Genomic DNA, 230686 nt, shown 5'->3' on the forward strand with positions numbered 1-230686 from the left:
GTCCGCGACCGGGTCGCCGTCCGCCCGGTCGGAGCCCGGCCGTCCGTTCCCGCCGGGGTACGGAACGGGTCCGCCCACGGCGCCGTCGGATCCCACCGCTCGGCCGGGCTGTCGGTCCGCGGCGCGGTGGACGCCGTGCTGGCCGGCGACGCGGACGCGGTGGTCTCCGCCGGTTCGACCGCGGCGACCGTCACCGCAGCCGCCCTCGGGTTCGGCCGCTGGCCGCAGGTCCGCCGCCCCGCCCTGGTCGCCACGATGCCGGCGGTGGCAGGCCCGGTGGTCCTGCTCGACGTCGGCGGCTCGGTGGAGGCCCAGCCGGCGACGCTCGCCCGGCACGCCGCCCTCGGCGCCGCCTACGCGGCGGCCGCCCACGGGCTGGCCCGGCCCCGGGTGGGCCTGCTCTCGATCGGCACCGAACCGGGCAAGGGGGATCGCGCCCGGCGGGCCGCCGACCCGGTGCTGGCCGACGCGACCCTGCCGTGCGGTGGTCGCTACGTCGGCCTCGTCGAGGGGTACGACGTCTCGCTCGGCGACCGGGCCGACGTCGTGGTCACCGACGGCTTCACCGGAAACGTCCTGCTCAAGGGCATCGAAGGCGCGTACGCGATGGCCGGTGGCCCGACCGCCGGCAGTGGCGGTCCACCACGCGCGGCGGCCCTGCTCGGCGTCGCCGGCACCGTGGTGGTCTGCCACGGCGCCGCCGCCGACTACGATCTCGCCTCCGGCATCGCCCTCGCCGCCCACCTGCACCGGCGGGACGCGATCTCGACGATCTCCGCCCTGCTCGCCGCACCCAGCCGGAACGACCAACCGACGGACACCGAGGTACGCGCATGACCAACGACAAGCGGCGCCGAGCGCCGGTCGGCCATCTGGAGGCGGCGTTCGGCGTCTCGCTGGAACCGGAGCTGCTGGAGCGGGCCCTGACCCACCGCTCCTACGCGTACGAGAACGGTGGCCTGCCCACCAACGAGCGGCTGGAGTTCCTCGGCGACTCGGTCCTCGGTGTGGTCATCACGACGGCCCTGTTCCACAACCACCCGGATCTGCCCGAGGGGCAGCTCGCCAAGCTGCGGGCCAGCGTGGTCAACATGCGGGCGCTGGCCGACGTGGCCCGCCGGCTCGGCCCCGAGGGGCTCGGCCCCTATTTGCTGCTGGGCAAGGGGGAGGAGGCCACCGGCGGGCGGGACAAGGCGAGCATCCTGGCCGACACCCTGGAGGCCCTGCTCGGGGCGATCTACCTGCAGCACGGGCTGGAGACCACCGGCAAGGTCATCCACCTGCTGTTCGACCCGCTGATGGCCGAGTCCGCCGGCCGGGGGGCCGCCCTGGACTGGAAGACCAGCCTTCAGGAGCTGACCGCCGCGCTCGGCCTCGGCGTCCCGGAGTACCGGATCGACGACGCCGGTCCCGACCACGCGAAGACCTTCACCGCCTGGGTGGTGGTGGCCGGCACCCGGTACGGCGGCGCGGACGGGCGGAGCAAGAAGGAAGCCGAGCAGCGGGCCGCCGAGGCGGCCTGGCGGGAGTTGTCCGAACAGGTCGCCGAGCCGGCGGGCACCCCGGCCGTCGAGCCGACCGTACCGGCCGAGTCGCCCACGGACCTGGCCGCACCGGCCGACCCGACCGACCCTGCGGTGCCGGTCGATATGGGTGACCCGGCCGACGGCGAGGTGGTGCCGCCGGCCGCCGGACCGGTGCCGCGTGCCTGAGCTGCCCGAGGTCGAGACGGTCCGGAAGGGCCTGGAGACCTGGGTCACCGGCCGGCGGATCGCGCTGGTCGAGGTCCGCCATCCGCGGGCGATCCGCCGGCACCTGCCGGGCGCCGCGCACTTCGCGGCGCTGCTCGCCGGTCGTACGATCACCGCCGCCCGGCGGCGGGGCAAATACCTCTGGCTGCCGCTGGACAGCGGCGACGCGGTGATCGGCCACCTGGGGATGTCCGGCCAACTGCTGGTGCAGCCGGCGGACGCGCCCGAGGAGACGCACCTGCGGGTCCGGTTCACCTTCGACGACGACGGGCCCGAGCTGCGCTTCGTCGACCAGCGCACGTTCGGCGGGCTGGCGGTGTCGGCGGGCGGCGCCGAGCTGCCGTCGGAGATCGCGCACATCGCCCGCGACCCGATGGATCCGCTCTTCTCCGACACCGGGTTCACCGCAGCCCTGCGCCGTCGGCGTACCGAGGTGAAGCGGGCGCTGCTGGACCAGACGCTCATCTCGGGCGTCGGCAACATCTACGCCGACGAGGCGCTCTGGCGCAGCCGGCTGCACGGCGCCCGACCGACCGACGCGCTGACCCGACCGGCCGCGGATCGGCTGCTCGGACACGTCCGGGACGTCCTCACCGAGGCGCTCGGCCAGGGCGGCACCAGCTTCGACGCGCTCTACGTCAACGTCAACGGGGAGAGCGGCTACTTCGACCGGTCACTCGACGTCTACGGCCGGGAGGGGTTGCCCTGCCACCGGTGCGGCGCGCCGATCCGCCGCGAGGCGTTCATGAACCGCTCGTCGTTCAGCTGCCCGCGCTGCCAGCCCCGCCCCCGTACCGCCGTCCGGGTCTGACCCCGCGGGCCCGGGCCCGGTTCAGCGCAGGCACGGCTGGCGCCAGACGCCGAGCGTCCGGTCCTTGCGCATCGACGCGAAGCCGTAGCCCAGGCTGGTGGTGCAGAACTCCGCCGTACGGCCGGTGTACTCGACGTGCAGCACCGGCTTCCCGGCGCCGGCGAAGGGCTGCAGTCGGTCACACTGCCGGTAACGCACGCATTCCTGGTTGACCGCGAAGTCGAAATCGGGCTGCAGGGCCGCCACCTGCGGCAGGTCGTCGACCAGCCCGGCGGAGAGGCTCAACGAGTGGGCCAGGGCGGCCAGCCGCCGGTTGAACGCCAGCCCGTCGTCGAAGGTCAGCGGAAACCCGGTCCGGTAGGCCCACCCGTCCACCCGCCCGAAGGCCACCCCGTCGAACCCCTTGCCGCGGCACAACCGCAGCCGGTCGGTCAGCACCGGTTCCAGCACGTCCCACCGGCGGACGTCCAACCACCGGGCGTCCCCGCCGGTCGCGCGATCCGGGTCCGCCGGTCGGGACGAGAGGGGCGTACCCGTGGGGGTGAACGCCGGGGTTGCCGGGCCGACGCCACCGGTGCCGCCGGGTGGTGCGACGGTCACCCCGGCGGCGGGTGGCGTCGGGGGCCCGACCGGTCCACCGACCGCCGCCGCCGGGAACCGGGTCGCGTCCGGATCGGTACGGCGTACCGCGCCGGCCTCGACGTAGCAGATCAGCCGCCGTTGCCGGGAGTGCAGCAGTTGGGCGTCGTCGGCCGTCGTGGTCACCGGGTCGAGCAGGAAGACGTCCGCGTCGACCGAGGTGTCCAGCGCGCCGGTGAGCTGCCACTGCCAGGTGGGCGCCGGTACGGTCCACGGACGCGGTGGCGCGGGCCGGTCCCGAAACGCCGCACACCCGGCGGCGCAGAGCAGCAGCGCGACCGTGCCCAGCGCCGGCACCATCCGGCGGGCTTCCGACCGCGAGGTCCCCATGGCCACCCCCGAGGGCCCAACGAGTCGCCGGGCGCCCGGGGCGCGGCACCCCGGAAACGGCGCGGGGCCGGCCAGGTGGACCGGCCGGCCCCGCGCTCGGGGAGGAAACGGGCGGGACTACCGGGGCGTCCCGAAGTCCTGCGTCCAGTAGAGCCGGCCGTTGCCGGCCGGCACCACGCCGACGCCGATCTGGGTGAAGCCGCAGTTGAGAATGTTGGCCCGGTGCCCGGGGCTGTTCATCCAGGCGTCCATCACCTCGGCCGGCGTGCGCTGGCCGAACGCCACGTTCTCGCCGATCGACCGCCACTGGTAGCCGACCCGGTCGATCCGCTGCTGCATGCTGCTGCCGTCGCTGCCGGTGTGCGACATGTTGTTGTGGCTGGCCTGGTCCTGGGTGTGCAGCCGGGCGGCCTTCATCAGCAGGTTGTCGACGGTCACCGCGGCACAGCCGGCGCCGGCCCGTTCCTTGTTGACCAGGTCGACGACCTGCTGTTCCTGGCTGCTGAGACCGGCGGTGACGTTGGTGCGGTCGGACCCGGCGCCGGCGTCCGGCTTGGTGCTGGCCGGCGGCTTGGCCCGGGGGGTGGCCTTGCGGACGGTCGGCGCGGCGGTGCTCGGCTTCACCGCCGGGCTGGGCGCGCCCGGCGTCGGCGTCGCTCCGTCGGAGGGGTTGAGCAGCGGGGCGTCGGCGCCGGGCAGCGTCGCGGTGGGCGCGACCGCACCGTCGGCGGACGTCGGGCGGCCGGTGTCGTCGGAACCGGAGGGCAGCAGGAACGCGCCGACGCCCACCATCACCGCCAGGGTCGCGGCCGCCGCCGCCCCGGCGAACACGGCCGGCCGGGGCAACCGCCGCCGTTCGGTCGGCTCGTCCGTGTCGGCCGGCGGCCGGCCCACCGGTACGGTGAAGAAGTTCGCGCCGCTGCGGAACTCCCCGCCGTCCGGCTGGGGACAGGCCGCGGACCGGCCGGGGACGGCGTCATAACCGGCGTAGCCGGCGTAACCGTCGTAGCCGTCCCGGTCGGACACCTGGTACGGGTCCCGCTGCACCGGCTCGTCGTCGTAGCGCCCGTCGTCGTAGCGGTGGTGTCCGTATGACCGGTAGGGGTCCCGGTCGTCGGGCCCGGCCGGCTCGCCCTGGTGCCACGGCTCGTCCGTCCGCCGGTAGCCGGGCTGATCGCCGGGGTCCGGGCGCCGGTAGTGCCGGTCGGGGTCGAGCGGGTCGTTCCACCCGTGCACGAGAAATCCTCCACTGGATCGCCGATGAGCTGCCGTGGGGGAAGCTACGGGCGCCCGGATGCCGGGGGCAACGCGGCTAAGGAAGAAATAAGGCGGAGCCAAAGATCCACATGAACGACGTCCCGGTTCGCTGACGGTAGACTTCACATGTCCGAACAGTGATGTCGTTCGTGCCTTGTGGCGGCCTGCGAAGCCGGGGGCTGGCTGACGCGTGAGTGACCCGCGTCTCAGTGAAACTTGACTAAGCGGGTAGGTCGGCACACTATAGAAGGGTCGCCAGTCGCGCCCGGTCATGCCCGTGTGAAGTCGCGGGATGCAGTCGCGAACAGCTGGGCGCGCGTTGGACCGGCCTTTCCGGCAGCGCATAACAAGGAGACGAAATGGCGAAGGCCCTCTACGGCCACGTTGGTGCGGCGCCCGAACGGCGGTTGCTCGACGAGGTCACCCGACTGCGTGCCAGGGTTCAGGCGCTGGAGTTCGAGACGACCCGGCTGCGTGCCGAGAATGATCGACTCGCGGCGGCGGCCGCCGAGGCGCATGACCTCATGCGGCTCACCGAGCCCGCCCTGACCTGAGCAACAGGGCGCCCGAGCGGGCGCCCGACGGTCGGACAACTGAAAATCGCACCAGAAAACGCGCGCCGACACCCATTGTGCCGGCGCGCAGTGCTGTCCGACGGGGCGCGTGACCAGGCAGCGGGTAGGCTGACGGCGCGCCCCGTGCCGTACCGGGCGTAGCTGGGCGTTAGGCTCCGGGACGACCAGGCCCCGCAGCGCGGGCGGGCCGGCAGTGCCAGCAGGCGGCGCTGCCCGGCGGGCCCGCCGGACGAGGATCGCCGAACGTGTATCTCAAGACCCTGACGGTGAAGGGCTTCAAATCCTTCGCCTCCGCGACGACGCTCAAGCTGGAGCCGGGCATCACCTGCGTGGTGGGCCCCAACGGCTCCGGCAAGTCCAACGTCGTCGACGCCATCGCCTGGGTGCTCGGCGAACACAGCGCCAAGGCGCTGCGGGGCGGCAAGATGGAGGACGTGATCTTCGCCGGCACCGCCGGCCGGGCGCCGCTGGGTCGGGCCGAGGTCACCCTCACCATCGACAACACCGACGGTGCGCTGCCGATCGACTACACCGAGGTGTCGATCACCCGCCGGATGTTCCGCTCCGGCGAGAGCGAGTACGAGATCAACGGCAACTCCTGCCGGCTGCTGGACATCCAGGAACTGCTCTCCGACTCCGGCATCGGCCGGGAGATGCACGTCATCGTCGGTCAGGGGCAACTCGACGCCGTGCTGCACGCCAAGCCGGAGGACCGCCGGGCGTTCATCGAGGAGGCGGCCGGCGTACTCAAGCACCGCAAGCGCAAGGAAAAGGCGCTGCGCAAGCTCGACGCGATGCAGACCAACCTCAACCGGCTGACCGACCTGACCGCCGAGCTGCGTCGCCAGCTCAAGCCGCTGGGCCGGCAGGCCGAGGTGGCCCGGCGCGCCGCCGGCATCCAGGCCACCCTGCGCGACGCCCGGCTGCGGTTGCTCGCCGACGACCTGTACACGCTGCGGGCCACCTTGGACAAGGAGATCGCCGACGAGACGGCGGTGCGGGAACGCCGGGAACAGGTCGAGGCCGAGCACACCGAGATCCAGTACCGGCTGGCCGAACTGGAGGCCGCGCTGGCCGAGGACGCGCCGCTGCTCGCCGCCGCGCAGGACGCCTGGTACAAGCTCTCCGCGCTGCAGGAACGGTTCCGGTCCACCGAGCAGTTGGCCCGGGAGCGGCTGCGGCACCTGAGCGCCACGCCGGACGACGAGCGGCCCGGCCGGGACCCGGACCAGCTGGACGCCGAGGCGGCGAAGGTCCGCGACCAGGAGGAGGAACTGCGGGCGGCGCTCACCGACGACCAGGTCCGGCTGGCCGAGGCGGTCGAGCACCGGCAGGAGCTGGAACGGCAGTTGGCCGCGGCCGAGCGGGCGCTGGTCACCGCGGCCAAGGCGCTCGCCGACCGACGGGAGGGGCTGGCCAAGCTGACCGGCCAGGTCAACTCGGCCCGGGCCCGGACCACCAGCGCCGCCGAGGAGATCGCCCGGCTCGCGGCGGCGCACGCCGACGCCCAGGCCCGCGCCGAGCAGGCGCAGACCGAACTGGACGCGGTCGCCGAGCAATCCAGCGAGGCCGACCGGGACAACGCCGACCTGGACGCCCGGCACGCCGAGGCGCAGGCCGCCCACGACCGGGCCGCGGCCACGGTACGCGCGCTGTCCGACGCGGAACGGGCGGCCGAGAAGGACGCCGCGACCTGGAAGGCCCGCGAGGAGGCGCTGGCCATGGGGCTGCGCCGCAAGGACGGCGCCGGCACGCTGCTGGCCCGGGCGGACGAGGTGCCCGGCCTGCTCGGTGGCCTGGCCGGGATGCTGACCGTCGCACCGGGGCACGAGGCGGCGTTGGCCGCCGCCCTGGGCGCGCTCGCCGACGCGGTCGCGGTGGCCGGGGTGGACGAGGCGGCCGAGGCGATGCGGTTGCTCAAGATCTCCGACGCGGGCCGGGCCAGTCTGCTGGTCGGCTCGCCGGCCGGGCCGGGCGATCTCGGCTCGCCCGACGCGCTGCGCCCCGCGCTGCCCGAGGGCGCCCGCTGGGCGCCGGACGTGATCACCTGCTCGGAACAGATCCGTCCTGCGGTGTACCGGGCGCTGCGCGACGTGGTGCTGGTGCCGGATTTGGCCGCCGCCACCGAGCTGGTGGCCGACCACGCCGAACTGCGCGCGGTCACCCCGGACGGCGACGTGGTCGGCGCGTACGCGGCGGCCGGCGGGTCGGCCAAGGCGCCCAGCTTCATCGAGGTGCAGGCCGCCGTCGAGGAGGCCCGCGCCAACCGGCTGACCGCCGAGCAGACCAGCGCCGAACTGCGCGAGCAACTGGCCGAGGCGCGCGCCGAGGTGGCCGAGCGCAAGGAGGCCGTGGCCGCCGCCGCGGCGGTCAGGCGGGAGGCCGAGGGACAGCGCAACGCCGCCGCCCGGCGGCTGGCCGAACTCGGTGCCGCCGCCCGGTCGGCCACCGCCGAGACCGACCGGCTGGCTGAGTCCCGGTCCCGCGCCGAGCAGGCCCGGGAACGGGACCTGGCCGCGCTGGCCGACCTGGAGGAACGGCTGCGCGCCGCCGAGGACCTGCCGCTGGACGAGGAACCCTCCGCCGAGGAACGGGACGAACTGGCCCGCTACCTGCCGGCCGCCCGGCAGAACGAGATGGAGGTCCGGCTCGCGGTGCGGACCGCCGAGGAGCGGGTGGCCTCCATCGCCGGCCGGGCCGACTCGCTGGCCCGGCAGGCCCGCGCCGAACGGGCCGCCCGGGAACGCGCCGCGGCCCGCCGCGCCGCCCGTACCCGGGGAGCCGGCATCGCCCGGGCCGTCGAGTTCGGTGCCCGGGAGGCCCTGGCCCGGCTCGCGGTGTCGCTGGCCGAGGCCGAGCGGCGCCGGGACGAGGTGGCCCGGTCCCGGTCCGCCCGGGAGGCCGAGCTGCAGGAGGTACGCGCGGCGGCCAAGCGGCTCGGCGGCGAGCTGGACCGGCTCACCAACGAGGTGCACCGGGACGAGGTGGCCCGGGCCGAGCAGCGGCTGCGGATCGAGCAGCTGGAGGCCAAGGCGGCCGAGGACTTCGCGCTGGACGTGGAGACCCTGGTCGCCGAGTACGGCCCGCGGCAGCCCGTCCCGCCCACCGACGCGGACGTGGCCGCCGCCGAACGGGACGGCAGGCCGGTCCCGGAGCCGGTGCCGTTCGAGCGTCCGGTGCAGGAGAAGCGGGCCGCCAAGGCGGAACGCGAGCTGGCCCTGCTCGGCAAGGTGAACCCGCTGGCGCTGGAGGAGTTCGCCGCGCTGGAGGAACGCTTCAAGTTCCTCTCCGAGCAGCTGGAGGACCTCAAGGCCACCCGCAAGGACCTGCTCACCGTGGTCAAGGACGTCGACGACCGGATCCTGGAGGTCTTCGCCAGCGCGTACGCCGACACCGCCCGCGAGTTCGAGCAGGTCTTCACCGTGCTCTTCCCCGGTGGTGAGGGGCGGCTGGTGCTGACCGACCCGGAGGACCTGCTCACCACCGGGGTCGAGGTGGAGGCCCGGCCGCCGGGTAAGAAGATCAAGCGGCTGTCGCTGCTGTCCGGTGGCGAGCGGTCGCTCACCGCGGTGGCGATGCTGGTGGCCATCTTCCGGGCCCGGCCCAGCCCGTTCTACATCATGGACGAGGTGGAGGCGGCCCTCGACGACGTCAACCTGGGCCGGCTGATCACCCTGATGGCGCAGCTGCGGGAGAAGAGCCAGCTGATCATCATCACCCACCAGAAGCGCACCATGGAGGTCGCCGACGCGCTGTACGGCGTCACCATGCGCGGCGGCGTGACCCAGGTGATCAGCCAGCGACTCAACAACGAAGAGGAATGACCCAGAATGCCCCGGGAACGCGCGAGTGCCCTGCTGGTGGACATGGACGGCGTACTGCGGCGGTGGGACCCGGAGGTGGTCGCCGCCGTCGAGCGCCGGTACGACCTGCCGGCCGGCGCCCTCTACGACACCGCGATGCGCTGGGCGTTGCTGCAACCGGCCATCACCGGTCAGATCACCCACGCCGACTGGATGGCGACCGTGGTGGACGCGCTGCGGGTGTCCGGGGTGGACGCCGACCGGGCCCGGGCCGCGGTCGACGAGTGGCAGCGCTACCGGGGCGAGGTGGACAAGGACGTGCTGACCCTGATCCGCCAGGTGCGGGCGGCCGGGATCCGGGTCGGCCTGGCCACCAACGCCACCGACGCGCTCGACGCCGACCTGGCCGACCTCGGGCTGGCCGGTGAGCTCGACGTGGTGGTCAACTCGTCGGTGCTCGGCGCGCACAAGCCGACAAAGGAGTACTTCGTCGAGGCCTGCCGGCTGGTCGGTGCGCCGCCGAAGCGGACGCTGTTCGTCGACGACACCGACCGGGCGGTCAGCGGGGCCCGCGCGGCGGGGCTGCCGGCGTACCGGTGGGACGGGCCGGCCGGGTTGCCCTACCTGCGGGCCGCCCTGGCGGTGTGACGCCGTCGGCTCCGCCCGCCGACGGCCGGGGTGGGTTCGGTCAGTCGCCGGTGACGCCGTCGATGCGTTCGCGGATCAGGTCGGCGTGGCCGTTGTGCCGGGCGTACTCCTCGATCATGTGGATGTAGGCCCAGCGCACGTTCCGGGTATGGCTGCCGCCGTCGGGGCGCCGTCGCACGAAGGTGTCGTCCAGCGACCTGCCGGCGACCGCCTCGCGGGCCGCCGCCACCTCCCGGTCGAAGGTGGCGAAGTCGGCCTCGGCGTCGGCGTCGGCGATGTCGTCCAGGTCACCGTCCGGACTGGCGTCCGTGTTGTAGAGGTCGTCGAGCTGCTCACCGGCGATCCGGATGCGGAACCACCAGCGTTCCACCTCGGTCATGTGCCGGACCAGGCCGAGCAGGGTCAGCTTGGACGGCTCGACGCTGGCGGTCTTGAGTTGCTCGGCGGTCAGGCCGGCGCACTTGAGCAGCAGGGTCTGCCGGTGGTAGTCGAGCCAGCCCTCGAGCATGGTGCGCTCGTCGCCGACGTACGGTTCGGTCTTCCGGTCCACGGCCGGTGCGGTCCACGTCATCCGGGCATTGTGCGGGTCGGCTGCGACAGGTGCGACGGCATTTCGGCGGGCCGGGCCGGTCTGTGCGTCGTCCCGTGACCGAAGTCACCGGTCAGGGGACGACGATCACCGGCCAGCGGCCGCAGCGGACCAGCCGGTTGGCGATCGAGCCGATCAGACGGTGCCCGGTGCCCTCGGACGAGCCGACCACCACCAGGTCGGCCCGCAGTTCGTCGGCGGCGGCGCGCAGCTCGCCGTACGGGTCGCCGCGCCGGGTCAGGAAGGTGATCGGCAGGGCCAGTTCCTCGGCGCCCCGGCGGCACTCCCGGCGCAGCTCGTCGGCGAGTTCGTCCTGGCAGCCCCGGACCGCGCCGGCGATCAGCCCGTCGCCCAGGATGTTCAGCGCCGACGGGGCGGCCACGTAGACCACCACCAGCCGGGACCGTTGCCGGCGGGCCAGTCCGGCCGCGTACGCGGCGGCCCGCAGCGAGGTGCGGGTGCCGTCCACCCCCACCAGCACCACCCGTGGGCCGTCCGTGCCGCGTTCGAACTCCGACCGGCGCTCGACCGGACCGTACTGTCCGCTGTTCGTCTCCGTGCTCACCGCGCACCCGCCTCGGTTCGGCTCGGCCAGGTCAGCTCACCGGGTGTGCCGTCCGCCGGCCGGCGCCTCGTGCCGCCCGCCGTCGTCCCCGTGGTGTGCGGCGCGGCCGGGGGCCTCGTGCCGGGCACCGCCGTCGCCGACCTCCAGCACCACCGGCGCGGTGGCGGCGGCGGCCACCTCGGCGCCCCGCTCCACCTGGGCGGACAGCTCGTTGCCGCTCTGCTGGCGCAGCGGAACCTCCTTGATCAGCAGCACCATCAGGATGGCGATCAGGCCGAACGGGGCGGCAGCCAGGAACACGTCGCCGGCGGCGTGCCCGTACGCGGTCTCCACCACCGCCCGGATCGGGGCGGGCAGCGTGTGCACGTCGGGAATCCTGGTGCCGCCGCCGGAGGTGGCCGGGATGCCCAGCCTGGCCAATCCCTCGGCCAAGTAGTCCTTCACCTTGTGGCCGAGCAGGGCGCCCAGCGCGGAGACGCCGACCGCGCCGCCGAGGCTGCGGAAGAAGGCGACCACCGAGCTGGCGGCACCCAGCTCGTGCGGTCCGACGGTGTTCTGCACGGCGAGCACCAGGTTCTGCATGGTCATGCCCAGGCCCAGGCCGATCAGTGCCATGTAGCAGCTGAGCAGCCGGAAGTCGGTGTCGGCGCGCATCGTGCCCATCAGGCCGAAGCCGATGGTGAGCAGGATCGAACCGGCGACCAGGTAGCGCTTCCACCGGCCGGTACGGCTGATCAGCCGGCCGGTCACGGTCGACGAGACCAGCAGGCCGAGGATCATCGGCAGGGTCATCAGGCCGGACATCGTCGGGCTCTGCCCGCGGCTGATCTGGAAGTACTGGCCGAGGAACACCGACGCGCCGAACATGGCCAGGCCGACCGCGATGCTGGCGAGCACGGACAGGGTGATGGTCCGGTTCCGGAACAGTCGCAGCGGGATGATCGGTTCGGCCGCCCGGGACTCGGCGCGGATGGCCAGCGCGCCGAGCAGCACCGCGCCGCCGACCAGCGCGGCGGTCTGCCAGGACAGCCAGGCGAAGTTGTTGCCGGCCAGCGAGACCCAGATCAGCAGCGCCGAGACCGCGCCCGTGATCAGGGTGGCGCCCAGGTAGTCGATCTTGACTTTCCGGGTGACGACCGGCAGGTGCAGGGTCTTCTGCAGCACCGCGATGGCCGCGATGGCGAACGGGATGCCGACGTAGAAGCACCACCGCCAGCCGAGCCAGGAGGTGTCCACGATCACGCCGCCGATCAGCGGGCCGCCGATCGTGCCGACGGCCATCACGGCGCCGAGGTAGCCGCTGTACCGGCCGCGCTCGCGGGGCGAGATCATCGCGGCCATGATCACCTGGGCCAGCGCGGTGAGGCCGCCGGCCCCGACGCCCTGCACCACCCGGCAGGCGATCAGCTGGCCGGTGGACTGGGACAGGCCGGCCAGCACCGAACCCAGCATGAAGATCACCAAGGCCAGCTGCACCAGGATCTTCTTGCTGGTCAGGTCGGCGAGCTTGCCCCAGATCGGGGTGGTCGCGGTGGTGGCCAGCAGGGTCGCGGTGACCACCCAGGTGTACGCCGACTGGGTGCCCTTCAGGTCGGCCAGGATCCGGGGCAGGGCGTTGGCGACCACCGTCGAGGACAGGATCGCCACGAACATGCCCAGCAGCAGGCCGGAGAGGGACTCCAGCACCTGTCGGTGGGTCATCGCGGCGCCGGCCGGCGCCGCGGCCGGCCTGGTTACGCTCTGCGTCATCTTTGATCCCCTGGCGGGTAGCCGTACCCCCGGTCGGACCCGCCACCCGCCGACCGGCTCGTTGCCTCGGGCAACCGTAATGCCATTTAGTTAGCCTGGGCAATTAACGTGACCGGGCCGACCGTCGGGGGTGGCGGGTGCGGGTCAGGATTCGTTGAAGCGGTGCAGCAGGCGCGCGAAATCGGCCAGCTCACCCGACGGCCAGCTCTCCAGGGTCCGCCGCAGCTGACCCAGCCGGGCCGTCCGGGCCTCGTCGAACCGGCGCTGGCCCTCCGCGGTCAGCGCCAGCAGCGCGGCCCGCCCGTCGGCCGGATCGGGATCCCGCTGCACCAGGCCCAGCGTCTCCAGGCCGCGCAACTGCCGGCTCAGCGTGCCCTTACTGATGCCCAGCAGGGTGGACAGGTCGGTCAACCGGATCGGACCGGACCGACGCAGCCAGAGCAACAGCCCGTACGCGCTGGCCTCCAGGTTGGGGTGCACCTCGCGGGCCATCTCCCAGGACACCGTCCGGAACCGGCGCAACAGCACGGTGAGCTCGTCCTCCACCGTCCGCAGGATGTCGGACCCGCCCCGCGCGGCCTCGTCGTCGGTCACCGGTACGAGAGTACGGTGACCCGACCACCCGGGTGGCTACCGGTCCTCGACCGTCCGTAACGGCAACGCGGCCACCGTCCGCAGCTCCCCGTCCCTGGTGGTGCCCTCGATCAGGACGTCGGCCCGCCCCCCGGCGTGCACCAGGGTGCTCACCGCGTTGCCGAAGTACGGACCGGCCACCTTGCGCCAGCGCACCGGCGGTCGGGGCAGCCCCGCCGAGCGGGCCAGCCCGGCCAACGCCCCGGCCGGGCCGCGCGCCCAGCCCAGCCGCATCAGCGGACGCATCGGCGCCGGCACCTGGTTGTGGATCGGCGAACAGGTGAGCTGGTGCACCGGCGTGGTCACCCCGTCGAGCCGGAACCGGGCCCGGGCCACGTACGAGTGGTGCACGTCCCCGGAGAGCACGCTGATCGTGGCGGGCGCCGGGTACGCCGGTCCGGCGCCGATCCGCTCGTCGGGTCCGGCGGGCCGGCCCGACCCGAGCCGGGCGAACAGCTCGGCGAGCGCCTCGAACGACCGCCGGAACGCGGCCCAGTGCTCCAGGTCCCAGGACCGGCGCAGCTTCTCCGACAGCGCCGCGACCCGCGGCCGGGACGACGCGGCCAGCCGTTCGTTCCACGACTCCAGGTGGTGGATGCCGGGCGGCAGCAGCCAGGGTAGCGAGGCGCCCACCACCAGGTGTTCGTACCGGCCGTGCGCCCGGTCCAGGAACCAGCCCCACTCGCCGGGTGGCAGCATCGCCCGGTGGGCCGGGTCGAGCACCCGGCTGCACCGGTTGTCCAGCATCACCAGCCGGGTCCGGCCCAGGTCCAGGGCGTACGACCACTGGTACTGCGCCGCCCGCCACTTCTCGGTGTCGTGCGCCACGTCCGACTCGGTGTCCACCCGGGTGGCGAACTCGGTCAGCAGCGCGGTGGCGTCCTCGGCGGCGACCACCTTGGCGTACAGCGGGTCGGTGGCGATCTCGTCCGGGTGCAGGTTGCCCAGGTGCTGGTAGACCCAGTACGAGGCCAGGCCGCTGACGATCCGCTCGGCCCACCACGGCTCCCGCCGGGCGTCCGCGCGCCAGGAGTCGGAGGTGTTCCAGTCGTCGATGATCTCGTGGTCGTCGAAGATCATTACGCTCGGCACGGTCGAGAACAGCCAGCGCATCTCCGGGTCGCGCCAGGACTCCAGGTAGAGCTTGGTGTACTCGTCGTAGGTCACCACCTGGTCGGCCGGAGCGCTCTTCGGCCGCCGGCGGCGGCGCTTGAGCAGCCGGCGGACTCGCGGCGAGGTGACGTCCGCGTAGACCTGGTCGCCGAGCAGCACCAGCAGGTCCGGCCAGTCCGGTCCCGGCCCGTCGCCGGCCATCATCCGCCGGGCGTACGCGTCCAGCGCGTCCGGCGGCAGCTTCCGGGTGGAGGAGTGCTGGGTGGCCTCCCGGCAGGAGCCGAACACCAGCCGGACCGGCTGGTCCCGGTCGTCCGCCGCCCGGGTACGGATCACGCTGGGCGGCTGTCGTCCGTCCGGCAGTGGCCACACCGGGTCGTCGTCCAGGTGGACCCGGTACTCCGTGGTCGAGTCCGGCGTCAGCCCGCGCACCACCACCAGCGCGTAGTGGTGCCCGTACGCGGTGAAGGTGCGCGACTGGCCGGCGGCCCCGCCGGACGTGCTCACCCGGACCGTGGCCGGCGCGCTGGTCTCCACCCAGATCGTCGCCCGGGTGTCCACCACCCGGCGCAGCAGGGGGCCGATCAGCAGTTCCGTCGTCACCGCGGCGACCAGCCGGGCGGGGACGGAACTCGGTCGTGCGTCATGATCGGGACCTCCGGTGCCGGGTGCGAGTCGATTCCGCACACCCGGAGGCCAGCCAGGCTACCGTGGCAGCCGACACGGTGCCGGACGCGGGCCGGGAGCGCGCCCGGGTGCCCACCTGGTGCGCCGGCTGGGAGCCCGCCGGGGGCATCTGTCAGGATTTCCCGCATGACGGATTACCTCGTCCTCAGTCTGGTCCTGCTGGGTGTGCTGCTGCTCGGCGGCCTCGGCCTCGTCGTGCCCAAGCTGCGCCGCCGGTCGCTGCCGCCGGAGCCCGAGGTGGACGTGCGCACCGAGGAGGAGGTCGCCGGGCCGCCGGTGCGGGCGCCGGAGGCCGAACGGGCACCCACCGGCACGCTGCCGCCACCGGTGGTGGAGGAACCGTGGGTCGAGGCGCCCCCGGTGGAGCGGCCCGAGCCCACCGCGGGCCGGTTGGTCCGGCTGCGTAACCGGCTGTCCCGGTCGCAGAGCGTCTTCGGCAAGGGCCTGCTCGGCCTGCTCTCCCGGGACCGGTTGGACGAGGACACCTGGGAGGAGATCGAGGACAGCCTGATCAGCGCCGACGTCGGGGTGGACGCCACCCGGGAGATCGTCGACCGGCTGCGCGAGCGGACCCGAGTGCTCGGCACCCGCGAGGTGACCGAGCTGCGCGACCTGCTCGCCGACGAGCTGGTCACCGCCCTGGACCCGACGCTGGACCGGTCGCTGAAGGCCGCCCGGCACGACGGCGTACCCGGGGTCGTCCTGGTCGTCGGGGTCAACGGGGCCGGCAAGACCACCACCTGCGGCAAGATCGCCCGGGTGCTGGTGGCCGACGGCCGCAGCGTGCTGCTCGGCGCCGCGGACACGTTCCGGGCCGCCGCGGCCGACCAGCTGGAGACCTGGGGAGCGCGGGTGGGCGCCGAGACGGTCCGCGGGCCGGAGGCGGCCGACCCGGCCAGCGTGGCCTTCGACGCGGTCCGCCGGGGCATCGAGACCGAGGTGGACACGGTGCTGATCGACACCGCCGGCCGGCTGCAGAACAAGGTCGGCCTGATGGACGAGCTGGGCAAGGTGAAGCGGGTGGTGGAGAAGCACGGCCCGATCGACGAGACGCTGCTCATCCTGGACGCCACCACCGGACAGAACGGCCTGGAGCAGGCCCGGGTCTTCACCGAGGCGGTCAACGTCACCGGCGTCGCGTTGACCAAGCTCGACGGCACGGCGAAGGGTGGCATCGTGATCGCGGTGCAGCGCAAGCTCGGCATCCCGGTGAAGCTGGTCGGGCTGGGCGAGGGCAAGGACGACCTGGCGCCGTTCGAGCCGAGGCAGTTCGTCGACGCGCTGCTCGGCGCCGACCAGTTCGGCGCGGACGCGTAACCTCGCTGTGACCGACATGCGGTTGGCACTCGGGGCGGGCCGTGATCGGTTCGCCGGGACCCGGGAGAGGCGCTCGTGACTTCGCAGGAGATCCCGCTGCACGGCGGCAACGTCAGCACGGTGGTCCGGGTCGGCGACACGGTCCGGCGCAACGTCGGCCCGTGGACCCCCTCGGTGCACGCGCTGCTGCGCCACCTGGAGTACGTCGGCTTCACCGGTTCGCCCCGGGTGCTCGGCATGGACGAGCGCAACCGCGAGGTGCTCTCCTACCTGGAGGGGGAGTGCGGGGAGTACCCGCTCGCCCCGCACTGGGTCACCGACGATGCGTTGACCACGGTCGCCACCATGCTGCGGATGTTCCACGACGCCCAGTACGGCTTCACCCCGCCACCGACCGCGGTGTGGCGCTCGTTCGGGCCGCCGCCGCCGGACACCGAGGTGATCTGCCACCACGACGCCGCGCCGCACAACGTCATCTGGCGGCCGGACGGCACCCTCGCCCTGATCGACTTCGACCTGGCCTCGCCGGGCGCCCGGATCTACGACGTGGCCTACGCCGCCTGGACCTGGGTGCCGCTCTTCTCCGACCGGGACTCCTACACCCTGGGCTGGAAACGACCCGACCGGCCGCGCCGGCTGCGGCTGTTCGCCGACGCGTACGGGCTGATCCCGCGCGACCGGCACCGGCTGGTCCGGACCATCCGCAAGCGGATCGTCGACCACGTCGAGGGCATCCGCCGGATGGCCGCCGCTGGTGACCCGGCCTTCGTCCGGATCGTGCACAAGGGGCACCTCCGCCGGCCGATGCGGGACCTGCGGCTGCTCGACTACGAACGGCACGTGCTCGAGTACGCCCTGCGCTGAGCGGCCCCGCCCGGCCCGGCGCCGGCGGCGGTCCGCGCGCCGGTCGGGGCCACCCGGGTCGGGGTCACAACGGGCCGGTCTCGTCCGCCGGACCGGCTTCACATGTCCGAAACAATCCGTCACCCACCCGAAACGGGTTGGGAACCGTGCGCGAAACAGCCGGCCGGGAAGCTTTCCGACCAACCGGGTGCCGGGGCGGTGCTGCCCCTGGCGAACCGGATGGGAGGCAACTTCATATCGAGGAGGCCAGCGTGCCGGAAGCGACGATCGACCACGGCCACACCGCGTGGCTGCTGGTGTCGACAGCGCTCGTCCTGCTGATGACGCCCGGTCTGGCGCTGTTCTACGGCGGTCTGAACCGGTCCAAGGGCGTCCTGAACATGATGTTGATGAGCTTCTCCACCATCGGACTGATCTCCGTGCTGTGGCTCATCTACGGTTTCTCGCTCGCCTTCGGCACCAACGACGGCGAGGGCGCCAACAACGTGATCGGCAGCTTCACGCAATATCTGGGCAACAAGACCTTTCCCACCGAGTTGTGGGGCGCCACGGCGGACAACCCCAGCGGGATCGGCATCCCGACGTACGTCTTCCTGGCCTTCCAGCTGACCTTCGCGGTGATCACCGTCGCGCTGATCAGCGGTGCCATCTCCGACCGGACCAAGTTCGCCGGGTGGCTGCTGTTCGCGTTCGGCTGGTTCACCGTCGTCTACGTGCCGGTGGCGCACTGGATCTGGGGTGGCGGCTGGATCGCCACCAAGCTGCACGCCCTCGACTTCGCCGGCGGTACGGCGGTGCACATCAACGCCGGTGCGGCGGCGCTGGCGCTCGCCATCGTGCTGGGCAAACGGATCGGTTGGCCCAAGGACAGCTTCAAACCGCACAACGTCCCGTTCGTGGCGCTCGGTGCCGGTCTGCTGTGGTTCGGCTGGTTCGGCTTCAACGCCGGTTCCGAACTCACCGTGGACAGCGTGACCGGGTTGGCCTTCATCAACACCCAGGTGGCCACCGCCGCCGCGGTGCTGGGCTGGCTGGTCGTCGAGTGGCTGCGCAACGGCAAACCGACCCTGGTGGGGGCCTCGTCCGGCGCGGTCGCCGGCCTGGTGGCGATCACCCCGGCCTGTGGCTTCATCGCGCCGTACTCGGCGGTGCTGCTCGGCCTGGTGGCCGGTGCGGTCTGCGCGCTGGCGGTCAGCCTGAAGTACCGGTTCGGCTTCGACGACTCGCTCGACGTGGTGGGCGTGCACTTCGTCGGCGGTTGGATCGGCTCGCTGTGGCTGGGGCTGTTCGCGGCCACCTCCGTCAACAGCGCGATCGGTGAGGTCGTCGGCGCCTCCGACGGCCTGTTCTACGGCGGCGGGCTGACCCAGCTGGGCCGGCAGGCCGCGGCCAGCGCCGCGGTGACGGTGTGGTCGTTCGGCATCGCCCTGCTGCTCGGTCTGCTGATCAAGAAGACGATCGGGTTCCGCGCCTCGGCCGAGGCCGAGGTCGAGGGCATCGACATCGCCGAGCACGCCGAGAGCGGGTACGACCTGACCCCGGCGGGCGGCGGCAGCGGCGGTGGTGGTGGCGCGTTCGCCATGGCCGGCCTCGGCCGTCCGGCGGGCACCCCGGCCGAGGAGCCGGCGTCGGACACCGACCCGGCCGAGACGGTCACCGAGAAGGTCCCCGGTTAACGTTCCGCAGATGGAGGGTTTGGACATGAAACTGGTGACCGCGGTCATCAAGCCGTACCAGCTGGACGCCGTGAAGGAGGCGCTGCACGCCCTCGGCGTGGCCGGTCTGACCGTCAGCGAGGTCCAGGGCTACGGCCGGCAGAAGGGGCACACCGAGGTGTACCGGGGCGCCGAGTACACGGTCGAGTTCCTGCCCAAGATCAGGGTCGAGGTGCTCACCGACGAGATCGACGTGGACAAGGTGGTCGACGCCATCGTCGGGGCCGCCCGGACGGGCAAGATCGGTGACGGCAAGGTGTGGGTGACCGGAGTCGAGGACGTGGTCCGGGTCCGTACCGGCGAGCGCGGCCTCGACGCGCTGTAGCCCGTGACGGCCTCTTCTGCCGGGAAGGGTACGCCGGGCGGGATCGCGACCGATCCCGTCGGCCCGCGGGTCGACGGGATCGGCGCGGACGCCCGCCGGCGCCGGGCGGCCACGCTCGACGCCTGGCTCGCCGACCGCTACGCGACCGGGCTGCGGGCCGCCGGCTTCCCGCCGGGCGGCCCCACCTCGGCCGGTTCGCCGCCGGTGGCGCTGGCCGCCACCGGCGGTCTGGGTCGTCGGCAGTGCGCCCCGCACGGCGACCTCGACCTGCTGTTGCTGCACGGCGGTGTGGCCGGACTGGACCGGCTCGCCACCGCGCTGTGGTACCCGGTCTGGGACGCCGGGCTGCCGCTGGACCACTCGGTCCGTACCGTCGCCGAGGCGCTCTCGGTGGCCCACGACGACGTCAAGGTGGCGCTCGCCCTGCTCGACCTGCGGCACGTGGCCGGGGACCGGGCGCTGACCGACCAGCTGGCCGCCGCCGCGGCCGACCAGTGGCGGCGTACCGCCGTGCGCCGGTTGCCCGGGCTGCGCGAGCTGACCGACGCCCGCTGGGCCGCGCACGGCGAACTCGCCTTCCTGCTCGAGGGGGACCTGAAGGAGGCGGCCGGCGGGCTGCGCGACGTCGGCGTGCTGCGCGCCGTCGCGCAGTCCGGGCTCACCGACGCGCTCCGCCCCGCGGTCCGGGCCGCGCACCTGCGGCTGCTGGACACCCGGGACGCGCTGCACACCGCCACCGGCCGCCGGGTCGACCGGCTGGTCGCCCAGGAACGGGCGGCCGTCGCCGACCTGCTCGGGGTGGACGGCCCGGACATCCTGTCCCGCCGGGTGTCCGGCGACGCCCGGACGGTCAGTCACGCGCTGGACGACGCCTGGCGGGCCGTGGACCGGCTGCGGTCGGCCCGCCGCCGGGGTGCCCCCGGGCACCCGGTCCGCCGGCCGGTGGCCCGGGACGTGGTGGCCCACGACGGCGAGCTGGTGCTGGCCCGGACCGCCATCGGCGCCCGGCCCGACCCGAGCCTGGCGCTGCGGGTGGCCGCCGCCTCGGCGAGCACCGGGCTGCCGATCGCGCGGGCCACCTGCGAGTGGCTCGCCGCCTACTGTCCGCCGCTGCCGACGCCGTGGCCGGCCGCCGCCCGGGCCGCGCTGATCACGCTGCTCGGCGCCGGTCCCGGCCTGGTGCCCACCTGGGAGACCTGCGACCGGTACGGATTGGTCGACGGCTGGCTGCCGGAGTGGCCCCGGCTGCGCAGCCTGCCGCAGCACAACCCGGTGCACCGGTTCACCCTGGACCGGCACCTGGTGCAGACCGCGGCCGAGGCGACCCGGCACACCCGCGAGGTGGACCGGCCGGACCTGCTGCTGCTCGGCGCGTTCCTGCACGACATCGGCAAGGGGCTCGGCGCGGACCACAGCCTGGACGGCGTACCGGTGGCCGCCCGGGTGGCCACCCGGATCGGCCTGCCGCCGGCCGAGGTGGCCACGGTGGAGAAGCTGGTCCGGCTGCACCTGATGCTGCCCGAGGTGGCCACCCGCCGGGACCTGGCCGACCCGGTCACCATCGCGAGCGTGGCCGAGGCGGTCGGCGACCCGGGCACCCTCGACCTGCTGCACGCGTTGGCCCGGGCCGACGCCCGGGCCACCGGACCGGCCGCCTGGTCGGACTGGAAGGGACGGCTGATCGCCGAACTGGTCGGTCGGGTACGTATCGCGCTGGACACCGGCGCGCTGCCGGCGCCACCGGAGCCCGATCCCGGGCTGGTGGCCGGGCCGCTGCCGGTCGTACAGCTGACCGGGGACCGGGTGGCGGTGGCCGCGGCCGACCGGCGTGGCCTGCTCGCCGCGGTGGCCGGGTGCCTGGCCCTGCACCGGCTGGAGGTGCTGGCCGCGGACGCCGCCACGGTGGCCGACCGGGCACTTGTGGAGTTCCGTGTGCAGCCGCGGTACGGCACCCCGCCCGACCCGGTCGCGCTCGCCGCCGACCTGCGCCGCGCGGTCACCGGCGACGTGTCGGTCAACCAGCGGCTGCGCGGTCGGGCGCTGGCGGCCCGGGGCGCCGGCGCGGCGCCGCGGATCGTCTGGCACCGGGAGGCGGCCACCGACGCGGTGGTGCTGGAGCTGCGCGCGGCCGACGCCGCCGGCCTGCTCTACCGGGTCGCCAGCGCGCTGGACGCCGCGGGCGGCCAGGTCCGGGCGGCCCGGATCAGCACCCTGGGCGCCGACGTGGTGGACGCGTTCTACCTCACCGGCGACTGGTCCGACGAGGCCGACCGGGACCGGGTCACCGCGGCGGTCCTGGCCGCCGTCTGACCGTCCGGCCGTCCGGCGGGTACGTCCCGGCGCGTAGCCGCGGAGCCGTCCGCGGCCGGACGCGCCGGGCGGCGGACTCGGCGACCGTGTGGGGCATGGACGACACGGATCCGGTCGAGTTCCCGGTGCGTACCACCGGGCTGACCAAACGGTACGGCGAGATCACCGCCGTGGACGCGCTGGACCTGGCCGTGCCGGCCGGCCAGGTCTACGGCTTCCTCGGCCCCAACGGCGCCGGCAAGACCACCACCCTGCGGATGCTGCTCGGCCTGGTCCGGCCGACCGCCGGCACGGTACGGGTGCTCGGGCGTCCGCCCGGCCGGCTCGCCGGGGTGGGTGCCCTGATCGAGGGCCCGGCCTTCTACCCGTACCTGTCGGGACGGGACAACCTGCGGGTGCTGGCCCGGTACACCGGCACCGGGCGGGCCCGGATCGAGACCGTGCTGGAAATGGTCGACCTGGCCGACCGGGGGGCCGACCGGTACGCCGGCTACTCGCTGGGCATGAAACAGCGGCTCGGGGTGGCCGCCGCGCTGCTGAAGAACCCCCGGCTGCTGATCCTCGACGAACCGACCAACGGGCTCGACCCGGCCGGGATGGCCGACATGCGCGCCCTGGTCCGCCGGCTCGGCGCGGGCGGCTGCACCGTGCTGCTCTCCAGCCACCTGCTCGGCGAGGTGCAGCAGGTCTGCGACCGGGTGGCGGTGGTGGCGGACGGCCGGCTGGTCGCCGAGTCCACGGTCGCCGACCTGCGCGGCGGGACCAGCCTGCGGGTGTCGGCGAGCCCGCTCGGTCGGGCGGTCGGGCTGGCCCGCACGCTGCTCGGCGCGGACCGGGTCCGGGTCGTCGACGGCGCGCTGGACCTGACCGTCGAGCCGGACCGCGCGGCCTGGATCAACGGCGAACTCGTCGCCGCCGGCGTGGCGGTCAGCGGGCTGCGGCCGTACGAGCGGGACCTGGAGCAGGTGTTCCTGGAACTCACGAAGGGAGAGCCCGCGCATGTGGGGTAGTCACCGGGCGGCCGTCTGGGGGTGCTGCCGGGCGGAACTGACCAAGCTGCTGCGTCGGCCGGCGAACTGGCTCCTGTTCGCCGTGGCCCTGGTGCTCAGCCTGACCTTCACCTACGCCGTCCCGTACGCCGGCTACGCGGCCGGCACCGGTGGCGTACGCAGCAGCCGGGGCCTGCCCGCGCTGCTGCCGGAACACCTGGTCGGCAACTCGATCGGCGGGCTGCCGGTCTTCTCCGGCGCGATCGTGCTGATCCTCGCCGTGCTGGCCGTCGGTGGCGAGTACGGCTGGGGCACCTGGAAGACGGTGCTCACCCAGGGCCCGGGGCGGACCGTGCTGTACGCCGGCAAGCTGCTCGCCCTGGCGGCCGCCGCGCTGGTGCTGGTGCTGGCGATGTTCGGCACCGGCGCGCTGGCCAGCGCCGGTATCGCCGCGGCCGAGGGCCGGCCGGTGACCTGGCCGCCGCTGGGTGACCTGATCACCGGCATCGGGGCCGGCTGGCTCGTCGCCGCCATGTGGGCCGCCCTGGGTGGGCTGCTCGCGGTGTTGCTGCGCGGGGTGGCGGTGGCCGTCGGGCTCGGCCTGGTCTGGCTGCTGGCGGTGCAGAACCTGCTGGCCAGCATCGCCGCGCCGCTGCTGCCCTGGGTGGCCGACCTGCAGAAGGCGTTGCCCGGCCCGAACGCCGGGTCGCTGGTCGCCTCGCTGGGCGCCGGCGCGGACACCCCGGGTGTGGCGCAACTCGTCGGCGTCGGCCGGGCGACCCTGGTGGTGGCCGGTTACCTGGTCGGTTTCGCGCTGCTCACCGTCGCGTTGCTGCGCCGCCGCGACGTGGTGTGAGAGCGTGCCGTGCATGCGTCCGCGCAACTGGCTGTTCGACGCGCTGCTCGCCCTGGTGCTGGCGCACGCCGCGGTGATCGGCACGCCGTACGCGGGGTTGCGGCAGCCCGGCAGCGCCCGGGTCGACGGCGTCGCGGTGGCCCTGATCGTGCTGGCCGGCGCGGCGCTGGTGGTCCGCCGCCGGTGGCCGCTGGTCACCTTCGCGGTGACGGCCGGGGCGACCTCGGTCTACCTGCTGCGCGGGCTGCCGTACGGGCCGATCCTGTTCATCTGCGGCGTCGCCGTCTACACGGTGGCGATGCTGCTGCCGACCCGACGGGCGGTGCCGACCGGCGTGGTCGCGCTGGTGCTCGTGGTGCTGCACAATGTCACCGGACCGGCCGACCTGGCGGCGCTGCTGCCCGAGACGGCCGTGGTGGTGGTGCCGTTCGCGCTCGGCACCACGGTCCGGTTGAGCCGGGACGCGGCCCGTCGCGCCCGCGAGGAGCGGGCCCGCGAGGTGGCGTCCGACGAGCGGCTGCGGGTCGCGCAGGAGGTACACGACGTGGTCGGGCACGGGCTCGCGGCGATCAACATGCAGGCCGAGATCGCCCTGCACCTGCTGCCCAGCCGGCCCGAGCAGGCCGAGGTGGCGTTGACGGCGATCAGCCGGACCAGCAAGGAGGCGCTGGACGAGTTGCGCGCCACGCTGTCGGTGCTGCGCCGCAGCGGCGAGGAGCGGGCCCCCACGCCGGGGCTGGCCCAGTTGCCCGCCCTGGTCGACCGGCTGACCGGCACCGGCCTGGCGGTGACCCTGGACGTGCCCGGCGAACCGCCGGACCTGCCGCTGGCGGTGGACCTGGCCGCCTACCGGGTGGTGCAGGAGGCGTTGACCAACGTGCTGCGGCACGCCGGTTCCGCCACCGCCACGGTCCGGGTGGCATACCTGCCGGACGCGCTGACCGTGGAGGTCACCGACACCGGTACGGGCGGTCGCGCCGCGCCGGTCGGCGGGGGCGGGGGTCGCGCCGCGCCGGCCGGCGGGCCGGCACCGGCCGGTGGGTCGGGCGGCCCGTCGTCGGCCCGGACCGACGAGGGCCGGGGGAGCGGACCGGTCGCCGGGCACGGCATCCCGGGCATGCGCGAGCGGGTCACCGCCCTCGGTGGCACCTTCACCGCCGGGCCGCTGCCCGGCACCGGTTTCCGGGTGTACGCCCGGCTGCCCGTCGAGGACCGCCGATGACTGTTCAGGAGTGTCGATGACCGTCCGGGTGCTGATCGCCGACGACCAGGATCTGATCCGGCTGGGCCTGCGCGCGCTGGTGGAGAGCGAGGCGGACCTGGCCGTGGTCGGCGAGGCCGCCGACGGGCTGGCCGCGGTGGCGGTGGCCGGCCGGGAACGCCCCGACGTGGTGCTGATGGACGTCCGGATGCCCGGCATCGACGGGATCGAGGCGACCCGGCGGATCGTCGCCGACCCAGGGCTCGCCGGCACCCGGGTGATCGTGCTGACCACGTTCGAGCTGGACGAGTACGTCTTCGACGCGCTCCGGTACGGCGCCAGCGGCTTTCTGATCAAGGACACCAAGCCGACGGAACTGCTCCGGGCGATCCGGCTGGTGGCCGAGGGTGAGGCGTTGCTGTCGCCGTCGGTGACCCGGCGGGTGGTCCGCGAGTTCGCGACCCGGCCGTCCCGGGTGCCCCGGCCGCACCCCCGGCTGGACTCGTTGACCGAGCGGGAACGGGAGGTGGTGGGGCTGGTCGGCGAGGGGCTGAGCAACGAGGAGATCGCCGCCCGGCTGGTGCTCAGCCCGGCCACCGCCCGTACCCATGTCAGTCGGGCGATGGTCAAGCTCGCCGCCCGGGACCGCGCCCAGCTCGTCGTCTTCGCGTACCAGTCCGGCCTGGTCGACCGCTGAGCCGCCGGTCGTCGGGTGACCGGCGGGTCGGCGCGGTCCGGGCGGCCACCGGCTCGGCCGGGTGGGCCGCCCGGCGATCCGATCCGATCCGATCTGGCCGAGGCGGGGGCGGGGTGCCCGAGCGGGCTGCGGCGCGGGGAGTGGCCCGGGCGGCTACCCTTGCGGTGGCCGGGGCGGGTACGCGCCAAACTGGACTCTGCCTGCTGACTTACGACAAAACGGGATGTTGCGCCGTGTTTGACACCTTGAGTGACCGCCTTTCCGGGATCTTCACCAAGCTCCGCGGAAAGGGCCGACTCACCGACGCCGACATCGACGCCACCGCGCGCGAGATCCGTCTCGCGCTGCTGGAGGCGGACGTCGCCCTGCCCGTGGTCAAGGGCTTCATCGCCCGGGTCAAGGAGCGGGCCCGGGGCGCCGAGGTGTCCCAGGCGCTCAACCCGGCCCAGCAGATCGTCAAGATCGTTCACGAGGAACTGATCAACATCCTCGGCGGCGAGGACCGGCGGCTCCAGTTCGCCAAGCAGCCGCCCACCGTGATCATGCTGGCCGGTCTGCAGGGTTCCGGTAAGACCACGCTCGCCGGCAAGCTGGCCCGCTGGCTCAAGGGCCAGGGTCACCAGCCGCTGCTGGTCGCCGCCGACCTCCAGCGCCCCAACGCCGTCGGGCAGCTCCAGGTGCTCGGTGGTCGGGCCGGCGTCGAGGTGTACGCCCCGGAGCCCGGCAACGGTGTCGGCGACCCGGTGCAGGTGGCCCGCGCCTCGATCGAGCACGCCCGCCGGGCCGCCCGGGACATCGTCATCGTCGACACCGCCGGTCGGCTCGGTATCGACGCGGAGATGATGCGGCAGGCCGCCGACATCCGGGACGCGGTCGAGCCGGACGAGGTCATCTTCGTCATCGACGCGATGGTCGGCCAGGACGCCGTCCGTACCGCGGAGGCGTTCCGCGACGGGGTCGGCATCACCGGTGTGGTGTTGTCCAAGCTGGACGGTGACGCCCGGGGTGGCGCCGCGCTGTCGGTCCGCGAGGTGACCGGCCAGCCGATCATGTTCGCCTCCACCGGTGAGAAGCTGGAGGACTTCGACGTCTTCCACCCGGACCGGATGGCCAGCCGGATCCTCGGCATGGGCGACGTCCTCACCCTGATCGAGCAGGCCGAACAGGCCTTCGACGCCGATCAGAAGGAGAAGATGACCGCCAAGCTGATGGGCGGTGAGACCTTCACCCTGGAGGACTTCCTCGACCAGCTCATCGCGGTCCGGCGGATGGGCCCGATCGCCAACGTGCTGTCGATGATGCCCGGCATGGGGCAGATGAAGGACCAGCTCGCCGAGCTGGACGACAAGCACTTCGACCGGGTGACCGCCATCATCCGGTCGATGACCCCCGGCGAGCGGACCAACCCGAAGATCATCAATGGTTCCCGGCGGGCCCGGATCGCGAACGGCTCCGGGGTCACCGTGATGGACGTCAACCAGCTGCTCAACCGCTTCACCGAGGCGCAGAAGATGATGAAGCAGATGGGCGGCATGATGGGCCTGCCCGGGGCGGGCCGGCGCAAGGCCACGAAGTCCCCGAAGAACAAGCGCAAGGGCACCAAGGGCGGCGGCCGGCCGCGCAGCGGCGGCCCGGCCGGCGGGATGCCCGCCGGGTTCCCGGGCGGGATGCCGCAGCTGCCGCCGGGCCTGGACCCGAACGACCTGGCCGGCGGTCAGGGCCTACCGCCGGGGTTCAAGCTGCCGAACCTCGACTTCAACAAGCTGACCAAGCGCGACAAGGGCAAGGACCGATAACCTGGACGAGCGGCGTGTCGTGAACGGTGAGCGACACTCTCATTGCTTAGGGTGATGGGGATCCTTTGGAAGGAGATGTCATGACCGCGGCCCCGATCCTGCCCGAGCGGCAGGAGTGGACGGTTGACGACCTCGGCGGACTGCCGCCGGACCTTCCGTACGAACTGGTCAACGGAAGGTTGATCTTGCCGTCCCCTACCGCCCTTCACCAGGACCTGTGCGTCGATCTTGTGTTGGCGCTACGGATGAATTGTCCGCCCGATTACATCATCAGCATCGATCAGTCGATGTCGGTCGACCGGCGCAACGAACCACGACCGGACGTCGTGGTGATCCGTCGGGAGCACGCCGACCGCAGCCCCGTTCCGGTCGGATCGGTCCAACTCGCGGTCGAGGTCCTCTCGCCGACGTCGATCTTCCGCGACATGTACGACAAGGCCAAGGTCTACGCGCACGCCGGAGTGCGGGCGTACTGGGTGGTCGATCCGTTGCACGGGCCGATCACGCTGACCGAGTACCTGCTCAGCCCGAACGGCGAGTACGAGGCACTCACCCACACGGCCGACCTCTTCGTCACCGAGCGACCGTGGAAGGTCTCGGTCGACCTGCCCGCGCTGACCGCCCGGCGGGCCGGTGTGCTGGCCCGGGCCGGGCAGGAGCACGCGGAAGGCTGACCGTACGCCGAAGGGTGCAACGACACGCCGAATGGTGCCGGCCCGGCGGGCGGTGACCCGGCGTCCGGCCGGAAGATCCGGTAGGAATGGGCACATGGCTCTTCATGTGCGCGGGGTGCTGCTGCCCGACGACGAGACCGTCGACCTGTGGCTGGTCGGTGACCGGGTCAGCCGTACGCCGGTGCCGGGGGCGGAGACGGTGGTCGACGGCGGGTTCGTCCTGCCCGGCCTGGTCGACGCGCACTGCCACCTCGGTATCGCCCGGGGCGGCACGCCGATCACCTCGCTGGACCAGGCCCGGGAGTTGGCCGTCGTCGACCGGGACGCCGGGGTGCTGGCCATCCGGGACGCCGGTTCGCCGTACCCGTACCCGGAGTTGGACGACGACCCGGAACTGCCGCGACTGGCCCGGGCCGGTCGGCACGTCGCGCCGCCCCGGCGCTACCTGCGGGACATCGGCGTCGAGGTGGGGGCGCCGGACGTGGCGGCCGCGGTGGCCGAGCAGGCCCGGGCCGGCAACGGCTGGGTCAAGCTGGTCGGCGACTGGATCGACCGGAAGGTCGGGGACCTCGCTCCGGCCTGGGACGCCGCCACCATGACGGCCGCGGTCGAGGCGGCGCACGCGGCCGGTGTCCGGGCCGCGGTGCACACGTTCTCCGAGGAGGCCGTGGAGATCATGGTTCGGGCCGGCGTCGACTCGGTCGAGCACGGCACCGGCCTGAGCGTGGACCTGGTCGACGAGATGGCCCGCCGGGGGACGGCCCTGGTCCCTACGATGATCAACATTGACACGTTCGGCGGGATCGCCGACCGGGCCCGGGACAGGTTCCCCGGGTACGCCGACCACATGCTGGCACTGCGGGACCGGTTCCCCGAGGTGGTCCGCGCCGCGTACGAGGCGGGAGTGCCGATCTACGTGGGCACCGACGCCGGCGGCGGGATCGACCACGGACTGGCCGCCCGGGAGATGCTGCTGTTGCACGAGCGCGCCGGCATGTCCCCGGCCGACGTGCTGGCGGCCGCGTCCTGGGGCGCCCGCGCCTGGCTCGGCTTTCCCGGCCTCACCGACGGCGGCCTGGCCGACCTCACGGTCTACGACACCGACCCCCGCATCGACCTCCGCGCCCTCCAGGCCCCCACCCGGATCATCCTGCGCGGCCAGGTCGTCCGCTGAGCGTGCCCGGGTCCCGTCCCGTTGATCATGAAGTTGTTGTCGTCCCACCCGGCGTGTCGCGGCAACAACTTCATGATCAACCTGCGCTGGGAGGGGTGGGGGTGGGGGTGGGGGTGAACAGGGTCAGGGCTAGGGCGGCTAGGTGGTGGGCGGTGTGGTCGGGGGGTTTTACGGGGAGCACGATGTGGCTGACCACCAAGCGGACGACGGCGTCGGCGGCGAAGGTGGCCCGGTCCGGGTCGAGTGCGGGAAGCTGCCGCCGGGCCCAGTCCAGCACCGCGCCGGTGGCCTCGGTCAGCACCAGTTCCGAACGGGTGGTCAGATACGGCAGCAGCGCGTCCGAGCCGCCCCGGGCGCTGGTCAGGATCGCCTTGATCAGCGGATTGTCGGCAGCCGCGGTCAACGTGTGCGCGATGGCCGCGTACGCGCCGGCGTAGACGTCGGCGCCGTGCGCGCCCAGGGCGGCCCGCACCTCGTCGACGAACCGGTCGACCTCCCGGCGGGCCAGCGCCTCGGCCAGGCCGGCCTTGTCGGTGAACTCGTTGTAGACGGTCTGCCGGCTGACCCCGGCCGCGCTGGCGACCGCACCCATCCGGACGCCGTCCCAGCCGTTCGCGATGGTCTGGGCCCGGGCCGCGTCGACGATCGCGTCGCGCAGCTGTCGACGTACGGCGGTCTGGAACTCACCCATGGTGGCCGAAGTGTATCGACCGGCCCGGCGGCGGCTTGGCGGGCCGCGGCGCGGCCGGCGGCGGGGCGGACGGCGCACCGGTGACCGTGACGCGCGTGCGGGCGCATAGGATGTGCGGTCATGGCACGCGTGCTCACTCCCCGTGCGGAGGACTTTCCCCGCTGGTACCAGGACCTGATCGCCAAGGCGCAGCTCGCCGACAACGGGCCGGTGCGCGGGACGATGGTCATCCGCCCGGCCGGCTACGCCATCTGGGAACGGATGCAGGCCGAGATGGACGCCCGGATCAAGGCGGCCGGCGCGGAGAACGCCTACTTCCCGCTGTTCATCCCGGAGAACTACCTCAAGCGGGAGGCCGAGCACGTCGAGGGCTTCTCGCCCGAGCTGGCGGTGGTCACCCACGGTGGCGGTAAGCAGCTCGCCGAGCCGGTGGTGGTCCGGCCCACCAGCGAGACGGTGATCGGCGAGTTCATGGCCAAATGGGTGGACTCCTACCGGGACCTGCCGCTGCTGCTCAACCAGTGGGCCAACGTGGTGCGCTGGGAGCTGCGGCCGCGGATCTTCCTGCGGACCAGCGAGTTCCTCTGGCAGGAGGGCCACACCGCGCACGTCGACCAGGCCGACGCCCGGGCCTACGCCCGCCGGATCCTGCACGACGTCTACGCCGACTTCATGATCGGCACTCTGGGCATCCCGGTGGTGGTCGGCCTGAAGACCGCCCGCGAGCGGTTCGCCGGCGCGACCGCCACCTACACCTGCGAAGGCATGATGGGTGACGGCAAGGCGCTCCAGCTGGGCACCAGCCACGAACTCGGGCAGAACTTCGCCAAGGCGTTCGACATCACCTACACCTCGGCGACCGGCGGGGTCGAGCACGCCTGGACCACCTCCTGGGGCACCTCGACCCGGATGCTCGGCGGCCTGATCATGGCGCACGGTGACGACAACGGCCTGCGCGTGCCGCCGCGGATCGCGCCGATCCAGGCGTACGTGATGGTGGTCAAGGCCGGCGACGGGGTGGGCGAGGCGGCGGCCAAGCTGCGCGACGCGTTGCGCGACGCCGGGGTCCGGGTGGGCTTCGACGACCGCACCGACACCCCGTTCGGCCGCCGGGCCGTCGACGCCGAGCTCAAGGGCTATCCGGTACGCGTCGAGGTCGGCCCCCGGGACCTGACCGCCGGCAACGCCACCGTGGTACGGCGTACCGACGGGTCGAAGACGCCGGTGCCGGTCGCCGACGTGGTGGCCACGGTGCTCGCCGCGCTGGACGCCGACCAGCGGGCCCTGCACGACGAGGCGCTGGCGCGGCGCGAGTCGCGGACCGTGACGGTCGAGACGCTGGCCGACGCGATCGAGGCGGCCGCCACCGGCTGGGCCCGGGTGCCCTGGTCGGCCGTGGGCGCCCAGGGCGAGGCGGACGCCAACGGCAAGGGCGTCACCGTCCGCTGCCTGCTGCGCGCCGACGGTTCGCTGCCCGACTCGGAGGACGAGCCGGACCTGATCGCCGTCCTCGGCCGCGCCTACTGACCCGCCCGCCGCCGGCCTGCCGGCTGCCGGAACGTCCGGCCGCCGGCGGGTCCGGACGGTCCGCCGTCCGGCCCGCGAGCGGACGGTGATCTCGGCCGGGTCGGCCCGGCCGTCGGGACGGGGTGATCGATAGGGTTGGTGGGTGCGTTTCGAGCGGGATCGGTTGATCGTGCACCGCAGCGTCCGCCGGGGTCGGATCGGCTGGGTGCGGGCGGCCCGGGTGGTCAGCGACGACGAACGCGGCCTGCTGGTCTGGATCGCCCGCGGCGCGCCGGTGGCCAACGAGGTCACCGCCGACGGCCGGGGAATGCGGACCATGCCGTTCACCGAGTGGATCACCAACCCCTACCGGCTGCGACCCGGCACCTGGGACGGGCCGCCGCTGCTGAAGTTCCACCCGGTCGGGGCCGCCCACTCGGTCTGGTGGTTCCGGGACCCGCGGACCGACCGGTTCACCCACTGGTACGTCAACCTGGAGGAACCGGCCATCCGCTGGGACGACGGCCCGGTGGCCGGCATCGACGTCGTCGACCAGGACCTGGACGTGGTGATCCAGCCCGACGGCACCTGGTGCTGGAAGGACGAGGACGAGTTCACCGAGCGGCTGGCGTACCCGGAGCACTACTGGGTCGCCGACCCGGACGCCGTACGGACCGAGGGGGAGCGGGTGATCAAGATGGCCGAGGCCGGGCAGTTCCCGTTCGACGGAACCTGGTGCGACTTCACCCCCGACCCCGGCTGGACCGCCCCGGCCCGGCTGCCCGCCGGCTGGGACCGGCCGCCGGTCCGCCGCTGACCGCCGCCGGTCGCCCGGTTCCGCGCCGTGATTTTCATGATCGACACATCGCGGGGCGGGCCTGGCCGGTGGCGGTGTGAAGGAAAGCCGGCGAGTCTGGCACAATGGGTCGCTGGTACCCGGCGCGCGACCGGCGCCCTCTAACCCGGTCGTCGCCAGCCCACCGAGTTGTCCCCGGCCCAAACCCCACTGTGCCGGTCGGCGCTCACCCGCCCACCGCCCGCTCGGGTTGGTGAGAATCGCAACAGGAGCGAACTGACTGTGGCCGTAAAGATCCGGCTCCTGCGGATGGGTAAGATCCGCAACCCGCAGTACCGCATCGTCGTCGCCGACTCGCGCACCAAGCGTGACGGTCGGGCGATCGAGTTCGTCGGCATCTACCAGCCGAAGCACGACCCGTCGGTGATCGAGGTCGTCTCCGACCGGATCCAGTACTGGCTGTCCGTCGGCGCCCAGCCGAGCGAGGCCGTCCAGCGGATCCTGGAGAAGACCGGCGACTGGCAGAAGTTCAAGGGTGAGCCGGCCCCGCCGCCGCTGCTGGTGGCGCCGGAGCGGGCGGACCGCAAGGCCGCCTACGAGGCCGAGGCCCAGGCCGCCGCCGGGGTGGCCGAGACGCCGACCAAGGCACCCAAGAAGAAGGCGGAGAAGCCGGCCGCCGAGAAGAAGGCCGACGCCGAGAAGCCGGCGGAAACCGCGGAGCCGGCCGCCGCGAACTCCGGTGAGCAGGCCTGACATGGCGCTCCGGCCCGCGCTTGAGCACCTGGTCAAGGGCATCGTCGACCACCCGGACGACGTGCGCGTCCGGCTGGTCGACTCCCGCCGGGGCAAGCGCCTCGAGGTTCGGGTGCACCCGGAGGACCTCGGGACGGTCATCGGGCGGTCCGGACGCACCGCCAAGGCGCTGCGCCAGGTGATCGGCTCGATCGGCGGGCGCGGCGTACGCGTCGACATCGTCGACTCGTACTGATGCTCCTGATCATCGGCCGGATCGGTAAGCCGCACGGCATCCGCGGTGAGGTCACCGTGGAGGTGCGGACCGACGAACCGGACCTTCGATTCGCCGTCGGGTCGGTGCTGCGCACCGACCCGACGGCCGCGTCCGCACCGGCCGACCCGGCCCTGGGCGATCCGGTGCGCGCACCGGAGCAGCTCACCGTCGAGAGCGTCCGCTGGCACTCCGGTCGCCTGCTGGTCGCCTTCGAGGGGGTGTACGACCGGGATCACGCCGAGGCGTTGCGCGGCACGCTGCTGCAGGTGGACAGCGCCGACGTGGCCGAGCCGACCGACCCGGACGAGTTCAACGACCACCAACTCGTCGGCCTGCGGGTGGTGACCCCGGCCGGTGAGCCGCTGGGCGAGGTGGCCCGGATCGACCACGCGCCCGCCTCGGACCTGCTGGTCCTGCGCCGGCCGGAGGGGCGTACCGCGCTGATCCCGTTCGTCAAGGCGATCGTTCCCGAGGTCGACCTGGCCGCCGGCCGGGTCGTCGTCGACCCGCCCGCGGGCCTGCTCGACCTGTGAGCCCGGCCCCGATGCGCGTCGACGTCGTCTCGATCTTCCCCGAGTACCTCGCCCCGCTCGACCTCTCGCTGATCGGCCGGGCGCGGGCCACCGGCGTGCTGGATCTCGCCGTACACGACCTGCGGGCCTGGACGCACGACGTGCACCGCACGGTCGACGACACCCCGTACGGCGGCGGGCCGGGGATGGTGATGCGGCCGGAGCCGTGGGGTGAGGCGCTGGACGCGCTGGCCCCGGCGGGCGCGTCGCCGCCGCCCCGGCTGCTGGTCCCCGGGCCGGCCGGGGTGCGGTTCGACCAGGCGCTGGCCGCCGAACTCGCCGCCGAGCCGCACCTGATCTTCGCCTGCGGCCGGTACGAGGGGATCGACCAGCGGGTGCTGGACCACGCGGCGACCCGGATGCCGGTGACCGAGGTCTCGCTCGGCGACTACGTGCTCTTCGGCGGCGAGGTCGCGGTGCTTGTCGTCCTGGAGGCGGTGACCCGGTTGCTGCCCGGGGTGCTCGGCAACGCCGGGTCGCTGGACGAGGAGTCGCACGCGCACGGGTTGCTCGAGGCACCGGTCTACACCAAGCCACCGAGCTGGCGCGGACACGCCGTGCCGGACGTCCTGCGGTCCGGCGACCACGGCCGGATCGCCCGGTGGCGGCGGGCGGCGGGACTGCTACGGACGGCGACCCGGCGGCCCGACATGCTGGCCGCGCTGCCGCCTGAAACTTTGGACAAATACGACGTGGCAACCCTGACCGAGGCCGGATTTCGGGTGCCGACCCGGGATGTGGCAAAGTAGAGGGGTTGCCGCAGCCGGCCGCACCGCGGGCGGCTGCGAGGATCCCGAGATCCGGTCGGGATCAGAATCACCCATCCGCGTGCCGAACGGTACGCCGTGAACTCTCAAGGATGCAGCGATGAACACCCTGGACGCCCTTGACGCCCAGTCGCAGCGGACCGACCTGCCCGACTTCCGCGCCGGTGACACCGTCAAGGTGCACGCGCGGGTCGTCGAAGGCAACCGGTCCCGGGTTCAGATCTTCCAGGGCGTCGTCATCCGGCGGCAGGGGGCCGGCCTGCGCGAGACGTTCACCGTCCGCAAGGTCAGCTTCGCCGTCGGGGTCGAGCGCACCTACCCGCTGAACAGCCCGGCGATCGACCGGATCGAGGTCGTCACCCGTGGTGACGTCCGCCGCGCGAAGCTCTACTACCTGCGCGAGCTCCGGGGCAAGAAGGCCAAGATCAAGGAGAAGCGCGAAAAGGTCAGCTGACCCGGTACCACCGGCCGCGTCGATCGCAGCCGGTGTCGAACCGGACAGCGTTGACTACGCTGGTCCGTACGGGCAGTCGCGAGACGCCTCGGCCATGGCGCTCGTCGTGGTCGTGGGAGATGTGCGCACTACCGTCCGTGGCGCCCTCACCGGGGCAGCCGGGCGGTAGTGCCGTATCCCGGCACCGGGGAGTTGCCTGATGCGCAGGCTGGAGTTCGAGGACGACACCGACGACCCGTGGCAACGCCCGGCGCGGCGCTTCGTGCGTGGTGGCCGTCGACAGATGCCGCTCTGGCAGGAGCTCCCGCTGCTGCTCGTCGTGGCCTTCTGCCTCGCCGTACTGATCCGTACCTTCCTGCTGCAGGCGTTCTTCATCCCCTCCGGGTCGATGGAGAACACCCTGCTGATCGGTGACCGGGTGCTGGTCAACAAGGTCGTCTACGACGTCCGCGATCCGGTCCGCGGCGAGGTGGTGGTCTTCCGGGGCACCAGCGCCTGGGTACCGGAGATCACCGAGGAGAAGGATCCGGGCTTCCTGCCCCGGCTGGGCCGGACCGTCGGTGACCTGGTCGGCGTCAGTCGACCGGGCGAGAAGGACTTCATCAAGCGGGTCATCGGGCTGCCCGGGGACCGGGTGAGTTGCTGCGACACCAAGGGCCGGGTCACCGTCAACGGCAGGCCGCTGGACGAGACGTACATCTTCCAGGACTCGCCGCTGGATCTCCCGCCCAGTGGACGGGAGTGCCGGTCCCGGCGGTTCGACGAGGTGGTCGTCCCGCAGGGGCAGCTGTTCGTCATGGGCGACCACCGGTCGATCTCTCAGGACGCCCGCTGCCAGGGGCCGATCCCGATCGACAACGTGATCGGACGGGCGGTCGTCATCGTCTGGCCGTACCCCCGGTGGGCCTCGATGTCGGTGCCGCCGACGTTCGCCGACGTACCGCGGGCGGTGGCCGCCCCGGCCGCCGGCGACCGGCCGCCCGGTGGGCCGTCGGGCGCGGACGGCCAGGCCGTCGCCGGCCCGGTCCTGGCGCCGCTGTTGATATCCGTCGTTTTCTCCGCGCGTGCCCGGCAGCGCCGTTCGACCCGACGTCGTAGGCTCTTGCCGTGATCGACGAGCAGACTGAGGACAAGCCCAAGGGGCGCAGTTCCTTCTGGAAAGAGCTTCCCATCCTGGTGATCGTGGCCGTCCTGGTCGCGGTGGTGGTCCGGGCCTTCGTCCTGCAGACCTTCTACATTCCGTCGCCATCGATGGAACACACCCTCGACATCAACGACCGCGTGCTCGTCAACAAGCTCGTCTATGACTTCCGCTCGCCGCACCGGGGCGAGATCATCGTCTTCGAGGCGCCGGCCGAGTGGCGCAGCAACCCCGACGGCGAGGACTTCATCAAGCGGGTCATCGGGGTCGCCGGTGACCACATCGTCTGCTGTGACGCGCAGCAGCGGATCACGGTCAACGGCCACCCGCTGGACGAGCCCTACATCTACACCGTGAACGGGGTCCGCGACCCCGCCGCGGACCAGGAGTTCGACGTCACCGTCCCGGCCGGCCGGCTGTGGGTGATGGGCGACCACCGATCGGCGTCCGGCGACTCGCTGGAGCACTGGAAGCAGTCCCAGGACATCAAGGTCTCCACCATCTCCGAGGACGCCGTGGTGGGGCGGGCCTTCACCGTCTTCTGGCCGTTCGGCAGGGCGAAGTGGCTCACGGTGCCGGACACGTTCGAGGGGGTGCCCGGTCCGAACGGTTGACCGCGCACCGACGCTGTCCGACCCGTCCCATAGGCTGACCCGGTGACCACCTTCACCCCCCGGCGCGCCGCTCGGGTGCTCCTCGTCGACGGTGGCGACCGGATCCTGCTGCTGCGGGGTTTCGACCCGGCGCGACCGGAGCACCGGTTCTGGATGACGCCCGGCGGCGGCCTCGACGCGGACGAGTCCCCGGCCGCCGCCGCGGTCCGCGAGCTCGCCGAGGAGACGGGACTGCGGCTGGCGCCCGAGGAACTCGGGACCGTGGTCTGGCGGGAGACCACCGAGTTCACCTTCGACAGCCGGTGGTACCGGCAGGAGCAGGAGTACTTCCTGGCCCGGGTGCCCGCCTGGGAGGTGGACACGTCGGGCTTCCAGGAGGACGAGCGGAACAGCATCGACGGTCACCGGTGGTGGAGCCTGCCGGAGTTGGCGACCACCACCGAACGGATCTATCCGGCGGTACTGCCCACGCTGCTGTGGGAGGCACTGAGCGGCGGCGTGCCGTGCTGACCCCGCCGCGCACCGTCGTACGCCGGGAGGCCGGCCTCTACGCCTTGGAGCGGGCATTGCAGCGCCGCGGCTTCCGGCAGGTGGCCGGTGCCGACGAGGCCGGCCGGGGCGCCTGCGCCGGCCCGCTGGTGGCGGCGGCCGCGATCCTGCCCGAGGGGCGGCGCGGGGAGATCGACGGGCTGGCCGACTCGAAGCTGCTCACCCCCGCCGCCCGGGAGCGGGCCTACGACCTGGTCGTCGCCCGGGCCCTGGCGTACGCGGTGGTGGTCGTCCCGGCGACCGAGGTCGACGCCCGCGGGCTGCACGTGTGCAACCTGGCCGCCATGCGGAGGGCGTTGGCCGCGCTGACGCCGGGGCCGGACTACGTCCTGACCGACGGCTTCGGCGTCGACGGGCTCGGTGTGCCGGGGCTCGCCGTCTGGAAGGGGGACCGGGTGGCGGCCTGCGTCGCCGCCGCCAGCGTGCTGGCCAAGGTCACCCGGGACCGGATCATGGTCGAGCTGGACGGCCGGTATCCCGGCTACGGTTTCGCGGAACACAAGGGATACATCACCAGCGAGCACAGCGAGGCGCTCAATCGGCACGGACCGTGCGAGGAGCACCGTTTCTCGTACGTCAACGTCGCCGAGGTCTCGGGCCGGGCGGGCCGTCCGCCCCGGGCCCGACGCCCGGTCGGGGTCGGCGGCCGGGCGTCGGAGTGAGGCGATGGGGCGATCCGCCCCGGTAGGGAGTACCGTCGGCGTGGCGTTGGGCGAGCGACCTCGACCGCCGGTGTCGGTGGGGGAAGATGTGGCCATGGAAGGCGGAGTGCGATGAGCGCGGAAGATCTCGAAAAGTACGAGACCGAGATGGAGCTGCAGCTCTACCGTGAGTACCGGGACATCGTCCGCCAGTTCTCCTACGTGGTCGAGACCGAGCGCCGGTTCTACCTGGCCAACCAAGTCGATCTCCACGTGCGCAACTCCGACGGCGAGGTCTACTTCGAGGTGGAGATGCACGACGCCTGGGTGTGGGACATGTACCGCCCTGCGCGCTTTGTGAAGAATGTCCGGGTGATGACCTTCAAGGACGTCAACGTCGAGGAGCTGGAGAAGCCGGAGATTTCGCTCCCGGCGGACTCCGGTTTCGGTAGCTGACCCGCTCTCCGCTACTTCGAGAGTGGCCCGTTCGGCCGGGCGAGGCTGTGCGGCGCCGCCGCTTCCGGCGGGGATCGTCCACCATGCATGGTCGGCACCGCGGCGACCGGGCCGGCGACGTGGGCCTCGGGAGGCTCGGGGGCGGGCGCATAGCAGATCAACGGCTCGCCTGGTCGTTTTCCACAGCGCCCCGCGTTGTCCACAGGCTCACTGATCGGCGTTGCCGGCCGGCGGGGGACCGACCAGGCTTCCGGCATGAACGAGGATCGTGAGCCGGCCGTCCGGCGGAGCGCGGGCGAGCAGTGGACCGCGGGCGGCGGCCGGACCCGGCCAGGCGGGTGGAGCGCGGTGGCCGGGCTGGTCGCCCTGCTTCTACTGTTCTCGGCCGGAGCAGCCGGCCCTCCCCACCCGGCCGGCTCGGCGCCGGTGACCGCCATGACGGGACCGCCGCCACCGGTCACCGCCCACCCGGCCGGGGCGGTGGTCCCGGCACGCGCCTGGGCCGGGACCGGCGTGGATGCGGCCGGGCCCGTCGGCGACTTCCGCTGGCCGCTCGACGGCACACCCCGGCTGACGCGCCGGTTCGACCCGCCGCCGCACCCGTGGTCGCCCGGCCACCGCGGGGTCGACCTCGCCGCCCCGGCCGGGGAACCGGCCCGAGCCGCGGGGGACGGCGTGATCCTGTACGCGGGTCAGGTGGCCGGCCGGCCGGTGGTCAGCGTGCTGCACGCGGGCGGGCTGCGCACCACGTACGAACCGGTGGTGCCAGGCGTTCGGGTCGGGCAGCCGGTCCGGGCCGGTGATCGGCTCGGTGCGCTGGTGCCCGGACATCCGGGCTGCCCCGTCGGCACCTGTCTGCACTGGGGGCTGCGCCGGGGCGACAGCTATCTCGATCCCCTCGCCCTGCTCGGGCTCGGCCGGGTCCGCCTACTGCCCGACTGAGGACCGGCCGGGTCAGGCCAACTCGGCCAGCAGGGCCGGGAGTCGTTCGGCGAGCCGGTCGTATTCGTCGGGCCGGTTGTAGACCTGTCCGCTCAGCCGCAAAAAGCCCCGACCACCCCAGGCGCTGACCGCCACCTCGGTGCGAAGCTGGTCGGAGATCCGGTTCCGCAGGGCCACCGCCTCGTCGACCGAGGTGGCGACGCCGGGGGGCAGTGGGACCAGCCTCATCGAGACCGTCGGGCCACCGGGATCGGGCAGCGCCTCCGGGCCGAGCCCGAGCGCCGCGCCGACCACCCGTTGCCCGTACGCCGCCAGCGCGGCGTTGTGTGCGCGCACCGTGTCCACCCCGAGCGTGCGCAGCGTGAACACGCCGACCGGCGCGGCCAGCCAGGGCGTGTAGTCCAGGGTGGCCTGGTACTCCACGTTGGACGGGAAACCGGACTGCTGCTCCCAGGAGACGACCAGCGGTTCGATCCGTCCGCGCCAGCGAGGTGCCACCGACAGCACCGCGGTGCCGCGCGGGGCGTACCCCCACTTGTGCAGGTTCCCCATCCAAAAGTCGGCGCCGATGGCCGCGACCGGATCGGGCAGCATCCCCGGCGCGTGCGCGGCGTCGACCAGCACCGGCACGCCCGCCTCCCGGGCCACCGGCACGATCGCGGCGGCCGGGAACAGCCGGGCGGTGGGCGAGGTGATCTGGTCGACGATCAGCAGCTTGGTCCGCCCGGGCCGCAGCCCGGCCCGGACGATCTCGACGATCTCCGGGTCGGTCGCGGTCTGCGGCACCGACAACGTTCTGACCACCGCCCCGGTGCGCCGGCATTCCCGTTCGGCCGCGAACAGCACCGCGCCGTACCCGTGATCGGTGACGATGACCTCGTCCCCGGAGTTCAGACGCACCGACTGGAGCACGATCGCGGCGCCTGCGGTCGCGTTGCCGATCAGGGCCGTACCGGCCGGGTCGGCGCCGAGGAAGGTGGCCAGGTGCCGGCGGCTGTGGCTGATCCGGTCGGTCAACCCGCGGACGAAGAACCGCATCGGGTTGCTCTCGGTCTCGTCCCGCAGCCGCTGCTGGGCCCGCTGCACACCGATCGGCACCGCCCCGTACGAGCCGTGGTTGAGGTGGGCCACCGCCGGGTCGAGCGAGAACAGCAGCCGGGCACCCGGAATCGGGTCGGGCGGCTGCTGGCCGGGGGTGCTCACCCGATGATCGTAACCGTCCCGCCCGGCCGTGGAACGATGTCCGCACCGGCTGCCCGGCATCACTCCGCACTGGCCGGCACTGGCCGGCACTGGCCGGCACTGGCCGGCACTGGCCGGCACTGGCCGGGTCCGGCCGGAACTGCCCGAACTGGGCCTGGTGTGTCGCGGTGGCCGGCGCACCGCAGGCGGAAACCGGTGGGGCGGGTGACGGTTCAGGCCCGGGGATGGGCCTGCCGGTAGGCGGCCCGCAGCCGTTCCACCGAGACGTGGGTGTAGATCTGGGTGGTGGACAACGAGGCGTGACCGAGGATCTCCTGCACGGCCCGCAGGTCGGCACCGCCCTCCAGCAGATGGGTCGCCGCCGAGTGGCGCAGCCCGTGCGGACTGGTCCGGGGCAGACCGGCCGCCCGGGCGTACCGGTCGACGATCCGCCGGGCGATGGTGGCCTGCAACCGGCCGCCGCGGGCACCCAGCAGCAGCGCCTCCCCGCTCGTGGCGCCGCGTAGTGCCGGCCGACCCGACCGGAGCCAGTCGTCGAGCGACCGCTGGGCCGGGGCCCCGTACGGCACCGCCCGTTCCTTGGCGCCCTTGCCGAGTACCCGGACCACCCGCCGCCCCTGGTCGACGTCGCCGAGATCCAGCCCGCACAGCTCACTGACCCGGATTCCGGTGCCGTAGAGCAGTTCGAGCACGACCCGGTCGCGCAGCAACACCGGGCCGTACTCGTCGCCGGGTGCCTGGACCAACTCCCGCGCCTGGTCGGCGCGGAGCACCCCGGGCAGATCCCGGCGCGCCTTCGGACTGGCCAACGGCGCCCCCACGTCGGTGGCGAGCAATCCGGCCCGGTGCGCCCAGGCGCTGAACACCCGCGCCGACGCCGCCTTGCGGGCCAGCGACGTCCGGGCCGCGCCGCCGGTACGCAGCCGGGCCAACCAACTGCGCAGGACGGCCAGCTCCAGCGCGGCGGGTTCGGTGCGTCCCATCCGTACGGCGTGGTCGAGCAGCGACACCACATCCGCGACGTACGCCCGGACGGTGTGCGCGGACCGGTTGTCCACCCGGGACAGGTGCTCGGCGAAGTCGTCCGCCGCGTCCCGCATGGCCTGCGGCAGGGTCTCGTGGGTCGCGCGGGTGCTGGTCCGGCTCATCACTCGAACGGTCCGGCCGTTGCCCGCCTCCGTCAAGCCGGCACACCGGTCGGTCGGTGCCGGGTTCGCCGTCCGCCCGGCCGGTCGGTCCCGAAATTGGTTGTCCGGGCGATCGGCCGGCCGGTCCGGCGGCTGGTTATCCGGGTGGTTGTCCGGTCGGTCCTGCGGGTCGTTGGTCGGTTGGTTGTCCGGTCGGTCGCGTGGGTGGTTGGTCGGTCGGTCGTGCGGGTGGTTGGCCGGGCGGTTGTGCGGGTGGTCTGGGCGGCAAAGCGTAGCCGTCGTTCCGGCGTACCAGCAGGCCGAGCCCTTCCAACATGGACAACCTGCGCAGCGTGGTGCGGATGTCCAGGCCCGCCCGCGCGGCGAGGACGTCCACCCCGACGGTGCCACGCGCCGGGAGCGAATCGAGCACCAGCGCCGTGTCGTCGTCGAGCAGGTCACGCGGTCGTTGCGGCGCACGCGCCAGCGGTGCCAGGTCGGCACCGATCCGGCCCACCTCCTCCAGAATGTGCGGCACCCCGGTGACCAGTCGTGCGTCGGGTCGCTCCCGCAGGATCTGATGGGCGCCGACGCTCATCGCGGAGGTCACCGGACCGGGCACCACCATCCCCGACCGGCCCACGGCCAGCGCCCGTTGCAGGGTCTGGGTGGCACCGCTGCGAGCCGCCGCCTCGACCAGCACCGTGCCCCTGGTGACCGCCGCGATGACCCGGTTGCGGATCAGGAACCGGTGCCGCAGTGGGTCCGATCCCGGCGCCCACTCGCTGACCAGCAGGCCGGTCTCGGCGATCCGGTCGAACAACGCCGTGTTGCCGACCGGGTACGGACGGTCCACCCCGCAGGCCAGTACCGCCACCGTCAGACCGCCGGCGTTGAGCGCGCCCCGATGGGCGGCCGCGTCGATGCCGTACGCGCCACCGGAGACCACGGACCAGCCGCGGTCGGCCAGGTCGTATCCGATCCCGACGCCGATGTGTGTCCCGTACGGCGTGGCGGCCCGGGAGCCGACCACCGCGACCGAACGGTCCAACGCCTCACCGAGCGGCCAGCCACCCCGTACCCACAGACACAGCGGCGGCGCGGTCTCCTGGTCCACCCGACGCGCGGCGCCTCGGCGCAGCCGTTCGAGATGGTGCACCTGCGCGGGCCACTCGTCATCGTCGGGGGTCACCAGCCGTGCGCCGAGCCGTTCGGCCCGGGTCGCGGCCGTCTCGGCCACCTCGCGCGGGTCGCCCCCGCTGAGCCGGGCGGCGACCGCCCTGCGGAGTTTCTCGTCGGTGACCTCGCCCGCGCGCAACCGGTCCAGCGCTGCCGCCGGCCCGTGCCGCTTGACCAGGTCGTAGACCGACCAGGTGCCGGGTTCGGTGAGCCAACCCAGCGCGATCCGGGCCAGCCGTGCCGCGTCCCAACCACCGGGCCGGCGCTCGCCGGTCACGACGTCTCCCCGGTACGCAGGGCGACCGCCTCGTCGACGTCTCCGGCGTCGGGCCGGTCCCGACCGTCCAGATCGGCGATCGTCCAGGCCAGCCGGAGCGCCCGGTCGAAGCCCCTGGCGGAGAGCGAACCGCTGTCCAACCGGACCTGCAAGGCGCGCGTGACGTCGGTCGGCAGTCGCCACGGTGGCCGACGTAACGACGGGCCGGGCACCTCGGCGTTGAGCCGCCAACCGGCCGACGCCCAACGGCCGACGGCGGCGGCGCGGGCCTTGGCCACCCGCTCGGCGACCACGGCCGACGGCTCGGCGTGACCAGCGGTCTCCAGCAGCTCGGCGGCCCGCATCGCCATCAACGGAACCCGCACGTCGATCCGGTCCAGCAGCGGGCCGGACAGCCGACCGAGATAGCGGCGCCGGGCCAGCGGGGTGCATTCGCAGAACGCGTCACCGGCCGGTTTCGCGCACGGACACGGATTGGCGGCCATGACCAGCTGTACCCGGGCCGGGTACTCCGTGCCGCCCATCGAGCGGGCGAGGACGATCCGCCCGTTCTCCAGCGGCTGCCGCAGTGCCTCCAGCGCGCCCTTGCCGAACTCCGGAGCCTCGTCCAGGAAGAGCACCCCGCGGTGGGCCAGCGAGAGCGCACCCGGTCGGGCGAGACCGGAACCGCCACCGACCAGCGACGCGACCGTGGCCGTGTGGTGCGGCGCCCGGAAGGGCGGGCGCCGGATCAGGTCGCCGCCCGGGGGCAGCACCCCGGCGATCGAGTGCAACGCGGTCACCTCCAGGGCGGCGTCGTCGTCGAGCGGGGGCAGGATCGACGGCAGCCGCTCGGCGAGCATGGTCTTGCCGGCACCTGGCGGCCCCAGCAGCGCGAGGTGGTGCCCGCCCGCCGCCGCGACCTCCAGGGCCCGCCGGCCCAGCGCCTGTCCGGCGACGTCGGCGAGGTCGGGCGTCGGTTCCGGCGGCGGCAGCGGTCGCGCCGGCGGGGGAAGCAACCGTTCACCGTCGCGGATGAAGGCGACCAACCGGTGCAGATGGTCCACCGCCCGGATCTGCACGCCCGGCACCACGGCCGCCTCGGTGGCGTTGTGCAGCGGTACGACGATCCGGCTCACGCCGGCCCGCGCCGCGGCCGCGACCATCGGCAGTACGCCGCGGACCGGTCGGACGGTGCCGTCCAGTCCCAACTCGCCGATCACGACCATCCCGTCCAGTGGTGCCAGCGGTAGTTCGCCCGACCCGCCCAGCAGCGCGGCGGCGATCGCCAGGTCGAAGGCGGAGCCGTGTTTCGGCAACGTCGCGGGCAGCAGGTTCACCGTGATCCGCCGATTGGGCCACTTCTGGCCGGAATTGACGATGGCCGCCCGGACCCGGTCCCGCGCCTCGTTCAGGGCGGTGTCCGGCAATCCGGACAGCACCACGGCGGGCAACCCGAGCGCCAGGTCCACCTCGACCTCGACGACGTGGCCGGTCACCCCGACCAGCGCCACGCACAGCACCTTCGCGTAGCTCATGCCGCCCCTCCGCTGAGCTGGCCGATTCGCTCACTCCGTTCGCTCATGTCAGAACGCGGCCTTGATGTGCTCGACCCGTGCGGGGCCGGCGGCGCGGACGTACACCTCGACGACGTCGAAGCGGATCTCCCGTGGATGTGCCTCGTGGCTGGCCAGCCACGCGGCGGCCAGCCGGCGCAGTCGTCGGGCCTTCGCGGCACCCACGGCCTCGGCGGGGCTGCCGAAGGTGGCGCCGCGCCTGGTCTTCACCTCGCAGAACGCGAGGGTCTCGCCGTCCCAGGCGATGATGTCGATCTCGCCCTGGTCGGTACGCCAGTTCCGGTCCACCACCCGTTGGCCGGCATCGACCAGATGCCGTACGGCGCAGCGCTCCCCGTACGAGCCGACGGCCAGTCGTGTCCTCGTCATGCGTCGAGGGTCGGCCGGTCGGGGGACCGGCGCGGACCTGAGAAGCGGCGCTGTGGAAAACCAGGTCCCCTGTGGACGATCGGACGATCATGCCTCCGGTGTGCTATACGGCGACGGTCCGATCCGCTGGTCACGGACCGGACCGCCGCCGTACCGTCCGGTCAGCCGCCGAGGCTCGCCGCGGCCGAGGCGATCGCCGACGAGAAGTAGCTCACCTGGGTGTAGACGCCGGGGTAGTTGGGTCGGGCGCAGCCGTTGCCCCAGCTGACTATGCCCACCTGGATCCAGGCGTTGGCGGCGTCCCGGCGGAACATCGGCCCGCCCGAGTCGCCCTGGCAGGTGTCGGTGCCGCCGCCGGCGTACCCGGCGCAGATCTCCTCGTTCGGGATGAGGTCACCGCCGTACGAGGCGTTGCAGCTGGAGTCGCTGACGAACGGCACGGTCGCCTTCAGCAGGTACCGCTGCTGGGCGCCACCCTCCCGGGCCGCGCCCCAGCCGGCGACGGTGAACGTGCCGCTGTCGTACGCCGTGCTGGTGGCGATCGGCAGGGTGCTCAACCCGGTCACCGGGCTGGCCAGCCGGATCAGCGCCCAGTCCTTGCCGTTGCCGTTGTACCCGGGAGCCCGGTAGACGTAGTTCGACTTCACCGTGATCCGGCTGGACGACTGCAGGTCGACCACGCCGAGGGTCGCGGTGATGCTGGTGTTGGTGCCGGTGGAGCCGACGCAGTGGGCGGCCGTGAGCACCAGCCGGGAGCTGTACAGCGCCCCGCCGCAGCCCATCGAGAGTCGTACCATGAACGGGAACTCGCCCTCGGCGGCGCGTGAGCCGCCGACGACGTTCGGGGTCACCCCGCCACCGGGTTCGGCGGACGCGGGCGCGGCGAGAATGGCACTGCCGACGGTCGCCGCGGTCAACGCGGCGGCCAGCAGGCCGGTGAGGGTACGCCAACGGATCATGTGTCCTCCCCAACGGAGACCGGCGCGCCGGGGGTGGAGCGCGCGGATCGGTGCCCACAGCGTAATTATTACGGTCTATATAGACCACCATCCCGAACGCGTCATACCGGCGGGGGTGGGTCGACCGGGCGGCAACACGTCGATTCGGGTAACAAACGTCGCAGCCCAGGCGGCCCGAAGGCGGTCCGACTGGCGGTGTTCCCGCAGGTCGCATACGGTGCGGGACCGTGGACGGACAACGCAACCTCCCCGAGGATCCCGAACCCCGCTGGTACGCCGGGGAGCGCGGCTACGCGGAGCCGGACTGGCACGCCGCGCCGCCGGCCTCCGGCCCCGACCCCGCCGGATCGTGGGCGGGTGACGATCACTACCCGGCCGAGCCCGGCCGGGATCCGGTTCCGCCGGTGGAGCCGACCACCGGCCGGTACGCCGCGTCGGCCGACCCGGGCGCCCGGTACGGTGCCGCCGACCGGTCTGGCACGGCCGCCGGGCGGGAGACCGACCGGTTCACCGAGGACCACTACGTCCGGCCGCGCCGGGCGGAGCAGGCCCGGTCCACACCCGCCGACCAGGACTATCCGAGGTACGTCGGTCAGGACTTCGACGACGCCGGTCGGTCGGGCCGCCCCGGTCAGGACCTCGACGGTGCCGGTCGGCGGGCCGTCCCGGGCCACCCGCCCGGCGGGTACGCCGGCGGCACCGGCCGGGTGGCCGAATTTCCGGTGGTGGAACCGGGTCGCGGGGCGGAGCGGGAGGCCGCGCCGGCGCACCCGGCCGGTCCGCCGGCACCGGCCGCCGGGCCGGCGGTCGACAGCACCGCCCGCTTCCACACCGAACCCATCGACCGGCAGACGCTGCGCCGGCCGGTGGCCGACCCGGCCGTGGGCACCGCGGACGGGCCCGCCGCAGCACCCGCGGCCCCGCCCGCCGGCGGCCCGTCGGTCGGCGGCCCGTCGGTCGGCGGGCAGTCGGTCGGCGGGCAGTCGGTCGGCGGGCAGTCGGCCGTCGACGCGGCGACCGGGCAGTACGCCATCACGCCGCCGTCCGGTCCGCCGGCCGGTAACGGGGTCTACCGCACCCGTCGGCCGACGATCGCGTTGTTGCTCGCGCTGGTCGCGGTGCTGTTCGAGGTTCCCGCGCTGCGGGTGCTGTTCAGCGCGGCGACGGGCGGCCCGGTCTCCGTACCCGGCGTGGTCTCCGGGACGTTCCTGGTGCTCGGTCTGCCGATCTTCGCGATCGGCCTGTACGGCCTGAGCACCGGAGCCGCCGCGCTGGCGGACTCGGCCCGGGGCTGGCTGCGTCCGCCGACCGGCTACCTCACCGTCGGTCTGGTGCTGTTCGTCGCGGCCGCCGTCGCCGCCGGCTGACCCGGCTGCCGCCGGCTGACCCGGCCGCCGGTTGATCCGACCGTCGGCTGACCCGGCCGTCGCGGTCGCTGGGGCGGCCGGTTGACCGGGGCGGGCGACCGAACGGACGGGGCGTCCCGTTCGTCCGGAATCGGAAATGCCGGTGGACCGTCCCGCCGGTGGCCCGGTGCCGTGTCCGACCGCCACCGGCCGCGGTCGCCGAGGGCGTGGCGGGGGTTTGCGGCTGGTGGGAAGCGCGGGGGCGTACACTCGACTCTGGCGACCGCCTCGCGCGGTCGACCTCGCGTGCCCTCCTCACGGTGCTTCCGTGCGGCGACGGCCCCCTGGTCCCGATCATGATCGGGCCCGTTCCGGCCGGCGATCGGGTGCCAGGACGCCGGACCGCCGGTCCGGCGTGACAACCAGGGACAATTGAAGGAGCACCACCATGGCCGTCGTGACCATGCGCCAGTTGCTGGAGAGCGGGGTCCACTTCGGGCACCAGACCCGTCGGTGGAACCCGAAGATGAAGCGCTTCATCTTCACCGAGCGCAACGGCATCTACATCATCGACCTCCGGCAGACCCTCGACTACATCGAGAAGGCCTACGAGTTCGTGCGCAACACCGTCGCCGAGGGCGGCAGCATCCTCTTCGTCGGCACCAAGAAGCAGGCGCAGGAGGCCATCGCCGAGCAGGCCACCCGGGTCGGTCAGCCGTACGTCAACCACCGCTGGCTGGGTGGCATGCTGACCAACTTCCAGACCGTCTACAAGCGGCTGCAGCGGATGAAGGAGCTGGAGGCGCTGGGCGACCTGTCCGGCACCGCGCAGGGCTACACCAAGAAGGAGACCCTGCAGCTGTCCCGGGAGAAGATCAAGCTCACCCGCACCCTCGGCGGTCTGCGGGACATGCAGAAGGTGCCGTCGGCGGTCTGGATCGTCGACACCAAGAAGGAGCACATCGCCGTCGACGAGGCCCGCAAGCTGGGCATTCCGGTGATCGCCGTGCTCGACACCAACTGCGACCCGGACGAGGTCGACTTCCCGATCCCGGGCAACGACGACGCGATCCGCTCCGCCGAGCTGCTGACCAAGGTCATCGCGGCCGCCGTGGGTGACGGTCTGATCGCCCGGTCCGGCAAGCACCGCGGCACCGACGAGAAGCCCGAGCCGGGCGTCGTCGCCGCCGACGAGCCGCTGGCCGAGTGGGAGCGCGAGCTGATCGAGGACAACGAGAAGAAGGCCGAGCAGCCCGCGGCCGCCGCCGCGCCCGCGGCCGCCACCGCGGAGTGAACCCCGGGGCCGCCGGCCGGATCCCGGCCGGCGGCCTCCTCCCGGGTACGCGGGCCTGACGGCCCCGGATCGCGGGCGGTACGCGGGTCACCCGCACCAGACCACACCAATCTGCAGCCCTAGATCACCGAAGAGAGAATCATGTCCAACTTCACCGCCGCGGACGTCAAGAAGCTCCGCGACCTCACCGGCGCCGGCATGATGGACTGCAAGAAGGCGCTCACCGAGGCCGAGGGCGACTTCGACAAGGCCGTCGAACTGCTGCGTGTCAAGGGTGCCAAGGATGTCGGCAAGCGGGCCGGCCGGACCGCCGCCAACGGCCTGGTCGCGCACTCCGGCAAGGCCCTGCTGGAGCTCAACTGCGAGACCGACTTCGTCGCCAAGAACGCCGACTTCATCGCGCTGGCCCAGCAGCTGGTCGAGCACGGCGAGCGCAGCGGCCTGGCCGACGCCGAGGCGCTGCTCGCCTCGACGCTGGCCGACGGTCGGACCGTCGCCGACACCATCCAGGAGCAGTCCGCCAAGATCGGCGAGAAGCTGGTGCTGAACCGCTTCGCCAAGCTGGACGGCACCGTCGCGGTCTACCTGCACCGCAAGTCGCAGGACCTGCCCCCGGCCGTCGGTGTGCTGGTCGAGTACGTCGGCAAGAGCGACGAGGCGGCCGACGCGGACGCCCGTGGCGTGGCGATGCAGATCGCCGCGATGCGGCCGAAGTTCCTCAGCCGCGACGAGGTGCCGGCCGAGACGGTCGAGTCGGAGCGGCGCATCGCCGAGCAGACCGCCCGCGAGGAGGGCAAGCCCGAGGCGGCCCTGCCGAAGATCATCGAGGGTAAGGTCAACGCCTTCTTCAAGGACTTCGTCCTGCTGGAGCAGGCGTCGGTCAGCGACAACAAGAAGACCGTCAACCAGGTGCTCGCCGAGGCGGGCGTCGAGGTGACGCGCTTCGTCCGCTTCGAGGTCGGCCAGGCCTGAGCAGACACCCCGGGCCCGGGCGCACGAACGGCGTACCGGCGGGGCGGACAGGGGAGGAGGCCGTGGGTGTACGTGACAGGCACCGCGGCCTCCTCGTCACATAGGGTCAGCAGCGGCACGTTGGCACTCGGCACGGCGGGTTGCGCCCGCGGAGGGAGATGCGGTCGATGACGCAGGTTGTGAGTGACCGGAGCCTGGCGGCGGACGATCCGACGGCGCCGCCGCCCGGGCGGTCCCGCCGGGTGGTGCTGAAGCTGTCCGGTGAGGTCTTCGGCGGCGGCGCGGTCGGCGTCGACCCGGACGTGGTGCAGGCGATCGCCCGCCAGATCGCGACGGTGGCCCGGCGGGGCGTGCAGGTCTCCGTGGTGGTGGGCGGCGGCAACTTCTTCCGCGGCGTCGAGTTACAGAAGCGCGGGATGGACCGGGCCCGGGCCGACTACATGGGCATGCTCGGCACGGTGATGAACTGCCTCGCCCTGCAGGACTTCCTGGAGAAGGAGAGCGTCGAGACCCGGGTGCAGAGCGCGATCACGATGGCCCAGGTCGCCGAGCCGTACATCCCGCTGCGGGCCATCCGGCACCTGGAGAAGGGCCGGGTCGTGATCTTCGGTGCCGGCGCCGGTATGCCGTACTTCTCCACCGACACCGTCGCGGCCCAGCGCGCGCTGGAGATCCGCGCCGACGTCGTCCTGATGAGCAAGAACGGGGTGGACGGCGTCTACACCGCCGACCCCCGCACCGATCCGACCGCGAGCAAGATCGACTCGATCACCTTCGCCGAGGTGCTGCAGCGCGGTCTGCGGGTGGCGGACCACGCCGCCTTCAGCCTGTGCATGGACAACGACCTGCCGATGCTGGTGTTCGGCGCGCAGGGCGAGGACACCATCGTGCGCGCCGTCGGCGGCGACCGAATCGGGACATTGATCACGACGTGAGTCACGGGCCCCGACCAGGGCTCCCATATCGACAAGATGTTCCAAAGGAGGCGACGGACCAGGTGATCGACGACACACTCCTCGAGGCCGAGGAGAAGATGGAGCGCGCTGTCGAGCACGCCAAGGAGGAGTTCGGGGCTATCCGCACCGGGCGGGCCAACCCGGCGATGTTCTCCAAGGTCATGATCGACTACTACGGCACCCCCACCCCGATGACCCAGATGGCCTCGATCGCGATCCCGGAGCCCCGGATGGCGATCATCAAGCCGTACGACGCCTCGCAGATCCAGGCGATGGAGCGGGCCATCCGCGACTCGGACCTGGGGGTCAACCCGAACAACGAGGGCACCCAGCTTCGCATCCTGCTGCCGCAGATGACGGAGGAGCGGCGTCGCGACATGATCAAGGTGGCCCGGGGCAAGGGCGAGGACGCCAAGGTCGCCATCCGGAACGTCCGGCGGCGGGCCAAGGAGGAACTCGACCGGATCGTCAAGGACGGCGAGGCGGGTGAGGACGACGGGCGGCGGGCCGAGAAGGAACTGGACGACCTGACGCACCGGTACGTGACCCACGTCGACGAGCTGATCAAGCACAAGGAAACAGAACTGCTCGAGGTGTGATGTCCTACCTCGACCCCCACGGCAGCGCCGAGCCTCGCGGCTGGGAGCGCGGTGACCCAGGCGGTCCGCGCTGGCCGGACGAGGAGGACGAGTCTCGGGCGCGGCACGCCGGTGCCGCGCCCGAGACCTATGCCGACTACTCCGGCTACCCGTCCGCGCCCCCGTTCGGGGAGGACGACACCGCCTGGGCCGGCGGGGCGCCGGCGTACCTGCGGGCCGAGGACGACACATCCGTCGTCCCGCGCCTCGACGACGACACCTCCGCCATCCCGCGGATCGACGACGGCGCCGCGGCGTACCCGGATCGCGTGCCCGCGCCCGGAACCGGTCCGCGGCCGTCGGCGGCTGCGACGTCGGTGGACGACGAACCCCCGCCCGGGCGGCGCCCGCCAGGCCGGCGCCGCGCCGGTCGGGACGGCAAGCCGGTACGCGCCAGCCGGGCCGGCCGCAATCTGCCCGCCGCCATCGGTGTCGGGCTGGCCCTCGGCGCGGTCATCGTGCTGTCGCTGTTCCTCTACCGGCCGGCGTTCCTGCTCGTGGTGGCGGTGGCCGCCGGGGTGGGCATCTGGGAAATGGTCCGGGCGGTCCGCACCGGCTCCGACGCGCGGCCACCCCTGGTGCCGTTGCTGGTCGGTGGGATCCTGACGATCGGGCTGGCCTGGTGGGCCGGACCCGACGCGCTCACCCTCGGCCTGCTGGTCACGCTGCTGGCCACGGCGGTCTGGCGGCTCGGCGACGGCCCGCGCGGGCTCGCCCGGGACATGACGGCGTCCGCGCTGATCGCGGTCTACGTACCGTTCCTCGGCGGTTTCGCCGCGATGCTGGCCGAACCGGCCGACGGCGACCTGCGGGTGCTGGTCACCCTCGCCGCGGTGGTGCTCTCGGACACCGGCGGGTACGCCGCCGGGGTCTGGTTGGGCCGGCATCCGATGGCCCCCTCGATCAGCCCGAAGAAGTCCTGGGAGGGGTTCGGCGGGTCGGTGCTGGCAGCGGCGCTCGGCGGGGCGATCCTGCTCTGGACGCTGCTCGACGTCGCGCCGTGGTGGGGCGCCGTGTTCGGGCTCACCATCTCGGTCGCGGCGGTGCTCGGCGACCTCGGTGAATCCATGATCAAGAGGGATCTCGGCATCAAGGACATGAGCAATCTGTTGCCGGGGCACGGCGGGCTGATGGACCGGCTCGACTCGATCCTGTTCGCGGTGCCGGCGGCCTATCTGCTCCTGGCCGTGTTCGCCCCGACGAGTTGAGGCAGCGGTGACGGTTTTGTCTGATGCGGACCGCCGTCGCGGTCCGGCTGCGCACCCTCGGTCCGGCACGCGGTCACCGGGGCGTGGGAGACTGGACAGGCCATGACGACCCTGCCCATGATCCCCATCAGTCCGGACGGGACCATCGGTGGCGCCGGCTCCCGCCGCGCCGCGATGCCGCCCCGTCACCTCGCCGACCTCGACCTGGCCGGCCGACAGGCGCTCGTCGCCGAGCTCGGCGAGCCCGGGTTCCGGGCCAAGCAGATCTCGACCCATTACTTCGGTCGGCTGGTCCGTGACCCGGCACAGATGACGGATCTGCCCGCCGCGACCCGCGAGCGGCTGGCCGACGCGTTGCTGCCCCGCCTGCTCACGCCGGTTCGGGAGATGTCCTGTGACGACGGCGCCACCCGTAAGGCGCTGTGGCGGCTGCACGACGGCTCGCTGGTCGAGAGCGTGCTGATGGGCTACCAGGACCGGGTGACCGTCTGCATCTCCAGCCAGGCCGGCTGCGGGATGGCCTGTCCGTTCTGTGCCACCGGTCAGGCCGGGCTGACCCGCAACCTGTCCACCGCCGAGATCCTCGACCAGGCGGTCTACCTCGCCGGTGTGGCCGCCTCCGGGGCCGTCGCGGGCTCACCCGCCCGGTTGTCGCACGTGGTCTTCATGGGCATGGGGGAGCCGCTGGCCAACTACGCCAGGGTGGTCGCCGCGGTGCGCCGGCTCTGCGCTCCGGCCCCGGAGGGGCTGGGGCTGTCCCAGCGGCACATCACCGTCTCCACGGTCGGTCTGGTGCCGGCGATGCGCAGGTTGGCGGAGGAAGACCTGTCGGTAACCCTTGCGTTGTCGCTGCATGCGCCCGACGATGAGCTTCGCGACGAACTCGTGCCGGTGAACCAGCGCTGGAAGGTGGCCGAGGTGCTGGATGCGGCCTGGGCCTACGCGAGCCGGACGGGGCGGCGGGTGTCTATCGAATACGCGATGATCAGGGATGTGAACGACCAGCCGTGGCGGGCGGATCTGCTGGGTCGGCTCCTCGCCGGCCGGCTCGCGCACGTGAACCTCATCCCGCTCAACCCCACCCCGGGCAGCCGGTGGGACGCCAGCCCGAAGCCGGTCGAACGCGAGTTCGTACGGAGGCTGCGGGCGGCGGGCGTCTCGACTACAGTCCGTGACACCCGTGGTCAGGAGATCGACGGTGCGTGCGGCCAACTGGCCGCCACGGAGGTGGAGCGGTGAACGGGACCGCCGGTCAGCTGGCCGGGAGCGCGAACGGCGGTTCGGTGGACGTACGGAACGGGTGGAGAACGCCGGCCCGGAAGACGGGTTCGGCGTGCGGGCGCGTGGAGCGATCGGTACGGGGCGACGGCGTCGGTCAGCCGGGTGACGAGCGAACGAACCAGGAGAAATAGTGGCGAGTCAGGGGCAGCGTTTCCGGCGCAAGGCGCTTCGCCGGGGCTACAAGGTCGAAGAGGTGGACGAATTCCTCGACCGGGTCGAGGCCACGCTCGCCGGTGAGCGGGTCGGCGCGCCGGTCGCCTCGCAGGAGGTCCACGAGGTCGTCTTCCGGGTCCGCTTCAACGGCTACGACGAGTGGCAGGTCGACCTGCATCTCGATCGGGTCGAGCGGCAACTCGCCGAGATGGAGGAGCGGGGCGGCTCGGGCCGTCCGCCGGAGGCACGAGGGGCGGACCGCCTCGCCCCGGCCGACCGCTTCGGCCCTCCGGACCGGATGGGCCCCCCCGACGCGATGGGCCTCCCCCCTGGCCGGATGGGTCCCCCCGACCGCATGGGCCCCCCTGACCGCATGGGTCCGCCGGATCGGATGGGTCCGCCGGATCGGATGGGTCCGCCGGATCGGATGGGTCCGCCGGATCGGATGGGTCCGCCGGATCGGATGGGTCCGCCGGATCGGATGGGTCCGCCGGATCGGATGGGTCCCCCGGATCGGATGGGTCCCCCGGATCGGATGGGTCCCCCGGACCGGTTCGGTCCGCCGGACCGGATGGGGGCACCCGACCCGACGGGCATGCCGCCCGGCCGGACGGGACCGCCGGACCGGTTCGGTCCGCCGGATCGCTTCGGTCCGCCGGACCGGTTCGGACCGCCGGACCGGGACACCCGGGGTGGCCCCGCGCTGCCGCCGCGCCCCGCGCCGGCGCAGCCCGGCCCGGCCGCGGACCGGTACAACGAGTACGACGAGCCGACCGGTGGCTTCGGCGGCGGCTACGACGCGCCCCGTGGTGGTGGCTTCGACGGTCCGCGCGGCCCCGGGGGACGGGGTCCGGGCGCACCGGCGGGACCGCGCGGGGCGGGCGGCTTCGAGCCGGACGACCGGTTCGACGGGTTCGACACGGGCCGGCGCGGAAAGATGGACATGACCGCCGAGATCCGGCTGCCCGACCGTGATCCGCGCCCGACCGGGCGTGGCCCGGCCGGCCCGCCGCCGGTGGGACCGCCCCCGATGGGCCCACCGCCGATGGGCGGTCCGCCGAGGCAGGGTCCGGCGATGGGCGGAGCGGGCGGGGACATGCAGCGGGTGGACGAGATCCGCCGGTCGTTCCAGGTCCGCCGGTTCGGCAGCGGGTACGACCCCGACCTGGTCGACCGCATGTTCGACGACATCCTGTCGAGCATGTCCGGCCGTGGTCCGCTGCCGGTCGGCCCGGCCGAGTTGGACGCGCCGCAGTTCCCGCTGGTGCCCGGTGGCTACTTCGAGGCCGAGGTGGACGCCGCCCTCAAGGAGGTCAAGGACATCCTGTTCCGGCGCTGAACCGGACCGGAACGTTCGACGAGGGCCCCCCGGAGTCGTACCGGGTGGGCCCTCGTCGGTTGTCGGGCGTGCGTCGCGGTCGTCAGGACCGGAGGCCGTTGCGGCGCAGGATCACATCTCCGATGACGATGACCAGCAACGCCACCGCGATGCCGATCAGCCAGATGTTCTCGACGTTGCCCCGGTGGTTGCCGCACAGCATCAGCAGCAGCATCCCCGCGGAGACGACGGCGCCGATCCGGCCCGCCTTGCGGTGTCCCGGCTTGTGTTGGTCCGGGGACGTTACCGGCTCGCTTCCTGCCACTTTCGGTCCTTCCCTCCTGAAGCGGATCTCCGGTTAGTCTGGCACGCCCGGTTGTCCCGGCGGTGCGCGGTCTCCGACTCGGCCGCCGCCCGGGCCTGGTTCGACGGCCGCAACCCGGCGTCGAGGCGCGGCCCGCCGGGGGCTCCGGTAGCGTTTTGCGATGGGACGACGATTTCGGCGATCGAGGGGGACTGTGTGGTGCGCTTGACCGGTACGGGGCACGCGAGCATGCGGATCGACACCGCGGCGGGCAGCATTCTGTGTGACCCGTGGGTCAATCCGGCCTATTTTGCCTCATGGTTCCCATTCCCGGACAATTCCCAACTGGATTGGGAGACGCTCGGTCAGACCGACTACCTGTACGTCTCCCACCTGCACCGGGACCACTTCGACGCCGCGCACCTCAAGCGGTTCGTCTCGAAAAAGGCCACCGTCCTGCTCCCCGAGTACCCCACCTCGGAGCTGGAGGACGAGCTGCGGGAGTTGGGCTTCACCAGCTTCCTGCGGACGACGACCAACGAGGTGGTCGAGCTGGACGGCGGCCTCAAGGTGATGATCCAGGCGTTGACCAGCCCCACCGACGGCCCGATCGGCGACTCGTCGCTCTGGGTCGAGTACGACGGCGTCCGGGTGCTCAACCAGAACGACGCCCGCCCCACCGATCTGAGCGTCTTCGCGGAGTTGGGCCACGTGCACGCCCACCTGCTGCAGTTCTCCGGCGCCATCTGGTACCCGATGGTCTACGAGCTGCCGAAGGCGGCCAAGACCGCGTTCGGCAAGCAGAAGCGGGACCGCCAGTTCGACCGGACCTGGCGCTACATCGACGACCTGAAGGCGTCGTACGTCTTCCCGATCGCCGGACCGCCGTGCTTCCTGGACGACGAGCTGTGGCAGTTCAACGACATCCACGGCGACGAGGGCAACATCTTCCCCGACCAGTCGGTCTTCCTGGCCGAGTACGCCAAGGTGGGCGGGACGAACGGGGTGGTGCTGCTGCCCGGCAGCGTCGCCGAACTCACCCCGGACGGCTGCGAGACCACGCATCCCACCCCGGTCGACGAGTTCTTCGCGAACAAGGTCGCGCACCTGGAGGAGATGCGGGAGCGCAAGCGGCCGATCATCGAGGCGGAGAAGGCCTCCTGGCGGCACCCCGAGATCGACGTGCTGAAGGAGATGAAGCGCCGGATCGAACCGCTGCTGGACGAGTCCATCTACCTCGCCAAGGGCGTCGGCGGTCCGGTCCGGTTCGACCTGGTGGGCTACGACAACGAGAGCGTCGAGTCCATCGTGGTGGACTTCCCGGGCAAGCAGGTCCGGCCGTACGCGGACGAGAAGGTCCGGTACCGGTTCCGGACCGAGCGGGCGCTGATCGAGCACCTGCTGTTCATCGACGAGGTTGACTGGGTCAACTCGCTCTTCCTGTCCTGCCGGTTCTCGGCGGCCCGGATCGGCCAGTACAACGAGTTCGTCTACGCCTTCTTCAAGTGCCTCTCCGAGGAACGCCTCCAGTACGCCGAGGGCTGGTACGACGAGCACGAGCGGACCACCGACGCCGAGGACATCACGCTCGGCGACTGGACCGTCCAGCGCCGCTGCCCGCACCTGAAGGCGGACCTGAGCCGGTTCGGCATCGTCGACGGCGACCAGTTGACCTGCCAGCTGCACGGCTGGCGGTTCGACCTGACCAGCGGCCGGTGCCTGACCAGCGTGGGCCACAAGATCCGCGCACACAAGGCGGACGCGTCGGCGCCGGAGCAGGCCGCCGTGCCGCAGGAGACGGTCACCGAGCGCTGACCGGCCGCTCGTCCGGCCGGGGGGCGGGCGCCGTGGCCGCGACCGGTGGTCGGTCCGGTGGCGCGGGCGCCGGGACTACGGCCGGCCGAGGTCGGCCAGGATGCGGCGGGCGGCGTTGTGGCCGGCGGCGCCGATGACGCTGCCGGCCGGGTGACAGCCGGCGCTGCCCGCGTACACGCCGGGCACCCCGGTGGCGTACGGCATCCGGTCGGCGAACGACACCGTGTTGTCGACGTGGTGGATGTGCCCGCCGGTGATCCCGAAGTGCGCCTCGATCCCGGGCGGCGGCAGCGGGACCGTGTCGGCCACCAGGTCCGCCGTGCCGGGGGCGTACCGCTCGCAGATGCCCAGCAGGGTGTCCACGTACCCGGGCAGGGCCTGCGCCCAGGTGGTGCCGGCCAGGTCGTACGGCACGGACTGGACGAACAGCGCCGACGAGTGGTGCCCGGCTTCGTCCTGCAACGACGGGTCGACGGTGGTGTGCAGGTACCACTCGATGGTCGGCTCCGCCGGCAGCCGGCCGGCCCGCACGTCGGCCCACATGGCCCGCAGCGCCGCCATCGGCGACTCGCCCCCGGCCGCGCCGTCGACCAGCGACGCCGAGCCGGGCAGCAGGTGGATGGTGGAGCCGAACGGGCTCGGCGCGTCCGCCGGCAGGCAGGAGAACCGGGGCAGCCCGGTCAGCGCCAGGTTGAGCTTGAGCGTGCTGCCGGTGCGCCGGACCGCCGCCATCCGGTCCACCAGCGGGGCCGGCGCCGCGCCGTCGGGCAGCAGGTCCAACAGCCGGTACGGATCACAGGCGCCGAGTACCACGCCGGCCGTGATCTCCCGCCCGTCGGCCAGCACCACGCCGCTCGCGGCGCCACCGTCCAGGGTGACCGCGGCCACCGGCGTACCGCTGGCGATCGTCGCCCCGGCGGACCGGGCGGCGTCGGCGAACGTCGCCGAGACGGTGCCCATGCCGCCCGCGGCGATCATCCAGGTGCCGTCCGAACCGGGCAATCTACACATGTTATGGACGAGAAAGTTGTGCCCGGTGCCCGGGTCGTCCGGTCCGGCGTTCAGGCCGGACAGGCCGTCGGTGACGGCGTACATGGAGACCAGCAACTCGGAGGCGAAGTCGAAGCGGGCCAGGTAGTCGGCGACCGAGCCGGTGACCAGGTCGACGAAGACCTCCCGCAGCGCGGGCCGGACGTACCGCTCGGCGGTGTCCGCCACCGGCAGCGGTTCGGCCAGCCAGGCCGGCGCGAGGTCCTCGCGCAGCGCGGCCAACTCGGCCTGCATCGCGTCGTCGGCCGCGACGTCGGCCGGGGAGAAGAAGGCCGCCATCTGCGCCCGGGTCGCCGCCCGGTCCGACCCGAACAGCAGGTACGGCGAGCCGGGGCCGCCCGGGGTGGGCAGGAAGTAGTGCGGGTCCCGGCGCAGCACCGGGATGTCCACGTCGAGTGTCTTGATCAACTCCGGCGGCATCAGACCGAGCAGGTAAGACCCGGTGGAGTGACGCAGGCCGGGCACGTGTGCGAACGGCCGCTCGGTACGGGTGGCCCCGCCGATCACCTCGGCGGCCTCCAGGACCACGACGTCGAGCCCGGCCCGGGCCAGCAGCACGGCCGAGACCAGTCCGTCGTGCCCGGCGCCGATGATCACGACATCCGCCCGGGTCGGCAGGTCAGTCATGCTCCGGGAGCCTAGTGCGCGACCGGCCCGGCCGGCAGGGTTCCGCGGTCGTGGTCGCCGGTCGGGTCGGGGTCGTGGTCGCCGGTCGGGTCGGGGCGGTCGGCGCCGCCGGTCGGGTCGGGGAAGAACTGGTGCAGGAAGGCGACCAGCTCCGTCTCGAACAGCGCCGCCGGGTCGGTGACCGCCCACTGGACCTGTCCGAAGACCGCCATCGAGACCAGGCCGTGCAGCCGGGTCCAGCCGGTCAGGAAGACGTACGCGACCTCGACCGGCAGGTCGCCGTGGCTGCGCCGGAGCGGTTCGAGGTACGGGTCGAGCCGGTCGGTGAGCAACTCCCGGGGCGGGGTCCGCACCGGCCGGTTGCGCGCCAGTTCGGCCATGGGGCGCAGGAAGACCGCGCCGAACCGGGCGCCGGGGTGATCCGCCGTGCCGCACCCGTCGGCGAACTCGGCGATCCCGGGTACCGGGGGACCGAAGATCAGCGCGTACTCGGCGGGGTGCGCGACCGACCAGCGGCGGAAGGCCCGGGCCATCTCGGCGACCTGGGCGAGCGGATCGTCGCCGGCCGCGTCCCGGGCCGTCTCGACCCGTTCGCGCATCTCGTCGAACAGGTCACCGGCAAGCGCTCCGACCAGCGCCTCCAGGCTGGGGAAGTACCGGTAGATGGCGGGTGCGGTCATGCCCATGTCCCGGGCGATGGCGCGCAGCGAGACGGCCTGCGGGCCGCCGCCGGCCAGCAGCCGGCGGGCGCCGTCCTTGATCTCGGACACCGTCGCCGAACGCAGCCGTTCCCGGCGGTTCGGTGCGGCCATCGACACACCCCCTTGACGCGAGCTAACGCCGTTGCAATAGTAAACGCCGTTAACTCAACTGAACGTAGTCGCAGTTTACGCCGGTACGACGTACGAGGGGCCGGGACCGATGTTCGCGTGGTGGGGTGGCGCGGTGCCGCGCCTGCGGTGGGTGGTGCTGGCGGTGGCGGCGGCCGTCGTCGCGCTGGGGGCGACCTGGGGCACCGGGGTCTTCGGCTCGCTGTCCGGCGGTGGCTTCGCCGACCCCGCGAGCGAGTCCAGCCGGGCCCACGACCGGATCACCGCGGAACTCGGCCAACAGGGGTACGACCTGCTGGTCCTCTACCGGTCCGAGGACGCCACAGTGGACCAGCCGGCGTTCCGTGACCCGGTCACCGCCACCCTCGACCGGCTGCGCGGGCGACCCGCCGTGGCCCAGGTGACCAGCTGGTACGACAGTCCCGTACCGGCCCTGGTCGCCACCGACCGGCACGCCACGTACGCCCTGGTCCGGTTGCGGGGCGCCGACCAGGACGACAAGACGGCCGCCCTCGCCGACCTGCGTCCCGAACTCGACGCGCCCGGCCTGCACACCCGGGTCGGCGGCACCGTCGCCTTCCAGCGCAGTGCCAACGAGCAGACCACCCGGGACATCACCCGGGCCGAGATGTTCTCCCTGCCGGTGCTGCTGGTGCTGCTCGTGCTGATCTTCCGGGGTCTGGTGGCCGCGCTGCTGCCGCTGATCATCGGGGGCTTCGCCATTCTGGGCGCCTTCGTGGCCGTCCGGCTGCTCAGCACGGCGACCGAGGTGTCGATCTTCGCCATCAACGTGATCACCCTGCTCGGGCTGGGCATGGCCGTCGACTACTCGCTCTTCGTGGTGAGCCGGTTCCGTGAGGAGTTGGCCGCCGGCCGGGACGTCCGGTCGGCGCTGGCGCGGACCGTGGCCACGGCCGGTCGCACCGTGCTGGTCTCCGGGCTCACCGTCGCGCTGGCCCTGGCCAGCCTGCTGATCTTCCCGCAGTCCTTCCTCAGCTCACTGGGCTGGGGCGGGATGGCTGCCGTGCTGGTGGCCATGCTCGGCGCGTTGACCGTGCTGCCGGCCGTGCTCGCCGTACTCGGCCGGCGGGTGGACGCGCTGCGGGTGCCCGTACCGTGGCGGCGCCGGACCGGTCGCGGCCCGGCCCGCGGGTCGACCGCGCCCACCGACGACCCGGTGCCCGGCCCGGTGGCGACGGACGGCGCCGGGCGGGCCTGGGCCCGGATCGCGCACAGCGTGATGCGTCGCCCGGTGCGGTACGTGGTCGGCGTGGTCGCCGTGCTGGCGCTGCTGGCCACGCCGTTCCTGCGGGTCACCTTCGGCGGCTTCGACGAGCGGATCCTGCCCGCCGGCACCGAGGCCCGGGTGGTCTCGGACCAGATCCGGGCCGACTTCCCCGGCGGCTCGGTCGGACCCGTCGACGTGCTGGTCTCCGGCGCGCCCGTGGCCCGGGCCGAGGAACTCGCCGGCCGGATCCGCGCCCTGCCCGACGTGGTCGGAGCGCGGGTGACCGCGCACCGCGACGACGCCTCGCTGATCGAGGTCGACTACCCCGGCGAGCCCACCGGGCCGGCCGCCCAGCGGATCGTCCGGGCGATCCGTGACCTGCCGGCCGAACCCGGCGTGCGGGTGCTCGTCGGCGGCCGGACCGCCGCCGACCTCGACCTGCTGGCCAGCCTCGGCGACCGGCTGCCCTGGATGGCGCTGGTGATGGCCGCGGCGACCCTGGTGCTGCTCTTCCTGGCCTTCGGCTCGGTGCTGCTGCCGGTCAAGGCGGTGCTGATGAACCTGATCTCCATCGGCGCGTCGTTCGGGGTGATGGTCTGGGTGTTCCAGGACGGCCACTTCGCCGACCAACTCGGCTTCACCCCGACCGGCTTCATCGAACCGAGCAATCCCATCCTGATGCTCGCCGTGCTGTTCGGGCTGGCCACCGACTACGAGGTGTTCCTGCTCTCCCGGGTGCGCGAGGAGTGGGACCGGACCGGGGACAACACCGCCGCCGTCGCGGCCGGGCTGCAGCACACCGGCCGGATCATCACGGCCGCGGCCACCCTGCTGATCGTGGTGGTGGCCGGCTTCGCCACCGGCGGGATCGCCTTCGTCAAGCTGATCGGCGTCGGCATGATCGTGGCCATCCTGGTGGACGCCACCCTGGTCCGGGCGTTGCTGGTGCCGGCGACCATGCGGCTGCTCGGCCGGTGGAACTGGTGGGCGCCCGGACCGCTGGCCCGGATCCACCGCCGCTTCGGCATCCGGGAGACCGCAGCCGAGGAGCCCGGCCGGCCCGAGCCGGCGACGGCTCAGGCTGGCGCCGGTGCCCCCTCCGGGCTCTCGTAGCGGGTGCCCCGGGCGCCGCGCCAGCCGCCATCCGCTCACCATCCCTCCTCCCTTCCCGCTGCGGCGCCCGGCCACTCCACGGGACGACGCGTTATGGCGTTGCCGACAGGTGGCGACGGTGCCTAGGGTCGCGCGACGTGACCCCCTTCGAAACCGAACGCCTGATCGTCCGGGACTGGACCGAGGAGCCGGCCGACCTGGCCCGGGTCTTCGACATCTACTCGCGGCCGGAGGTGCACCGCTGGCTCGGCGGCGGGACGCGGGTGATGGACGATCCGGCCCTGGCCGTCGAGCGGGTCCGGATCTGGCACGCGCGGAACGCCGGGCACGGCGGCCGGTACGGCACCTGGGCCATCCAGGTCCGGGACACCGGCCGGATCGCCGGCACCCTGCTGCTCAAGCCGTTGCCCGGCCGGGACAAGGGGGTGTTCTCCGATGACATCGAGATCGGCTGGCACCTGCACCCGGACTCCTGGGGCAACGGGTACGCCACCGAGGCGGCCCGGGGCGCCCTGGAGCGGGCCTTCGCCGCCGGGCTGCCCGAGGTCTACGCGGTGGTCTTCCCCGGCAACGAGGCGTCCGTCGCGGTGACCCGCCGGCTCGGCATGACCCCGCTCGGCCCGCGCACCGACTGGTACGGCGGCGAGGAACTGGAAACCTTCGTCCTGCGCCGGCCGTCCTGAGCGGCCCCGGGCCGACCCGGGCGCCGCTGCTGACGGACAGCCGGTGCGATCGTGTCGGTCGCGGGGCTGCGCCGTTAGGCTGAGCACAGCACGATGTCCCGCTGAGGGGGTGAGTCGGATGGCTCAGGCCGCCTACGTGCCCGAGCCGGCGCGGCGTACGGAGCCGTCGTTCGACGTGCTCGGGGAGTTCGACGAGCCGTGGACCGCCCAGCTCGCCCTCGACCTGTTGCCCGAGGCCAACGGCCCCAAGGTCGAGGTGCTGAGCGGGAGCGTGATCGTGACACCACATGCCGGAATCGACCACCAGACGATCGAACTCGACTTCGCCTACCTGCTCAAGCAGGCGGCGAAGCGGGCGAAACTCTGGGTCTACCACGAGGTCAACGTGGTGTCGGGGGACGATCTGTTCATCCCGGACATCGCGGTGTTCCGGCGCTCGGGCGGCGGCCGGGTCTCTCTCGACATCGCCGACGCGGTGCTGCTCGGTGAGATCGTCTCGCCCGGTAACCGGCGCAAGGACGTGATCGACCGGCCCCGCCAGTACGCCGCCGCCGGGGTGCCGTACTTCCTCCGGGTCGACGCCCGCAACCGGGTGCCGGCGGTCGCGCTGTTCGAACTGGTCGACGGGGAGTACCGGCCGGTCGCGGCGGCCGCCGCCGGTGGCACGTTCACCATGACCGAGCCGTTCGCGTTCTCGATCGACCCGGCCGACCTGCTCGACGAGGAGTCACCGACGGCCGATGTCGAGGTCGTACCGGACGGGGACGCCGACCCCGGCGAGCGTTGAGCCGGACCGGGACCGTGGTCGGGCCGGTTCCCGGCCGTGCCGGGAGGCTGCCGGCCGGCTTTTGGACCCGGTGGGGGAGAATGCCCGGGTGAGTTCCCCCCGCGACATCGTCCTGCTCGGTTCGACCGGCTCGATCGGCACCCAGGCGGTCGACATCGCCCGGCGTAACCCGGACCGGTTCCGGGTGGTGGCTCTCGGCGCGGGTGGCGGCAACGTCGAACAGCTTGCCGCCCAGGCGTTGGAACTCGGCGTCGAGGCGGTGGGCGTGGCCCGGGCCTCCGCCGTGCAGGACCTGCAGCTCGCCTTCTACGCCGAGGCGCAGAAGCGGGGCTACGCCACCGGCGACTTCCGGATCCCCAAGATCCTCGCCGGCCCGTCGGCGATGGCGGAGCTGGCCGAGTGGCCGTGCGACGTGGTGCTCAACGGCGTGGTCGGCTCGCTCGGCCTGGCGCCCACGCTGGCCGCGCTGCGCGCCGGTCGTACCCTCGCCTTGGCCAACAAGGAGTCGCTGGTGGCCGGCGGCCCGGTGGTGAAGGCGGCGGTCACGCGGCCGGGGCAGATCGTCCCGGTGGACTCGGAGCACTCGGCGCTGGCCCAGTGCCTGCGCTCCGGCACCCGACCGGAGGTCCGCCGGTTGATCGTCACCGCCAGTGGCGGCCCGTTCCGGGGCCGGCGGCGGGACGAGTTGACCGAGGTCACCCCGGAGCAGGCCCTGGCCCACCCCACCTGGAACATGGGCCCGGTTGTCACGATCAACTCGGCGACCCTGGTCAACAAGGCCCTGGAGGTGATCGAGGCGCACGAGCTGTACGACGTGCCGTACGCCGACATCACCGTGATGGTCCACCCGACCTCCGTGATCCACTCGATGGTCGAGTTCGTGGACGGCTCGACCATCGCCCAGGCCAGCCCGCCGGACATGCGGCTGCCCATCGCCGTCGCGCTGGGCTGGCCGGACCGGGTGCCCGGCGCCGCGCCGGGGGTGGACTGGACGACGAGCCACACCTGGGAGTTCGCCCCGCTGGACGACGCGGCGTTCCCGGCGGTGGCGCTGGCCAAGGCCGCCGGCGAGGCCGGTCGCTGTCGGCCGGCGATCTACAACGCGGCCAACGAGGAGTGCGTGGCCGCGTTCGTGGCCGGTCGGCTGCCGTTCCTCGGCATCGTGGACACGCTGGAGCGGGTGCTCGACGCGGCCCCCGAGTTCACCGAACCAGGTACCGTCGAGGACGTGCTCGCCGCGGAATCCTGGGCGCGCGCCCGCGCTCGGGAGATCATCGGGATGTCGGTGGAAGGAGCTTGATGGCATACCTGCTCGGGGTGGTCCTGTTCGCCCTGGCGATCCTCGTCTCGGTGAGCCTGCACGAGGCCGGTCACATGCTGACCGCCAAGTACTTCGGCATGAAGGTCACCCGCTACTTCGTCGGTTTCGGCCCGACCATCTGGTCGTTCCGGCGCGGCGAGACCGAGTACGGTCTCAAGGCGATCCCGCTCGGCGGGTTCTGCAAGATCGTCGGGATGACCCCGCAGGACGACGACGTGGATCCGGCGGACGAGCCGCGGGTGATGTGGCGTTACCCGGTGTGGAAGCGGACCATCGTGATGGGCGCCGGTGCGGTGACGCACTTCGTCCTGGCGATCGTGGCGCTCTGGTTCGCCGCGATCTTCATGGGCCTGCCGAACCCGAACTTCCCCACCACCGAGGCGCAGTTCCGGGCCGAACCGGCGGTCGTCTCGCTGGCTCCCTGCGTCGTGGTGGAGAACGCCGCCCGGCAGTGCCAGCCGGGTGACCCGGCCAGCCCGGCCGAGCGGGCCGGACTGCGCAACGGCGACCGGATCACCGCCGTCAACGGCGCCCCGGTCGCCAGCTGGGGCGACATGCTCAACGTGGTCCGGGCGACGCCGCCCGGCCCGGCCACCGTCTCGTACGTCCGGGACGGCGCGCCGGGCACCGCCAAGGTCGACCTGGCCGCCGTGCAGCGCCCGCCGCTGGGCAACGCCACGGGCGCGGTCGGTCCGGTGTCGGCGATGGGCGTCGGCCTCGCCGTGCAGAAGCCCACAATGATCAAGTACGGCCCGATCGACGCGTTCGGCGCCACCGGCCGGTTCACCGGCGACATGGCGGTCGGCACGGTGCACGCCATGCAGCGGATCCCCGAGAAGGTGCCGGCGCTCTGGTCGGCCATCACCGGCGAGAAGCGGGACCTCGACACGCCGATCAGCGTGGTCGGCGCGACCCGGCTGGGCGGCGAGGCCGTGCAGAACGACGCCTGGCAGATCTTCGTCATGCTGTTCATCTCGCTGAACTTCTTCATCGGCGTGTTCCAGCTGCTGCCGCTGCTGCCGCTGGACGGCGGGCACATGGCGATAGCCTGGTTCGAGCGGGTCCGCTCCTGGCTCTACGCCCGGATCGGGCGTCCCGACCCGGGCCGCGTCGACTACATGAAACTGATGCCCCTGACCTACGCGGTGATCCTGATCGGTGGCGCCTTCACGCTGCTGACCGTGACCGCCGACGTGGTGAATCCGATCACGCTCTTCTCAAGGTGAGTGCCAACGTGACCGCAGTAAGTCTCGGCATGCCCGCAGTACCGCCGCCGCCGCTCGCGCCCCGGCGCGCCAGCCGCCAGATCATGGTCGGTTCGGTGCCGGTGGGCGGCGGTGCGCCGGTCTCCGTCCAGTCGATGACCACGACCCTGACCGCCGACGTGAACGCCACGCTCCAGCAGATCGCCGAGCTGACCGCGTCCGGCTGCCAGATCGTCCGGGTCGCGGTGCCGTCCCAGGACGACGTGGAGGCGCTCCCGGCGATCGCCAAGAAGTCCCAGATCCCGGTCATCGCCGACATCCACTTCCAGCCGAGGTACGTCTTCGCCGCGATCGACGCGGGCTGTGCGGCGGTCCGGGTCAACCCGGGCAACATCCGCCAGTTCGACGACAAGGTGAAGGAGATCGCCAAGGCGGCCGGCGACGCGGGCGTACCGATCCGGATCGGCGTCAACGCCGGCTCGCTGGACAAGCGACTGCTGGCCAAGTACGGCAAGGCCACCGCCGAGGCACTGGTCGAGTCGGCGCTCTGGGAGTGCTCGCTGTTCGAGGAGCACGGTTTCCGGGACATCAAGATCTCGGTCAAGCACAACGACCCGGTGGTCATGATCCGCGCCTACCGGCAGCTCGCCGAGCGGTGCGACTACCCGCTGCACCTGGGTGTCACCGAGGCCGGCCCGGCGTTCCAGGGCACCGTCAAGTCCGCGGTGGCGTTCGGCGCGCTGCTGGCCGAGGGGATCGGCGACACCATCCGGGTGTCCCTCTCCGCCCCGCCGGTCGAGGAGATCAAGGTCGGCACCGCGATCCTTGAGTCGCTGGGCCTGCGGGAACGCGGTCTGGAGATCGTTTCCTGCCCGTCCTGCGGCCGGGCCCAGGTCGACGTCTACAAGCTGGCCGAGGAGGTCACCGCCGGCCTGGAAGGGCTGCCGGTGCCGCTGCGGGTCGCGGTGATGGGTTGCGTCGTCAACGGGCCGGGCGAGGCCCGGGAGGCCGACCTCGGTGTCGCGTCGGGCAACGGCAAGGGGCAGATCTTCGTCAAGGGTCAGGTCGTCAAGACCGTGCCGGAGGCGCAGATCGTGGAGACCCTGATCGAGGAGGCGCTGCGGATCGCCGACGAGATGGGCGCGGAGCTGCCCGAGGAGCTGCGTGGCCTGGTCCCCGGGGCTTCGGTCAGCGTCCACTGAGTTTGTCATGAGGGGCGGTGGCCCACCGTGCCCGGCTCCGAGCGGTCAGGCTTGATCTCTCCGCCGGGCACGGTGGGCCACCGCTGCCGTGTCTCGCGGCCGTCCCGCACCGGGGACGGCCGCTTCGTCTCTTGACGGGTGCTGCCCGATGAGTCGTGCTGCCTTACGGGCTTGACGGGTGGCGGTTCAGGTGTCGTCGGACTCGGCGAGGATGGCGTAGAGCTTGCGGCGGGTCTCGTCGAGGACCTGGGCGGCCCGCTCCCGCTGGTCGTCGGTGCCGGTCATCATCACCTGGCGCAGGGCGTTCATCGCCTGGAAGCCGGAGTCCCGGATGCCCTGCCAGCTGTTGACCGTCTCCTCGGCGAACGCGTTCCAGGGCGGCGTCTCGGCCGCCCGGCTCGCCTCCTCGCGGCCGGCGTCGGTGAGCGTGAAGCGCTTCCGACCGCCGCCCGACTCCTCGGTGACGCCGACGATGACGCCCTCGTCCTCGAGTAGTTGCAGGGTCGGGTAGACCGACCCGGGGCTCGGCCGCCACGCGCCGCCGGTGCGGGTGTCCAGCTCCTGGATCATCTCGTAGCCGTGCATCGGGCGCTCGACGAGCAGCGCCAGCAGGGCGGCCCGGACGTTGGGGCGGGTGCCGCGCCCGCGTCCCCGGCCCGCGCCCCGGCCGAACCCGCCGGCACCCCAGCCGTGCGGACCGCCGGGGCCGCCGAATGGGAAGCCGGGGAAGCCGAAGCCGCGCATCCGCGCCTCGTGCAGTGCCTGAAAACCTCGGTGGTGACCCATCACGGATCTCCTTTCGGCGTATCGCTGATGCATTGACGATATATCGGCAATGCATCAGCGGCAAGAGGCGGTGTGGCGCCGGTCACGGGTATCTAGCAAACCGTACGTACGTATTGTTTGATCGTGGTCATGCGTCTGCTCCCGGAACCCGGCGCCGCCCGCGTGCTCGTCCTCTCCACCCTGGTCAACACCGTCGGGCGGGGGGTCTGGCTGACCGTCAGCGCGCTGTTCCTGACCCGGTCGGCCGGCCTCTCGGTGACCGAGGTCGGTCTCGGCCTGACCGCGACCGCGCTGGTCAACCTGGTCGCCAGCGCCCCGATGGGCTACCTGGCCGACCGGTACGGCCCGCGCGGGGTCCAGTTGGTCGGGCTGGTCGCCTCCGGCTTCTGTTCCGCGGCCCTGCTCACGGTCCGGTCGCTACCGGCGTTCCTGATCGTCGGGGCCGCCACCGCGCTGGCCGACGCCGCGGCCAAGGGTGCCCGTGGCGCGATCATCGCCGGTGCCGTGCCGCCCGGGGAACGCGTACGGACCCGGGCCTACCTGCGGGCCGTCACCAACGTCGGCATCTCGTTCGGGGCGGTCGCCGCCGGCTTCGGCATCGCGGTCGACACCCGGCCGGCCTACGTCAGCCTGGTCCTCGTCGACGCGGCCACCTTCCTGCTCGCCGCGGCGATCCTCGTCCGGCTGGCGCCGATCCCGCCGGTGCCGGCGCCGACCCACGGGCCGCGGCTGGTCGCGTTGCGGGACCGGCCGTTCCTGGCCTTCACGGTGCTCGACGGGCTGATGTCGATGCACTTCGGCCTGCTCAACATCGCCCTGCCGTTGTGGATCTCCGGGCATACCCACGCGCCGCGTTGGCTGATCTCGGCGTTGATGTTGGGGAACACGGTCGTGGTCGTCCTCTTCCAGGTCCGGGCCGCGCGCGGGACCGAGGAACTTTCCGGTGCGGCCCGGGCGTCCCGCCGGGCGGGTGTGGCCGTCGCGCTGGCCTGTGTGCTGTTCGCCGCCGGTGGGCTGGTGTCCACCGGGTTCGCCGTCGTCCTGCTGGTCGCCGGGTCGCTCGCGCACGTGACCGGCGAGTTGTGGCAGTCCGCCGCCGGCTGGGGGATCTCCTTCGGGTTGGCCCCGGCCGACGCGCACGGTCAGTACCAGGGCACGTACGGGATGGGCATGCAGCTCGGCAGCATGCTGGCGCCGGTCGTGGTCACCACCCTGGCCATCCGGTGGGGAGTACCCGGCTGGCTGCTGCTCGGCGCGTTCTTCGCGCTGGTGGGCCTGCTGCTGCCGCCGGTGGTCCGGTGGGCGGCCCGGACCCGACCGGTGGCGCCCGGAAAGCCGGTCACCGTCGGCTGAGCGGTCCGTCGCCGGTACGGGCACCGGCTCGGGGAATGATCACTCCACCCGTCGGGGACGTTCTCCGGTGCCCGGTCTGGCAGGCTGTAGGCGTGTTGGTGGCGCCGGTACGACAGCTGGGTGAGTCCGAGCGGAGCGCGGTGGAGCGGCTGCTCGACCTCGACCCGTTCGCGGCGGCCCAGGTGGCCGAGCGGGTCACCGCCCGAGGGCTGTCCTGGTGGCGGGCCGACGGCCGGATCCTCGGCTACGGTTCCCGTCGCCGGCTGGAGGCGTTGTGCTGGCTCGGTGGTCACCTGACCCCGGTGCTCGCCTCGAAACCGGCCGTGCAGGCCTTCGCCGAGCAACTCGGCGCCGAGGAGCGGATCTGTTCGTCCATCGTCGGGCGGGCCGACGCCGTGCTCGGGCTCTGGGAGCGGCTGTCCGACCGGTGGGGACCGGCCCGGGAGGTGCGGACCAACCAGCCGCTGCTGGCCATCGACGCCGTACCGGCGGTGCCGGCCGACCCGTACGTCCGGTTGGTCCGGTCGGGTGAGGTGGACCGGCTGTTTCCGGCGGCGGTGGCGATGTACACCGAGGAGGTCGGCGTCTCGCCGCTGGGCGAGGACGCCGGGCGGGGCTACCGGCGACGGATCAACGAGCTGGTCCGCTCGCGCCGGGCGTACGCCCGGTTCGTGGACGGCGAGGTGGTCTTCAAGGCCGAGCTGGCGGTGGTCACCCGGCGGACGGCCCAGGTGCAGGGCGTCTGGGTGGCGCCCGGGTGGCGCGGGCGCGGCCTGGCCGCCGCCGCCATGGCGGCCGTGGTCCGCGACGCGCTGACCCGCGTGGCCCCGACCGTGAGCCTGTACGTGAACGACTACAACCTGCCTGCCCGGCGGGTCTACCAGCGCTGCGGCTTCCGCCCGGTCGGCACCTTCGCCACCGTGCTGTTCTGACCGCCGGGCTTCCGGTGCCGGCCGCGTTTCCGCGGGCCCGCTGACCGGGGGCGGTTCAGTCCCGACCCCTGCCACCCGGCGTCGGCCGGTCGCTGCCGGCCCGTGCGGCAGCGCCGACGGCGGTGCTGTTCCCGAGGTCACCCCCCGTGTGGATGCGACGCGTCGACTCATGTTTTTATACTGACTGGTCAGATCAATTTTCTGGGAGGGGTCGGATCGTGCGGGTGCTGAGGGCCGAGGGGCTGGGCGCGCGGAGCCGACGGGGCTGGCTGTTCCGGCACGTCGACCTCGACGTCGACCGGGGCTCCGTACTGGCCGTGACCGGTCGCCCGGGCAGCGGGCGCACCTCGCTGCTGCTCGCGCTGGCCGGCCGGTTCGCCACCAGCGAGGGCACCGTCTGGCGGGACGGCGTCGCGGCGCTCGGGCAGGTGCCCGGGGTGCACGAGCCGGAGCCGGCGCTGACGGTGGCCGAACACCTCGAGGAGCGGCTGTTGCTGCTCGGCGCGGACCGGCCGGCCCTGTCCCGGCTGACGCCGTTCACCCGCCGCCGGGAGCGGCGCGACCTGCGCACCCGCCGGGTGGCGGATGCCCTGGCCCGGTACGCCGACGAACTCGATCCGGGTCTGCGCGGCCGGGACCTCACCGGCTACCAGCGACAACTGCTCGGCCTCGCCCTGGCCGACCTGGAACGGCCGGCGCTGGTGCTGGTCGACGACGTGGACACCGGACTCGACGCCGCCGAGCGGACCCGTATCTGGACCGCCCTGCACGACCTGGCCGCCCGCGGTCCGGCCGTGATCGCCGCCGGCCGGGAAACCGACCCGACCGGCCGCGCGGACGCATACGAGATGGGACAGTCTTGATGAAGACGTTGCGGCTCGCCCGCTTCGAACTACGCCGATTCACCCGGGGCCGGCTGCCCGCCGCGGCCCTGGCCGTCCTCACCGTGATCCCGCTGCTGTACGGGGCGCTCTACCTGGCCGCCTTCTGGGATCCGTACAGCCACCTCAACCGGATCCCGGTGGCGCTGGTCGACGACGACCGGACCGCCACGGCCCCGGACGGCTCGCCGGTGCACGCCGGCCGGGACCTCACCGACGAGCTGCTGGACCGGCAGATCTTCGACTGGCAGGTCACCGACGCCGGGCAGGCCGAGCGGGGACTGCGGGACGGCCGCTACCACCTGGTGTTCCACATCCCGGCGGACTTCTCGGCGGCGCTGGCCACCGGCACCGACCCGAACACGGTGGCCCGGCGCGGCGAGCTGAGCGTGGTCAGCGACGACGCCACGAACTACCTGTCCGGGCTGCTGGCCCGATCGGCGTTCAGCGAGATCCGGGCCGCCGCCGCGGAGAGTGCCGCGGGGAAGTACTTCGACGGGATGCTGATCGGCTTCGGCGATCTCAAGTCGAAGACCGGCGAGGCCGCCGACGGGGCCGGGAAGCTGCGCGACGGCGCGGGTGCGGCCGCCGACGGCGCCGGAGCGCTGGCCGGCGGCGCCGGGAGCGCCAGGAACGGTGCCGACCGGCTCACCACCGGGCTCGACAGCGCGACCACCGGCGCCGAGCAACTCGCCACCGGCCTGGCCGCGCTGGACGCCGGCAGCGCGCAGCTCGCCGCCGGCGCCGACCGGGCCGCGAAGCAGACCAGCGCCGCGGCAGACCAGGTCAACGGCGCCATCGACACCTGGGAGCCGGTGCTGCGCCGCAACGCCACCAGGATCGCCGACGCCGCCACGGTGATCGCGGACGGGGCCCAGGCCCTGGCCGACAACCTCGACGCGCTGCCGGCCCGGGCGGACGCGGTGGCGAAGCAGGCCATTGCCGCCCGGGACCGGCTGGACGCACTGGTCAAGGCCCACCCCGAGCTGGCCGACGACCCGAACCTGACGGCGGCCCGGAACACCATGGACACCCTGGTCGCGTCCGCCGAGAAGATCAGGACCAGCCTGGACGAGGCCAACGTCGGACAGTTCCGGACCCGGCTGCTGTCGGTCGCGGCCACCGCCCGCCAGGTCGCGGCCGAGGCGCCGCACCTGGCCGACGACGTACGCGCCAAGCAGGCGGAACTGAACAAGCTGGTGGACGGGCTGAACGCGCTGGCCGACGGCGCGGACAAGATCAGCCAGGGCAGCCACCGGTCGGCCGTCGGCGTGGCCGACCTGCGGGACGGGCTGTACCGGCTCTCCACCGGCGCCCGCGAGTTGGACGGCGGACTCGGTCAGCTCGCGGCCGGCGGTCAGAAGCTGGTCGGCGGCATCTCGGCGCTGCAGTCGGGCGCCGGCAAGCTGGCCGACGGGCTCACCGACGGGGCGCGGCAGATCCCCGGCTTCGACGACGCGTCGAGCCGGGCGGACGTGCTCGGTGACCCGGTCTCGCTGGACCGCACCGCCCGCAACGCGGCCGCCACGTACGGAGTGGGCTTCGCGCCGTACTTCCTGGGGTTGGCCCTCTGGGTCGGCGCGATGATCACGTACATGTTGTTGCGGCCGCTGAACCGGCGGCACGTGATGTCCGGGGCGCCGGCCTGGCGGGTCGCGCTGGCCGGCTGGCTGCCCGGCCTGGCGGTCGGGCTGGCCCAGGCCACGGTGCTGTTCGCGGTGGTGACCCTGGCGTTGGACCTGGGGCCGGTGTCGCCGGTGCGGACGCTGGGGTTGCTGATGCTCACGGCGGCCACCTTCAGCGCGATCGTCCAGTTCCTCGGTGCCCGGCTCGGACCGGCCGGCCGGCTGGTGGCGCTGGCCCTGCTGATGCTGCAACTGACCTCGTCCGGCGGCACCTACCCGGTGCAGACCTCGCCGGGCTTCTTCCAGGCCATCCACCCGTACCTGCCGATGACCTACGTGGTGGACGGGCTGCGGCACACCGTCAACGGCGGCCCGGACGGGCCGGTGCTGATCGGGGCGCTGGTGCTCGCCGGGTTCGCGGCGGGCGCGGTCGCCCTGACCGTCGACTCGGCGCGACGCGCCCGGCGGATGACGCCGAGCACGCTGCATCCCGAGCTGACGATGTAGCAGACTGTCCCGGCCCGGGGGCGGACCCGGGCCGGGTCGCGGCCGGCGGTCGCGGTACGACGGAGGGGGCGAGGGTGACCGACGGACGGGCGCGGCGGCGGGTGGACACCCGGCAGCGGCTCTTCGAGGCCGCGGTGGAGTTGATCGCCGAGCAGGGCTTCTCCGCCACCACTGTCGACGACATCGCCGCCCGGGCGGGCGTGGCCAAGGGCACCGTCTACTACAACTTCGCGTCCAAGACGTCGCTGTTCGAGGAGCTGCTCCGGCACGGCATCGGGCTGCTCACCGAGCAGTTCCGGGCCGCGGTGGCCGGCCTGCCGCCGCGCCCGGCGCTGGCCGCGCTGGTCCGCGCCCAGTTGGAGTACATCCGCCGGTACCGGGCCTTCGCCCAACTGCTGCTGTCGGAGATGTGGCGGACCAACCGGGAGTGGCAGCAGACCTTGCGGCTGTTGCGCGCCGAGGCGATCGGCGTGATCGCCGAGACGGTACGGGCCGGCGTGGACGCCGGTGACCTGCCGGCCGACCTGGACGTGCAACTGGCCTCGTCGGCGCTGTTCGGGGTGGGCCTGGTGGTGGCCGTCGACTGGCTGGTCTTCCAGCCGGACCGGCCGGTCGAGGACGTCCAGGAGGCGCTGCTGGCCATCGTCCGCCGGGTCGCGCACACCTGACCGGCTCCGGGTCGGGCCGCCGGGTCGGTCGCGGGGGAGCGGACCGCGGCGGGCCGGAAGCGCGCGGCCGTACCGCGGGGTTCGCTCGCGGTACGGCCGCGCGGCCGGCTGGCCGTACCGCGGGGGTCGCCCGTCGTACGGCCGCGCTCGGCGCCTAGAAGGCGCGGAGGTACTGGTCCGGCCAGGCCGGCTCGGCGCCCAGCGCGGCGGCGGCCCGACGCGGCCAGTACGGGTCGCGCAGCAGTTCCCGGCCCAGCAGCACCAGGTCGGCCTGACCGTCCGCGACGATCCGCTCGGCCTGCTCCGGCTCGCTGATCAGACCCACCGCGCCGGTGGGCACCCCGGCCTCCCGCCGTACCCGGGCGGCCAGCGGCACCTGGTAGCCGGGACCGACCGGGATGTCCGCCCCGGGGACCGCGCCGCCGGACGAGCAGTCGACCAGGTCGACCCCGGCGGCGACCAGTTCCTTGGCCAGCACGACGCTGTCGGAGACCGTCCACCCGCCGTCGACCCAGTCGGTGGCAGAGATCCTGGCCAGCACCGGCACCTCGTCGCCGACCGCGGTCCGGACCGCGGCGGCCACCTCCAGCGGCAGCCGCATCCGGCCGGCCCGGTCACCGCCGTACCCGTCGGTGCGCCGGTTGGTCAGCGGGGACAGGAACTCGTGCAGCAGGTAGCCGTGCGCCGCGTGAATCTCCACGGCCGCGAATCCGGCGTCCACCGCCCGGGTCGCCGCCCGGGCGAACGCCGCGACGATCCCGGCCAGCCCGCTCCCGGCCAGCGCCACCGGGGTGCGGTAGTCCGGGGCGAACGGCTCGTCGCCGACCCCGACCGGGGTCCAGCCGCCATCGGCGTCCGCTACGCCGCCCCGCCGCGGGTCCCACGGCCGGTACGTCGACCCCTTGAACCCGGCGTGCGCGAGCTGCACCGCCGGCACGGCACCCTGGGCGGCGACGAACGTGGTGATCGGACGCCACGCGTCGACGTGGGCGGACGACCAGAGACCGGTGTCCTGCGGGCTGATCCGGCCCTCCGGCGCGACCGCGGTCGCCTCGGTGATCACCAGCCCGGCACCGCCCACGGCCCGGCTGCCCAGGTGCACCCGGTGCCAGTCGGTGGGCAGCCCGTCGGCGCCGGCGGAGTACTGGCACATCGGCGACACGGCGACCCGGTTGGGCAGCCGGACACCGCGCAGGTCGAGCGGGGTGAAAAGGACGCTCACGTGGTGTTCCTCCATTGCTGGGTCCCCGCCGGTGCCGTCCAGCCGTGCCGGGCGGCACCCTGGCCGCGCGGGACGGCGGGACGGTGAACGCGGTCGAACGGAATCAGGCGGGCACCGGCGTACGGTCGCCCGGCACCGGCCCGGGGCCCGGGCGCCCGGCCGGCTCGTCGACCGGGTCCGGCTCGGTCAGGTCGCGCCGACCGGCCGAGTCGTACGCGGCCCGGTCCAGGACCCCCTCGCGGGCGGCGACCACGGTGGGCACCAGCGCCTGCCCGGCCACGTTGGTGGCGGTGCGCATCATGTCCAGGATCGGGTCGATGGCCAGCAGCAGGCCGGCGCCGGCCAGCGGCAGGCCCAGCGTGCTCAGCGTCAGGGTGAGCATCACCAGCGCGCCGGTCAGGCCGGCGGTGGCCGCGGAACCGACCACCGACACGAAGGCGATCAGCACGTAGTCCAGGGGACGCAGGGGCACCCCGAACACCTGGGCCACGAAGATCGCGGCCAGCGCCGGGTAGACCGCCGCGCAGCCGTCCATCTTGGTGGTCGCGCCGAACGGGACCGCGAACGAGGCGTACTCGCGGGGCACGCCGAGCCGCTCCACCGACTGCTGGGTCACCGGCATGGTGCCGACCGAGGAGCGGGACACGAAGGCCAGCTCGATGGCCGGCCAGGCACCGGCGTAGAAGCGCAGCGGGTTGAGCCGGCCGGCCAGGCCCAGCACCAGCGGGTAGACGACCACCAGCACGATCGCGCAGCCGACGTAGACGGCCGTGGTGAACTTCGCCAGCGGGGCGAGCAGGTCCCATCCGTACGCCTCGACGGCGTGGCCGATCAGGCCGAGGGTGCCGATCGGGGCAAGTCGGATGACCCACCAGAGGGCCTTCTGCACGATGGCCAGCACGGCGCGGTTCAGCTCCACGAACGGCTCGGCGGCCTTGCCGACCAGCAGCGCGGCGGCGCCGACCACGACGGCGAGGAAGACGATCTGCAGGACGTTGCCCTCGACGAAGGCGGCGACCGGGTTGGTCGGGACGATGCCGCTGAGGAAGTCGGTCCAGCCGCCTTGCTTCTTGGGCGGTGTGGCGCCGGCCACGTCGAGGGTGACCCCGCGGCCGGGGTTCACCAGCAGGCCGAGCCCGATGCCGACGCCGACGGAGATCAGCGCGGTGATGGCGAACCACATCAAGGTCTTCAGCGCCAGCCGGGCCGCGTTGGCCACGCCGCGCAGGCTGACCACGCTGACCACCAGGGCGGTGAACACCAGCGGCGGTACGGCGAGCTTCAACAGCTGGACGAAGAGGCCGCCGACGGTGCCGAGGGTGCTGCCCAGCCAGCCGACGTCGCCGATCCGGGCGACGTAGCCGAGCAGCAGACCGAGCACGAGGCCGAGCAGGATCTGTACGGAGAAGGGGATCTTGCGCAGGGCGGAGGGCATGACTTTCCAATGAGGGTCTGGTCGCGGGACCGGTGGGGTCCGCGCGGGTCAACGGCCGGGGTCAGCGGGGCGACGGGACCGGACAGACGCCACTGGCCAGCCGTCGGAGGTCGACGTACAGGCGGCGGGTGAAGAACCAGACGTGAAGCATCGCGGCCCGACAGTACCCCTGGTGGTCGACCCGTGGAAGTGGTGGACGCCGTGACGCTCCTTACCAGTCCGGCGGGAATGCGGGCCCGTCGGATGGCCCCGACCCGCGGTGGGCGGTGGCCGGGACGCCGCCGGCCGGCGCCGGCGGCCGGTGCCCGGCGGAAATGATCATCGCGAGGATGGTGGCCCAGGCCAGCACGTCGGCGAGGAGCAGCCGCTCCAGCAGGCCGGTGACCGTGCCGCGACCGACGGCGAGCATGGCCAGGCCGACCGCTCCGGACAGCGGCAGCGCCACCGCCAGCGCGGTACCGGACCAGCGGCGGATCGCGCCGGGCGGCGCCGACCAGGTCACCACCAGCATGGCGAACACGCAACCGGCCACCGCGGCCACGCTCGCGCCGCCGTGCACCAGGTCCGCCACCCCGGCCCGTTCGAACGGCGGCAGCGGGCAGCCGTCGGAGCAGGTGACGACGCCGGACAGCACGGTGCCCGCGGCGCTCGCGCCGAGCAGGCCGACCGCGTACCGCAGCGCCGCGGGCAGCGCCACGGCCAGCAGCGCCAGCCCCGCGGCCAGGCCGAAAACCCCGAGCCGGTACGTCGTGGCGTACCGGCTCGCCGTGACGCCGGCCTCGCTCACGTACCCGGACAGGCCCGGGCTGGGCCCGGCGACCACGGCCAGCACGACCGCGGCGGCGCCGGCCGTGGCGCAGACCGCCGCCCCGGCCGCCGCGGCCCGGCGTGGTTCAGCCACGCCCGTGCGGGGTGGTCCAGCCGGACGGGTCGGGACCGAGCGGGACGATGCCGGTCGGGTTGATCGCCGGGTGGGTGCCGTAGTAGTGCCGCTTGATGTGGTCGAAGTCCACCGTGTCTCCGAAACCGGGCGTCTGGTAGAGATCCCGGGCGTACGCCCACAGCACCGGCATCTCGCTGAGCTTGTTCCGGTTGCACTTGAAGTGGTTGTGGTAGACGGCGTCGAACCGGACCAGGGTGGTGAACAGCCGGATGTCCGCCTCGGTGAGCACGTCGCCCATCAGGTAGCGGCGGTCGGTCAGCCGCTCCGACAGCGCGTCCAGCCGGTCGAACAACGCCCGGTACGCCTCCTCGTACGCCTGCTGGCCGACCGCGAAGCCGCACCGGTAGACGCCGTTGTTGACGTCCCGGTGGATGTCGGCCATCAACCGGTCCAGCTCGGCCCGCAGCTCCCGCGGGTAGAGGTCCGGCGCGCCGGCCCGGTGCAGCGCCCGCCACTGGGTGGAGAAGTCCAGGGTGAGCTGCGGGTAGTCGTTGCTGACCACCCGCCCGGTCACCGTGTCGACCAGCGCCGGGACGGTCACCCGACCGACGAAGTCCGGGTCGCTGGCCCGGTACGTCTGCGCCAGGTACTCGACGCCGAGCACCGGGTCCCGCCCGTCGGGGTCCAGCGTGAACCGCCAGCCCCGCTCGTCCCGGATCGGGTCCACGGTGCCGATCCCGATCGCCTCGTCGAGGCCGAGCAGCCCGAGCACGATCCGGGCCCGGTGCGCCCACGGGCAGGCCCGCGACCAGATCAGCCGGTACCGGCCGGCCTGCACCGGCCAGCGGCCCGCCTCGTCCGGCCCGTCGCCGGGGGCGGCGTCCGAGTCGGCGGTGACCCGGTCGGTGAACCGGTTGGGCTGCCGAACGAACTCCCCGGTCGCGGCGGTCTCCCTGGTGAACTGTGCCTGGGCCATGGGGCAAACCTATCCTCCGGCCGGCCCCGGTGGCGTCGCCCGCCGGTCCGGCCGCCGCCGGGCGGACCGCCGTGGCCCGGCTATCCTGGCCGGCAGTCGTCGGCCCGAGACCCGGTGCCGGCGACCGCCCGGTGCCCACCCCCGCCACCCCCGAAGGGTTGACCGCATGACCGCCGCGTTCCTGGTGTCCGGTGTCCGCACCCCGATCGGCCGCTACGGCGGCGCGCTGGCCGGCGTCCGCCCCGACGACCTGGCCGCGCACGTCATCCGCGAGTTGGTGGGCCGGCACCCCTCGGTGGACTGGGCGGCGGTCGACGACGTGCTGCTGGGCTGCGCCAACCAGGCCGGTGAGGACAACCGCAACGTGGCCCGGATGGCGGCCCTGCTCGGCGGGCTGCCGGAGGGCGTACCCGGGAGCACGGTCAACCGGCTGTGCGGGTCCGGGCTGGACGCGCTGGCCTCGGCGGCCCGGTCGATCGTGGCCGGCGAGGCCGACCTGGTGGTCGCGGGCGGGGTGGAGAGCATGAGCCGGGCCCCGTTCGTCATGCCGAAGGCCGCCACCGCCTGGTCGCGCAGCGCGGAGGTGTTCGACACCACGCTGGGCTGGCGGTTCGTCAACCCGGTGATGCGTTCCGGCTGGGGCATCGACTCGATGCCGGAGACCGCGGAGAACGTGGCCGCCGAGTTCGGTGTCGACCGGTCCGCGCAGGACGAGTTCGCGCTGCGTTCGCAGCAGCGCGCCGCCAAGGCGCAGGCCGACGGCCGGCTGGCCGAGGAGATCGCCCCGGTCACCGTGCCGGCCGGCCGGCACGGCAGCACGCTTGTCGACCGCGACGAGCACCCCCGGGAGACCACCCTGGAGAAGCTGTCCGCGCTGCCCACCCCGTTCCGCGACGGCGGCACGGTGACCGCCGGGAACTCCTCCGGCGTCAACGACGGCGCGGTCGCCCTGCTGGTGGCGAGCGAGGCCGCCGTGCACCGGTACGGGCTGACCCCGCTGGCCCGGATCGCGGGCACCGCAGCGGCCGGCGTGTCGCCCCGGATCATGGGGATGGGACCGGTGCCGGCGACCCGGCGGCTGCTCGACCGGCGCGGGCTCACCCTGGCCGACGTGGACCTCGTCGAACTCAACGAGGCGTTCGCCGCGCAGGCCGTCGCGGTGCTGCGCGAGCTTGGCCTGCCGGCGGACGCCGAGCACGTCAACCCGAACGGCGGGGCGATCGCGCTGGGACACCCGCTGGGCGCCAGCGGTGCCCGGCTGGCGCTGACCGCGGCGTTGGAGTTGAACCGCCGGGGTGCGCGCCGGGCGTTGTGCACGATGTGCATCGGCGTCGGGCAGGGCATCGCGATGCTGCTGGAGCCGGCCGGCTGAGCCGCTCGGCCGGGCGGTCGGCGCGATGCAATTTCGGATCTGCACATCCACGGAGATCCGCCGTATGCTCAGGACCGCTGACCCGGCGGCCGTACCGCCGGACGGACGAGTCGAGGCGACATGCAGCAGCCGGACGAACTGCCCGCGGAGATCGACCTGAAACGGCCGAGCGCGGCCCGGGTCTACGACTACTTCCTCGGTGGTGCGCACAACTTCGAGATCGACCGCCAGTTGGCGGAGCAGATCGCGGCCATGACGCCGAACCTGGCGGACACCATGCGGGCCGGCCGGGCATTCCTGCGCCGGGCGGTACGGGTGATCGCCGAGGCGGGGGTCGACCAGTTCCTGGACATCGGCTCGGGCATCCCCACCGTCGGCAACGTGCACGAGGTGGCCCAGGCGATCAACCCGGCGGCCCGGATCGTCTACGTCGACATCGACCCGGTCGCGGTGGCGCACAGCCGGGAGATCCTGGCCGGCAACGACCGGGCCGCCGTGCTCCACGCCGACCTGCGCGAACCGGACCGGATCCTGGCCGGGGCGGCCGACTCCGGTCTGATCGACTTCAGCCGGCCGGTCGCCGTCCTGCTGGCCGGCGTCGTGCACTTCGTGCCGGACGCCGACGACCCGGCGAAGATCCTGGACACTCTGCGCCGGGCCACCGCGCCGGGCAGCTACCTGGTCGTCTCGCACTCGACGTACGAGGACCAGCCGCGGGAGATGCTCGACGCGCAACGGCTGTCGGGGCGTACCGCGACCGAGATCACGCTGCGGTCCCGGGCCGAGATCACCGGCTTCTTCGGCGACTTCACCCTGCTCGAACCGGGCGTGGTGCACATGCCGCTGTGGCGCCCGGACGCGCCGTCCGACGTGGCCGACCAGCCGGAGCGGTACGGCGCGTTCGGTGGGGTCGGCCGCAACGACCGGACGGCCGGATAACCATGTCCGCCCCGCCACCGGCGCCGACGCCCGGCGAGCGGTTCGACCAGCCGGGCGCCGCCCGGTACGCCGCCCGGTGGGCGCACGCGGTGGCCCGGCTCGGGTTCGTGCCGATGAGTTCCGCCGAGGTCGAACGGTTACTGCACGCGCACACCCTGACCCTGGCCCGGGCACTGGTGGCCGAGCCGTTCGACGCCGGTCCGGCGTACCGCGTGGGCCAGGCACTGGTCGCGCTGCCGCTCACCGAGCCGGACATGCTCGACTGGTCGGTCCGGGCGCTGGGGGAGGAGTTCCTGCCCGCCGTACTGCCGGACCGGACGCCGGGCGGGGCGGGCCGGGACCGGGTCGCGGGCCTGCAGGGGCGGCTGTCCGCCGGCTTCGCGCGGGCGCTGCGCGACCGCACCTTCACCCAGCAGGAACGCATCGCCCGGTCGGCCTGGCAGGCCCGGGACGCGGTGGAACAGGCGTTGCGGGACAGCGAGGCCCGGTTCCGGGCGGTGTTCACCGGTGCCGCCATCGGCATCGGGATCGCCGACCTGGACGGCCGGATCCTGGAGGTCAACCAGCCGTTCGCCGACATGCTCGGCTACTCGGAGACCGAGCTGCGCCGGCGCAACGTGGCGGCGCTGTTCCACGCGGACGACGCCGCCGGCATGTGGGAGCTGTACCGCGAGCTGATCGAGGGCAAGCGCGACGCGGTACGGGTGGAGAAGCGCTACTACCGCCGGGACGGCCGGCCGGTCTGGACCGACCTGGCGGTGTCCCTGATCCGGCACGACGACGGCCGGCCCCGGTTCACCGTGGCCATGGTCGAGGACATCACCGAGCGGTACGAACTCCAGCAGCGGCTGCGGTTCCAGGCCCTGCACGACCCGCTCACCGGTCTGCCCAACCGCACCCTGTTCTTCGAACGGCTGGCGGGGGTGTTCGCCGACCCGTCACCCGAGCGCCGGGTCGGGGTGTGCTTCCTGGACCTGGACGGGTTCAAGGCGGTCAACGACACCCTGGGACACGACCTCGGGGACCGGTTGCTGGTCGTGGTGGCCGGCCGGTTGGCCGACTGCGTCGCCGGTCAGGGCCACCTGGTGGCCCGGATGGGCGGTGACGAGTTCGTCATCCTGGTCGACCCGAGCACGGCGGAGCGGGACGTCGTGGCGGTGGCCGACGCGGCCCTCGCGGTGGTCGCCGAACCGGTACGCCTCGGCGACCACGAACTGGCCGTCACGGCCAGCATCGGCATCGTCGAGTGCCCGGTCGCCGGCACCGACTCGTCGGAGCTGATGCGGGCCGCCGACACCACCCTCTACTGGGCCAAGGGGGACGGCCGCGGCCGGTGGGCGGTGTACGACCCGGAGCGCAGCGCCCGGGACAGCGCCGCGGCGGCCCTGGCCGCCGGGTTGCCGCTGGCCCTGGAGCGGGACGAGTTCACCGTCCACTACCAACCCATCGTGGCGCTCTCGGACGGCACGGTCTGCGCCGTCGAGGCGTTGGTGCGCTGGCAGCACCCGCGGCTGGGGCTGCTCGGTCCGGACCGGTTCATCGGGCTGGCCGAGGAGACCGGCATGATCGTCCCGCTCGGCCGGTGGGTGCTGGAGCAGGCCTGCCGGGACGGCAGCCGCTGGGCGCGGGAGTATCCGGACACCCCGCTGGTGGTCAGCGTCAACCTCGCCGTCCGGCAGGTCAGCGACCCGGGCATCGTGACGGCCGTCGGCGCGGTGCTGCGGGACACCGGCCTGCCGCCGAAGCTGTTGCAACTGGAGCTGACCGAGAGCGCGGTGATGGCCACCAGCGGGGAGCCGGTCCGCTCGCTGCGCCGGATGGCCGCCCTGGGGGTACGCCTGGCCATCGACGACTTCGGCACCGGCTACTCCAACCTGGCGTACCTGCGCCGGTTGCCGATCCACTCGCTGAAGCTGGCCGGCCAGTTCGTCGAGTCCCTCCGGTCCGGCGACCCGCAGGCCCTGGTGGACGAGCGGATCGTCGACGCGCTGGTCCGGCTGGCGCACGCGTTGGACCTCTCGGTCACCGCCGAGGCGGTGGAGACCGGCGGCCAGGCCGACCGGCTCCGGGTGCTCGGCTGCGACACCGGCCAGGGGCGGCTCTTCGGCGCGCCGGTGCCGGCCGAGGAGATCACCGCCCGACTCGGCGGACGTGACAGGTCGACCACCTCTGCGGCAGGCTGACCGGGTGGACCTGACCGAGACGCACACGCTGGTCAACTTCCTCGCCGGGCTGTGCATCGTCGTCGGCCTGGCCGGCATCGTCCTGCCCGGCCTGCCCGCCCTGCCGCTGTGCTGGCTCGGCGTCCTGGTCTGGGCGGTGTTCGGCGCCGGCGGGTGGGGCCGGTGGCTGGTGCTCGGCGTCGCCACCGTGCTGGCCGTGGGCGGGACGGTGGTCAAGTTCGCCTGGCCGGGGCGGGCCCTCAAACGCACCGGGGTGCCCACCCTGTCGATGGTGGCCGGCGGGGTGCTCGGCATCGTGGGCTTCTTCGTGGTACCGGTGATCGGGTTGCCGCTCGGGTTCGTGCTGGGCGTCTGGCTGGCCGAGTGGGCCCGGCTCGGTGACTCGCGGCTGGCCTGGCCGTCCACCAAGCACGCGGTCAAGGCCGCCGGGCTGGCCATCCTGATCGAGTTGGGCGCCGGGCTCGGCATCGCGGTCGCCTGGATGTTCGGGCTCGCCCTGGCCTGACGGCCGCACTCGTCCGCGTGGTCCTCCCCGGTCGGCACGCCGGACGGCCGGCCGGGGACTCGTCCGCCCGGCGGCCGGCCGTTACCATCGGCCGGATGCGGATCACCGTGCTCGGCGGCGTGGGCGCGTTCCCCACGGTTCACCAGGGATGCGGTGGCTACCTGGTGGAGTTCCAGGACACCCGGCTGCTGGTCGACCCCGGTTACGCCACGCTGCCTCGGCTGCTCGAACGCTGGCCGGTGTGGGCGGTGGACGCGGTGTACGTCAGCCACGCGCACCCGGACCACTGCGCCGACCTGCAGCCGCTGTTGCGTACCCGGAATCTGACCGACCGGGACGGCCCGGCGCTCCCGGTGTACGCGCCGACCGGCAGCCTCGACCGGCTGCTCGCCGTCGACGAACCGGGCCTGCTGGACGGCAGTTACGAGCTGCGCGAGTTCACCCCCGGGGACGCGTTCCCGATCGGGCCGTTCCAGGCGCGTACCTGGCTGCTGCCGCACTGGGAGACCAACGCGGGCCTGCGGCTGCTGGGCGGTGGCCGGGTGTTCGCGTACACCGGGGACACCGGGCCGAGTCCGGACCTGGTGGCGCTGGCCGACCACGCCGACCTGCTGCTGGCCGACGCCACCTACCCGGACCGGGTGCCCGACCGGCATGCCGGCAACCTGTCCAGCGCGGCCGAGGTGGGCCGGTACGCGGCCGCGGCCGGGGTCGCCCGGGTGCTGCTCGCCCACCTGTGGCCGGGCACCGACCCGGGGGCGGCGGTGACCGCGGCCCGGCGTGCCTACCCGGGACCGGTGTCGGTCGCCGAGCCGGGCCTCGTGGTGGACCTGGACTGAGCCGTCGTGGTCCGCTGGTTGCCGGGGCGGGCGGACCGGGAGCGGTCGATACCCGTCCGGCGGTTCGTACTACGATGCCGACCGTGGCTGAGCAGACCGTCATGCCCCCACGGACCGGCCCGCTGCGGCTCTCCCTGGTGATTCCCTGTTACAACGAGGAAGCCTCGATCGAGAGGCTCTACGACGCGGTGAGCCGCACCATCGCCGCGGTGGGCGACGACGTCGAGCCCGAGATCGTCTTCGTCGACGACGGCAGCGACGACGGCACGCTGCGGGTGCTGCGGCACCTCGCCGCCGGGCACCCCGAGGTCCGCTACACCTCGCTGAGCCGCAACTTCGGCAAGGAGGCGGCGATGCTGGCCGGCCTGGAACGGGCCACCGGCGACGCCGTCGTGATCATGGACGCCGACCTCCAGCACCCGCCCGAGCTGCTGCGGACGATGATCGAGTTGCACCGGCAGGGCTTCGACCAGGTGATCGCCCGGCGGGACCGGCGCGGCGACAAGCTGGTCCGGACGCTGGCCTCCCGCGCCTTCTACCGGCTGGTCAACGCCTGGGTCGACGTCGAACTCGTGGACGGCGCGGGCGACTTCCGGCTGTTGTCCCGGCGGGCCGTCGAGGCGCTGCTGAGCCTGCCGGAGTACAACCGGTTCTCCAAGGGCCTGTACGCCTGGATCGGGTTCAACACGGCCACCTTCACGTACGCCAACGAGGCCCGGCAGGCCGGCAAGAGCCGCTGGACCATCGGCAAGCTGTTCAACTACGCCCTCGACGGCATGCTCTCGTTCAACAACCGGCCGCTGCGCGGGGCGGTCTACATGGGGCTGCTGCTCACCACGGTGGCCGTCGGTTACATGATCTGGGTGATCGGGATGGCCGTGGTGCACGGGATCGACGCCCCGGGCTACGTGACCATCATCGCCAGCGTCATCGGTCTCGGCGGGATCCAGATGACCACCCTCGGCGTCATCGGCGAGTACGTCGGCCGGATCTACTACGAGACCAAGCGCCGCCCGCACTACCTGATCCGGGAGACCGAGGTTCCGTTGACCCGGGACGTCGGCGTGGCCGGCCAGCGGGCCAGGGAGTCCGGGGAGGACGTGGCCGGACTGTCGACGCGGCGGCTGCGGTGACCGCCGGCCCGGCGGTGCGGACCGACGGGCGGACGACCCACGGCGCGGAACCCGCCACCCCGACCGACGCGGCGCCGGCGGTCGCGGCGCCGGCGGAACCGGTACGCGGGTGGCGGCGGTGGGCACCGTACCCGCTCGCCGCACTCGTGGTGGCGGTCGCGTTCTGCGTCTCGGGGAACTACCGGCGGACCGTGCCGTTCGGGCCGCTCACCCGGAGCACCAACGATCTCGGCGACCAGTCCGTGCCGATCCACGGCTACCTGCGGGACCTGCTGCTCGGGCACGCCGAGGGCGGCCTGCTGGTCAACTGGCGCAGCGGCTGGGGCGTCTCCTTCCTGCCCGATCTCTACACCTACGCCACCAGCCCGTTCTCGCTGCTCGTGCTGCTGTTCCCGCGCGACCGGATGGACGACGCGCTGTTCGTCGTCATCCTGCTCAAGATGATGGTGGCCGCGATCGCAATGGTCGCCTTCCTGCGCTCCACCGGGCGCGGCCGGTGGTGGCTGCTCGGCCTGTTCGGCGCCGGGTACGGGCTCTGCGGCTGGGCGGTCGACGACGCGGCGTACGTCCCGCAGTGGCTGGACGGCCTGATCCTGTTCCCGCTGCTCTGCCTGGTCGGCCGGTGGCGCCGGGACAACCGCCGGTTCCTGCTGGGCGTGCTGGTGGCCGGCTACGGGTGGCTGGCCAACTTCTACACCGCCTACATGGCCACCATCGCCGCCGGGTTGGTGCTGCTCTGCGGCCTGCTGATCGAGCGGACGACCTGGCGGGACCGGGCGCTGGCGCTGAGCCGGTTCGCCGGGACGGTGCTGTGCGGGATCGTGGCGGTGCTGCCGCTGCTGCTGCCGACGTACCTCGCGGCGAAGCAGGCGGCCGGGTCCACCGTCGTCAACCAGCCGTTCACGCCGATTCCCTGGGTCGACTTCCTGTCCCGGCTGCTGCCGGCGACCGAAGGGGTCGGCTTCAGCGCCAGCATCTACGTGGGCACGCTGGGGCTCGTACTGGTGGCGACCCTGCCGTGGCACCGGGGCGTCCCGGCCCGGGCACGGATCGGGTGGCTGGTGCTGGTCGTCGCGTTGGTCGCGTCGTTCCGCTGGACCCCGACGGTCACCGCCTGGCACCTGTTCGACGAACCGCAGGGCAGCTCGTACCGGGAAGCGTTCGTGCTGTGCGGTGTCCTGCTCATCGCCGGCTGGCAGGCCGTCGCCGCCGGGTTGCCCCGATGGCCGGCCCTGGCCGGCGGCGCGGGCGTCGTCGCGGCGCTCGCCGCCGGCACGTACGGCGGGAAATTCGTCCACCCCCGGGCCTGGCTCGTCCTCGCGGCCAGCCTGCTGGTCGTCGTCGCCGTCCTGCTCGGCACGCGCGCGCTGGCCGGCGGCGCCGGTCGCTGGCGGACGGCGGTCGGTGCCGCCCTGGCGCTCCTCGTGGTGTTCACCAGCACGGCGGAACAGACCGTCACGGCCATCGTCACGGACCAGCGCCGGGACGTGATCTGGTACAAGATCCCGACCTGGGGACCGGCTCACGACCAGCGCCGGGCGGCCGTGGCGCAGGCGGCGGACTTCCCGCGCCACCGCACCGACCCCGGCGCGCCGATGCTCAGCCGCAACGACCCGATGCTGCTCGGTGGCGAGGGCACGGGCTACTACAGCAGCCTGATCCCCGGGTCCACCTACCAGACCCTGAAGGCGTTCGGGTTCGGGGTGCAGAACCGGGTGGTGCTGCCCAACGCCAGTCCGGTGCTGGACGCGCTGTTCGCCGTCGGCGCCCGGGTGCTCCCCGCCAAGGGTCGGGCGACGGTCCGCCGCCAACCGGCGCCGCCGCTGGTCACCGTCCACGCAGACGTCTGGGCCGAACCCGGCACCGGCGGATCACCACTGGTACGGCAGCAGGCCGCCCTCGGCCACGACGTCTACACCTTCCCCGCCGGCACGCTCACCCTCGGCGGCCGGACCGAACGGCTGCCCGCCGACCAACCGCGCGACCTGCCCGCCGACACCGACGTCACGCTCACCGTCGCCTGCCGCCCCGGCCAACCGGTGTACGCCGCCACCCCCGAGCTGTGGGGCGTCTTCAGCACCGGTCCGGCGGCCGTCCGGGCCGAGGGCGGGACGGCCCTGCTCGGTACGGCGGGCCGGGACGGGCGACTGACCAGCACGCTGCGGTTGCGGCGGGCCGGCACCCTGCCCGCGCGCTGGGCCGGTTGCCTGGACGAGGGCCGGCTGGCCGCCGCCGTCGACGACCTCACCAGGACCGGAGCGCGGTCGGTCCGGGTGGACGGTAACCGGCTGGACGCCGACCTGCCCCCGGGCACCGCCGGGATGGCGGTGCTGTCCACCACGCTGTCCGACGGCTGGCGGTGCAGCACCGACGGGCGGCACTGGTCCACGCCGCAGAGTTGGGCGGGGCTGATCGCGGTGCCGGTCACCCCGGGGACCGACCGGATCAGCTGCGCCTTCGAGCCGCCCGGCCTGCGGGCCGGCCTGGCCGCGACCGGGGCGGTGCTGCTGCTGGTGGTGGTGGCCCTGACCGGCCGCTACCTGTTCCGTCGCCGCCGGAACCAGCCCGCCGGGCCCGACTGACCGGTGCCGGCCCGTCCGGTGTGGGCTTGCCCGGTGTGGGCTTGCCCGGCTTCGGCGGTCGGATCCGGTTCGATGCGGAAGACCGGGTACCGCGCGGCGATCCGCTCGAACTCGGCCAGGGCCGACCGCCGGTCGACCGGGACGTGTGGCCGGGCGCCCGGCGCGAGTTCGAGGTAGCGGCGCAGGATCGGCGCGCGCTCGGCCGGTGGGACCTCGACGAGCCGGACCGGCCGGCGCACCCGGTACCGCAGGGTCACCCGCCCCTCGGCGGCCCGGACGTTCGCCACCCAGCCAGCGCCGGTGCCGAGCATCGACACCAGGTAACGCTCGCCCTGGTGGTCGGCCACGACCACCGGCAGCGAGATCATCCGACCGGTACGGCGTCCCGGCACCTCCAGGGCGACCATGCGCTCCGGCCCGACGCCGTACGCGCCGAGGAGACTCCCGAAGCGGTTCATCCCGGCCGCCAACCGGTTCGGCCGGCCGGTCCGGTACATCCAGCGCAGGGCCGCGGTGTTCGGGTGCCGCCACCACGGCTTGCCGCTACCCGGGCGGATGGTGGTCGTTCTCTCGGACATCCCGATCTCCCCTCGTCCCGGACGGACGGATCCGTCGCCCGCGACGGACGGCCCGGTGGACCGCGCCGTTGCGCCTCCTTCGACGATCCGCCACCCCGCGCCGCGGCCACCAGGGACCAACGGCCCGTCCCGTCCCGAATCCGCGCGTCGGCGCTGGTCATCGGCCGAAAGATCGCCGGCCGGTCGGCTCGGGCTATTGACCTGCTTGATCGTGGAGGTCGACACTGTGCCGCACGAACCTGACTCGCAGGAGGTGTGCGATGACCACCACGTCCGCGAGCACGGCCGAGCAGCCGATGGACGACGACAGCCGGCGGCTGGCCGAACTCGGTTACAAGCAGGAGTTGCGCCGCAAGTGGAGCGGTTTCTCCAACTTCGCCATCTCGTTCTCGATCATCTCGATCCTGGCCGGTTGCTTCACGACGTTCGGCCAGGCGTGGAACAACGGCGGTCCGGTGGCCGTCGCCTGGGGCTGGCCGCTGATCTCGCTGTTCATCCTGATCATCGGCTTCTCGCTGGCCGAACTGGTCTCCGCCTATCCCACGGCCGGCGGCATCTACTGGTGGGCGGCGAAGATGGGCCGCCCGGCGCACGGCTGGTTCACCGGGTGGTTCAACCTGATCGGCCTGGTGGCCGTCACCGCGTCGGTCGACTACGGTTGCGCGACGTTCCTGAACCTGACGCTGTCGGCGCTGTTCGACGGGTGGGCGGGAACGCTGCGGCAGGCGTTCCTGCTGTTCGTGATCATCCTGGCCCTGCACTGCGTGATCAACATTTTCGGGCACCGGATCATCGACGTCCTGCAGAACGTCTCGGTCTGGTGGCACGTGGCCGGCGCGGCCGCCGTGGTGGCGATCCTGGTCTTCGTCCCGGACCGGCACCAGAGCTTCCAGTTCGTCTTCACCGAGCGGTTCAACAACTCCGGCTTCGGCGACGGCGGCACCGGCGGCTGGACGTTCTGGTTCTACGTGCTGCCGCTCGGGTTCCTGCTCACCCAGTACACGATCACCGGCTTCGACGCCTGCGCGCACGTCTCCGAGGAGACCCGCGGCGCGTCCCAGGCGGCGGCGCGGGGCCTCTGGCAGTCGATCTTCTACTCGGCCGTGGGTGGCTGGATCCTGCTGCTGGCGTTCCTGTTCGCCGCCACCGACGTTGACGCGATCAACGACGCCGGCGGTTTCTCCGGGGCGATCTTCCAGACCGCGTTGACGCCGTTCTTCTACAAGGCGGTCATCATCATCTCCACCATCGGCCAGTTCTTCTGCGGGATGAGCTGCGTGACCAGCATGAGCCGGATGACGTACGCGTTCAGCCGGGACCGGGCGGTGCCCGGCTGGCGGCTGTGGTCCTCGGTCGACCGCAACGGCACCCCGGTCAAGGCCATCATCGCCGCCTCGGTGGCCGGCCTGGTGCTCACCCTGCCGGCGCTCTACGAGAGCAAGGCCGGTGTCCCGGTCGCCTTCTACGCCGTGGTCTCGGTCGCCGTGATCGGCCTCTACCTGGCATTCCTGATCCCGATCGCGCTGCGGCTGCGGATGGGCGACCGGTTCGAGCCGGGGCCGTGGACCCTCGGGTCCAAGTCGAAACTGTTCGGTTGGATCGCGGTGGTCGAGATCGCGATCATCTCGATCTACTTCATCCTGCCGATCGTGCCGGCGGGCGTGCCCGGCAACGCCGACTTCAGCTGGTCCGCGGTCAACTACGCGCCGATCGCCGTGGGCGGGATGCTGCTGCTGGTCGGCGTCTGGTGGTTCGCCTCGGCCCGCAAGTGGTTCACCGGCCCGCGCCGCACCATCGACCCGACGCCGGACGCCGACCCCCTCGCGGTGGGCCCACCCGACCCGCCGCCGCGGTCGGGCTGACCCCTCGGCGCCCGGTGCGGCGCGGTGCGGTGCGGTGCCGCGGAGCGCCGGGCGTTGCCGGGCCGTGCCGCGCGGTGCCGCGGCCGGGTGAGTGGCGACGCGCGTGCCAACGCGGGCGGCGTCGGCGCCGGGCAGCGGTACTGATTTTGGCGCTACATCAAATTCGTAGTAGCTACTACATTTTTGATGTGGCGCCGAAATCGGAACCGCTACCGCCGCGACGCATCGACAGCGGCTTCGTCAGACGCGGACGACGCCCCGGCTCCTGGTTGCCGCCAGGATGCCGGGGCCTCGTCCGTTCGGGAGGAAAGCCTAAAGGTCCGGCGTCGGGATGACCGGCCGCTTGAACGGCGGCCAGACCAGGAACCGGTCGAACATCACCCGGGGTCCCGGCGCGTCGTCGGGGTTGAGCCGGTAGAGGTCCTTCATCGCCTCGGCCATTTCGGATGCCATCCGGATCGACAGGCCGACCGGGTCGCTGTCGTACCGCGCCTTGAGGTGCAGGCGGGCGCTGGCGCACGGCCACGGCTGCGGGCAGGCCCGGCACGACCACATCGGCCTGCGCGGCCGATGGGCCTCCAGCGGTACGGGGTACGTGAGATCGGGCCCGCCGGCCGGTTGAATGGCCTGCTCAGTCACTGCCGTACCCCCTGCGCTGCGCGGTCGTCAGTGCCGGCGGCGGTCCGCCGGGTCGACGCCGGGGGAGGCGCCGCCTCCGTCGCCGGTCGAGGAGCCGCCGGAGCCTGCTTGACCACATGTCTCACCATCCTTCGCGTCGACTGGACGGGGGTCGATCCGTGAGGAGCCCGGACCGACCCCCGCGGTCCCGCCCGTTCGCAGTTCGGCCTGCCACGTTGCATTCCCTGAGGCCCGAGCGGTCCCGCTGAGGAAACCCTCCTATTGGGTGATGGGATATTTACAGGTCGTGACGATAAGGTCCTGAGGAATCCGAGGAGTCCCCAAAGGAGCACACATGAGCGAGGCACTGCGTGCGGCGATGGCAGAGGCCGGAGAGACCACTGATTCCCTGGCTGCCCAGGTTGGAGTGGATCCGAAGACGGCGGCGCGGTGGCTGTCCCGAGGCCGGATCCCGCACCCCCGCACGCGGTTGAAAGTTGCGACTGTCCTGCGGAAGGACATCGGGGACCTTTGGCCAGACGTTCTACGACGCCGCAAGCCAACGTGGTTGCGCGAGTGGATCGAATGGGAGCGCGAGGCGATTGCCCTGCACTGGTTCGAGCTGGCGTACGTCCCGGGGCTGTTGCAGACCGAGCCCTACGCTCGGGCGACGCTGCCCAGTGGCCGGTGGACCGTGGAGGAAATTGACCAACTTGTCGCCGCGCGCATAAAGCGGCACGCCATCCTGACACGCGCCGCACCGCCCCAGCTTGTCGCCGTGATGGACGAGGGTGCACTGCGTCGACAGGTGCCCGGAAAGCCTGAGATCATGCGGGAACAGCTAGGGCACCTCGCGCACTGCGCAGAGGCCGAGATCGCGCAGATCCATGTCGTCCCGAGCGACGTGGGGCTGTACGTCGGGCTCGCTGGTCAGTTCATCGTCGCCGAACTGCCGGACGGCCGGCGAGCGGCGCACGCTGACAACCAGCTCAACGCGCAATTCGTCGATGACCCGGCAGAGGTTGCTAGGCTTGCTCAATCGTGGGAGCAGGTCCGGAGTCTGGCCCTCCCTGCGAACCAATCTCTAGACCTGATCAAGAAAGCGGCGAAGTGATGGACATCAACGGCGCTCAGTGGCGCAAGTCCAGCAAGTCGGGCGCAAACGGCGGCTCGTGTGTCGAGGTCGCCGACAATTTCTCCGGCGTCGTGCTGGTCCGAGACACGAAGGACAGAGAGGGCGGCACCCTCAACTTCGCCCCTAGGGCATGGCAGTCCTTCGTCGACCTGGCGAAGCGGTACTGACTGTTCCGTGCGGCAGTGCCCCTCGTGAGTGGCAACTCTTGAAGGAAGTGGCACGTTCATGGACATGACCGGAGCGCGGTGGCGCAAGAGCACCTACAGCGGTGGCAACGGTGGTGACTGCGTCGAGGTTGCCGACAATCTTCCAGGGGTGGTCCACGTCCGCGACACCAACGACCGGGAGGGTGGCACCCTCCACTTCAGCCGCCGGAGCTGGCAGGCGTTCGTCGATCTGACCAGGCGGCACTGATCTCTCCTGGCCGGGGCGGTCGGCGTGCCTCAGCGGGCATCGTCGATTGGCGCGACCGGAAACCGTACAGGGAGAAGGGGTAAGCGCCGTTCACTTCGTCGCGATCCGGTCGAGCAGGAACCGCGCCGTGGCGTCGATGACGTCGTCGAAGTGCTGGCTGCTGCCGGGGTAGTGGAATCCGTGTCCGGCTTGTTCGTATTCGAGGAGCGCACACTCGTTGCCGGAGCGCACCATCGCGTCCCGGAACTGCCGTACGGAGCCGATCGGCTCGACCTCGTCGAGGGTGCCGTGGTGGATCTGCGTCGGCGGGTTCCCCGGCCGGACGAACTCGATCAGCGAGTACTCAATCAGTCTGCCCGCGGCGACACCGATCTGCTGTTCGAGCCGGCGCCGGGCGGCCGGCTCGACGGAGCGCAGATCCGTCCCCGCGGGATTGAGCGCCACCACGGCCGCGACGCCAGGCTCCGATGCGGTGGCGGACGCCTGCGGGGTCATCGCCGCGATCATCGCGAGATGGGCACCGGCCGAGCTGCCACCCGAGGCCAGGTGCGACGTTTCGAGTCCGCGCGAGGCCGCCAGCCGGGCGAACTGCTCGACGGCGAGCCGGACATCGGCGACGCAGTCGTCGATGTTGGCAGCGCCGCGACCGAGCAGCCGGTACCCGGCCGAGACCGCGAGGATTCCGCGCGACGCGAGTTTCCGGCCGTGCGGGGCGAGCCCGTCGGTCGATCCCGCCCGCAGGGCACCGCCATGGAACAGCACGATGCCGGCGCGTGGTTGCCTGCCGTCGCCGGGCTCGAAGACCAGCATGGGCAACTCCGTGCCGTCGGCAGCGGGAGAGCGCGTCGAAGACTCCGAGACTGGCGACGTGGTTTCCCGATCCGAGCCGGGTGATCCGGGGACGGCCACGCAACGTCCAATCGGTATGTGCTTCACGGCCAGGGACGAGTCAGGTTCTCCGTACCGTCGTTCCCTCGCGGAGGGCCCGGGGGATCTCGGCGACCTCGTCGACCCGGTCCAGCAGTACGGCGAGTTCCTCAGCGGACGCGGGCGAGTTCAGCTCGACCTGGTAGGTGATGCCGCTCGATGTCCATGTCTGCGGGTCGAAGGCACCCTGGGCCGACACCCGTACCCCGTGAATGCAGATCCCCAGGTCGCCCGCCTCCCGGTAGATGTCGTTGAGGACGCACCCGGCCGCGGCGAGGTGCAACAGGTGTGCCCCCGTGAAGTCCGCCTCGATCGTGACGCCCTCAGCGGTCCACCGGTGCGGGAACCGGATCGCGCCGGCGTCGTCCGATCTGAACGAGCCCGCGCCGACCACGACTGCAAACTGCTTCACCGCTTGCCCCCTGCCCGAGCTGACTCGCCGACACTACTGGTCCTCCGTGAGCAGGCCCGGCTCACCGCCCTCGTCCGGCCTGATTCGGATCCGACTGGTCTTCTGGTGGCCTTCGCCCTTGGCGTAGCAGAACTGGGGAAGATCCTGGTCGGTCGGCACCAGCGCGATCTCCGGGAACTCGTCGCACCGCAGGTCGGACCAGCTCGCCGTGGATGGATCGGAGTTGCCGTACTTTCGCTGGACATACGCCAGCAGGCCGTCCCTGGTGATCACGGTCCGCGGTGCCTTTGCCTTCCACTCGAAAACGCTGGAGCCGGCCGGTGTGGTTTCGACCGTGAAAACCACGGCCTGTCCGGCGTACGTCACCGTGCAGTCGAACGTCATGGCACGGTCGGCGGTGAGCCCCTGGCTGGCGCAGCGGCTCGTCGTCGGCTTCTGCACCCCGGCCGACGAGAGCACCTGCTGCTCCAGGTCGTACCGGATCTGCTCGTCGGCGCCGCTGCCGAAGATGTTGGGCCGCAGCCAGGTCGGCTTCGGCGAGGCCGGCAACGACGACGCCGGCACCGGTTGGCCAAGCCCTTCCCAGTCGTCCTGGTTGACCACGTTGGTGATGAGCTGGCCGACACCGCAGAGGCCGCCGCAGACGAGCAGCACCACGAGCAGTCCACTGAGGACCCACCGCCGGCCGCCCGGCCGCGTGGGTTGCGGATCGGCCGGTTGAGGTGGCTGAACCGGGCTCTGCGCATGCTGCTGACCGTCGTCCACGTTTCCCCCGTCTCCGATCGCGACGGGCGAGAGTGTAATCGAGGAGGTTACCGACCGTGGTCCGCTCCGAAGGCCGGCCGCGCGGAGGCAATGGCGAGCAGACGCTCAAGGGTGCCGGCGGTCGACGATACGGTCCGATCATGTCTGTGGGCGTCGCGCGACCGCTGATCTTTGTGGACATCGACGGGGTGCTCATCCCATTCCGGGCCCGCCCGGCCGGCGCCGGTCGCCGCTCCGGTAGCGGCACGCGGAACGAGCCCGACCACTCCGGGAACCCGCTGCTGGATCGCCTCGACCCCGACGACGGTCGTCGTCTGCTCGCCCTACGAGGAGACCTGGTCTGGGCGAGCACCTGGACGGCCGAGGCGAACGAGGTCGTCGCTCCGCGACTCGATCTGCCCGTCCTGCCCTTCGTCAACTGGCCCGACACCGACGAGGAACCACCGCCCGGCGTGCACTGGAAGACCGCACCCTTGACACGGTGGGCGGCAGGACGCCCGTTCGTCTGGCTCGATGACGAAAGCACCGACGCCGACCGACGATGGGTGGCCGCACACCACGCAGAGCCAGCATTGCTGCACCGCGTCGACTCATCTCTGGGACTGGCCGACGCCGATCTCGCCGCGGTGCGCGAATGGCTCGAACAACTGGACAAGCGCGCATGATCGGCCGTACGGTCTGCCGCCGACCGTGCGCCCCTCAACTCGTCATTCATCTCCGAGTAGGCGCGTGATCAGGCCGGCGGTCGTTGGAGCACCAGCTCTCTTCAGCGCCGTGACGGTCGACTCGTCGGTGGCGCCCTTGAGTGAATCGACGGCCGTCCGGTGGACGGCAAGCATCTGTTGCTCGTACTCGATCACGAGCCGGCTGAGCAACTGGTCCGGAGTGAGCACTTCGCAGCCGAGAGCTTCAACAAGATGTGCCGGGAAGTCCCTGGTGTTCGAGGTACACAACACCGTTGCCTCAGCGGCGTGGCAGGCAACCAGGACGTGGCGGTCGTCTTCGTCCGGGAGCGGCACCTCGGCCAGCGTGTGCCAATGCTTCTCGTCAGGCTCCACCTCCGCGTAGGGGAAGGCGCGGTTCATCGCCTCCACCAGTCGCTGGGCGGCTGCCTGGTCGAAGCCGGTTACGTTCTTCATCAGGTGCTCCGTGACCTCGGTGAGGATCTGCGCACTCCATGCGATGGCGATGATTTCCTGGTCAGCCGCGTAGAGCAGATAATCACGCAGGACGCGTGAGTAGAGCACGTTCGCGTCGGCGAGGACGACCCGGATCAGATCGGCCTCGCCAATGGCGCCGCTCATCCAGTCAGTCCGAGTTCGTTCTGCACAGCAGCCAACTCAGCCATCGCTTCGCGCCGGCGCCCACGCTCCGCCTCAAGGAACACCCTGATCGAGGAGACGCGGATACGGTGGTGGGTGCCGACCTTGCGCGACTCCAGCAGTCCGCGGTCCATCAGCTTTCGAACCTGGGGCCGGGACATCGCCAGCATGACCGCCGCCTCCGTCGGGCTGACTTCGGCGTTTGCCGGCGAAACAATGATCTCTTCGCCGTGTGCCCGGGCATCAACCAACCGCGACACCAACTCGGCCGTCTCCCGCGACAGCTCCACGTGCACCTCGTTGCCGGGCTCGGCCAAGGCACGATGAAGAGCCTCGGCGTCACGCATCAGCAGGTCTGTCACGGCCACCCCTATCTGCTCCAACTGCTCCAACTGCAGCAAGTGTAACGGACGGGGTGCTGATTGCCACCAATTTCGTTCGAGCTAGCCGTTACTGGCCGGAGGCAGGACCCGGGCGATGACGTCGTCGACCAGGGTCGGCGGGACGGGCCGGTGCGCGATGAAGCGGCGGTAGAAGAACGGGCTGGTGAGTAGGTCGGTGAGCAGTTCCGGATCGGCGTCCGGGGGGAGTTCACCACGGTCGCGGGCCCGGGCCAGTACGACGAGCAGCGGTTCGCGGCGGCGTCGGGTCAGGTCCGCGTGCAGGGCCGCGAGGGTGGGATCGCGCTCGGCGGCGTCGATGAACGCGGCGAGCAGGCGCGGGAACGGGGCGTTCTCCAGCAGTGTGACGAAGGCGCCGAGGATCTGCGCCACGTCGGTCGCCAGCCGGCCGGTGTCCGGCGTGGGGAACGGGCGGAAGGTGGCGTCCATGGCGTCGATCAGGAGCGGGCCCGTGCCGGACCAGTGCCGGTAGATGGTGGCCTTGCTGGCGCCGGCGCGCCGGGCGACCGCCTCCATCGTGAAGCCGGCCAGGCCGTCGGCGTCGAGCACCTCCAGCGCGGCCCGCAGCACCCGCTGCCGCGCCCCGGCGCCCCGGGAAATCGGCGGACCAGCCATTGTCGTCCCTCCATCGAAACGCTACCGTACACATATTAGAGGTACGGAGCCGTATCGATAGAGGGTGGTTCCGATGACGCGAGAGACGATGACGCGACGAACGATGACGCGGCGGATGATGGGACGGACGCCGTCCGCCGAGTCCGACGACGAGAACTCAGGACGGAGCCGGCGGCGGATCCTCACGTACTGGATAGTGACGGCCGTGGTGGTCGGCGAGTGCGCGGTGGGCGGCGCCATGGATTTGTTTCGGATGGCGCCGTTCTACCCGACGATGATCGACCTGGAGTATCCGGGCTACCTGGCCACCATCCTGGGCGGCGCCAAGCTGCTCGCCGCAGTGGTGCTGCTGGCGCCCCGGCTGCCCCGGCTGAAGGAGTGGGCGTACGCCGGGGTGATGATCAATATGCTCGGCGCGTGCGCCTCGCACCTGGCCATGCATCGGCCGGTCGGCAACCTCGTCCCGCCCGCAGCGTTCGCCGCGCTGGCCCTGCTCTCCTGGGCGTCGCGCCCACCGTCGCGGCGCCTGCCGTCGGCCCGGCGGTGAGCCACGGGCCTCGGGGTGCCGGTGCCGGTGGCCCCAGGATCGCCTGACCGCGCGCGGTCGTCCGGGAGGCTGACTCGGGCGCCGCGCGATCCAGGGCGACAAAGGTTCAATGTGGACGCCACCTGACCGACCATCGCGCCTAAGATCCGAACATGGCCGGCCACTCCGTCTCTCCGCCCGCAGCGGTTCCAGCCGCCGACCCGCGACACCGCCGTCGGCGACCAGCCGGCCGCGGCCTGCGTACCGTCGGGGCCGCGCTCGTGGTTCTGGTCCTGCTCGCGGGGTGCGGCGCCGCCGGCGGCGGTCGGCCGCTGCCCGCGTCGGAGACGGCCGCGTCGGAGTTGCCGTCGGGACCGGACCGGACCGATCCCGCGGCCGGTAGCGCGGGCATGCCGCGCTCGATCCAGTGCGTTACCGAGGAGCCGCACATGGACGTCACCGTCACGCCGTCACCCAACGACGTGACGGTGGGCCCGTTGACCTGGCCCGGACTGCGCGGTTGGGCGAACGCCTGGCCGGCGGACTACGGCTACGGCGACGACGACGGCAACTACAAGCTCGGCGCCGAGGTCCGGGCCGGGGCGGAGGTCACCGTCACCGTCGGTCCGGAAGCCCGGACGTACGCCGGCCTGAGCTACGGTCAACGCTGGTCCTACTCGCCGGCGGAGTCGGTGACCTTCCACGGCTGCCCCTACCGGGACACCGCGTACATCGGCGGTTTCCAGGTGAAGGGGAAGCGGTGCGTGCCGTTCGACATCCAGGTCGGTGACGCGTCCCCGGTGCGGGTGTGGATCGGCTTCTTCGCACCGTGCCCCCGCTGAGCCGGCGACACGGCGGTGTACCGGCCGGCACCGACGGTCCGGTGGCGCCGTCGGGCTAGGCGGACGGCGCCGGGTCCACGAAGGTGTCGCGGAACGCCGGTTCCAGCGGCCGCCCGGTGGTCGGCTCGATGAACAGCTCGGCGAGCAGTACGTCGGCGAGATGGGTGGGATTGATACCCGACTCCTTCCCACCGAGGCCCTGCGCCAGGCCGCCGGACCGTAACGCGGCCCGGACGACGCCGGCGGGCAGCCGGCCCACCCGCCGGGGCCGGCCGACCGTCGTGGCGATGCGCCCGAACATGTCGTTCCAGGTGAGGTTCTCGTCGGCGACCGGAATGTCCTCCCCACGGGCCTGTTCCAGGGCGTCGACCGCGACGACGGCCACGCTGCGTGCCGAGGTCGCGGCGGTCCCGCCGGTGGGGGCCACCAGGGGCGACCGGGACCGGGCCCAGCGCTCCAACGGACCGGCCCAGTTCGGCAGCCGGTCACCGGCCCGGCCGAAGACGAAGGGCAGTTCGAGCACCGACACCGGCAGGTCCGGCCCGGCGGCCGCGCGGCCCTCCCGGGCCTGCTCCAACCGGCACCGGATGTACGCGTGGCGGTCCGCCAGCCGCCACTGCGGCCGCAGCCGGTCGTAGTAGGTGTAGTACGAGCCCATGACGACCGACCGGGTCAGACCCTCCTGGCGGGCGGCGGTGAGCAGGCGTACCACGGGCTCGACGATGTCCCGGCGGAACTCCGGATAGATCGGCTTGCGGAGCACCCGGTGCTCGTCCGAGCGCGCCGCGTACACCACCCCGTCGTGGCCGGCGAGCAGTGGCCGCAGCTCGTCCACCGAGGCCGACTCGACGTCGAGGACGTGCTCGATCCCGGGTCGGGCGGTACGCGCCACGGTGGTGACATCGTGCCCCCGCTCGCGCAGCACGGTCACGACATGGGCTCCGATGAGGCCGCTTCCACCCACCACAAGAATTCGCACGCCGCATCGTCCCACGCCGGATCCGGCCGATGGTCGAGCCACGAGGTTCAATTTCTTCGGGCGGAGTCGGACGGGTGAGACGCGCCCGGGCCACGCTCACCGTCAGTCCAGCAGCCAGGTCTGCAACTGGTCGCCGTACGGCGTGGAGGGGACCGCGGCGAGGACGACACAGATCACCGTGCCGATCAGCAGCAGGCGCCAGGTGCGCCGGTCGGCGCGGACGGCCCGGTCGGCGAGGCACGGCAGGCCGAGGAGCACAGCCGCGAACGCCAGCGGGGTGATCAGCATCGCCCCGACGCGGGACAGCCCGAAGATCCAGAGGATCGGGTTCCAGACGGTGTCCGGGCCGATGGCGATGACGTCCTTCGGGTCGCCGAAGCGTTCCAGGCCCGGGTCGAGCAGGCCGGCCCAGTCGCCGGTGCGGATCGCGGCGATCAGCAGCGTTCCCACACCACCGATCAGGTAGACCACGCCGAGCAGGTACTGGAACCCGATGGCCAACCGGACACGGCCCAGCCGACCGATCCGCCCCACCTCGCCCGCCGTACCGGCCTGCTCGGTCATCGCGACCCACCCGGGTCCGGATCCGTCATGCGCTCAAGGGTAGGACACGCGCGGGTCGGGACGGATCCTGGCGGCGGCGCTATTGACGTAGATCGCCGACGGCAAGTAGACCTGCTCTATGCCGCCTGCGCGCACCACCCCGAGCCCGCCGCTCTCCGTCGAGGAACTGCGGGTGGCGGTGGACGCCGGTGAGATCGACACCGTGGTTCTCGCCCTCACCGACATGCAGGGCCGGTTGCAGGGCAAGCGGTTCCACGCGCCGTTCTTTCTCGACCAGGTGGTGTCGGGCGGCAGCGAGGGGTGCAACTACCTGCTCGCCGTGGACGTGGACATGAACACCGTCGACGGGTACCCGATGTCCAGCTGGGACCGCGGGTACGGCGACTTCGCGATGGTGCCCGACCTGAACACCCTGCGCCGGATGCCGTGGCAGCCGGGCAGCGCCCTGCTGCTGGCCGACCTGGCCTGGCTGGACGGCTCCGGGGACGTGGTCGCCTCGCCCCGGCAGATCCTGCGCGCCCAGCTCGACCGGCTGGCCCGGCACGGGCTGACCGCGTACGCCGGCACCGAGTTGGAGTTCGTCCTCTACCGCGACTCGTACGAGGACGCCTGGCGGTCCGGCTACCGCGACCTGACCCCGGCCAACCAGTACAACGTCGACTACTCGCTGCTCGGCACCGCCCGGGTCGAGCCGCTGCTGCGCCGGATCCGGACCGAGATGGCCGGTGCCGGGCTCACCCCGGAGAGCGCCAAGGGCGAGTGCAACCTCGGCCAGCACGAGATCGCCTTCCGGTACGACGAGGCGGTCGCCTGCGCCGACCATCACGTGATCTACAAGAACGGCGCGAAGGAGATCGCCGCCCAGGAGGGCATGGCGATCACCTTCATGGCCAAGCCGAACGCCCGGGAGGGCAACTCCTGCCACGTCCACTTCTCGCTGCGCGACGCCGACGGGCGGTCGGCGATGCTCGGCGACGGGCCGGCCCACCTGTCGCAGACCGGGCAGCGGGTGCTCGCCGGGCTGCTCGCCACCATGCGCGAGTTCTGCCTGTTCTTCGCGCCCAACATCAACTCGTACAAGCGCTACCAGCCCGGCTCGTTCGCGCCGACCGCGCTGCGCTGGGGGGTGGACAACCGCACCTGTGCACTGCGGGTGGTCGGCCACGGGCAGGGCATGCGGGTGGAGAACCGGGTGCCCGGCGCCGACGTGAACCCGTACCTGGCGATCGCCGCGCTGGTGGCCGGCGCCGTGCACGGCATCGAGAACGAGTTGGAGCTGGAGCCGCAGTGCACCGGCGACGCGTACTCCGACGGCGACGCCGACCGGGTGCCCGGCACGCTGCGCGACGCGCTCGCCCTCTGGGAGTCGTCGGAGCTGGTCCGGTCCTCGTTCGGCGACGAGGTGACCACCCACTACGCCAACAACGCCCGGGTCGAGCTGGCCGCCTTCGACGCCGCGGTCACCGACTGGGAGCTGACCCGTGGTTTCGAACGTCTCTGAGCTGATCAACCCGGCCACCGGGGTAGCCGTCGGCACCGTGCCGGCGACCACCGCCGAGCAGGCCGACGCCGCGATCGAGCGGGCCGCGACCGCGTACGACGGGTGGCGGCGGGTCGCCCCCGCCGACCGGGCCCGACTGTTGCGCCGGTTCGCCGGGCTGGTCGACGCCCATTTGGAGGAGCTGGCCGAGCTGGAGGTACGCAACAGCGGGCACACCATCGGCAACGCCCGCTGGGAGGCCGGCAACGTCCGGGACGTGCTCGACTACTACGCCGGCGCGCCGGAACGGCTGACCGGGCGGCAGATCCCGGTGCCCGGAGGGTTGGACGTCACCTTCCACGAGCCGCTCGGTGTGGTCGGCGTGATCGTGCCGTGGAACTTCCCGATGCCGATCGCCGGCTGGGGTTTCGCCCCGGCCCTGGCGGCCGGCAACACGGTGGTGCTCAAGCCGGCCGAGCTGACCCCGCTGACCGCGCTCCGGCTGGCCGAACTGGGCCGTGCGGCCGGCCTGCCGGACGGGGTGTTCACCGTGCTGCCCGGCCGGGGCGACGTGGTGGGACAGCGGTTCGTCGACCACCCGGCCGTCCGCAAGGTCTGCTTCACCGGCTCGACCGAGGTGGGCACCCGGATCATGGCCGGCTGCGCCGCCCAGGTGAAGCGGGTGACCCTGGAACTGGGCGGCAAGAGCGCCAACATCGTCTTCGCCGACGCGGACCTGGCGAAGGCGGCGGCCGGCGCGCCGTACGCGGTGTTCGACAACGCCGGGCAGGACTGCTGCGCCCGGTCCCGGATCCTGGTCCAGCGGTCGGTGCACGACCGCTTCCTGGAGCTGCTCGAACCCGCGGTCAAGGCGCTGCGGGTCGAGGACCCGGCGCTGGAGACGGCCGAAATGGGCCCGTTGATCTCCGCCGGGCACCGGGAGCGGGTGGCCGGCTACGTCGACGGCGCTTCCGTCGCGTTCACCGGTGGTTGCCCCGACGGCCCCGGTTTCTGGTACGCGCCGACCGTGCTGCGTGCCGACTCGCCCGCCGACCGGCACTGGCGGGAGGAGATCTTCGGCCCGGTCGTGTCGGTGCTGCCGTTCGAGGACGAGGCCGACGCGGTCCGGCTGGCCAATGACACCGAGTACGGCCTGTCCGGCTCGATCTGGACCCGGGACGTCGGCCGGGCGCTCCGGGTGGCCCGCGGCGTCGAGGCCGGCAACCTCAGCGTCAACTCGCACTCGTCGGTGCGCTACTGGACCCCGTTCGGCGGGATGAAGCGGTCCGGCCTGGGCCGGGAACTCGGCCCGGACGCCCTGCACGCCTTCACCGACGTGAAGAACGTCTTCATCGCCACCGACGACTGAACGGCCGATGGCCGGCCGGGCACAAGAAACAGGGGGATCGATCGTGCAGGGACGGTTGGACGGCCGGGTGGCCGTGGTCACCGGGGCGGGCAGCGGCATCGGGTTGGCCACCGTACGCCGGTTCCGGGCCGAGGGTGCCCGGGTGGTCTGCGTGGACATCGCGGCGGACGCCGGGCGGGCCGCGGCGCAGGAGGTGGGCGGCGAGTTCGTCGCCTGCGACGTGGCCGACGAGGACCAGGTGCGGGAGCTGTTCGACGGGGTGGCGCAGCGGTACGGGCGGGTCGACGTCGCCTTCAACAACGCCGGCATCTCCCCGCCGGACGACGACTCGATCCTGACCACCGGGCTGGACGCCTGGGAACGGGTGCTCCGGGTCAACACCACAAGCGTCTACCTGTGCTGCAAGTACGCCATTCCGCACATGCGCCGGCAGGGCAAGGGGTCGATCATCAACACCGCCTCGTTCGTGGCGCTGATGGGTGCGGCGACCTCGCAGATCGCGTACACGGCCAGCAAGGGCGGGGTGCTGGCGCTGACCCGGGAGCTGGGGGTGCAGTTCGCCCGGGAGGGGATCCGGGTCAACGCGCTGTGCCCCGGGCCGATCGCCACGCCGCTGCTGCTGGACCTGTTCGCCAAGGACCCCGAGCGGGCCGCCCGTCGGCTGGTGCACGTGCCGATGGGTCGGTTCGGCGAGCCCACGGAGATCGCCGCCGCGGTCGCCTTCCTGGCCAGCGACGACGCCTCGTTCATGACGGCCGCCCAGTTCGTCGTCGACGGTGGGATCACCGGCGCGTACGTCACCCCGCTCTGAGCGCCGCGCCGAAGGGGGGTCCGGTGAGCGCGAGGAGTGCAGCGAAGCGGAGCCCCGCAGTCGCGAACGAAAGGCAGGCTCCGCGTGCAGCGACGACCGGTGGTGGGGATCACCACGTACGTCGAGCCCGCGTCGTACGGGGTGTGGGCCGACGTCGACGCGGCGCTGGTGCCGTACGCGTACGTCCGGATGGTGTCCGAGGCCGGCGGCCGGGCGGTGCTGCTGCCCCCGGACGACCTGGACGCCGACGTGCTGGACCGGCTCGACGCGCTGGTGCTGGCCGGCGGCGCGGACGTCGGTCCGGGCCGGTACGGGGCGGAACCCGGCCCGCTGACCGACAGCCGCCCGGACCGGGACGCCGGTGAGATGACCCTGCTGGCCGCCGCCCTGCGGGTGGACCTGCCGGTGCTCGGGGTCTGCCGCGGCATGCAACTGCTCGCCGTCGGGTACGGCGGCCGGCTGCACCAGCACCTGCCGGACACCGTCGGCCACGAGCGGCACCGGCCGGCCCCCGGGGTGTACGGCGCGCACCCGGTCCGGTTCGCCCCGGGCAGCCTGGCGGCGGCGGTGATGGCCGGCACCGACCGGGTCAACACCTACCACCACCAGGGGCTGGCCGACGCGGGCCGGTTGGCGGTGACCGGCTGGGCCGACGACGGGGTGATCGAGGCGGTGGAGGACCCGGAGCGGCGGTTCGTGCTCGGCGTGCAGTGGCACCCGGAGGCGTCCGGTGACCACCGCCCGTTCGCCGCCCTGGTCGCCGCGGCCCGGCGCGACGTCGCGCGGCCGGCCGACGTCGCGCGCCCACCCGATTCCGGGCAGCCACCCGGGTCCGGCGACCGGGCGGATGGGAAGATCACTGACGGGTGACACCCCTCGGCGGTGTCACGGGTCGGGCCGGCGTGTCATGGGTCCGGACCGGGGCGTTACGCGACCGGCCGGCCAGGGTACAAGGCGGTGCGCGGCGGGCGGGAGCCGTCGGCGTCGGCATCCGACCGTGACAGGAGGTGTAATGAGTTCGGCCCCCACGGTTGGCGACGGCGACCCGTCCTCCGGTTCGGCGGCCGTCCCGTTACCGTCCGGGTTGGCCGCCGCCTTCGCCGCCGGCGGTGAGATGGGGCAGCACTTCGCCCGGCTGGACTGGTCGGCGACCCGGGTCGGCCCGCCCGACCGGTGGCCGTCGACGTTGCTCAACGCGGTGAGCATGATGCTCGCCTCCCGGTCGCAGATCGTCATGTTCTGGGGCGAGGAGCATCTCGCCTTCTACAACGACGCCTATCTGCCGACCATCGGCGTCAAGCATCCCCGGGCGATGGTTCAGCCGGCCCGGGAGCACTGGGCCGAGCTGTGGCACGTCCTGGAACCGCTGTTCGACGGGGTACGTCGCAGCGGGGAGGCGTTCCGGGGCATCGACCATCCGTTCCTGCTGGAGCGGCACGGCTTCCTGGAGGAGACGTACTTCGACGTCTCCTACGACCCGCTGCGGACCGAGGACGGCACGATCGGCGGGATCTACTGCATCGTCAACGAGACCACCGGGCGGGTGCTCGGCGAGCGCCGGTTGCGGGCGCTGGCCGAACTCGGCCGGCGGTTGTCCGGGCCGGCGAGCTGGGCCGATCTGGGCGCCGAGGCGGCCCGGGTGCTCGACGCGCACCGCGCCGACGTACCGTTCGCGCTGGTCTACCTGGGCGACGGCCGGCCGGCGAGCGAGGTCCTGGTCGGCTGCGCCGGGGTGGATCCGGTCACCGCCCGGTGTTCCGGCGCGGGCGACCCGCGCGGCGTGCCACCGCTGCTGACCGGCGTGCTGGCCGGCGGGCCGGCCGTACTCGGCAAGGCCACCGACTTCGTCACCGCGCCGCCGGAGACCGCCGCCGACGGGGTGCTGGTGCTGCCGGTCAGCGCCGGCACCGAGGCGGCCGGCGCGCTGGTGGTCGGGATCAGCCGCCGGCTGCGGCTGTCCGAGGAGTACCGGGCCTGGTTCGACCTGGTGGCCGCGCAGGTCTCCAGCGCGGTGGCCGACCAGCGGGCGTACGAGATGGAGCGGGCCCGGGCCGCCGAACTGGCCGCGCTCGACCGGGCCAAGACCAACTTCTTCGCGAACGTCAGCCACGAGTTCCGCATCCCGCTCACGTTGGTACTCGGACCGTTGGAGGAGGCGCTCGCCGACCCGGACCTGCCGGCCGGCCACCGCGAGTCGTTGACCATGGTGCACCGCAACGCGCAGCGGCTGCTCAAGCTGGTCAACACCGTGCTGGACTTCTCCCGCCTGGAATCCGGTCGGTTGCGGGCCTCCTACGAGTCCACCGACCTGTCCGACTACACCGCCCGGTTGGCCAGCACGTTCCGGTCCGCCGTGGAGCGGGCCGGGCTGCGCTTCGAGGTGGACGCGCCGCCGCTGCCCGAGCGGGTCTTCGTCGACCGGGACCTGTGGGAGAAGATCGTCCTCAACCTGCTCTCCAACGCGCTGAAGTTCACCGTCTCCGGCGGCATCACCGTCCGGGTCCGGTCCGGAAACGGGTCGGCCCGGGTCGAGGTCGCGGACACCGGGGTGGGCATCGCGCCGGAGGACCTGTCCCGGGTGTTCGAGCGGTTCCACCGGGCGCCGGCCTCCGGTGCCCGGACCCACGAGGGCACCGGCATCGGCCTGGCCCTGGTCCGCGAACTGACCGAACTGCACGGCGGGGAGGTCACCGTCGTCAGCCGGCCCGGCGAGGGCAGTGTGTTCACGGTCGCGGTGCCGTTCGGCACCGGGCACCTGCCGCCGGAACGGGTGGCCGAGCTGCCGTCGCCGCTCACCGAGTCGGGCGAGAACCGGTTGTACGTGAACGAGGCCGCCGTCTGGGGTGGTGCGGAACCGCCCCGCAACGACCCGCGACCGGCCACCGGCGCCGACGGGTCCCGCCGCCGGGCGGGCCGGGTCCTGGTGGTGGACGACAACGCCGACCTGCGCGACCACCTCACCCGGCTGCTGTCCCCGTACTGGGCGGTGGTCACCGCGCCGGACGGCGAGGCCGGCTTCGCCGAGGCGGTCCGGGCGCCGTTCGACCTGGTCCTGACCGACCTGATGATGCCCCGGCTGGACGGTATCGGCCTGGTCACCGGACTGCGCGCCGACCCGCGGACCCGACACGTGCCGATCGTGATCCTCTCCGCCCGGGCCGGTGCCGGCGAGGCCGTCGAGGGGCTCGCCGCCGGGGCCGACGACTACCTGGTCAAGCCGTTCTCCGGGCAGGAACTGGTGGCCCGGGTCCGGTCGAACGTGGAACTCGGCCAGCTCCGCGGCCAGATCATCGAACAGTTGCGGGCGCTGGCCGACGCGGCCGTGGCGGTGAACACCGCCCGGAGCACCGGTGACGTGCTGCGGATCGCGGCCCGGCACGCGCAGACCCTGGTCCACGCGGGTCGGGTGGTCGCCAGCGTGCCCGGTGCCCGGTACGAGGCCGACGGCGGGCTGGCCGACGACCACGGCCCGCCGGTGCTGGTGCCGCTGGTGGACAGCGCCGGTGAACAGCTCGGTGAGTTGCGGGTCTGGTCACCCGCCGGGGGCAACACCGACGCCGAGGACGCCGCCCTGGCCCAGCTCGCCCGGCTGGTCGGCGTCCGGTTGGAGAACGCCCGGCTCTACGAGGCCGAGCACCGGATCGCCACCACCCTGCAGCACAGCCTGCTGCCCGAGTCGCTGCCGCAGCTGCCCGGCGCGATCGTCGCCAGCCGTTACCTGCCCGGCACCACCGGCGTCGAGGTGGGCGGCGACTGGTACGACGTGATCGGCGTGGGCGACGACGCGCTGGCGCTGGTGATCGGCGACGTGGTCGGCAAGGGTGTGCCCGCGGCGGCGTCGATGGGGCAGTTGCGCAACGCGCTGCGGGCGTACCTGCTGGAGGGGTACGACCCGGGGGCGGCGCTGACCCGGCTCAACCGGCTGGTCGACTCGACCGGGCGGCGGTCCTTCGCCACCGTGGTGTGCCTGTGGTTCGAACCGGCCGGCGGCCGGCTGCGGTACGCCAGCGCCGGGCATCCCGCCCCCCTGGTGATCGGCCCGGACGGCACGGTCGACCTGCTGTACGACCGGGCGCTCGGACCGCCGATCGGCGCCCTGCCGGCGGCGGAGTACCCGACCGGACAGACCCGGCTGGACCGGGGCCGGCGGCTGCTGCTCTACACCGACGGCCTGATCGAGGACCGGCGGGTCGGGGTCGACGTCGGTCTGGACCGGCTCCGGGCCACCGTCGCCGGGGCGGGTGGCGAGCACGTCGAGGACCTGGTGGCGACGCTGGTCGAGGAGGTGTCCCGGCAGCCGCGCCGGGACGACGTGGCGATCCTCGCCATGGAAACGGCCGAGCCCAACCGGTTCGCCGTACGGCTGCCGGCGGAGCCGACCAGGCTCAGCGTGCTGCGCCGCCGGCTGGACGACTTCCTGGTGGCCAACCGGGTCGGCGAGGCGGACCGGTTCGACCTGACCGTCGCCGTCAGCGAGGCCGCCGCCAACGCCATCGAGCATCCGGTGGCGCCGACCGGGCCCACCATCGTCGTCGAGGCGAGCATCGACGACGGGGTGGTCACCGCCACCATCCGGGACAGCGGTCAGTGGCGGGAGGCCACCGAGGCGGGGTTCCGGGGGCGCGGGCTGGCGTTGATCCGGGCGGTCGCCGAGGTGAGCGTGGACCGGACCGCCGAGGGTACCGCGGTCACCCTGCGTCGCCGGCTGCGCTGAGACCGGTCAGCCGGTGGCCAGCCAGGGCTGGTCGCCGAGGCCGGAGATGTCCAGCACCCGGCGTACCTGGTGGGAGGGGAGCACGGTGAGGTTGCCGGGCAGCCGCTCGGCCAGTCGTACCACGGCGTGGATGGCGGCCGAGTCGACGAAGGTGACCGCCCGCAGGTCGAGGGTGACCCGGCGGATGTCGTCCCGAACCGTGGCGCGGCTCATCGAGTCCGCGGTGGCCATGTCGACCTCACCGGCCACGACGACACGCAAATGATCACCGTCGGCCTCGGCGGTGACGGTGAAGAAGGATTCCGGATCCCCTTGATCCACGTAGACACGATGGCACACCGTGATTACGGCAGCAACAATCGCCACGAGGGCGCCACCGCGGCGCCGCCGCGTCACCGGCGCGGCCACGGTGAGTGGCTGCCGTCACGCGCCGGTGAACGCTCACCGACGGCGACGATAGGCTGGAGCCATGACCGTCCGTGCGCCACTCACGCCAGGAAAGCTGTCCCCGTGGCGGCCCGTGCCGCCGCACATCGTCCGGCCGGAGTACGTCGGGAAGAAGCATCCCAGCCCGTGGCGCGGCTCGCACGTCCAGTCGGCGGAGACGATCGAGAAGATGCGGGTGGCCGGTCGGCTGGCGGCCCGGGCCACCCAGTTGGCGGGGGAGCACTGCAAACCCGGGGTCACCACCGACGAGATCGACCGGGTGGTGCACGAGTTCCTGGTCGACCACGGCGCCTACCCCTCCACGCTGGGCTACCGGGGGTTCCCCAAGTCGTGCTGCACCAGCCTCAACGAGGTGATCTGCCACGGCATCCCCGACTCCACCGTGCTGCGCGACGGCGACATCATCAACGTGGACGTCACCGCGTACCTGGACGGCGTGCACGGCGACACCGACGCCACCTTCTGCGTGGGCGAGGTCTCCGAGGAGGTCCGGCTGCTGGTCGAGCGGACCCACGAGGCGATGATGCGGGGCATCCGGGCGGTCGCCCCCGGCCGCCAGATCAACGTCGTGGGGCGGGTCATCGAGTCGTACGCCAAGCGGTTCGGCTACGGGGTGGTCCGGGACTTCACCGGTCACGGCATCGGTGAGGCGTTCCACAGCGGCCTCTACGTGCCGCACTACGACAGCCCTCGGCCGACGGACGTGATGGAACCGGGCATGACCTTCACCATCGAGCCGATGATCACACTCGGCACCCACGAGTACGACATGTGGGACGACGGCTGGACCGTGGTCACCAAGGACCGCCGCTGGACGGCGCAGTTCGAGCACACCCTCGTCGTCACCGACGACGGTCACGAGATATTGACGCTGCCGTGACCGGGGGCCAGCATCTGGACGGCGCCGGCGGGGCGCCCGCGGTGTTCCGGGAGGCCCACCACGCCGACGTCTCCGGCGGGTGGCTGCGGCCGGCGGTGTTCGGCGCGATGGACGGACTGGTCACCAACATCGCCCTGATCGCCGGGGTCGGCGGTGGCGGGGTGTCGCCACGCAACGTCCTGCTGACCGGGTTCGCCGGTCTGGTGGCCGGGGCGATCTCGATGGGACTGGGCGAGTACACCAGCGTCAAGTCGTCCAACGAACAGATCGCCGCCGAGGTGGCCAAGGAACGGCGCGAGTTGGAACGGCACCCGGAGGCCGAGGCGCGGGAACTCGCGGCCGCCTGGGCCGCCCGTGGCCTACCGCCCGACCTGGCCCGGCAGCTCGCCGAGGCGCTCAACCGCAACCCGGAGGAGGCGTTGCGGATGCACGTCCGGGAGGAGTTGGGTGTCGACCCGGACGAGCAGCCGAGCCCGTGGACGGCGGCGTTCTCGTCGCTGCTGTGCTTCTCGGTGGGCGCGCTGGTGCCGTTGATCACCTACCTGCTCGGCTTCGAGAGCCTCTGGCTGGCGCTCGGGGTGGGCGGTCTGGGCCTGTTCGTGGCCGGCGCGGTCGTCGCCCGGTTCACCAACCGGTCCTGGTGGATCAGCGGCGGCCGGCAGTTGCTGCTCGGTGCCGCCGCGACCGCGGTGACCTACCTGGTCGGTCGACTGATCGGGGTCGGTGCGGCGGGCTGAGCGGTGCGCTCAGGCGGTCGGTTCGAGGCGGAAGATCCGCAGGTCCCGGCCGCCGGCCCGGGTCAGGTACGTCTGGTAGGCCGGCCATTCCGACACCAGCATGTGCCAGAGCCGGTCCCGCTCCTCGCCGCTGACCGCCCGACCGCGTACCGGGATCTCCCGGCCCTTGACGGTGACCCGGGCGGTCGAATCGGCCAGCAGGTTGAGGGCCCAGGACGGCTGGTGCGGTTGCCCCCAGTTGGACCCGATCACCACGTACGCGTCGCCGTCCGGGACGTAGAGCAGCGGGTTGGTGCGGGGCTTGCCCGACCGGCGGCCGGTGGTGGTGATCAGCAGCGAGGGGATGACCCCCAACGCCACCACCCGGCCCCGGGTCAGCCGGCCGACCAGCCGGTCGAGCGGCACCACGACGCGGAAGACGGTGGCGAACCATTGCTGGTGACCGAGCCGGCGGGCGAGGTCGGACAGGCCGGGCATCTGCCAATTGTGCCCGCTGCGCGGTCGGTATGCCCAGGGGCGCCCGCTGCGCGGTCGGTATGCCCAGTGTCGCCCGCTGCGCGGTCGGTATGCCCAGTGTCGCCCGCTGCGCGGTCCGTACGACAGGGCCGGCCGGCACCGGTCAGTCCCGGCGGCGCTCGATGGGCAGGCGCGAGCGGGTGAGCAGGCCGGCGCCGAGCATGGCGACCAGCGGCACCACGACCAGTATCCCCAGGGTGTGCCACGGGATCCGCAGCGGATAGGGCTTCTCGACCGGCCAGCTCTCGGCGAATCCCTGGTTGAGCGCGGCGATGACGGCGAACGCCGCGACCAGCCCGGCCGCGATGCCGAGCAGCGAGCCGAGCCCGGCGATCACGCCGGCCTGACTCAGCGACAGCAGTCGGCGGACCCGAGGGCTCGCGCCGATCGCGGCCAGCGTCGACAGGTCGGCCCGGCCCTCCGCGGCGGCGAGCCCGGTGGCGATGCCGGCGGCGCCGATGGTGATCACGCCGGCGGCCACGGCCAGGATGACCAGGGTCACCCAGTCGTTGCCGTGCGGTGGCCCGTTCTCCATCGCCACGTTGAGGTCCGGGCGCAGTTTCCGCAGCGCGGCGGCGAACCGGTCCCGCTCGGCGGTGCCGGGCGCGCCGCTGGTGGCCAGGACGAATCCGGTCTGCCGGTCGGTCAGCCCGGCCCGGGCCAGCAGACCGGGGGAGTAGATCTCGCGGGGAGCCGCCAGCCCGCTGGTGAGCGCGTAGGCCGGCGCGGTCAGCGTACGGGTCTGCGGCTCCTGGTTCGGCCTGTCGGACGGGTACCGGGACAACCGCACGGTGACGGTGCCGTCCTGGACGTACTGCGGGTCGGTGACCACCACCCCACCGGCGCGCAGGGTCGCGGTGGCCGCGGCCACGTCGTCGGGGCGGGCGCCGGTCAGGACGGGCAGCGCCCGTCCGTCGTCGACCAGGTTGAGGAAGGTCGGACCGTAGAAGGTCTGGGACCGTTGGTTGCACCGCGGGTCGGCCCGGGCCGCCCGCCGATCCTGGGCGGAGAGCCGCGGGCCGGGCTGGACCGGGCACTCCCGGGCGGCCGGGAGGACCAGGTTCAGGTAGCAGGTGTCCCCGGCGGCGGTACCCGGCCGGCAGGCCGGCTCGCGGATCTCGACCACGTCGGTCACCGGAAGGCCCGTCGCGGCGGCGGCCACCGCGTCCCGGTCCACCGGCGCCCGGGTGCCGCCGGCATCGGGCGCGAAGACGCTCAGGTACCCGGCGGGCAGCCCGGCCAGGTAGTCCGCGTCGGTGCGGGCCTGGTCGCTGACCAGGAAGACGCCGAGCGCCACGCTGCCGGCCACGGCCGCCATCACCGCGGAGATGGCCGGTGCCGCCGCCGCCCGGTTGCGGGCGGTGTCCCGCAGCGCGATCCGGGGCGCCAACGGCAGCAGCCGGCCGATCCGGGCCAGCAGGCCGACCAGGCTCGGCGTGCACAGCACCAGACCGACCTCGCCGACGACCAGGCCGGCCAGGACGACCTCGGTGATCACCCGGGCCGCGCCGACGAGGGCCAGCGCGACGCCCGCCCCGGCCAGCAGCAGGCCCAGCAGCAGCCAGCGCTTGCGGGAGCGGACCACGCCGCGCCGGCCGGTGAGGCCCGCCACCACGTCCTGCCGGGCGGCGACGAACGCCGGGACCATGGCGGCGAGCATCCCGGTGAGCACGGCCAGCCCGGCGATGCCCAGCAGCGCCGCGGGGAAGAACCGGTACCCGCCGGCCAGCGAGTGCGCCAGGTACCGCTCGACCAGCGGCCGCCCGGCGACCGCGCCGGCCATCCCGACCGCGAGGCCGACCAGCGCCCCGGCCAGGCCGAGCACCACGCCGTCGGCGAGCACCAGCCGGCGCAGCTGGGCCGGTGTCCCGCCGGCCGCCGCGACCAGCGCGAGGTCGCGCTGCCGGCGGCGGGCGCCGACCGCGAAGGCGGGCCCCGCCAGGAGGACGACCTCCAGCGTGCCCAGCCCGCCGACCAGGACGCCCAGGGTGAGCGCCCCGCGGCTGTCCGAACCGATCGGGAACGGCGACTCACCGGCCGGTGGCGGGTGTCGGGCGACGATCCGGGAGTACGCCACCACGCCGTGCCCGTTCAGCCGCTTGACCATCCCCCAGTCCACCCCGCCGGGCACCTCGACCAGCCAGGAGTCCGCCGGGTCGGGCAACCCGTCCGGCGGTACGGCGAGCACCTGACCGAGATCGTCCGGGAACTCCGCGACGCCCACCACGGTCCAGTCGCGGGACCCGTCCGCCCGGGTGAACGTGTCGCCGACCCGGATGTCGAGCCGGCGCAGCGCGGCCTCGCTGGCCACGGCCTCGCCGGGGTTCGCCGGCAGCCGGCCGGTCCGCAGGGTGGCCACGCCACGGATGATCGGGTCACCGAACGGCAGGCCCCGGATCTCCATGCCACCCACGCCGTCGGGGGTGCGCAGCTCCAGCCATTGCCCCGAGGTGGTCGCCGGGACGACCCGGCTGCCCGGTGGCAGCAGCGCGGCCACCTCGGCGACGGTCGCCGGCCGTTGCCCGCCGCCGACGGAGACACTGCTGCCGTCGGTCCAGTTGTCCCCGAGCGGGCTCTGGCGTACCGGCCCGGTGGCCACCCACCGCAGCAGGGCGTCGGCCGAGCCGATCTGCCGGCCCGTCGTCTCGTCCGGGGTGAGGGTGAACATGTCGTAGCTGACCGCGGCGAAGGTGAGCGCCAGCACCGGCAACGCGATCATCGCGACGACGAGGGCGGTCCGTCCCTTGGCCCGGCGCGCCTCCCGGCGGGCGATCCGCAACGCGGTACGCCACGAGACGAACCCGGTGACCGCGCCGTCCCGACGTGGCCGGGCAGGTTCCGGACCCGGCCCGTCCCGGTCGGGCGCGGACCGGCGCCGCGTCGCGCGGGCGGCCCGGCCACCCGGTTCGCCCGCCGGTCCGACCGGCCGGTCGCCGACGGAGCCGGCCGAGCGGCCACCGCCGACGGTCACGGCGCGGCTTCCAACAGCTGCTCCGCCGAGCCCAGCGGGCCGGCGGTGTCGACCATGCGGCCGTCCCGCAGGAAGACCACCCGGTCCGCCCAGGCCGCGTGCCGCGCCTCGTGGGTGACCAGGACACCGGCCGCCCCGGCGTCCACCCGGGCGCGCAGCAGCCGCAACACCGCCTCGCCGGTCTGCGAGTCCAGCGCGCCGGTGGGCTCGTCGGCGAGCACCAGCCGGCGTTCACCGACCAGCGCCCGGGCGATGGCGACCCGCTGCTGCTGACCGCCGGACAACTCGTCGGGGAAGCGGGGGGCCAGTTCCGCCAGCCCCATCTCGTCCAGGGCGGCCAGGGCCAGCGCGCGGGCCCGGCGTACCCGGTGGCCGTCCAGCTCCAGTGGCAGCGCGACGTTCTCCCCGGCGGTCAGGCTGCCCAGCAGGTTGAGATCCTGGAAGACGTAGCCGACGCTGCGCCGGCGCAGCTGGGCCAGCGCCCGGCGGCTCAGCGTCCCCAGCTCACGGCCCTCCACCAGGACCCGCCCCGCCGACGGGCTGTCCAGCCCGCCGGCCAGGTTCAGCAGGGTCGACTTGCCCGAGCCGGAGGGACCCATCACGGCGACCAGTTCGCCCGGCCGGACGGCGAGACTCACCCCGGCCAGCGCATGCACGGTCGCGGCGCCGGTGCCGTGGGTCCGGTACACGTCCCGCAGGTCGAGCACCTCGGCCGCCGCGGTCATCGGCGTACCTCCTGATCGGCGCGCTCCACCGCCTCCGCGGACTCCGGCGGGAGCGGCCGGCGGACCGGCGCGGCGCCCGGTCGTGGCCCGTACCGGGCCACGCTCGCCTCGCAGTGGTCCAGCCAGCGGATCTCGGCCTCGGCCTGGAAGATCATCGAGTCCAGGACCAGTCGCCAGGCGAGGTCGGCCGGATCGGTGTCCCGGGTCTTCAACCGGGTGAACTCCTGCAGCGACCGCATGGTGGCGGTGCGCTGGGTCTGAAGGACGGCGCGGACGTCCACCTCCGGCGTGGTCAACGCGAGGGCCAGCTTGATCGCCAGCTCGTCGCGGGGCCGGTCGGTACGCCGTACCGGCGTGACGAACCAGCTCGCCAACTCGGCCCGGCCGGCCTTGGTGATCTCGTACGGCCGCTGCCCCCCGTCGTTCTCCGGCAGCGGTCGTACCAGGTCGTCCCGCTCCAGCCGGGACAGCGTCGTGTAGACCTGTCCGATGTTCAGCGGCCAGGTCGAACCGGTGGACTCCTCGAACGCGGCGCGCAGCTGGTAGCCGTACATCGGTCCGCGTTCGAGCAGGGCGAGAAGACCGTGGCGGATGGACATGACCTCCGAGTATGCATACCGGGTATATCACCGGTCAAACCCGCTCGGCGCCCGGCCGGCGGGTGGCGGACGGGCGGTCAGCCCGGGGTGCCCGGGAACGGCACGGTGACCGGCGTGGCCCCGGCCGCCCGGCGCCAGCGGGTGGCCCGTACCGCGCAGTCGATCAGTCCGTTCAGGGCGGCGGTCCGCTGGTCGCCGGTGGTGCCGGGCAGCGCGGCCCGCCAGACCGCGGCGGTGCGCTGTTCGATCTCGACCGCCAGGCGCAGCGCGCCGGCCGGATCGGTGACCGGGAACGGCAGGGCGTACGCGGGCGCGGCCGGCGGTGGGGTGGCACCACCCGCGGTGAGCGGATCGACCAGGGCGTCCCGCCGGGCCCGGTGGGACGCCTCGGCGTCCCGCGCGTCCCGCGCGGCGGTGCCGGTCAGCCGTACCCCGATCAACCCGTACGCGTAGCTGGCCGCGTTCTCGGCGGCGAACGCCGCGGCCAGCCGCTCGTGCGCGGTGTCACCCCGCCGCGCCGTCACGCCAGCGCCGCCAGGTGCGTGGCCCGGGCCGCCGCGATCGAGCCGAGCAGCGCGGCCGACTCCGCCGGCGCGGCCAGGCAGGCCCGGGTCGCCGAGTCCTGGCCGCGCTGCTCGGCCGACCGGAGGGCGGCCAGCGTGGCCCCGCTGTCGCCGGTCGGGGCGCCCGGGCTGCCGCCCGGGACGTCGCTGGGCACCGGCACGCCGGCGAGCCGGCCCAGCTCCGCCGCGTGGCTCCGGTGCGCCCGGGCGATCGGGTCGAGCAGGGCGGCGAGGTCCGGGTGGGCGGTCGCCGCGGCCGCGTACCGGCCGGCCAGATCCACCGCCTCGGTGAGCAACGGACGGAGCGGGTCCGGCCCGGCCGGCGATGATCCGCCGAAAAGATCACAGCCCGTCACCAGCGGGGTGCCGGTGGTCAGTGCGGCCAGGCCGGCGGCCCGCAGCACGGCCCGCCGGGACCGGCCGGCGCCGTCGGCCCGGGCGGGGTTTCCGGTACGCACCGGACAAGTCAACACCATTGCCCCCGCCTGGCGGGGGTCGGTTCGCCGTCCACGACCGGCCGAGTCGGTGCGCCGCCCGGGACGTCTGTCGGCCAGCGCGTTACGCTCTGCGCAGCCGCCGGGCACGTCCGCCCGGTGGCAACCTGGCCATGCCGCCGGGAAACGCGCCGACGATCAGGAGAGGGGTGCGGGGATGACGCAGCGTGGCCGCGCCGCCGGCAGGTCGACGGCTGCCCCGCGCAGGGGCGAACGTACCGGCGGTGATCTCACGGCCCGCCGGCTGAGGCTGCGGGCCGTGATCGAACCCGTGGTGACCGCGGCGGGCTGCGACCTGGAGGACCTGACGGTCTCCCGAGCCGGTCGCCGGCACGTGGTCCGGGTGGTGATCGACGCCGACGGCGGCGTCAGCCTGGACGCGGTGGCCGACGTGTCGCGGGCCGTCTCCCAGGCGCTCGACCGGGCCGAGGAGGCCGACGGCGACCTGGTCGCCGGCGAGTACCAGCTGGAGGTCGGGTCGCGCGGCGTGGACCGCCCGCTGACGTTGCCCCGGCACTGGCGCCGCAACGTGGGCCGGCTGGTCAAGGTGACCGTCAAGGGTCCGGGCACCGTTCCCGGACAACGCGCTCCGGCGGCGACGCCCGGCGACCGGCAGGTCACCGGGCGGGTGGTGGCCGCCGACGACGAGCGGGTCGTGCTGGACCTGGACGGCGGGCCGGCCGAGTGGACCCACCCGCAGCTGGGGCCGGGCCGGGTCCAGGTCGAGTTCAACCGACTCGACGAGCTGGCGGACGAGGATCTGACCGAGATCGACGACGTCGACGACGACGACGAAGCAGATGTGGAGGACGAGGAGAGGTGAACATCGACCTCGCGGCGCTGCGCGCACTGGAGCGCGAGCGGGAGATCCCGTTCGACACGATTCTCGCGGCGATCGAGACGGCGTTGCTGACGGCGTACCGGCACACCGAGGGCGCGCAGACGCACGCCCGGGTGGAGATCGACCGGAAGACCGGGGCCGCCCTGGTGTACGCCCAGGAGCTGGACTCCGAGGGCACGGTGACCCGCGAGGTGGACGACACCCCGCACGACTTCGGCCGGATCGCCGCGATGACCGCCAAGCAGGTCATCCTGCAGCGGCTGCGGGAGGCCACCGACGAGGTGCACTTCGGCGAGTACGTGGGCCGGGACGGTGACCTGGTCACCGGCGTGGTCCAGGCGCACGAGGCGCGCAAGGAGAAGGGCATCGTCAGCGTCGACCTCGGCAAGCTGGAGGCGGTGCTGCCGCAGGCCGAGCAGGTGCCCGGCGAGGACTACCCGCACGGGCAGCGGCTGCGCTGTGTGGTGGTGCACGTGGCCAAGGGCTTCCGCGGACCGCAGATCACCCTGTCCCGCTCGCACCCCAACCTGGTGAAGAAGCTCTTCGCCCTGGAGGTCCCGGAGATCGCCGACGGCACCGTCGAGATCGCCGCCATCGCCCGCGAGGCCGGCCACCGCACGAAGATCGCCGTACGCTCGACGGCCTCCGGGGTCAACGCCAAGGGCGCCTGCATCGGGCCGATGGGACAGCGGGTCCGGGCGGTGATGAGCGAGCTGCACGGGGAGAAGATCGACATCATCGACTGGTCGGACGATCCGGCCACCTTCGTCGGCAACGCCCTCTCCCCGGCGAAGGCGCTGCGGGTCGAGGTGGTGGACGCGGCCAGTCGGACCGCCCGGGTCACCGTGCCCGATTTCCAGCTGTCGCTGGCGATCGGGCGGGAAGGGCAGAATGCCCGACTGGCTGCCCGGTTGACCGGTTGGCGGATCGACATCCGGCCGGACAACGAGCCGGCCGGCGGTGCGGCGCCGACCGGTGGCCGGGGCGTCGCTGATCACGTTCCCGAACCGGGCGGGGCGATCTCGGGCGGCTAGGGGTAGACTTTTCCCGTGGTACGACGTGCGTCGCCGGTACGTACCTGTGTGGGCTGCCGGCAGCGTGCGCCGATCCAGGGGTTGCTGCGGATCGTCGTGCTCGGTGATGAGGCTGGTCACAGTCTCCGACCCGATCCGGCCCGTAGTATGCCGGGTCGGGGGGCGCATCTGCATCCGGATCCGGCCTGTCTCACGCTGGCGCTGCGGCGCCGGGCCTTCGGCCGGGCACTGCGCGTCGGTGGTGTTTTCGACACCGACGAGCTGGCCGAGTACATCGAGGCGTCAACCAGCTCGTCCGGTCACCCGACCGGACGAGGGTCGCAACGCAACGCAAGCAAGGTAGGACGACCAACATGAGCACACGATGAAGTCCCAGAAATGACCAGGCTTCAAGTGCACGAGTGAGGTCGCTGCGGGTGCTGCCCGCACGACCTCGGAGTGAGGAGTGCAGTGGCAGGCAAGGCCCGCGTTCACGAGCTGGCAAAAGAGCTCGGGGTCGAGAGCAAGACCGTTCTCGCCAAGCTGAAAGAGATGGGCGAGTTCGTCAAGTCCGCGTCCAGCACCGTCGAGGCCCCGGTGGCCCGACGGCTGCGTAGCGCCTTCGTCGCGTCGGCCGGCCAGTCGGCCCCGACCGGTCAGGCGCCGACGCCGGCTCCGGCGGCGCCCACCGCGCCGGCCGCCCCGGCGGCGCAGCAGTCGACATCGGCGGAGTCCCGGGTTTCGGCCCGGCCCACCCCGCCGCGCAGGCCGGCGGTCCCGTCGGCTCCCAATCGGCCCAAGGGGCCCGTTCCCGGAACCCCGGCGCCGACGCCGGTGGCGAAGCCGGCGAGTGCCCACGACATCGAGGTGGCCGCCGCCGAGGCGCGTGCCGCCGCGCTGAAGGCCGAGCAGGAGGCCGCCCGCCAGGCGGCCCGGCAGCAGCAGCAACAGCAGCAACAGCAGCGGGAGACCACCCGGCGGGAGCCCCCCGCCGACGGTGGACAGGCCCGGCCGAAGCCCGGTCCGGGCGCGGTTCCGCCCCGTCCGGGCAGCCCGGCGGCCGGCCGTACGGCCACGCCGAACCCGGCCCCCGGTCGGCCCGGTGGACGTCCGCCGGCGCGCAGCGGCGGTAACAACCCGTTCGGCATCACCTCCGGCGGTCAGCGTCCCGCGGCACCCGGTGGCAACCGGCCCGGCCCGGGCAACATGCCGCCGCGGCCGAGCCCGGCGTCCATGCCGCCGCGGCCCAGCCCGGCGTCCATGCCGAGTCAGCGTCCGGGTCGCCCCGGCGGTCCCGGCGGTGCCGGCCGGCCCGGTGGCGGCGCGGGTCGTCCCGGTGGTGGCGGCGGTGGCGGTGGCTTCCGCGGCGGTCCCGGTGGTGGCGGCGGTGGCGGTGGCGGTGGCTACCGTGGCGGTCCCGGCGGCGGCGGCGGTGGCGGTGGCTACCGTGGCGGTCCCGGTGGTGGCGGCGGGGGCGGTGCCCCCGGTGGCTTCCGGCCCGGCGCGCCGGGTGGTGGCGGCGGTCGCCCCGGTGGTGGCGGTCGTGGTCGTGGTGGCGGTGCCGCGGGTGCCTTCGGGCGTCCGGGCGGCCGGCCGACCCGGGGTCGCAAGTCGAAGAAGCAGCGCAGACAGGAATTCGACAACCTGTCCGCGCCGACCATGTCCTCGGGCGCGCCCCGGGGACAGGGCCAGGTCGTCCGGTTGTCCCAGGGCGCTTCGCTCTCCGACTTCGCCGACAAGATCAACGCCAACCCGGGCTCGCTGGTCCAGGAGATGTTCAACCTGGGCGAGATGGTGACCGCGACCCAGTCCTGCTCCGACGACACGTTGAAGCTGCTGGGCGAGCACCTCGGCTTCGACGTGCAGATCGTCAGCCCGGAGGACGAGGACCGCGAGCTGCTCGCGCAGTTCAACATCGACCTCAACGCCGAGGTGGCCTCGGACCGGCTGGTCAGCCGTGCGCCGGTGGTGACCGTCATGGGTCACGTCGACCACGGTAAGACCAAGCTGCTCGACGCGATCCGTAAGGCGAACGTGGTCGAGGGCGAGGCCGGTGGCATCACCCAGCACATCGGCGCCTACCAGGTCCGCGTCCCGCACGAGGGCGAGGACCGGGCGGTGACCTTCATCGACACGCCGGGTCACGAGGCGTTCACCGCCATGCGTGCCCGTGGTGCGCAGGTCACCGACATCGTGGTGCTGGTGGTCGCGGCCGACGACGGCGTCATGCCGCAGACGATCGAGGCGCTGAACCACGCCAAGGCGGCGGACGTACCGATCGTGGTCGCGGTGAACAAGGTCGACAAGCCGGACGCCAACCCGGACAAGGTCCGCCAGCAGCTGACCGAGTACGGCCTGGTCGCCGAGGAGTACGGCGGCGACACGATGTTCGTCAACGTGGCGGCCAAGCCCGGCATCGGCATCGACGAGCTGCTGGAGGCGGTCCTGCTGACCGCCGACGCGGCGCTGGAGCTGACCGCTCCGATCGACGGGCCGGCGCAGGGTGTGGCCATCGAGGCGCACCTGGACAAGGGTCGCGGCGCGGTGGCGACGGTGCTGGTCCAGAAGGGCACCCTGCGGGCCGGTGACTCGATCGTCGCCGGTGGGGCGCACGGCCGGGTCCGGGCGATGCTCGACGAGAACGGCAAGCAGGTCAGCGAGGCCGGTCCGGCGCGTCCGGTCCTGGTGCTCGGTCTGACCGCCGTGCCGGGCGCGGGCGACACCTTCCTGGCGGCCGAGGACGACCGCACGGTGCGGCAGATCGCCGAGCAGCGGCAGGCGCGGCGGCGGGCGGCGAGCTTCGCCAACTCCCGTGGCCGGGCCACCCTGGAGACGCTCATGGAGCAGCTCAAGGAGGGCGAGAAGACCTCGCTCAACCTGGTGCTCAAGGGCGACGGCTCCGGTTCGGTGGAGGCCCTGGAGGACGCGCTGTTCAAGCTCGACATTCCGGAGGAGGTCCAGCTTCGGATCATCCACCGGGGCGTGGGCGCGATCACCGAGAGCGACGTGATGCTGGCCAGCGCGTCGTCCGAGGCGGTCACGATCATCGGCTTCAATGTGCGGGCCGCCAACAAGGTCCGCGAGATCGCCGACCGCGAGGGCGTGGAGATCCGGTACTACACGGTCATCTACCAGGCCATCGAGGAGATCGATGCGGCGCTCAAGGGCCTGCTCAAGCCGGAGTACGAAGAGGTCGAGCTGGGCACCGCGGAGATCCGCGACGTGTTCCGGTCGTCCAAGATCGGCAACATCTCCGGCTGTATCGTCCGGTCCGGGATCATCCGGCGCAACGCCAAGGCCCGGCTCATCCGGGACGGCGCGGTGGTGGCGGACAACCTCACCATCAGCTCGCTGAAGCGGTTCAAGGACGATGCCACCGAGGTCCGCGAGGGCTTCGAGTGTGGTCTGACCCTGGGCGGTTACAACAACGTCCAGGTCGGCGACACCATCGAAACCTTCGAGATGCGCGAGAAGCCGCGCGCCTGACCGGCACGCGGTGAGCACCGACGGCCGGGACCCACGGGTCCCGGCCGTCGGCCTGTCCGCGGCCCAGCACCGCCCCGGTGCGAGAATCTGCCGCGTGATCAGGTACGCCATGCTCCTCGCCCCGTCCACCAACCGGGTCTACGCCGACGCGGCCGGCCGGCTCGGCCGGGCCGAGCTACGGATCTTCGCCGATTCCGGGGTGCTCGGGACCGGTCCGGTCGAGGTGACCGGACCGGAGCGGATCGGTGGGGTGGAGTACCTCTGCCTCGCCGTGCCGGAACCCGGGCTGACCGGGCGCGACCTGGCGTACCTGGCCAACCTGTCACCGGCGTACGCGTTGTTCGAGCGGGTCGGTGACGACCTGCTCCGGCCGGTGCCGCTGACGCCGCTGGCCCGGTTCGACTCCGACCTGATCACCATTCCGAAGTACGCCGGCAAGACCAACGAGCAGTTCACCCGGCTGCTGCTCAACGTGACCCTGCTGGCGTCCGCGTCGGCGCCGGACATGCTGGACCGGCGACTGGTCGTGCTCGACCCGCTCTGCGGTCGGGGCACCACGCTCAACCAGGCCCTGATGTACGGCTACGACGGGATCGGCGTGGAGGTCGACGGCAAGGACGTGGACGCGTACGCGGCGTTCCTGCGTACCTGGTTGCGCCGTAAGCGGCTCAAGCACACCGCGGAGCTGGTGCCGGTACGCCGGGACCGGCGGCTGGTGGCCCGCCGGTTCGAGGCGGTGCTGGCGGCCACCCGGGAGGAGCACCGGGCCGGGACGAGCCAACGGATCACCGTGCTGCACGCCGACACCACCCGGGCCCGGGAGATGCTCCGTCCCGGCTGCGCCGACGTGATCGTCACCGACGCCCCGTACGGGGTGTCGCACGGCAGCCGGACCTCGGGGCAGGGGCTCTCCCGCAGCCCGCTGGACCTGCTCACCGGGGCGGTGCCGGTGTGGCGGGAGCTGCTGCGACCCGGCGGGGCGCTCGGGCTGTCCTGGAACACCCACGTGACGCCCCGGGCCGACGCCGAGGCGGTCCTCGCCGACAACGGGCTGCGGGTGCTGACCGGTTCGGGCTATCCGGAGCTGGCCCACCGGGTCGACCAGTCGATCAACCGGGACGTGCTGGTGGCGGTGGCGCCCGATCCGGCGGGGCCGGAAATCCGATGATCGACGGGGCGGGCATGGCGTACCGTTTCCCGCCGTGTACACCGGAACCGCGCTCTTCGACCTGTTGTTGCCCGGGGATTCACGATCGTTGAAGGCCAAACGGTCGTACGTCCGGCCGATCGTGGCCGCGCTGCGCCGGCTCGAGGTTTCGGTCGCCGAGACCGGAGCGCTCGACCTGCACGGCCGGGCCGAGATCGGGGTGGCGGTGGTGGCCGCCGAGGCCCGGCACGTCACCGAGGTGCTCGACTCGTGTGAGCGGCTGGTGGCCGCGCGCCCGGAGACCGAGTTGCTCTCCGTCCGCCGCCGCCTCTACGGCGCCGACGACTGACGGGTACCGCGCCGCCCGTACCGCGGCGGGGAGGCCGGGGTGGTGGGACGCGCGGGACCCGACCCGCCACGGGTAGTGTTTTCAAACGTCGGCCGGTCGGCGGGGTGGCGCGACGCGCCAGCGACCGACCGGGAGCAGGACCGTGGAGGTGCGGAGAGATGACGGACCCGGCCAAGGTGCGCCGGCACGCGGAGCGTGTCCGGGAGCTGGTGGCCTCGGTGGTGCGTACCCAGATCAAGGACCCCCGGTTGGGCATGATCACCATCACCGACGCCCGGATCACGGCTGACCTGCGGGACGCGACGGTCTTCTACACGGTGCTCGGTGACAGCGCCGAGCAGGCGTCCACCGCCGCCGCCCTGGAGAGCGCCAAGGGAATGCTGCGCAGCACCGTGGGCAAGGCCCTCGGCCTGCGGCACTCGCCGACCCTGACGTTCGTCCTGGACAACGTGCAGGACCAGGTCAAGCACATCGACGACCTGTTGGCCGCGGCCCGGTCCGCGGACGCGGAGGTGCAACGGCGGGCGGCCGGTGCGCAGTACGCGGGCGACGCGCAGCCGTACCGGGTCGAAGCCGACGACGAGGACGACGACGTCGACCAGGACGACGTCGACGAGGATGACGCCGTGGGCGGGGAACGGCGGTGACCGGGGGCGCCGGCGGGGCGGGTGGCGCCGCCGTGGCCGACTCCACCGCCACGCCGTCCACCGCCACGCCGGTGCTCGCGGAGCCGACCGAGGCCGAGTGGGCCGCGGCGGTCGCGGCCGTACGGGCCGTCCCGGCCGACGGACGGATCCTGCTGATCTGCCACGTCAATCCCGACGGCGACGCGCTGGGCAGCATGCTCGGCTTCGCCCACGGGCTGCTCCGGCTGGGTCTGGATCGGCTGCAGGCCACCTTCCCGGGGCCGCCGGAGGTGCCGGAGCCGTTCCGCGGCCTGCCCGGCCTGGAGCTGCTCGTCCCGGCGGACCGGGTCGACCCGGCGCCGGACCTGGTGGTCTGCTTCGACGCGGCGAGCGAGTCCCGACTCGGCACCCTCGTCGACCGGCTGGACACCGCCGGCACGTCGATCGTGCTCGACCACCACGCCTCCAACACCCGGTTCGGCGGCATCAACCTCGTCGACCCGCACGCCGCGGCCACCTCGGTCGTCGTCGAGCAGCTGCTCGACCGGCTCGGTGTCCCGCTCGACGTTCGGATCGCCGAGTGCCTCTATGTGGCGCTGGCCACCGACACCGGTTCGTTCCGGTTCGACGTGACCACCCCGGCGGTGCACCAGATGGCGGCCCGGTTGCTGGCCACCGGGTTGCGTCCGGGCGACATCTCGCGGCGGATCTTCGACACCCGGCCGTTCGGCGCGGTCCGCCTCTACGGCGACGTGCTCACCCGGGCCCGGTACGAGCCGGAGGCCGCCCGCGGTCTCGGCCTGGCCTGGACGTACGCCACCCGGGACGACCTGACCCGGTACGACCAGCGCCCGTACGTGCTGGAGCCGCTGATCGACTCGATCCGGTGCACGGCGGAGGCCGACGTGAGCTGCGTGGTGAAGCAGGTCGGCGACGACGAGTGGGCGGTCTCGATGCGCAGCAAGGGCGGGGTGGACGTCAGCCGGGTCGCGGTGGCCCTCGGCGGCGGCGGACACCGGTTGGCGGCCGGATTCACCGGTCGGGGCGGCGCCGACGACGTGGTCGCCGCCATCCGGGCCGAGTTGGACGGCGCGGTCATCAATCCCTGAACCGGCGGCCCGATGTGCGAATTCGGGGACAACTCAGGGGACCCTCGCCCTTACCGACCGCGACGGTCGGCGTGGACAATTGCGCTATGGAGCAGCCTTCGGAGATCGTCACCGACGCACCTCGGGCCTGGGACCGGCCCGCCGTCTCGGTGCCCGTGCTCGCCGGCCTGTCCCTGGTGGGCGGCCAGTTCCCCTCGTTCTCGACGCAGGCCAACCTCTACACCCTGGGCACCGGTGGGGTGCTGATCTGGTTCGGGCTGTCGCAGCGGCCGGCCCGTCGGTCGGAACGCCGGATCGGGTCCGGGGTCATCTGGTGGGTGTTGCCGGTGGCCGTCTTCGGGCTGGTCGAAGGCGCCACCTTCGTGGCCGGGGCCGGTGACCGGTTCCCGACCTTCTCCCGGCTGGCCGACCCGTGGCTGGAGCACCCGCTGATCCGGTCCGCGGGCTACTTCGCCTGGCTGTCGGCCTTCTGGGGACTGGTGCGCAGATGACCGGCGGGCCGGGAGAGGCGGGTTAGGCATGTTACGGATCCTCGCGATCAGCGGGTTCGCGGTCGCGCTGCTGCTGTTCGCCGTCCTGGAGTGGGCGGCCCGCCGGGAGGGTTCCCGCATCCCGACGCTCGGCGCCGCCTGCGGCTACGTCATGCAGTACGAGGTGGGCTCGGTCCCGGTCGGCCGGATCGGCCTGTTCGGCTTCTGGTGGTGGCTCGGCTGGCACTTCTTCGCCCGCTGAGGCGTGCGGTCTGCGCCGCGCCGGGGCCACCCGTTACCGCCCTCCGGCAGATGGTCACCGCGACCGGACCGAAGTCGAGGTGAGGTGGTGCCGGGGGTCCGACCAGGTCTCGTAATTTGGGAATGGTGCGCAGGATGTGGACCTGAACGATAACTTGGGTGGTGTCGCCGACGCCGTCGCGGCGCTGGTGACGACGCTGGTGGAAGCCCCACCGGTGGATGCCTCCAGGGTCAGACCGACCCGGGCTCACGCCGCCCGGCCGCGGCGCTCCGGCGATCCCGGAGCCGTCGGCGCGGGCGCCCGCAGACCGCCCAGCGGCGGGCCGCCCGGCGCGGCCCGGCGCACCCTGGAAGGAGTGCCCGATGGCGACCAGGACCAAACAGGACAAGACCACCGACGAGGCCCGCGAGCAGGCCCGCCGCGCGCTGCAGACGTCGATGGACACCCGGCAGTGAGCGACGCCACCGGGCGGTGACGGGCGGGCGCACCCCGCGTCCGCCGTCACCGCCGACATCTGTCGCGACATGGGCTACCCCGCCGCCGGACGGCCGGCGGTGACCCGGTCCAGATCGTCGCCCGATGCGGGCGGGCCGGCCCTCCGTCGTACCGGCCGTCACTCGAGGATGTAAGCACCACTGATCCTTGCAGGCATTACATAGACCGTGTCATGATCTGCGGCGATGAGTCAGCTCGCCGCCTCCGCGTCGCCCGCCCCGGTCGCCTCCGCGCGCCGGATCGCCGGGCTGGCGCTACCGGCTCTCGTCGTGCTCGCCGCCGAGCCGCTCTACGTCCTGGTGGACACCGCGGTGGTCGGCCACCTCGGTTCCGTACCGCTCGCCGCGCTCGCCGTCGGCGGCACGGTGATGACCCTCGCCGCCTGGCTCGGCACCGTCATGGCGTACGGCACGACCGGTCGGTCCGCCCGCCGGTTCGGCTCCGGCGACCGCGCGGCGGCGGTGGCCGAGGGCGTGCAGACCTCCTGGCTCGCCCTCGCGACCGGGCTGCTGCTCGCGGCCGGCATGCAGGTCGGCGCGGGGCCGCTGGCCCGCGCCCTCGCCGGCGGCGGCAGCGAGGTGGCCGCGGTCGCCGCGCCCTGGCTCCGGATCGCCGCCCTCGGCATTCCCGGACTGCTGCTCGCCGCCGCCGGCAACGGCTGGTTGCGCGGCGTCCAGGACACCCGCCGGCCGCTGCTGTTCGTGCTCGTGCCGAACCTGCTCTCCGCGGTGCTCTGCCCGGTGCTGGTCTACCCGGTCGGCCTCGGGTTGACCGGCAGCGCCGTGGCCAACGCGGCCGCGCAGACCCTCTCCGGCCTGCTCTTCGCCGGGGCGCTGGTGGCCGAGCGGACCTCGCTGCGGCCCCGGCCGGAGATCATCGGGCGGCAACTCGTGCTCAGCCGCGACCTGCTGGTACGCGGACTGGCCTTCCAGGCCAGTTTCCTGTCCGCCACCGCGGTCGCGGCCCGGTTCGGTGCCGCCGCGGTCGGCGCCCACCAGATCGCCCTGCAACTGTGGTTCTTCACCGCGCTGCTGCTGGACGCCCTGGCCATCGCGGCCCAGTCCCTGGTCGGTGCCGCGCTCGGCGCGGGCGACGCCGCCGGGGCGAGGGACCTGGCCCGCCGGGTGGCGTTGATCGGCGGCCTGTGCGGGATCGGCTGCGCCGTGCTGATCGGGGCCGGGGCCGGCGTCGTACCGTCCTGGTTCAGCGACGACCCACAGGTACGCGCGCAGGCCGCGGTCGCCTGGCCCTGGTTCGTGGCGATGCAGCCGCTGGCCGGTGTGGTGTTCGCCCTGGACGGCGTGCTGATCGGCGCCGGCGACGTGCGGTACATGCGCAATCTGACCATCGTCGCCGCGCTCGGGGCGTTCCTGCCGGCGATCTGGACCGCCTACGCCCTGGACCTCGGCATCGGCGGGATCTGGGCGGGCCTGACCCTGTTCGTGGTGGCCCGGCTGGTAGCCCTGCTGCTGCGGCTGCGCTCGGGTCGCTGGGCGGTCGTCGGCGCCGAGCGGTGACCGGCGGCCGGCCACGACGGCGGCGGGGCCGTGGCGCGGGCACCGGGGCGGGCGGCCGGTGCGGCGTCTGGCAGGCTGGGCGGGTGAACGCGGACGGTCTGGTGGTGGTCGACAAACCGGGCGGCATGACCTCGCACGACGTGGTGTCCCGGATCCGGCGGTTGGCCCGGACCCGCCGGGTCGGTCACGGCGGGACGCTCGACCCGATGGCGACCGGCGTGCTGGTGATCGGGGTGGGCCGGGCGACCCGGCTGCTGACCTACGTCATCGGCGCCGGCAAGGGCTACACCGGCACGATCCGGTTGGGCCAGTCCACCGTCACGGACGACGCCGAGGGCGAGGTGGTCGCGACCGTCCCGGCCGGCGGGCTCGGCACCGACGAGATCCACGCCGCCCTCGACCCGCTGCGCGGCGAGGTGGACCAGGTGCCGAGCGCGGTCAGCGCCATCAAGGTCGACGGCCGGCGGGCCTACAAGCGGGTACGGGACGGCGAGGCGGTCGAACTGGCGGCCCGCCGGGTGACGATCTCCCGCCTGGACGTCCTGGCGGTGCGCCGCGACCGGCCGGACGTGGTGGACGTGGACGTCGCGGTGACCTGCTCGTCCGGCACGTACGTGCGGGCCGTCGCCCGCGACCTGGGCGCGGCGCTCGGGGTGGGCGGTCATCTCACCGCGCTGCGGCGCACCGCCGTGGGCGGCTTCACCCTGGCCGAGGCCGCCACCCTGGACGAGTTGGCGGAGCGGGCGCCCGAGGTGGTCAACCTGTCGCTCGCCGACGCGGCGCGACGGTTCTTCCCGCAGCGGGCGGTCGACGCCGACGAGGCGAAGGTGCTGTCCCACGGCGGCCCGCTCGACCCGGCCGGAATCTCCGGTCCGTACGCGGTGTTCGACCCGGCGGGTGGGTTGATCGCTATCGTCAGCGAGCGGGCCGGCCGGGCCCGGGCGGAGGTCGTGCTCGCGCCGGCCTGAACCGGGCGCGTCGACGGCCGGCCGGGACCGGCGCGCGGCTCGGCCGAGAATGGCGGGCGGCGTCGGACGGGACCACGGTGAGCGGCAGGAGGAGCGGCAGGATGCAGCGGTGGCGGGGGTACGCGGCGGCGCCCGGGGGTTGGGGCCGCTCGGTGGTCACCATCGGGGTGTTCGACGGAGTGCACAAGGGGCACCAGGCGACCATCGGACACGCCGTGGAACGGGCCAAGGAACTCGGCGTGCGGTCGGTGGTGGTGACCTTCGACCCGCATCCGTCCGAGGTGGTCCGCGCCGGTTCGCACCCGGCGGTGCTGACCGAGCCCGCCCGCAAGGCCGAGTTGATCGAGGCACTCGGCGTCGACGTGCTGTGTGTGGTGCCGTTCACCCCGGATTTCTCCCGGCTGCCGGCCGAGGCGTTCGTGCACGACGTGCTGGTGGAGCACCTGCACGCCGCGCTGGTCGTGGTGGGGGAGAACTTCCGGTTCGGCCACCGGGCGGCGGGCGACGTGCCGATGCTGAAGCGGCTGGGGCGCACCTTCGGGTTCGGCGTCGAGGGCGGTCCGCTGATCGCCGAGGGTGGCCGGGTCTTCTCCTCGACGTACATCCGGTCCTGCGTCGACGCGGGTGACGTGGCGGCGGCGGCCGCCGCCCTGGGCCGGCCGCACCGGCTGGAGGGCGTGGTGGTGCGCGGCGACCAGCGCGGTCGGGAGCTGGGTTTTCCGACCGCCAACCTGCTCTGCCACCGGTACGCGGCCGTGCCGGCGGACGGGGTGTACGCGGCCCGGCTGGTCCGGCCCGGCCCGCGCCGGGACCGGGACCCGTTGATGGGGCTGCCGGCGGCGGTGTCGATCGGGACGAATCCCACGTTCTCCGGGCTGGAGCGCCGGGTCGAGGCGCACGTCCTGGACTTCTCGGGTGATCTCTACGGCGAGCGGCTGGCCCTGGACTTCGACGCCCATCTACGCGGGCAGCTCCGGTACGACAGCGTCGAGCCGCTGATCGCCCAGATCGGCCGGGACGTCGAACGGACCCGTGAACTGCTCGGTTGAGCGGTCACCCCGCCCTTGCGTGGGGTGACCGGCTGACGGGCTGGTAACCTGACAGGGACGTCGGACGACCGACGAGGGGCCTCGCGTGCCTGCACGACGCCGCGGGTGCGAGGTTTTCTAGCGAAACCCACCGAAACAGGGAGAAAATGGCGCTCGACCAGGAAGCCAAGAGCAAGATCCGTCAGGAGTACGCGACCGCCGAGGGTGACACCGGTTCGCCGGAGGTCCAGGTGGCCGTGCTGACCAAGCGGATCGCCGACCTCACCGAGCACCTCAAGGTGCACAAGCACGACCACCACAGCCGGCGCGGCCTGCTGCTGCTGGTCGGCCGTCGTCGTCGGCTGCTCAACTACATGCAGAAGAAGGACATCAGCCGCTACCGGTCGCTGATCGAGCGACTCGGCCTGCGGCGGTGACGCGGGCGGGGGAGCGGAGGCCATGACAGGCAACCGCTCCCCCGCCGCGTTCCACCCGTAACAGAAACAGGGGTCAGCGCGACCACCCGACGGGGAGCCGGATCAGCGCACCGGTCCTCGGTAGTGGCCCCCGGGCCGACCGGCACCAGCCGGCACCCCGGGCGCTTCGATCGAAGACCGGCCGCCTGAGCAGCTCCGGCGAGGTCGTGGGCCCCACGACCGAAGGAGTACGTCACACCGATGACCGAGCAGAACACTCTCGGCACCCAGCACCGCACCGCCGTGATCGACAACGGATCGTTCGGCACCCGCGAGATCACCTTCTCCACCGGCCGGCTCGCCAAGCAGGCCGCCGGCTCCGTCATCGCCCAGCTCGGCGAGACGGTCGTCCTCTCCGCCACCACCGCCGGCAAGCAGCCGAAGGAGCAGTTCGACTTCTTCCCGCTGACCGTCGACGTCGAGGAGCGGATGTACGCCGCGGGCCGGATCCCCGGCTCGTTCTTCCGCCGCGAGGGCCGGCCCAGCGAGGACGCCATCCTCACCTGCCGGCTGATCGACCGGCCGCTGCGCCCGTCGTTCGTCAAGGGCCTGCGCAACGAGGTCCAGGTCGTCGAGACGATCCTGGCGCTCGACCCGCAGCACCCGTACGACGTGGTGGCGATCAACGCCGCCTCGATGTCCACCAAGCTGTCCGGTCTGCCGTTCTCCGGCCCGATCGGGGCGACCCGGATGGCGCACGTGGACGGCCAGTGGGTGGCCTTCCCGACCCTGGAGGAGCTGGCCCGGGCCACCTTCGACATGGTCGTGGCCGGCCGCGCGCTGCCGGACGGCGACGTCGCGATCATGATGGTCGAGGCCGAGGCCACCGAGCACACCGTGGCCCTGGTCGCCGGTGGCGCTCCCGCGCCGACCGAGGAGGTCGTCGCCAGCGGTCTGGAGGCCGCCAAGCCGGCCATCCGCGAGCTGTGCCGCGCGCAGAGCGAGCTGGCCGAGGTGGCCGCCAAGCCGGTCGCCGAGTTCCCGGTCTTCCTGGACTACCAGGACGACGTCTTCGAGGCCGTCGCGGGCGCCGTTCGTGGCGAGGTCGCCGAGGCGCTCAAGATCGCCGGCAAGGCCGAGCGTGAGGACACCCTCGACGGCATCAAGGAGCGGGTCAAGGAGCAGCTCGCCGAGCGGTTCGAGGGGCGGGAGAAGGAGCTCTCCGCAGCCTTCCGGTCGCTGACCAAGAGCGAGGTGCGCACCCGCGTCCTGCGCGAGCAGGTCCGCATCGACGGTCGCGGCCCGCGCGACATCCGGCCGCTGAGCGCCGAGATCGGCGTACTGCCGCGGGTGCACGGGTCGGCGCTGTTCGAGCGGGGCGAGACGCAGATCCTCGGCGTCACCACGCTGAACATGCTCCGGATGGAGCAGACGCTGGACACCCTCGCGCCGGAGAAGTCCAAGCGCTACATGCACAACTACAACTTCCCGCCGTACTCGACCGGTGAGACCGGCCGGGTCGGTTCGCCGAAGCGGCGCGAGATCGGCCACGGTGCGCTGGCCGAGCGGGCGCTGATCCCGGTGCTGCCCAGCCGGGAGGAGTTCCCGTACGCCATCCGGCAGGTCTCCGAGGCGCTCGGTTCGAACGGGTCGACCTCAATGGGTTCGGTCTGCGCGTCCACGCTGGGCCTGCTGTCGGCCGGTGTGCCGCTGAAGGCGCCGGTCGCCGGCATCGCGATGGGCCTGATCTCCGACGAGGTGGAGGGCAAGACCCGGTACGTGACGCTGACCGACATCCTCGGCGCCGAGGACGCGTTCGGTGACATGGACTTCAAGGTCGCCGGCACCCGGGACTTCGTCACCGCGCTGCAGCTGGACACCAAGCTCGACGGCATCCCGTCCGACGTGCTGGCCGCCGCGCTGCAGCAGGCGAACGAGGCCCGGCACACGATTCTCGACGTGATGCAGCGGGCGATCGAGGGTCCGGCCACGATGTCGGACTACGCGCCGCGGGTGACCACGGTGAAGATCCCGGTCGACAAGATCGGCATGGTGATCGGGCCCAAGGGTCAGACCATCAACGCCATCCAGGACGAGACCGGCGCCGAGATCTCGATCGAGGACGACGGCACGATCTACGTCGGCGCGACCAACGGCCCGTCGGCCGAGGCCGCGGTGGAGCGGATCAACGCGATCGCCAACCCGACGCTGCCCAAGGTCGGCGAGAAGTACCTCGGCACCGTGGTGAAGACCGCCGCGTTCGGTGCCTTCATCTCGCTGCTGCCCGGCCGCGACGGGCTGCTGCACATCTCGAAGGTGGGCGACGGCAAGCGGGTCGAGAAGGTCGAGGACTTCCTCAACGTCGGCGACAAGGTCGAGGTGCAGATCGCCGACATCGACGCCCGCGGCAAGATCTACCTGGACAAGGTGCGACCGGAGGGTGAGGCCGCGCCGGCCGAGGCCGCCGGTGGCGAGCGTCCGTCCGGCCGGGACCGGGGCGACCGCGGTCCGCGGGACCGGGGCGACCGGGACCGCGGTGACCGTGGCCCCAGCCGCGGCGAGGGCGGCGAGGGCGGCGAGGGTGGCGAGGGCGGCGGCGAGCCGCGTCGGCGCCGTAGCCGGCACAGCTGACCGCCGGATGACCCCTCCGGCACGGGCCGGATCGACCGACCCCGGGCCCGGCGCGCAGGCGCCGGCCCGGGCGGTCACCCGGACCCTGACCAGCGATCCGTTGGGCGGCACCGTACGACGTACCGTGCTGCCCAGCGGGCTGCGGGTGCTCACCGAGGCCATCCCGACGACGCGCAGCGTGTCGTTCGGCATCTGGGTGGCGGTCGGCTCGCGGGACGAGACCGGGCCGCTGGCCGGGGTCTCGCACTTCCTGGAGCACCTGCTGTTCAAGGGCACCCGCAAGCGCACCGCGCTCGACATCTCGGCCGAGATCGAGGCGGTGGGTGGTGAGACGAACGCCTTCACCACCAAGGAGTACACGTGCTACTACGCGCGGGTGCTGGACGAGGACCTGCCGCTGGCGATCGACGTGATGTGCGACCTGGTGGCCGACTCCGTCCTCGACCCGGCGGACGTGGAGACCGAGCGCGGGGTGATCCTCGAAGAGATCGCCATGCACGACGACGAGCCGGGCGACGAGGTGCACGACCTGTTCGCCGAGGCGGTGTACGGCAGCCATCCGCTCGGCCGGCTCATCTCCGGCACCGAGGAGACCGTCACGCCGATGACCCGGCGGCAGATCCACGGCTTCTACCGGCGCCGCTACACCGCGCCGTCGATCGTGATCGCCGCCGCCGGCAACCTGGACCACGCCGCCGTCGTCAAACTGGTCCGGCAGGCGGTCCGCGGTACGCCGCTCGACTCCGCCCCGGCCGGGCCGTCGGCGCACCGGCCGGGCAGCCCGGTCGCGCGTACCCGGTCGGCCCGGACGCTGGTCGAGCACAAGGACACCGAGCAGGCGCACCTGATGCTCGGCTGTCCCGGCATCGGACGGCTGGACGACCGGCGGTTCGCGCTCAGCGTGCTGAACAACGTGCTCGGTGGCGGGATGTCCAGCCGGCTGTTCCAGGAGATCCGGGAACGGCGGGGCCTTGCCTACTCGGTCTACTCCTACGCCAGCCAGTACGCCGACAGCGGCCTGTTCGGCGTCTACGCCGGCTGCGCGCCGGGCAAGGCCGACGAGGTGCTGGAACTGATCCGGTCCGAGTTGGCGACCACCGCCCGGCAGGGCATCTCGGCGGCGGAACTCGCCCGCGGCAAGGGCATGGTGAAGGGCGCGTACGTGCTCGGGCTGGAGGACACCGGTTCCCGGATGAGCCGGCTGGCCAAGGGCGAACTGCTCTTCGGTGACCTGCTGTCGGTGGACGAGCTGCTGGCCCAGGTCGACGCGGTCACCGCCGAGCAGGTCAACACGCTGGCCGCCGAGCTGCTCAGCCGGCCGATGTCGTTGGCCGTGGTGGGGCCGTTCGACGAGGGCTCCTTCGCCTGAATCCGGCCGCCGGCCTGGCTTGCGCTTGTCGCGAGTGGCTTTTGCCGGGGCATGGTGTTGCCGGCGGGGCGTCCGGGTTGGGATAGGTTGTGGTCCGTGAGTGACGTGCGCGAAGCGCTGGACGGGAAGCCCGACGAGCCGATCCGGGTGGGGGTGCTGGGCGCGCGCGGGCGGATGGGCGCCGAGGTGTGCCGGGCCGTCGACGGCACCGACGATCTCGACCTGGTGGCGGCGGTCGACGAGGGCGACGAACTGTCCGCGGTAGCGGACGCCGGTGCCCGGGTGGTCGTCGACTTCACCACGCCGGACGCGGTGATGGACAACCTGCGCTGGTGCGTGGACCAGGGCATCCATGCCGTGGTCGGCACCACCGGGTTCACCGGGCAGCGGTTGGACCAGGTGCGGGACTGGCTGTCGGACCGGCCCGGGGTCGGCGTGGTGATCGCGCCCAACTTCGGCATCGGCGCGGTGCTGATGATGCAGTTCGCCGCCAGGGCCGCCCGGTTCTTCGAATCGGTGGAGATCATCGAGCAGCACCACCCGCGCAAGCTCGACGCGCCCAGCGGCACCGCCACGTACACCGCCCGGGCGATCGCGCGGGCCCGGGCCGAGGCCGGTCTCGGCCCGGCCCCGGACGCCACCAAGGACGAGGTGCCGGGCGCCCGGGGAGCGGAGATCGACGGCGTACGCGTGCACGCCGTCCGGGCCGCCGGCCTGGTCGCGCACCAGGAGGTGCTGTTCGGCACCACCGGCGAGACGCTCACCATTCGGCACGACTCGTACGACCGGGTCTCGTTCATGCCCGGCGTGCTGCTCGCGGTCCGGTCGGTCGTACGCCGGCCGGGGCTCACGGTCGGCCTGGACGCCCTGCTGGACGACGGGTGAGTTCGACCGTCGCCACCCGGCTGCCCCGGTTGGCCGATCAGCAGGGCTGCCCGGCGGTGCGGCTGTCGTAGCACCCCGACAACCGCGCCGCCGCCGCGCTCTACGCGTCGTGGGGCTTCGTGCCGACCGGCCCGCTGGAGGGCGACGAGGTGGTGGTCGAGCTGGCCGGGGACCGCTGACCGGGCAGTTCCGGCCGGATCAGCCGCAGGGCGGCGGGCAGGCCGGCGAGGGTGGCGGCGCCGGTCCGGTCGACGGCGACGTCGACCGGCGTACCGGCGATCCGTAGCCGCTGTGCCGACACCGCGCCGAACGGCGTGCCGGGCAGCGGTCGCAGCTCGACCCGGCCGGCCGGTACGTCCGGGTAGAGGCCCACCGCCGTCTGCAGCAGCACCACCGCCGCGGCGGCCGACCAGGCCTGCGGCGCGCAGGCCGCCGGGTACGGTGCCGGCCGGCTCATGGTCTGCCGGTCGTCCCCGCCGTACAGCTCGGGCAGCCGGAAGTCGAACGCCTCGGCGGCGGTGAGCAGTCCGTCGGCGAGCGTGGCGGCCGGGCCGGGGAAGCCGGCGCGGGCCAGCCCGGCCAGCACGATCGCCGTGTCGTGCGACCAGATCGACCCGCAGTGGTACGACAGCGGACTGAACCCGGCGTCCTTGGTCGACATGGTGCGCAGGCCGTAACCGCCGGACATCTCCGGTGTGGCGAGTACGGCGGCGACCTGCTCGGACTCCCGTTCGGACAGCAGGCCGGTGCCGAGCAGGTGGCCGATGTTGCTGGTCAGCGAGTCGACCGGCCGCTTGTCGCGGTCCAGCGCCAGGGCCGGGTGGGCGCCCAGCGGGCCGTCCACCCAGAACCGGGCCCGGAAGCGTTCGGCCAGCGCGCCGGCGTAGTCGCGCCAGCGTTGCCCGCCCGGCCGGCCGAACGCGTCCAGCAGGTCCGCCCCGTGCACCGCGGCCTGGTACGCGTAGCCCTGCACCTCGGCCAGCGCGATCGGTGGCGGGGCCAGGCCGCCGTCCCGGAACCGGACGGCGTCGCCGGAGTCCTTCCAGCCCTGGTTGGCCAGTCCGCTGCCGGTGGCGTCGATGTATTCGACGAAGCCGTCGCCGTCCGGGTCGGCGTGCTCGGCCAGCCAGCCCAGCGCCGCCTCCAGGTGCGGCAGCAGCGGCCGGACCTGTTCGGCCGGCAGGCCCCAGCGCCAGGCGTCGTGCAGCAGGGACACCCAGAGCAGGGTGGCGTCCACGGTGCCGTAGTAGGTCGCCGGGATGTGCCGGCCCTCGTCGTCGATGACGAACTCGTGCCGGCGCAGCTCATGCATGATCTTGCCGGGGGCCTCGCCGGAGGTCGGATCGAGCCGGGTGCCCTGCCGGCCGGCGAGGACCCGCAGCGTGCTGCCGGCCAGGTCGGTGCCGAGCGGCAGCAGCATCCGGGCGGCCCAGATGCTGTCCCGGCCGAACAGGGTCAGGAACCAGGGCACGCCCGCGCCGAGGAACTCCTCGTGCGGGGCGGCGGCCTCGGCCAGCCGCAGCGACGTCAGGTCGTCGAGGGAGCGGTCGAGCAGTCGTACCAGTCGACGGTCGTCGGCCCGGGCGGCGGGCCGGGACCAGGGCGGTTCCCCGGCCGGGGCGACCACGACGGCCTTCGGGTCGTCCACCCGCAGTTGCCAGCGCAGCACCGTACGCTGCCGCGGCGCGAGGTCGATCGGCCAGCTCAGCCGGGGCGCGCCGGCCGGGTCGGTGCCGGCGGTGGCGTCGGTCCCGGTGACCGTGACGGTGATGTCGTCGGCGGACCAGCGCAGCTCTCCGGGCTCGCCGAGCTTCGCGTCCAGCGCGGTCACCGGCAGGCCCGACTTGACCGTCTCGATCGGGGCCAGGTCACACGCCAGGTCGACGGTGAGGGTGGCCCGTACCGGCCCGGCGGCGGTGCTGGTGACCTCGATCTCCTCGGTGAGGCCGCGCGCGGTGACCCGGCGGATCCGGTCGATCCGGACGGTGGGGTCGGGGCCCGGGTCACCGAGCCAGCGGACCAGGCTGACGAACCGGGTGCTGTGCGTCCCGTCCCGACTGTCCGCGATCGCCTCGGGCTCCCGGCCGTCGACCCGCAACTCGGCCCGGGAGAGCACCCGGGCGTCCGCGTGGAACACACCCTGGACACCCGCGCCCGATCTGATCTGGCCGGCGGCGTCACTGAGCGCGCTGGTGGGCGCGAACACGACGCTGACCAGGTCATGCAGCAGCGGCTGGAGATGGCGATCGGTCACGGGGGCTCCTGACGCGGTGGGCGGAACGGGTCTCTTGACAGATCGTTCCGGGCGGTGCAAAGTGCGAAAACGTTTCCGTAACTTGAACGATCCAATAATGCCTCACTACGGTTTGAACGTTCAAGATGGCTGGAGGGATTGAGTGGCGCAGAAGGTGACCATCGCGACGGTGGCTCGGCACGCCCAGGTGAGCCGCCAGACCGTCTCCAATGTCCTCAACGCCCCGCACATCGTGCGCGAGGAGACCCGGGAGCGGGTCCGCGCGTCCATCGCCACGCTCGGTTACCGGGCCAACCAGGCCGCCCGACAGATGCGGACCGGACGGTCCCGCCTGATCGCGGTACGGATCGAGCCCACCCGGGACGGGATCAACGGCTCGGTGCTGGACCGTTTCCTGCACGGGCTGACCGAGGCCGCCGGTGCCGCGGGCTACCGGGTGCTGCTGTATCCGGCCGCCGACGCGGCCGGTGAGATCGCCACCTACGACGACCTGCTCGGCGCGTACGAGCTGGACGGTTTCGTCCTCACCCACACCGACCACGGCGACGCCCGGGCCGACTGGCTGGCCGAGCACGGCGTGCCGTTCGTGACCTTCGGCCGCCCGTGGGACGACCCGGGCCGGCACTCCTGGGTCGACGTCGACGGCGCCGAGGGGACGGCCCAGGCCACCCGGCACCTGATCGGTGCCGGCCACCGACGGATCGCCTTCGTGGGTTGGCCGGCCGGTTCCGGGGTCGGCGACGACCGGCGGGCCGGCTGGCGGTCCACGCTGACCGCGGCCGGCCTGGACCCGACCGGCCTGGACCGGGAGACCCCGGACGGCATCCGGCAGGGCGAACAGGTGGCCCGGGAGTTGCTCGACCACGCCGACCCGCCCACCGCGCTGGTCTGCACCAGCGACTCGCTCGCCGTCGGCGCGCTCCGGGCGGTACGCGAACTCGGCCACCCGGCCGCCGTCACCGGGTTCGACGACACGCCGGTCGCCCAGGTGATCGGCCTGACCAGCGTCAGTCAGCCGCTGGCCGAGGTGGCGGCCCGATGCATGGACCTGCTCGTCGCCCTGCTCGACGGCGCGCGGCCGACCCCGCCCGACCCGGTCCTGCTGGCGCCGACCCTGGTGCTCCGGCAGACCACCTGACCATTTGTTCCCCCGTCCGCACCCCCCTAGAGAGAGAGTGACATGGCAAGAGGATCGTTCCGTCGCGCGGCGCTGGCCGGACTGGCCGCCACCGCGCTGTTCGGTTCCGCGGCCTGCGGCAGCGGCTTCAACGACGACAAGAAATCGGCCGACCAGAAGAGCGGGCCGGCGGCGCTGCAGATCCTGATCGGCTCGTCCGGCGAGGCCGAGACCAAGGCCGTGCAGGAGGCGGCCAGCAAGTGGGCCGGCTCGACCGGCAACACCGCCACGGTCACCCCGGCCCAGGACCTCACCCAGCAGCTCGGGCAGGCCCTCGCCGGCGGCACCCCGCCGGACGTCTTCTACGTGGACGCGAGCCGGTTCGCCGACTACGCCAGCGTCGGCGCCCTGGAACCGTACGGCGACAAGATCAGCAACTCCGGCGACTTCTACGAGAACCTGCGCACCTCGTTCACGTACGACGGGAAGCTCTACTGCGCGCCCAAGGACTTCTCCACCCTCGCACTGCAGATCAACACCGACCTGTGGCAGAAGGCCGGGCTGACCGACGCGGACATCCCGACCACCTGGGAGCAGTTGACCGCGAGCGCCCAGAAGCTCAAGGCCAAGGGCATCACCCCGCTGGCGCTCGGCGACACCCGGGACCGGGTCGGCGCCTTCATGCGGCAGGCCGGCGGTTGGCTGACCAGCGACGACGGCAAGACCGCGACCGTCGACACTCCGGAGAACCTGCAGGCCCTGCAGTACGCCAAGTCGCTGCTCACCGCCGGGCTCGCGAAGTACCCGAAGCAGCTCGACTCGGGCTGGTCCGGTGAGGCGTTCGGCAAGGGCAAGGCGGCGATGACCATCGAGGGCAACTGGATCAAGGGCGCCCTGCAGAACGACTACCCCAACATCAAGTACACCGTGCACCCGCTGCCGGCCGGCCCGAAGGGCAAGGGCACGCTCTCCTTCACCAACTGCTGGGGCATCGCCGCGAAGAGCAAGTTCAAGGATCAGGCGATCAAGTTCGTCGAGGCGATGACCACCGCCGACCAGCAGATGACCTTCGCCAAGGCGTTCGGCGTCATGCCGTCGCGGCAGTCGGCCAAGGACGCGTACACCGCGGCGTTCCCCACCGACAAGCCGTTCATCGAGGGCGCCGAGTACGCGCACGGCCCGGTGAACGCCCCGAAGATGGACAGCGTGCTCAGCGACCTGGACACCGGCATCCAGGGACTCGCCGGGGGTGACCCCAAGGCCCTGCTGGCCCGGGTTCAGAAGAACGCCGAGGCCGCCCTCAAGGGCTGACCCACGCGCCGCGGGCGGACCCCGCCGGTCCTGGCACCGGCGCCGGCGGGGTCCGCCTGTCATCCGGTCCACCCACGAGACACCACGAGAAGGGAGGAAAGCATGGCAATCGACGTCCTGGCCGAGCCGAGCGGCAGCACCGACGCCGGCACCGGTCCGGTCCGCCGGGGTCGCGGCCGCGGGATCCGGAGCAACGAGGCCGCCGCCGGCTGGCTGTTCGTCGCGCCGGTGGTGGCGATCCTCGGCCTGTTCCTGCTGCTGCCGATCCTGATGGCGCTCTGGGTCAGCCTCACCGACTGGAACGGCCAGGGCAGCCCGTTCACCGGCGGGGTGCCGTTCGTCGGGACGGACAACTACACCAAGCTGTTCACCGAGGGCGGCCTGGCCCAGCGCGACTTCATGACCGCGCTGCGGAACAACTTCTACTACGTGCTGATCGTCGTACCGGTGCAGACCGCCCTGGCACTGGGGCTGGCCCTGGTGGTCAACAGCCGGATGCTGAAGGGCCGCTCCTTCTTCCGGACCGCGTTCTACTTCCCGTCGGTCACCAGTTCGGTGGCGATCAGCGTGGTCTTCCTGTTCATGTTCTCCAGCTCCGGCGCGGTCAACAGCCTGCTGGGCGCGTTCGGCATCGACGGTCCGCAGTGGTTCGCCGACTCCCGGGGGGTGCTGCACCTGCTGCTCGGCGCGGTCGGGGTGGACACCCCGCCGGCCGCGTTGGCCGACGGTGGACCGTTCGGCCTGTCCTGGTGGGAGTGGTTCGCCGGACCCAGCGTCGCGATGTGCGCGATCATCACCCTGGCGGTGTGGACCACCTCCGGCACCTTCATGCTGATATTCCTCGCCGCGCTGCAGAACGTGCCGGTCGCCCTGGACGAGGCGAGCCTGCTGGACGGCGCGAGCCGCCGGCAGCGGCTGCGCTACGTCACCCTGCCGATGATCCGGCCGACCATGTTCCTGGTGCTGACCCTCGGCCTGATCGGCACCTGGCAGGTCTTCGACCAGATCTACGTGATGAGCCAGGGCGACCCGGCGAAGACGACCCTCACCCCGGCCTTCCTGTCCTACCGGACCGCCTTCCGCGACTTCGACTACGGCTCCGGCGCGGCGATCTCGTTCGTCCTCTTCCTGATCATCATCGTGCTGACGCTGCTGCAGCGCCGGTTGCTGCGCGAGCGTGATCCGGCCGCCGGCCGGCGCGCGCGCCGGCGGCCCCACTCACCGGGGAGGTTCTGACCATGGCCGTCGCCACCCACACCCCGCGCGGCCGGCCGGCGCCGCCCGGACCGCGCCGGCAACCGCGCGGCCTGGTGAACACCTTCGTCGGGTACGCCATCCTGATCTTCTTCGGGCTGGTCTTCCTCTACCCGTTCGTGATCCAGCTCGGCAACTCGTTCAAGAGCGAGCCGGACGCGGCGGCCAATCCGCTGTCCCCGGTGCCGAACCCGTTCGACGCGACCAGCTTCGAGAAGATCTTCGACGGAACGAACTTCCCGGTCTGGCTGGGCAACTCGCTGCTGGTCACCGTCCTGGTCACCGCCGGCCGGGTGTTCCTCGACTCGCTGGCCGGCTACGCCCTGGCCCGGCTGCGGTTCCCCGGCCGTGGTGCGCTGTTCGGGGCGGTCATCGCGGTGATGGCGGTGCCCGGCGTGGTGCTGCTGATCCCGAAGTTCCTGGTGCTCAACCAGCTCGGCATCTACAACAGCTACACCGCGTTGATCGTGCCGCTGCTGGCGGACGCGGCCGGGGTCTTCATCATGAAGCAGTTCTTCGAGTCGATCCCGCTCAGCGTGGAGGAGGCGGCCCGGATCGACGGCGCCGGCATCTTCCGTACCTTCTGGTCGGTGGTGCTGCCGATGGCCAAGCCGGCGTTGATCACGCTGACCATCCTGGCCTTCCAGGGCTCCTGGAACGAGTTCCCGCACACCCTGGTGGCGGTCCAGGACCCGAGCCTGTTCACCCTGCCTCGCGGGCTGGCCGACCTGGTCAGCGGGTCGCTGGGCAAGGGCAACCAGTACCCGCTCAAGCTCGGCGCGGCGTTGCTGGCGACCATCCCGGTGGCCGTCATCTTCGTGGTCTTCCAGCGCTACTTCGTCCGCGGCGCGAACGAGGGCTCCGACAAGGGCTGAGACCGCGGTCCCGCCGGCCCGGATCCGAACAGGGACCGGCGGGACGGCGGCTATCTGCGGCGACGCGGCATCACGAACGCCCAGAACCGACGACGCCAAGGGGTAGCCGCGTAGGCGGTCAAGCCGGCGGCGAGGAGCGCGATGCTGAGCACGAGGCTGGGTAGGTCGTCATGCGGGCGTGCGCTGAACTCCCACCACTGGTAACGCTCGTGTCCGCTGTATCCCCAGTACCAGAGCACGACGGCGACGGCCGACGGCAGCGCCCAGGCCAGCCGCCAACCGAGCGCCGCGCCGGCGACCAGCGCGAGTCCGAACCAGGCGACCCACGATCGGGCGATGATCACGACCACCGACGGGTGCAGCACGATCGCGCACAAGGCCAGATACGTCACGGCGCACACACCACTCAGGCCCGCGAGGTAGCGCCGTTGCATGGACCGCAATCGTCGGGTAGCGACCAGTTCGAGGTCGGCGAGAGGACTGGAAAGCGCGAGAACGGGCAGCGAGGCCGCACCCATCGCGGTCATGCGCCACAGGGGGATGGTGGCTTTTCCCTCCTCGACGGCCGTAGGAATCGGTGTCCGGACCAGACCGAACCAGGCAACCAGTACGCCCAGGAGCACGGTGGTGAGCAGGACACTCCGGACGGGCCGTACGGCGAGGAACAGCCGCAGTGGGCTTATCAGCGTTGATATGTCAGTGGCTCGGCTTGCAGTAACGTCCACGGAGGTAGCGCGCCTCTTTCTCTGCCCATTGGAACTGAACGTCATGAGAGGGGCCGGCTGCGACCATGCGCCCGTTCGCCCACGCCTGCTGCATCTCGTCGGGAGCGTTGGTGTGGTAGTCGGGTTGGCCGCCGCCGGCAAGATAGGCCTCAAGCCATGCGCCGAGGGCCGAGAGCCGAGCCTGATCCGCCGTGTTGATCTCCGACCAATTGCAAGCCTGGAAATCCTGGAAACCGAACGTCTTGCTGGTCATCGCGTTTCCGATGTCTCCAGCATAGGACCATACGCTTCCCTCAATGATGCTGAAAGATGGTTCTGTGCTCTGCTCGTTGAGTTGTATTACTCCATTAGAATCAATGGAATACGTCTTCTGAAGGCCGGATTCGTTGATGGTCCTCGGTCGTACGAAGGTTGCCGGAAGCTGGTTGATGCGTGCGTTGATGGCCCGTAACTGTGGAAGATACTTCTCGTGCTCGGGCCAGACGCACAGGCGGGGGGTGCCTCCGACGCAGACCGCTCGGTCGCCCGGTGGCTGTCGGTTGGCGACAGTGGTCGTGGTAACCATGATCGTGAAAAGCGCCAGAGCAATCGGGGCCAGCGCCGCAGCTCGCCGTCGACGCCGCTCACGCGCTGCTGGAACGGGTATCCAGAGCATCACGAGTAGCAGGACAATGACCAGACCCAGCCGCAGGGCCAAAGGCAATGGATCGACTGCCACCTCGGGTCGACCGGACACCACCACGAAGCCGACCCGATCCAGCAGCGCGGTCAGGAAGAGATATCCCAACGAGGCCGCGCAAGCGGCGAACACTGGACTGAGTAGAAGTCCGCACCCCCATCCCAGTGCGACTGCCAGGAAGATCGGAAACAGCCCGAGCAGGACATAGCCCAACCAGATGTGCACTCCCGGCGGGAACGTCCGAGCTGTCACCGTAAAGGCCACGGACTGACCGACCAGGTACGGAAACAGCAGAATGATGAGGGTCGAGCCGAGTCGCCCCGCCTCAAGGCGGGAGCGGTGTACCCGCGCCGCGCTGATCTGCTCCTCAAGTCCGTGTCGTCTCGCGGATCCCGCCGCCCAAGCGGCCGCGCCGGCGCCGATGACACCGAGGAGGTACGCCGGCACCTGCCCGGCCGCGCCGGTCTCCGGCCAGGAGCCGATCCAATAACGGTTACGCAGAAACAACGCGGCCACATCGATGGCGACAAGCACCGGTAGCGCCCAGCGGATCGGAGAGTTCCGTACGTGTAACCACAGCGCGCTCACAGTTGCTGTTCCCCCTCGGGCAGCAGGTGCATGTACGCCCGCTCGAGCTGGGAGTGCCCTGGAAGGTCGTCGCACCCCAGGGCTTCGAGTTCGGTGACCGTGCCGTCGAAGCGGACCGTCCCGCTGTGCATCACGATCACGCGGTCGCAGATCGCGCCGACATCGTCGATGAGATGGGTGCTGAGCACCACGACGGCCTCACCAAGTCCCGACACGATCTTTCGGAACTGCAGCCGTTGGCGTGGGTCCAGCCCGACGGTCGGTTCGTCCAGGAGCACCAGCCGGGGCCGCCCGACGATCGCCCAGGCGATGCCGGCGCGCCTGCGCATACCTCCGGAGACGCTCTTCATCCTGGACCGCCGCCTGTCGACCAGGTCGACCATCTCCAGAGCGTCGCTGACCGACCGGCGCCACTGCCGCGGCGCGATGCCGCGCATCCACGCCGCATAGGTCACGAAGTCGTCGACCGTCATCCGGGGGTCGTAACCGAAGTCCTGCGGGAGGTAGCCGATACGATCCCGAACCTGGCGCGCCGATCGTTCGTCGTGGATCTCGACGTCGTCGATGCTGATCCGGCCGTTCCGTGGCGGCATGACGGTCGCCAAGGTGCGGAGCAGGGTCGTTTTCCCAGCTCCATTGGGGCCGAGAAGGGCCGTGATCCCGGGCTTCAACGTCATGTCGAGGCCTTCGATGACAGCCGACGTGCCGTAGCCCTGGGCTACCGCGTCAAGCACGACACTCATGGGTGCACTCTCTCACTTCATGGACACGAGGTGAAGGAGCGCGGCCGTTGGCCGCGCTCCCTCACCGCTCGTTGCAGGCTGTTGTCAGTAGACGGTGATCCAGCCGTTGCTGGCGCTGAATGTGCAGTCCGAGCCGTTGACGGTGCTCGTGCTGCCCTTAGCGCGGCCAACGGTGAGAGTTCTGCCCCCTTGCGCGGAGCAGGTGATGCCCGACTCGTAAGTCTCGGTCCATTTCGCGCCGGGAGCGGGGCACTTCTGCGCCCAGGCGGTGTTCCACCACTGGGTGTAGCAGTTACCCACCGTGTCCGACGTTCCCGCAGCGAATGCGGGACTCGTCGCGATCGCGCCGGTGGCACCGGCGGCGAGTAGGCCGAGTACCGCCACCCGCGTTGCCCTCTTGCTGACGGAACGTTTTTGCCTCGATCGTTCGGGGGTGTTCATAAAACCTCCGGTGGCTGAACCTGGTCGAGGAGTCCCGACGTTTCTGCGGAACGCCATCCCCGTCATGGTGCAGATGACAATAGCGGTCGATCAATGGGGAGGGCAACAGTAAATCGAAATTTACTTCCTCAATTCGGAATCCGCGACCGCTCGCGTTGACCTTCGGGCACCGGATTCTCGCGAATTAACATTCAAGAGACACAATGTTCGTATTTATCATCTGGCTGTGAGGTCTTCGGTCGCGCCGCGGGCCGGTCTCAGGGTGCCAGCGAGACGTGCAGGCGCAGCTGGGGGACCAGCATGTCGTCGACGTCCAGGGCCCGGGCCGCCCCGTCCGGCTCCCAGCCGGTCTGGCCGAGGAACTTCCGGCTGGCCGGGTCGCCGTCGTACACCCAGGCGATCGCGGTGTCGAACCCGTCCTCGCGCCACAGGTCGACGCTGGCCGCGAGCAGCCGGCTGCCGTGCCCCCGCCGGCCCCACCGCGGCTCGACCAGCAGGTCGGTCACCGCCACCGTCCCCGCGCCCAGCGCGTCGGCCGGCTCGTCCGGGGCCAGGGCCTGTTCGTCGGGCGGGCCGGATGCGGCAAATCCCACCAGATACGATTGTTCGGCCTGCTCGACCGCGACCAGCACCCGGTGCCGGTCCGAGGGCGCGGCCTCGATCGCGGCGCTCCACCGCCGGCCGAGCCACGCCTCGTCCAGCCGGTCGAGTACGTGTCCGGGCAGCAGCCGGCGATAGGCGACCCGCCAGGTCGTGAGCTGGATGCGTGCGATCTCGCCGGCGTCATCGGGACGCGCCGGGCGGACGTACCCGAGAGCCATGCAGGTGAGCCTAGGAGGCGAGGGAGACGTGGTGTCGCAGGGGGGCCTTGGCCGGACCCGCAACCAGGTCCTGTTCGTGGCCGCGTTGGCCGTCGCGGTGGCCGTGTTCCTGGCCGTCGCCGCCGCCCGGCACGGCTTCTTCGACCTCAAGGTGTACGCCGGCGCACTGCGCTACTGGGCGCGCGGCGGCGGCGAGATCTACGACTACGTCAAGCCCTGGTCCACCTACGGCTTCACCTACCCGCCGTTCGCGGCGTTCACGATGCTGCCGATGGCGTACCTGCCGTGGCTGGTCTCGATCGTGGTCAGCGTGACCGCCACCGTGGTGGTCAGCGTGCTGCTGCTGTGGTGGCTGGTCGACCCGCTGGCCCGCCGGCAGGGCTGGACCCGCTGGTTCGCGCTGGCCGTCGCGGTCTGCCTGGCGGCGGCCTTCGAACCGATGCGCGAGACGGTGAACTTCGGCCAGGTCAACATGCTGCTGCTGTTCCTCGTCGCGGCCGACCTGCTCTGGCTGGTCGCCGACCGGACCCCCACCGGGCGGCCGGTGCCCGCGACATACCGGCGGTTCGCCGGCGTGGGGATCGGGCTGGCCACCGCGATCAAGCTCACGCCGGGGATCTTCATCGTCTACCTGCTGGTCACCCGGCGGTGGCGGGCCGCGGCGGTGGCCAGCGGTACGGCCGCCGCCGCCACCCTGCTCGCCGCCGCGGCGGCACCGGACGCCTCCCGGGAGTTCTGGACCGAGGCGCTGTGGAACACCGACCGGGTGGGCTCGCTGGCGTACATCTCCAACCAGTCGTTGCAGGGCCTGGTGGCCCGGCTCGACCCGACCCACCCGAGCACCGTCGCGTGGCTGGCCGCGGTGCTGGCCACGCTGGCCGTCTGGGCCTGGCGCAGCCGGGTCGCGGTGGCCGCCGGCGACGAGCCGGCCGGGCTGGCCCTGACCGGGGTGGTGGGTTGTCTGGTCAGCCCGGTCACCTGGGTGCACCATCTGGTCTGGCTGATCCCGGCGCTGGTGCTGCTGGTGCACAACGCCTTCGACGCACCCGCCGGCAGCCTGCGCCGACGCGGGCTGCTCGGCTTCGCGGTGGTCAGCTACGGCGTCCTGATCAGCCGGCTGGTCTGGTACTGGGAAGGGCGCAGTCAGGTCACCACGCTAGTCGGTTTCGTCGGCGCGAACGCCTACGTCTGGATCAGCCTGGCCCTGCTGGTCGGCCTGCCGGTGCGGAACCGGTCACAGCTCGTCGAGGCGGGCGGCGAGGCGGATCTCCGCCAGCCCGACCGGGGGACGTCCGCCGGACAGCTGAATCTCGTAGGTCGACCGCTCACCGTCGGCGCGTAACCCGGCCCGCTCGTAGAACCGGCGGGCCCGGGCGTTGTCGGCCAGCACCCAGAGCCGCACGTCGGCGCAGCCGTGCCCGCGCAGTCCGGCCAGCGCCCCGGCCAGGAGGCTCCGGCCGACGCCGGTGCCCCACCGGGCCGGCTCCACGTACATGCTGAGCACCTCGCCGCGGCCCAACACCAGGTCGTCCGGGTCCTGCTGGTTGCGATACGGGCCGAAGGTGACGAAGCCGGTCACCGCGCCGTCGTCCTCGGCGACCAGGGTGGTGAACGGATGGTCGCCGGCGGCGGTGTCCAGGTCCCGCCGGCGCTGGGCCCAGACCGCCGGGTTGAGCCGGGCCAGCACCTCCTCCGGCACGATCCCGGCGTAGCCGAACCGCCAACCGCGTACGTGCACCGCCGCGACCGCGTCGGCGTCGTCCACGGTCTCCCGCCGGATCACCCTCACCGACCTTTTCTAACCGTCCGTCCGGTCCGGGTCCAGCAGCCCCGCCGGAGCCCGCCGGACGCCTGTCGTACCCGTCGGATAGCGTGCCGGCCGATGGCTGCGTTGGAGGAACTTTCGCTCGCCCAGGCCCGGCGGATCGCGTTGGCCGCACAGGGCTTCGCCGACCCCGCGCCCACCGGGGTGCCCACCCTGCGCCACCTGCGCCGGGTGCTCGACCGGATCGGCCTGCTCCAGGTGGACTCGGTAAACGTCCTGCAACGCGCGCACTATCTGCCGCTCTACAGCCGACTCGGGCCGTATCCCACCGACCTGCTCGACCGGGCGGCCTACCGGCGGCCGCGGGCGCTGTTCGAGTACTGGGCGCACGAGGCGTCGCTGGTCCCGGTGCGGCTGCATCCGGCGCTGCGCTGGCGGATGGCGGCGGCCCGGGAGAAGGCCTGGGGCAACATGCGGCGGATCGCCGCCGAGCAACCGGAGCTGGTCGCCTGGGTCCGCGACGAGGTGGCCGCGAACGGGCCGTTGACCGCCGCCGAGATCGAGCACGACGCGCCCCGGCAGACCGGACACTGGGGGTGGAACTGGTCGGTCGTCAAGCAGGCGTTGGAGTTTCTCTTCTGGTCCGGCGAGGTCGTCGCCGCGAGCCGGAGCAATTCCTTCGCCCGCCGGTACGACCTGCCCGAGCGGGTGCTGCCGGCCGCGGTGCTGGACACGCCCACCCCGGCCGACCCGGACGCCCACCGCGACCTGGTCCGGGTCGCGGCCCGGGCGTTGGGGGTGGCCGCCGAGGTCGAGCTGCGCGACTACTTCCGGCTGCCGGTGGCCGCCGCCCGCCGGGCCGTCGCCGAACTGGTCGAGGCGGGCGAGCTCACCCCGGTCCGGGTCCGCGGCTGGAAGCCACCGGCCTACCTGCACGTCGACGCCCGGCTGCCGCGCCGGATCCGGGCCAGCACGCTGGTCAGCCCGTTCGACCCGCTGGTCTGGGAGCGGTCCCGCACCGAGCGGCTGTTCGGCTTCAGCTACCGGATCGAGATCTACGTACCGGCGCCGCAGCGGGTGTACGGCTACTACGTCCTGCCGTTCCTGCACGGTGACCGGCTCGCCGCCCGGGTCGACCTGAAGGCGGACCGCAAGACGGGCGTCCTGCTGATACCGGCCGCCTGGATCGAGCCCGACGCCGACCCGGGGGAGACCGCGGTGGCCCTCGCCGCCGAGTTGCACCGGCTGGCCGGCTGGCTCGGTCTCGGCGCGGTGGCCCCGCCGGCGGGAGGTGACCTGGCCGGACCGCTGGCCGCCGCCCTGACGAGCCTGGCCGGTGTACGTTGAGACCGGCGATCGACGACACGGCGCACCTGTCGGACGGGGTGGAGCGGGAGAGATGACGAACCTCAGTGGGCCACCGGCCGGCCCGGAGACCGCGGTCCAGGCCGGGCCGGACCCCGCGTCCCCGGCCGGAGCGGACACCGCGCCGCAGGCCGGCCCGGACAGCCCCGCAACCGCGGCCGGGTGGCCCGCCGGTGGGCCGGCCGACTGGCCCGCCGGGATGCCGCCGTACGTGCCGGTCCAGGAGAGCCGGCTGACCCGGTTCGCCACCCGGTTGTACGCCCGCCTGCCCCGCTGGGCGGCGCCGCTGGCCGCGCTCGGCGTGATGGGTGCCGCGGTCGGCTTCACGCTGCTGACCGACCCGACCACCAGCGCCCCCGACGATCCGCCCACCTGCCTGCTCAAGCTCACCACCGGCCTGGACTGTCCGGGCTGCGGCGGCACCCGAGCGATGTGGTACATCCTGCACGGCGATCTGGCGGACGCGGCCCGGCACCACATCATCTGGGTCTTCGTGCTGCCGTTCCTGCTCTACCTCTACCTCACCTGGGCGGTACGCCAGGCGTTCGGCTGGCGGCTGCCGCAACTGAAGGTCACCCCGCTGATGCTCGGTGTCGTGCTGGCCGTCTGGTTCAGCTTCTCGGTGCTGCGTAACCTGCCCTGGGCCCCGTTCACCGCCCTGTACGTCTGACCCGTCGGCGGCGGCCAACCGAACGGAGCGGACGTGGCACGGGCCGCAGAACCGGGGTGGCGGTGCTGCCCGGGCGACCGGCGGCCACTACAGTCCCAGGAATGCCGGAAATCGTGCCGCCGCAGGTCAAGCTGATCGCCTGGACCCATTTCGAGGCGCCCGAGGACGTACCCTGGTCGACCGACGCCGAGGGCGGCCAGGCGCTCGCCGAGTTCGCCGGCCGGGCCTGCTACCAGTCCTGGCGTAAGCCGAACCCGGCCACCGCCACCAACGCCGGCTACCTGGCGAACATCCTGGAGGTCGGGCACTTCTCCGTGCTGGAGCACGGCAGCGTGACCTTCTACTTCACCGGGGTGTCCCGCTCGTTCACCCACGAGCTGATCCGGCACCGGCACTTCTCCTACTCGCAGCTGTCCCAGCGGTACGTGCCGGAGCGGGACGCCGCGATGGTCGAGCCGGCGGTGATCGCCGACGACCCGGAACTGCACAAGAAGTTCGTCGAGGCCACCGAGGCCAGCGTGCGGGCGTACACCGAGTTACTGGAGGGGCTGGAGCGGCGGTTCTCCGACGTCGAGAACCCCACCCTGCGGCGCAAGCAGGCCCGGCAGGCGGCCCGCGCGGTGCTGCCCAACGCCACCGAGACCCGGATCGTGGTCACCGGCAACTACCGGGCCTGGCGGCACTTCGTCGCCCTGCGCGCCACCGAGCACGCCGACGTGGAGATCCGCGAGCTGGCGATCGAGTGCCTCCGCCAGCTCCAGCGGGTGGCGCCGAACGTCTTCGCCGACTTCGTGATCAGCACCCTGCCGGACGGTACGGAGATCGCCACCAGCCCGTACGCCGAGTTGTCCTGAGACCTTCCCCGGACGGCGCTCACCGGCCGTCCGCTAGGTTGTCTTTCATGACGCACGACCACCCTGACCGTGAGCCGCCCCGGCCGTTCGGGCGACTGCTGACCGCCATGGTCACCCCGTTCACCGCGGACGGCTCCCTCGACCTCGACGGCGCCGCGCGACTGGCCACGTACCTGGTCGACGAGCAGGCCAACGACGCGCTCGTGATCAGCGGCACCGGCGGTGAGTCGCCGACCACCACCGACGCGGAGAAGGAGCAGTTGCTCCGGGTCGTCGTCGAGGCCGTCGGCGACCGGGCCCGGGTGGTGGCGGGGGTCGGCACCAACGACACCCGGCACACGATCGAACTGGCCGCCGCCGCCGAGAAGGCGGGCGCGCACGGCCTGCTCGTGGTCACCCCGTACTACAACAAGCCACCCCAGGCCGGGTTGGTGCGGCACTTCACCGCCGTCGCCGACGCCGTCGGGCTGCCGGTCATGATCTACGACATCCCGCACCGGGCCGGCATCGCGATCGCCACCGACACCCTGGTCCGGCTGGCCGAGCACGAGCGGATCATCGCGGTGAAGGACGCCAAGGGCGACCCGGCCGCCACCTCCTTCGTGGCCGCCCGGACCGACCTGGCCGTCTACTCCGGCGAGGACGCGTCGACCCTGCCGTGGCTGGCCATCGGCGCGGTCGGCGTGGTGGGCACCTCCACCCACTTCACCGGCGTGCCGACCAAGAAAATGATCACCGCGTACGAGCGGGGGGACGTCGCGGCGGCGCTGGCGCTGCACCGGCGGCTGTTGCCGCTCTACACCGGCATCTTCCGCACCCAGGGCACCATCCTGGTCAAGGCCGGACTGGCGGCCGCCGGGCTGCCGGCCGGACCGGTCCGGCCGCCGCTGGTGGACGCCACCGAGGCCGAGCTGGCCCAGCTGCGTCGGGACTGCGCCGCCGCCGGGGTGGAACTGCCCGCATGAACCGGAACGACAAGAACGGGGCTTTCGCCGTATGACCGTGACGCACACCGAAGCCGAACGGCCCCCCGCGCTGCCCGAGGGCGGCCTGCGGATCATCCCGCTCGGCGGGCTGGGCGCCATCGGCCGCAACATGACCGTCTTCGAGTACGACGGCAAGCTGTTGGTGATCGACTGCGGGGTGCTCTTCCCCGACGTCGAACAGCCCGGGGTCGACCTGATCCTGCCCGACTTCGCGCCGATCCTGGACCGGCTGGCCGACGTGCAGGCGATCGTGCTGACCCACGGGCACGAGGACCACATCGGCGCGGTGCCCTACCTGCTGGCCCACAAGCCGGACATCCCGCTGGTCGGATCGCAGTTCACCCTCGCCCTGGTCGAGGCGAAGCTGGCCGAGCGCCGGATCGAGCCGTACACGCTGACGGTGAAGGAGGGCGGTCGGGAACGGCTCGGCCCGTTCGAGTGCGAGTTCTTCGCCGTCAACCACTCGATCCCGGACGCGCTGGCCGTGGCCGTCCGTACCCCGGCCGGGCTGGTGCTGCACACCGGCGACTTCAAGATGGACCAGTTGCCGCTGGACGGCCGGATCACCGACCTGGCCGGGTTCGCCCGGCTCGGCGCCGAGGGCGTCGACCTGCTGCTCTCCGACTCCACCAACGCCGAGATCCCCGGCTTCGTCACCCCGGAACGGGAGATCGGGCCGGTCCTCGACTCGATCTTCGCGAAGGCCACCGGCCGGATCATCGTGGCGTCGTTCGCCTCCCACGTGCACCGGGTGCAGCAGGTGCTGGACTCGGCGCAGGAGCACGGTCGCAAGGTCGCCCTGATCGGCCGGTCGATGGTCCGCAACATGGGCATCGCCCGCGACCTCGGCCTGCTGCGCATCCCGCCCGGCCTGGTGGTCGGCCTCGACGAGGCCACCACGCTGCCGCCGGAGGAGATCGTGCTGATGTCCACCGGTTCGCAGGGCGAGCCGATGAGCGCCCTGGGCCGGATGTCGACCGGTGACCACCGGCACATCACCATCGCCCCCGGCGACACGGTGGTGCTGGCCAGCTCGCTGGTGCCGGGGAACGAGACCTCGGTCTACCGGGTGATCAACCAGCTCTGCCGGGCCGGCGCCACGGTGATCCACAAGGACGTGGCCAAGGTGCACGTCTCCGGCCACGCCCCCGCCGGTGAGCTGCTCTACCTGCTCAACGTGGTCCGCCCGAGCAACCTGATGCCGGTGCACGGCGAATGGCGGCACCTGCGGGCGCACGCCCGGCTGGGCGTGGAGTCCGGGGTCGCCCCCGACCGGGTGGTGATCTGCGAGGACGGCGACGTGGTGGACCTGGTCGAGGGCCGGGCCAGCCTGGTCGGCCACGTCAAGAGCCGGTACGTCTACGTCGACGGGCTCGCCGTCGGCGACGTGGGGGAGTCGCTGCTCACCGAGCGGCGGATCCTCGGTGACGGCGGGTTCATCTCCGCCACCGTGGTGGTCGACTCGGTCACCGGCAAGGTGGTCGGCGGCCCGACCGTCTCGGCCAAGGGCTTCTCCGACGACCCGGGCGCGTTCAACCCGGTGATCCCGTTGATCACCGAGGCGCTCGGCCGGGCCGCGGCGGACGGCATCAGCGACCCGCACCAGCTGCAGCAGATCGTCCGCCGCACGGTGGGGCGCTGGGTCAACGACGCGTACCGCCGCCGGCCGATGATCGTGCCGACCGTGGTCGAGGTCTGACCCGACCGGCAGCCCGCGACGCGCGTCGGTCGGCCGGCCGACTGGGCCCGGGTACTCATCCGATCCCCTGCCGCCCCGCCTAGCCTGGGCGCGGGAGGATCGGATGGGCTACCGGCTGTTGACGACCGTGATCGTCGCACTGCACTTCGGATTCCTCGGTTACCTGCTGTTCGGCGGCTTCCTGGCCTGGCGGTGGCCGCGGACCGGCTGGGCGCACCTGGCCGCCGCCGGGTGGGGGATCGCCGTCGTCGTCGCCCGGCTGAACTGCCCGCTGACCTGGGCCGAGGCGTGGTCCCGGCAGCGGGCCGGCGAGCCGGCACCGACGTCCGGCTTCATCGCCCGGTACGTCGACGGGGTGCTCTACCCCGCCGGGTACACCGCGGTGGCCCAGGCGGTCGTGGTGCTGCTGGTCGCCGCCTCCTGGACCGGCCTCCTGCTGCGCCGCCGGGCGGCCCGCCGGATCCCGACCACCGACCAACGGAACGCACCGGTCGGAAAGCCGGCCGCCCGCCCGGTTGGCGGTGACCACTCGTAGGGCGCGGTCACGCGCCCGTGCGCGCGTCGGCCAGCGCGGTCGCCCGGTCGGGCAGTTCTCCGCCGGGTACCGCCGGTGCGGGCCGGTCGTCCCCGGCCGGCGGCGCAGTGCCGTCCGAGGTGCTCCCGGGACCGGGCGGCGGTACGGGCATCCGGCCTCCCCTCCGGCGAGGTGAAGATCACAAATGGGCACGTCGGCGCGCCGAGGCGGACGGACACGGGCCGCGTTGCCGGGGCATTGTCGACCCACCCGACTACGCTGTGACGCTATGGCGGGCCGTCCCTCTCAGGCGAGCCGGCGACGCGGCGCGTCGCCGAAGCGGACCAGCACGCCCCGGAGCCGGCAGAACGGTCGGCAGACCGGCCGCGCCCGGCCGGCGGTCCAGCGTCGACAGCCGTCCCAGCCCGGCGTCGCCATCCGGGCCGCCCGGGGGCTGTGGATGGGGCTGGCGCACGGTGTCGGGTGGACGGTCCGGGCCGTTGGCCGGCAGGCGGCCACCGCCCGTGACCTGGACCCCGAACACCGGCGCGACGGCGCCGGCCTGTTGCTGCTCGGGCTCGGCATCCTCACCGCCGTGGCGATCTGGTTCTCCGGCGCGGGGCCGGTGGGTGCCCGGATCGCCGACACCATCCGGCTGTTCTTCGGCGCCGTCGCCGTGGTGCTGCCGGTGCTGCTGCTGATCGGCGCGTACCGGTTGATGCGGGTGCAGGAGGAGCCGGAGCAGCACCGCGGCCGCGGCCTGGTCGGCTGGTCGGCGTTGATCGTCTCCACCGACGCGTTGCTGCACATCGGGCAGAACCCGGTCGACAACGTGCAGCGCGACTACGCCGGCGGCCTGATCGGCGCCGGCTTCGGCGGGGCGCTGGAACAGGCGATCACGCCCTGGGTGGCGGTGCCGCTGCTGGTGCTGTTGCTGCTGTTCGGCCTGCTGGTGGTGACCGCGACCCCGATCAACAAGATCCCGGAACGGCTCGGCCTGCTGGCCGGGGCGGTGACCGGCCGACCCACCGACGAGGCGGTCGAGCAGGAGCCGGGCGAGGACACCGGCAAGCCGGCGGCCGGCGTCCGCCGCCGGTCCGGGCCGCGCCGCCCCGCCAGGCCGGTCGACCCCGCCGACGAGGACGGGTACGACGACGACCTGCCCTTCCAGGAGACCGTCGAACTGCCCCGGGCCCGCAAGCCGAAGGTGCCGGCGGCCCGCAAGGTGGCCGAGCCACCGGAGCACTCGCCGCCACCGACCCGGGCCGAGCAACTGGCGATGACCGGCCTGGGCGGGGACTACACCCTGCCGCCGGCCAGCCTGCTGGCCAAGGGTGGCGCGCCGAAGACCCGCAGCCGGGCCAACGACGAGGTGATGGCCGCGCTGACCGGCGTGTTCGACCAGTTCAACATCGACGCCGCCGTCACCGGGTTCACCCGTGGTCCGACCGTGACGCGCTACGAGGTCGAACTCGGGCACGGCGTCAAGGTCGAGCGGATCACCCAGCTGTCCCGCAACATCGCGTACGCGGTGAAGTCGCCGGACGTACGGATCCTCAGCCCGATCCCGGGCAAGAGCGCGGTCGGGGTGGAGATCCCGAACAGCGACCGGGAGGACGTCGCGCTCGGTGACGTGCTGCGGTCCCGCGCGGCGGCCGCGGATCACCACCCGATGGTGGTGGCGCTGGGCAAGGACATCGAGGGCGGCTTCGTGGTGGCCAACCTCGCGAAGATGCCTCATATCTTGATCGCGGGAGCGACCGGAGCGGGTAAGGCGCTGGCGCTGGATACCCCGATCCCCACGCCCAACGGTTGGTCGACGATGGGTGCGCTGCGAGTCGGCGATCAGGTTTTCGACGAACTGGGCGAGCCATGCTCGGTCGTGGCCGCAACCGAGGTGATGCACGGCCGTCCCTGCTACGAGGTGGAATTCTCGGACGGCACGGTCATAGTCGCCGATGCGCAACATCAGTGGCGAACCACGACGAGGGCGATGCGGACCCAACGAACCCAACGTTGGAAGGACGGCTCGTACTGGACGCTGGATGATCGTGATCTGATCAGCAGGCGGACGGAGGAAGTGCTCGCCGAGCCGGACCGGCCCGTCGCGTCCGCTGTAGTCCTGTCAGACGTCGGGCAGCAGTTCCGTAACGTGCTCTATCAGATTCTCCGAGACATTCCTCGGGAGGCGACACTCGGCCGGGTGCCCTACCAGCGCGGCGGACGTACCGTTACTCGCTGGGTATCCACGTATTCCCGCCACCGGGTCTACGACGCGTTGCATGACCGGGTGCTCGCGCCTGGGCGCTCCGGGCAGCGGCTCGCGTTTGACGATCGGCCGGTCACGACGGCCGAGATCGCGGCATCGCTCCGGGTCAAGGGACGAAGCACGTCGTGGGCAAATCACGCCGTCGACGTCTGCGGCCCGCTCGTCTATCCGGACCAAGTGTTGCCAGTCGCTCCGTACACGATGGGCTGCTGGCTGGGCGATGGCACCACGGGCTCGGCCGGCTTCACCTGCGCCGAGGAGGAGATTCTCGACAACATCCGGTTGGATGGCTACGAGGTGACGCAGTACCCGAGCGCCGAAATACACTTCTCGCTTTCCAACCGGCCGGAAAGAGCGCGACGTATCGCCGAGGCGGTGGACCTGGCTGCCCGCGGCATGACCCTGGCGGCCGCGGCCCGGCACGTCGGTGTCGGCCTTTCCGCCGTATGTCGGTCGGCGAGAGGCAAGGTGCCAGCCGGTCGGAAGCTCGGGTACATTCCCACCACCCCTCCCCGCCAGCGTTATCAGACGTTGCGAGCGCTGTTCCGCCAGGTTGGCTCCAAGCACATTCCGTCCGCCTACCTTCAGGCCTCGGTGGCTGACCGGAGAGCGCTGCTCGCTGGCCTCCTTGACACGGACGGTACGGTTTCGCCTCGTGGTGGCGTCGAGTTCGCCGTGACCAACGAACGGTTGGCCAGGGACACCCTTGAGCTGATCATCGGGCTCGGCTATCAGGCCACCATGCGGACGAAGCGTGTGAACGGACGCAGCGAAGAGTCATCGACCTGCTACCGAATCCATTTCACCCCGAGTGACAAGGTCTTTCGGCTCACCCGAAAGCTGAGCCGCCAGGTAACCAGCAACCGTCCCAGTACACTGCAGCGATACATCGTGGACGTCCGTCCTGTGGAGTCCGTACCGGTCCGGTGTATCGAGGTGGACAGCCCGAGCCACCTATACCTGGCTAGCCGCGCATGTATCCCCACGCACAACTCAAGTTGCCTGAATTCTCTGCTCGTCTCGGTCCTGGCCAGGGCCACCCCGGACGAGGTGCGGCTGCTGCTGATCGACCCGAAGCGGGTCGAGCTGACCAGCTACGAGGGCATCCCGCACCTGGTCACCCCGATCGTGACCAACCCGAAGAAGGCCGCGGACTCGCTGGAGTGGGTGGTCCGCGAGATGGACATGCGGTACGACGACCTCGCCGCCAACGGGGTCCGGCACATCGACGACTACAACCGCAAGGTGCGCGCCGGCCAGATCAAGCCACCGCCCGGCAGCGAGCGGGAGATCCGGCCGTACCCCTACCTGCTGGTGATCGTGGACGAGCTGGCCGACCTGATGATGGTCGCGCCGCGGGACGTGGAGGACTCGGTCGTCCGGATCACCCAGCTCGCCCGGGCCGCCGGCATCCACCTGGTGCTGGCCACCCAGCGCCCGTCGGTCGACGTGGTGACCGGCCTGATCAAGGCCAACGTCCCGTCCCGGCTGGCGTTCGCCACCAGCTCGCTGGCCGACTCGCGGGTCATCCTGGACCAGCCGGGCGCGGAGAAGCTGATCGGCCGGGGCGACGGGCTGTTCCTGCCGATGGGCGCCTCCAAGCCGGTCCGGATCCAGGGCGCCTGGGTCAGCGAGCCGGAGATCGCCGACATCGTCAAGTTCTGCAAGGACCAGCGCGAACCGGAGTTCCGGCCGGACGTGCTGGCCCCGGCGCAGGACACCAAGAAGAAGATCGACGAGGACATCGGCGACGACCTGGACCTGTTGGTGCAGGCCATCGAGCTGGTGGTCACCTCCCAGTTCGGCTCGACATCGATGCTGCAACGCAAGCTGCGGGTCGGGTTCGCCAAGGCCGGCCGGCTGATGGACCTGATGGAGACCCGTGGCGTGGTCGGCCCGTCCGAGGGCTCGAAGGCGCGGGACGTGCTGGTCAAGCCGGACGAGCTGGAGGAGGTCATGGCCGGCGTCCGGGGCGACGGCTGATGGCACCCGGCACCCGGCACCGAAGGCGACGGCCACCGCCCCGCTCGGGCGGCGCGGGCGGATCGACCGCCGGTCAGTGGAAGATCTTCAGTCCGACCACGCCGGCCACCACCAGGAACAGGCAGGCGATCCGGGGCAGGCTGGCGGACTCGTGCAGGGCCAGCATGCCCACCAGCGCCGTACCGACCGCGCCGATGCCGACCCAGACCGCGTAGCCGGTGCCGAGCGGGATCTCGCGCAGCGCGTAGGACAGGCCGAGCACGCTGAGCAGCGCGGCGACCAGGAAGACCAGGGACGGCTGCCACCGGCTGAAACCGGCGCTGCGGTCCAGGGCGATCGCCCAGACGGTCTCCAGCAGACCGGAGATCACCAACGCGAGCCAGGCCATCGTGCACCTCTTGACGGGAATGCCCGGGCCACCGGGGCCGGGACGAGTGGGTCCTGCGGGTCACGCGGGCGTCTTGGCCTTACCGGGTACGCCAGCACTCGTCCGGGATGGCTCCCCGCGGTCCGCGACGGCCCCAGGGAAGCACCACCAGCGCCGACCGTAGCACCGCCGGTCCGGCACCCGATCGGTCGCCGGCCGGCGTCATGGTGACCTTGCCCACCGCGCGTTGACCTGAAGTGGACTTCAACCCGCAGCATTGTCTGATGGCAGTTGTCTTCTCCGATGACGAGGTCGCCGCGGCGCTGGACGGGTCGACCGCGGTGGCGGCCATGCGCGAGGCGCTGCTCGCCGCCTACGACGGCCGGCTGGTCGCCCCGCCCCGGGCGACCGCGCCGCTGCGCGACGGGCGGCTGGTGATGACCGCCGGCCAGCTCGCCGACGAGTGGTACGGCTTCCGCTCCTACGACACCTTCGGCCACCCGGACGGCGAGCAGGTGGTCGTCCTGCACGACGCCCGGACGGGCCGGATCCGGGCGGTCGCCGTCGGCGAGGAGATCGGTTCGCGGCGTACCGGGGCGCTCGGCGGGGCGGCGGTCGACGCGCTGGCCCGCCCGGACGCCGGCACGCTGGGCGTGCTCGGCGCCGGCCGGCAGGCCTGGACCCAGGTCTGGGCGACCGCCGCGGTGCGCCCGCTGCGCGAGGTCACGGTGCACAGCCGTACGCCGGCCGGCCGGGAGGCGTTCGCCGCGCGGGTCCGCGCCGAACTCGGCGTACCGGCGTGGCCGGTGGCCGATCCGCGGGCCGCCGTCCGGGACCGGGACGTGGTGGTGCTGGCCACCACGAGTCGTACCCCGGTCCTCTCGGCGGCGGACCTGGCCCCGGGCACCCACCTCAACGCGGTCGGGTTCAAGCAGGTGGGCCGGTCGGAGTTCGGACCCGACCTGCTGGACCGGGCGGACGTGCTGGCCACCGACTCGCCGGCCCAGGCGCTGGCGTACGACCCGCCGATGCTCGCGGCCGAGCCCCGCCACGCGGGCCGGTTGCGGCACCTGGGCGCGGTGCTGGCCGGTGCGACGCCCGGGCGGACCGGCCCGGAACAGGTCACCGTCTTCTGCTCGGTGGGTCTGGCCGGTACCGAGGTGGCCCTGCTGGACCGGTTGGCCCGGGCGACGCTGCCCCGGGCCTGATCGCGGCCGGACCGGGGCCATCCGCGCCGGCCCGGTACCCTCGGATGGTGTCTGCCACCCCTGCCTCCCCGCCCGACGGCCGCCGGGTCGCCCTGCTGACCCTCGGCTGCGCCCGTAACGAGGTCGACTCGGAGGAGTTGGCGGCCCGTCTGCACGCCGGTGGCTGGGCGGTCTCCACGGACGGCGAGGGTGCCGACGTGGTGCTGGTCAACACCTGCGGCTTCGTGGAGAAGGCGAAGCAGGACTCGATCCAGACGCTGCTGGCCGCCGCCGACACCGGTGCCAAGGTGGTGGCGACCGGCTGCATGGCCGAGCGCTACGGCCGGGAACTGGCCGGCAGCCTGCCCGAGGCGCAGGCGGTGCTCGGCTTCGACGCCTATCCGGACATCTCGGCCCGGCTCGACGCGGTCCTCGCCGGTGAGAAGATCGAGTCGCACGTGCCGCGGGACCGCCGCGAACTGTTGCCGCTCACCCCCGTCGCGCGGCGGGACAGCGGGGTCGTGCTGCCCGGTCACGGCTCGCCCGCCACCCCGGTGCGCGCCGAGCCGGCCGCCGACGAGCACACCCCGGCCCACCTGCGTCCGGTGCTGCGCCGCCGGTTGGACTCCGGCCCGGTGGCCTCGCTGAAGCTGGCTAGTGGCTGTGACCGGCGGTGCGCCTTCTGCGCCATCCCGGCCTTCCGCGGCGCGTTCGTCTCCCGTACCCCGGACGAGCTGCTGGCCGAGGCGGAGTGGCTGGCCCGCTCGGGCGTCCGGGAGCTGGTGCTGGTCAGCGAGAACTCGACCTCGTACGGCAAGGACCTCGGCGATCCCCGGTTGCTGGAGAAGCTGCTGCCGCAGCTCGCCGCGGTTCCCGGCATCGTCCGGGTGCGGGCCAGCTACCTGCAGCCGGCGGAGACCCGACCCGGACTGATCGAGGCGATCGCCGGCACCCCGGGCGTGGCGCCCTACTTCGACCTGTCGTTCCAGCACTCCAGCGAGGCGGTGCTGCGCCGGATGCGGCGGTTCGGGTCGACCACCCGGTTCCTGGAGCTGCTGGCCGCCGCGCGCGAGCTGGCGCCGGAGGCCGGTGCCCGGAGCAACTTCATCGTCGGCTTCCCGGGCGAGACCCGCGCCGACGTCGACGAGCTGGTCCGCTTCCTGTCGGCGGCCCGGTTGGACGCGATCGGCGTCTTCGACTACAGCGACGAGGACGGCACCGAGGCGGTCGGCCTCTCCGGCAAGGTGCCGGCCGCGACCGTGAAACGGCGGTACGACAAGCTCAGCGCGCTGGCCGACGAGTTGTGTTCGCAGCGGGCCGAGGAGCGACTCGGCTCGACCGTGGAGGTGCTGATCGACTCGGTGGACGACGGCGTGGTCGAGGGGCGGGCGGCACACCAGGCCCCCGAGGTGGACGGTTCGACCACCCTGGTCGCCCCGCCCACCGGTGGCGTCGACCTGACCGCGTTGCGCCCGGGCGATCTGGTCCGGGCCACGGTGACCGGTACGGAGGGCGTCGACCTCGTCGCCGTACCGGTCGAGATGATCTCGGCGTCCGCGTGATCCGGACTGGGCCGACCGTACGGTGCGGAGCGAGGTGACCGATGACGGAGCAGAGCGAGAGCGTGCTTGGCGCCGTACCGGCCGGTGCCGTACCGGCGAGCGCTGTACCGGCCGGTGGCGTCGACCGACCGGGACGGGCTGATCCGGTGTCCGAGCCGACGATCCCCCCGGTGCCGGTGGTGAACGCGGCCAACGCGCTCACCGCGTTGCGGCTGGTGCTGGTGCCGGTCTTCGTGCTGCTGCTGATCGCCTCCGGTCTGGTCCACCCGGGTTGGCGGGCCGTGGCCACCGTGATCTTCGCGTTCGCCTCGGTGACCGACCTGGTCGACGGGTGGATCGCCCGCCGGTACGGCCTGGTCACGTCGTTCGGCAAGGTCGCCGACCCGATCGCCGACAAGGCGCTGACCGGCACCGCGCTGGTGCTGCTCTCCTGGTACGACCGGCTGCCCTGGTGGGTGACCGCGGTGATCCTGGCCCGTGAGTTCGGGATCACCCTGATCCGGTTCTGGGTGATCCGTTACGGGGTGATCGCCGCCAGCCGGGGCGGCAAGATCAAGACGGCGGTGCAGATCCTCGCCATCGTCTGGTACCTCTGCCCCTTCCCACCCCCGCTCGCCGCGGTCGCCCCGTGGCTCATGGCCGTCGCCGTGGCCGTGACGGTCCTCACCGGCCTCGACTACGTGGCCCAGGCCCTCCGCCTCCGCCGCCCCCCACCCACGCCCTGATCCCTTGTCGATCATGAAGCTATTGTCCCGACACGCCGTCCGGTGTGGCGACAACTTCATGATCACCAGCGACCGACCGGGAGGATGAGGGGATGAGCGGGGATGCCGGGGTGCGGGGGCGGGTGGCCGCCGGGGTGGTGCATCTGCTGGTCGAGCGGTCGGAGACGCTCGCGACCGTCGAGTCGCTCACCGGTGGGCTGGTCGCCGCGACGATCGTGGAAATCGCCGGCGTCAGCAGCGTCTACCGCGGCGGGCTGGTGGTCTACGCCACCGAGCTGAAGGCCCGCCTGGCCGGCGTACCGGAAGATCTGCTGGCCGCCCGCGGGCCGGTCGATCCGGACGTGGCGCTCGCGCTGGCGGCGGGCGGCCGGCAGCGGTGCGACGCCGACTGGTGCGTCGCGACCACCGGCGTGGCCGGGCCGGAGCCGCAGGGCGACAAGCCGGTCGGCACGGTGTACGTGGCCGCCGTCGGACCGTCCGGCTCGGCGGTGCGCCGGTTGGACCTGGCGGGTGACCGGCTGACCATTCGGTCCGGCGCCGTGGTGGGGGCGCTCCGGTTGCTCACCGAACTCCTGCCCGGCGTGCCCACCCACCACCGGGTCGCGCCCGGCCGGTAGCCGGGCCACGGCGGCATTCGGTGATACGCATCGGGGCGGGTGGGATGTCGCGGGGCCCCGCAGCGGGTACGGTTGCGGAAAGCTCGCGGCTTCGGCCGCGGACAGTGGCGCCGCCGCCCGCGGTGGCGTCGCGGGAAGCGTCCCGCGTCTGGGGAGGTGCGATGATCCTGCTACGCCGGGTGATCGGTGACGCACTACGCGCGCGCCGGCAGGGGCAGCACCGCACCCTGCGCGAGGTCTCCTCCGCGGCCAACGTCAGCCTCGGCTATCTCTCCGAGATCGAACGCGGCCAGAAGGAAGCCTCCAGCGAGCTGCTGGCCGCCATCTGCGACGCCCTCGGCGCCCGCCTGTCCGAGCTGCTGCGCGAGGTGAGCGACACGGTCCAACTGGCCGAACAGGTCCCGGGCGTGCTGCTGCCGGTGCAGGACCGGCCGGCCGCCGAGCCGGCACCGGCCGAGGCCGCGACCACCACCGACGCCCCCGCGCGGGTCGGCGCCGCGGCGGACGGGACGGTCCGCGCGGTCCCCGCCGGGGTACGGCGGATCGCGACCGAGGACGGCACGGTCTCCGTGTCGGTCCGGCAGGACTCCCCGTTGAAGGCGACCCTGCACACCACCCGCCGGGTCCGGTCCACCCCGCAGGATCTCGACCGCGACGCCCTCTGCGTGGGCTGACCGGTCCCTCAGCCCGCCGGCCCGGCCGGCGAACCCTGGTTGCCGGTCGGTGCGCAGCGTAGGGTCGATCCACGGACCGCGCCCGGTATCTCCCCCCGGAGGTCCGATGCCGCCGCTGGCGTCGGGCTGAGACCATGGAGACGCCGCCGTGCGGCAGCCCGGTTCGCGGGCGTACGCCGGTGCGGTCGACCGGAGTCATGACACTGAGGGGAAAACGCGGAGATGGCGAACCCGTTCATCAAGGGCTGGCGCTACATGATGGCGTTGTTCGGCGCCAAGATCGATGAACACGCCGATCCGAAGGTGCAGATCCAGCAGGCCATCGAGGACGCCCAGCGTCAGCACCAGGCGCTCGTCCAGCAGGCCGCCGCCGTGATCGGCAACCAGCGCCAACTGGAGATGCGGCTGTCCCGGCAGATGTCCGAGGTCGAGCGCCTCCAGTCGATGGCCCGGCAGGGGCTGGTGCTGGCCGACCGGGCGCGCGCCGCGGGCGACGAGGCCGAGGCCCAGAAGTACGAGCAGAGCGCGCAGACCCTGGCCACCCAGCTGGTCGCGGCCGAGCAGTCGACCGAGGACCTCAAGACGCTGCACGACCAGGCGTTGGGCGCCGCCGCCCAGGCCCGGCAGGCGGTCGAGAACAACTCGATGATCCTGCAGCAGAAGCTGGCCGAGCGCTCCAAGCTGCTCAGCCAGCTCGAACAGGCCAAGATGCAGGAGAGCGTCGCCCGTTCGCTGGAGTCGATGTCGTCACTGGCCGCGCCGGGCAACACACCGTCGCTGGACGAGGTACGCGAGAAGATCGAACGCCGGTACGCCACCGCGATGGGCCGGGCGGAACTGGCCGGCAACTCGGTCGAGGGCCGGATGCTGGAGATCCAGAAGTCGACCCTGGACATGGCCGGCTCGTCCCGGCTGGAGCAGATCCGGTCCAGCATGGCGGGGGAGAAGCTCGGCGCCGCGCCGTCGCAGCCGGCGGTGGAGCGGGCGGCGTCGTCCGCCGACAGCGCGAGCGTCGCCCGGCTGGACGAGATCCGGGCGAGTCTGGCGAAGGACAAGTCGGCCGGCGGGGACGCCAGCGCGGCCGGCTGACCGGTCGGAACGGGAGGACGGATGGCAGACCTTCGAGCCCGCCACCACCGGCGGCTGCGGCGCCTGCGGCGCGCTGCCCGGCGGTGGACCGTACTGGCCGGCACGCTCGGCGGGGCCACGGCCGTCCTCACCCCGTACGCCGGGCTGGGTCTGCCGGACGCGTTCTGGGCGGCGGCGGCCGGCGGGTCGGCCGCGCTGGCGCTGTGGCGCTGGTCCGACCTGCGGGCGCTGGCCGCGCGTCCGGAACCGCCGGCGGCCGATCCCGCCCTGGCCGGCCAGCGGGCCCGGGCGCGGTTGGTCGCCGCGGTGGAGACCGTTCCGGCCGGCCGGGGCGCCCTGGCCGAGGTACGCCGGCAGCGGGCCCGGCTGGCGCTGCGGGGTACCGCCGCGGCCGGACCGTGGGCGCGGCTGGACGCCGCCTCGGCGGCGCTGACCGGGCTGGCCGCCCGGCTGACCGGCCCGGCCGATCCGGCCGTGCTGGAGGCCACGGTGGCCGAGCGTTCACTGCGCGACCTGGCGCACCGGGTGGCCGGCGTGGAACGGGCGCTCCGGATCGCCCCGGCGGACTCCCGGTCCGCCCTGGCCGCCGCGCACCGGACCCTGGTCGAGCAGCTCGACGGCGGCGTCGGCGCCTATGAACGACTGGTGACCGCCGCGGCCGGGTACGTCGCCGAGGACGGCCGGGCTGGCGCCGAGCACCCCTCGGTGCATCCGCTCACCGAGGCGACCGACTTCCTCCGTGGCGTGGCCGACGGGCTCGCCGAGTTGCGCACGCCCGCCGACCCGCTGCGCGCCCGACCTTGACCCGCCCGACCCTGACCCACCCGACCCTGACCCGGCCGGCGCTGAGCCCGCGGCCCGCCGGGCGGCCGGCCCTGAAACGGTGGCGCCCGCCGGGCGGCCGGCCCTGAACCGGCGGTGCTGGTCGGGCGGCCGGTCAGTCCGGCTGGCAGCGCGGGCACCAGTAGGTGACCCGCTCGCCCGGTTCCTCCCGGCGCTGGATCGCCGTCCCGCAGCGCCGGCAGGGCTGGGCCCGCCGGCCGTACACGTAGCTGGTCTCACCGCGCCGGAGCGAGCCGGTGGTGGCCTGGGTCCACCGGCCCCGGTTGGCGGCCAGCAGCCGGTGCGCCAGGGCCACCACGCCGGGCAGGTCCGGCACCCGGCCCACTGGCCGCCACGGTGAGACCCCGCGCAGGAACAGCACCTCGCACTTGTAGAGGTTGCCCACCCCGGCCAGGTTGCGCTGGTCCAGCAACGCCCCGGCGATGTCCCGCTCCGGGTCGGCGGCCAGTCGCCGGACCGCCTCGGCCGGATCCCAGTCCGGGCCGAGCAGGTCCGGGCCGAGATGGCCGGTGAGCCGCTCCTCCTCGGCGGTGGGCAACAGCTCGACGTCGTGCAGGTGGTACCCGACGGCCACCGCCTCGGCGGTCCGCAGCACCACCCGGATCAGGTGCGCCGGGCGGCCAGTCCACCGCTGCCCCGGCGCGTACGCCCGCCAGGCGCCGTCCATCCGCAGGTGCGAGTGCAGGGTCGTGCGCCGTACGCCGTCGGCCTCCCGTAGCCGCAGCAGCAGGTGCTTGCCCCGGCTGGCGGACTCCAGCACGGTCGCGCCGGTCAGATCGACGGCGGCCAACCGCGGCACCCGGAAGTCGGAGCCGGTCAGTCGCCCACCGGCCAGCGCGCGGTGCAGCACGCGGGCCGTGTTCCAGACGGTGTCGCCTTCGGGCACGTACCCATCCTGCCGCAGCGGTCGACACCCCGCCGGGACGCCGGCCCGCTCACCCCGGCCGGCCCGCCGCCGCAGCCAGCGCCGGTCGGCGCCGGTCGGCGGCTCGGCGGCAGGTCAGGGGCGTTCGTCGGCCCGGGGTGCGCGGACGGCGTCCTGGTAGCGCGGATGACTCGCGCCGTAGACCTCGAAGTTGAGCCGGGCGTGCGACAGGCTCAGGTCGCCGTTCGGGCCGCCGTACACCGCGTCGGCGTCCGCGTCGCTCTGGCCGTCGTTGGTCCAGAAACACACCGGGCAGGTGCCGACGCCACCGGTCCGGTAACCGCAGCAGGGACAGATTTCGGTATCGACGGGGGGTTGCGCCACCGGCCCAGCATTCCACACCGGACCCGCCCGCGGCGGTTGCGGCACATGCTGGGAAGTGCTCATTCGGCGTCCACCACCCGCAGCACGTCGCCCGGGGTCACGGAGAGCACGACGGCGGCCCGACCGCCGTTCACCGCGACGGCCACCCGGTCGGCCGAATCGCCGTACACGACCAACCCGCCGGGGGGCACCTCGCCGAAGGTCTCGCCGCGGACGGCGGGGGTGTCGGCCACCGTGACCCGCCGGGCCAGCGCGGCCAGCGCGCTGGCCGGCGCGGCGAGCTGCACGTTGCCGAACCGGTCGATGGTGAGCACCTCGGCCTCCAGCCAGCCCGCGCCGACCGCGACCACCGGGTCCGGCAGCCGGACCAGGCCCTGCGGATCCACCTCGGGCCCCGCGTCGGTCAGCGGCGCGCCCAGCGCGAGCCGGGCGGCCACCGGGGCGAAGACGTCCCGGCCGTGGAACGTGCGGGAGACGTCCGCCGCGAACCAGTCCGGATTGGCCAGCTCGACCGCGCCGGTCACCCCGCCGAGCGCGGTCGCGGCCCAGATCAGCAGCCCGTTGTCCGGGCCGACCAGCAGGCCGTTCGGGGTGCTCAGCGCGATGCCGCGGCGGGCCGTGCCCACCCCCGGGTCGACCACCCCCACGTGTACGGCCGGGGGCAGCTGCCCGACGGTCTGCGCCAGCACGGCCGCACCGCGGGGTACGTCTGCGGGTTTGACCAGGTGTGTCACGTCGATCACCCGGACGGCGGGCGCCAACCGGGCGATCACCCCGTGGCACGCGGCGACGAAGCCGTCGGAGAGTCCGTAGTCGGTGGTGAGACTGATCCAGGGGTAACCGGCCATGCCCGGAACGTTAGCGCCCGCCATCCAGGCGTTGCTCGAGGACCAGTTCGTCGTGCAGCGGAATGCCGTCCAGCCCGACGGTGGGGATGTTCGGCTTCAGCCGCCGGGCCAGGTCGACCGCGCCCGGCCGAACCTCGACGATACGCAGGCCACGGCGTTGGTAGAAGCGCAACGCCGGCAGGTTGTCGTTCGTGGTGACCAGCCAGAGCCGACCCAACCGCCGGTCCCGGCCGACGGTCGCGGCGGCCCTCAGCAGCGCCAGACCGGCGCCGCCGCCCGGTTGTCGGGCGACCAGGCTCACCACCTCCAGCGAGTCGCCCGCGACGTGCCATACCAGAGCACCCTCGACCCGGCCGGTGGCGACCGCGACCAGGGTGGGCAGGACGCGCAGGTCGTACCGGTCGCCGTGGACGACCACCTCCGGGCCGCCCCACTCCCGGTCGTGCAGCGCGTCGACCGCCGCCCGGTCGGCCGGCTCCGCCGGTCGTACGCGTACCGGTCGCATCGTGTGGTCACCTTCCCCGTCGACCTGGCAGAGTGATCGGATGCGGCTTTGCGTCTTCACCGAACCTCAGCAGGGCGCGTCCCACGCGGACCTGCTGCGGGTGGCCCGGCACACCGAGGAATGCGGTTTCGACGGCTTCTTCCGCTCGGACCATTATCTGACCATGGGCGGCGATGGCCTGCCCGGTCCCACCGACGCCTGGCTGACGCTGGCGGCGCTCGCCGTGCAGACCGACCGGATCCGGCTCGGCACGCTGGTCACGTCGGCCACCTTCCGGCTGCCCGGACCGCTGGCCATCGGCGTCGCGCAGGTGGACGAGATGAGCGGTGGACGGGTCGAACTGGGTCTGGGCACCGGCTGGTTCGAGGCCGAGCACCGGGCGTACGGCATCCCGTTCCCGCCGCTGGGGGAGCGGTTCGACCGGCTCACCGAGCAGTTGGAGGTGATCACCGGGCTGTGGGCCACCCCGGTCGGCGAGACGTTCAGCTTCGCCGGGAAGCACTACCGGGTCGAGGACTCGCCGGCGTTGCCCAAGCCGGTCCGCCCGAGCGGGCCGCCGGTCATCGTCGGCGGCAAGGGCCTGAAGCGGACGCCCGCGCTGGCCGCCCGGTTCGCCGACGAGTACAACCTGCCGTTCGGGACACCGGCCGACGCGGCACGCTCCTTCCCGACCGTGCTGCGGGCCGCCGAACAGGTCGACCGGGCGGCGTACGGCAAGGACCCGCTGGTGCTGTCCGCCGCGCTGACCGTGGCGTGTGGACGCGACGACGCGCAGGTGCGCCGCCGGGCCGACGCCATCGGCCGGGACGTCGACGACCTGCGCGCGAACGGTGGCGTGGCCGGTACGCCGGGCGAGATCGTCGAGCAGTTGCAGGCGTACGTCGAGCACGGCGTTTCCCGGTTCTTCCTCCAGGTGCTCGACCTGGCCGACCTGGACCACCTGGACCTCATCGCCGCGGAGGTCGCCCCGCATCTCTGACCGCCGCCGCGCGCCCGCGCGCCCGTGCGCCGACGGGGTCGCGCGGCCGGCGGTGTCGGTTTTCGGCCTACACCAAAGACGTAGTGCGTACAACAAAGATGATGTGAAGCCGAAACGCATAGCCCACTTCGGCGCCGGTGCGACCGGCCCACCTCAATCCGGCGTGGGGGGATCGGCGTCCTGTCGGCGCATCGCCTCCTCGTACTCGGCGAACGGCCCGAGGCCGACGGCCCGGCGCCGTTCGTCGAGCCGGGCGGGGTCCTCGACCGGTTGTACGACGAGCGGTCCGCGTCCGTCCGGCCCGTGCCAGAACTGGGTGCCGTAGAGCTGGGGCTCGCCGGCGGCCCGGCGGACCCGGTCGGTGAGGTAGGCCAGGTGCGCCGGGTCCGCCTCGCCGGCACGTACCGCGTGGTCGAGCAGCGACCGGCAGCGGCGCTGGAATTCCGGGTCCTGGTCGGCGTGCTGGGCCAGCAGCCAGGCGGCGCCGGCCGCCTCGGCGCCCACCGCGCTGCGGTGCGGCCAGCCGCTCCGCTCGACGACAGCCCTCAGCCAGGCGGTGTTCTCCTCGTCGACGGCCCGGACCCGGGCCAAGGCCGACTCGTCCGACGGGTGGGCGCCGACCGCGGCGCGGGCCTCCTGGTCACGGTCCATCCGCTCGACGAGCTCCGCGGCCAGCCTCGGATCCTCCATTCCACCAGGATGCCTGAACGTACCCGTCGAGAAAGCGCTGGCGGCGGCGGGCGTCGTCACGGGAGGCGACCCTTTGACTTTCGATCTGCGGGGGTGGAATCGGGGAGTGGCCGGGTCGGGTCAGCCGCGTAGGCGCAGGCCGCGGGGGGTGGTCCGGAATCCGGCGGCGGTGAGCGCGTCGCGCAGCGGGGACGAGCGCACCGACTCCCCGTCGGCCCGCTCCACCGACAGGGCGCCCAGCGCGCCGGAGTGCACCGCGTCCGCGAGGGCCTTGGCGGCCGCCCCGAGCGTGTCCTGGTCGTCCACGAAGGACAGCAGCGTCCGGCCGCCGCGCTCGACGTACAGGGCCAGGTCGCCGTCGACCAGGACCACCAGCGCGCCCGCCTTCCGGCCGGCCCGGTGCCCGGTGGCCGCGGTGGCCCGCCCGTCGCCCGAGGCGGTCGAGCCCGAGGCGGTCGAGCCCGCTCCCGTCGTCGTCCGTCCTTCGCCGGGCGTCCCCCGACCCGCGCCGGGGACGGCCTGCCCGTCGCCGGAGTCGACCACCCGTTCCGGCCAGGGCAGCGCCGCGCCGTACGGGTTGGCCGGGTCGGTGGCCGCGAGCACGAGAGCCGTACCGCCGGACCGCCGGCCGGTCGGGTCCGCGTCCGCCAGGGCGCGCAGCCGGTCCACCGCCCCGGGCACGGCGAACTGGGCCGCGCCGAGTCCCTCGACGAAGTAGCCGCGCCGCGCCGCGCCGCGTTCCTCCAGCGCCGACAGCACCGGGTACACCGCCGCGAAGCCGCCGGTGACACCCTCGGCGGCGACGGCGCCCCGGGTCACCACGCCGTGCCGTTCGAGCAGGACATCGGCGAGCGCGGCGGCCCGGCGGGTCGGATCGGTGTCCCGGTCGGGCAGCCGGGACCACCGGCCGGCCACGGTCGGCGGGCCGGTCCGGCTGGGCAGGGCGGCCCGGCCCGGCCGGCGGTAGCGGGTGCGCGGCGCGGCGGTGGCTCTGGCCCGGTGCGCGCCTCCGCCGCCGAGCACGGCCCGCAGCGGGGCGAGCGTGTCGTTGGTCAGCCAGCCCGCCCAGACCAGGTCCCACAGGGCGCCGACCAGCGCCGCGTCGTCGGTGGACCCGACCCGGTCGGACAGCGACCGGAAGAACAGCGCCTGCCCGCCGCCGAGCGCGTCCAGGATCGCGTCGTGCAGCGGCGTACGGGCCAGCGCCTCGTCCGGCGGCGGGAGCAGCAGCGGCGCGGTGTCGGCGTAGGCCAGCGTCACCCAGCCGTCGCCACTGCCGATGGCACCGGACCCGGCCCACAACACCTCGCCGCTGGCGCAGAGTTCGTCCAGATAGGCCGGGGAGTAGTCGGCCACCCGGCCGGGCAGCACCAGCCGCTCCAGGGCGGACGCCGGCACAGCGGCGCCCTGCAACTGCTCGACGGCGGCGGCCACCGCCTCGACGCCCCGGTGGGTCGAGTTCAGGTGCTGCCAGCGGGGCAGGAAGGTCGCCAGCGCCCGGGGCGGCGCCGGTTCGATCTCCCGGCGCAGGGCGGCGAGAGACCGGCGGCGCAGCAGCCGCAGCACCTCGGCGTCGCACCACTGCATGCCGACCCCGTCGGGGGAGAACTCGCCGGAGACGATCCGCCCGGTGCCGGCCAGCCGGCGCAGTGCCTGCTCGACGACGAAGACACCGAGGCCGAACCGGGCCGCGCAGGTGGCCGCCGGGAACGGGCCGTGCGTGCGGGCGTACCGGGCGACCAGGTCACCGAGCGGATCGGCCACCGGTTCCAGGTACGCCTGGGCCACCCCGACCGGCAGCGCCACCCCGAGCGCGTCCCGGTAGCGGCCGGCGTCGGCCACGTCGATCCAGCGCTCCTGCCCAGCGACCCGGACCGGCAGGATCCGGCGCGCCTCGGCCAGCCCGGCGAGCCACTCCGGCGCCGAGCCGCGCTCGGCCAGCTCGGCCTCGGACAGGTCGCCGAGCAGCCGGAGCAGCTCGACGGTGTCCTCGGCGTCGCGCGGCCGACGGTCGCCGGTGAGCCACTGCAACCGGCGGGCGGTCTCGTCCACCACCGCCGGCTCCAGCAGCTCCCGCAGGTCGACCCGGCCCAGCAGCTCGCCGAGCAGCGCCGAGTCCAGCGCCAACGCCGCGGCCCGCCGTTCGGCCAGCGGCGCGTCGCCCTCGTGGAAGAACGCGCCGACGTACCCGAAGAGCAGCGAGCGGGCGAACGGCGACGGCCGGCCGGTCTCCACCTCGACCAGCCGGATCCGCCGGCCGGCCAGGTCGCGCATCAGCTCGCGTAACCCCGGCAGGTCGAAGACGTCCTGGAGGCACTCCCGGGCCGCCTCCAGGGTGATCGGGAAGTCCGCGTACTCCCGGGCCACGTCGAGCAGTTGAGCGGCCCGTTGGCGCTGTTGCCACAGCGGTTGCCGGCGGCGCGGGTCGCGGCGGGGCAGCAGCAGCGCGCGGGCCGCGCACTCCCGGAACCGGGCCGCGAACATGGCCGAGCCGCCCACCGACTCCTCGACCAGCTGGCCGATCTCGTCCGGGTCGAAGGCCACCAGGTCCGCGCCGGGTGGTTCGTCGGCGGTGTCCGGCAGCCGCACCACGATGCCGTCGTCGGAGGGCATCACCTGGGCGTCCACCCCGTACCGCTCGGCCAGCCGGCGGCCGACGGCCAGCGCCCATGGGCCGTTCACCCGGGCACCGAGGACACAGTGGACGGCCAACCGCCAGTCGCCCAACTCGTCGCGGAACCGCTCCACCACCACCGTCCGGTCGTCCGGCACCGACCGGGTGGCCTCGCGCTGCTCGCGAAGATAGGCCACCAGGTTGCCGGCCGCCCAGTCGTCCAGCCCGCCGGCCCGCAGGCCGGCCCGCGCCGCGTCCTCGTCCTGCCGGACCAGGGTGCGCAACCGGGCGCCGATGGCCCGGCCGAGTTCGACCGGCCGGCCCAGCGCGTCGCCCTTCCAGAACGGCATCCGGGCGGCCTGGCCGGGAGCCGGGGAGACCAGCACCCGGTCCGGGGTGATGTCCTCGATCCGCCAGGAGGACGAGCCGAGCAGGAACACGTCACCGACCCGGGACTCGTAGACCATCTCCTCGTCGAGTTCGCCGACCCGGGCGGCCCGTTCGGCGCCGGCCAGGAAGACGCCGAACATGCCCCGGTCCGGGATGGTGCCGCCGCTGGTGACGGCGAGCCGCTGCGCGCCGGGCCGGCCGGTGAGCAGGTCCGCGGCCCGGTCCCAGACCAGTCGGGGACGCAGCTCGGCGAATGCGGTGGACGGGTAGCGCCCGGAGAGCATGTCCAGCACCGCGATCAGCGCCGAGTCGGGCAACTCGGCGAACGGCGCGGCCCGGCGGACCAGCGCGGCCAGGTCGGCGACGGTCCACCGGTCGAGCGCGACCATGGCCACGATCTGCTGGGCCAGCACGTCCAACGGGCTGCGCGGATAGCGCAGTTCCTCGATCGCCCCGTCCACCATCCGTTCCGAGACCACCGCGCAGGACAGCAGGTCGCCGCGGTGTTTCGGGAACACCACGCCCCGGGAGACCGCGCCGACCTGGTGTCCGGCCCGACCCACCCGTTGCAGGCCGGCGGCCACGCTCGGCGGCGCCTCCACCTGGACCACCAGGTCGACTGCGCCCATGTCGATGCCCAGCTCCAGGCTGGAGGTGGCGACCACGGCCGGCAACTGACCGGACTTGAGCGCCTCCTCGATGTGCTTGCGCTCCTCGCGGGACACGCTGCCGTGGTGGGCGCGGGCGATCACCGGCGGCGCCCCGGCCGCCGCCCCGGACTGCGCCATGATCTCCGCCGGCAGCCGCCCGCCGGCACCGTCGGGCGGCGGTGTCGCCCCGACCCGCTCGGCGGCCAGCTCGTTGAGCCGGGCGCAGAGCCGCTCGGCGGCGCGCCGGGAGTTGGTGAACACGATGGTGGACCGGTGCGTCCGGATCAGCTCGTGCACCCGTTCCTCGACGGCCGGCCAGATCGACGCCCGGCGGGGCGGTCCGCCGAGTTCGTCGGCCGGGGCGTCGTCCTGCTCGTCGAGGCGGGTCATGTCCTCCACCGGCACCTCGACGCTGACCTCGATGGTCTTGGCGGTGCGGGGTTGGACCACCGTCACCGGGTGGGCGCCGCCGAGGAACCGGGCGGTCTCGTCGATCGGCCGGACCGTGGCGGACAGGCCGATCCGCTGGGCCGGCCGGGGCAGCAGCGCGTCCAGCCGTTCCAGCGACAGGGCGAGGTGGGCGCCGCGTTTGGAGCCGGCCACCGCGTGCACCTCGTCCACGATCACCGTCTCGACGCCGCGCAGCGAATCCCTGGCGGCAGAGGTGAGCAGCAGGAACAGCGACTCCGGGGTGGTGATCAGGATGTCCGGCGGGGTACGGGCGAAGGCGCGCCGCTCGTCGGCCGGAGTGTCCCCGGTCCGCATCCCGACGGTGATCTCCGGCGGCGGCAGGCCCAGCCGGGACGCCGCGTGCCGGATGCCGGTCAGCGGGGCGCGCAGGTTGCGTTCGACGTCGACCGCGAGGGCCTTGAGCGGGCTGACGTAGAGCACCCGGCACCGTCGTTGCCGGTCGGTCGGCAGCGGCTCGCGGGCCAGCCGGTCCAGCGACCAGAGGAACGCGGCCAGGGTCTTGCCGGAGCCGGTGGGCGCGACCACCAGGGCGTTGCGGCCGGCGCCGACGGCCTGCCAGGCGCCGGCCTGGGCGTCGGTGGGCGTGGCGAAGGCCGCGGCGAACCACTCGCGGGTCGCCGTGCCGAAGCGCGCCAACACGTCGGCGCTGTCGCTGACCACGCTGCCATCCTGCCCGGCCGGTACGACAACGTCCCGGCCGGCGTCTTAAGGGCGCTCGAAGTCCGGCCCCGCCGCCGAGCGGTAACGGGTCGAAAAGACGTTAAGTCTTACTTAACTGCTTGCTTGCGTTGTGCGACATAAAGTAATTTCTCCGACAAGCTGCAACGATCGGAGGGGGGCGGATGGCCATCGTCGAACAGCAAATTCAGCGTGGCAGGGACGTACTCATCCGCAAGGTTGACGGCCATCTGACCGCATTGCGGGCAGGATTGCAAGGGCCCGAACTCGAACTGGCCGAGCGGCTGGCCCACTGTCTGCGGGAGCTGGTGGTGGCCACCGCCCAGGCCAGCGCCGCCGACCGGGCCCGGGTGCGCGCCGCCGTGCACTACTTCGTGCTGCGCCGGGAGAGCCGCGGCCAACTGGTCCCGGTGCGTTCGCTCACCGCCGCCCGGCAATTGATCAACAAGGTCGCCGGCGAACTCGACCGCCCCGACCTGGTGGTCTGACCGACCGGGTCTCACCCGCGACGGGTGAGACGACGGCCCGTTTCCGCACTTTCAGCCGCCACCCAGCAAGCCCCGATAAACTGGTCCCCATGATCGACTCAACTGCCCAGGAGGGCAGCTGTAGCCGGCCGGGTCGGGCCCGGCACCGCACGCACCGGACATCGCGACGGGGAGCACTGAGGCGCCCGTGCTGATCGTCCTCGGACTCTCCCTGATCATCCTGTTGACCGTGGCGACCGGCTACTTCGTGGCCCAGGAATTCGGTTACGTCGCCGTCGACCGGGGCCGCCTGCGCAAGCTCGCCGACGACGGGGACGCCGCCGCCGAACGAGCCCTGCGGGTCACCGGGCGGCTGTCCTTCATGCTCTCCGGCGCGCAACTCGGCATCACCGTCACCGCCCTGCTGGTCGGCTACCTGGCCCAGCCGTACCTCGGCGAAGGGCTGGCCCGCCTGCTCGACGTGAGCGGCGTACCGGTCGGGGTCGGCCTGCCGCTGTCGGTGGCGCTGGCCCTGGTCGTGGCCACCGTCGTCCAGATGGTCCTCGGTGAGCTCGCGCCGAAGAACCTGGCCATCGCGCGGGCCGAGACGCTGGCCCGGATGCTGAGCCGGTCGACGCTTGTCTACCTGGCCGTCGCCGGCCCGGTGATCCGGCTGTTCGACCTGGCCTCCAACCGGCTGCTGCGCCGGGCCGGCATCGAACCGGTGGAGGAACTGCCGGCCGGTGCCACCCCGGAGGACCTGGAGCGGATCATCGCCGAGTCCCGACAGGAGGGACACCTCGACGCCGAGATGTCCGCCCTGCTGGACCGCGGGCTCGACTTCCGGGAACTCACCGCGGGCGAGGCGATGGTGCCACGGGTGGACGTGCACACCGTACGGGCCGACGATCCGGTCAGCCGGCTGGTCGAGCTGCTGGACACCGGGCACTCCCGGTTCCCGGTGCGCGGCGCCGACCTGGACGACCTGGTCGGCGTGGCCGGCATCGCCGACGTCCTGACCGTGCCGCCGGCCGAGCGGGCCGTGACCCCGGTGTCGGCGATCGCCGGACCGCCGTTGCTGGTGCCCGACACGTTGCCGCTGCCCACCGTGCTGGACCGGCTGCGCGCCGGCCACCGGCAGCTCGCCTGCGTGGTGGACGAGTACGGCGGCTTCGCCGGCATCGTCACGCTGGAGGACATCGCCGAGGAACTGGTCGGGCCGATCCGCGACGAGGACGACCCGCCCGAGCCGGTCCCGGCCCGGCAGGACGACGGTTCCTGGGTGGTCCCGGCCCGCTGGCGGATCGACGAGATCGCCGACAGCACCGGCATCACGCTGCCCGACGCCCCCGAGTACGACACCGTGGGCGGCCTGGTGATGCGCGAACTGGGCCGGGTGCCCGAGGTGGGTGACCGATTGGAGATCGACCTGCCGGCCGCCCCGGCCGGCCCGGCCGGCCCGGACACACCCGTCGACCCGCCCCGTGCCCTGGTCGAGGTGCTCGCCGTCGACCGGCACGTGGCCGGCTCGGTCCGCCTCGCCGTCCTCACCGCCGACCGCTCCGGAGGTGCGGCGTGAGTACGGGCTGGGCGTTGCTGCTGTCGGTGCTGCTGCTCGCCTTGAACGGATTCTTCGTGGCGGCCGAGTTCGCCCTGGTGGCCAGCAAGCGCTACCGGTTGGAACAGGCCGCCGCCGACGGCAGCCGGGCCGGCCGGGCCGCGCTGGACGGCGTACGGGAGCTGTCGTTGATGCTGGCCGGCGCGCAGCTCGGCATCACGATCTGCACGCTGGGCCTCGGCGCGCTCGCCGAACCGGCGATCGAGGGGCTGGTCGGGCCGCTGCTGCACGCGGTCGGCCTGCCGGCCTCCGCAGTTCACGTCGTCGCGCTGGTCTTCGCCCTGGCGTTGGTGACCTTCCTGCACCTGGTGGTCGGTGAGATGGCGCCGAAGTCGTGGGCGATCACCGAACCGGAACGGTCGGCCCGGCTGCTGGCCCTGCCCTTCCGCGCCTTCGCCCGGGTCGCGCGTCCGCTGCTGTTCCTGCTCAACGGGCTGGCCAACGGGGTGCTGCGGCTGGTCCGGGTCCACCCGCAGGACCAGTTGGCCCAGGTGCACGGCCCGGACGAGCTGCGGATGCTGCTGGAACGGTCCCGCGAGGAGGGCACCCTCGGCGCCGCCCAGCACGAGCTGCTGACCAGCATGCTCGAACTGCAGGGCACCACGGTGGCCCAGGTGATGGAACCGGTGGACCGGATCGTCACCGTGCACCGGGACGACGACGCGACCCGGATCGAGCGGGTGTCCCGGGACAGCGGGCGGTCCCGGCTGGCCGTCCTCGGCCGGCCGGGTGAGGTCTGCGGCGTGGTGCACGTACGGGAAGCGGTGCGGGCGACCACGACGGGCCGCGCCGCGACCGCGGGCGACCTGATGTCCCCGCCGTTCGCGCTGGCCGCGACCGCGACGGTGACCGAGGCGGTGGCCGCGATGCGGGCCGAACGCGCGCAACTGGCGATGGTGACCGGCCGGGGCGGGCCGAGCCGACCGGTCGGATTCGTGGCGCTGGAGGATCTGCTGGAGGAGGTCATCGGCGAGTTCGACGACGAGACGGATCCGGTGCCCCGCGGGCGGCGGATGCGCTGAGCGGGCGCGTCGGCCCGTCCCGCGCGGCGGGCGGACGCACGAGGCGGAGGGGGCGGCGGTGATGTTCGGGGGACCGGCTGCCGGGCTGCCGGGGCTGTCGGTGCAGACCGACCTGCCCAACCCGAGCACCCGACCCGGCCTGCGGCTGCCGGGCCGGGTGACGGTGACCGCCAACCTGGGCGAGGTACGGATCGACGGCGTCCGGGTCGGTCTGGTGGCGAAGGTCGAGGGCGCCGACGGCGGCCAGTCGCTTGTGGAGTTCCACCGGGTCCCGGTGGCCGGGCCGTTCCTGCTCGCGGCGGGCGAGCGGCGGGTGATCCCGTTCGCCGCGCCGCTGCCCTGGCAGACCCCGGTGACCGTGCTGGCCGGGGTGGTGCCGCTGGCCCTGCGGCTGGCGCTGCGCACCGAGGTGCTGGTCGACGCGGCCGTGGAGCGGGACGACCTGCGGCCGGTGATCGTCCACCCGCTGCCCGCCCAGGACGGGATCCTGACCACCCTGGACGGGCTCGGCTTCCAGCTCCGGGCGGCAGCGCTGCGGGCCGGCCGGCTGCCCGGCGTACGGCAGGAGTTCTCCTTCCACCAGATGATCGGCTACTGGGTGGCCCCGCTGTACGCCGGCCCGATCAGCGAGCTGGAGCTGACCTTCCTGGCCGATCCGACCGGGCTGGACGTGATCTGCTGGGCGGACCGCCGGCTGGCCATGTCCGGCGGCGGGCACCTGAGCCTGAGCCGGTTCCGGGTGGCGCACGCCGGCGCCGACCGGCTGGACTGGCAGCACGTCGTCGACGGGTGGCTGCGGCATGCGGTGGAACGGCACGCCTGGGCCGCCTCGCGGTACCACACCTGGCAGCACTTCCCCGAGTCGGTGCACGCCAGCCGGCCACCCCAGCACACCCGGGACGGTGTAGACCCCGGCTTCACCGCCGGCAGCGGAGGCAGTGGCGGCGCCAGCGGGGGCGGCGGTGACGGCACCTGAGCGCGGGCCCGCCGAACGGACCGGCCGGTCCGTCGCCGGACGGGCGGGGCGTCGCGCCGGTCCCCGGCCCGGGGGCGCCCCGTGCCGCCCCCGGACCGGTGATCAGGGCCGGGCGGACGCCGGGCGGAGCCGGTCGCGTAGGTGCCGTCGGGCGGCCGGCCAGTCGTCGACGGTCATCGCGTACTGCACGGTGTCCCGCCAGGAGCCGTCCGGGCGCTGCCGGTGCATCCGCAGCACCCCCTCCCGCCGGGCGCCGAGCCGTTCGATGGCCCGCTGCGAGCGCTCGTTGCGGGCGTCGGTGTGCCACACCACCCGGACCGCGTCCAACTCGTCGAAGGCCCGGGTGAGCAGCAACAGCTTCGCCTCGGTGTTCACCCCGGTCCGCCACCACGGCCGGCCGAGGAAGGTGTAGCCGATGGCGACCGTCCGGCGGTCGGGGTCGATCTCGTAGAACGAGGTGGAGCCGATCACCTCCCCGGTGGCGGCGCTGCGCTGCACCCAGGGCACCCGCTCGCCGCGCTCCTGGGCGCGCAGCGCGGCGGCGATCACCTCGACGGTGCCCGCCCGGTCGGCCGGCCGGGCCGTGCCGAGGTGCCGCCACACCTCCGGGTCGGCGGTGGCGGCGTACAACCCGTCGGCGTGTGCCGGGTCGAGCGGCTCCAGGATCACGTGGTCGCCGCGCAGCGGGGCGGCGGTCAGCCACGGCGACCGGACCGGCCGCAGGTAGTCCGGCACCGGCGCGGTGACCCCGGCGGCCGGCTGCGGCAGGCCGGGCGTCAGGCGCAGCGGCAGCACCCCGGCCCAGTGCGGCAGCGCCAGGTCGGCGTCCTCCTCGACCACGCCACCGACCCGGGCCCTGACCGACACCTCGGACAGCGGCAACGCCAGCACCGCGGTCTGGGCCAGCTCGGCCCGGGTGGGCGGCCGGCTGTCGGCGGCCCGGCCCGCGCCGACCTTCGCCATCAGCGCGGCCAGCACGGTGTGCTTCTCGGCCTCGTCGGTGACCAGGTGGGCGGTGCCGTGCGCGACCACCGAGCGGTAGTTGGCGCTGTGGTGGAACCAGGACCGGGCGTAGACCAGCCCGTCGAGCTGGGTGACCGCGACACAGACCGGCAACCCGGCCGGGGTACGGGCGGCCAGCAGCGGGCCGCTGCCGGTCGAGCCGTGCAGGTAGAGAGTGTCGCCCACGCGCACGTGCAGGGTGGGCAGCAGGCGCGGTTCGCCGTCGACGGTGAAGCCGAGCGTGCAGTGGTAGGCCTCGTCCAGGACCGCGTGCGCGGTCGCCCGCCGGTAGTCGATGCGTCCCCGGTCCCGGTGGGCGGTGGTCCGTCCGGTCTGCGCGTACATGCTTCCGCACCCGCCTTCGTGCTAGTACAATCTCGAAATTGTGGCAGCACGTTATCAGATCAGTGGGCGGACGGCGGTCGCCATCGCGGCCAGCGTCGAATCGGGAATCCGCACCGGGGACCTACCGGCCGGCACGATCCTGCCGGCCGTCCGGGCGCTGGCCGAGCGGCTCTCGGTCAGCCCGGCCACCGCCGCCAAGGCGTACCAGACGCTGCGCCAGCGCGGCCTGGTCGAGACCGCCGGCCGCAACGGCACCCGGGTCCGACACCGCCCGCCGGTCGCCGCCCGCCGCGCCGAGCTGCGCCCACCCGCGCCGCCGGGGGCCGGCGACCTGTCCACCGGCGAGCCGGACCACCGGCTGCTGCCACCGCTGCGCCCGCACCTCGCGGCGGTCGCCACCGAACTGCACACCCCGATCGGGTACGCGGCCGCGGGCGTCCTGCCCGAACTTGCCGAGCTGGCCGGCGAGCGGCTGCGCGCCGACGGCGTACCGGTGGACGGGGTGACCGTGACCGGCGGCGCGCTGGACGGGATCGAACGGACCCTGACCGCGCACCTGCGACCCGGTGACCCGGTGGCGGTGGAGGATCCCGGCTGGGCCAACATGCTCGACCTGGTGGCGGCGCTCGGCCTGCGTCCGGTCGGCGTACCGGTGGACGACGACGGGCCGACCGTGCCCGGCGTGCGGGCCGCCCTCGCGGCCGGCGCCCGCGCCCTGGTCGTCACCACCCGGGCGCACAACCCCACCGGCGCCGCCGTCTCCGCCGCCCGGGCCGCCGCCCTGCGGCACCTGCTCGCCGACCACCCGGACCTGCTGCTGGTCGAGGACGACCACGCGGCCGAACTGGCCGCGGTACCGCTGCACAGCCTGGCCGGTGTGGTGCCGCACTGGGCGTTCGTCCGCTCGGTCAGCAAACCGTACGGACCGGACCTGCGACTGGCCGTGCTGGCCGGCGACGAGGCCACGGTGGCCCGGGTGGCCGGCCGGATGCGGGTCGGCGCCGGTTGGGTGTCCACCGTGCTGCAACGCCTGGTGGTCCGACTCTGGCGGGACCCCGCCGTGGCCGACCGGGTGGCCGCCGCCGGCCCCGACTACGACCGGCGGCGCGACGCGCTGCGCGCGGCCCTGGCCGACCGGGGCGTCCGAGCCTCCGGCCGGACCGGCATCAACGTCTGGGTGCCGGTCCCCGACGAGACCCGCGCGGTGACCGTGCTACGGGACGCCGGCTGGGCCGTCGCGCCGGGCGCGCTCTGCCGGCTGGCCAGCGCCCCGGCCGTCCGGATCACCATCAGCCCACTGTCCGACGAGGACATCGCGCCACTGGCCGACGCGGTCACCCGCGCCGTCGGCCCCGCCCACCGGTACGCCTTCGGCGCCTGACGCCGCGCCGTCGCCCGCCGTCGCCCGGTCAGGTGCCCGACACGCCTGGCGGCCGCCAGAGCCGCTTCCCCCACCTCGTTTGCTGGCACTTTCTCGGTACGACACGCCGGTGGAGCAGCCGAAAAAGTGCCAGCGATCGCGGTGCCGATTCCGGCGTGGCGGACCCGGGGTGCGCGTGGCGGCGGAGCGAACGGGTAGAACAGGGAGCATGGCAGACGCTCCGACCGCGCCCGGTGCGCAGCAGTTCATCCCGCCCGACGCCGACACCGTCGACGCGTTGCGTGACGCCGCGAGGGGGTGCCGGGGCTGCGAGCTGTACGAACCGGCCACCCAGACGGTCTTCGGGCGGGGCGACCCGCACGCCCCGGCGGTCTTCGTCGGCGAGCAGCCCGGCGACGTCGAGGACCGGCAGGGGCTGCCGTTCGTCGGTCCGGCCGGGCACCTGTTGCGCCGCGCGGTCGACGACGCCGGGATCGACCCGAAGCACATCTATCTGACGAACGCCGTGAAGCATTTCCGCTTCGAGCTGCGTGGCAAGCGGCGGATCCACCAGACGCCGGACCGGACCCACATCGTGGCCTGCCGGCCCTGGCTGGTGGCCGAGTTCGCCCGGCTGGACCCGCGGGTGGTCGTGGTGCTCGGCGCGACGGCGGCCAAGGCGCTGCTCGGCCCGTCGTTCCGGGTCACCCGGCAGCGCGGCGAACTGCTGCCCTGGCCGGCCTCCGCGCAGAACCCCGAGGACTTCACCCGGGTACCCACCGACTCCACCGGCACGCTCACCGCCGCCCCGCAGACCCAGCTCCTCGCCACCATCCACCCCTCCGCCGTGCTACGCGCCGACAACCGCGACATCGCGTACGACGGCCTGGTCGCCGACCTCAAGGTGGCCGCCGGCGTCCTCAGGGCCTGACCGGCGCGGACCTTGGTGTGAATCGGTCCTTCCGAGGGCCGGATCGCGCCAGGATTGCCCACCACCGCCGTGCCAGACTGGGCGGCATGGAGCAGCATCTTTACGAGGGTGTGCACGAGGAGTTCCGGGGGCTGTGCCGGGAGTTCCTGGCCCGCGAGGCGGTGCCGCACCACGAACGCTGGGAGGCCGCCGGGATCGTCGACCGCGACGTCTGGCGGGCGGCCGGCGCCGCCGGGTTGCTGGGCATGGACGTCGACGAGGCGTACGGCGGCGGCGGGCAGCGTGACTTCCGGTTCAACTGCGTGTTGGACGAGGAGATCGTCGCGTCCGGCTGCTCCGGGCTCGGTTTCGGGCTGCACAACGACGTCGTCGCGCCGTACCTCACCGAGCTGACCACCGCCGAGCAGCGCAAGCGGTGGCTGCCGGGCTTCTGCTCCGGCGAGCTGGTCACGGCGATCGCGATGAGCGAGCCGGGCGCCGGGTCGGACCTGGCCGGGGTGCGGACCACGGCGGTACGGGACGGCGACGGCTGGGTGCTCAACGGGCAGAAGACGTTCATCACCAACGGTGAGCTGGCCGACCTGGTGATCGTCGTGGTCAAGACCGACCCGGCGCAGGGCGCGCACGGGGTGAGCCTGATCGCCGTGGAGCGCGACACCCCCGGGTTCGGCCGGGGTCGCCGGTTGGCCAAGGTGGGCCTGAAGGCCAACGACACCGCGGAACTGTTCTTCGACGACTGCCGGGTGCCGGCCGACAACCTGATCGGCACCGAGAACCAGGGCTTCTACCACCTGATGGCGAACCTGCCCCGGGAACGGCTCGGCATCGCCGTGGCGGCGGTGGCCGCGGCCGAGAAGCTGCTCGCGCTGACCCTGGACTACGCCCGGTCCCGGGAGGCGTTCGGCCGGCCGATCGGGAGGTTCCAGCACAACCGGTTCCTGCTCGCCGAGCTGGACACCGAGGTGACCATCGCCCGGACCTTCCTCAACCACTGTGTACGCGAGTTCGACGCCGGGCGGTTGTCCGTCGTCGACGCGGCGAAGGTCAAGTGGTGGACCACCGAACTGCAGAACCGGGTGGCCGACCGCTGCGTCCAGCTGCACGGCGGGTACGGCTACATGGCCGAGTACCCGGTGGCCCGGGCCTGGCTGGACAGCCGGGTGCAGACCATCTACGGCGGCACCACCGAGATCATGAAGGAGATCATCGGCCGGGGCCTGGAGCTGTAGGGTCTGCCGGTGACCACGCTGATCGAATCGACGGGGGACCGGCTCGACGTCGGGCGGGTGCAGCGACGGACGTTGCGGCTGCTGTTCTGCACCCAGATCGTCGCCGGGGTCGGGGTCACCATCGGCCTGTCGGTGGGTGCCCTGCTCGCCGCCCGGCTGGTCGGCACCGGACTGTCCGGGGTGGCGCAGAGCGCCGGGGTGGTGGGCGGCGCGCTGCTCGCCGTACCGGTGACCCGGGTGATGAACGCGCGTGGACGGCGCCCCGGGCTGCTGCTGGCGTACGTGGCCGGGGCGCTCGGCGGCGTACTGGTGGTGCTGGCCGCCGTGACCCGGTGGCCGCCGCTGCTGTTCGCCGGCATGCTGCTGTTCGGCGGCGGGACGACGGCGAACCTGCAGGCCCGGTACGCGGCCGTCGACCTGGCCGAGCCGGCCCGGCGTGGCCGGCAGCTCTCGGTGATCGTCTGGGCCACCACCATCGGCTCGGTGGCCGCGCCGAACCTGGCCGCGATGGCCGACGCGGTGACCAGCCGGTACGGGCTGCCCGCGCTGTCCGGTCCGTTCGCGTTCAGCGCCGTCGCGTTCCTGCTCGCCGCCGGCGTACTGCTGGTGTTGCTGCGGCCGGACCCGCTGCTGACCGCGCGGCGGGTGGCGGCCGGCGGCCGTCCGGTGTCCCGGCCGGCGGGCGGGATGCGGGCCGCGCTGCGGGTGGTCGCGGCCCGGCCGGCCGCCCGGCTCGGGGTGGCGGCGGTGGCGGTGGGACATCTGGTGATGGTCGGGATCATGGCGATGACCCCGGTGCACCTCGGCGAGTCGCACGGCGATGCCGACCTGCTGCGGGTCGTCGGCCTCGTGATCAGCGTGCACATCGCCGGGATGTACGCGTTGTCGCCGGTGGTCGGCTGGCTCACCGACCGGGCCGGCCGCCGGCCGGTGATCCTCGGCGGGGTCGGCCTGCTGCTGGCGGCCTGCGCGGTGGCCGGTACGGCCGGGCACGACACGGTCCGGCTGTCGGTCGGGCTGGGGCTGCTCGGTCTGGGCTGGTCGGGCACCATGGTCGGCGGGTCGACCCTGCTGTCCGAGTCGGTGCCGGTCGACGGTCGGGCCGCGGTGCAGGGACTGGCCGACCTGATCATGGGTCTGGCGGGTGCGGGGGCCGCGGCGCTGGGCGGGGTGGTGGTCGGCTGGGCCGGCTACCCGGTGCTGGCGTTGCTGGCGGCGATCGCCACCGTGCCGTTGGTGGCGCTAGCGTTACGACCGACACCGGCATCGCCCCCCGAAGCGGCGGGCGCGGAGCCGGTGACGACCACGACCGCGGAGCAGGCCGGGGCGGACGGTATGTGATCCGTCCGCCACCGGCCGATGGAAGGAGCGCGCACGGTGCGGCTGACGGATTTCTGGGCCCGGTTGGAGCAGGCGTTCGGCCCCGGGTACGCCGCCAGTATCGCCGTGGACCAGGTGCTTCCCCAGCTCGGTGGACGGACCGTCGAACAGGCCCTCGCCGAGGGTGAGAAGACCGTGGTGGTGTGGCGGGCGGTCTGCGCCGCCTATCCCGACAGAGTGCCGGCCCGGCTACGCTGAGTGGTATTTGTCCTGGTGTGGCGTGTCGCGCTCGGACTCGTACAAGTGTTCGGCTATTGTCCACAGCGGGGCGCCCGTCCACAGGTCACGGCCCGTCGGCTGTTTTCTGTCAGACCCAGCGCCTAGCGTGTCCCACGTGACGAAGAGTTCAAAGACGCCGGCGAAGGCAGGGGTAGTAAACATGGCGGCATCGCCTGACCGGGAGAAGGCACTCGACCTTGCTCTCGCTCAGATCGACAAGCAGTTCGGCAAGGGCTCGGTGATGCGGCTGGGCGAGCGGCCGGTCATCCAGACCGCGGTCATCCCCACCGGGTCCATCGCGCTCGACGTGGCGCTCGGCGTCGGTGGCCTGCCCCGGGGCCGGGTAGTCGAGGTCTACGGCCCGGAGTCCAGCGGTAAGACGACCGTGGCGCTGCACGCCGTGGCCAACGCCCAGCGGGCCGGCGGCATCGCCGCCTTCATCGACGCCGAGCACGCGCTCGACCCGGAGTACGCGCGCGCCCTGGGCGTGGACACCGACGCGATGCTGGTCGCCCAGCCGGACACCGGTGAGCAGGCGCTGGAGATCGCCGACATGCTGATCCGGTCCGGCGCGCTGGACATCATCGTGATCGACTCGGTCGCCGCGCTGGTGCCGCGCGCCGAGATCGAGGGCGAGATGGGTGACAGCCACGTCGGCCTCCAGGCCCGGCTGATGAGCCAGGCACTGCGCAAGATCACCGGTGTGCTCAACAACACCGGCACCACCGCGATCTTCATCAACCAGCTCCGCGAGAAGATCGGCGTCATGTTCGGCTCACCCGAGACCACCACCGGTGGCCGGGCGCTGAAGTTCTACGCCTCGGTCCGGCTCGACGTCCGCCGCATCGAGAGCCTCAAGGACGGCACCGACGTGGTCGGTAACCGGACCCGGGTCAAGGTCGTGAAGAACAAGTGTCTCGCCGAGGGCACGATGGTGTTCGACCCGGCAAGTGGTCAGGCCCATCGCATCGAGGACATCGTCGACGGCCGGTTGCCGGTGTCGGTGGTGGCCGCAGCCAAGGACGGCACGCTGCACACCCGTCCTGTCGTCTCCTGGTTCGACCAGGGTGAGCAGGACGTCATCGGGCTGCGCCTGCGCGGCGGTGCCGAGCTCTGGGCCACTCCGGATCACAAGATCCTGACCGACCGGGGTTGGCGGCTGGCGGGTGAGTTGGGCCTGGGGGATCGAGTCGCCCAACCACGTCAGTTCCTTGGCTTCGGTGACCACGAGCCGTACTCGCCGGATCAGGCGCGAATGCTGGGCTACCTGATCGGCGATGGCTATGTCGGGGGTAAGACGCCGCTCCAGTTCATCAACATTCAGGAGTCGCTCAAGGTCGACGCGGCGCGGATCGCCGCCGAGTTGGGTTGCGAAACCCATACCCACACCGACAAGTTGGCGATTTCGTTCTCGCACCGCCCCGGCGAGAGTAACGAACTCCTCGCGCTGTGTCGACGGGCCGGCATCTACGGCAAACTGGCCTGGGAAAAGGGAATTCCCGTCGAGTTCTTCCACCCACAGCTCTCTCGCGACGTGGCGGGCAACTTGCTGTTCGGCCTGTTCGAAAGCGACGGCTGGGTGAGCCGGGAGCAGACCGGAGCGGTCCGGGTCGGCTACACGACTACTTCGGAACAGTTGGCGCATCAACTCCACTGGCTGTTGTTGCGATACGGCATCACCAGTTCGGTTCGTCGCTACGACCCAACGGGTCAGCGTGGTGGCCTCATCAAGGGGCGTCGGATCCAGGCTCGGCGACCCTGCTACGAGGTCCGGGTGGCGGGCAGTGACAACGTCGAGGCGTTCGCCGAGGCGGTTCCGTTGTGGGGCCCTCGTGGTGTCGTGCTGCGCGAGGCGCTGGACGGTCAGGACGGCCGACGTCGTGGCTCGCAAGCGATCTACCTGTCGCCGGTCGTCACCGAGCCGGTGCTGGCGCACCTCGCCGGTCGGGGAGTCGCCCCCACCGTCGCGGCCCAGTTGATCGGTCCGACGGCAGGTGACCCGCGCGGTGGCATGAAGCAGGTCCTGGGGCTGCACCAGATCCGGCGGGATCGGCTCCAACTACTGGCGGATGCGCTCGATGACTCGTTCCTGCACGAGATGCTCGCCGAACAGGTGCGATACGCGACCGTCAAGGAGATCCTGCCGGTCCGACGGGCCCGGACCTTCGATGTCGAGGTCGACGAGTTGCACACTCTCATCGCGGACGACATTGTCGTACACAACTGCGCGGCCCCGTTCAAGCAGGCCGAGTTCGACATCATGTACGGCAAGGGCATCTCCCGCGAGGGCTCGCTGATCGACGTCGGCGTGGAGCAGGCGATCATCCGCAAGTCCGGCGCCTGGTACACCTACGACGGTGACCAGCTCGGTCAGGGCAAGGAGAAGGCCCGCGAGTTCCTCAAGGAGAACCCGGACGTGGCGGCCGAGATCGAGAAGAAGATCCTGGAGAAGCTCGGCGTCGGCCAGGGCACCGGCGACGACGCCGCCGGTGGCCCCGAGCTGCCGCCGGTGGACTTCTGACCGGCCGCTGAGACGACGACCGACCGACGGTCTGCGACGACACGTGGCTGGACGACGACGTGGTGCCCGGACGGGGCGGGGGTGGGATGCCGCCCCGCCCCGTACGGGCGACGCCGGCGCGGAGGCCGGCCGACGCGCCACACGCGGTGACCGCCCGGCACGGGGGCGGGCGGGCACCGATCCGGAGCAGCCGCAACCACCACGGGACGAGGCCGAGCTGGCCCGGGAGATCTGCCTGCGCCAGCTCGCCGTCCGGCCGCGTACCCGGGCCGAGTTGGCCACCGCGATGGCCCGCAAGGGCATCTCCGCGGAGGTGGCCGAGCGGGTGCTCGACCGCTACGACGAGGTCGGCATGGTGGACGACGCGGCGTTCGCCCGGGCCTGGGTGAGCAGCCGGCACCAGGGCCGCGGGTTGGCCCGCCGGGCGCTGGCCAACGAGCTGCGCCAGCGCGGGGTGGACGGCGACACCGCCAGCGAGGCGCTGGAGACGCTCGACGAGGAGACCGAGGCGGAGACCGCCCGCGCCCTCGTCGACCGCAAACTGCGTACCGTCCGGGGTGAGCCGGACGCGGTCTTCCGCCGGCTGGTCGGCATGCTCGCCCGCAAGGGTTACCCGCCGGGCGTGGCGATCCGGGCGGTCAAGGACGCGCTGGCCGCGCAGAGCGCCGAGGCGGCCGAGTTTGCCGACCAGATCGACGCCGACGCCCTCGCCGACGCAGAGGGCGACCTCGACCGGCCCGGCCGCCCGATCGACTGACCGGCCCGGCCGCCCGACCGCACCCCGTCAGACCGCACGGCACCGGCCCGCCGTCCGACCGCACCGGCCCGCCCGCCGCGCCGGGCCGATTGGTCGGATTTTGCCCGTGCGCCCGTCCGGTATGTGGCGTCTTCGCTGCGCTGGCAGTGAGCGTTTCGGTGCCGTGCGTCTCGTCCGGTCGATCAGGTGTTCTTGACCGAACGGCCATCTGAGACCTAGCCTCGCCTGTAAAGGCGAGAAAAACCCGACCAACGCAGGCTAAGCGCACAACATAGATCTCGTAACGGTACGACAACACTTTGGCCAGCTCATCGGCCAGATAACCGTCGCCGGACTGGCCGGTCCGGCGGGGGAGCAGCGATCCCAACCCCGGCCTCGGCGGTGTCGCCTGGCACCGCCGAGGTCTGCTATCCATGGCCAGCCGCCTCGGTCGGGCGACTCGACAGCCGTAACGGGCACGCCAGCAGGAGGGCCCACTCTCCGGCGGCGGCGGTGGAGGGGAGACGGCCATGGCCGAACGGGCGACGCACACCAGGACCGGTGCGGCATGAGCGAGCGGCCGGGTGGTGTGGCTCAGGTTGGCTCGCAGCGGAGCGGAGAGCCGGCATGAGCGGAATGTTGTGGGTCCTGCTCGTCGCGATCATCCTGCTCGCCGCCGTGGTCGTCGTCGGTCTGGTCTACGGGGCGCGGGCGCTGCGTCGCCTCGGCACGACCCCGCCGGCCCCCGTACCGGCCGATCCGGCGTTCGTGGCGGAGAAGGACCGCCGGGAGAAGTCACTCGCCGCGTTGCGGGACGCCGAGGACGAGGCGTCGTCGTCGGTGGACCTGGCCAAGTCGGCCGCCGCGGCGGCCCGCGCGGAGGCGGCGGCGGCGAAGGCGGAGGCGAACGCGGCCCGGGCGGAGGCGCGCCGGGTGCTGGAGGCGGCCCGCACCGAGGCCGACAACATCCTGGAACGGGCCCACCGGCAGGCCGAGACCGACGCCGAGCAGGTCCGCGCCGCGGCCCGGCGCAGCGGCGAGCGGGAGGTGGCCCTGCTGGCCAGCACCACCCGAGAGCAGGCCGCCGAGGTGGAGCGGCGGGCCCAGCGGATGGACGAGCGGGAACGGCTGCACACCGAGGAGGTCGACCGGCTGGCCGAGCGGGACCGTCGGCTCGCCGCCGCCACCGCGGACCTGGCCGCCCGGGAGGCGGCGCTGACCGTACGGGAAACCGCGGTGGCCGAGGCGGAGGAGCGGCAGCGCCGCGAGTTGGAGCGGATCGCCGGGCTGACCGCGGACAGCGCCCGGACCGAGCTGGTGGAGGCGGTGGAGGGTCAGGCCAAGCGGGAGGCCGCCATCCTGGTCCGGGACATCGAGGCGGACGCCCGCACCACCGCCGAGCAGCGGGCCCGGCACATCGTGGTGGACGCCATCCAGCGGGTGGCCAGTGAGCAGACCGCGGAGAGCGTGGTCAGCGTGCTGCACCTGCCCGGCGACGAGATGAAGGGCCGGATCATCGGCCGGGAGGGCCGGAACATCCGGGCCTTCGAGTCGGTGACCGGCGTCAACCTGATCATCGACGACACGCCGGAGGCGGTGCTGCTGTCCTGCTTCGACCCGGTACGCCGGGAGATCGGCCGGCTGACCCTGGAGAAGCTGGTGCTGGACGGGCGGATCCACCCGCACCGGATCGAGGAGGTCTTCGACACCGCCCGGCAGGAGGTGGAACGACTCTGCCAACGGGCCGCCGAGGAGGCCCTGGTCGACGTCGGGATCACCGAGATCCACCCGGAGCTGGTCAGCCAGCTCGGTCGGCTGCGCTACCGCACCTCGTACGGGCAGAACGTGCTCAAGCACCTGGTGGAGACCGCGCACATCGCCGGGATCATGGCGGCGGAGCTGCGGTTGGACGTGCCGACCATCAAGCGGTGCGCGTTCCTGCACGACATCGGCAAGGCGCTGACCCACGAGGTGGAGGGCAGCCACGCCATCATCGGCGCCGACCTGGCCCGCAAGTACGGCGAGGCGGAGGAGGTGGTGCACGCCATCGAGGCGCACCACAACGAGGTCCCGCCGCAGACCATCGAGGCGGTGCTGACCCAGGCGTCGGACGCCTGTTCGGGAGGCCGGCCGGGCGCCCGGCGGGAGAGCCTGGAGGCGTACGTCAAGCGGCTGGAGCGGATCGAGGAGATCGCCGGCGGGAAGTCCGGCGTGGAGAAGGTCTTCGCCATGCAGGCCGGTCGGGAGATCCGGGTGATGGTCAAGCCGGAGGACGTGGACGACATCGGCGCGGCGGTGCTGGCCCGGGACGTGGCGAAGCAGGTCGAGGAGGAGCTGACCTATCCGGGTCAGATCCGGGTGACCGTGGTCCGCGAGTCCCGGGTCACCGAGATCGCCCGCTGATCGGAACGTCGGCCGGCCCGGGGCGTACCCGGGAAAGCGGGACGCCCACCGGGCTCCGGGAAATCCTGGGCCGCGGTGGGCGTTCGTCGCTGTGGGGCGGACCGTCCGTCAGGTGGTGGTGCCGGGTACGGCCTCGGTCTCCAGCTCGGTGCCGGCGGCGCCGGTCCGGGTCGGCGTCGTCCGCCGGCCACGGGCGATCCGCCGCTGGACGTACTGGGCGAGCTTGGACAGCGAGTAGTTCACCAGGATGAAGATGACGCCGATGATGAGGTACGTCTGAATTGGGTTTTCCAACTCGCCGATGGCCTGCTTGGCAATGTTGAGGACGTCCTCGTAGCTGATGATGAAGCCGAGCGACGTGTCCTTGAGTACCACGACGAGCTGGCTGATCAGCGCCGGCAGCATGATCCGGAACGCCTGCGGTAGCAGGATCATCCGGGTGGTCTGCAGCGACGACAACCCGATGGCGGAAGCGGCTTCGGCCTGTCCGCCGGGCAGTCCCTCCATGCCGGAGCGGAGGATCTCCGCGATCACCACCATGTTGTAGATGGTGAGGCCGATGACCAGGTACCACAGCGTGTCGAAGTTGATGCCGAACTCGGGCAGGCCACGGGCCACGAAGAAGATCGTGATCACCACCGGCAGACCGCGGAACACCTCGACGCAGAACCGGGTGACGCCGGACAGCACCGCGCTCAGCCCGCGCAGCAGGTAGGACACCGGGGTCGCCATCCCGGTGAACCGACGTCGGGCCAGCGCCTTGAGCTGGATGCGGAGCACCGCGAGCAGGGTGCCGAGCACCAGCGAGGTGAGGATGGCCAGCGCGGCGGCGATCAGGGTGGCCTGGAAGCCGTCCCAGAGCCGTCCCCACAGGATGCTGAAGACCTCGTTGGAGGGGTCGATGAACGGACCCCACTTCTCCATCGAGAACTGCCCGTTGGCGTCCAGCGGGCGGTAGATCAGAAAGTACGCGCCGACGGCCACGACGATGACCGCGACCACGCTGCTGATCCAGGTGATCCGCCGCTGCCGGGGGCCGGGGGCGTCGTAGAGGACGGCGTTCTGCTGGCTCATCGGGCCACCGCCTGTCGCTTCTCCAGTCGGTCCAGCAGGGCGCCGAGCGGGACGGTCATGATCAGGTATCCGATCGAGATGCCGATGGCGACCGGCACAAAAGCATTACCCTCGGCGGAGGTGAGCTGGTCGGCGCTCTGCGCCAGGTCGCCGACCACCCCGAAGAAGCCGGCCAGTGCCGAGTTCTTGATCATTGCGATGATCACCGAGCCGAGCGGCACCACGGCCGCCTTCCACGCCTGCGGCAGCACCACGTGCCGCAGGTTCTGGCCGAAGGTCAGGCCCAGTGAGCGGGCCGCCTCGGCCTGTCCCGGGGAAACCGCGTTCACCCCGGAGCGCAGCGCCTCGCAGACGAACGCGGCCGTGTACATCACCAGCGCGATCACCGCGAACCGGAAGTACGGCAGGTCCGTGCCGAGCCGCTTGAAAGGCAGGTCGAGTCCGGGGATCCGGAGGAAGTCGGCGTTCGAGCCGAGCGCCGGCAGCCCGAAGGCCGCCATGAACATCACCACGGTCAACGGCACGTTCCGGAACACCGTGACGTACGCGGTGCCGACCGCCCGCAGCGGTGGCACCGGAGAGATGCGCAGCACCGCCACGACGGCGCCCAGGATCAGGGCGCCGATCGCGGCCAGTACGCAGAGCTGGAGGGTGAGCCAGAAGCCCCCCGCGAACACGTCGAACCTGTCTATCAGCACACTCACGTGTTTGCCCTTCTAGCCCAGCCTCCAGGTCTGGCGAAACTTCTAGTAGCGGTCGATCGTCGGCGTTGCACCGAGCTCGGCGCCGAACTTGCCGGCCGTGTCGTCCCAGGCCTTCTTCCAGCTGCCGTCGGAGAACATCTTCTCCAGCTCGTCGTTGATCCAGTCGCGGAACACCTTGTCGTCCTTCTTCACCCCGATGCCGTACGGCTCCTTGGTGAAGTTCTCGCCGGCCAGCTTGAGGGAGTCCTTGTCCTTGTCGACGTAGCCGGCCAGGATGACGTTGTCGGTGGTGACCGCGTCGACCTGCTTGCTCTTCAGGGCGTCCCGGCACTTGTCGTAGGAGTCGAAGAGCACCACCTGGCTGCCGACGTCCTTGACCGACTTTTTGATGGTCTCGGCCGGCGTGGAGCCGGTGACCGAGCAGACCTTCTTGGTGCCGTCCTTGAACGAGTCCGGTCCGGTGATCGACGTGTCGTCCTTGCGGACCATGAGCCGCTGTCCGGCCACGTAGTACGGGCCGGCGAACGCCACCCGCTCCTTGCGCTTGTCGTTGATCGTGTAGGTGGCGGCGATGAAGTCGACGTCACCGTTGGCGATCTTGTCCTCGCGGGTCTTGGAGACGGCCTCCACCCACTCGATCTTGTCGGTCGGGATGCCGAGGTCCTTGACCAGGCGCTTGGCGATCTCGACGTCGAAGCCCTCGGGCTTGCCGGACAGCCCCTTGTTGCCGAAGCCCGGCTGGTCGAACTTGGTACCGATCGTGATCTTCTGGGCCTTGTTCAGCTTCTCCATGGTGCTGCCGGCCGGGAATGACTTGTCGCCGGCACCCGTGCCCTTATCGTCGTTGCTGCCACAGCCGGCCACACCGACCGCCAGGGCCGCGACGGCGGCCAACGCCGCTACGCGCGTGATACGCATTCCTCTACTCCTTCTTCGACGGAACCCGCCGGGTTACGGCGTGCTCCACAACGGACAGCCCTCAGTGCGTCAGGATCTTCGACAGGAAGTCCTTGGCCCGTTCGCTGCGGGGATTGGCGAAGAACTCCGACGGCGGCGCGTCCTCGACGAGCTGGCCGTCGGCCATGAAGATGACCCGGTTGGCGGCGTGCCGGGCGAAGCCCATCTCGTGGGTCACCACGACCATCGTCATGCCGTCGCGGGCCAGCGAGGTCATCACCTCGAGCACCTCGCCGACCATCTCCGGGTCGAGCGCGCTGGTGGGTTCGTCGAACAGCATCGCCTTGGGCTGCATGGCCAGCGCGCGGGCGATCGCCACGCGTTGCTGCTGGCCGCCGGAGAGCTGGGCCGGCAGCTTGTCCGCCTGGTTGGCGATGCCGACCCGGTCGAGCAGGGCCAGCGCGCGTTCCCGGGCGGCGGCCGGCTTCTCCTTGCGGACCTTGACCGGTCCGAGGGTGACGTTCTCCAGGATCGTCTTGTGCGCGAAGAGGTTGAACGACTGGAAGACCATGCCGACCTCGCTGCGCAGCCGGGCCAGCGGCCGGCCCTCGGCGGGCAGCGGCTGCCCGTCGAAGGTGATCGAGCCGGAGCTGATCGGTTCCAGCCGGTTGATGGTTCGGCACAGGGTCGACTTGCCGGACCCGCTGGGCCCGATCACGACCACGACCTCACCGCGGTCGACCGAGAGATTGACATCGTCGAGCACGTGCAGCGGGCCGAACCATTTGTTGACCGCCTCGAGCACGATGAGCGGTTCGCCCGTCGTCACCGTCGTCCACCGTCCCTGTCGCATGCCGTGCGTACGTTCTGTGACCGCGTGGTCGCGGCCGTCGCCGTCGCCCTGTCCTGCCCGAGGCGTCGTCGCCTCCGGTGCAGGCCACTCTAAGCGGGCCGGGATCCCGGAATGCAACTCATATGGTCACGGAGCGGTAACGTCGGCGGGACGCGGGTGACGAGTGGGTTGATGGGAGCACGCGATGGAACCGGTCCGGTTGACGCAGTACGCGCGCGGCGGTGGCTGTGCCTGCAAGATCCCGCCGGGAGAGTTGGAGAGCGTGGTGGCGGGGCTGGGCCTCACCGGTGCCGCGGCCCCGACCGGCCAGCCGGGGGAACTGCTGGTCGGCCTGGACCACGGCGACGACGCCGCGGTGGTCCGGCTGGACGACGACACCGCCACCGTGGCCACCGTCGACTTCTTCACCCCGGTCGTCGACGACGCGTACGACTGGGGGCGCATCGCCGCCTGCAACGCCCTTTCCGACGTGTACGCCATGGGCGGCACCCCGCTGGTGGCGCTCAATCTGCTCTGCTGGCCGCGTGACCGGCTGCCGCTGGAACTGGCCGGCGAGGTGCTGCGCGGCGGTCACGACCTGGCCCGGCAGGCGGGCTGCCAACTGGCCGGCGGGCACAGCGTCGACGACGACTCGCCGAAGTACGGACTCGCCGTGACCGGCCTGGTCCGGACGGCGGACCTGATCACCCTGGACGCCGGTCGGCCGGGCGTGCCGTTGTCGCTGACCAAGCCGCTCGGCATCGGCGTGCTCAACTCCCGGCACAAGGCCACCGGGGAGGTCTTCCCCGAGGCGGTCGCGGCGATGTCCACGTTGAACCGGGAGGCGAGCCGGGCCGCGGTCGCGGCGGGCGTCCGGTGCGGTACCGACGTGACCGGTTTCGGTCTGTTGGGCCACCTGTCCAAGCTGGCCCGGGCCAGCGGGGTCACCGCCGTGGTCGAGTCGGCCCGGGTGCCCTACCTCGACGGCGCCCGGGCGGCGGTCCGGGACGGGTACGTCAGCGGCGGCAGCCGGCGCAACCTGGACTGGGTGGCGCCGTGGACCCGGTTCGACGGGGTCGGCGAGGCGGACCGGCTGCTGCTGGCCGACGCGCAGACCTCCGGCGGACTGCTGGTCGCCGGCGAGGTGCCGGGCGGGACCGTGATCGGTGAGTTGCGCCCGCGTGGCGAGTCGCTGGTGGAGGTGCGCTGAGGCCGCCGGTACCGTGGCAATTGCGAAAAGTGAGGACAGGTCGCACTGCTCAAATTTGGGCGGAAATGGTCACAGACCGGTAACTTCGCCCCGACTGTCCGCTGCCGACCGGCACCATCGGAGGTGGGCCCGATCCGGAGGCACCACGAGGCGCGGCGAGGAGGCGGCGGCATGACCGAGCTGTGGAATTGGAGAGTCGACGGCGACGTCGACCCCGCGGAGATCTACCAGGCCCTCGCCGACGTCCTCGGCCGCCCGGTGCTGGCCCTCGGCGCGTACCGTCCCATCCGGCCGATCGGCGGGACGGTGCTCTGCGACGTCTGGCGCCGGCCGGGCGACTTCCCGGTCTCGGTGGACTGCTACGGGCCGCCCGGCCTGCCGGAGGGCAGCGCCGTGGCGGCGTTCGCGCACCGGCTGGGCCGGTCCTGCCTGCTGCCCGACGACACCCTGGACGGCGGCCGGTACCTGCTGGTCGACCCGGACGGCACGATGCGCCCGGTGCACTTCGACGTGCGGGACACCGACGAGGGCGAGGTGCTCTCCGGCCGGCGGTTGTGCACCCGGGTCAGCCCGCGCTGCCGCGGCTGGTCACCGTGCCACCAGAGCCGGTGGGCGCCGGACCAGGTGGTCCCGGCCCTGGCCGCGGCCTGACGGCTTCGGCGGGCCGCACCGGACCGGGCCGCGGCCCGACCGCTCAACCCGGTCGCGCCGGACCGGGCTGTGGCCCGACCGCTCAGCGGCCTGCGCCGGACGGGGTGCCGGCGGCGGTCGCGGCCTGGCCGGCGCCGCGGACGACCAACTGGTCGAGCAGGGCGGCGGTGGCGGCGGCCACCGCGTCCACCGCCGCCTCGAACGCGGCGGCGTTGTGCGCCGCGGGGGTACGGAAGCCGCTGATCTTCCGGACGTACTGCAGGGCGGCCGCGCGGACGTCGTCCGGAGTCACCTGCGGCGTGTACGGCTCCCGGAGGGTCTTGATGCTCCGGCACATGGTTGGCCTCCTCGCCCCGAGCGGTGTTCGGTCCTGCGGATATTCTGGCACCGTCATGACTACCGCAGCCCCGGGCAGCCCGCGCACCTACCAGGTGCGTACGTACGGCTGCCAGATGAACGTCCACGACTCGGAGCGGATCTCGGGTCTGCTGGAAGATGCCGGCTATGTCCGCGCCGACGGGCCGGACCAGCCCGACGTGGTGGTGTTCAACACCTGCGCGGTCCGGGAGAACGCCGACAACCGGCTGTACGGCAACCTCGGCCACCTGCGCCCGGTGAAGGACCGCACCCCGGGGATGCAGATCGCGGTCGGCGGCTGCCTGGCCCAGAAGGACCGGGGCGAGATCGTCCGCCGGGCGCCCTGGGTCGACGTGGTCTTCGGCACGCACAACATCGGCTCGCTGCCGGTGCTGCTGGACCGGGCCCGGCACAACGCCGCGGCCGAGGTGGAGATCCTGGAGTCGCTGGAGGTCTTCCCCTCCACCCTGCCGACCCGCCGGGAGTCCAGCTACGCCGGGTGGGTGTCGATCTCGGTCGGTTGCAACAACACCTGCACGTTCTGCATCGTGCCGTCCCTGCGTGGCAAGGAGCGCGACCGCCGGCCGGGCGACATCCTGTCCGAGGTGCGCGCCCTGGTCGACGAGGGTGTGTTGGAGGTCACTCTGCTCGGCCAGAACGTCAACTCGTACGGCGTCGAGTTCGGCGACCGGTTCGCCTTCGGGAAACTGCTGCGCGCCTGCGGTGACGTCGAAGGGCTGGAGCGGGTCCGGTTCACCAGCCCGCACCCGAAGGACTTCACCGACGACGTGATCGCCGCGATGGCCGAGACCCCGAACGTCTGCCCGTCGCTGCACATGCCGTTGCAGTCCGGCTCGGACGACGTGCTGCGGGCGATGCGCCGGTCGTACCGGTCGGAGCGTTACCTGGGGATCATCGACAAGGTCCGGGCCGCGATGCCGGACGCGGCGATCACCACCGACATCATCGTCGGTTTCCCGGGCGAGACCGACGCCGACTTCGAGCGGACGCTGGACGTGGTGCGCGCGGCCCGGTTCTCCTCCGCCTTCACCTTCCAGTACTCCAAGCGCCCCGGCACGCCGGCGGCCACCATGCCCGACCAACTGCCGAAGCAGGTCGTCCAGGAGCGGTACGAGCGGCTGGTCGCCACCCTGGAGGAGATCACCTGGGCGGAGAACCGCGAGCAGGTCGGCCGGACGGTCGAGGTGCTGGTCGCGGTCGGCGAGGGGCGCAAGGACGACCGTACCGGCCGGCTGTCGGGTCGGGCCCGGGACGGCCGGCTGGTCCACTTCGACGCGGGCAGCCTGGCCGGCCGGATCCGGCCGGGTGACCTGGTCGAGACCACGGTCACCTACGCCGCGCCGCACCACCTCAACGCCGACGGGGAGCCGCTGTCGCACCGGCGTACCCGGGCCGGCGACGCGGCCGAGGCGGGCCGCTCACCGCGTACCACCGGGGTGTCGCTCGGCATGCCGACGGTCGGTGCGCCGGCCGCGGCGCCCGCGCCGGTCGGCGGCTGCGCCGCCCAGTGACGTCGGTCGGGGCCCGCCGTGGCGGCGGGCCCCGACCGGGTCGCCGGTCAGACCGAGATCCGACCGGCGCCCGCGCCGCCCGTCACGATCGACTTGACGTTGCTCGCGCTGTCCAGGCTGTACGAGTACGGGATGCTCTTGACGCTGCCGCCGGCCTGGCCGCTGCCGGAGCTGACGAAGTAGTTGTTCCGGGCGACCAGGGTGCCCGGCCCGGAGCTGGCCTCGCCGAGGTGGTACGGGTCCTTGACGTTGTCGAAGTAGTTGCCCTCGACCAGGACGCCGGCGCTCATGGTGGAGGCGACGCCGTAGCCGCTGTTCTTGTAGTAGTAGTTGTTGTAGACGTGGACCGGGTTGCCGAAGCGGACCCGGGGGTGGCGCTGGGTGCTCGCGTCGAACCAGTTGTGGTGGTAGGTCACCCGCAGGTGGCCGGTGTCCTCGGCGGCGTTGTCGTCGCTGTGCCCGAGCAGCATCGACTTGTCGTGGTTGAACACGTGGTTCCACGAGACGGTGACGAAGTCCGAGCCGCGCTTGATGTCGACCGCGCCGTCGTACCCGTTGCTGAACGTGTTGTGGTCGATCCAGACGTTGGTGGCCGACGACTGGACGTTGATCGCGTCGTCGTTCCAGTTCCGGAAGGTGAGGTTCCGGATGATGACGTTGCGGTCGCCGTTGATGTTGAAGCCGCAGCCGACGATTGCCGCGCCGGAGTTGCCGAGGATGGTCTTGTTGGACCGGACCCGCAGCATGCCGGAGCAGTTGATGGTGCCGGAGACCCGGATCACCGCGGCGCTGCTGGAACCGACGGCGGAGGTCAGGGCGGAGGCGCTGGTGACCGTGGTGGTGCCGGCGCTGCCGCCGCCGGTGGTGCCGCCGTTCTGGGTGGCCCAGCCGACCAGGTCGGTCGGCGCGGCGGCGGCCGGTCCGGTGGCGGCGGTGAGGACGCCGGCGACGAGCGCCGAGGCGGTGGCGGCCGTGGCGAGCAGGGTGGCGCGACGACGTGGGGTGATGCGCATGGAGCTTCCCTTCGGTGGGGGCGGATTTCCATGAGGTAAGCGCTTTCCTGATGGAAGCACAGATGGATGTCGATGTAAATAAAAGATGACCGTCAATGTAATCGGCGGCCGTCACCCGATCGGTGACGGCCGCCGGTTCGAGCCGGACGGGCCGGTCAGCAGGCCGCGCCGTTGAGCTTCACGCCGGCCGGCGCCGAGGCCGTGCCGTTGGCGGTGAACCCGACGGTCACCGACGCGCCCGCCGCCAGCGACGACGCGTAGCTCGGCGCCGCGGCGGTGACCGTGCCGCCGGATTGCGTGACGGTGGCGTTCCAGCCGCTGCCCAGGGTCACCCCGGACGGCCAGGTCCAGGTCACCGACCACGGGTTCAGCGTGCCGCTGCCGGTGTTCTTGACGGTCAGTTCACCCTGGAAACCACCCTGCCAGGCGCTGGTCTGCCGGTAGCTGGCCGTGCAGCCGCCGGACGGCGCCGGGGTGGTCGGTCCGCCGGTCGGTCCGCCGGTCGGTCCGCCAGTCGGTCCGCCGGTGGGTCCGCCGGTGGGTCCGCCACCCCCGGTCGGCGGGATCAGGTACGGCGAGATGATGGACTGCTTGGCCTGGTTGACGGTGGTCCAGTCGTCGTTGGCGATGCCGCCGGTGTCACCCGAGTTCGGGTTCCACGCCCAGTACGTGAAGGACATCCCCGTCACGCCGGTGCCGGTGTACGCCAGCAGCTTCTCCAACCACACCTTGTCCTTCGGGTCCTGCATCGTGGTCCCGAACTCGCCCATCATGATCGGCGCGATGTTCTGCTTGTACAGGTAACCCCAGTATTTGTCCCAGATGGCCGGCATGTTCGCCGGATACGTCGGGTCGTCGAACCAGGCCTGGTGGTAGACCGAGGTCGCGTACTCGTGCGGGGAGTAGACCAGCCGGTTGGCGACGTTCAGCCGGACCGGGAACTGGCCCGCCTTGGACAGGTTGCCGCCCCACCAGCCGCAGTCCTCGTCGTTGCTGGGGTCGTTGTCCCACACGTTGGACAGGCCGCCGCTGGGGCAGCTCACCCCCTCCACGAAGATCAGCCAGTTGGGCTGCACCGACAGGATCGCGTTGCCGGCCCGCTCGGCCGCCAACCGCCAGTCCCGGGCGGTGTCCCCGCAACCCCAGCAGGAGCCGGTGGCCGCCGGGTTGGTGCCCTCGGCGTGCGGCTCGTTGTGCAGGTCGGCGCCGATCACCGTGGTGTTGCCGGCGTAGTGCTGGGCCAGCGACTTCCAGTTGGCGATCCAGGTGCTCTCCGGCACCGCGGAGGTGTACCAGAGAGCGGTCTGACCGGCCGCGGTGGGCCGGTGCCGGTCCAGGATGATCCGCATCCCCTTGCTGCCGGCGTAGTCCACCACCTTGTCCAGGATCTGCAGCGGGCTCAGGCCCATCAGGTCCGGGTTGACGTAGTCGTTGATGCTGGTGGCCGCGGCGCCCGGCTTCAGCGCGTCGTCGGAGTACGGCACCCGCAGCGTGTTGTAGCCCAACCTGGCCATGGTGTCGATCTGACCGCGCCACGGGTTGCTCGACCACAGACCGTGGAAGGTCTTGTTGTCGGTCTCCATGCCGAACCAGTTGATGCCGGTGAGCCGGACCGTGGCACCGGTGCTGTCCACGATCTTGTTGCCGTCGGTGTGCAGGTATCCGGTGCCGGTGCCGCCGGGGGCGGCGCTGGCCGTACCGGTCAGGATCGGGGCGGCCAGCGCGCCGGCGGCGGCCACCAGCGCGCCGGCCAGCGCGACGGCGAGCGCCGTCGACCTGGGTGTGCGTGTCATGTGCCAGAGCTCCGTTTCACGGATGTCCGGTCCGCCGCGACGGACCGGTGCCCACGGAAGAGGGGACTGCACGGCGACGGCGCGACGTCGCCGGCGACGACCGCGTACGCGACCGTCGACCGCGGGGACCGGTGACGGATCGTCCCGCACCGCCCCGAACACGTGGTGTTGCCCTGGCTCCGCCGACCAGTGTGATCGACGTCGATGGCGCAGTCAACGCCCGCCGGGAGGCGGACCGTCCGCCGGCCGGTGGGCGGACGGCCCCCGGTCGGATCGCCACCGGCTGCGCGGGGCCTCCGACCGGGAATTGGCGCTGGACCGGCCCGACCCGCCAGGTGACCATGACGGCATGGAACCTGTCACGATCACGGAGGTGCTGGCCGCCCGCCGGCTGCTCGCCGCGCACCTGCCCCCGACCCCGATGTGGACGTATCCCGCGCTGAACGCCGAACTGGGCGCCACCGTGTACGTCAAGCACGAGAACGCCCAGCCGGTCGGCGCGTTCAAGGTACGTGGCGGGATGACCCTCCTCGCCGGGCTGTCCGAGGCCGACCGGAGCCGGGGGGTGGTCAGCTTCTCCACCGGCAACCACTCGCAGTCCCTGGCGTACGCCGGCGCGGCGCTGGGAGTCCGGTGTGTGCTGGTCATGCCGGCCGAGGCCAATCCGGCGAAGGTCCGGGCCGTCCGGGCGCTCGGCGCGGAGGCGGTCCTGCACGGTGCCGATCTCGCCGGGGCGCAGGAGCACGCCGAGCACCTCGCCCGGACCGAGAAGATGCACCTGGTGAGCCCCGGCGACACCCGCGAGTTGATCGCCGGGGTCGGCACGCTGTACCTGGAGATCGTGGCGGCGGTGCCGGATCTGGACGCGATCGTCGTACCGGTGGGCAGCGGCACCGGTGCGGCGGCGGCCTCGGTCGTGACGACGGCGTTGGCGCCGTCCTGCCGGGTGGTGGCGGTGCAGTCCGCGGCGGCACCGGCCGCGCACGACTCGTGGCGGGCCGGCGCCTGCGTCACCCGGCCCAACCTGACCCGGGTCGAGGGACTGGCCACCGGTCGCGGCTTTGACCTTCCGCAGCGGATGATGCGGTCGCGGCTGGCCGACTTCCTGCTGGTCACCGACGAGCGGATCGGCGTCGCCCAGCGGCTGCTGGCCAGCCACGCGCACACCCTCGCCGAGGGGGCCGGAGCGGCCGGAGTGGCGGCGCTGCTGGACCACCGCGACGCCTTCGCCGGTCAGCGGGTGGCGGTGGTCTGCACCGGTGGCAACGCCAGTCCGGCCGAGCTGGCGGCGCTCGGCCCGGAAACCGCCGGTTGAGCCGTCGCCGGCGGTTCACCGGAGACACCCGCCGACCCGGCCCGCATCGGCGGGCCGGGCCGGGACGGTCGGTCAGCTGGTCTGTTCGGCCAACTGGAGGAACTGCCGCTTGGCGGCCAGGGCCTGCTCCGCCTCGCGGATCCGCTTGGTGTCGCCGGCCGCCTGGGCCCGGGCGAGCCGCTGCTCCGCCTCGGCGACCTGGTCACGCATCTGGGCCAGCAGCGGGTTGGCCGACGGCTCGGTACGCCGCCAGGCGGTGTCCATCGCCTGGCGGACCTTCTCGTCGATCGCCCGCATCCGGCGGTCCAGCCCGGCCGCGGCCTCCCGGGGCACCCGGCCCGCGTCGTGCCACTGGGCCTGGATCTCCCGCAGCTTGGCCTGCGCCGCCCGCGGGTCGGCGTCGACGTCGACCGCCTCCGCCTCCGCCAGCAACGCCTGCTTGCGTTCCAGGTTGGCGCGCTGCTCGGAGTCGCGGGCCGAGAAGACCTCGCTGCGCCGGGAGAAGAAGCCGTCCTGGGCGGCACGGAACCGTTCCCAGAGCTTCTGCTCGGCCTCCTTGGAGGCCCGCGGCGCGGCCTTCCACTGGGTCATCAGCTCCTTGAGCCGGCCGGCCGTGGCACCCCAGTCGGTCGACTCGGCCAGCGACTCGGCCTCCGCGACCAACTCCTCCTTGGCGGACTGCGCCTGCTTGCGCTGGGCGTCGAGGCTGGCGAAGTGGGCGCCACGCCGGCGGGTGAAGCCGTCCCGGGCGGCGGCGAACCGCTTCCACAGCTCGCCGTCGGTCTTCTTGTCGACCCCGCGGATGGCCTTCCACTCCTCAAGGATCTCCTTGAGCCGGTCACCGGCGGTCTTCCAACCGGTGGACTCGGCCGCCAACAGTTCGGCCTCCTCGACCAGCGCGGTCTTGCGGGCCAGGGCCTCCGCGCGGGCCGTCTCCCGGGCGGCCTTGGCCTCACCGGCCTTCTCCTCGGCCAGGATGGCCATCTTGTCCAGCCGGGCGGCGAGCGCGTCGATGTCGCCCACGACGTGCGCCTCGGCCAACGAGGCACGGATCCGGCGCACGGTGGTCAACGAGTGCCCCGCGTCGGCCGCCCCGGAGTTGAGTCGCGCCTCGGTCAGATCGACCTCGGTGACCAGGTCGGCGAAGCGGCGGGCGAAGTGAGCCAGGCCTTCCTCCGGCGCGCCCGCCTGCCAGGAACCGACCACCCGCTCGCCGTCGGCGGTCTTGACGTAGACGGTGCCGTCCTCGTCCACCCGTCCGAAGGCAGTCCAGTCGCTCATCTTCTCAGTCCTCGTTCTCCCGGCGTCCGAACGGGCCGTTCCGCCCGCTCGACCGCCGCCACGGCGCAGTCATGTTGCAGCGAAGTTTCTCCTCGGCATTGTCACAGGTGCCACCCCGTCCGCGTCGAGCGCCTGTCCGTGACCGTGACCATACGGTGTCCTACGGGCCGCGCGGTCGATCCCGGGGCGCGCGCCGCAGGGCGACCGGGCCGCGCCGGTTACCGTAAGGGCGTGCCACTGGTCGCCGCCGCCGTCTGCCCACATCCGCCCCTGCTGGTGCCCGAGATCGCGGGTGCCGCGGCGCCCGAGTTGGACGATCTCCGGACCGCCTGCGACGCGGCCGTGGACCGGCTCTGGGAGTCGGGCGCGCGGCGATTGGTGGTCGTCGGTGGCGATCGCGTCACCCGTGAGCACTATTTCCCTTTCGTCGGTACGTTCGCCCCCTGGGGAGCGCCCGTCCAGGTCGGCCTCGGCGCGGACTCGGCCGCGGTCGACCCAGCCGACGTCCCGCCGATCGGGGACCGGCCGGCGTTGCCGCTGAGCCTGTTGGTCGGCACCTGGCTGCTGCGTCGCCGGGTCGACCGGTGGCGGGCCGCCGGACGGTCCGGGCACCCGGTCACGTACCAGATGGTCGGGCTGGCCGACGACGGGCCTGACGGCCCGCTCGGTGGCCCGGCCGACGGTGGGCCGTGGGCGATGCTGGTGCTGGGCGACGGGTCGGCCTGCCGCGGGCCCGACGCCCCCGGGAACTTCGATCCGCGCGCCGAGCCGTACGACGCGGCGGTGGCCGCCGCCCTCGCCACCGCCGACGCCGACGCCCTGCTGGCGCTGACCGCCCCCGGGCCGGCCGCCGAGCTGCGGGTCGCCGGTCGGTCGTCCTGGCAGGCCCTGGCCCGCGCGGTACGGGCGGCCGGTGGCCGGTGGCGGGCGGAGCTGTCCTACCACGCGGCGCCGTACGGCGTCGGTTATCTCGTCGCCAGCTGGGAACGCGGATGAGCCCGCCGGTCGTCGCCGTGGTCGGACCGACCGCGGCGGGCAAGTCCGCGCTGAGCCTCGCGCTGGCCCGGGAACTCGACGGCGAGGTGGTCAACGCCGACTCGATGCAGCTCTACCGGGGGATGGACATCGGGACGGCCAAGCTGACCGTCGCCGAGCGGGCCGGAACGCCGCACCACGTCCTGGACATCTGGGACGTCACCGAGCCGGCCAGCGTGGCCGAGTACCAGCGGGCGGCCCGGGCCGCGGTGGACGACATCCGGGCCCGGGGTCGGGTCCCGCTGCTGGTCGGCGGTTCCGGCCTGTACGTCCGGGCGGTGCTGGAGGAGTTCGACTTCCCCGGCACCGACCCGGCGGTCCGCGGCCGGCTGGAGGCGGAGTTGGCCCTGGTCGGCCCGGCCGTGCTGCACGACCGGCTACGGGCCGCCGACCCGGCCGCGGCGGCTGCCATCCTGCCCGGCAACGGCCGGCGGATCGTCCGGGCCCTGGAGGTGATCGAGCTGACCGGGGCACCCTTCACCGCGGCGCTGCCCGAGCCCCGCCCGTACTACCGGGCGGTGCAGCTCGGCGTCGACCTGGACACCGCCGTACTGGACGAGCGGATCGCCCGGCGGGTGGACCGGATGTGGGCGGACGGTCTGGTGGCCGAGACCGACCGGCTGGTCGGGCGGGGCTTGCGGACCGGCCGGACCGCCGGCCGGGCGCTGGGCTACCAGCAGGTGTTGCGGCTGTTCGACGGGGAACTCACCGAGGAACAGGCCCGGGACGAGACCGTCCGGGCCACCCGGCGGTTCGTCCGCCGGCAGCGCTCCTGGTTCCGCCGGGACCAGCGGATCGACTGGCTGGACGCCGCCCGGCCGGACCTGGTCGAGGCCGCGCTGCACGCGCTGCGGGCGGTTCGGGGATGATGGCGGGATGCGGTTCAGCAAGGGCCATGGCGCCGGCAACGACTTCGTGATCCTGCCCGACCCGGACGGACGGTTGACGCTCGGGCCCGCCCAGGTCGCGGCGCTGTGCGACCGGCACCGGGGGATCGGCGCCGACGGCGTGCTGCGGGTGGTCCGGTCGGCGAAACACCCGGAGGCCGTCGACCACGCGGGCGCCGCCGAGTGGTTCATGGACTACCGCAACGCCGACGGCTCGACCGCCGAGATGTGCGGCAACGGGGTCCGGGTCTTCATCCGCTACCTGCTCACCACCGGCCTGGCCGAGGCCACCGCCGGCAATCTCCCGATCGCCACCCGGGCCGGCGTCGTGCGCGCCCGGATCGACGGCGACACCATCGCCGTCGACCTGGGCCGACCCCGGGTGTACGACCGGAGCACCGCGACCCTGGGTCAGCTCACCCTGCCCGGTACGGCGGTGGACTGTGGCAACCCGCATCTGGTCTGCCCGCTGCCGGGCGGGGTCGAACTGGCCGACCTGGACCTCACCCGGTCGCCCGGATTCGACCCGGCGACCTTCCCGGACGGCGTGAACGTGGAGTTCACCACACCGGGTGAACCGGTCGGGGGCGCCGACCTGCACGTCCGGATGCGGGTCCACGAACGGGGCTCGGCCGAGACCCTGGCCTGCGGCTCCGGGGCCTGCGCCGTCGCGGCGGTCGCCCTGCGCGACGCCGGGCTGGACACCGGCGTGGTGGCCGTCGACGTGCCGGGCGGTCGGCTGACCGTCACCGTCGGTGCCGACAGCGGTTGGCTCGCCGGCCCGGCCGTGCTGGTCGCGCACGGCGAACTCGACCCGGCGGCGTTCCCGGCCTGATCCGCGTTCCCGGCCTGGTCCGGCGTCAGTCGGCGAGCGGGCTGGCCGGGGCGGCCGCCTCCTGGGCGATCTCCGGCAGGTCCACCGGACCCGGATCGGCCGCCGGCCGTGGGGCCGGGCTCTGCGCGGCGGCCCGGACGGCGGCGGCCACCGCGGGGGCCACCCGTGGGTCGAACACGCTCGGCACGATCACCGTCGGGTTGATCTTGTCCTCGCCCACCACGTCCGCGATGGCCTGCGCGGCGGCGATCGCCATCTCCTCGGTGAACTCCTCGGCGTGCGCGTCGAGCATGCCGCGGAACACACCGGGGAAGGCGAGCACGTTGTTGATCTGGTTGGGCTGGTCGGACCGGCCGGTGGCCACCACCGCGGCGTGCTTGCGCGCATCCCGGGGGTCGACCTCCGGATCCGGGTTCGCCAGCGCGAAGACGATCGAGTCCGGGGCCATCGTGGCGATGTCGTCCCCGGTGAGCAGATTGGGGGCGCTCACCCCGATGAAGACGTCGGCGCCTCGGACCGCACCGGCCAGGTCGCCCGCGTAGTTGGCCGCGTTGGTGTTCTCGGCCAGCCACTGCCAGGCCGGGTTCAGGTCGGCCAGCCCGCGGTGCAGGGCGCCCTGCCGGTCGCACGCGATGATGTCGCCCACGCCCTGGCGGAGCAGCAGCTTCATGATCGCCGTACCGGCGGCGCCCGCACCGGAGACCACCACCCGGACGTCGGCCAGCCGCTTGCCCACCACCCGCAGCGCGTTGGTCAGCGCGGCCAGCACGCAGATCGCGGTACCGTGCTGGTCGTCGTGGAAGACCGGGATGTCCAGCAGCTCCCGCAGCCGGGCCTCGATCTCGAAGCACCGCGGCGCGGCGATGTCCTCCAGGTTGATCCCGCCGTACTGCGGGGCGATGGCCCGCACGATCGACACGATCTCGTCGGTGTCCTGGGTGTCCAGCACCACCGGCCAGGCGTCCACCCCGCCGAACCGCTTGAACAGGGCGGCCTTGCCTTCCATCACGGGAAGGGAGGCGGCCGGCCCGATGTTGCCCAGGCCCAGCACCGCGCTGCCGTCGGAGACCACCGCGACCGTGTTCCGCTTGATCGTCAACCGGCGGGCGTCGTCGGGATTCTCGGCGATCGCCAGGCAGACCCGGGCGACGCCGGGGGTGTACGCCCGGGACAGCTCGTCCCGGTTCCGCAGGGCGACCTTCGGGCTGACCTCGATCTTTCCGCCCAGGTGCAGCAGGAAGGTGCGGTCGGAGACCTTCCGGACATTGACCCCGTCCAGCCCCGTCAGCGCCTTGACCACCTGGTCGGCGTGCGCGGCGTCGGCGGTGTCGCAGGTCAGGTCGACGATCACCTGGGTGGCGTCCGAGTCGACCACGTCCAGGGCGGTGACGATCGCGCCGGCCTCGCCGACACAGGTGGTCAACCGGCCGATGGCCGACGCGTCGGCGGTGACGCTGATCCGGATCGTGATCGAGAATCCGGCGCTCGGCAGGCGGGTGATCGCCACGTGTTCCCTCCGGTGTCGTCGTCCGCGGCGGTGCGGATCGATCTCGCATTCTTCCCCGCCGCCGGACGGGCCCGTACGTCAGGGGGGTGCCGGGCAGCCCGCTGACCGGCCCGCCGAGCCGGTCGACCGGCCGGCCGGATCGACCGGCGCCGACAGAATCGGCCCGATATGCGGGTGCGGCGGGCGGACCGGCGTGTCACGATTGATCCGTCATCACCAGGACTGACGGGAGATCAGCTTGCGAGACCAGGAGCGCTTCGTCCGGTCGGCGGACGAAGACCTCGACGCCACCACCGGCGAGTTGGAGTTGGCGGACCGGCAGGCGTTGCGCCGGGTCGCCGGTCTCTCCACCGAGCTCACCGACATCACCGAGGTCGAATACCGACAACTGCGGCTGGAGCGGGTCGTCCTGGTCGGCGTCTGGACCGAGGGCTCCGTCACGGACGCCGAGAACTCGCTGGCCGAGCTGGCCGCGCTCGCCGAGACGGCCGGGTCGCAGGTGCTCGAAGGGCTGATCCAGCGGCGCGACCGCCCCGATCCGGCCACCTACATCGGCCGGGGCAAGGTGGACGCCCTCGGGGCGATCGTGCTCGACTCCGGCGCGGACACGGTGATCTGCGACGGCGAGCTGTCCCCGTCGCAGCTGCGCAACCTGGAGCAGCGGATCAAGGTGAAGGTGGTCGACCGGACCGCCCTGATCCTGGACATCTTCGCCCAGCACGCCAAGAGCAAGGAGGGCAAGGCCCAGGTCGAGCTGGCCCAGCTCGAATACCTGATGCCCCGGCTGCGTGGCTGGGGCGAGACGCTGTCCCGGCAGAGCGGCGGCAGCGCCCGCGGTGGTGGCGCGGGCGGCGGCGTGGGTGTGCGTGGCCCGGGTGAGACCAAGCTGGAGACCGACCGGCGCCGGATCCGGCACCGGATCGCCCGGCTGCGCCGTGAGATCAAGTCCATGCGTACGGTCCGCCAGACCAAGCGGTCCCGGCGGTCCCGCAACGCGGTGCCGGCGGTGGCGATCGCCGGATACACCAACGCCGGCAAGTCCAGCCTGCTCAACCGGCTGACCGGGGCGGGGGTGCTGGTGGAGGACGCGCTGTTCGCGACCCTGGACCCGACCACCCGGCGGGCCGAGGCGTCCGACGGGCGGGTCTACACGCTGTCCGACACGGTGGGCTTCGTCCGGCACCTGCCGCACCAGATCGTCGAGGCGTTCCGCTCCACGTTGGAGGAGGTGGCCGAGGCCGATCTCGTGCTGCACGTGGTGGACGGGGCGCACCCGGATCCGGAGGAGCAGGTCCGTGCCGTCCGCGAGGTGCTCGCCGAGGTGGGCGCGGACCGGCTGCCGGAGTTGCTGGTGGTCAACAAGACCGACGCGGCGGACGAGGAAACCCTGCTGCGGCTCAAGCGGGCCTGGCCGGAGGCGGTGTTCGTGTCCGCCCGGGCGGGTCGGGGAATCGACGAACTGCGGGCGACGATCGAGGACCGGTTGCCCCGGCCTCCGATCGAGGTCCGGGCCGTCGTGCCGTACGACCGGGGTGAGCTGGTGGCCCGGGTGCACCGGCGGGGCGAGGTGCTCTCGACCAGCCACACCGGTGCCGGGACGGTGCTGCACGTCCGGGTGGACGAGGCGTTGGCGGCCGAACTCGCTCCGTACCGGTCGGAGCCGGACCGGGTGGCGGGAGCCTCGCGCGCGTCCCGGTGACCGATCACCGGTACCTCGCCGCACGGGCGCGCCGTGCGACACTGGGCCCATGCGGCGCGGTGTCTCCTCGATCATGATGGTTCTCGGCCTTACCGTCGCGAATCTTCCGTTCGCTGCGAGCGCCGCCGCGGCCGGTCCGGTCGCCGGGCCGGCCGGTCCGGCCCTGGCCGGCCGGGCGGCTGCCGGTGGGCAGAAGGTCTGCAAGGTCACCGACGCCCGGTTGCGGGAGTTGTCCGGGCTGGTGGCCACCAAGACCGGTTACATCGTGATCAACGACGGTACGGAGATCGCGAACCGCAAGCGGGTCTTCTTCCTCGACGCCAAGTGCAAGGTCACCAAGGCGGTCGAGTACAGCGGCAACGGGCCGCGGGACACCGAGGACCTCGCCCTGTCGGCGGACGGCAAGACGCTCTGGATCGCCGACATCGGCGACAACGCGACCAGCAGCGACCGGCGGACCAGCGTCGCGCTGTGGAGCATGCCCGCCGACGGGTCGAAGAAGCCGGTGCTGCACCGGCTCAGCTATCCGGAACGCAAGCCGCGCGACGCCGAGGCGCTGCTGATGGCCGACGACGGTACGCCGATCATCATCACCAAGACCACCGGCAAGGCCGAGGTGTTCACCCCGACCGCCGCGCTGAAGACGGACAACACCGATCCGGTCCCGATGAAGAAGGCCGGCGAGGTGACGCTGCCCAAGACCACCACGGAGAACCCGCTGCAGGCGGCCGGGCGGTTGGCCATCACCGGCGCCACCCGGTCGGCCGACGGCAGCAAGGTGGTGCTGCGCACGTACTCGGACGCGTTCGAGTACGACGTCGCGGGCGGGGACATCGTGAAGGCGATCACCACCGGTACGCCCCGGGTGACGGCGCTGGCCGACCCGTTCGGCGAGGCGATCGCCTACTCCGCCGACGGTGCCTCGTACGTGACGGTCTCCGACGCGGGGACGCTGGGGGACGAAGCCGAGGTCAACATCCTGACCTACCAGCCGACCACGGCGACCGCGCCGGTCAACGTCGAGGCCACCGCCGGCAAGTCCGGGTCGAAGGGTTCGTTCCTGGGCTCGCTGACGCTGCAGGACATCACGTACCTGATCGGAGCGGTCGGCCTGCTCGGCGCGATCCTGGTCGGTGTCGGCATCTTCGGCATCATGCGGGCCCGCAAGCGGCGGGCCGAGGAACCCGGCGAGGACGACCGGTCGACGGGCGCGGCGGCTGGCTCGGCACCGCCCCCGCCGGTCACCCCGGCCCGCGGCGGGGCGGCCCCGGCCCGCGGCGGGCCCGAGAACAGCGGTGGTTGGGGGCGGCCCGAGGACAGCGGCGGTTGGGGGCAGCCCGGCGCCCGACCGGCGAACCACCCCGAACCGGGTGGTGCCGGCCGTCCGGCCGGTGCCGGTCGGCCGGGTGGCGGCGGGGTCTACGGCGGCGGCAAGCCCGCGGGCGGGGTCTACGGCGGCGGTGGCGCCACGCGCCCGGCCGGTGGCGTCTACGGCGGCGGACAGCCCCGTGACCAGGGCGGCGGTCCCGGTGGCAATGTGTACGGCGGCGGCGGACCTCGCGGCCGGTACCACGACGAGGGCCCGGTCAACGGACGGCCGCCCGGCGGTCCGCAGGGCGACCGCGGCGGGCCGCGCCGACAACCGCCGCCGGGGCGTGGTGGCTACGACGACGAGTACCGCTGAGCCGACGGACGGCTACCGGACCGGGACGGGACGGGTACCGCTGAGCCGACGGCGCGGGCACGGGTGGCCGTGCCCGCCTTCGGTCGGCGCGGTCAGATCCGGCGCAGCACCGCCACGACGCGGCCCATGATGGTGGCGTCGTCCCCGGCGATCGGGTCGAAGGCGGGGTTCTGCGGCATCAACCACACGTGCCCGTCCCGACGCCGGTAGGTCTTCACGGTCGCCTCGCCGTCGAGCATGGCCGCGACGATCTCGCCGGAGTTGGCGGTCGGCTGCTGCCGGACCACCACCCAGTCACCGTCACAGATCGCCGCGTCGAGCATCGAGTCGCCCTTGACCTGGAGCATGAACACCTCGCCCTCGCCCACCAGCTCGCGGGGGAGGGGGAAGACGTCCTCGACCGCCTGCTCGGCCAGGATCGGGCCACCGGCGGCGATCCGGCCGAGCATCGGCACGTACGCCGGGGTGGGTCGTTGGGCCCGGGCGGCCTCGTCGTCGACCAGATCGCTGGGCGGCCGGACGTCGACCGCCCGGGGCCGGTTCGGGTCGCGCCGCAGGAAGCCCTTCCGCTCCAGCTCCTTGAGCTGGTAGGCAACGCTGGACGGGGAGACCAGGCCGACCGCCTCGCCGATCTCACGCACGCTCGGCGGGTAGCCGTAGCGCTCCACCCAGTCCCGGATGAACTCCAGGATCCGTCGTTGCCGGGCGGTCAGATCGGCGGTCACCAGGTCGGGGAAGGTGCTCACCACCGGTGTGACCGAGCGCACCGCGGGCGGCGCGTTGCGGGTTCGCGTGGCGCCCCGACGGCGCGCGGCAGTGGCGCCCGCCTCGGCGGCGGCGCTCGGGTGCGGCTGCTTCTGCCGGCTCGTGCGGTCGTCGGTCGACACGTCCGTCCTCCCTGGTTCGGCGGTGAGTGCCCGGTGCTGCTGGATCCGGTGGCGCTGGCTGTCGTGCTGGTCGCTGCGGTGCGCCCGGTGCCGGTCCGCCGCGGTTCGCACCGCGGCGGTCGGCGCCGGTTGTTCATGACCGTATAGGTGAGATCGGTCAGTTTCAAACATCTGTACGACCTGCCTTCGGCGTGTCGTGGCCGGAAGCTCGACATCCGTACGCCTGTTCTGATAGACCATCGTACGTCCGTTCGATAGAACGGGTGTACGATCTTGGAGGTGGCCGTGGCTGCGACGGGTCTGTCCGGGGCGCGGAGGTCGGCGACGGCGGGCGGTGGTCGGCTGCGGCTGACCCGGCGGGGGCGGGTCGCGGTGGTCGTCTTCTTCCTGCTGTCGCTCACCGGGCTGGTGCTGGTGCTCGCCCCCGCCTCCCGGGCCGGCGGCCCACCCGGCCCGGACCCGGTCGCCGTCGTGCAGCCGGGCGACACGCTCTGGTCGGTGGCCGAGCGGCATCTGCCGGGCCGGGACCCGTTCGCCACGATCGCCGAGATCCGGCGACTCAACGGGCTGCCCGACAACGTCGTGCACCCCGGTCAACGGCTGGCGCTCCCGGCCCGCCGGTAACCCTCCGCCCGGTCCCGGTGTTGGGTGAGTGACGACGCGCCGGGGGTGAGTCACGGCACGTCGGCAACACGCCGGCCAACTTGACCACGACCGGCCCGCGGCCTACCGTCGACCCCTAGATGTAGTAGTCACACGGGTGTAAGTCGTCCACAGGTTGGGTTCGACCACCCGAGGCTCTCCGGTAGGCTCCACACCGGCGACGGTCGCCCGACGGCACCGGCCGTCGGGGTCGGCGCGTGCCCGGAAGGCCGGTGGCGTCCGGGGCGACGAGAGGAGAACGGCCATGCGGTGCCCGTACTGCCGGCACGCCGACTCCCGGGTCGTCGACTCCCGCGAGGCCGACGACGGCCAGTTGATCCGCCGCCGGCGCTCCTGCCCGGAGTGCGGCAAGCGGTTCACCACCGTCGAGGAGCCGGTGCTCGCCGTGGTCAAGCGCAGCGGGGTGACCGAACCCTTCAGCCGCACGAAGATCATCGGCGGAGTGCGGAAGGCCTGCCAGGGTCGGCCGGTCGACGAGGACGCGATCGCCCTGCTCGCCCAGCGGGTGGAGGAGACGGTCCGCGCCAAGGGCGCCGCCGAACTGCCCAGTCACGAGGTCGGACTGGCCATCCTCGGCCCGTTGCGCGATCTGGACGAGGTGGCCTACCTCCGCTTCGCCAGCGTCTACCGCTCGTTCGACTCGTTGGCGGACTTCGAACGGGAAATCGAGGAACTGCGCGCCGCCGCGGCCGCCCGGACGCGGTCCGCCGAGGGCGCCGCCGCCGGAACCGGCGACGGGTGATCGCGGGCCCGGCCGTACCAACTGGATTCTTTTGTTTTGATCATGACGGATGTGCGGCGGGTCGACCGCGCACGCGAGGGGGCGGATGAGTATGGCGGCGGATGGCGTGACAGTCAGCAAGGGACGGAACCGGGCGACCGGGCCGACCGGGCTCAAGGTCGAACGGGTGTGGACCACCGAGGGCGTACACCCGTATGACGAGGTGACGTGGGAACGCCGCGACGTCGTGATGACGAACTGGCGGGACGGCTCGATCAACTTCGAGCAGCGCGGGGTGGAGTTCCCCGAGTCCTGGAGCGTCAACGCGGCCAACATCGTGACCACCAAGTACTTCCGCGGCGCGGTCGGCACCGCGGAGCGGGAGTGGTCGCTGCGGCAGCTCATCGACCGGGTGGTCAAGACCTACCGGGCGGCGGGCGAGCAGCACGGCTACTTCGCCTCCCCGGCCGACGCCGAGATCTTCGAGCACGAGCTGACCTGGATGCTGCTGCACCAGGTGTTCAGCTTCAACTCGCCGGTCTGGTTCAACGTCGGAACCAGCTCACCTGCGCAGGTCTCGGCATGTTTCATCCTTTCTGTGGATGATTCGATGGATTCGATCCTCGACTGGTACAAGGAAGAGGGGCTGATCTTCAAGGGTGGCTCGGGGTCCGGGGTCAACCTGTCCCGGATCCGATCCAGCCGGGAGCTGCTCTCCAGCGGGGGCACCGCCTCCGGCCCGGTCAGCTTCATGCGCGGCGCGGACGCCTCGGCCGGCACCATCAAGTCCGGCGGCGCCACCCGGCGGGCGGCCAAGATGGTCATCCTGGACGTCGACCACCCGGACGTCGAGGAGTTCGTCGTCACCAAGGCCCGCGAGGAGCACAAGATCCGTGCGTTGCGGGACGCCGGCTTCGACATGGACCTGGGCGGGTCCGACATCGTCAGCGTCCAGTACCAGAACGCCAACAACTCGGTCCGGGTCTCCGACGAGTTCATGCGGGCGGTGGAGGAGAACGGAAAGTTCGACCTGCGGGGCCGGCTCGACGGCGCGGTGATCGACACCATCGACGCCAAGGGACTGTTCCGCACCATCGCCCAGGCCGCCTGGGAGTGCGCCGACCCGGGCCTGCAGTACGACGACACCATCAACGACTGGCACACCTGCCCGGAGACCGGTCGGATCACCGCGTCGAACCCGTGCTCGGAGTACCTGCACCTGGACAACTCGTCCTGCAACCTGGCCTCGCTGAACCTGATGAAGTTCCTGCGCGCCGACGGCGGCTTCGAGGTGGAGAAGTTCGTCCGGTCGGTGGAGTTCGTCATCACCGCGATGGACATCTCGATCTGCTTCGCCGACTTCCCGACCGAGAAGATCGGCGAGACCACCCGCGCCTACCGGCAGCTCGGCATCGGCTACGCCAACCTCGGCGCGCTGCTGATGGCCAGCGGCATGCCGTACGACTCGGAGAACGGCCGGTCGCTGGCCGCCGCGATCACCTCGCTGATGACCGGTACGGCGTACCGGCGCTCGGCCGAGCTGGCCGGCGTGGTCGGCGCGTACGACGGGTACGCCCGCAACGCCGAGCCGCACAAGCGGGTGATGCGCAAGCACGCCGCCGCCAACGACGAGATCAAGCCGGCCGGCCCGGTGGCCACCGCGATCGTCCGGGAGGCGACCCGGCAGTGGACCCAGGGCAACAAGATCGGCGAGAAGTCGGGCTGGCGTAATTCGCAGGCCTCGGTGCTGGCGCCCACCGGTTGCCTCACTCCGGACACCATGGTCACCACCGACCGAGGGCTGATGCGCCTCGGTGAGATCGGCGATGTCTACGGCGACCGCTGGCAGGACTTGGACATGCGGGTCTCCACGGACGAGGGTGCTCGCCAGGCGACGAAGTTCTTCGTCAACGGCGAGGAACCCACTCGACGCGTGGTGACCGACGGCGGGTACCGGATCCAGGGCACCCTGGCCCACCGGATCAAGGTCGTCGACCCGCAGTCCGGTGAGTGGGTGTGGAAGCGGATGGCGGACGTCGCCGCGGGTGACGTGGTGCCGATCCAGCTCGGCACGCTGGTCGGCGAGCCGCGACGGGTGCCGCTTCCGGTGCTTGACCAGGCGTACTACACCGACGACCGTCGTTTGCACGTGCCCGACGAGGTCGACGCGGACCTGGCCGAGCTGGTGGGCTACTTCATGGGCGACGGCAGCCTGCACGCCAAGGGCATCCGGTTCTGCGTGGCGGACACCGACCTCGACGTCGTCGAGCGGCTCCGGGTGCTCGGCAAGGGGCTGTTCGGCCTGGAACCGGTCGTGACGGCGCAGACCGGTTACCAGGAGGTGACCCTGCAGTCGGTGCGGCTGGCCCGGTGGTGGCAGGCGGCCGGTTTCGCGAAGGTCCTGCCGCACGCTGACCACGGTGGCAAGGGCTGGACTCCGCGAGTCCCGTCGGCCCTGCTGGAGACCAACGATGTCACCGTCTACGCGGCATTCCTGCGCGGCCTCTTCGAGGCCGACGGGACGGTGCTGGCCGGCGTGCCATCGGTCTCGACGTCGACGGAGTCGTTCGCCGCGGAGGTGCGCACGCTCCTGCTCACGCTCGGAATGGCGACGACCACCCGGCGCACGACCAGCGGTATGGGCTCCGACATCTGGCAGGTCCGGCTGCGCAACATGGAGCACGCGATCGGGTTCGAGGAGATCGTCGGCTTCATCGGCGACCGTAAGGCCCGGCTGCTGGTCGTCGAGCCGACCCAGACCGGCAACCGGGACCGGATCCACCTGCCCGCACCGGTCTGGGACCTGCTGGTGCCGGCCGGGCACGAGCTGCGCGGCCCGGTCGTCCAGTCGCTGCGGAAGACCGGCGGGGTGCCCCGGGCGGTGGCGATGCGGATCTTCGCCGAGACCGGCGACGACCGGCTGGGCCAGGCGCTCGGATACCTGTTCGAGACGGTCGCGGCGAACGAGGACGGTGGCATCCAGCCGACGTACGACCTCTCGGTGCCGGCGAACGTGACCTACGTGGCCTCCGGCTTCGTGAGCCACAACACCATCGGCCTGATGATGGACTGCGACACCACCGGGGTCGAGCCGGACCTGGCCTTGGTCAAGTTCAAGAAGCTGGTCGGCGGCGGGTCGATGCAGATCGTCAACCAGACCGTGCCGCGCGCCCTGCGCAGCATCGGGTACCCGGAGGAGCAGGTCGAGGCGATCGTCGAGCACATCGCCGACCACGGTCACGTGGTGGACGCGCCGGGCCTGAAGACCGAGCACTACCCGGTCTTCGACTGCGCGATGGGTGAGCGGTCGATCGCCCCGATGGGGCACGTCCGGATGATGGCCGCGGTGCAGCCGTTCATCTCGGGTGCCATCTCCAAGACGGTCAACATGCCGGAGGCGGCCACCGTCGAGGACGTCGAAAAGATCTACTTCGAGGGCTGGAAGCTGGGTCTCAAGGCGCTGGCCATCTACCGGGACAACTGCAAGGTGGGCCAGCCGCTGTCGGTGGCCAAGACCGAGAAGGCCACCGCGCCGGCACCGGTCCAGGCGGCCGTGGCGGAGAAGACCGTCGAGAAGGTCGTCGAGTACCGCCCGGTGCGCAAGCGGCTGCCGAAGAAGCGCCCGTCGGAGACGGTCTCCTTCTCGGTGGGCGGGGCCGAGGGCTACCTGACCGCGTCGTCGTACCCGGACGACGGGCTGGGTGAGGTCTTCCTCAAGATGTCCAAGCAGGGCTCCACCCTGGCCGGGGTGATGGACGCCTTCTCGGTGGCCATCTCGATCGGTCTGCAGTACGGGGTGCCGCTGGAGACGTACGTCAGCAAGTTCACCAACATGCGGTTCGAGCCGGCCGGCATGACCGACGACCCGGACGTCCGGATGGCCGCCTCGGTGATGGACTACATCTTCCGTCGGCTGGCGCTGGACTTCCTGCCCTACGAGCGGCGGGCGGAGCTGGGCATCTTCACCGCCAAGGAGCGGGCCGCCCAGCTGCGCGCCGAGGCCGACGCGGAGGCCGGGGTGGACCTGACCGCGATGGCCGCGTCGGCACCGGTGGAGGAGAAGCACGACGCGGTCGAGACCGGTTCCGACGCGGTCAAGGCCACCGGTTCGACGGAGGTCGCGGCGGCCAAGCCGGCGCCGCGGGTCGGCTCGTCGACCGAGTTGCTGGAGGCGGTGATCGGCAAGGCCGCCGACGCGCCGCTCTGCTTCACCTGCGGTACGAAGATGCGCCCGGCCGGCAGCTGCTACGTCTGCGAGGGCTGCGGCTCCACCTCCGGCTGCAGCTGAACCCGGCCAGCGGGTACGGACAACTGAATTCTGTTAGTCGCTGATCGGGGAGTCGGGCTTCGGCCCGGCTCCCCGATCTCGTTCTCACCAGCAGCGAAAGTGAGGTACGGTCGTTAACTGAGTACGTGAGGTACTTGACGTACGTATGTCGGCGCTCCGGTGTTCGAGCGGGTAGGGGAGTTGCCATGTCTGCCATCCATTTCGATAGTTACACCGAGGCGCGGGCCCACCTGAAGGACCTGCTTGACGCGGCCGAGCGGGGTCGGGTCGCCACCGTGCGGCGGGATAACCGAACGACGGCTTTCGTCGACCGTGAGCGACTGCGCTTCTTCCTCGCCGCCGTCTGCCCGTCCCGGGCCCAGGTCGTCGCCGAGGACGGCGGATGGTCGGTCTTCATTCCGGGTCTGCCGGTGGCTGCCGACGGGGCCTCGTTCGAGGAGGCCCTCGACGAGATGGTGGTCGCCCTACGCGAGTACGCCGAGGACTGGCAGGACCGTCTGCTCGACGCGCCCAACCACGCTGGCAACTGGGGTCTCGTCCAACTGGTCAGTCTCAGCGACGACCCCCAGTTGCGCGATTGGCTGGTCGGGTCCGGACAATGAACTGGCCACAGCCGACCCGGCAGGCGCACGAGAAGTTCTGCCATGTGGAGGACTGGAAGCGGGTACGGGATGCCCGGGGTCGCTCCGGAACCCATCACGTCACCTATGAGCTCGTGTTAACCAATGGCCACGTGTTGCGGACCCGGATCTCTCACCCCGTCGATCGCACCACCTACGGTCCGGGTATCTGGACCCATATCCTCCGTGATCAGCTGCAGGTTGACGAGCCCGCGTTCTGGTCTTGTGCGCGCGACGGGATCAGACCCGACCGGGGCGAGCCCAAGGTGCCAGCCGAAGCGCTGCCCGCCGAACTCGTTCATCTGCTGATCAGCCGAGTGGGCTTGGAGGAGGCGCAGGTCGCGACCTTCACCAAGGAGGAAGCGGTGGCGAGGTTGAACCGTTACTGGACCGAGGGCGGCTGACGAGAGCCGGACGGCGGATGGTTTCGCCGTGAAGACACCGGCTACGGTGACCGACCGTGGCCGAATCCCCGCATCTGATCGAGACCCGGACCGCCTACGACACCGTCGCGCACAACTATGCCGAGGTGTTGCGCGACGAGTTGGCGAGAAGACCGCTGGACCGGGCGATGCTCGCGGCGTTCGCCGAACTCGTGCCGACCGGTGGCGGGCCGGTGGCGGATCTCGGTTGCGGACCCGGCCGGATCACCGCGCACCTGTGTGATCTGGGACTGACCGCGTTCGGTGTCGACCTGTCGCCAGGGATGCTCGCGGTGGCCCGCAGGACGTACCCCGACCTGCGGTTCGACGAAGGTCAACTGGCCGACCTGGACCTGGCCGACAAGTCTCTCGGTGGCCTGGTCGCCTGGTACTCGATCATCCACACCCCACCCGAGCTGCTGCCGGCAACGTTCGCCGAGTTCCACCGGGTGCTGGCCCCGGGCGCCCCGGCACTGTTCGCGTTCCAGGCGGGCGAGGAGAAGATGCGGCTCGAGGACCGGCTTGTGTACGGGCACCACGTCAGCTACGACGTATACCGGTTCGCGCCGGAGTGGATCGTCGAGCTGCTGGACCGTGCCGGGTTGGACATGCGCGCCCGCTTGATCCGCGAACCGGAGGGATCGGAGAAGACCCGGCAGGCGTACCTGCTTGCCGCCCGACCGGGGCCGAGGTAGCTACACCCGCAACGCGGGCAGGCGTCGGCTCGGCGACGGCGAGCAGTGGGACGGCGACGCCGGAGACCCGGTTGCCCACCTCACCGACGGTCTGACCGGTCCACGGCAGCAGGAAGTTCCGGCTGCGCAGCAGCGGCGCGCGCGGTGCCGGCGCGGTCGCGGAGACGAGTTGCCGGCTCAGTGGCCACCACCACGGAAGACCTCGGCGACCGTACGGATCAGCACCTTGACGTCCAACCAGAGGGACCAGTTGTCGATGTAGTAGTTGTCGAAGCGGGCCCGGTCGGAGATCGGGGTGTCGCCACGCAGCCCGCTGACCTGGGCGAGCCCGGTGAGTCCGCTGGGTGCCCGGTGCCGCAACGCGTAGTTGGGGTGCTCGGAGGAGAACTTCTCCACGAAGTAGGGACGCTCCGGCCGGGGACCGACAAGCGTCATGTCCCCGCGCAGGATGTTCCACAACTGCGGCAGTTCGTCGAGCGAGGTCCGGCGCAGGAACCGGCCCACCGGTCCGATCCGGGCGTCGTGCGCCACCGACCAGTTCGTCTGCGACTCGACCTCGTCGCGGGGTCGCAGCGAGCGGAACTTGAGCAGGTCGAAGGGCCGACCGAACCGGCCCACCCGGCGCTGACGGAACAGCACACCCGGCCCGCCCTCGACGCGTACGGCGAGGGCGCACAGGGCCAGCACCGGGCTGACCAGCAGCAACGCCAGCGAGGCGAAGGTGATGTCCGACGCCCGCTTCAACGCCCACCGCGGCCCGGTCAGGGTGGGCCGGCGCAACTGGACCACCGGGATCGCGCCGATGTGGTCCGGTCGGGTGCCCTGACCGTGGAAGTCGCGCAGCCGGGGGACCGCCCACAGGTCACGACGCATGCAGTTGGGCTGCCGGACCAACTCCATCAGCTGCGCGTCCGAGCCGCTGGTGTCGGCGACGATGATGACGTCGCAGTCGACCGCGACGACAAGTTCCTCCAACTGGTCGAGGGTGCCGATCAGCGGCATCAGCTCGACCGAGTCGTGTTCGGCGCCCACCGCGTCCACGAAGCCGACGAAGCGCAGGCCGTACTGCGGGTAGCGGCGCAGCAGGCGGGCGAGTTCGGCGGCGACGGCACCGCCACCGACGATGATCGCGCTGTGTTCGACCCAGCGGCGGCGTCGGGCGACCTGCACCGCAAAAGTGCTCGCCGCGCGACCGAGGACCACCAGGACGGCCGAGAGGACCATGCTCCGCAGGAAGCCGAAGACGTAGTCGACGGACTCGTGCCGGACCGCCGCGACCATCGCCACCATGCCCGCGACCACCAGCAGCCGGCCGAGCAGGCTGGGTAGCAGGTCCAAAATGCTCAGGTGCCGGCGGCTGCGGTAGAAACCCGCGGTGGCGAAGACGACCACCGTGAGCGCGCCGGTGAAGAGGGTGCCCTTCCAGTAGCTCTGGTTCCAGGCCAGGGGCGCGAGGACGGCCATCAGGTCGACCGGCATGGCGAGCATCCAGGCCCGCAGGGAACGGGTGCGCTGGGCCCGTGACGATCCGACGTAGGGCAGGACGAGCGTGGTCGCCGATCGTTCGGGCAGCGCGGTCGGGCCGGTCCCCGTGCCGGGCTGCCCGACGGGACGGAGCGGGTCGGGCCGGCCGGGCGGTCGGGCCACCGGGGGGGCCACCGAGGGCTGCGCGACCGGGATGAACGTGCCGTGCTGGTCGTCCGGGCGCCGACGCTGCTCCGGCACCGAGTAGGTCCTTCGGCGCCGACCGAGGGGAACGCCCGGCGGATCGGTCGGCTCAGCCACCGTCCACGGCCCCGGCCTGTCCTCGGTCCCGTCGAGGGGAAGCCAGGGGCGCTGCTGACGGTCGTGGTGTGAATCAACCCCGTTATTCAACACAGTCCCCGTGCTGGCCCTCGAATCGCAGCATGAGCCGCAGCGTGCAGGATAGCGGCGCGGCCGACGCCGCCGCAATCGGCGCGGTGCGGCGCACGGTTGACATCGTCGGGTCGAGACGCTTGAGTGATTCGGTTCGCCGGCCGGGATCGGGCGTCGGTGCGGGCGGTACGGGGGACTGGCGGTCGGGTGAGCGGGGTCGGGATGGGTGGGGCGGAGGCAGTGCTGGCGGGCCGGTCGGTCGCTCTGGTGCACGAATGGTTCAGCGCCACCGGCGGTTCGGAGAACGTGTTCCTCGCCATGCACGAGCTGGTGCCGCACGCCCGCGGCTTCGTCCTCTGGCGGGAGCCGGATGCCGGCCGCGGTGAGCAGTACCAGCAGTCCTGGCTGGCGCGGACGCCGCTGCGGCGGAGCAAGGCGCTGGCCCTGCCGGTGATGCCGTTGGCCTGGCGCTCGCTGACCAGGCAACCCTTCGACGTGGTCATCTCCTCCAGCCACGCGTTCGCCCACCTGGTCCGGACCGGCCCGGCCGCGCACACCCGGTACCTCAGCTACGTGCATTCGCCGGCCCGCTACCTGTGGAGTCCCGACTTCGACGGCCGGGGCGCCAACCCGCTGCTGGCCGCACCCCGCCGCGCGCTGCGGGCGGTGGACGTCCGGCTCAGCCGGCACGTGCACAGCTACGCGGCGAACTCGGTGGAGGTGCGGTCCCGGATCCGGCGGTTCTGGGGGCGGGACGCGCGGGTGATCCACCCGCCGGTGGACGTGGAGTACTTCACCGACGCCCCGGCCGCGGTACGCGACCAGGAGCGTCGGTACCTGCTCGGGGTGGGGCGCTGGGTCGCGTACAAGAATTTCGACCTCATGGTCGAGATCGCCGAGGCGGCGGGCGAACCCCTGGTCATCGCGGGGTCCGGGCCGCAGGAGACGGCCCTGCGCCGGGCCGCCGGCCGGGCCTCGGTCCCGGTGGCCTTCGAGCCGCGGCCGTCCCGCGAGCGGTTGCGCGAGCTCTACTGGGGAGCGTCCGCGCTGCTCTATCCGGCGCACGAGGACTTCGGCATCATCCCGGTGGAGGCGCAGGCCTGCGGTACGCCCGTGCTCGGCCTGCGCCGGGGCGGGCTGCTGGAGACGGTCGTCGAGGGACGGACCGGCTTCCTGCTCGACGACACCGACCCGGCCTCGTACGCGCGGGCGGTCCGTCGGTTGGGCGAGCTGGACCGGCCGGGGACGGTCGCCCACGCCGCCACGTTCTCCACCGAGGTCTTCCGGGACGCCATGACGCGATGGGTACGAGATGCGACCGCCTGAGACCCGCGTACGGCTCCGTCCACTCCGTCCGCTCCGTCCGCTCACCGCGGTCGCCCTGCTGGGCGGTGCCGCGCTCATCGCGCTGCTGGCCGTGACGGTGATCGCACCGCACCCCACCGTCGCCGGGGTGCTCGGCCTGGTCGTCGTCGTGGTCTGCCTGACCGCGCTCTACCAGGCGACCCGGTCGGGTTTCTTCGCTCCGGTGGCGGTGACCTTCTGGGCCTTCGTCGTGGTCTGGGTCGGCTTCGCCCCGCTGCTGCAGATCCGTGACCGGGTGCTGCCCTGGCCGGACACCCCGCTCTACCAGTTCTACGTCACCGCCCAGGTGATCCTGCTCTTCGCCGTCCTGTCGTTCTGGGCCGGCTACCAGCGCTCGTCGCGGTCGGAGTCCCGCCGGGACACTCCCGGCCGGGTCGGGCGGGGTCCGCGGGCGGCCCGGCGGGGTCGGCTGGCCCGGTGGACGAACGGTCTGCCGTCGGTGACCGTGACCGTGGAGAAGGCGCTGGTGGTCACCGCCTTCGCCGCCGGGTTGACCGTGGTCTGCCTGCCGCGAACGGGTGGTCTCGCGGTCCGGTTCGCCGATCGGGACACGTTGGACGCGGCCATCGTCGCGGCCGGGCTGCGCGGCGGCCGCGATCTGGCGATGTTGGGCCTGCTGAGCACCCTGCCGGCCGCCGCCGGAGTGGTCGCCCTGGTGTTGTGCCTGCTCTGTTGGCGCAATCGGAGCGCTCGGGGCCGGCGGGGCACGATCCTGCTGACCGTGGCAACCGTCGTCGCCGGCACGGTGAACCTGATCTACAACAATCCGTTGAGCGCCACCCGGTTCGCCTCGTTCAGCGTGCTGTTGGCGGCCGGGTTCGCCCTGCTGCGGTTCGACCGGAGGCGCTGGCGGGTCGCCTTCTCCTGGGCGATCCTGCTCGGTCTGTTGGTGCTCTACCCACTGGCGAACCTCTTCCGTAACGAGCAGTCCCGGCAGGACCTGAGGGTCGGACTGGGCGCCTACTACACGTACGACTTCGACGGCTTTCAGCAGACGGTCAACGACGTGTACTACGTGAGCGTCCACGGGCACACCTGGGGACACCACATCGCCTCGGCGTTGTTGTTCTGGGTGCCGAGGTCGCTCTGGGAGGGCAAGGCGATCGGTGCCGGGAACGTGCTGGCGGCGAGCCGGGGTTACCAGTTCCAGAACCTCTCCCTGCCGTTCTGGGCCGAGGTGTATCTCGAGTTCAGCCTGCTCGGTGTGATCGTGCTGTTCTACTTCTACGGACGGCTCGCCCGCCGGCTCGACCTGGCGTTGCGGGAGCGGCCGGCCGGGCTGGGCACCCTCGTCACCGTCGTCTTCGCGGCCTGTCAGATCGGGCTGCTGCGCGGTTCGCTCGGCGGGCAGATCCCGTTCGCCGGTGCCGCCTTCGCGGTCGCCCTGACCGGCGTCACGCTGTGGCGGGGAGCGGGTTGGGGGCTGACCCGATCACCCGGCGAGCGACCGGCGGCGGAGTCCGGCACCGCTGCGGAACCCGCCACCGGACCGGCTGCCGGTGCCGCCGGGCCGGACCCTGGCAGCGACGGGCCTGCTGCCGGTGCCGCCGGGCCGGTCACCGGGCGACCGGCTCACGTGGGTGAGCTGCGGCCATGACCGGCCGGCCACGGATCGCTGTCCTGTCCGACTGGTGGTGGCCGGACGCCGCTGGCGGGGCCGAACTCGCCGCACGGGACGCGGCGTACCACCTGGCCGAGCATGCCGACGTGGCGGTGTTCGTGCCCGCCGCCACGGACCGGCGGTACGCCGACGGGCCGTTGCGCGTGCATGCGGTCCGGCGCCCGTTCGCCCGTCGCATACACGCCGACAGCAGGTTCCGGCGGGTGATCGAGTTGCTGTCCGGATGGCTGCTGCCGTTCGTCGCGGCCCGCCAGGCACGTCGGATCCGTGCCTTCGGGCCGGACGTGGTGCTCGCGCACAACGTCTCCCGTACCGGACCCTGGTTGGTCAACTGGGTCCGGTCCCGGGGACTGCGCTTCGTCCGGGTGCAGCACGACCTCAGCGACACGTGCTGGCGGCGGACGCGGCTGCGTGGCGACCGTACCTGCGCCACCGTCTGCGGTTCCTGCCGGATCAAGGTGGGTGTCCTTCGTCGAGCCAACCCGGACCACGCGGTGAACGTCTGCGTCTCCGGGTTCGTCCGGGACCAACTGATCGACGCGGGGCTCGCCGCCGCGGACCGTAGCGTCGTCGGGTACCCGTTGCCCGATCTGCTCGCGCGGCCGTCACCCCCGCGTCGGGGGGACGGCGTGGTTCTCGGCTATCTCGGACGGTTGGCCGCGGTCAAGGGCGTCTTGGCCGCGGTCCGGACCGCCGCGGCGTTCCAGCGGTTGACCGGACAGGACGTGTCGTTGCTGGCCGCCGGCGAGGGTCGACCGGAGTTCCTGGCCGAGCTGACCAGGCTGGCCGCACAGGAGTCGATCGAGGTACGACTGGCCGGACGCATGTCGGTCGACGCTTTCTGCGCCGAGGTGGATGCGGTGTTGGTCCCGTCCACCCTGATGGAGGCGTTCGGGCGGGTGGTGGTGGAGGCGGCGACCCGCGGCCGACCCGTCCTGCTCGCCCCCGTCGGCGGGCTGCCGGAAGCGGCGGCCGTCTCGGGTGGGCACTGTGCCTTCGCCGACTTCTCGGATCCGGTCCAGGCGGCGCACGCCCTGCGTGAGCTGCTCACCGAGGCGAAGACGCCCCGACCGGCACACCCGCCGGCCGGGCCCGGCTGCGCCCGGATCGGACCGGCGGCACCGTTGCTCGCCGAGGCGACCGACCTGGCGCTCCGCCGGGTGACCGGACTCCCACCCCACCGGGGGACGGGAGCGGCCGGGCGGTGACGACGCTACGGGGGAAGTCGGCGGTCGACCGGGCCGGACTCTGGTCCGGCCTGGCACTCGGCCTGGGTCAGTTCGCGCTGATGGGAACGAGCCTGATCCTCAGTCTGTCCCTGGCGTACGCCGGTGGGCTGGCGGCGGTCGGTGCGATCGCCTCCGCGGTGCTGGTCTTCCAACTGACCTGCGGCGTGCTGCAGCGTACGCTGGCGGAGGCGACCCTGTTCGCCCAGTCCCACGCGGACGCGACGGCGGACCTGCTCACCTGCCGGCGAGCCGTCGGTACCGCGCTGCTCGGTGGCGGGGCCGGTGCCGTCGTCGCCCTACTCGCCGGCCTCGCGATCCCCGGCGCGCGACTCGGTCTCGTCCTCGCCTACGTGGTGGGCATACCGTTCGCCATCGCGCTGGACATCGGCAGGTCGGCCGGGGTGGCCGCGGGTGCCGCCCGCGGGGCGTTCGTCGAAACGGCCGCCTGGTTGGCCGTCCAGGTCGGCGCCGTGCTGACCTGCGCGGCCTTCCGTTCGCCGATGGGCGTCTGCCTCTCCTGGACGGTGACGAACGTCCTCTTCGTCGCGCTGGCCGCGACCGCGCCGCACCGGCGCCCGTCCGTGTCCGGCCTGTTGGGCTGGACCCGTGCCCGGGCGGGCTCGATGGGACCGGCCTCGGTCGACGCACTGCTCAACGGGCTGGCGCCGCTGTTGGCGATCCAGGCCGCCGCGCTCGTCACCACCGCCGCGACGCTGGGCGAGATCCGGGTCTTTCAGCAGGTGTTCGCGCCGTTGGTCTTCGTGTCCATCACCCTGCGCCGGATGCTGGTCTACCGGCGCAGTCCGGACACGCCCGTCCGTCCCGGTCAGGATCTGCGGGACGGTCTGGTGGCCACGGCGCTGATGGCGGCCGGCGCCGTGGTGATCGGGCTGGCGGTGCTGGCCGGGCACGCGCTGGTGCCGGCCCTGGGCTTCATCCCGGTCGGACTGGTGCTGGTGGCCGCCGGTCTGGAGAAGGCCGCGCTGGGACTGTCCTTCGGTTGTTCCCTCGGCATGTTCGTCCGGGGACGGTGGCGTGCCCTGCTGCGCACCCGGTACGTGATGATCGTCGCAACCCTGATCGCGGTCCCACCGTTGACCGCCTGGTGGGGGGCCTCCGGCTTCCTGGTCGGCTCGGCGGCGGGGATGGTCGTCTACTCGGTCATGCTCGTCGCCCAGGCCGTCCCGCCGTCGGACGAGGCGGCCCGGGTCCCGAGCTGACCGTCCGAGCGGGACCGGGGAAGCAGCCGGGCCCATCGGGTCGGCGGCGTCACCGCAGGGCGATCTGCAGCCGTTCGTCCAGTCGGGGGGCGAGGGTACGGGCATAGGTGGCGGTCATGTGGTTGGTGTCCCGGTAGACCAGGACGCCGCCGATGACCGGGGCGCAGCGGATGTCCGGACAGATGGCGTCGTTGAGGTCCACCAACCGGACGCCGGCGAGTGCCGACGCGGCGGCCTCCTGGGCAGTTCCGGCCCCGGTGAGCGCGGCGGCCCGGTCGACGGCGCAGCGGGTCAGTTGCTCCCGGTGCACCGATACGCACTCGGCCACGTCGATCCGCGGCGCGGGCGTGTCGCGCAGCACCACCACTCGGGAACCCGCGGCCAGTTCGGCCCAGGTCCGACGCATGGCGGCGATGAGGGCGAGGTCGTTGTCGGCGCCGGCCAGGACGGTTCCGTCCCGCAACGCCTGGTAGTCGTAACTGGTGACGATGATCAGATCGGGACGCTCCCGGCGCAGCCGCTCACGCAGCGCGGTGCTCCAGGCGGCGCAGCTCGGTTCGGCGCGCCGTCTGCTGTCGTCCGCGACCGGAATGTCCAGCACCGGGCACTGCGACTTGGTGTCGACGGTCAGCCGCCAGCCCCGTTGCCGCGCGATCTGTTGCAGGGCGGGTGTCCACTGTGCCGCGTGTGAGTCACCGATCAGCGCGGCGGTGAATCCGGCGTCGCCGCTGCCGTAGACGCAGCTGTGCGGTGCGCTCTCCCGGATGCCGAGGTGACAACCGTCCCGGTCGACGTCCGGCAGGTCGCTCCGCGCGGCGAGCGGGTCGGGAGCGATGCTGTCGACCTTGTCGACCAGGGTGCTGCCCGGCGGGTCGCCGTTCCGCACGGCGTTCGCACCGATCACCGGGCCGGCGGTGCCGGCGAAGTCGACCGCCGGTGCGGTCGGCACCCGCAACGCGAGGCCGGCCATCAGCGACGCGATCATGCAGGCCAGTCCCAGCTGCAACGCGGCCTGGCGGTCCTCCGCGAAGATCCGCGCGTGGCGCACCGGCTTCTCCACCAGCCGGTGGGTCAGGTAGGCGGGTACGACGGACAGCGTCACCACGGCCAGTCCCGCCGGCCAGGCGAGACCCCCGAACCGCGCGGTGGCCAGGACGAGCAGCGGCCAGTGCCAGAGATACAGCGGATAGGAGATCCGTCCGACGGCCTGCAGGGCGGGCAGCCGCAGCAGCCCGATCGGGCCCCGCCGGCCGGCGGTCCCGGTGGTGGCGACGACCAAGGCGGTGCCGAGCGTCACGGGCAGCGCGGCGGCGCCGGGGAACGCGGTGCCGACGTCGAGCAGGAGGGCCGAGCCGAGGATGGCGGCCAGTCCGGTCCAACCGAGTCCGGCGGCGACCGCCGGGGACGGGCTGGCCCGGAACCGGGCCAGGGCGAGCAGTCCGCCGAGCGCCAGTTCCCAGACTCGGGTGGTGCTGACGAAGTAGGCCCGGGTCGGGTCGACCACCGTCTGCAGGACGGACCAGGCGAACGAACCGACGGCGACCGTGGCGACGACGCGCAACGCGATCGGCCGGAAGGCACGGCGGGCCGGGCGCCGCCGGACCGCCGCCACCACCGCGACCATCAGCAGCGGCCAGACCAGGTAGAACTGCTCCTCCACCGCCAGCGACCAGAAGTGCTGCACGATGCTGGGTGCCTGGGTGGCGGCCAGGTAGTCGACCGAGCGTTCGGCGAACCGCCAGTTGACCACGTAGAGGGCGCTGGCGACGACGTCTCCCGCGGTGTCCCGCCAGCGGACGGGGGGCAGCAGCAGATATCCCGCCACCGCCGCGGCGCACAGCACCAGCGCGGCACTGGGCAGCAGCCGACGGGCCCGCCGGGCGTAGAAGGTGGCCACGGAGAGTCGCCCGCGAGCCCGGATCTCGGTGGTGATCAGGCCGGTGATGAGGAAGCCCGAGATGACGAAGAAGACGTCCACCCCGACGAATCCGCCCGGGAGACCCGGCACTCCGGCGTGCCAGAGCACGACGAGCAGCACGGCCAGCCCGCGTAGGCCCTCGATGTCCCTCCGGAAGTTCGGGGCCGGTCGCCGGTCCGGGCGCCCACCCGCCCACCGGGTCCACCATGGCCGGCCCGGTCGTCGGAGACGGATCGCGCGTCGTGGCCGCACCGGGGTCGGTTGGATGCGGCGCGGCGCGTGGTCGTCCAGTCCGCCGTCGGGCGCGAGTCCGGGGAACCCGGCGCCCGGACCGGCACCGACGGGCCCTGTTGCGGGTGGGTGGCCGGGATGACCGGACGCGGGTGGGGCAACGAGGTACCCGCCCGCGTTCCCCGGGTACGCCGGTCCACCCGGCCGCCCCGGTGGGACAGGGCCGGACCATCGGTGGCCGGGCGGTGGGTGACCGGTCGGCGGCGGCGCGGTCAGAGGCTCGCCACCTCGGGCTGCGGGTGCGCCGCGAGCCATTCGTCGGTGCGGTCGGCCCGGATCGCGGCGAACATCTCCTCGGCTCCCTTGGTGTCCAGCAGGACGGACGAACCGGCGTCGGTCTGCGCCGTACCGCGGATGGGCGCGGTCGCGAAGGTGATGTGGTCGGTGTCGACGCTCTTGAGTTCGAGGGCGAGGTCGGTCAGGCGGGTGTTCTTGTCGACCGTCAGTGACTTCGCGGCCGTGCTGATCAGGTTGTCCAGTTTCCCGGGATCGGTGAGCATGCCGCCCTGCTTGACCTTCTGCAGCAACCCCTGGATGACGTGCTGCTGGTTCTTGATCCGGCCGAGGTCGCCGCCGGGAGTGCCCTTGCGCTGGCGGACGAATTCCTCCGCGTCGGCCGGGTTCAGGTCGTGGCAGCCCTTCTCCCACACCTTCGGGCTGAACGCCGAGTGGACCGTGTACGGGATGCAGACCCGCACCCCGCCGACGGCCCGGACCATGGCCTGCACGCCGTTCAGGTTGAGAATCATCGCTCCGCTGAGCGGGATGTGCGTCAGGTCGTACACGGCCTTGGCCGCGAGGTTGGCGCCGCCGAACGACATCGCCGAATTGATCTTGTTCTTTCCGCCGCCCCAGACGCCCCCGGCCGGCACGTTGACGTAGCTGTCCCGCGGGATCGAGGCGATGAAGGCCCGCTTCCGGTCGCCGCTCACGTGCACGATCATGATCGTGTCGGACCGCGACCCACGGTCGTCCAGCCCGGCGACCCGCTTGTCCGTCTGGTCGTCGGTGCCCAGCACCAGGAAGTTGAGCGGTGCCTTGGCCGCGGTGTTCTTCTCGCCGCTGACCTCGGGTACCTCGGTGGGCACACCGTTGAGGATGTCCTGCCGGTCGACCATGCCCTCGTAGTGGTTGCTCATCAGCTTGAGTGCGATCGCACCGCCACCGCCGAGCACGACGACGAGCACACCCACCACGATGGCCAGCTTGGAGTACCAGCGCAGCCGGCGGCGCCGCTTCTGGACCACCGCCGCGCCGTCCGCCTGGTCGGCGGTGGCCGGCCGCGTGCCCGGCTCGGTGGCCGGTGTCGTGCCCGGTTCGTCGTCGTTTCCGACGGTCGGGTCCGGGCGATCGGTCTCGGATCGGCTCAACGTCCTGTCCCCTCGGAGAGTCGCTGTCGAACGGCCACTTCGGTCGTCGCCCGCCGGTGGGCCCCGGCCGGCCCGTGGTGGATCGGGGCCACCGCCCGGCGACCGGTCAGAAGTGCCCGGGTCGATCCGGTTCGGTGTCCGGGTGCCGCTGTTCGTGCGGTGCGGGGTGGTCCGTCCCGGCGGGTGGGCCGGAGTGGGGACCCCAACCGGTCCCCTCGTACGGTGACGGCGGCCCGGACGTCATCGGCGTGCCGCCGCCGGACGTCGGCCACGGCGCCGGGGGACCGGACATCGGGAACGGCCCGCCCCCGGACACCGGCGCGTACGGGTCGCCGGCGAAGGGTGCCGGTGCAGCGCCCGGCCGGCGGCGCCAGCTCAGGTACCGCCAGCCGAGCGTGATGAGCAGGATGAGCAACGCGCCGCCGGCCGCCGACAGCCCGTATCCCAGCCAGTCCGCCGAGTTCTCCACGGCGTCGCCCTCGACGGCGTACCGGTCGCTGGCGTTGCGGCGGTAGACGTTGGCCAGCAGGTTCGACGGGGTGGCGTCGAACTCGCGGATCGCCGTGGAGTACCGCCCGGCGAAGTAGGCGTCCAATCCGCGCCGGTAGGCCCGGTCGGCGTCGCCCAACTCGTTACGGACGTTGTTCTTGCCCAGGAAGTCGGCGAGTACGTCGGTACCGACGAGCTTGCGGTTGGGTCGTTCCGGCACGCCGGGGTCCGCGTCCAGCATCGCCACCACGCGGCCGTTGTTGTCGACCGCCATCCCGCCGTGCGAGTACGGTCCGACGTCCTCACTGACCTTGAGGTAGTCCACCTTCTCCAAGGTGATGACGTCGACCAGCTTGGCCTGGACGGTGTAGGTGCCGTGATCGCCGTCGACGTCCTTGGTGTCGAAGCCGAGGATCACGGCCGTGGAACCGCGGCCCAGCCCGGCGTCCCGGTTGATCTCGACCGCCGGTAGGCCACCCTGATCCAGCTTGACCAGGGCCAGGTTGCCGTCGTCGGGCTTCTGCGCGGCGACGACCGTGCCGCCGATGGCCGGCTTGC

General features: G+C 72.7%; 207 protein-coding genes, 5 pseudogenes and 1 riboswitch (2 of these 213 running past the window's edge). Of the genes and pseudogenes, 143 read left to right on the forward strand and 69 right to left on the reverse strand.

Annotated features, from left to right (window positions below):
• The 3 genes in view from ACFOX0_RS03865 to mutM are tightly spaced (each overlapping or abutting the next) and all read left to right on the forward strand, a layout consistent with a single transcriptional unit that may run on beyond the window.
• Positions 1-837: the 3' portion of a phosphate acyltransferase PlsX gene (locus ACFOX0_RS03865; RefSeq protein WP_377542514.1), read on the forward strand. 171 nt of this gene lie to the left of the window's left edge; 837 of the gene's 1008 nt are visible here — the last part of the coding sequence; the start codon falls outside the window, past its left edge; its stop codon occupies positions 835-837.
• The gene (gene rnc, locus ACFOX0_RS03870; protein ID WP_377542074.1) at positions 834-1712 is read left to right on the forward strand and encodes a ribonuclease III; all 879 of its coding nucleotides are present in this window, start codon (positions 834-836) and stop codon (positions 1710-1712) included. Before ACFOX0_RS03865 ends, rnc begins: the two co-directional genes overlap by 4 nt.
• Positions 1705-2562, forward strand: a complete 858-nt coding sequence (gene mutM / locus ACFOX0_RS03875; RefSeq protein ID WP_377542075.1) for a bifunctional DNA-formamidopyrimidine glycosylase/DNA-(apurinic or apyrimidinic site) lyase — start codon at positions 1705-1707, stop codon at positions 2560-2562. Before rnc ends, mutM begins: the two co-directional genes overlap by 8 nt.
• A gap of 21 nt (positions 2563-2583) precedes the next feature.
• On the opposite strand, the gene ACFOX0_RS03880 is transcribed toward mutM, so the two are convergent.
• Together ACFOX0_RS03880 and ACFOX0_RS03885 are read right to left on the reverse strand one after the other, a co-directional pair.
• Complete coding sequence (locus ACFOX0_RS03880) at positions 2584-3531, reverse strand: endo alpha-1,4 polygalactosaminidase (RefSeq protein ID WP_377542076.1); 948 nt, start codon at positions 3529-3531, stop codon at positions 2584-2586.
• A gap of 117 nt (positions 3532-3648) precedes the next feature.
• Positions 3649-4767 carry a CAP domain-containing protein gene (locus ACFOX0_RS03885; RefSeq protein ID WP_377542077.1) on the reverse strand — a complete coding sequence of 373 codons (1119 nt, stop codon included), beginning with the start codon at positions 4765-4767 and terminating at the stop codon, positions 3649-3651.
• Between the two features lie 380 nt (positions 4768-5147).
• Here ACFOX0_RS03885 and ACFOX0_RS03890 point away from each other — a divergent pair, with 380 nt between their 5' ends.
• From ACFOX0_RS03890 to ACFOX0_RS03900, 3 genes are all read left to right on the forward strand, one after another.
• Positions 5148-5342, forward strand: coding sequence for a hypothetical protein (locus ACFOX0_RS03890; RefSeq protein WP_377542078.1), 195 nt, complete (start codon positions 5148-5150; stop codon positions 5340-5342).
• 266 nt (positions 5343-5608) lie between these two features.
• On the forward strand, positions 5609-9187 hold the full coding sequence (gene smc, locus ACFOX0_RS03895) for a chromosome segregation protein SMC (protein WP_377542079.1): 3579 nt from the start codon (positions 5609-5611) through the stop codon (positions 9185-9187).
• Positions 9188-9193: 6 nt separating this feature from the next.
• Positions 9194-9814, forward strand: coding sequence for an HAD-IA family hydrolase (locus ACFOX0_RS03900; RefSeq protein ID WP_377542080.1), 621 nt, complete (start codon positions 9194-9196; stop codon positions 9812-9814).
• A 40-nt stretch (positions 9815-9854) separates the two neighbouring features.
• Here the strand turns inward: ACFOX0_RS03900 and ACFOX0_RS03905 are convergent, their stop codons facing one another.
• From ACFOX0_RS03905 to ACFOX0_RS03925, 5 genes are all read right to left on the reverse strand, one after another.
• Positions 9855-10385 (reverse strand): DinB family protein, encoded by a 531-nt coding sequence (locus tag ACFOX0_RS03905; RefSeq protein ID WP_377542081.1) that lies wholly within the window; start codon positions 10383-10385, stop codon positions 9855-9857.
• Between the two features lie 91 nt (positions 10386-10476).
• Positions 10477-10968: a universal stress protein gene (locus ACFOX0_RS03910; protein WP_377542082.1), complete on the reverse strand. Its 492-nt coding sequence runs from the start codon at positions 10966-10968 to the stop codon at positions 10477-10479.
• A 36-nt stretch (positions 10969-11004) separates the two neighbouring features.
• Positions 11005-12717 (reverse strand): MDR family MFS transporter, encoded by a 1713-nt coding sequence (locus ACFOX0_RS03915; RefSeq protein ID WP_377542083.1) that lies wholly within the window; start codon positions 12715-12717, stop codon positions 11005-11007.
• 144 nt (positions 12718-12861) lie between these two features.
• The gene (locus tag ACFOX0_RS03920) at positions 12862-13311 is read right to left on the reverse strand and encodes a MarR family winged helix-turn-helix transcriptional regulator (RefSeq protein WP_377542084.1); all 450 of its coding nucleotides are present in this window, start codon (positions 13309-13311) and stop codon (positions 12862-12864) included.
• A gap of 36 nt (positions 13312-13347) precedes the next feature.
• Entirely contained in the window at positions 13348-15066 is a 1719-nt protein-coding gene (locus ACFOX0_RS03925) for an alkaline phosphatase D family protein (RefSeq protein ID WP_377542085.1), read from the reverse strand.
• A gap of 210 nt (positions 15067-15276) precedes the next feature.
• Between ACFOX0_RS03925 and ftsY the strand changes: the two genes are divergently transcribed.
• The 12 genes from ftsY to ACFOX0_RS03985 all read left to right on the forward strand — a co-directional run bounded on the left by ftsY (position 15277) and on the right by ACFOX0_RS03985 (position 29068).
• A complete protein-coding gene (gene ftsY, locus ACFOX0_RS03930) occupies positions 15277-16467 on the forward strand; it encodes a signal recognition particle-docking protein FtsY (RefSeq protein WP_377542086.1) in 1191 nt (396 codons plus the stop codon).
• A 75-nt stretch (positions 16468-16542) separates the two neighbouring features.
• On the forward strand, positions 16543-17331 hold the full coding sequence (locus ACFOX0_RS03935; protein WP_377542088.1) for an aminoglycoside phosphotransferase family protein: 789 nt from the start codon (positions 16543-16545) through the stop codon (positions 17329-17331).
• 251 nt (positions 17332-17582) lie between these two features.
• Complete coding sequence (locus ACFOX0_RS03940; protein WP_377542089.1) at positions 17583-19007, forward strand: ammonium transporter; 1425 nt, start codon at positions 17583-17585, stop codon at positions 19005-19007.
• A 25-nt stretch (positions 19008-19032) separates the two neighbouring features.
• Positions 19033-19371 carry a P-II family nitrogen regulator gene (locus ACFOX0_RS03945; RefSeq protein WP_377542515.1) on the forward strand — a complete coding sequence of 113 codons (339 nt, stop codon included), beginning with the start codon at positions 19033-19035 and terminating at the stop codon, positions 19369-19371.
• A 42-nt stretch (positions 19372-19413) separates the two neighbouring features.
• Entirely contained in the window at positions 19414-21681 is a 2268-nt protein-coding gene (locus ACFOX0_RS03950; protein WP_377542516.1) for a [protein-PII] uridylyltransferase, read from the forward strand.
• A 95-nt stretch (positions 21682-21776) separates the two neighbouring features.
• Positions 21777-22691, forward strand: coding sequence for an ABC transporter ATP-binding protein (locus ACFOX0_RS03955; protein ID WP_377542091.1), 915 nt, complete (start codon positions 21777-21779; stop codon positions 22689-22691).
• On the forward strand, positions 22681-23526 hold the full coding sequence (locus ACFOX0_RS03960; RefSeq protein ID WP_377542092.1) for an ABC transporter permease: 846 nt from the start codon (positions 22681-22683) through the stop codon (positions 23524-23526). Before ACFOX0_RS03955 ends, ACFOX0_RS03960 begins: the two co-directional genes overlap by 11 nt.
• 13 nt (positions 23527-23539) lie before the next feature.
• Positions 23540-24748 (forward strand): sensor histidine kinase, encoded by a 1209-nt coding sequence (locus ACFOX0_RS03965; protein WP_377542093.1) that lies wholly within the window; start codon positions 23540-23542, stop codon positions 24746-24748.
• Positions 24749-24764: 16 nt separating this feature from the next.
• The gene (locus ACFOX0_RS03970; protein ID WP_377542094.1) at positions 24765-25424 is read left to right on the forward strand and encodes a response regulator transcription factor; all 660 of its coding nucleotides are present in this window, start codon (positions 24765-24767) and stop codon (positions 25422-25424) included.
• Between the two features lie 233 nt (positions 25425-25657).
• On the forward strand, positions 25658-27220 hold the full coding sequence (gene ffh / locus ACFOX0_RS03975; RefSeq protein ID WP_377542095.1) for a signal recognition particle protein: 1563 nt from the start codon (positions 25658-25660) through the stop codon (positions 27218-27220).
• A gap of 80 nt (positions 27221-27300) precedes the next feature.
• On the forward strand, positions 27301-27894 hold the full coding sequence (locus tag ACFOX0_RS03980) for a Uma2 family endonuclease (protein WP_377542096.1): 594 nt from the start codon (positions 27301-27303) through the stop codon (positions 27892-27894).
• A 94-nt stretch (positions 27895-27988) separates the two neighbouring features.
• Positions 27989-29068, forward strand: a complete 1080-nt coding sequence (locus ACFOX0_RS03985; protein ID WP_377542097.1) for an amidohydrolase family protein — start codon at positions 27989-27991, stop codon at positions 29066-29068.
• Positions 29069-29144: 76 nt separating this feature from the next.
• On the opposite strand, the gene ACFOX0_RS03990 is transcribed toward ACFOX0_RS03985, so the two are convergent.
• Positions 29145-29759 (reverse strand): TetR family transcriptional regulator, encoded by a 615-nt coding sequence (locus ACFOX0_RS03990; protein WP_377542098.1) that lies wholly within the window; start codon positions 29757-29759, stop codon positions 29145-29147.
• A 120-nt stretch (positions 29760-29879) separates the two neighbouring features.
• On the opposite strand from ACFOX0_RS03990, the gene proS reads away from it, so the two are divergent.
• From proS to ACFOX0_RS04055, 13 genes and pseudogenes are all read left to right on the forward strand, one after another.
• Positions 29880-31286 (forward strand): proline--tRNA ligase, encoded by a 1407-nt coding sequence (gene proS / locus ACFOX0_RS03995; protein ID WP_377542099.1) that lies wholly within the window; start codon positions 29880-29882, stop codon positions 31284-31286.
• A gap of 142 nt (positions 31287-31428) precedes the next feature.
• Entirely contained in the window at positions 31429-32082 is a 654-nt protein-coding gene (locus ACFOX0_RS04000) for a DUF402 domain-containing protein (protein WP_377542100.1), read from the forward strand.
• 261 nt (positions 32083-32343) lie between these two features.
• Complete coding sequence (rpsP, locus tag ACFOX0_RS04005; RefSeq protein ID WP_377542101.1) at positions 32344-32814, forward strand: 30S ribosomal protein S16; 471 nt, start codon at positions 32344-32346, stop codon at positions 32812-32814.
• Position 32815: 1 nt separating this feature from the next.
• A complete protein-coding gene (locus ACFOX0_RS04010) occupies positions 32816-33049 on the forward strand; it encodes an RNA-binding protein (protein WP_076470518.1) in 234 nt (77 codons plus the stop codon).
• On the forward strand, positions 33049-33603 hold the full coding sequence (gene rimM, locus ACFOX0_RS04015) for a ribosome maturation factor RimM (protein ID WP_377542102.1): 555 nt from the start codon (positions 33049-33051) through the stop codon (positions 33601-33603). Before ACFOX0_RS04010 ends, rimM begins: the two co-directional genes overlap by 1 nt.
• Positions 33604-33614: 11 nt before the next feature.
• A complete protein-coding gene (gene trmD, locus ACFOX0_RS04020) occupies positions 33615-34391 on the forward strand; it encodes a tRNA (guanosine(37)-N1)-methyltransferase TrmD (RefSeq protein WP_377542103.1) in 777 nt (258 codons plus the stop codon).
• 118 nt (positions 34392-34509) lie between these two features.
• Positions 34510-34863 carry a 50S ribosomal protein L19 gene (gene rplS, locus ACFOX0_RS04025; RefSeq protein WP_377542105.1) on the forward strand — a complete coding sequence of 118 codons (354 nt, stop codon included), beginning with the start codon at positions 34510-34512 and terminating at the stop codon, positions 34861-34863.
• A 199-nt stretch (positions 34864-35062) separates the two neighbouring features.
• Positions 35063-35974 (forward strand): signal peptidase I, encoded by a 912-nt coding sequence (lepB, locus tag ACFOX0_RS04030; protein ID WP_377542106.1) that lies wholly within the window; start codon positions 35063-35065, stop codon positions 35972-35974.
• Positions 35971-36618 carry a signal peptidase I gene (gene lepB / locus ACFOX0_RS04035; RefSeq protein ID WP_377542107.1) on the forward strand — a complete coding sequence of 216 codons (648 nt, stop codon included), beginning with the start codon at positions 35971-35973 and terminating at the stop codon, positions 36616-36618. Before lepB (ACFOX0_RS04030) ends, lepB (ACFOX0_RS04035) begins: the two co-directional genes overlap by 4 nt.
• 42 nt (positions 36619-36660) lie before the next feature.
• Positions 36661-37128 (forward strand): NUDIX hydrolase, encoded by a 468-nt coding sequence (locus ACFOX0_RS04040; protein WP_377542108.1) that lies wholly within the window; start codon positions 36661-36663, stop codon positions 37126-37128.
• Positions 37122-37944, forward strand: a pseudogene (locus ACFOX0_RS04045) (ribonuclease HII). The gene ACFOX0_RS04040 and the pseudogene ACFOX0_RS04045 overlap by 7 nt, the downstream one beginning before the upstream one ends.
• Entirely contained in the window at positions 37941-38264 is a 324-nt protein-coding gene (locus ACFOX0_RS04050) for a DUF2469 domain-containing protein (protein ID WP_377542109.1), read from the forward strand. Before ACFOX0_RS04045 ends, ACFOX0_RS04050 begins: the two are co-directional and overlap by 4 nt.
• Before the next feature lie 255 nt (positions 38265-38519).
• A complete protein-coding gene (locus ACFOX0_RS04055) occupies positions 38520-39206 on the forward strand; it encodes a M23 family metallopeptidase (RefSeq protein ID WP_377542110.1) in 687 nt (228 codons plus the stop codon).
• A gap of 12 nt (positions 39207-39218) precedes the next feature.
• On the opposite strand, the gene ACFOX0_RS04060 is transcribed toward ACFOX0_RS04055, so the two are convergent.
• The 6 genes from ACFOX0_RS04060 to ACFOX0_RS04085 all read right to left on the reverse strand — a co-directional run bounded on the left by ACFOX0_RS04060 (position 39219) and on the right by ACFOX0_RS04085 (position 45876).
• Positions 39219-40409, reverse strand: coding sequence for an aminotransferase class V-fold PLP-dependent enzyme (locus ACFOX0_RS04060; RefSeq protein WP_377542111.1), 1191 nt, complete (start codon positions 40407-40409; stop codon positions 39219-39221).
• Between the two features lie 212 nt (positions 40410-40621).
• Positions 40622-41557, reverse strand: coding sequence for a tyrosine recombinase XerC (locus tag ACFOX0_RS04065; RefSeq protein ID WP_377542112.1), 936 nt, complete (start codon positions 41555-41557; stop codon positions 40622-40624).
• 136 nt (positions 41558-41693) lie between these two features.
• Complete coding sequence (locus tag ACFOX0_RS04070) at positions 41694-42992, reverse strand: DNA-processing protein DprA (RefSeq protein ID WP_377542113.1); 1299 nt, start codon at positions 42990-42992, stop codon at positions 41694-41696.
• Entirely contained in the window at positions 42989-44509 is a 1521-nt protein-coding gene (locus ACFOX0_RS04075; protein WP_377542114.1) for a YifB family Mg chelatase-like AAA ATPase, read from the reverse strand. Before ACFOX0_RS04075 ends, ACFOX0_RS04070 begins: the two co-directional genes overlap by 4 nt.
• Before the next feature lie 48 nt (positions 44510-44557).
• Positions 44558-44917, reverse strand: a complete 360-nt coding sequence (locus ACFOX0_RS04080; protein WP_377542115.1) for a YraN family protein — start codon at positions 44915-44917, stop codon at positions 44558-44560.
• A gap of 161 nt (positions 44918-45078) precedes the next feature.
• Positions 45079-45876, reverse strand: a complete 798-nt coding sequence (locus tag ACFOX0_RS04085; RefSeq protein ID WP_377542116.1) for a S1 family peptidase — start codon at positions 45874-45876, stop codon at positions 45079-45081.
• A gap of 227 nt (positions 45877-46103) precedes the next feature.
• Between ACFOX0_RS04085 and ACFOX0_RS04090 the strand changes: the two genes are divergently transcribed.
• The 8 genes from ACFOX0_RS04090 (at position 46104) to ACFOX0_RS04125 (ending at position 55063) form a co-directional block, all read left to right on the forward strand.
• Positions 46104-47243 (forward strand): hypothetical protein, encoded by a 1140-nt coding sequence (locus ACFOX0_RS04090; protein ID WP_377542117.1) that lies wholly within the window; start codon positions 46104-46106, stop codon positions 47241-47243.
• Between the two features lie 427 nt (positions 47244-47670).
• Positions 47671-48516 (forward strand): 30S ribosomal protein S2, encoded by an 846-nt coding sequence (gene rpsB, locus ACFOX0_RS04095; protein ID WP_377542118.1) that lies wholly within the window; start codon positions 47671-47673, stop codon positions 48514-48516.
• Between the two features lie 141 nt (positions 48517-48657).
• A complete protein-coding gene (gene tsf, locus ACFOX0_RS04100; RefSeq protein WP_377542119.1) occupies positions 48658-49488 on the forward strand; it encodes a translation elongation factor Ts in 831 nt (276 codons plus the stop codon).
• Positions 49489-49655: 167 nt separating this feature from the next.
• Positions 49656-50423: a UMP kinase gene (gene pyrH, locus ACFOX0_RS04105; protein WP_377542120.1), complete on the forward strand. Its 768-nt coding sequence runs from the start codon at positions 49656-49658 to the stop codon at positions 50421-50423.
• A gap of 62 nt (positions 50424-50485) precedes the next feature.
• The gene (gene frr, locus ACFOX0_RS04110) at positions 50486-51043 is read left to right on the forward strand and encodes a ribosome recycling factor (protein ID WP_377542121.1); all 558 of its coding nucleotides are present in this window, start codon (positions 50486-50488) and stop codon (positions 51041-51043) included.
• Complete coding sequence (locus tag ACFOX0_RS04115; protein ID WP_377542122.1) at positions 51043-52290, forward strand: phosphatidate cytidylyltransferase; 1248 nt, start codon at positions 51043-51045, stop codon at positions 52288-52290. Before frr ends, ACFOX0_RS04115 begins: the two co-directional genes overlap by 1 nt.
• 102 nt (positions 52291-52392) lie before the next feature.
• Positions 52393-53529: a 23S rRNA (adenine(2503)-C(2))-methyltransferase RlmN gene (rlmN, locus tag ACFOX0_RS04120; RefSeq protein WP_377542123.1), complete on the forward strand. Its 1137-nt coding sequence runs from the start codon at positions 52393-52395 to the stop codon at positions 53527-53529.
• 172 nt (positions 53530-53701) lie between these two features.
• Positions 53702-55063, forward strand: a complete 1362-nt coding sequence (locus tag ACFOX0_RS04125; RefSeq protein ID WP_377542124.1) for a DivIVA domain-containing protein — start codon at positions 53702-53704, stop codon at positions 55061-55063.
• An 82-nt stretch (positions 55064-55145) separates the two neighbouring features.
• Here ACFOX0_RS04125 and ACFOX0_RS04130 read toward each other — a convergent pair whose 3' ends face one another.
• Positions 55146-55367, reverse strand: a complete 222-nt coding sequence (locus tag ACFOX0_RS04130) for a DUF2631 domain-containing protein (protein ID WP_377542126.1) — start codon at positions 55365-55367, stop codon at positions 55146-55148.
• Between the two features lie 198 nt (positions 55368-55565).
• Between ACFOX0_RS04130 and ACFOX0_RS04135 the strand changes: the two genes are divergently transcribed.
• A complete protein-coding gene (locus ACFOX0_RS04135) occupies positions 55566-57161 on the forward strand; it encodes a Rieske 2Fe-2S domain-containing protein (RefSeq protein ID WP_377542517.1) in 1596 nt (531 codons plus the stop codon).
• 75 nt (positions 57162-57236) lie between these two features.
• Here the strand turns inward: ACFOX0_RS04135 and ACFOX0_RS04140 are convergent, their stop codons facing one another.
• Positions 57237-58838, reverse strand: coding sequence for a phytoene desaturase family protein (locus tag ACFOX0_RS04140; RefSeq protein WP_377542127.1), 1602 nt, complete (start codon positions 58836-58838; stop codon positions 57237-57239).
• A gap of 11 nt (positions 58839-58849) precedes the next feature.
• On the reverse strand, positions 58850-59650 hold the full coding sequence (locus tag ACFOX0_RS04145) for a TetR/AcrR family transcriptional regulator (protein WP_377542128.1): 801 nt from the start codon (positions 59648-59650) through the stop codon (positions 58850-58852).
• A gap of 133 nt (positions 59651-59783) precedes the next feature.
• On the opposite strand from ACFOX0_RS04145, the gene ACFOX0_RS04150 reads away from it, so the two are divergent.
• The 6 genes from ACFOX0_RS04150 to ispG all read left to right on the forward strand — a co-directional run bounded on the left by ACFOX0_RS04150 (position 59784) and on the right by ispG (position 67207).
• Positions 59784-62009 (forward strand): MMPL family transporter, encoded by a 2226-nt coding sequence (locus ACFOX0_RS04150; RefSeq protein ID WP_377542129.1) that lies wholly within the window; start codon positions 59784-59786, stop codon positions 62007-62009.
• Positions 62010-62146: 137 nt separating this feature from the next.
• Positions 62147-62692 carry a GNAT family N-acetyltransferase gene (locus ACFOX0_RS04155; RefSeq protein ID WP_377542130.1) on the forward strand — a complete coding sequence of 182 codons (546 nt, stop codon included), beginning with the start codon at positions 62147-62149 and terminating at the stop codon, positions 62690-62692.
• Between the two features lie 118 nt (positions 62693-62810).
• Positions 62811-63479 (forward strand): Uma2 family endonuclease, encoded by a 669-nt coding sequence (locus ACFOX0_RS04160; protein WP_377542132.1) that lies wholly within the window; start codon positions 62811-62813, stop codon positions 63477-63479.
• Positions 63480-63567: 88 nt separating this feature from the next.
• Positions 63568-64779, forward strand: a complete 1212-nt coding sequence (dxr, locus tag ACFOX0_RS04165) for a 1-deoxy-D-xylulose-5-phosphate reductoisomerase (protein ID WP_377542133.1) — start codon at positions 63568-63570, stop codon at positions 64777-64779.
• Positions 64779-66026: a M50 family metallopeptidase gene (locus ACFOX0_RS04170; protein ID WP_377542135.1), complete on the forward strand. Its 1248-nt coding sequence runs from the start codon at positions 64779-64781 to the stop codon at positions 66024-66026. Before dxr ends, ACFOX0_RS04170 begins: the two co-directional genes overlap by 1 nt.
• 8 nt (positions 66027-66034) lie before the next feature.
• Complete coding sequence (gene ispG / locus ACFOX0_RS04175) at positions 66035-67207, forward strand: flavodoxin-dependent (E)-4-hydroxy-3-methylbut-2-enyl-diphosphate synthase (RefSeq protein WP_377542136.1); 1173 nt, start codon at positions 66035-66037, stop codon at positions 67205-67207.
• Positions 67208-67393: 186 nt separating this feature from the next.
• On the opposite strand, the gene ACFOX0_RS04180 is transcribed toward ispG, so the two are convergent.
• Complete coding sequence (locus tag ACFOX0_RS04180) at positions 67394-67993, reverse strand: PadR family transcriptional regulator (protein ID WP_377542137.1); 600 nt, start codon at positions 67991-67993, stop codon at positions 67394-67396.
• Positions 67994-68122: 129 nt separating this feature from the next.
• On the opposite strand from ACFOX0_RS04180, the gene ACFOX0_RS04185 reads away from it, so the two are divergent.
• The 5 genes from ACFOX0_RS04185 to ACFOX0_RS04205 all read left to right on the forward strand — a co-directional run bounded on the left by ACFOX0_RS04185 (position 68123) and on the right by ACFOX0_RS04205 (position 73959).
• Entirely contained in the window at positions 68123-69346 is a 1224-nt protein-coding gene (locus ACFOX0_RS04185) for an MFS transporter (protein WP_377542138.1), read from the forward strand.
• Positions 69347-69438: 92 nt separating this feature from the next.
• On the forward strand, positions 69439-70278 hold the full coding sequence (locus ACFOX0_RS04190) for a GNAT family N-acetyltransferase (protein ID WP_377542139.1): 840 nt from the start codon (positions 69439-69441) through the stop codon (positions 70276-70278).
• Between the two features lie 218 nt (positions 70279-70496).
• Positions 70497-71141 (forward strand): ABC transporter ATP-binding protein, encoded by a 645-nt coding sequence (locus ACFOX0_RS04195; RefSeq protein ID WP_377542140.1) that lies wholly within the window; start codon positions 70497-70499, stop codon positions 71139-71141.
• Positions 71141-73291 carry a YhgE/Pip family protein gene (locus tag ACFOX0_RS04200; protein WP_377542141.1) on the forward strand — a complete coding sequence of 717 codons (2151 nt, stop codon included), beginning with the start codon at positions 71141-71143 and terminating at the stop codon, positions 73289-73291. The genes ACFOX0_RS04195 and ACFOX0_RS04200 overlap by 1 nt, the downstream gene beginning before the upstream one ends.
• Before the next feature lie 74 nt (positions 73292-73365).
• On the forward strand, positions 73366-73959 hold the full coding sequence (locus ACFOX0_RS04205) for a TetR/AcrR family transcriptional regulator (protein ID WP_377542143.1): 594 nt from the start codon (positions 73366-73368) through the stop codon (positions 73957-73959).
• Positions 73960-74113: 154 nt separating this feature from the next.
• On the opposite strand, the gene ACFOX0_RS04210 is transcribed toward ACFOX0_RS04205, so the two are convergent.
• The 4 genes from ACFOX0_RS04210 to ACFOX0_RS04225 all read right to left on the reverse strand — a co-directional run bounded on the left by ACFOX0_RS04210 (position 74114) and on the right by ACFOX0_RS04225 (position 78475).
• Positions 74114-75181, reverse strand: coding sequence for an NADH:flavin oxidoreductase/NADH oxidase (locus ACFOX0_RS04210; protein ID WP_377542145.1), 1068 nt, complete (start codon positions 75179-75181; stop codon positions 74114-74116).
• 103 nt (positions 75182-75284) lie between these two features.
• Positions 75285-76604, reverse strand: coding sequence for a dicarboxylate/amino acid:cation symporter (locus tag ACFOX0_RS04215; protein WP_377542518.1), 1320 nt, complete (start codon positions 76602-76604; stop codon positions 75285-75287).
• A gap of 223 nt (positions 76605-76827) precedes the next feature.
• On the reverse strand, positions 76828-77517 hold the full coding sequence (locus ACFOX0_RS04220; protein ID WP_377542146.1) for a DUF998 domain-containing protein: 690 nt from the start codon (positions 77515-77517) through the stop codon (positions 76828-76830).
• The gene (locus ACFOX0_RS04225; RefSeq protein WP_377542147.1) at positions 77510-78475 is read right to left on the reverse strand and encodes a glutathione S-transferase family protein; all 966 of its coding nucleotides are present in this window, start codon (positions 78473-78475) and stop codon (positions 77510-77512) included. Before ACFOX0_RS04225 ends, ACFOX0_RS04220 begins: the two co-directional genes overlap by 8 nt.
• 166 nt (positions 78476-78641) lie before the next feature.
• On the opposite strand from ACFOX0_RS04225, the gene pcaF reads away from it, so the two are divergent.
• From pcaF to ACFOX0_RS04260, 7 genes are all read left to right on the forward strand, one after another.
• Positions 78642-79847 (forward strand): 3-oxoadipyl-CoA thiolase, encoded by a 1206-nt coding sequence (gene pcaF / locus ACFOX0_RS04230; protein WP_377542148.1) that lies wholly within the window; start codon positions 78642-78644, stop codon positions 79845-79847.
• A gap of 120 nt (positions 79848-79967) precedes the next feature.
• Positions 79968-80786, forward strand: coding sequence for an SAM-dependent methyltransferase (locus tag ACFOX0_RS04235; RefSeq protein WP_377542149.1), 819 nt, complete (start codon positions 79968-79970; stop codon positions 80784-80786).
• 2 nt (positions 80787-80788) lie between these two features.
• Positions 80789-82969 carry a putative bifunctional diguanylate cyclase/phosphodiesterase gene (locus ACFOX0_RS04240; RefSeq protein ID WP_377542151.1) on the forward strand — a complete coding sequence of 727 codons (2181 nt, stop codon included), beginning with the start codon at positions 80789-80791 and terminating at the stop codon, positions 82967-82969.
• Between the two features lie 4 nt (positions 82970-82973).
• Positions 82974-83474 carry a DUF456 domain-containing protein gene (locus tag ACFOX0_RS04245; RefSeq protein ID WP_377542152.1) on the forward strand — a complete coding sequence of 167 codons (501 nt, stop codon included), beginning with the start codon at positions 82974-82976 and terminating at the stop codon, positions 83472-83474.
• 95 nt (positions 83475-83569) lie between these two features.
• Entirely contained in the window at positions 83570-84313 is a 744-nt protein-coding gene (locus tag ACFOX0_RS04250; RefSeq protein ID WP_377542153.1) for an MBL fold metallo-hydrolase, read from the forward strand.
• Between the two features lie 101 nt (positions 84314-84414).
• Positions 84415-85446, forward strand: a complete 1032-nt coding sequence (locus ACFOX0_RS04255; protein ID WP_377542519.1) for a glycosyltransferase family 2 protein — start codon at positions 84415-84417, stop codon at positions 85444-85446.
• Complete coding sequence (locus ACFOX0_RS04260; RefSeq protein WP_377542154.1) at positions 85443-88028, forward strand: YfhO family protein; 2586 nt, start codon at positions 85443-85445, stop codon at positions 88026-88028. Before ACFOX0_RS04255 ends, ACFOX0_RS04260 begins: the two co-directional genes overlap by 4 nt.
• Here the strand turns inward: ACFOX0_RS04260 and ACFOX0_RS04265 are convergent.
• Positions 87983-88606, reverse strand: a complete 624-nt coding sequence (locus ACFOX0_RS04265; RefSeq protein WP_377542155.1) for a nitroreductase family deazaflavin-dependent oxidoreductase — start codon at positions 88604-88606, stop codon at positions 87983-87985. The two genes, ACFOX0_RS04260 and ACFOX0_RS04265, sit on opposite strands and share 46 nt — an antisense overlap.
• 260 nt (positions 88607-88866) lie before the next feature.
• Here ACFOX0_RS04265 and ACFOX0_RS04270 point away from each other — a divergent pair, with 260 nt between their 5' ends.
• Positions 88867-90468 (forward strand): amino acid permease, encoded by a 1602-nt coding sequence (locus ACFOX0_RS04270; protein WP_377542157.1) that lies wholly within the window; start codon positions 88867-88869, stop codon positions 90466-90468.
• A gap of 312 nt (positions 90469-90780) precedes the next feature.
• Here the strand turns inward: ACFOX0_RS04270 and ACFOX0_RS04275 are convergent, their stop codons facing one another.
• Positions 90781-91107 carry a hypothetical protein gene (locus tag ACFOX0_RS04275; RefSeq protein ID WP_377542158.1) on the reverse strand — a complete coding sequence of 109 codons (327 nt, stop codon included), beginning with the start codon at positions 91105-91107 and terminating at the stop codon, positions 90781-90783.
• Between the two features lie 334 nt (positions 91108-91441).
• Here ACFOX0_RS04275 and ACFOX0_RS04280 point away from each other — a divergent pair, with 334 nt between their 5' ends.
• The 3 genes from ACFOX0_RS04280 (at position 91442) to ACFOX0_RS04290 (ending at position 92635) form a co-directional block, all read left to right on the forward strand.
• Positions 91442-92200 carry a helix-turn-helix domain-containing protein gene (locus tag ACFOX0_RS04280; protein WP_377542159.1) on the forward strand — a complete coding sequence of 253 codons (759 nt, stop codon included), beginning with the start codon at positions 91442-91444 and terminating at the stop codon, positions 92198-92200.
• A 5-nt stretch (positions 92201-92205) separates the two neighbouring features.
• Complete coding sequence (locus ACFOX0_RS04285; protein WP_377542520.1) at positions 92206-92388, forward strand: DUF397 domain-containing protein; 183 nt, start codon at positions 92206-92208, stop codon at positions 92386-92388.
• Between the two features lie 64 nt (positions 92389-92452).
• Positions 92453-92635, forward strand: a complete 183-nt coding sequence (locus tag ACFOX0_RS04290) for a DUF397 domain-containing protein (protein ID WP_377542160.1) — start codon at positions 92453-92455, stop codon at positions 92633-92635.
• Between the two features lie 90 nt (positions 92636-92725).
• On the opposite strand, the gene ACFOX0_RS04295 is transcribed toward ACFOX0_RS04290, so the two are convergent.
• Genes ACFOX0_RS04295 through ACFOX0_RS04305 form a run of 3 tightly spaced genes read right to left on the reverse strand, consistent with a single transcriptional unit; the run spans position 92726 to position 94631 of the window.
• The gene (locus ACFOX0_RS04295; RefSeq protein WP_377542161.1) at positions 92726-93544 is read right to left on the reverse strand and encodes an alpha/beta hydrolase; all 819 of its coding nucleotides are present in this window, start codon (positions 93542-93544) and stop codon (positions 92726-92728) included.
• A gap of 40 nt (positions 93545-93584) precedes the next feature.
• Positions 93585-93974: an OsmC family protein gene (locus ACFOX0_RS04300; RefSeq protein ID WP_377542162.1), complete on the reverse strand. Its 390-nt coding sequence runs from the start codon at positions 93972-93974 to the stop codon at positions 93585-93587.
• Between the two features lie 33 nt (positions 93975-94007).
• Positions 94008-94631, reverse strand: a complete 624-nt coding sequence (locus tag ACFOX0_RS04305) for a hypothetical protein (RefSeq protein ID WP_377542163.1) — start codon at positions 94629-94631, stop codon at positions 94008-94010.
• Between the two features lie 248 nt (positions 94632-94879).
• On the opposite strand from ACFOX0_RS04305, the gene ACFOX0_RS04310 reads away from it, so the two are divergent.
• On the forward strand, positions 94880-95404 hold the full coding sequence (locus tag ACFOX0_RS04310; protein ID WP_377542164.1) for an HAD domain-containing protein: 525 nt from the start codon (positions 94880-94882) through the stop codon (positions 95402-95404).
• Positions 95405-95446: 42 nt separating this feature from the next.
• On the opposite strand, the gene ACFOX0_RS04315 is transcribed toward ACFOX0_RS04310, so the two are convergent.
• Genes ACFOX0_RS04315 through ACFOX0_RS04325 form a run of 3 tightly spaced genes read right to left on the reverse strand, consistent with a single transcriptional unit; the run spans position 95447 to position 97077 of the window.
• Positions 95447-96043 (reverse strand): PIN domain-containing protein, encoded by a 597-nt coding sequence (locus ACFOX0_RS04315; protein ID WP_377542165.1) that lies wholly within the window; start codon positions 96041-96043, stop codon positions 95447-95449.
• Positions 96040-96453 (reverse strand): helix-turn-helix domain-containing protein, encoded by a 414-nt coding sequence (locus ACFOX0_RS04320; protein ID WP_377542166.1) that lies wholly within the window; start codon positions 96451-96453, stop codon positions 96040-96042. The genes ACFOX0_RS04315 and ACFOX0_RS04320 overlap by 4 nt, the downstream gene beginning before the upstream one ends.
• Before the next feature lie 51 nt (positions 96454-96504).
• The gene (locus ACFOX0_RS04325) at positions 96505-97077 is read right to left on the reverse strand and encodes a TetR/AcrR family transcriptional regulator (RefSeq protein WP_377542167.1); all 573 of its coding nucleotides are present in this window, start codon (positions 97075-97077) and stop codon (positions 96505-96507) included.
• A 73-nt stretch (positions 97078-97150) separates the two neighbouring features.
• Here ACFOX0_RS04325 and ACFOX0_RS04330 point away from each other — a divergent pair, with 73 nt between their 5' ends.
• Positions 97151-97624: a DoxX family protein gene (locus ACFOX0_RS04330; RefSeq protein WP_377542168.1), complete on the forward strand. Its 474-nt coding sequence runs from the start codon at positions 97151-97153 to the stop codon at positions 97622-97624.
• A 428-nt stretch (positions 97625-98052) separates the two neighbouring features.
• Complete coding sequence (locus ACFOX0_RS04335; RefSeq protein ID WP_377542169.1) at positions 98053-98445, forward strand: hypothetical protein; 393 nt, start codon at positions 98053-98055, stop codon at positions 98443-98445.
• Positions 98446-98500: 55 nt separating this feature from the next.
• Here ACFOX0_RS04335 and ACFOX0_RS04340 read toward each other — a convergent pair whose 3' ends face one another.
• Both ACFOX0_RS04340 and ACFOX0_RS04345 read right to left on the reverse strand, forming a co-directional pair.
• On the reverse strand, positions 98501-99466 hold the full coding sequence (locus ACFOX0_RS04340; protein ID WP_377542170.1) for an NAD-dependent epimerase/dehydratase family protein: 966 nt from the start codon (positions 99464-99466) through the stop codon (positions 98501-98503).
• Between the two features lie 60 nt (positions 99467-99526).
• A complete protein-coding gene (locus ACFOX0_RS04345; RefSeq protein ID WP_377542171.1) occupies positions 99527-99988 on the reverse strand; it encodes a hypothetical protein in 462 nt (153 codons plus the stop codon).
• Between the two features lie 118 nt (positions 99989-100106).
• Between ACFOX0_RS04345 and ACFOX0_RS04350 the strand changes: the two genes are divergently transcribed.
• The 5 genes from ACFOX0_RS04350 (at position 100107) to ACFOX0_RS04370 (ending at position 108362) form a co-directional block, all read left to right on the forward strand.
• Entirely contained in the window at positions 100107-101489 is a 1383-nt protein-coding gene (locus tag ACFOX0_RS04350; protein ID WP_377542172.1) for a glutamine synthetase family protein, read from the forward strand.
• Positions 101470-102837 carry an aldehyde dehydrogenase family protein gene (locus tag ACFOX0_RS04355; RefSeq protein WP_377542173.1) on the forward strand — a complete coding sequence of 456 codons (1368 nt, stop codon included), beginning with the start codon at positions 101470-101472 and terminating at the stop codon, positions 102835-102837. The genes ACFOX0_RS04350 and ACFOX0_RS04355 overlap by 20 nt, the downstream gene beginning before the upstream one ends.
• Positions 102838-102880: 43 nt before the next feature.
• A complete protein-coding gene (locus ACFOX0_RS04360; protein ID WP_449288846.1) occupies positions 102881-103648 on the forward strand; it encodes a 3-oxoacyl-ACP reductase in 768 nt (255 codons plus the stop codon).
• 84 nt (positions 103649-103732) lie between these two features.
• Entirely contained in the window at positions 103733-104518 is a 786-nt protein-coding gene (locus ACFOX0_RS04365; protein ID WP_377542175.1) for a gamma-glutamyl-gamma-aminobutyrate hydrolase family protein, read from the forward strand.
• Positions 104519-104660: 142 nt separating this feature from the next.
• On the forward strand, positions 104661-108362 hold the full coding sequence (locus ACFOX0_RS04370) for a SpoIIE family protein phosphatase (protein ID WP_377542176.1): 3702 nt from the start codon (positions 104661-104663) through the stop codon (positions 108360-108362).
• 6 nt (positions 108363-108368) lie between these two features.
• Here ACFOX0_RS04370 and ACFOX0_RS04375 read toward each other — a convergent pair whose 3' ends face one another.
• A complete protein-coding gene (locus tag ACFOX0_RS04375) occupies positions 108369-108683 on the reverse strand; it encodes an STAS domain-containing protein (protein ID WP_377542177.1) in 315 nt (104 codons plus the stop codon).
• A 148-nt stretch (positions 108684-108831) separates the two neighbouring features.
• Between ACFOX0_RS04375 and map the strand changes: the two genes are divergently transcribed.
• Together map and ACFOX0_RS04385 are read left to right on the forward strand one after the other, a co-directional pair.
• Positions 108832-109689 (forward strand): type I methionyl aminopeptidase, encoded by an 858-nt coding sequence (gene map, locus ACFOX0_RS04380; RefSeq protein WP_377542178.1) that lies wholly within the window; start codon positions 108832-108834, stop codon positions 109687-109689.
• A 14-nt stretch (positions 109690-109703) separates the two neighbouring features.
• Positions 109704-110426 (forward strand): VIT1/CCC1 transporter family protein, encoded by a 723-nt coding sequence (locus tag ACFOX0_RS04385; protein WP_449288847.1) that lies wholly within the window; start codon positions 109704-109706, stop codon positions 110424-110426.
• A 9-nt stretch (positions 110427-110435) separates the two neighbouring features.
• On the opposite strand, the gene ACFOX0_RS04390 is transcribed toward ACFOX0_RS04385, so the two are convergent.
• The 6 genes from ACFOX0_RS04390 to ACFOX0_RS04415 all read right to left on the reverse strand — a co-directional run bounded on the left by ACFOX0_RS04390 (position 110436) and on the right by ACFOX0_RS04415 (position 116204).
• Positions 110436-110903 (reverse strand): nitroreductase/quinone reductase family protein, encoded by a 468-nt coding sequence (locus tag ACFOX0_RS04390; RefSeq protein WP_377542179.1) that lies wholly within the window; start codon positions 110901-110903, stop codon positions 110436-110438.
• A 142-nt stretch (positions 110904-111045) separates the two neighbouring features.
• Entirely contained in the window at positions 111046-113913 is a 2868-nt protein-coding gene (locus ACFOX0_RS04395) for an ABC transporter permease (RefSeq protein ID WP_377542180.1), read from the reverse strand.
• On the reverse strand, positions 113910-114638 hold the full coding sequence (locus ACFOX0_RS04400) for an ABC transporter ATP-binding protein (protein ID WP_377542181.1): 729 nt from the start codon (positions 114636-114638) through the stop codon (positions 113910-113912). The genes ACFOX0_RS04395 and ACFOX0_RS04400 overlap by 4 nt, the downstream gene beginning before the upstream one ends.
• Positions 114635-115237, reverse strand: coding sequence for a PadR family transcriptional regulator (locus tag ACFOX0_RS04405; protein WP_377542182.1), 603 nt, complete (start codon positions 115235-115237; stop codon positions 114635-114637). The genes ACFOX0_RS04400 and ACFOX0_RS04405 overlap by 4 nt, the downstream gene beginning before the upstream one ends.
• 77 nt (positions 115238-115314) lie before the next feature.
• A complete protein-coding gene (locus ACFOX0_RS04410) occupies positions 115315-115761 on the reverse strand; it encodes a ferritin-like domain-containing protein (RefSeq protein ID WP_377542183.1) in 447 nt (148 codons plus the stop codon).
• Positions 115758-116204, reverse strand: coding sequence for a hypothetical protein (locus tag ACFOX0_RS04415; RefSeq protein WP_377542522.1), 447 nt, complete (start codon positions 116202-116204; stop codon positions 115758-115760). Before ACFOX0_RS04415 ends, ACFOX0_RS04410 begins: the two co-directional genes overlap by 4 nt.
• 247 nt (positions 116205-116451) lie before the next feature.
• Between ACFOX0_RS04415 and rimP the strand changes: the two genes are divergently transcribed.
• From rimP to dapB, 17 genes are all read left to right on the forward strand, one after another.
• Positions 116452-117117, forward strand: coding sequence for a ribosome maturation factor RimP (gene rimP, locus ACFOX0_RS04420; RefSeq protein ID WP_377542185.1), 666 nt, complete (start codon positions 116452-116454; stop codon positions 117115-117117).
• Complete coding sequence (nusA, locus tag ACFOX0_RS04425; protein WP_377542186.1) at positions 117114-118169, forward strand: transcription termination factor NusA; 1056 nt, start codon at positions 117114-117116, stop codon at positions 118167-118169. Before rimP ends, nusA begins: the two co-directional genes overlap by 4 nt.
• A 96-nt stretch (positions 118170-118265) precedes the next feature.
• The gene (locus ACFOX0_RS04430; protein WP_377542523.1) at positions 118266-118526 is read left to right on the forward strand and encodes a YlxR family protein; all 261 of its coding nucleotides are present in this window, start codon (positions 118266-118268) and stop codon (positions 118524-118526) included.
• Between the two features lie 93 nt (positions 118527-118619).
• Positions 118620-121634: a translation initiation factor IF-2 gene (gene infB / locus ACFOX0_RS04435; RefSeq protein ID WP_377542188.1), complete on the forward strand. Its 3015-nt coding sequence runs from the start codon at positions 118620-118622 to the stop codon at positions 121632-121634.
• 94 nt (positions 121635-121728) lie between these two features.
• Positions 121729-122802, forward strand: coding sequence for a TRM11 family SAM-dependent methyltransferase (locus ACFOX0_RS04440; RefSeq protein WP_377542190.1), 1074 nt, complete (start codon positions 121729-121731; stop codon positions 122800-122802).
• A 34-nt stretch (positions 122803-122836) separates the two neighbouring features.
• A complete protein-coding gene (locus ACFOX0_RS04445; RefSeq protein WP_377542191.1) occupies positions 122837-123130 on the forward strand; it encodes a DUF503 domain-containing protein in 294 nt (97 codons plus the stop codon).
• Between the two features lie 158 nt (positions 123131-123288).
• Positions 123289-123777, forward strand: a complete 489-nt coding sequence (gene rbfA, locus ACFOX0_RS04450) for a 30S ribosome-binding factor RbfA (RefSeq protein WP_377542192.1) — start codon at positions 123289-123291, stop codon at positions 123775-123777.
• Between the two features lie 71 nt (positions 123778-123848).
• Complete coding sequence (locus ACFOX0_RS04455) at positions 123849-124865, forward strand: DHH family phosphoesterase (protein ID WP_377542524.1); 1017 nt, start codon at positions 123849-123851, stop codon at positions 124863-124865.
• A gap of 86 nt (positions 124866-124951) precedes the next feature.
• A complete protein-coding gene (locus ACFOX0_RS04460; RefSeq protein ID WP_377542193.1) occupies positions 124952-125356 on the forward strand; it encodes a hypothetical protein in 405 nt (134 codons plus the stop codon).
• Positions 125357-125384: 28 nt separating this feature from the next.
• The gene (locus ACFOX0_RS04465) at positions 125385-125597 is read left to right on the forward strand and encodes a DUF6186 family protein (RefSeq protein ID WP_377542194.1); all 213 of its coding nucleotides are present in this window, start codon (positions 125385-125387) and stop codon (positions 125595-125597) included.
• Positions 125598-126277: 680 nt separating this feature from the next.
• A complete protein-coding gene (locus tag ACFOX0_RS04470; RefSeq protein ID WP_377542195.1) occupies positions 126278-127609 on the forward strand; it encodes an MATE family efflux transporter in 1332 nt (443 codons plus the stop codon).
• Between the two features lie 125 nt (positions 127610-127734).
• Complete coding sequence (truB, locus tag ACFOX0_RS04475; protein ID WP_377542525.1) at positions 127735-128577, forward strand: tRNA pseudouridine(55) synthase TruB; 843 nt, start codon at positions 127735-127737, stop codon at positions 128575-128577.
• Between the two features lie 101 nt (positions 128578-128678).
• Positions 128679-129626 carry a bifunctional riboflavin kinase/FAD synthetase gene (locus tag ACFOX0_RS04480; protein WP_377542196.1) on the forward strand — a complete coding sequence of 316 codons (948 nt, stop codon included), beginning with the start codon at positions 128679-128681 and terminating at the stop codon, positions 129624-129626.
• Between the two features lie 146 nt (positions 129627-129772).
• Positions 129773-130042 (forward strand): 30S ribosomal protein S15, encoded by a 270-nt coding sequence (gene rpsO / locus ACFOX0_RS04485; protein WP_377542197.1) that lies wholly within the window; start codon positions 129773-129775, stop codon positions 130040-130042.
• 240 nt (positions 130043-130282) lie between these two features.
• A complete protein-coding gene (locus ACFOX0_RS04490) occupies positions 130283-132652 on the forward strand; it encodes a polyribonucleotide nucleotidyltransferase (protein ID WP_377542199.1) in 2370 nt (789 codons plus the stop codon).
• 7 nt (positions 132653-132659) lie between these two features.
• Positions 132660-134021, forward strand: a complete 1362-nt coding sequence (locus ACFOX0_RS04495) for a M16 family metallopeptidase (RefSeq protein ID WP_377542201.1) — start codon at positions 132660-132662, stop codon at positions 134019-134021.
• A 105-nt stretch (positions 134022-134126) separates the two neighbouring features.
• Positions 134127-134906 (forward strand): 4-hydroxy-tetrahydrodipicolinate reductase, encoded by a 780-nt coding sequence (gene dapB / locus ACFOX0_RS04500; RefSeq protein WP_377542526.1) that lies wholly within the window; start codon positions 134127-134129, stop codon positions 134904-134906.
• Positions 134907-135006: 100 nt separating this feature from the next.
• Here the strand turns inward: dapB and ACFOX0_RS04505 are convergent, their stop codons facing one another.
• On the reverse strand, positions 135007-137160 hold the full coding sequence (locus ACFOX0_RS04505) for an amylo-alpha-1,6-glucosidase (RefSeq protein WP_377542202.1): 2154 nt from the start codon (positions 137158-137160) through the stop codon (positions 135007-135009).
• A gap of 142 nt (positions 137161-137302) precedes the next feature.
• On the opposite strand from ACFOX0_RS04505, the gene ACFOX0_RS04510 reads away from it, so the two are divergent.
• From ACFOX0_RS04510 to ACFOX0_RS04525, 4 genes are all read left to right on the forward strand, one after another.
• Positions 137303-138298, forward strand: coding sequence for a LacI family DNA-binding transcriptional regulator (locus ACFOX0_RS04510; RefSeq protein ID WP_377542203.1), 996 nt, complete (start codon positions 137303-137305; stop codon positions 138296-138298).
• Between the two features lie 42 nt (positions 138299-138340).
• A complete protein-coding gene (locus ACFOX0_RS04515) occupies positions 138341-139588 on the forward strand; it encodes a sugar ABC transporter substrate-binding protein (RefSeq protein ID WP_377542205.1) in 1248 nt (415 codons plus the stop codon).
• Between the two features lie 102 nt (positions 139589-139690).
• Positions 139691-140824 (forward strand): carbohydrate ABC transporter permease, encoded by a 1134-nt coding sequence (locus ACFOX0_RS04520; RefSeq protein WP_377542207.1) that lies wholly within the window; start codon positions 139691-139693, stop codon positions 140822-140824.
• Between the two features lie 2 nt (positions 140825-140826).
• Positions 140827-141717, forward strand: coding sequence for a carbohydrate ABC transporter permease (locus ACFOX0_RS04525; protein ID WP_377542208.1), 891 nt, complete (start codon positions 140827-140829; stop codon positions 141715-141717).
• A 50-nt stretch (positions 141718-141767) separates the two neighbouring features.
• On the opposite strand, the gene ACFOX0_RS04530 is transcribed toward ACFOX0_RS04525, so the two are convergent.
• From ACFOX0_RS04530 to ACFOX0_RS04550, 5 genes are all read right to left on the reverse strand, one after another.
• On the reverse strand, positions 141768-142340 hold the full coding sequence (locus ACFOX0_RS04530) for a hypothetical protein (protein ID WP_377542209.1): 573 nt from the start codon (positions 142338-142340) through the stop codon (positions 141768-141770).
• A 73-nt stretch (positions 142341-142413) separates the two neighbouring features.
• Complete coding sequence (locus ACFOX0_RS04535; RefSeq protein ID WP_377542210.1) at positions 142414-143709, reverse strand: hypothetical protein; 1296 nt, start codon at positions 143707-143709, stop codon at positions 142414-142416.
• The gene (locus ACFOX0_RS04540) at positions 143706-144452 is read right to left on the reverse strand and encodes an ATP-binding cassette domain-containing protein (RefSeq protein ID WP_377542212.1); all 747 of its coding nucleotides are present in this window, start codon (positions 144450-144452) and stop codon (positions 143706-143708) included. The genes ACFOX0_RS04535 and ACFOX0_RS04540 overlap by 4 nt, the downstream gene beginning before the upstream one ends.
• Positions 144453-144536: 84 nt before the next feature.
• On the reverse strand, positions 144537-144893 hold the full coding sequence (locus tag ACFOX0_RS04545) for a hypothetical protein (RefSeq protein ID WP_377542213.1): 357 nt from the start codon (positions 144891-144893) through the stop codon (positions 144537-144539).
• A 257-nt stretch (positions 144894-145150) separates the two neighbouring features.
• On the reverse strand, positions 145151-145714 hold the full coding sequence (locus ACFOX0_RS04550; RefSeq protein WP_377542214.1) for a GNAT family N-acetyltransferase: 564 nt from the start codon (positions 145712-145714) through the stop codon (positions 145151-145153).
• Between ACFOX0_RS04550 and ACFOX0_RS04555 the strand changes: the two genes are divergently transcribed.
• Entirely contained in the window at positions 145713-147056 is a 1344-nt protein-coding gene (locus ACFOX0_RS04555) for a glycosyltransferase 87 family protein (RefSeq protein WP_377542216.1), read from the forward strand. The genes ACFOX0_RS04550 and ACFOX0_RS04555 overlap by 2 nt on opposite strands.
• Here the strand turns inward: ACFOX0_RS04555 and ACFOX0_RS04560 are convergent.
• Positions 146949-147503: a GNAT family N-acetyltransferase gene (locus ACFOX0_RS04560; RefSeq protein ID WP_377542217.1), complete on the reverse strand. Its 555-nt coding sequence runs from the start codon at positions 147501-147503 to the stop codon at positions 146949-146951. The genes ACFOX0_RS04555 and ACFOX0_RS04560 overlap by 108 nt on opposite strands.
• Positions 147504-147596: 93 nt before the next feature.
• Between ACFOX0_RS04560 and ACFOX0_RS04565 the strand changes: the two genes are divergently transcribed.
• The 6 genes from ACFOX0_RS04565 to ACFOX0_RS04590 all read left to right on the forward strand — a co-directional run bounded on the left by ACFOX0_RS04565 (position 147597) and on the right by ACFOX0_RS04590 (position 153588).
• The gene (locus tag ACFOX0_RS04565; protein WP_377542218.1) at positions 147597-148826 is read left to right on the forward strand and encodes a winged helix-turn-helix domain-containing protein; all 1230 of its coding nucleotides are present in this window, start codon (positions 147597-147599) and stop codon (positions 148824-148826) included.
• A gap of 52 nt (positions 148827-148878) precedes the next feature.
• The gene (locus ACFOX0_RS04570; protein ID WP_377542219.1) at positions 148879-149514 is read left to right on the forward strand and encodes a DUF2752 domain-containing protein; all 636 of its coding nucleotides are present in this window, start codon (positions 148879-148881) and stop codon (positions 149512-149514) included.
• 101 nt (positions 149515-149615) lie between these two features.
• Complete coding sequence (gene thyX, locus ACFOX0_RS04575) at positions 149616-150368, forward strand: FAD-dependent thymidylate synthase (protein ID WP_377542220.1); 753 nt, start codon at positions 149616-149618, stop codon at positions 150366-150368.
• Between the two features lie 47 nt (positions 150369-150415).
• Positions 150416-151333 carry a 4-hydroxy-tetrahydrodipicolinate synthase gene (gene dapA, locus ACFOX0_RS04580; RefSeq protein ID WP_377542221.1) on the forward strand — a complete coding sequence of 306 codons (918 nt, stop codon included), beginning with the start codon at positions 150416-150418 and terminating at the stop codon, positions 151331-151333.
• A gap of 31 nt (positions 151334-151364) precedes the next feature.
• Positions 151365-153053, forward strand: coding sequence for a ribonuclease J (locus ACFOX0_RS04585; RefSeq protein WP_377542222.1), 1689 nt, complete (start codon positions 151365-151367; stop codon positions 153051-153053).
• 103 nt (positions 153054-153156) lie between these two features.
• Positions 153157-153588, forward strand: coding sequence for a DUF2784 domain-containing protein (locus ACFOX0_RS04590; protein WP_377542224.1), 432 nt, complete (start codon positions 153157-153159; stop codon positions 153586-153588).
• A gap of 7 nt (positions 153589-153595) precedes the next feature.
• Here ACFOX0_RS04590 and ACFOX0_RS04595 read toward each other — a convergent pair whose 3' ends face one another.
• Complete coding sequence (locus ACFOX0_RS04595) at positions 153596-153739, reverse strand: hypothetical protein (RefSeq protein ID WP_377542225.1); 144 nt, start codon at positions 153737-153739, stop codon at positions 153596-153598.
• 117 nt (positions 153740-153856) lie between these two features.
• Here ACFOX0_RS04595 and ACFOX0_RS04600 point away from each other — a divergent pair.
• Positions 153857-155359 (forward strand): annotated as a pseudogene (locus ACFOX0_RS04600) (DNA translocase FtsK 4TM domain-containing protein); the annotation flags it as partial.
• Positions 155345-157819, forward strand: a complete 2475-nt coding sequence (locus ACFOX0_RS04605; RefSeq protein WP_377542527.1) for an FtsK/SpoIIIE domain-containing protein — start codon at positions 155345-155347, stop codon at positions 157817-157819. The pseudogene ACFOX0_RS04600 and the gene ACFOX0_RS04605, both read left to right, overlap by 15 nt.
• Before the next feature lie 73 nt (positions 157820-157892).
• On the opposite strand, the gene ACFOX0_RS04610 is transcribed toward ACFOX0_RS04605, so the two are convergent.
• Entirely contained in the window at positions 157893-158207 is a 315-nt protein-coding gene (locus ACFOX0_RS04610) for a DMT family transporter (RefSeq protein ID WP_377542226.1), read from the reverse strand.
• A 62-nt stretch (positions 158208-158269) separates the two neighbouring features.
• Positions 158270-158336: riboswitch (guanidine-III (ykkC-III) riboswitch) on the reverse strand.
• 134 nt (positions 158337-158470) lie between these two features.
• Between ACFOX0_RS04610 and ACFOX0_RS04615 the strand changes: the two genes are divergently transcribed.
• The 7 genes from ACFOX0_RS04615 (at position 158471) to pspM (ending at position 164844) form a co-directional block, all read left to right on the forward strand.
• The gene (locus tag ACFOX0_RS04615; RefSeq protein ID WP_377542227.1) at positions 158471-159394 is read left to right on the forward strand and encodes an ornithine cyclodeaminase family protein; all 924 of its coding nucleotides are present in this window, start codon (positions 158471-158473) and stop codon (positions 159392-159394) included.
• A 44-nt stretch (positions 159395-159438) separates the two neighbouring features.
• On the forward strand, positions 159439-160935 hold the full coding sequence (gene rimO / locus ACFOX0_RS04620) for a 30S ribosomal protein S12 methylthiotransferase RimO (protein WP_377542228.1): 1497 nt from the start codon (positions 159439-159441) through the stop codon (positions 160933-160935).
• Positions 160936-160976: 41 nt separating this feature from the next.
• On the forward strand, positions 160977-161660 hold the full coding sequence (gene pgsA, locus ACFOX0_RS04625; RefSeq protein WP_377542230.1) for a CDP-diacylglycerol--glycerol-3-phosphate 3-phosphatidyltransferase: 684 nt from the start codon (positions 160977-160979) through the stop codon (positions 161658-161660).
• A gap of 92 nt (positions 161661-161752) precedes the next feature.
• On the forward strand, positions 161753-162277 hold the full coding sequence (locus ACFOX0_RS04630; RefSeq protein ID WP_377542231.1) for a CinA family protein: 525 nt from the start codon (positions 161753-161755) through the stop codon (positions 162275-162277).
• Between the two features lie 161 nt (positions 162278-162438).
• Positions 162439-162951, forward strand: coding sequence for a helix-turn-helix domain-containing protein (locus ACFOX0_RS04635; protein ID WP_377542232.1), 513 nt, complete (start codon positions 162439-162441; stop codon positions 162949-162951).
• A 222-nt stretch (positions 162952-163173) separates the two neighbouring features.
• Complete coding sequence (locus tag ACFOX0_RS04640) at positions 163174-164040, forward strand: PspA/IM30 family protein (RefSeq protein WP_377542233.1); 867 nt, start codon at positions 163174-163176, stop codon at positions 164038-164040.
• 21 nt (positions 164041-164061) lie between these two features.
• Positions 164062-164844 (forward strand): phage shock envelope stress response protein PspM, encoded by a 783-nt coding sequence (gene pspM / locus ACFOX0_RS04645; protein ID WP_377542234.1) that lies wholly within the window; start codon positions 164062-164064, stop codon positions 164842-164844.
• A gap of 133 nt (positions 164845-164977) precedes the next feature.
• On the opposite strand, the gene ACFOX0_RS04650 is transcribed toward pspM, so the two are convergent.
• The 4 genes from ACFOX0_RS04650 to ACFOX0_RS04665 form a co-directional block, all read right to left on the reverse strand.
• Positions 164978-165769 carry a DNA-formamidopyrimidine glycosylase family protein gene (locus tag ACFOX0_RS04650; protein ID WP_377542235.1) on the reverse strand — a complete coding sequence of 264 codons (792 nt, stop codon included), beginning with the start codon at positions 165767-165769 and terminating at the stop codon, positions 164978-164980.
• Positions 165770-165883: 114 nt separating this feature from the next.
• A complete protein-coding gene (locus ACFOX0_RS04655; protein WP_377542236.1) occupies positions 165884-166132 on the reverse strand; it encodes a CPCC family cysteine-rich protein in 249 nt (82 codons plus the stop codon).
• 59 nt (positions 166133-166191) lie between these two features.
• Entirely contained in the window at positions 166192-166980 is a 789-nt protein-coding gene (locus ACFOX0_RS04660; protein WP_377542237.1) for an SAM hydrolase/SAM-dependent halogenase family protein, read from the reverse strand.
• Positions 166981-166990: 10 nt separating this feature from the next.
• The gene (locus ACFOX0_RS04665) at positions 166991-167485 is read right to left on the reverse strand and encodes a GNAT family N-acetyltransferase (RefSeq protein ID WP_377542238.1); all 495 of its coding nucleotides are present in this window, start codon (positions 167483-167485) and stop codon (positions 166991-166993) included.
• Positions 167486-167525: 40 nt separating this feature from the next.
• Here ACFOX0_RS04665 and ACFOX0_RS04670 point away from each other — a divergent pair, with 40 nt between their 5' ends.
• Positions 167526-168464 (forward strand): LLM class F420-dependent oxidoreductase, encoded by a 939-nt coding sequence (locus tag ACFOX0_RS04670; RefSeq protein ID WP_377542239.1) that lies wholly within the window; start codon positions 167526-167528, stop codon positions 168462-168464.
• A 153-nt stretch (positions 168465-168617) separates the two neighbouring features.
• On the opposite strand, the gene ACFOX0_RS04675 is transcribed toward ACFOX0_RS04670, so the two are convergent.
• Together ACFOX0_RS04675 and ACFOX0_RS04680 are read right to left on the reverse strand one after the other, a co-directional pair.
• Positions 168618-169154, reverse strand: a complete 537-nt coding sequence (locus tag ACFOX0_RS04675; RefSeq protein WP_377542240.1) for a DUF6624 domain-containing protein — start codon at positions 169152-169154, stop codon at positions 168618-168620.
• A gap of 120 nt (positions 169155-169274) precedes the next feature.
• Entirely contained in the window at positions 169275-173939 is a 4665-nt protein-coding gene (locus ACFOX0_RS04680; RefSeq protein ID WP_377542241.1) for an ATP-dependent helicase, read from the reverse strand.
• Positions 173940-174121: 182 nt separating this feature from the next.
• Here ACFOX0_RS04680 and ACFOX0_RS04685 point away from each other — a divergent pair, with 182 nt between their 5' ends.
• The 4 genes from ACFOX0_RS04685 to ACFOX0_RS04700 all read left to right on the forward strand — a co-directional run bounded on the left by ACFOX0_RS04685 (position 174122) and on the right by ACFOX0_RS04700 (position 178040).
• Positions 174122-174445, forward strand: coding sequence for a hypothetical protein (locus tag ACFOX0_RS04685; protein ID WP_377542242.1), 324 nt, complete (start codon positions 174122-174124; stop codon positions 174443-174445).
• 187 nt (positions 174446-174632) lie between these two features.
• Complete coding sequence (locus ACFOX0_RS04690; RefSeq protein ID WP_377542243.1) at positions 174633-176003, forward strand: hemolysin family protein; 1371 nt, start codon at positions 174633-174635, stop codon at positions 176001-176003.
• Entirely contained in the window at positions 176000-177064 is a 1065-nt protein-coding gene (locus tag ACFOX0_RS04695) for a hemolysin family protein (RefSeq protein WP_377542244.1), read from the forward strand. The genes ACFOX0_RS04690 and ACFOX0_RS04695 overlap by 4 nt, the downstream gene beginning before the upstream one ends.
• Positions 177065-177125: 61 nt before the next feature.
• Positions 177126-178040, forward strand: a complete 915-nt coding sequence (locus tag ACFOX0_RS04700; protein ID WP_377542245.1) for a sporulation protein — start codon at positions 177126-177128, stop codon at positions 178038-178040.
• 102 nt (positions 178041-178142) lie between these two features.
• Here the strand turns inward: ACFOX0_RS04700 and ACFOX0_RS04705 are convergent, their stop codons facing one another.
• Positions 178143-179387, reverse strand: coding sequence for a bifunctional pyridoxamine 5'-phosphate oxidase family protein/GNAT family N-acetyltransferase (locus ACFOX0_RS04705; RefSeq protein WP_377542247.1), 1245 nt, complete (start codon positions 179385-179387; stop codon positions 178143-178145).
• Positions 179388-179427: 40 nt separating this feature from the next.
• On the opposite strand from ACFOX0_RS04705, the gene ACFOX0_RS04710 reads away from it, so the two are divergent.
• From ACFOX0_RS04710 to rny, 8 genes are all read left to right on the forward strand, one after another.
• A complete protein-coding gene (locus ACFOX0_RS04710) occupies positions 179428-180768 on the forward strand; it encodes an aminotransferase class I/II-fold pyridoxal phosphate-dependent enzyme (protein WP_377542248.1) in 1341 nt (446 codons plus the stop codon).
• A gap of 208 nt (positions 180769-180976) precedes the next feature.
• Positions 180977-181678 carry a UdgX family uracil-DNA binding protein gene (locus tag ACFOX0_RS04715; protein WP_377542249.1) on the forward strand — a complete coding sequence of 234 codons (702 nt, stop codon included), beginning with the start codon at positions 180977-180979 and terminating at the stop codon, positions 181676-181678.
• Between the two features lie 86 nt (positions 181679-181764).
• Complete coding sequence (locus ACFOX0_RS04720) at positions 181765-182907, forward strand: acyl-CoA dehydrogenase family protein (RefSeq protein WP_377542251.1); 1143 nt, start codon at positions 181765-181767, stop codon at positions 182905-182907.
• Positions 182908-182916: 9 nt separating this feature from the next.
• Positions 182917-184248: an MFS transporter gene (locus ACFOX0_RS04725; protein ID WP_377542252.1), complete on the forward strand. Its 1332-nt coding sequence runs from the start codon at positions 182917-182919 to the stop codon at positions 184246-184248.
• 36 nt (positions 184249-184284) lie between these two features.
• Positions 184285-184485, forward strand: a complete 201-nt coding sequence (locus tag ACFOX0_RS04730) for a DUF3046 domain-containing protein (RefSeq protein WP_377542253.1) — start codon at positions 184285-184287, stop codon at positions 184483-184485.
• 181 nt (positions 184486-184666) lie between these two features.
• Entirely contained in the window at positions 184667-187027 is a 2361-nt protein-coding gene (recA, locus tag ACFOX0_RS04735; protein WP_377542255.1) for an intein-containing recombinase RecA, read from the forward strand.
• A gap of 43 nt (positions 187028-187070) precedes the next feature.
• Complete coding sequence (locus tag ACFOX0_RS04740; protein ID WP_377542256.1) at positions 187071-187784, forward strand: regulatory protein RecX; 714 nt, start codon at positions 187071-187073, stop codon at positions 187782-187784.
• Between the two features lie 606 nt (positions 187785-188390).
• On the forward strand, positions 188391-190166 hold the full coding sequence (rny, locus tag ACFOX0_RS04745) for a ribonuclease Y (protein WP_377542257.1): 1776 nt from the start codon (positions 188391-188393) through the stop codon (positions 190164-190166).
• A gap of 108 nt (positions 190167-190274) precedes the next feature.
• On the opposite strand, the gene ACFOX0_RS04750 is transcribed toward rny, so the two are convergent.
• From ACFOX0_RS04750 to ACFOX0_RS04765, 4 genes are all read right to left on the reverse strand, one after another.
• A complete protein-coding gene (locus tag ACFOX0_RS04750; protein ID WP_377542258.1) occupies positions 190275-191240 on the reverse strand; it encodes an amino acid ABC transporter permease in 966 nt (321 codons plus the stop codon).
• The gene (locus tag ACFOX0_RS04755; protein WP_377542260.1) at positions 191237-191944 is read right to left on the reverse strand and encodes an amino acid ABC transporter permease; all 708 of its coding nucleotides are present in this window, start codon (positions 191942-191944) and stop codon (positions 191237-191239) included. The genes ACFOX0_RS04750 and ACFOX0_RS04755 overlap by 4 nt, the downstream gene beginning before the upstream one ends.
• Positions 191945-191986: 42 nt before the next feature.
• Positions 191987-192862, reverse strand: a complete 876-nt coding sequence (locus ACFOX0_RS04760; protein WP_377542261.1) for a glutamate ABC transporter substrate-binding protein — start codon at positions 192860-192862, stop codon at positions 191987-191989.
• 61 nt (positions 192863-192923) lie between these two features.
• On the reverse strand, positions 192924-193670 hold the full coding sequence (locus ACFOX0_RS04765) for an amino acid ABC transporter ATP-binding protein (RefSeq protein ID WP_377542262.1): 747 nt from the start codon (positions 193668-193670) through the stop codon (positions 192924-192926).
• Positions 193671-193878: 208 nt separating this feature from the next.
• Between ACFOX0_RS04765 and selD the strand changes: the two genes are divergently transcribed.
• Both selD and ACFOX0_RS04775 read left to right on the forward strand, forming a co-directional pair.
• A complete protein-coding gene (gene selD, locus ACFOX0_RS04770; protein WP_377542263.1) occupies positions 193879-194883 on the forward strand; it encodes a selenide, water dikinase SelD in 1005 nt (334 codons plus the stop codon).
• 171 nt (positions 194884-195054) lie between these two features.
• Entirely contained in the window at positions 195055-195534 is a 480-nt protein-coding gene (locus tag ACFOX0_RS04775) for a hypothetical protein (protein ID WP_377542264.1), read from the forward strand.
• Between the two features lie 82 nt (positions 195535-195616).
• On the opposite strand, the gene ACFOX0_RS04780 is transcribed toward ACFOX0_RS04775, so the two are convergent.
• Positions 195617-195871 carry a DUF2277 family protein gene (locus ACFOX0_RS04780; protein ID WP_377542265.1) on the reverse strand — a complete coding sequence of 85 codons (255 nt, stop codon included), beginning with the start codon at positions 195869-195871 and terminating at the stop codon, positions 195617-195619.
• Positions 195872-195926: 55 nt separating this feature from the next.
• Between ACFOX0_RS04780 and miaB the strand changes: the two genes are divergently transcribed.
• Entirely contained in the window at positions 195927-197423 is a 1497-nt protein-coding gene (gene miaB, locus ACFOX0_RS04785) for a tRNA (N6-isopentenyl adenosine(37)-C2)-methylthiotransferase MiaB (RefSeq protein ID WP_377542266.1), read from the forward strand.
• A gap of 47 nt (positions 197424-197470) precedes the next feature.
• Here the strand turns inward: miaB and ACFOX0_RS04790 are convergent, their stop codons facing one another.
• Both ACFOX0_RS04790 and ACFOX0_RS04795 read right to left on the reverse strand, forming a co-directional pair.
• Positions 197471-198436, reverse strand: a complete 966-nt coding sequence (locus tag ACFOX0_RS04790; RefSeq protein ID WP_377542267.1) for a pectate lyase family protein — start codon at positions 198434-198436, stop codon at positions 197471-197473.
• Between the two features lie 155 nt (positions 198437-198591).
• The gene (locus ACFOX0_RS04795; protein WP_377542268.1) at positions 198592-200229 is read right to left on the reverse strand and encodes a cellulase family glycosylhydrolase; all 1638 of its coding nucleotides are present in this window, start codon (positions 200227-200229) and stop codon (positions 198592-198594) included.
• 349 nt (positions 200230-200578) lie between these two features.
• Between ACFOX0_RS04795 and ACFOX0_RS04800 the strand changes: the two genes are divergently transcribed.
• Complete coding sequence (locus tag ACFOX0_RS04800; RefSeq protein WP_377542270.1) at positions 200579-201544, forward strand: threonine ammonia-lyase; 966 nt, start codon at positions 200579-200581, stop codon at positions 201542-201544.
• 72 nt (positions 201545-201616) lie between these two features.
• On the opposite strand, the gene ACFOX0_RS04805 is transcribed toward ACFOX0_RS04800, so the two are convergent.
• Positions 201617-202825, reverse strand: a complete 1209-nt coding sequence (locus ACFOX0_RS04805; protein WP_377542271.1) for a DUF349 domain-containing protein — start codon at positions 202823-202825, stop codon at positions 201617-201619.
• Positions 202826-203056: 231 nt separating this feature from the next.
• Here ACFOX0_RS04805 and ACFOX0_RS04810 point away from each other — a divergent pair, with 231 nt between their 5' ends.
• Genes ACFOX0_RS04810 through dapF form a run of 3 tightly spaced genes read left to right on the forward strand, consistent with a single transcriptional unit; the run spans position 203057 to position 205582 of the window.
• On the forward strand, positions 203057-203821 hold the full coding sequence (locus tag ACFOX0_RS04810; protein WP_377542272.1) for a hypothetical protein: 765 nt from the start codon (positions 203057-203059) through the stop codon (positions 203819-203821).
• The gene (miaA, locus tag ACFOX0_RS04815) at positions 203818-204729 is read left to right on the forward strand and encodes a tRNA (adenosine(37)-N6)-dimethylallyltransferase MiaA (RefSeq protein WP_377542274.1); all 912 of its coding nucleotides are present in this window, start codon (positions 203818-203820) and stop codon (positions 204727-204729) included. Before ACFOX0_RS04810 ends, miaA begins: the two co-directional genes overlap by 4 nt.
• A 7-nt stretch (positions 204730-204736) precedes the next feature.
• The gene (dapF, locus tag ACFOX0_RS04820; RefSeq protein ID WP_377542275.1) at positions 204737-205582 is read left to right on the forward strand and encodes a diaminopimelate epimerase; all 846 of its coding nucleotides are present in this window, start codon (positions 204737-204739) and stop codon (positions 205580-205582) included.
• 25 nt (positions 205583-205607) lie between these two features.
• On the opposite strand, the gene ACFOX0_RS04825 is transcribed toward dapF, so the two are convergent.
• The gene (locus tag ACFOX0_RS04825; protein WP_377542277.1) at positions 205608-207089 is read right to left on the reverse strand and encodes an NAD-dependent malic enzyme; all 1482 of its coding nucleotides are present in this window, start codon (positions 207087-207089) and stop codon (positions 205608-205610) included.
• 238 nt (positions 207090-207327) lie between these two features.
• On the opposite strand from ACFOX0_RS04825, the gene hflX reads away from it, so the two are divergent.
• Both hflX and ACFOX0_RS04835 read left to right on the forward strand, forming a co-directional pair.
• Positions 207328-208788: a GTPase HflX gene (gene hflX / locus ACFOX0_RS04830; protein ID WP_377542278.1), complete on the forward strand. Its 1461-nt coding sequence runs from the start codon at positions 207328-207330 to the stop codon at positions 208786-208788.
• 49 nt (positions 208789-208837) lie between these two features.
• The gene (locus tag ACFOX0_RS04835; protein ID WP_377542279.1) at positions 208838-210472 is read left to right on the forward strand and encodes a hypothetical protein; all 1635 of its coding nucleotides are present in this window, start codon (positions 208838-208840) and stop codon (positions 210470-210472) included.
• Between the two features lie 92 nt (positions 210473-210564).
• On the opposite strand, the gene lexA is transcribed toward ACFOX0_RS04835, so the two are convergent.
• Entirely contained in the window at positions 210565-211359 is a 795-nt protein-coding gene (gene lexA, locus ACFOX0_RS04840) for a transcriptional repressor LexA (RefSeq protein ID WP_377542280.1), read from the reverse strand.
• A gap of 279 nt (positions 211360-211638) precedes the next feature.
• On the opposite strand from lexA, the gene ACFOX0_RS04845 reads away from it, so the two are divergent.
• From ACFOX0_RS04845 to ACFOX0_RS04880, 8 genes and pseudogenes are all read left to right on the forward strand, one after another.
• Positions 211639-211983 (forward strand): LysM peptidoglycan-binding domain-containing protein, encoded by a 345-nt coding sequence (locus tag ACFOX0_RS04845; protein ID WP_377542281.1) that lies wholly within the window; start codon positions 211639-211641, stop codon positions 211981-211983.
• A gap of 283 nt (positions 211984-212266) precedes the next feature.
• Positions 212267-212764: a transcriptional regulator NrdR gene (gene nrdR / locus ACFOX0_RS04850; protein ID WP_377542282.1), complete on the forward strand. Its 498-nt coding sequence runs from the start codon at positions 212267-212269 to the stop codon at positions 212762-212764.
• Between the two features lie 91 nt (positions 212765-212855).
• Positions 212856-214511 (forward strand): annotated as a pseudogene (locus tag ACFOX0_RS04855) (vitamin B12-dependent ribonucleotide reductase); the annotation flags it as partial.
• Between the two features lie 429 nt (positions 214512-214940).
• Positions 214941-215765, forward strand: a pseudogene (locus ACFOX0_RS04860) (LAGLIDADG family homing endonuclease); the annotation flags it as partial.
• Between the two features lie 24 nt (positions 215766-215789).
• Positions 215790-217031, forward strand: a pseudogene (locus ACFOX0_RS04865) (TSCPD domain-containing protein); the annotation flags it as partial.
• Positions 217032-217216: 185 nt separating this feature from the next.
• Positions 217217-217633: a hypothetical protein gene (locus tag ACFOX0_RS04870; protein ID WP_377542283.1), complete on the forward strand. Its 417-nt coding sequence runs from the start codon at positions 217217-217219 to the stop codon at positions 217631-217633.
• Complete coding sequence (locus tag ACFOX0_RS04875) at positions 217630-218055, forward strand: hypothetical protein (RefSeq protein WP_377542284.1); 426 nt, start codon at positions 217630-217632, stop codon at positions 218053-218055. The genes ACFOX0_RS04870 and ACFOX0_RS04875 overlap by 4 nt, the downstream gene beginning before the upstream one ends.
• 56 nt (positions 218056-218111) lie before the next feature.
• Positions 218112-218768 carry a class I SAM-dependent DNA methyltransferase gene (locus ACFOX0_RS04880; RefSeq protein ID WP_377542285.1) on the forward strand — a complete coding sequence of 219 codons (657 nt, stop codon included), beginning with the start codon at positions 218112-218114 and terminating at the stop codon, positions 218766-218768.
• A gap of 177 nt (positions 218769-218945) precedes the next feature.
• On the opposite strand, the gene ACFOX0_RS04885 is transcribed toward ACFOX0_RS04880, so the two are convergent.
• Entirely contained in the window at positions 218946-220493 is a 1548-nt protein-coding gene (locus ACFOX0_RS04885; RefSeq protein ID WP_377542287.1) for a sugar transferase, read from the reverse strand.
• Positions 220494-220832: 339 nt separating this feature from the next.
• Here ACFOX0_RS04885 and ACFOX0_RS04890 point away from each other — a divergent pair, with 339 nt between their 5' ends.
• Genes ACFOX0_RS04890 through ACFOX0_RS04905 form a run of 4 tightly spaced genes read left to right on the forward strand, consistent with a single transcriptional unit; the run spans position 220833 to position 226060 of the window.
• A complete protein-coding gene (locus tag ACFOX0_RS04890; RefSeq protein WP_377542288.1) occupies positions 220833-221951 on the forward strand; it encodes a glycosyltransferase in 1119 nt (372 codons plus the stop codon).
• A complete protein-coding gene (locus ACFOX0_RS04895; RefSeq protein WP_377542290.1) occupies positions 221938-223587 on the forward strand; it encodes a hypothetical protein in 1650 nt (549 codons plus the stop codon). Before ACFOX0_RS04890 ends, ACFOX0_RS04895 begins: the two co-directional genes overlap by 14 nt.
• Positions 223584-224819 carry a glycosyltransferase gene (locus ACFOX0_RS04900; RefSeq protein ID WP_377542291.1) on the forward strand — a complete coding sequence of 412 codons (1236 nt, stop codon included), beginning with the start codon at positions 223584-223586 and terminating at the stop codon, positions 224817-224819. Before ACFOX0_RS04895 ends, ACFOX0_RS04900 begins: the two co-directional genes overlap by 4 nt.
• A complete protein-coding gene (locus ACFOX0_RS04905) occupies positions 224816-226060 on the forward strand; it encodes a hypothetical protein (protein WP_377542292.1) in 1245 nt (414 codons plus the stop codon). Before ACFOX0_RS04900 ends, ACFOX0_RS04905 begins: the two co-directional genes overlap by 4 nt.
• Positions 226061-226109: 49 nt before the next feature.
• Here the strand turns inward: ACFOX0_RS04905 and ACFOX0_RS04910 are convergent, their stop codons facing one another.
• The 3 genes from ACFOX0_RS04910 to ACFOX0_RS04920 form a co-directional block, all read right to left on the reverse strand.
• Positions 226110-228122 carry an acyltransferase family protein gene (locus ACFOX0_RS04910; RefSeq protein WP_377542529.1) on the reverse strand — a complete coding sequence of 671 codons (2013 nt, stop codon included), beginning with the start codon at positions 228120-228122 and terminating at the stop codon, positions 226110-226112.
• A gap of 359 nt (positions 228123-228481) precedes the next feature.
• Positions 228482-229639 (reverse strand): LCP family protein, encoded by a 1158-nt coding sequence (locus tag ACFOX0_RS04915; protein ID WP_377542293.1) that lies wholly within the window; start codon positions 229637-229639, stop codon positions 228482-228484.
• Positions 229640-229745: 106 nt separating this feature from the next.
• Positions 229746-230686, reverse strand: partial view of a trypsin-like peptidase domain-containing protein gene (locus ACFOX0_RS04920; RefSeq protein WP_377542294.1) — the 3' portion only. It continues 511 nt past the right edge of the window; the window shows 941 of its 1452 coding nt (coding positions 512-1452); its start codon lies off the right edge, out of view — the gene reads right to left on this strand; it ends in the stop codon at positions 229746-229748.

The sequence above is a fragment of the Micromonospora zhanjiangensis genome (assembly GCF_042650605.1).
GTDB lineage: Bacteria > Actinomycetota > Actinomycetes > Mycobacteriales > Micromonosporaceae > Micromonospora_J > Micromonospora_J zhanjiangensis.

Excerpts from the sequence above, each read along its gene's own strand:
- rnc (WP_377542074.1), top strand. The coding sequence starts at position 834 with ATGACCAACGACAAGCGGCGCCGAGCGCCGGTCGGCCATCTGGAGGCG.
- ACFOX0_RS03880 (WP_377542076.1), bottom strand. The coding sequence starts at position 3,531 with ATGGGGACCTCGCGGTCGGAAGCCCGCCGGATGGTGCCGGCGCTGGGC.
- ACFOX0_RS03890 (WP_377542078.1), top strand. The coding sequence starts at position 5,148 with ATGGCGAAGGCCCTCTACGGCCACGTTGGTGCGGCGCCCGAACGGCGG.
- ACFOX0_RS03900 (WP_377542080.1), top strand. The coding sequence starts at position 9,194 with ATGCCCCGGGAACGCGCGAGTGCCCTGCTGGTGGACATGGACGGCGTA.
- ACFOX0_RS03905 (WP_377542081.1), bottom strand. The coding sequence starts at position 10,385 with ATGACGTGGACCGCACCGGCCGTGGACCGGAAGACCGAACCGTACGTC.
- ACFOX0_RS03915 (WP_377542083.1), bottom strand. The coding sequence starts at position 12,717 with ATGACGCAGAGCGTAACCAGGCCGGCCGCGGCGCCGGCCGGCGCCGCG.
- ftsY (WP_377542086.1), top strand. The coding sequence starts at position 15,277 with ATGACGGATTACCTCGTCCTCAGTCTGGTCCTGCTGGGTGTGCTGCTG.
- ACFOX0_RS03945 (WP_377542515.1), top strand. The coding sequence starts at position 19,033 with ATGAAACTGGTGACCGCGGTCATCAAGCCGTACCAGCTGGACGCCGTG.
- ACFOX0_RS03955 (WP_377542091.1), top strand. The coding sequence starts at position 21,777 with ATGGACGACACGGATCCGGTCGAGTTCCCGGTGCGTACCACCGGGCTG.
- ACFOX0_RS03960 (WP_377542092.1), top strand. The coding sequence starts at position 22,681 with ATGTGGGGTAGTCACCGGGCGGCCGTCTGGGGGTGCTGCCGGGCGGAA.
- ACFOX0_RS03965 (WP_377542093.1), top strand. The coding sequence starts at position 23,540 with ATGCGTCCGCGCAACTGGCTGTTCGACGCGCTGCTCGCCCTGGTGCTG.
- ACFOX0_RS03970 (WP_377542094.1), top strand. The coding sequence starts at position 24,765 with ATGACCGTCCGGGTGCTGATCGCCGACGACCAGGATCTGATCCGGCTG.
- ACFOX0_RS03980 (WP_377542096.1), top strand. The coding sequence starts at position 27,301 with ATGACCGCGGCCCCGATCCTGCCCGAGCGGCAGGAGTGGACGGTTGAC.
- ACFOX0_RS03985 (WP_377542097.1), top strand. The coding sequence starts at position 27,989 with ATGGCTCTTCATGTGCGCGGGGTGCTGCTGCCCGACGACGAGACCGTC.
- ACFOX0_RS03990 (WP_377542098.1), bottom strand. The coding sequence starts at position 29,759 with ATGGGTGAGTTCCAGACCGCCGTACGTCGACAGCTGCGCGACGCGATC.
- proS (WP_377542099.1), top strand. The coding sequence starts at position 29,880 with ATGGCACGCGTGCTCACTCCCCGTGCGGAGGACTTTCCCCGCTGGTAC.
- ACFOX0_RS04010 (WP_076470518.1), top strand. The coding sequence starts at position 32,816 with ATGGCGCTCCGGCCCGCGCTTGAGCACCTGGTCAAGGGCATCGTCGAC.
- rimM (WP_377542102.1), top strand. The coding sequence starts at position 33,049 with ATGCTCCTGATCATCGGCCGGATCGGTAAGCCGCACGGCATCCGCGGT.
- trmD (WP_377542103.1), top strand. The coding sequence starts at position 33,615 with ATGCGCGTCGACGTCGTCTCGATCTTCCCCGAGTACCTCGCCCCGCTC.
- rplS (WP_377542105.1), top strand. The coding sequence starts at position 34,510 with ATGAACACCCTGGACGCCCTTGACGCCCAGTCGCAGCGGACCGACCTG.
- lepB (WP_377542106.1), top strand. The coding sequence starts at position 35,063 with ATGCGCAGGCTGGAGTTCGAGGACGACACCGACGACCCGTGGCAACGC.
- ACFOX0_RS04050 (WP_377542109.1), top strand. The coding sequence starts at position 37,941 with ATGAGCGCGGAAGATCTCGAAAAGTACGAGACCGAGATGGAGCTGCAG.
- ACFOX0_RS04055 (WP_377542110.1), top strand. The coding sequence starts at position 38,520 with ATGAACGAGGATCGTGAGCCGGCCGTCCGGCGGAGCGCGGGCGAGCAG.
- ACFOX0_RS04065 (WP_377542112.1), bottom strand. The coding sequence starts at position 41,557 with ATGAGCCGGACCAGCACCCGCGCGACCCACGAGACCCTGCCGCAGGCC.
- ACFOX0_RS04075 (WP_377542114.1), bottom strand. The coding sequence starts at position 44,509 with ATGAGCTACGCGAAGGTGCTGTGCGTGGCGCTGGTCGGGGTGACCGGC.
- ACFOX0_RS04080 (WP_377542115.1), bottom strand. The coding sequence starts at position 44,917 with ATGACGAGGACACGACTGGCCGTCGGCTCGTACGGGGAGCGCTGCGCC.
- ACFOX0_RS04085 (WP_377542116.1), bottom strand. The coding sequence starts at position 45,876 with ATGATCCGTTGGCGTACCCTCACCGGCCTGCTGGCCGCCGCGTTGACC.
- rpsB (WP_377542118.1), top strand. The coding sequence starts at position 47,671 with ATGGCCGTCGTGACCATGCGCCAGTTGCTGGAGAGCGGGGTCCACTTC.
- tsf (WP_377542119.1), top strand. The coding sequence starts at position 48,658 with ATGTCCAACTTCACCGCCGCGGACGTCAAGAAGCTCCGCGACCTCACC.
- pyrH (WP_377542120.1), top strand. The coding sequence starts at position 49,656 with ATGACGCAGGTTGTGAGTGACCGGAGCCTGGCGGCGGACGATCCGACG.
- ACFOX0_RS04115 (WP_377542122.1), top strand. The coding sequence starts at position 51,043 with ATGTCCTACCTCGACCCCCACGGCAGCGCCGAGCCTCGCGGCTGGGAG.
- rlmN (WP_377542123.1), top strand. The coding sequence starts at position 52,393 with ATGACGACCCTGCCCATGATCCCCATCAGTCCGGACGGGACCATCGGT.
- ACFOX0_RS04140 (WP_377542127.1), bottom strand. The coding sequence starts at position 58,838 with ATGACTGACCTGCCGACCCGGGCGGATGTCGTGATCATCGGCGCCGGG.
- ACFOX0_RS04145 (WP_377542128.1), bottom strand. The coding sequence starts at position 59,650 with ATGGCCGCACCGAACCGCCGGGAACGGCTGCGTTCGGCGACGGTGTCC.
- ACFOX0_RS04160 (WP_377542132.1), top strand. The coding sequence starts at position 62,811 with ATGGCTCAGGCCGCCTACGTGCCCGAGCCGGCGCGGCGTACGGAGCCG.
- ACFOX0_RS04170 (WP_377542135.1), top strand. The coding sequence starts at position 64,779 with ATGGCATACCTGCTCGGGGTGGTCCTGTTCGCCCTGGCGATCCTCGTC.
- ACFOX0_RS04180 (WP_377542137.1), bottom strand. The coding sequence starts at position 67,993 with ATGGGTCACCACCGAGGTTTTCAGGCACTGCACGAGGCGCGGATGCGC.
- ACFOX0_RS04185 (WP_377542138.1), top strand. The coding sequence starts at position 68,123 with ATGCGTCTGCTCCCGGAACCCGGCGCCGCCCGCGTGCTCGTCCTCTCC.
- ACFOX0_RS04200 (WP_377542141.1), top strand. The coding sequence starts at position 71,141 with ATGAAGACGTTGCGGCTCGCCCGCTTCGAACTACGCCGATTCACCCGG.
- ACFOX0_RS04225 (WP_377542147.1), bottom strand. The coding sequence starts at position 78,475 with ATGGCCCAGGCACAGTTCACCAGGGAGACCGCCGCGACCGGGGAGTTC.
- pcaF (WP_377542148.1), top strand. The coding sequence starts at position 78,642 with ATGACCGCCGCGTTCCTGGTGTCCGGTGTCCGCACCCCGATCGGCCGC.
- ACFOX0_RS04235 (WP_377542149.1), top strand. The coding sequence starts at position 79,968 with ATGCAGCAGCCGGACGAACTGCCCGCGGAGATCGACCTGAAACGGCCG.
- ACFOX0_RS04240 (WP_377542151.1), top strand. The coding sequence starts at position 80,789 with ATGTCCGCCCCGCCACCGGCGCCGACGCCCGGCGAGCGGTTCGACCAG.
- ACFOX0_RS04250 (WP_377542153.1), top strand. The coding sequence starts at position 83,570 with ATGCGGATCACCGTGCTCGGCGGCGTGGGCGCGTTCCCCACGGTTCAC.
- ACFOX0_RS04255 (WP_377542519.1), top strand. The coding sequence starts at position 84,415 with ATGCCCCCACGGACCGGCCCGCTGCGGCTCTCCCTGGTGATTCCCTGT.
- ACFOX0_RS04265 (WP_377542155.1), bottom strand. The coding sequence starts at position 88,606 with ATGTCCGAGAGAACGACCACCATCCGCCCGGGTAGCGGCAAGCCGTGG.
- ACFOX0_RS04270 (WP_377542157.1), top strand. The coding sequence starts at position 88,867 with ATGACCACCACGTCCGCGAGCACGGCCGAGCAGCCGATGGACGACGAC.
- ACFOX0_RS04280 (WP_377542159.1), top strand. The coding sequence starts at position 91,442 with ATGAGCGAGGCACTGCGTGCGGCGATGGCAGAGGCCGGAGAGACCACT.
- ACFOX0_RS04290 (WP_377542160.1), top strand. The coding sequence starts at position 92,453 with ATGACCGGAGCGCGGTGGCGCAAGAGCACCTACAGCGGTGGCAACGGT.
- ACFOX0_RS04310 (WP_377542164.1), top strand. The coding sequence starts at position 94,880 with ATGTCTGTGGGCGTCGCGCGACCGCTGATCTTTGTGGACATCGACGGG.
- ACFOX0_RS04315 (WP_377542165.1), bottom strand. The coding sequence starts at position 96,043 with ATGAGCGGCGCCATTGGCGAGGCCGATCTGATCCGGGTCGTCCTCGCC.
- ACFOX0_RS04325 (WP_377542167.1), bottom strand. The coding sequence starts at position 97,077 with ATGGCTGGTCCGCCGATTTCCCGGGGCGCCGGGGCGCGGCAGCGGGTG.
- ACFOX0_RS04330 (WP_377542168.1), top strand. The coding sequence starts at position 97,151 with ATGACGCGAGAGACGATGACGCGACGAACGATGACGCGGCGGATGATG.
- ACFOX0_RS04335 (WP_377542169.1), top strand. The coding sequence starts at position 98,053 with ATGGACGTCACCGTCACGCCGTCACCCAACGACGTGACGGTGGGCCCG.
- ACFOX0_RS04345 (WP_377542171.1), bottom strand. The coding sequence starts at position 99,988 with ATGACCGAGCAGGCCGGTACGGCGGGCGAGGTGGGGCGGATCGGTCGG.
- ACFOX0_RS04350 (WP_377542172.1), top strand. The coding sequence starts at position 100,107 with ATGCCGCCTGCGCGCACCACCCCGAGCCCGCCGCTCTCCGTCGAGGAA.
- ACFOX0_RS04370 (WP_377542176.1), top strand. The coding sequence starts at position 104,661 with ATGAGTTCGGCCCCCACGGTTGGCGACGGCGACCCGTCCTCCGGTTCG.
- map (WP_377542178.1), top strand. The coding sequence starts at position 108,832 with ATGACCGTCCGTGCGCCACTCACGCCAGGAAAGCTGTCCCCGTGGCGG.
- ACFOX0_RS04390 (WP_377542179.1), bottom strand. The coding sequence starts at position 110,903 with ATGCCCGGCCTGTCCGACCTCGCCCGCCGGCTCGGTCACCAGCAATGG.
- ACFOX0_RS04400 (WP_377542181.1), bottom strand. The coding sequence starts at position 114,638 with ATGACCGCGGCGGCCGAGGTGCTCGACCTGCGGGACGTGTACCGGACC.
- ACFOX0_RS04405 (WP_377542182.1), bottom strand. The coding sequence starts at position 115,237 with ATGTCCATCCGCCACGGTCTTCTCGCCCTGCTCGAACGCGGACCGATG.
- rimP (WP_377542185.1), top strand. The coding sequence starts at position 116,452 with ATGACGCAGCGTGGCCGCGCCGCCGGCAGGTCGACGGCTGCCCCGCGC.
- rbfA (WP_377542192.1), top strand. The coding sequence starts at position 123,289 with ATGACGGACCCGGCCAAGGTGCGCCGGCACGCGGAGCGTGTCCGGGAG.
- ACFOX0_RS04460 (WP_377542193.1), top strand. The coding sequence starts at position 124,952 with ATGGAGCAGCCTTCGGAGATCGTCACCGACGCACCTCGGGCCTGGGAC.
- ACFOX0_RS04465 (WP_377542194.1), top strand. The coding sequence starts at position 125,385 with ATGTTACGGATCCTCGCGATCAGCGGGTTCGCGGTCGCGCTGCTGCTG.
- ACFOX0_RS04470 (WP_377542195.1), top strand. The coding sequence starts at position 126,278 with ATGAGTCAGCTCGCCGCCTCCGCGTCGCCCGCCCCGGTCGCCTCCGCG.
- truB (WP_377542525.1), top strand. The coding sequence starts at position 127,735 with ATGACCTCGCACGACGTGGTGTCCCGGATCCGGCGGTTGGCCCGGACC.
- ACFOX0_RS04480 (WP_377542196.1), top strand. The coding sequence starts at position 128,679 with ATGCAGCGGTGGCGGGGGTACGCGGCGGCGCCCGGGGGTTGGGGCCGC.
- rpsO (WP_377542197.1), top strand. The coding sequence starts at position 129,773 with ATGGCGCTCGACCAGGAAGCCAAGAGCAAGATCCGTCAGGAGTACGCG.
- ACFOX0_RS04490 (WP_377542199.1), top strand. The coding sequence starts at position 130,283 with ATGACCGAGCAGAACACTCTCGGCACCCAGCACCGCACCGCCGTGATC.
- ACFOX0_RS04495 (WP_377542201.1), top strand. The coding sequence starts at position 132,660 with ATGACCCCTCCGGCACGGGCCGGATCGACCGACCCCGGGCCCGGCGCG.
- ACFOX0_RS04515 (WP_377542205.1), top strand. The coding sequence starts at position 138,341 with ATGGCAAGAGGATCGTTCCGTCGCGCGGCGCTGGCCGGACTGGCCGCC.
- ACFOX0_RS04520 (WP_377542207.1), top strand. The coding sequence starts at position 139,691 with ATGGCAATCGACGTCCTGGCCGAGCCGAGCGGCAGCACCGACGCCGGC.
- ACFOX0_RS04525 (WP_377542208.1), top strand. The coding sequence starts at position 140,827 with ATGGCCGTCGCCACCCACACCCCGCGCGGCCGGCCGGCGCCGCCCGGA.
- ACFOX0_RS04540 (WP_377542212.1), bottom strand. The coding sequence starts at position 144,452 with ATGAGTGTCGTGCTTGACGCGGTAGCCCAGGGCTACGGCACGTCGGCT.
- ACFOX0_RS04545 (WP_377542213.1), bottom strand. The coding sequence starts at position 144,893 with ATGAACACCCCCGAACGATCGAGGCAAAAACGTTCCGTCAGCAAGAGG.
- ACFOX0_RS04555 (WP_377542216.1), top strand. The coding sequence starts at position 145,713 with ATGCAGGTGAGCCTAGGAGGCGAGGGAGACGTGGTGTCGCAGGGGGGC.
- ACFOX0_RS04550 (WP_377542214.1), bottom strand. The coding sequence starts at position 145,714 with ATGGCTCTCGGGTACGTCCGCCCGGCGCGTCCCGATGACGCCGGCGAG.
- ACFOX0_RS04565 (WP_377542218.1), top strand. The coding sequence starts at position 147,597 with ATGGCTGCGTTGGAGGAACTTTCGCTCGCCCAGGCCCGGCGGATCGCG.
- ACFOX0_RS04570 (WP_377542219.1), top strand. The coding sequence starts at position 148,879 with ATGACGAACCTCAGTGGGCCACCGGCCGGCCCGGAGACCGCGGTCCAG.
- thyX (WP_377542220.1), top strand. The coding sequence starts at position 149,616 with ATGCCGGAAATCGTGCCGCCGCAGGTCAAGCTGATCGCCTGGACCCAT.
- dapA (WP_377542221.1), top strand. The coding sequence starts at position 150,416 with ATGACGCACGACCACCCTGACCGTGAGCCGCCCCGGCCGTTCGGGCGA.
- ACFOX0_RS04585 (WP_377542222.1), top strand. The coding sequence starts at position 151,365 with ATGACCGTGACGCACACCGAAGCCGAACGGCCCCCCGCGCTGCCCGAG.
- ACFOX0_RS04590 (WP_377542224.1), top strand. The coding sequence starts at position 153,157 with ATGGGCTACCGGCTGTTGACGACCGTGATCGTCGCACTGCACTTCGGA.
- ACFOX0_RS04595 (WP_377542225.1), bottom strand. The coding sequence starts at position 153,739 with ATGCCCGTACCGCCGCCCGGTCCCGGGAGCACCTCGGACGGCACTGCG.
- ACFOX0_RS04610 (WP_377542226.1), bottom strand. The coding sequence starts at position 158,207 with ATGGCCTGGCTCGCGTTGGTGATCTCCGGTCTGCTGGAGACCGTCTGG.
- ACFOX0_RS04615 (WP_377542227.1), top strand. The coding sequence starts at position 158,471 with ATGGCAGTTGTCTTCTCCGATGACGAGGTCGCCGCGGCGCTGGACGGG.
- rimO (WP_377542228.1), top strand. The coding sequence starts at position 159,439 with ATGGTGTCTGCCACCCCTGCCTCCCCGCCCGACGGCCGCCGGGTCGCC.
- pgsA (WP_377542230.1), top strand. The coding sequence starts at position 160,977 with ATGACGGAGCAGAGCGAGAGCGTGCTTGGCGCCGTACCGGCCGGTGCC.
- ACFOX0_RS04630 (WP_377542231.1), top strand. The coding sequence starts at position 161,753 with ATGAGCGGGGATGCCGGGGTGCGGGGGCGGGTGGCCGCCGGGGTGGTG.
- ACFOX0_RS04635 (WP_377542232.1), top strand. The coding sequence starts at position 162,439 with ATGATCCTGCTACGCCGGGTGATCGGTGACGCACTACGCGCGCGCCGG.
- ACFOX0_RS04640 (WP_377542233.1), top strand. The coding sequence starts at position 163,174 with ATGGCGAACCCGTTCATCAAGGGCTGGCGCTACATGATGGCGTTGTTC.
- pspM (WP_377542234.1), top strand. The coding sequence starts at position 164,062 with ATGGCAGACCTTCGAGCCCGCCACCACCGGCGGCTGCGGCGCCTGCGG.
- ACFOX0_RS04660 (WP_377542237.1), bottom strand. The coding sequence starts at position 166,980 with ATGGCCGGTTACCCCTGGATCAGTCTCACCACCGACTACGGACTCTCC.
- ACFOX0_RS04665 (WP_377542238.1), bottom strand. The coding sequence starts at position 167,485 with ATGCGACCGGTACGCGTACGACCGGCGGAGCCGGCCGACCGGGCGGCG.
- ACFOX0_RS04670 (WP_377542239.1), top strand. The coding sequence starts at position 167,526 with ATGCGGCTTTGCGTCTTCACCGAACCTCAGCAGGGCGCGTCCCACGCG.
- ACFOX0_RS04675 (WP_377542240.1), bottom strand. The coding sequence starts at position 169,154 with ATGGAGGATCCGAGGCTGGCCGCGGAGCTCGTCGAGCGGATGGACCGT.
- ACFOX0_RS04685 (WP_377542242.1), top strand. The coding sequence starts at position 174,122 with ATGGCCATCGTCGAACAGCAAATTCAGCGTGGCAGGGACGTACTCATC.
- ACFOX0_RS04700 (WP_377542245.1), top strand. The coding sequence starts at position 177,126 with ATGTTCGGGGGACCGGCTGCCGGGCTGCCGGGGCTGTCGGTGCAGACC.
- ACFOX0_RS04705 (WP_377542247.1), bottom strand. The coding sequence starts at position 179,387 with ATGTACGCGCAGACCGGACGGACCACCGCCCACCGGGACCGGGGACGC.
- ACFOX0_RS04715 (WP_377542249.1), top strand. The coding sequence starts at position 180,977 with ATGGCAGACGCTCCGACCGCGCCCGGTGCGCAGCAGTTCATCCCGCCC.
- ACFOX0_RS04720 (WP_377542251.1), top strand. The coding sequence starts at position 181,765 with ATGGAGCAGCATCTTTACGAGGGTGTGCACGAGGAGTTCCGGGGGCTG.
- recA (WP_377542255.1), top strand. The coding sequence starts at position 184,667 with ATGGCGGCATCGCCTGACCGGGAGAAGGCACTCGACCTTGCTCTCGCT.
- rny (WP_377542257.1), top strand. The coding sequence starts at position 188,391 with ATGAGCGGAATGTTGTGGGTCCTGCTCGTCGCGATCATCCTGCTCGCC.
- ACFOX0_RS04750 (WP_377542258.1), bottom strand. The coding sequence starts at position 191,240 with ATGAGCCAGCAGAACGCCGTCCTCTACGACGCCCCCGGCCCCCGGCAG.
- ACFOX0_RS04760 (WP_377542261.1), bottom strand. The coding sequence starts at position 192,862 with ATGCGTATCACGCGCGTAGCGGCGTTGGCCGCCGTCGCGGCCCTGGCG.
- selD (WP_377542263.1), top strand. The coding sequence starts at position 193,879 with ATGGAACCGGTCCGGTTGACGCAGTACGCGCGCGGCGGTGGCTGTGCC.
- ACFOX0_RS04775 (WP_377542264.1), top strand. The coding sequence starts at position 195,055 with ATGACCGAGCTGTGGAATTGGAGAGTCGACGGCGACGTCGACCCCGCG.
- ACFOX0_RS04780 (WP_377542265.1), bottom strand. The coding sequence starts at position 195,871 with ATGTGCCGGAGCATCAAGACCCTCCGGGAGCCGTACACGCCGCAGGTG.
- miaB (WP_377542266.1), top strand. The coding sequence starts at position 195,927 with ATGACTACCGCAGCCCCGGGCAGCCCGCGCACCTACCAGGTGCGTACG.
- ACFOX0_RS04790 (WP_377542267.1), bottom strand. The coding sequence starts at position 198,436 with ATGCGCATCACCCCACGTCGTCGCGCCACCCTGCTCGCCACGGCCGCC.
- ACFOX0_RS04795 (WP_377542268.1), bottom strand. The coding sequence starts at position 200,229 with ATGACACGCACACCCAGGTCGACGGCGCTCGCCGTCGCGCTGGCCGGC.
- ACFOX0_RS04800 (WP_377542270.1), top strand. The coding sequence starts at position 200,579 with ATGGAACCTGTCACGATCACGGAGGTGCTGGCCGCCCGCCGGCTGCTC.
- ACFOX0_RS04805 (WP_377542271.1), bottom strand. The coding sequence starts at position 202,825 with ATGAGCGACTGGACTGCCTTCGGACGGGTGGACGAGGACGGCACCGTC.
- miaA (WP_377542274.1), top strand. The coding sequence starts at position 203,818 with ATGAGCCCGCCGGTCGTCGCCGTGGTCGGACCGACCGCGGCGGGCAAG.
- dapF (WP_377542275.1), top strand. The coding sequence starts at position 204,737 with ATGCGGTTCAGCAAGGGCCATGGCGCCGGCAACGACTTCGTGATCCTG.
- ACFOX0_RS04835 (WP_377542279.1), top strand. The coding sequence starts at position 208,838 with ATGCGGCGCGGTGTCTCCTCGATCATGATGGTTCTCGGCCTTACCGTC.
- nrdR (WP_377542282.1), top strand. The coding sequence starts at position 212,267 with ATGCGGTGCCCGTACTGCCGGCACGCCGACTCCCGGGTCGTCGACTCC.
- ACFOX0_RS04870 (WP_377542283.1), top strand. The coding sequence starts at position 217,217 with ATGTCTGCCATCCATTTCGATAGTTACACCGAGGCGCGGGCCCACCTG.
- ACFOX0_RS04875 (WP_377542284.1), top strand. The coding sequence starts at position 217,630 with ATGAACTGGCCACAGCCGACCCGGCAGGCGCACGAGAAGTTCTGCCAT.
- ACFOX0_RS04895 (WP_377542290.1), top strand. The coding sequence starts at position 221,938 with ATGCGACCGCCTGAGACCCGCGTACGGCTCCGTCCACTCCGTCCGCTC.
- ACFOX0_RS04900 (WP_377542291.1), top strand. The coding sequence starts at position 223,584 with ATGACCGGCCGGCCACGGATCGCTGTCCTGTCCGACTGGTGGTGGCCG.